Origin of the sequence: Amycolatopsis sp. NBRC 101858, from assembly GCF_030269325.1 — a bacterium.
GTDB classification, from domain to species: domain Bacteria; phylum Actinomycetota; class Actinomycetes; order Mycobacteriales; family Pseudonocardiaceae; genus Amycolatopsis; species Amycolatopsis ponsaeliensis.
Map to the genome: position 1 here is coordinate 1 of NZ_BSTD01000003.1, position 228,147 is coordinate 228,147.

At 70.0% G+C, this 228,147-nt stretch carries 213 protein-coding genes, 1 tRNA gene, 1 rRNA gene and 4 pseudogenes (1 of these 219 only partly in view); 107 read left to right on the top strand and 112 right to left on the bottom strand.

All coding sequences use genetic code 11. From position 1 onward, the window contains the following. The 11 genes from QSK39_RS23345 to argC all read right to left on the bottom strand — a co-directional run. Positions 1–125: ribosomal RNA gene (locus QSK39_RS23345) — 16S ribosomal RNA — on the bottom strand; the annotation flags it as partial. A 345-nt stretch (positions 126–470) separates the two neighbouring features. Further along, the gene (gene tyrS / locus QSK39_RS23350) at positions 471–1,745 is read right to left on the bottom strand and encodes a tyrosine--tRNA ligase (RefSeq protein WP_285479950.1); all 1,275 of its coding nucleotides are present in this window, start codon (positions 1,743–1,745) and stop codon (positions 471–473) included. A 32-nt stretch (positions 1,746–1,777) separates the two neighbouring features. Then, positions 1,778–2,416 carry a DNA-3-methyladenine glycosylase gene (locus QSK39_RS23355; protein WP_285479951.1) on the bottom strand — a complete coding sequence of 213 codons (639 nt, stop codon included), beginning with the start codon at positions 2,414–2,416 and terminating at the stop codon, positions 1,778–1,780. 77 nt (positions 2,417–2,493) lie between these two features. Further along, positions 2,494–3,909: an argininosuccinate lyase gene (gene argH / locus QSK39_RS23360; RefSeq protein WP_285479952.1), complete on the bottom strand. Its 1,416-nt coding sequence runs from the start codon at positions 3,907–3,909 to the stop codon at positions 2,494–2,496. Beyond that, positions 3,906–4,229 carry an argininosuccinate synthase domain-containing protein gene (locus tag QSK39_RS23365; protein WP_285479953.1) on the bottom strand — a complete coding sequence of 108 codons (324 nt, stop codon included), beginning with the start codon at positions 4,227–4,229 and terminating at the stop codon, positions 3,906–3,908. Before QSK39_RS23365 ends, argH begins: the two co-directional genes overlap by 4 nt. Further along, a complete protein-coding gene (locus QSK39_RS23370; RefSeq protein ID WP_285479954.1) occupies positions 4,226–4,738 on the bottom strand; it encodes an arginine repressor in 513 nt (170 codons plus the stop codon). The genes QSK39_RS23365 and QSK39_RS23370 overlap by 4 nt, the downstream gene beginning before the upstream one ends. After that, entirely contained in the window at positions 4,735–5,661 is a 927-nt protein-coding gene (gene argF, locus QSK39_RS23375; protein WP_285479955.1) for an ornithine carbamoyltransferase, read from the bottom strand. The genes QSK39_RS23370 and argF overlap by 4 nt, the downstream gene beginning before the upstream one ends. Next, positions 5,661–6,863, bottom strand: coding sequence for an acetylornithine transaminase (locus QSK39_RS23380; RefSeq protein ID WP_285479956.1), 1,203 nt, complete (start codon positions 6,861–6,863; stop codon positions 5,661–5,663). The genes argF and QSK39_RS23380 overlap by 1 nt, the downstream gene beginning before the upstream one ends. Continuing rightward, the gene (gene argB / locus QSK39_RS23385; protein WP_285479957.1) at positions 6,860–7,777 is read right to left on the bottom strand and encodes an acetylglutamate kinase; all 918 of its coding nucleotides are present in this window, start codon (positions 7,775–7,777) and stop codon (positions 6,860–6,862) included. Before argB ends, QSK39_RS23380 begins: the two co-directional genes overlap by 4 nt. After that, positions 7,774–8,934 (bottom strand): bifunctional glutamate N-acetyltransferase/amino-acid acetyltransferase ArgJ, encoded by a 1,161-nt coding sequence (gene argJ, locus QSK39_RS23390; protein WP_285479958.1) that lies wholly within the window; start codon positions 8,932–8,934, stop codon positions 7,774–7,776. Before argJ ends, argB begins: the two co-directional genes overlap by 4 nt. Continuing rightward, positions 8,931–9,959, bottom strand: coding sequence for an N-acetyl-gamma-glutamyl-phosphate reductase (gene argC, locus QSK39_RS23395; protein ID WP_285479959.1), 1,029 nt, complete (start codon positions 9,957–9,959; stop codon positions 8,931–8,933). Before argC ends, argJ begins: the two co-directional genes overlap by 4 nt. Positions 9,960–10,042: 83 nt before the next feature. Here argC and QSK39_RS23400 point away from each other — a divergent pair, with 83 nt between their 5' ends. After that, positions 10,043–11,005 carry a helix-turn-helix transcriptional regulator gene (locus tag QSK39_RS23400; RefSeq protein WP_285479960.1) on the top strand — a complete coding sequence of 321 codons (963 nt, stop codon included), beginning with the start codon at positions 10,043–10,045 and terminating at the stop codon, positions 11,003–11,005. A gap of 49 nt (positions 11,006–11,054) precedes the next feature. On the opposite strand, the gene QSK39_RS23405 is transcribed toward QSK39_RS23400, so the two are convergent. From QSK39_RS23405 to QSK39_RS23415, 3 genes are all read right to left on the bottom strand, one after another. After that, positions 11,055–11,744 (bottom strand): hypothetical protein, encoded by a 690-nt coding sequence (locus tag QSK39_RS23405; protein WP_285479961.1) that lies wholly within the window; start codon positions 11,742–11,744, stop codon positions 11,055–11,057. Positions 11,745–11,818: 74 nt separating this feature from the next. Next, positions 11,819–12,316 carry a helix-turn-helix domain containing protein gene (locus tag QSK39_RS23410; protein ID WP_285479962.1) on the bottom strand — a complete coding sequence of 166 codons (498 nt, stop codon included), beginning with the start codon at positions 12,314–12,316 and terminating at the stop codon, positions 11,819–11,821. A gap of 213 nt (positions 12,317–12,529) precedes the next feature. Then, positions 12,530–14,113, bottom strand: a complete 1,584-nt coding sequence (locus QSK39_RS23415) for an alpha/beta hydrolase (RefSeq protein WP_285479963.1) — start codon at positions 14,111–14,113, stop codon at positions 12,530–12,532. A gap of 193 nt (positions 14,114–14,306) precedes the next feature. Here QSK39_RS23415 and QSK39_RS23420 point away from each other — a divergent pair, with 193 nt between their 5' ends. Further along, entirely contained in the window at positions 14,307–14,996 is a 690-nt protein-coding gene (locus QSK39_RS23420) for a DNA alkylation repair protein (RefSeq protein ID WP_285479964.1), read from the top strand. A 142-nt stretch (positions 14,997–15,138) separates the two neighbouring features. On the opposite strand, the gene pheT is transcribed toward QSK39_RS23420, so the two are convergent. From pheT to infC, 7 genes are all read right to left on the bottom strand, one after another. Further along, positions 15,139–17,703, bottom strand: a complete 2,565-nt coding sequence (gene pheT / locus QSK39_RS23425) for a phenylalanine--tRNA ligase subunit beta (RefSeq protein ID WP_285479965.1) — start codon at positions 17,701–17,703, stop codon at positions 15,139–15,141. Beyond that, entirely contained in the window at positions 17,703–18,764 is a 1,062-nt protein-coding gene (gene pheS, locus QSK39_RS23430; RefSeq protein ID WP_285479966.1) for a phenylalanine--tRNA ligase subunit alpha, read from the bottom strand. The genes pheT and pheS overlap by 1 nt, the downstream gene beginning before the upstream one ends. Before the next feature lie 134 nt (positions 18,765–18,898). Continuing rightward, positions 18,899–19,732 carry a DUF6159 family protein gene (locus tag QSK39_RS23435; protein WP_285479967.1) on the bottom strand — a complete coding sequence of 278 codons (834 nt, stop codon included), beginning with the start codon at positions 19,730–19,732 and terminating at the stop codon, positions 18,899–18,901. A gap of 49 nt (positions 19,733–19,781) precedes the next feature. Continuing rightward, positions 19,782–20,570, bottom strand: a complete 789-nt coding sequence (locus QSK39_RS23440) for a TrmH family RNA methyltransferase (RefSeq protein WP_285479968.1) — start codon at positions 20,568–20,570, stop codon at positions 19,782–19,784. A gap of 23 nt (positions 20,571–20,593) precedes the next feature. After that, the gene (gene rplT / locus QSK39_RS23445) at positions 20,594–20,968 is read right to left on the bottom strand and encodes a 50S ribosomal protein L20 (protein ID WP_257926580.1); all 375 of its coding nucleotides are present in this window, start codon (positions 20,966–20,968) and stop codon (positions 20,594–20,596) included. A gap of 67 nt (positions 20,969–21,035) precedes the next feature. Continuing rightward, positions 21,036–21,230 carry a 50S ribosomal protein L35 gene (gene rpmI / locus QSK39_RS23450; RefSeq protein WP_086672342.1) on the bottom strand — a complete coding sequence of 65 codons (195 nt, stop codon included), beginning with the start codon at positions 21,228–21,230 and terminating at the stop codon, positions 21,036–21,038. Between the two features lie 67 nt (positions 21,231–21,297). Continuing rightward, complete coding sequence (infC, locus tag QSK39_RS23455) at positions 21,298–21,918, bottom strand: translation initiation factor IF-3 (RefSeq protein ID WP_285480893.1); 621 nt, start codon at positions 21,916–21,918, stop codon at positions 21,298–21,300. 202 nt (positions 21,919–22,120) lie between these two features. Between infC and QSK39_RS23460 the strand changes: the two genes are divergently transcribed. The 3 genes from QSK39_RS23460 to QSK39_RS23470 are packed head-to-tail and all read left to right on the top strand — an operon-like array spanning position 22,121 to position 24,166. Further along, on the top strand, positions 22,121–22,480 hold the full coding sequence (locus tag QSK39_RS23460; protein ID WP_285479969.1) for a DUF1844 domain-containing protein: 360 nt from the start codon (positions 22,121–22,123) through the stop codon (positions 22,478–22,480). Between the two features lie 49 nt (positions 22,481–22,529). Continuing rightward, positions 22,530–23,174 carry a GntR family transcriptional regulator gene (locus tag QSK39_RS23465; protein WP_285479970.1) on the top strand — a complete coding sequence of 215 codons (645 nt, stop codon included), beginning with the start codon at positions 22,530–22,532 and terminating at the stop codon, positions 23,172–23,174. After that, on the top strand, positions 23,171–24,166 hold the full coding sequence (locus QSK39_RS23470; RefSeq protein ID WP_285479971.1) for a 1-aminocyclopropane-1-carboxylate deaminase: 996 nt from the start codon (positions 23,171–23,173) through the stop codon (positions 24,164–24,166). Before QSK39_RS23465 ends, QSK39_RS23470 begins: the two co-directional genes overlap by 4 nt. A gap of 36 nt (positions 24,167–24,202) precedes the next feature. Here QSK39_RS23470 and QSK39_RS23475 read toward each other — a convergent pair whose 3' ends face one another. The 3 genes from QSK39_RS23475 to QSK39_RS23485 are packed head-to-tail and all read right to left on the bottom strand — an operon-like array spanning position 24,203 to position 26,312. Beyond that, complete coding sequence (locus QSK39_RS23475) at positions 24,203–24,586, bottom strand: RidA family protein (protein WP_285479972.1); 384 nt, start codon at positions 24,584–24,586, stop codon at positions 24,203–24,205. Next, on the bottom strand, positions 24,586–25,344 hold the full coding sequence (locus QSK39_RS23480; protein WP_285479973.1) for an IclR family transcriptional regulator: 759 nt from the start codon (positions 25,342–25,344) through the stop codon (positions 24,586–24,588). The genes QSK39_RS23475 and QSK39_RS23480 overlap by 1 nt, the downstream gene beginning before the upstream one ends. Beyond that, on the bottom strand, positions 25,341–26,312 hold the full coding sequence (locus tag QSK39_RS23485) for a sugar kinase (RefSeq protein WP_285479974.1): 972 nt from the start codon (positions 26,310–26,312) through the stop codon (positions 25,341–25,343). Before QSK39_RS23485 ends, QSK39_RS23480 begins: the two co-directional genes overlap by 4 nt. A gap of 113 nt (positions 26,313–26,425) precedes the next feature. On the opposite strand from QSK39_RS23485, the gene QSK39_RS23490 reads away from it, so the two are divergent. From QSK39_RS23490 to QSK39_RS23530, 9 genes are all read left to right on the top strand, one after another. Further along, positions 26,426–27,724, top strand: coding sequence for an amino acid deaminase (locus QSK39_RS23490; protein ID WP_285479975.1), 1,299 nt, complete (start codon positions 26,426–26,428; stop codon positions 27,722–27,724). Beyond that, positions 27,724–29,319 carry an N-acyl-D-amino-acid deacylase family protein gene (locus QSK39_RS23495; RefSeq protein WP_285479976.1) on the top strand — a complete coding sequence of 532 codons (1,596 nt, stop codon included), beginning with the start codon at positions 27,724–27,726 and terminating at the stop codon, positions 29,317–29,319. Before QSK39_RS23490 ends, QSK39_RS23495 begins: the two co-directional genes overlap by 1 nt. Continuing rightward, positions 29,316–30,704: a GntP family permease gene (locus QSK39_RS23500; protein WP_285479977.1), complete on the top strand. Its 1,389-nt coding sequence runs from the start codon at positions 29,316–29,318 to the stop codon at positions 30,702–30,704. Before QSK39_RS23495 ends, QSK39_RS23500 begins: the two co-directional genes overlap by 4 nt. 43 nt (positions 30,705–30,747) lie before the next feature. Beyond that, positions 30,748–31,881, top strand: coding sequence for a lactonase family protein (locus tag QSK39_RS23505; RefSeq protein WP_502873301.1), 1,134 nt, complete (start codon positions 30,748–30,750; stop codon positions 31,879–31,881). Positions 31,882–31,912: 31 nt separating this feature from the next. Continuing rightward, complete coding sequence (locus tag QSK39_RS23510; RefSeq protein ID WP_285479979.1) at positions 31,913–33,196, top strand: extracellular solute-binding protein; 1,284 nt, start codon at positions 31,913–31,915, stop codon at positions 33,194–33,196. After that, on the top strand, positions 33,196–34,143 hold the full coding sequence (locus tag QSK39_RS23515) for a carbohydrate ABC transporter permease (RefSeq protein ID WP_502873302.1): 948 nt from the start codon (positions 33,196–33,198) through the stop codon (positions 34,141–34,143). Before QSK39_RS23510 ends, QSK39_RS23515 begins: the two co-directional genes overlap by 1 nt. Then, a complete protein-coding gene (locus tag QSK39_RS23520) occupies positions 34,134–34,988 on the top strand; it encodes a carbohydrate ABC transporter permease (protein WP_285479981.1) in 855 nt (284 codons plus the stop codon). The genes QSK39_RS23515 and QSK39_RS23520 overlap by 10 nt, the downstream gene beginning before the upstream one ends. 1 nt (position 34,989) lies before the next feature. Next, positions 34,990–36,357: a beta-N-acetylhexosaminidase gene (locus tag QSK39_RS23525; RefSeq protein ID WP_285479982.1), complete on the top strand. Its 1,368-nt coding sequence runs from the start codon at positions 34,990–34,992 to the stop codon at positions 36,355–36,357. Positions 36,358–36,554: 197 nt separating this feature from the next. Continuing rightward, the gene (locus tag QSK39_RS23530; protein ID WP_285479983.1) at positions 36,555–38,123 is read left to right on the top strand and encodes a hypothetical protein; all 1,569 of its coding nucleotides are present in this window, start codon (positions 36,555–36,557) and stop codon (positions 38,121–38,123) included. A 30-nt stretch (positions 38,124–38,153) separates the two neighbouring features. Here QSK39_RS23530 and QSK39_RS23535 read toward each other — a convergent pair whose 3' ends face one another. Continuing rightward, positions 38,154–39,908 carry a M64 family metallopeptidase gene (locus QSK39_RS23535; protein WP_285479984.1) on the bottom strand — a complete coding sequence of 585 codons (1,755 nt, stop codon included), beginning with the start codon at positions 39,906–39,908 and terminating at the stop codon, positions 38,154–38,156. Between the two features lie 63 nt (positions 39,909–39,971). On the opposite strand from QSK39_RS23535, the gene QSK39_RS23540 reads away from it, so the two are divergent. Continuing rightward, on the top strand, positions 39,972–40,631 hold the full coding sequence (locus QSK39_RS23540) for a hypothetical protein (RefSeq protein ID WP_285479985.1): 660 nt from the start codon (positions 39,972–39,974) through the stop codon (positions 40,629–40,631). Between the two features lie 4 nt (positions 40,632–40,635). Here QSK39_RS23540 and QSK39_RS23545 read toward each other — a convergent pair whose 3' ends face one another. Together QSK39_RS23545 and QSK39_RS23550 are read right to left on the bottom strand one after the other, a co-directional pair. Beyond that, positions 40,636–41,304 (bottom strand): response regulator, encoded by a 669-nt coding sequence (locus QSK39_RS23545; protein ID WP_285479986.1) that lies wholly within the window; start codon positions 41,302–41,304, stop codon positions 40,636–40,638. Further along, positions 41,301–42,875: a sensor histidine kinase gene (locus QSK39_RS23550; RefSeq protein WP_285479987.1), complete on the bottom strand. Its 1,575-nt coding sequence runs from the start codon at positions 42,873–42,875 to the stop codon at positions 41,301–41,303. The genes QSK39_RS23545 and QSK39_RS23550 overlap by 4 nt, the downstream gene beginning before the upstream one ends. A gap of 157 nt (positions 42,876–43,032) precedes the next feature. Between QSK39_RS23550 and QSK39_RS23555 the strand changes: the two genes are divergently transcribed. Further along, positions 43,033–44,394 carry a cation:dicarboxylate symporter family transporter gene (locus QSK39_RS23555; protein ID WP_285479988.1) on the top strand — a complete coding sequence of 454 codons (1,362 nt, stop codon included), beginning with the start codon at positions 43,033–43,035 and terminating at the stop codon, positions 44,392–44,394. A gap of 98 nt (positions 44,395–44,492) precedes the next feature. Here the strand turns inward: QSK39_RS23555 and QSK39_RS23560 are convergent, their stop codons facing one another. Further along, entirely contained in the window at positions 44,493–44,894 is a 402-nt protein-coding gene (locus tag QSK39_RS23560) for a winged helix-turn-helix transcriptional regulator (protein WP_285479989.1), read from the bottom strand. 105 nt (positions 44,895–44,999) lie between these two features. Between QSK39_RS23560 and QSK39_RS23565 the strand changes: the two genes are divergently transcribed. After that, positions 45,000–46,400: an MFS transporter gene (locus QSK39_RS23565; RefSeq protein WP_285479990.1), complete on the top strand. Its 1,401-nt coding sequence runs from the start codon at positions 45,000–45,002 to the stop codon at positions 46,398–46,400. An 8-nt stretch (positions 46,401–46,408) separates the two neighbouring features. Here the strand turns inward: QSK39_RS23565 and QSK39_RS23570 are convergent, their stop codons facing one another. The 4 genes from QSK39_RS23570 to QSK39_RS23585 all read right to left on the bottom strand — a co-directional run bounded on the left by QSK39_RS23570 (position 46,409) and on the right by QSK39_RS23585 (position 48,787). Continuing rightward, positions 46,409–46,852, bottom strand: coding sequence for an SRPBCC family protein (locus QSK39_RS23570; RefSeq protein WP_285479991.1), 444 nt, complete (start codon positions 46,850–46,852; stop codon positions 46,409–46,411). A 4-nt stretch (positions 46,853–46,856) separates the two neighbouring features. After that, positions 46,857–47,576 carry an anti-sigma factor family protein gene (locus QSK39_RS23575; RefSeq protein ID WP_285479992.1) on the bottom strand — a complete coding sequence of 240 codons (720 nt, stop codon included), beginning with the start codon at positions 47,574–47,576 and terminating at the stop codon, positions 46,857–46,859. Further along, a complete protein-coding gene (locus tag QSK39_RS23580; RefSeq protein WP_026469270.1) occupies positions 47,573–48,124 on the bottom strand; it encodes a sigma-70 family RNA polymerase sigma factor in 552 nt (183 codons plus the stop codon). The genes QSK39_RS23575 and QSK39_RS23580 overlap by 4 nt, the downstream gene beginning before the upstream one ends. A 144-nt stretch (positions 48,125–48,268) precedes the next feature. Beyond that, positions 48,269–48,787 (bottom strand): hypothetical protein, encoded by a 519-nt coding sequence (locus QSK39_RS23585; RefSeq protein WP_284750123.1) that lies wholly within the window; start codon positions 48,785–48,787, stop codon positions 48,269–48,271. A gap of 221 nt (positions 48,788–49,008) precedes the next feature. Between QSK39_RS23585 and QSK39_RS23590 the strand changes: the two genes are divergently transcribed. Next, positions 49,009–49,551: a fibronectin type III domain-containing protein gene (locus QSK39_RS23590; protein ID WP_285479993.1), complete on the top strand. Its 543-nt coding sequence runs from the start codon at positions 49,009–49,011 to the stop codon at positions 49,549–49,551. A gap of 4 nt (positions 49,552–49,555) precedes the next feature. Here the strand turns inward: QSK39_RS23590 and uvrA are convergent, their stop codons facing one another. Together uvrA and QSK39_RS23600 are read right to left on the bottom strand one after the other, a co-directional pair. Beyond that, the gene (uvrA, locus tag QSK39_RS23595; protein ID WP_285479994.1) at positions 49,556–52,417 is read right to left on the bottom strand and encodes an excinuclease ABC subunit UvrA; all 2,862 of its coding nucleotides are present in this window, start codon (positions 52,415–52,417) and stop codon (positions 49,556–49,558) included. Between the two features lie 76 nt (positions 52,418–52,493). Continuing rightward, positions 52,494–53,699, bottom strand: coding sequence for an acyltransferase family protein (locus QSK39_RS23600; RefSeq protein WP_285479995.1), 1,206 nt, complete (start codon positions 53,697–53,699; stop codon positions 52,494–52,496). Positions 53,700–53,808: 109 nt separating this feature from the next. Between QSK39_RS23600 and QSK39_RS23605 the strand changes: the two genes are divergently transcribed. Further along, positions 53,809–54,486 (top strand): MBL fold metallo-hydrolase, encoded by a 678-nt coding sequence (locus QSK39_RS23605; RefSeq protein WP_284750127.1) that lies wholly within the window; start codon positions 53,809–53,811, stop codon positions 54,484–54,486. Between the two features lie 46 nt (positions 54,487–54,532). On the opposite strand, the gene QSK39_RS23610 is transcribed toward QSK39_RS23605, so the two are convergent. Next, positions 54,533–56,491, bottom strand: a complete 1,959-nt coding sequence (locus QSK39_RS23610; RefSeq protein ID WP_285479996.1) for a P-loop NTPase — start codon at positions 56,489–56,491, stop codon at positions 54,533–54,535. Between the two features lie 3 nt (positions 56,492–56,494). Then, complete coding sequence (locus tag QSK39_RS23615) at positions 56,495–56,815, bottom strand: hypothetical protein (protein ID WP_285479997.1); 321 nt, start codon at positions 56,813–56,815, stop codon at positions 56,495–56,497. Positions 56,816–57,202: 387 nt separating this feature from the next. On the opposite strand from QSK39_RS23615, the gene QSK39_RS23620 reads away from it, so the two are divergent. Continuing rightward, entirely contained in the window at positions 57,203–57,685 is a 483-nt protein-coding gene (locus QSK39_RS23620) for an AMIN-like domain-containing (lipo)protein (RefSeq protein ID WP_285479998.1), read from the top strand. 33 nt (positions 57,686–57,718) lie between these two features. On the opposite strand, the gene QSK39_RS23625 is transcribed toward QSK39_RS23620, so the two are convergent. The 4 genes from QSK39_RS23625 to QSK39_RS23640 all read right to left on the bottom strand — a co-directional run bounded on the left by QSK39_RS23625 (position 57,719) and on the right by QSK39_RS23640 (position 61,291). Continuing rightward, entirely contained in the window at positions 57,719–58,501 is a 783-nt protein-coding gene (locus QSK39_RS23625) for a DUF1684 domain-containing protein (protein ID WP_285479999.1), read from the bottom strand. A gap of 20 nt (positions 58,502–58,521) precedes the next feature. After that, positions 58,522–59,127, bottom strand: coding sequence for a hypothetical protein (locus QSK39_RS23630; RefSeq protein WP_285480000.1), 606 nt, complete (start codon positions 59,125–59,127; stop codon positions 58,522–58,524). Positions 59,128–59,131: 4 nt separating this feature from the next. Next, the gene (locus QSK39_RS23635) at positions 59,132–60,097 is read right to left on the bottom strand and encodes a hypothetical protein (RefSeq protein ID WP_285480001.1); all 966 of its coding nucleotides are present in this window, start codon (positions 60,095–60,097) and stop codon (positions 59,132–59,134) included. Between the two features lie 486 nt (positions 60,098–60,583). Beyond that, positions 60,584–61,291 carry a Crp/Fnr family transcriptional regulator gene (locus QSK39_RS23640; protein WP_285480002.1) on the bottom strand — a complete coding sequence of 236 codons (708 nt, stop codon included), beginning with the start codon at positions 61,289–61,291 and terminating at the stop codon, positions 60,584–60,586. A gap of 74 nt (positions 61,292–61,365) precedes the next feature. Between QSK39_RS23640 and rnhA the strand changes: the two genes are divergently transcribed. From rnhA to QSK39_RS23665, 5 genes are all read left to right on the top strand, one after another. Continuing rightward, complete coding sequence (rnhA, locus tag QSK39_RS23645) at positions 61,366–61,827, top strand: ribonuclease HI (RefSeq protein ID WP_285480003.1); 462 nt, start codon at positions 61,366–61,368, stop codon at positions 61,825–61,827. 32 nt (positions 61,828–61,859) lie between these two features. Continuing rightward, positions 61,860–62,240, top strand: a complete 381-nt coding sequence (locus QSK39_RS23650; protein WP_285480004.1) for a YchJ family protein — start codon at positions 61,860–61,862, stop codon at positions 62,238–62,240. 20 nt (positions 62,241–62,260) lie between these two features. Continuing rightward, the gene (locus QSK39_RS23655; protein ID WP_285480005.1) at positions 62,261–62,536 is read left to right on the top strand and encodes a hypothetical protein; all 276 of its coding nucleotides are present in this window, start codon (positions 62,261–62,263) and stop codon (positions 62,534–62,536) included. Positions 62,537–62,720: 184 nt separating this feature from the next. After that, positions 62,721–63,953, top strand: coding sequence for a hypothetical protein (locus tag QSK39_RS23660; protein ID WP_285480006.1), 1,233 nt, complete (start codon positions 62,721–62,723; stop codon positions 63,951–63,953). Positions 63,954–64,073: 120 nt separating this feature from the next. After that, a complete protein-coding gene (locus tag QSK39_RS23665) occupies positions 64,074–67,151 on the top strand; it encodes a glycosyl hydrolase 2 galactose-binding domain-containing protein (protein ID WP_285480007.1) in 3,078 nt (1,025 codons plus the stop codon). 33 nt (positions 67,152–67,184) lie between these two features. On the opposite strand, the gene QSK39_RS23670 is transcribed toward QSK39_RS23665, so the two are convergent. After that, entirely contained in the window at positions 67,185–68,570 is a 1,386-nt protein-coding gene (locus tag QSK39_RS23670) for a carboxylesterase/lipase family protein (RefSeq protein ID WP_285480008.1), read from the bottom strand. An 81-nt stretch (positions 68,571–68,651) separates the two neighbouring features. Between QSK39_RS23670 and QSK39_RS23675 the strand changes: the two genes are divergently transcribed. The 3 genes from QSK39_RS23675 to QSK39_RS23685 are packed head-to-tail and all read left to right on the top strand — an operon-like array spanning position 68,652 to position 71,673. Further along, entirely contained in the window at positions 68,652–69,059 is a 408-nt protein-coding gene (locus QSK39_RS23675) for a nuclear transport factor 2 family protein (protein WP_285480009.1), read from the top strand. 33 nt (positions 69,060–69,092) lie between these two features. Then, a complete protein-coding gene (locus QSK39_RS23680; RefSeq protein WP_285480010.1) occupies positions 69,093–70,976 on the top strand; it encodes a Na+/H+ antiporter in 1,884 nt (627 codons plus the stop codon). 10 nt (positions 70,977–70,986) lie between these two features. Next, positions 70,987–71,673, top strand: coding sequence for a histidine phosphatase family protein (locus QSK39_RS23685; RefSeq protein WP_285480011.1), 687 nt, complete (start codon positions 70,987–70,989; stop codon positions 71,671–71,673). On the opposite strand, the gene QSK39_RS23690 is transcribed toward QSK39_RS23685, so the two are convergent. From QSK39_RS23690 to QSK39_RS23700, 3 genes are all read right to left on the bottom strand, one after another. Further along, positions 71,657–72,412 carry an ABC transporter permease gene (locus tag QSK39_RS23690; RefSeq protein WP_502873303.1) on the bottom strand — a complete coding sequence of 252 codons (756 nt, stop codon included), beginning with the start codon at positions 72,410–72,412 and terminating at the stop codon, positions 71,657–71,659. The two genes, QSK39_RS23685 and QSK39_RS23690, sit on opposite strands and share 17 nt — an antisense overlap. Positions 72,413–72,419: 7 nt before the next feature. After that, complete coding sequence (locus QSK39_RS23695; protein ID WP_285480013.1) at positions 72,420–72,893, bottom strand: MmpS family transport accessory protein; 474 nt, start codon at positions 72,891–72,893, stop codon at positions 72,420–72,422. Positions 72,894–73,014: 121 nt separating this feature from the next. After that, positions 73,015–73,428, bottom strand: coding sequence for an NUDIX hydrolase (locus QSK39_RS23700; protein ID WP_285480014.1), 414 nt, complete (start codon positions 73,426–73,428; stop codon positions 73,015–73,017). Here QSK39_RS23700 and QSK39_RS23705 point away from each other — a divergent pair. The 5 genes from QSK39_RS23705 (at position 73,427) to QSK39_RS23725 (ending at position 77,472) form a co-directional block, all read left to right on the top strand. Next, entirely contained in the window at positions 73,427–74,296 is an 870-nt protein-coding gene (locus QSK39_RS23705; protein WP_285480015.1) for a helix-turn-helix domain-containing protein, read from the top strand. The genes QSK39_RS23700 and QSK39_RS23705 overlap by 2 nt on opposite strands. Before the next feature lie 105 nt (positions 74,297–74,401). Continuing rightward, the gene (locus QSK39_RS23710) at positions 74,402–75,379 is read left to right on the top strand and encodes a LacI family DNA-binding transcriptional regulator (RefSeq protein ID WP_285480016.1); all 978 of its coding nucleotides are present in this window, start codon (positions 74,402–74,404) and stop codon (positions 75,377–75,379) included. A 420-nt stretch (positions 75,380–75,799) separates the two neighbouring features. Then, positions 75,800–76,381 (top strand): MerR family transcriptional regulator, encoded by a 582-nt coding sequence (locus tag QSK39_RS23715; RefSeq protein ID WP_284745867.1) that lies wholly within the window; start codon positions 75,800–75,802, stop codon positions 76,379–76,381. Between the two features lie 51 nt (positions 76,382–76,432). Beyond that, complete coding sequence (locus tag QSK39_RS23720) at positions 76,433–77,089, top strand: RES family NAD+ phosphorylase (protein WP_284745868.1); 657 nt, start codon at positions 76,433–76,435, stop codon at positions 77,087–77,089. 56 nt (positions 77,090–77,145) lie between these two features. Continuing rightward, complete coding sequence (locus QSK39_RS23725) at positions 77,146–77,472, top strand: hypothetical protein (protein ID WP_285480017.1); 327 nt, start codon at positions 77,146–77,148, stop codon at positions 77,470–77,472. Between the two features lie 75 nt (positions 77,473–77,547). Here QSK39_RS23725 and QSK39_RS23730 read toward each other — a convergent pair whose 3' ends face one another. Both QSK39_RS23730 and QSK39_RS23735 read right to left on the bottom strand, forming a co-directional pair. Beyond that, positions 77,548–79,491 (bottom strand): S9 family peptidase, encoded by a 1,944-nt coding sequence (locus QSK39_RS23730; protein WP_285480018.1) that lies wholly within the window; start codon positions 79,489–79,491, stop codon positions 77,548–77,550. Between the two features lie 52 nt (positions 79,492–79,543). Then, entirely contained in the window at positions 79,544–80,506 is a 963-nt protein-coding gene (locus QSK39_RS23735) for a TerC family protein (RefSeq protein ID WP_285480019.1), read from the bottom strand. A gap of 304 nt (positions 80,507–80,810) precedes the next feature. On the opposite strand from QSK39_RS23735, the gene QSK39_RS23740 reads away from it, so the two are divergent. From QSK39_RS23740 to QSK39_RS23755, 4 genes are read left to right on the top strand one after another with little or no spacing between them, the layout of a single operon-like run. After that, positions 80,811–83,672 (top strand): alpha/beta fold hydrolase, encoded by a 2,862-nt coding sequence (locus QSK39_RS23740; RefSeq protein ID WP_285480020.1) that lies wholly within the window; start codon positions 80,811–80,813, stop codon positions 83,670–83,672. Continuing rightward, the gene (locus QSK39_RS23745; protein WP_285480021.1) at positions 83,669–84,592 is read left to right on the top strand and encodes an ABC transporter permease; all 924 of its coding nucleotides are present in this window, start codon (positions 83,669–83,671) and stop codon (positions 84,590–84,592) included. Before QSK39_RS23740 ends, QSK39_RS23745 begins: the two co-directional genes overlap by 4 nt. Before the next feature lies 1 nt (position 84,593). Continuing rightward, entirely contained in the window at positions 84,594–85,061 is a 468-nt protein-coding gene (locus QSK39_RS23750; protein WP_285480022.1) for a hypothetical protein, read from the top strand. 22 nt (positions 85,062–85,083) lie between these two features. Beyond that, positions 85,084–85,818, top strand: a complete 735-nt coding sequence (locus QSK39_RS23755; protein WP_285480023.1) for an enoyl-CoA hydratase/isomerase family protein — start codon at positions 85,084–85,086, stop codon at positions 85,816–85,818. Here QSK39_RS23755 and QSK39_RS23760 read toward each other — a convergent pair. Next, complete coding sequence (locus tag QSK39_RS23760; RefSeq protein WP_285480024.1) at positions 85,815–86,318, bottom strand: SRPBCC family protein; 504 nt, start codon at positions 86,316–86,318, stop codon at positions 85,815–85,817. The genes QSK39_RS23755 and QSK39_RS23760 overlap by 4 nt on opposite strands. A 226-nt stretch (positions 86,319–86,544) precedes the next feature. On the opposite strand from QSK39_RS23760, the gene QSK39_RS23765 reads away from it, so the two are divergent. Both QSK39_RS23765 and QSK39_RS23770 read left to right on the top strand, forming a co-directional pair. Further along, entirely contained in the window at positions 86,545–87,936 is a 1,392-nt protein-coding gene (locus QSK39_RS23765; RefSeq protein ID WP_285480025.1) for a S28 family serine protease, read from the top strand. 58 nt (positions 87,937–87,994) lie between these two features. Further along, entirely contained in the window at positions 87,995–88,384 is a 390-nt protein-coding gene (locus QSK39_RS23770) for a VOC family protein (protein WP_285480026.1), read from the top strand. Here QSK39_RS23770 and QSK39_RS23775 read toward each other — a convergent pair. The 4 genes and pseudogenes from QSK39_RS23775 to QSK39_RS53305 form a co-directional block, all read right to left on the bottom strand. Beyond that, entirely contained in the window at positions 88,381–88,728 is a 348-nt protein-coding gene (locus QSK39_RS23775) for an MmcQ/YjbR family DNA-binding protein (RefSeq protein ID WP_285480027.1), read from the bottom strand. The genes QSK39_RS23770 and QSK39_RS23775 overlap by 4 nt on opposite strands. Positions 88,729–88,872: 144 nt before the next feature. Beyond that, on the bottom strand, positions 88,873–91,029 hold the full coding sequence (uvrB, locus tag QSK39_RS23780) for an excinuclease ABC subunit UvrB (RefSeq protein ID WP_285480028.1): 2,157 nt from the start codon (positions 91,027–91,029) through the stop codon (positions 88,873–88,875). Positions 91,030–91,075: 46 nt separating this feature from the next. Further along, a complete protein-coding gene (locus QSK39_RS23785) occupies positions 91,076–91,681 on the bottom strand; it encodes a carboxymuconolactone decarboxylase family protein (protein WP_285480029.1) in 606 nt (201 codons plus the stop codon). 720 nt (positions 91,682–92,401) lie between these two features. Beyond that, positions 92,402–93,421 (bottom strand): annotated as a pseudogene (locus tag QSK39_RS53305) (DUF5685 family protein); the annotation flags it as partial. A 105-nt stretch (positions 93,422–93,526) separates the two neighbouring features. On the opposite strand from QSK39_RS53305, the gene QSK39_RS23795 reads away from it, so the two are divergent. The 7 genes from QSK39_RS23795 to QSK39_RS23825 all read left to right on the top strand — a co-directional run bounded on the left by QSK39_RS23795 (position 93,527) and on the right by QSK39_RS23825 (position 100,811). Next, entirely contained in the window at positions 93,527–94,045 is a 519-nt protein-coding gene (locus tag QSK39_RS23795) for a ribonuclease FAU-1 family protein (protein ID WP_285480031.1), read from the top strand. A gap of 117 nt (positions 94,046–94,162) precedes the next feature. Beyond that, positions 94,163–95,068, top strand: a complete 906-nt coding sequence (locus QSK39_RS23800; protein WP_285480032.1) for an ABC transporter ATP-binding protein — start codon at positions 94,163–94,165, stop codon at positions 95,066–95,068. A gap of 10 nt (positions 95,069–95,078) precedes the next feature. Continuing rightward, positions 95,079–95,822, top strand: coding sequence for an ABC transporter permease (locus tag QSK39_RS23805; RefSeq protein WP_285480033.1), 744 nt, complete (start codon positions 95,079–95,081; stop codon positions 95,820–95,822). Next, positions 95,813–97,318, top strand: a complete 1,506-nt coding sequence (locus tag QSK39_RS23810) for an ArnT family glycosyltransferase (RefSeq protein ID WP_285480034.1) — start codon at positions 95,813–95,815, stop codon at positions 97,316–97,318. Before QSK39_RS23805 ends, QSK39_RS23810 begins: the two co-directional genes overlap by 10 nt. A gap of 96 nt (positions 97,319–97,414) precedes the next feature. Further along, the gene (locus QSK39_RS23815; protein WP_285480035.1) at positions 97,415–98,923 is read left to right on the top strand and encodes a glycosyltransferase family 39 protein; all 1,509 of its coding nucleotides are present in this window, start codon (positions 97,415–97,417) and stop codon (positions 98,921–98,923) included. Continuing rightward, positions 98,920–100,191, top strand: coding sequence for a sensor histidine kinase (locus QSK39_RS23820; RefSeq protein WP_285480036.1), 1,272 nt, complete (start codon positions 98,920–98,922; stop codon positions 100,189–100,191). Before QSK39_RS23815 ends, QSK39_RS23820 begins: the two co-directional genes overlap by 4 nt. After that, on the top strand, positions 100,188–100,811 hold the full coding sequence (locus QSK39_RS23825; RefSeq protein ID WP_285480037.1) for a response regulator: 624 nt from the start codon (positions 100,188–100,190) through the stop codon (positions 100,809–100,811). The genes QSK39_RS23820 and QSK39_RS23825 overlap by 4 nt, the downstream gene beginning before the upstream one ends. Here the strand turns inward: QSK39_RS23825 and coaE are convergent. Further along, on the bottom strand, positions 100,808–101,992 hold the full coding sequence (gene coaE, locus QSK39_RS23830; RefSeq protein ID WP_285480038.1) for a dephospho-CoA kinase: 1,185 nt from the start codon (positions 101,990–101,992) through the stop codon (positions 100,808–100,810). The genes QSK39_RS23825 and coaE overlap by 4 nt on opposite strands. A gap of 143 nt (positions 101,993–102,135) precedes the next feature. Between coaE and QSK39_RS23835 the strand changes: the two genes are divergently transcribed. Together QSK39_RS23835 and QSK39_RS23840 are read left to right on the top strand one after the other, a co-directional pair. Then, positions 102,136–102,369 carry a hypothetical protein gene (locus QSK39_RS23835; protein WP_285480039.1) on the top strand — a complete coding sequence of 78 codons (234 nt, stop codon included), beginning with the start codon at positions 102,136–102,138 and terminating at the stop codon, positions 102,367–102,369. A gap of 138 nt (positions 102,370–102,507) precedes the next feature. Further along, the gene (locus QSK39_RS23840) at positions 102,508–102,762 is read left to right on the top strand and encodes a hypothetical protein (RefSeq protein ID WP_285480040.1); all 255 of its coding nucleotides are present in this window, start codon (positions 102,508–102,510) and stop codon (positions 102,760–102,762) included. 178 nt (positions 102,763–102,940) lie between these two features. Here the strand turns inward: QSK39_RS23840 and QSK39_RS23845 are convergent, their stop codons facing one another. Beyond that, positions 102,941–103,387: an OsmC family protein gene (locus tag QSK39_RS23845; protein WP_285480041.1), complete on the bottom strand. Its 447-nt coding sequence runs from the start codon at positions 103,385–103,387 to the stop codon at positions 102,941–102,943. Between the two features lie 4 nt (positions 103,388–103,391). Then, the gene (locus tag QSK39_RS23850; RefSeq protein ID WP_285480042.1) at positions 103,392–104,012 is read right to left on the bottom strand and encodes an HD domain-containing protein; all 621 of its coding nucleotides are present in this window, start codon (positions 104,010–104,012) and stop codon (positions 103,392–103,394) included. Positions 104,013–104,193: 181 nt separating this feature from the next. Between QSK39_RS23850 and QSK39_RS23855 the strand changes: the two genes are divergently transcribed. Next, positions 104,194–104,808, top strand: coding sequence for a TetR/AcrR family transcriptional regulator (locus QSK39_RS23855; protein WP_285480894.1), 615 nt, complete (start codon positions 104,194–104,196; stop codon positions 104,806–104,808). 473 nt (positions 104,809–105,281) lie between these two features. On the opposite strand, the gene rpsA is transcribed toward QSK39_RS23855, so the two are convergent. Continuing rightward, entirely contained in the window at positions 105,282–106,781 is a 1,500-nt protein-coding gene (gene rpsA, locus QSK39_RS23860) for a 30S ribosomal protein S1 (protein WP_285480043.1), read from the bottom strand. 304 nt (positions 106,782–107,085) lie between these two features. Between rpsA and QSK39_RS23865 the strand changes: the two genes are divergently transcribed. The 6 genes from QSK39_RS23865 (at position 107,086) to QSK39_RS23890 (ending at position 113,104) form a co-directional block, all read left to right on the top strand. Next, positions 107,086–107,937, top strand: a complete 852-nt coding sequence (locus tag QSK39_RS23865; protein WP_285480044.1) for a class I SAM-dependent methyltransferase — start codon at positions 107,086–107,088, stop codon at positions 107,935–107,937. After that, positions 107,934–108,845, top strand: coding sequence for a GNAT family N-acetyltransferase (locus QSK39_RS23870; protein WP_285480045.1), 912 nt, complete (start codon positions 107,934–107,936; stop codon positions 108,843–108,845). The genes QSK39_RS23865 and QSK39_RS23870 overlap by 4 nt, the downstream gene beginning before the upstream one ends. Before the next feature lie 23 nt (positions 108,846–108,868). Then, entirely contained in the window at positions 108,869–109,789 is a 921-nt protein-coding gene (locus QSK39_RS23875) for a GNAT family N-acetyltransferase (RefSeq protein WP_285480046.1), read from the top strand. Positions 109,790–109,953: 164 nt separating this feature from the next. Beyond that, positions 109,954–110,643, top strand: a complete 690-nt coding sequence (locus QSK39_RS23880; RefSeq protein ID WP_285480047.1) for an ABC transporter ATP-binding protein — start codon at positions 109,954–109,956, stop codon at positions 110,641–110,643. Further along, positions 110,640–112,535, top strand: a complete 1,896-nt coding sequence (locus QSK39_RS23885) for a YhgE/Pip family protein (RefSeq protein ID WP_285480048.1) — start codon at positions 110,640–110,642, stop codon at positions 112,533–112,535. The genes QSK39_RS23880 and QSK39_RS23885 overlap by 4 nt, the downstream gene beginning before the upstream one ends. Continuing rightward, positions 112,532–113,104 (top strand): TetR/AcrR family transcriptional regulator, encoded by a 573-nt coding sequence (locus QSK39_RS23890; protein WP_285480049.1) that lies wholly within the window; start codon positions 112,532–112,534, stop codon positions 113,102–113,104. Before QSK39_RS23885 ends, QSK39_RS23890 begins: the two co-directional genes overlap by 4 nt. Positions 113,105–113,370: 266 nt before the next feature. Here QSK39_RS23890 and QSK39_RS23895 read toward each other — a convergent pair whose 3' ends face one another. The 3 genes from QSK39_RS23895 to polA all read right to left on the bottom strand — a co-directional run bounded on the left by QSK39_RS23895 (position 113,371) and on the right by polA (position 118,631). Next, positions 113,371–114,981, bottom strand: coding sequence for a trypsin-like peptidase domain-containing protein (locus tag QSK39_RS23895; RefSeq protein ID WP_285480050.1), 1,611 nt, complete (start codon positions 114,979–114,981; stop codon positions 113,371–113,373). A gap of 220 nt (positions 114,982–115,201) precedes the next feature. After that, positions 115,202–115,735, bottom strand: a complete 534-nt coding sequence (locus QSK39_RS23900; RefSeq protein WP_285480051.1) for an EF-hand domain-containing protein — start codon at positions 115,733–115,735, stop codon at positions 115,202–115,204. A gap of 154 nt (positions 115,736–115,889) precedes the next feature. Further along, positions 115,890–118,631: a DNA polymerase I gene (polA, locus tag QSK39_RS23905; RefSeq protein ID WP_285480052.1), complete on the bottom strand. Its 2,742-nt coding sequence runs from the start codon at positions 118,629–118,631 to the stop codon at positions 115,890–115,892. A 62-nt stretch (positions 118,632–118,693) separates the two neighbouring features. On the opposite strand from polA, the gene QSK39_RS23910 reads away from it, so the two are divergent. Further along, the gene (locus QSK39_RS23910) at positions 118,694–119,134 is read left to right on the top strand and encodes a PaaI family thioesterase (RefSeq protein WP_285480053.1); all 441 of its coding nucleotides are present in this window, start codon (positions 118,694–118,696) and stop codon (positions 119,132–119,134) included. 3 nt (positions 119,135–119,137) lie between these two features. After that, complete coding sequence (locus QSK39_RS23915; protein ID WP_285480054.1) at positions 119,138–120,109, top strand: LysR family transcriptional regulator; 972 nt, start codon at positions 119,138–119,140, stop codon at positions 120,107–120,109. Here QSK39_RS23915 and QSK39_RS23920 read toward each other — a convergent pair. Next, positions 120,075–120,857, bottom strand: a complete 783-nt coding sequence (locus tag QSK39_RS23920; RefSeq protein ID WP_285480055.1) for an alpha/beta hydrolase family protein — start codon at positions 120,855–120,857, stop codon at positions 120,075–120,077. The two genes, QSK39_RS23915 and QSK39_RS23920, sit on opposite strands and share 35 nt — an antisense overlap. 561 nt (positions 120,858–121,418) lie before the next feature. On the opposite strand from QSK39_RS23920, the gene QSK39_RS23925 reads away from it, so the two are divergent. The 5 genes from QSK39_RS23925 (at position 121,419) to QSK39_RS23945 (ending at position 126,254) form a co-directional block, all read left to right on the top strand. Beyond that, complete coding sequence (locus QSK39_RS23925; protein WP_285480056.1) at positions 121,419–122,573, top strand: branched-chain amino acid ABC transporter substrate-binding protein; 1,155 nt, start codon at positions 121,419–121,421, stop codon at positions 122,571–122,573. A gap of 112 nt (positions 122,574–122,685) precedes the next feature. Next, positions 122,686–123,657: a branched-chain amino acid ABC transporter permease gene (locus QSK39_RS23930; RefSeq protein ID WP_285480057.1), complete on the top strand. Its 972-nt coding sequence runs from the start codon at positions 122,686–122,688 to the stop codon at positions 123,655–123,657. Then, positions 123,654–124,781 carry a branched-chain amino acid ABC transporter permease gene (locus QSK39_RS23935; protein WP_353051074.1) on the top strand — a complete coding sequence of 376 codons (1,128 nt, stop codon included), beginning with the start codon at positions 123,654–123,656 and terminating at the stop codon, positions 124,779–124,781. The genes QSK39_RS23930 and QSK39_RS23935 overlap by 4 nt, the downstream gene beginning before the upstream one ends. Then, positions 124,778–125,551 (top strand): ABC transporter ATP-binding protein, encoded by a 774-nt coding sequence (locus QSK39_RS23940; protein ID WP_285480059.1) that lies wholly within the window; start codon positions 124,778–124,780, stop codon positions 125,549–125,551. The genes QSK39_RS23935 and QSK39_RS23940 overlap by 4 nt, the downstream gene beginning before the upstream one ends. Further along, on the top strand, positions 125,541–126,254 hold the full coding sequence (locus QSK39_RS23945) for an ABC transporter ATP-binding protein (RefSeq protein WP_285480060.1): 714 nt from the start codon (positions 125,541–125,543) through the stop codon (positions 126,252–126,254). Before QSK39_RS23940 ends, QSK39_RS23945 begins: the two co-directional genes overlap by 11 nt. A 43-nt stretch (positions 126,255–126,297) precedes the next feature. On the opposite strand, the gene QSK39_RS23950 is transcribed toward QSK39_RS23945, so the two are convergent. Both QSK39_RS23950 and QSK39_RS23955 read right to left on the bottom strand, forming a co-directional pair. After that, positions 126,298–126,822, bottom strand: a complete 525-nt coding sequence (locus tag QSK39_RS23950) for a DUF4352 domain-containing protein (RefSeq protein ID WP_285480061.1) — start codon at positions 126,820–126,822, stop codon at positions 126,298–126,300. 33 nt (positions 126,823–126,855) lie between these two features. Continuing rightward, a complete protein-coding gene (locus tag QSK39_RS23955; protein WP_013227937.1) occupies positions 126,856–127,470 on the bottom strand; it encodes an ANTAR domain-containing response regulator in 615 nt (204 codons plus the stop codon). Positions 127,471–127,644: 174 nt separating this feature from the next. On the opposite strand from QSK39_RS23955, the gene QSK39_RS23960 reads away from it, so the two are divergent. After that, positions 127,645–127,718, top strand: a tRNA-Leu gene (locus QSK39_RS23960). Positions 127,719–128,299: 581 nt separating this feature from the next. On the opposite strand, the pseudogene QSK39_RS53070 reads toward QSK39_RS23960, so the two are convergent. After that, a pseudogene (locus QSK39_RS53070) lies at positions 128,300–128,986 on the bottom strand (recombinase family protein); the annotation flags it as partial. Between QSK39_RS53070 and QSK39_RS23965 the strand changes: the two are divergent. After that, the gene (locus QSK39_RS23965) at positions 128,987–129,409 is read left to right on the top strand and encodes a hypothetical protein (RefSeq protein ID WP_285480062.1); all 423 of its coding nucleotides are present in this window, start codon (positions 128,987–128,989) and stop codon (positions 129,407–129,409) included. 2,047 nt (positions 129,410–131,456) lie between these two features. Further along, positions 131,457–132,035, top strand: a complete 579-nt coding sequence (locus QSK39_RS23970; RefSeq protein WP_285480063.1) for a kinase — start codon at positions 131,457–131,459, stop codon at positions 132,033–132,035. A gap of 19 nt (positions 132,036–132,054) precedes the next feature. On the opposite strand, the gene QSK39_RS23975 is transcribed toward QSK39_RS23970, so the two are convergent. Continuing rightward, complete coding sequence (locus QSK39_RS23975) at positions 132,055–134,175, bottom strand: NACHT domain-containing protein (protein WP_285480064.1); 2,121 nt, start codon at positions 134,173–134,175, stop codon at positions 132,055–132,057. 90 nt (positions 134,176–134,265) lie between these two features. On the opposite strand from QSK39_RS23975, the gene QSK39_RS23980 reads away from it, so the two are divergent. The 3 genes from QSK39_RS23980 to QSK39_RS23990 all read left to right on the top strand — a co-directional run bounded on the left by QSK39_RS23980 (position 134,266) and on the right by QSK39_RS23990 (position 138,052). After that, positions 134,266–134,682 (top strand): DUF6907 domain-containing protein, encoded by a 417-nt coding sequence (locus QSK39_RS23980; protein WP_285480065.1) that lies wholly within the window; start codon positions 134,266–134,268, stop codon positions 134,680–134,682. A gap of 90 nt (positions 134,683–134,772) precedes the next feature. Beyond that, entirely contained in the window at positions 134,773–136,584 is a 1,812-nt protein-coding gene (locus QSK39_RS23985) for an AAA family ATPase (protein ID WP_285480066.1), read from the top strand. Then, entirely contained in the window at positions 136,556–138,052 is a 1,497-nt protein-coding gene (locus QSK39_RS23990) for a UvrD-helicase domain-containing protein (RefSeq protein WP_285480067.1), read from the top strand. The genes QSK39_RS23985 and QSK39_RS23990 overlap by 29 nt, the downstream gene beginning before the upstream one ends. A gap of 9 nt (positions 138,053–138,061) precedes the next feature. Here the strand turns inward: QSK39_RS23990 and QSK39_RS23995 are convergent, their stop codons facing one another. Further along, positions 138,062–141,388 (bottom strand): NERD domain-containing protein, encoded by a 3,327-nt coding sequence (locus QSK39_RS23995; RefSeq protein ID WP_285480068.1) that lies wholly within the window; start codon positions 141,386–141,388, stop codon positions 138,062–138,064. Further along, positions 141,363–141,692, bottom strand: a complete 330-nt coding sequence (locus QSK39_RS24000) for a hypothetical protein (RefSeq protein ID WP_285480069.1) — start codon at positions 141,690–141,692, stop codon at positions 141,363–141,365. The genes QSK39_RS23995 and QSK39_RS24000 overlap by 26 nt, the downstream gene beginning before the upstream one ends. A 356-nt stretch (positions 141,693–142,048) precedes the next feature. On the opposite strand from QSK39_RS24000, the gene QSK39_RS24005 reads away from it, so the two are divergent. Then, complete coding sequence (locus tag QSK39_RS24005) at positions 142,049–142,336, top strand: hypothetical protein (protein ID WP_285480070.1); 288 nt, start codon at positions 142,049–142,051, stop codon at positions 142,334–142,336. A 99-nt stretch (positions 142,337–142,435) separates the two neighbouring features. Here QSK39_RS24005 and QSK39_RS24010 read toward each other — a convergent pair. The 16 genes and pseudogenes from QSK39_RS24010 to QSK39_RS24085 all read right to left on the bottom strand — a co-directional run bounded on the left by QSK39_RS24010 (position 142,436) and on the right by QSK39_RS24085 (position 156,839). Continuing rightward, positions 142,436–143,048 (bottom strand): annotated as a pseudogene (locus tag QSK39_RS24010) (HU family DNA-binding protein). A gap of 155 nt (positions 143,049–143,203) precedes the next feature. Then, positions 143,204–145,900 (bottom strand): AfsR/SARP family transcriptional regulator, encoded by a 2,697-nt coding sequence (locus QSK39_RS24015; protein WP_285480071.1) that lies wholly within the window; start codon positions 145,898–145,900, stop codon positions 143,204–143,206. A 9-nt stretch (positions 145,901–145,909) separates the two neighbouring features. After that, entirely contained in the window at positions 145,910–146,317 is a 408-nt protein-coding gene (locus QSK39_RS24020) for a pilus assembly protein TadG-related protein (protein ID WP_285480072.1), read from the bottom strand. Continuing rightward, a complete protein-coding gene (locus QSK39_RS24025; protein WP_285480073.1) occupies positions 146,314–146,730 on the bottom strand; it encodes a hypothetical protein in 417 nt (138 codons plus the stop codon). Before QSK39_RS24025 ends, QSK39_RS24020 begins: the two co-directional genes overlap by 4 nt. After that, positions 146,727–147,095 (bottom strand): hypothetical protein, encoded by a 369-nt coding sequence (locus QSK39_RS24030; RefSeq protein WP_285480074.1) that lies wholly within the window; start codon positions 147,093–147,095, stop codon positions 146,727–146,729. The genes QSK39_RS24025 and QSK39_RS24030 overlap by 4 nt, the downstream gene beginning before the upstream one ends. Further along, on the bottom strand, positions 147,095–147,301 hold the full coding sequence (locus QSK39_RS24035) for a hypothetical protein (protein WP_285480075.1): 207 nt from the start codon (positions 147,299–147,301) through the stop codon (positions 147,095–147,097). Before QSK39_RS24035 ends, QSK39_RS24030 begins: the two co-directional genes overlap by 1 nt. Positions 147,302–147,312: 11 nt before the next feature. Then, positions 147,313–148,161: a type II secretion system protein gene (locus QSK39_RS24040; RefSeq protein ID WP_285480076.1), complete on the bottom strand. Its 849-nt coding sequence runs from the start codon at positions 148,159–148,161 to the stop codon at positions 147,313–147,315. Continuing rightward, the gene (locus QSK39_RS24045; RefSeq protein ID WP_285480077.1) at positions 148,158–149,027 is read right to left on the bottom strand and encodes a type II secretion system F family protein; all 870 of its coding nucleotides are present in this window, start codon (positions 149,025–149,027) and stop codon (positions 148,158–148,160) included. The genes QSK39_RS24040 and QSK39_RS24045 overlap by 4 nt, the downstream gene beginning before the upstream one ends. Then, a complete protein-coding gene (locus QSK39_RS24050) occupies positions 149,024–150,370 on the bottom strand; it encodes a TadA family conjugal transfer-associated ATPase (protein ID WP_285480078.1) in 1,347 nt (448 codons plus the stop codon). The genes QSK39_RS24045 and QSK39_RS24050 overlap by 4 nt, the downstream gene beginning before the upstream one ends. After that, entirely contained in the window at positions 150,360–151,163 is an 804-nt protein-coding gene (locus QSK39_RS24055; RefSeq protein WP_285480079.1) for a MinD/ParA family ATP-binding protein, read from the bottom strand. The genes QSK39_RS24050 and QSK39_RS24055 overlap by 11 nt, the downstream gene beginning before the upstream one ends. After that, the gene (locus tag QSK39_RS24060; protein ID WP_285480080.1) at positions 151,160–151,825 is read right to left on the bottom strand and encodes an SAF domain-containing protein; all 666 of its coding nucleotides are present in this window, start codon (positions 151,823–151,825) and stop codon (positions 151,160–151,162) included. The genes QSK39_RS24055 and QSK39_RS24060 overlap by 4 nt, the downstream gene beginning before the upstream one ends. Then, complete coding sequence (locus QSK39_RS24065; protein ID WP_285480081.1) at positions 151,822–152,712, bottom strand: hypothetical protein; 891 nt, start codon at positions 152,710–152,712, stop codon at positions 151,822–151,824. Before QSK39_RS24065 ends, QSK39_RS24060 begins: the two co-directional genes overlap by 4 nt. Beyond that, positions 152,706–153,266, bottom strand: a complete 561-nt coding sequence (locus QSK39_RS24070; protein ID WP_285480082.1) for a hypothetical protein — start codon at positions 153,264–153,266, stop codon at positions 152,706–152,708. Before QSK39_RS24070 ends, QSK39_RS24065 begins: the two co-directional genes overlap by 7 nt. A gap of 200 nt (positions 153,267–153,466) precedes the next feature. Beyond that, positions 153,467–153,793: a DUF6355 family natural product biosynthesis protein gene (locus QSK39_RS24075; RefSeq protein WP_353051075.1), complete on the bottom strand. Its 327-nt coding sequence runs from the start codon at positions 153,791–153,793 to the stop codon at positions 153,467–153,469. Positions 153,794–153,949: 156 nt separating this feature from the next. Then, the gene (locus QSK39_RS24080) at positions 153,950–154,525 is read right to left on the bottom strand and encodes a prepilin peptidase (RefSeq protein WP_285480083.1); all 576 of its coding nucleotides are present in this window, start codon (positions 154,523–154,525) and stop codon (positions 153,950–153,952) included. 52 nt (positions 154,526–154,577) lie between these two features. Further along, positions 154,578–156,839, bottom strand: a complete 2,262-nt coding sequence (locus tag QSK39_RS24085; protein ID WP_285480084.1) for a helix-turn-helix domain-containing protein — start codon at positions 156,837–156,839, stop codon at positions 154,578–154,580. Positions 156,840–157,070: 231 nt separating this feature from the next. Between QSK39_RS24085 and QSK39_RS24090 the strand changes: the two genes are divergently transcribed. The 5 genes from QSK39_RS24090 (at position 157,071) to QSK39_RS24110 (ending at position 160,880) form a co-directional block, all read left to right on the top strand. After that, a complete protein-coding gene (locus QSK39_RS24090) occupies positions 157,071–157,490 on the top strand; it encodes a helix-turn-helix domain-containing protein (protein ID WP_285480085.1) in 420 nt (139 codons plus the stop codon). A gap of 82 nt (positions 157,491–157,572) precedes the next feature. Next, a complete protein-coding gene (locus tag QSK39_RS24095; RefSeq protein WP_285480086.1) occupies positions 157,573–158,124 on the top strand; it encodes a hypothetical protein in 552 nt (183 codons plus the stop codon). Continuing rightward, positions 158,121–159,245, top strand: a complete 1,125-nt coding sequence (locus QSK39_RS24100) for an MAB_1171c family putative transporter (RefSeq protein ID WP_285480087.1) — start codon at positions 158,121–158,123, stop codon at positions 159,243–159,245. Before QSK39_RS24095 ends, QSK39_RS24100 begins: the two co-directional genes overlap by 4 nt. Then, positions 159,242–159,688, top strand: a complete 447-nt coding sequence (locus tag QSK39_RS24105) for a PNPOx family protein (RefSeq protein ID WP_285480088.1) — start codon at positions 159,242–159,244, stop codon at positions 159,686–159,688. Before QSK39_RS24100 ends, QSK39_RS24105 begins: the two co-directional genes overlap by 4 nt. A 13-nt stretch (positions 159,689–159,701) precedes the next feature. Continuing rightward, positions 159,702–160,880: an amidohydrolase family protein gene (locus QSK39_RS24110; protein WP_285480089.1), complete on the top strand. Its 1,179-nt coding sequence runs from the start codon at positions 159,702–159,704 to the stop codon at positions 160,878–160,880. A gap of 307 nt (positions 160,881–161,187) precedes the next feature. Here QSK39_RS24110 and QSK39_RS24115 read toward each other — a convergent pair whose 3' ends face one another. Together QSK39_RS24115 and QSK39_RS24120 are read right to left on the bottom strand one after the other, a co-directional pair. After that, positions 161,188–162,069: a phosphotransferase enzyme family protein gene (locus tag QSK39_RS24115; RefSeq protein WP_285480090.1), complete on the bottom strand. Its 882-nt coding sequence runs from the start codon at positions 162,067–162,069 to the stop codon at positions 161,188–161,190. Further along, positions 162,062–163,306 carry a hypothetical protein gene (locus QSK39_RS24120; protein ID WP_285480091.1) on the bottom strand — a complete coding sequence of 415 codons (1,245 nt, stop codon included), beginning with the start codon at positions 163,304–163,306 and terminating at the stop codon, positions 162,062–162,064. Before QSK39_RS24120 ends, QSK39_RS24115 begins: the two co-directional genes overlap by 8 nt. Before the next feature lie 184 nt (positions 163,307–163,490). On the opposite strand from QSK39_RS24120, the gene QSK39_RS24125 reads away from it, so the two are divergent. Together QSK39_RS24125 and QSK39_RS24130 are read left to right on the top strand one after the other, a co-directional pair. Next, entirely contained in the window at positions 163,491–163,973 is a 483-nt protein-coding gene (locus tag QSK39_RS24125; protein ID WP_285480092.1) for a hypothetical protein, read from the top strand. Further along, on the top strand, positions 163,970–164,767 hold the full coding sequence (locus QSK39_RS24130) for a Scr1 family TA system antitoxin-like transcriptional regulator (protein WP_285480093.1): 798 nt from the start codon (positions 163,970–163,972) through the stop codon (positions 164,765–164,767). The genes QSK39_RS24125 and QSK39_RS24130 overlap by 4 nt, the downstream gene beginning before the upstream one ends. Here QSK39_RS24130 and QSK39_RS24135 read toward each other — a convergent pair. Further along, positions 164,740–165,789: a LysR family transcriptional regulator gene (locus QSK39_RS24135; protein ID WP_285480094.1), complete on the bottom strand. Its 1,050-nt coding sequence runs from the start codon at positions 165,787–165,789 to the stop codon at positions 164,740–164,742. The genes QSK39_RS24130 and QSK39_RS24135 overlap by 28 nt on opposite strands. Before the next feature lie 168 nt (positions 165,790–165,957). Here QSK39_RS24135 and QSK39_RS24140 point away from each other — a divergent pair, with 168 nt between their 5' ends. From QSK39_RS24140 to QSK39_RS24155, 4 genes are read left to right on the top strand one after another with little or no spacing between them, the layout of a single operon-like run. Next, positions 165,958–167,064: a radical SAM protein gene (locus tag QSK39_RS24140; RefSeq protein ID WP_285480095.1), complete on the top strand. Its 1,107-nt coding sequence runs from the start codon at positions 165,958–165,960 to the stop codon at positions 167,062–167,064. Next, positions 167,061–167,693 (top strand): dTMP kinase, encoded by a 633-nt coding sequence (gene tmk / locus QSK39_RS24145; RefSeq protein WP_285480096.1) that lies wholly within the window; start codon positions 167,061–167,063, stop codon positions 167,691–167,693. The genes QSK39_RS24140 and tmk overlap by 4 nt, the downstream gene beginning before the upstream one ends. Continuing rightward, positions 167,684–168,499, top strand: a complete 816-nt coding sequence (locus tag QSK39_RS24150; protein WP_285480097.1) for an endonuclease/exonuclease/phosphatase family protein — start codon at positions 167,684–167,686, stop codon at positions 168,497–168,499. The genes tmk and QSK39_RS24150 overlap by 10 nt, the downstream gene beginning before the upstream one ends. Before the next feature lie 56 nt (positions 168,500–168,555). Further along, on the top strand, positions 168,556–169,050 hold the full coding sequence (locus QSK39_RS24155) for an NUDIX hydrolase (protein ID WP_285480098.1): 495 nt from the start codon (positions 168,556–168,558) through the stop codon (positions 169,048–169,050). Between the two features lie 83 nt (positions 169,051–169,133). Here the strand turns inward: QSK39_RS24155 and QSK39_RS24160 are convergent, their stop codons facing one another. Further along, complete coding sequence (locus QSK39_RS24160) at positions 169,134–169,259, bottom strand: hypothetical protein (RefSeq protein ID WP_285480099.1); 126 nt, start codon at positions 169,257–169,259, stop codon at positions 169,134–169,136. A gap of 92 nt (positions 169,260–169,351) precedes the next feature. After that, positions 169,352–170,062 (bottom strand): DnaE2-dependent mutagenesis accessory factor ImuA', encoded by a 711-nt coding sequence (gene imuA', locus QSK39_RS24165; protein WP_285480100.1) that lies wholly within the window; start codon positions 170,060–170,062, stop codon positions 169,352–169,354. A 678-nt stretch (positions 170,063–170,740) separates the two neighbouring features. On the opposite strand from imuA', the gene QSK39_RS24170 reads away from it, so the two are divergent. Together QSK39_RS24170 and QSK39_RS24175 are read left to right on the top strand one after the other, a co-directional pair. Beyond that, positions 170,741–171,445, top strand: a complete 705-nt coding sequence (locus QSK39_RS24170) for a DUF6218 family protein (RefSeq protein WP_285480101.1) — start codon at positions 170,741–170,743, stop codon at positions 171,443–171,445. Next, positions 171,397–172,689 carry an exonuclease domain-containing protein gene (locus QSK39_RS24175; protein WP_285480102.1) on the top strand — a complete coding sequence of 431 codons (1,293 nt, stop codon included), beginning with the start codon at positions 171,397–171,399 and terminating at the stop codon, positions 172,687–172,689. The genes QSK39_RS24170 and QSK39_RS24175 overlap by 49 nt, the downstream gene beginning before the upstream one ends. A 73-nt stretch (positions 172,690–172,762) precedes the next feature. Here QSK39_RS24175 and QSK39_RS24180 read toward each other — a convergent pair whose 3' ends face one another. Further along, a complete protein-coding gene (locus QSK39_RS24180) occupies positions 172,763–172,990 on the bottom strand; it encodes a three-helix bundle dimerization domain-containing protein (RefSeq protein ID WP_285480103.1) in 228 nt (75 codons plus the stop codon). A gap of 508 nt (positions 172,991–173,498) precedes the next feature. On the opposite strand from QSK39_RS24180, the gene QSK39_RS24185 reads away from it, so the two are divergent. After that, a complete protein-coding gene (locus QSK39_RS24185) occupies positions 173,499–173,927 on the top strand; it encodes a hypothetical protein (protein WP_285480104.1) in 429 nt (142 codons plus the stop codon). Between the two features lie 485 nt (positions 173,928–174,412). Here QSK39_RS24185 and QSK39_RS24190 read toward each other — a convergent pair whose 3' ends face one another. Both QSK39_RS24190 and QSK39_RS24195 read right to left on the bottom strand, forming a co-directional pair. After that, positions 174,413–175,480 (bottom strand): HigA family addiction module antitoxin, encoded by a 1,068-nt coding sequence (locus QSK39_RS24190; protein ID WP_285480105.1) that lies wholly within the window; start codon positions 175,478–175,480, stop codon positions 174,413–174,415. Next, positions 175,477–175,791, bottom strand: coding sequence for a hypothetical protein (locus QSK39_RS24195; RefSeq protein ID WP_285480106.1), 315 nt, complete (start codon positions 175,789–175,791; stop codon positions 175,477–175,479). Before QSK39_RS24195 ends, QSK39_RS24190 begins: the two co-directional genes overlap by 4 nt. A 206-nt stretch (positions 175,792–175,997) precedes the next feature. On the opposite strand from QSK39_RS24195, the gene QSK39_RS24200 reads away from it, so the two are divergent. The 5 genes from QSK39_RS24200 (at position 175,998) to QSK39_RS24220 (ending at position 180,897) form a co-directional block, all read left to right on the top strand. After that, positions 175,998–176,324 (top strand): hypothetical protein, encoded by a 327-nt coding sequence (locus QSK39_RS24200; RefSeq protein ID WP_285480107.1) that lies wholly within the window; start codon positions 175,998–176,000, stop codon positions 176,322–176,324. 2 nt (positions 176,325–176,326) lie between these two features. Continuing rightward, entirely contained in the window at positions 176,327–176,902 is a 576-nt protein-coding gene (locus QSK39_RS24205; protein WP_285480108.1) for a hypothetical protein, read from the top strand. Positions 176,903–176,918: 16 nt separating this feature from the next. Beyond that, a complete protein-coding gene (locus tag QSK39_RS24210; RefSeq protein WP_285480109.1) occupies positions 176,919–177,488 on the top strand; it encodes a hypothetical protein in 570 nt (189 codons plus the stop codon). After that, a complete protein-coding gene (locus tag QSK39_RS24215) occupies positions 177,374–178,885 on the top strand; it encodes a ThiF family adenylyltransferase (protein ID WP_285480110.1) in 1,512 nt (503 codons plus the stop codon). The genes QSK39_RS24210 and QSK39_RS24215 overlap by 115 nt, the downstream gene beginning before the upstream one ends. Positions 178,886–179,217: 332 nt before the next feature. Next, positions 179,218–180,897 carry an ABC transporter substrate-binding protein gene (locus tag QSK39_RS24220; protein ID WP_285480111.1) on the top strand — a complete coding sequence of 560 codons (1,680 nt, stop codon included), beginning with the start codon at positions 179,218–179,220 and terminating at the stop codon, positions 180,895–180,897. A gap of 39 nt (positions 180,898–180,936) precedes the next feature. Here the strand turns inward: QSK39_RS24220 and QSK39_RS24225 are convergent, their stop codons facing one another. Next, the gene (locus QSK39_RS24225; protein ID WP_285480112.1) at positions 180,937–181,914 is read right to left on the bottom strand and encodes a LacI family DNA-binding transcriptional regulator; all 978 of its coding nucleotides are present in this window, start codon (positions 181,912–181,914) and stop codon (positions 180,937–180,939) included. Positions 181,915–182,110: 196 nt separating this feature from the next. Here QSK39_RS24225 and QSK39_RS24230 point away from each other — a divergent pair, with 196 nt between their 5' ends. Both QSK39_RS24230 and QSK39_RS24235 read left to right on the top strand, forming a co-directional pair. Next, positions 182,111–184,567: a glycoside hydrolase family 2 TIM barrel-domain containing protein gene (locus tag QSK39_RS24230; RefSeq protein WP_285480113.1), complete on the top strand. Its 2,457-nt coding sequence runs from the start codon at positions 182,111–182,113 to the stop codon at positions 184,565–184,567. A 67-nt stretch (positions 184,568–184,634) separates the two neighbouring features. Further along, a complete protein-coding gene (locus QSK39_RS24235; RefSeq protein WP_285480114.1) occupies positions 184,635–185,957 on the top strand; it encodes an MFS transporter in 1,323 nt (440 codons plus the stop codon). Positions 185,958–186,002: 45 nt separating this feature from the next. On the opposite strand, the gene QSK39_RS24240 is transcribed toward QSK39_RS24235, so the two are convergent. The 4 genes from QSK39_RS24240 to QSK39_RS24255 are packed head-to-tail and all read right to left on the bottom strand — an operon-like array spanning position 186,003 to position 190,225. Further along, positions 186,003–186,674 (bottom strand): TetR/AcrR family transcriptional regulator, encoded by a 672-nt coding sequence (locus tag QSK39_RS24240; protein ID WP_285480115.1) that lies wholly within the window; start codon positions 186,672–186,674, stop codon positions 186,003–186,005. Positions 186,675–186,678: 4 nt separating this feature from the next. Beyond that, positions 186,679–188,106 carry an NAD(P)/FAD-dependent oxidoreductase gene (locus tag QSK39_RS24245; RefSeq protein WP_285480116.1) on the bottom strand — a complete coding sequence of 476 codons (1,428 nt, stop codon included), beginning with the start codon at positions 188,104–188,106 and terminating at the stop codon, positions 186,679–186,681. Positions 188,107–188,148: 42 nt separating this feature from the next. After that, complete coding sequence (locus QSK39_RS24250) at positions 188,149–189,096, bottom strand: PDR/VanB family oxidoreductase (RefSeq protein WP_285480117.1); 948 nt, start codon at positions 189,094–189,096, stop codon at positions 188,149–188,151. A 4-nt stretch (positions 189,097–189,100) separates the two neighbouring features. Further along, positions 189,101–190,225, bottom strand: coding sequence for a phosphotransferase family protein (locus tag QSK39_RS24255; protein WP_285480118.1), 1,125 nt, complete (start codon positions 190,223–190,225; stop codon positions 189,101–189,103). Between the two features lie 93 nt (positions 190,226–190,318). Here QSK39_RS24255 and QSK39_RS24260 point away from each other — a divergent pair, with 93 nt between their 5' ends. The 3 genes from QSK39_RS24260 to QSK39_RS24270 all read left to right on the top strand — a co-directional run bounded on the left by QSK39_RS24260 (position 190,319) and on the right by QSK39_RS24270 (position 193,743). Next, positions 190,319–191,377 (top strand): phosphotransferase, encoded by a 1,059-nt coding sequence (locus QSK39_RS24260; RefSeq protein WP_285480119.1) that lies wholly within the window; start codon positions 190,319–190,321, stop codon positions 191,375–191,377. A gap of 75 nt (positions 191,378–191,452) precedes the next feature. Then, entirely contained in the window at positions 191,453–192,970 is a 1,518-nt protein-coding gene (locus QSK39_RS24265) for a flavin-containing monooxygenase (protein ID WP_285480120.1), read from the top strand. Next, positions 192,967–193,743 carry an SDR family NAD(P)-dependent oxidoreductase gene (locus QSK39_RS24270; protein ID WP_285480121.1) on the top strand — a complete coding sequence of 259 codons (777 nt, stop codon included), beginning with the start codon at positions 192,967–192,969 and terminating at the stop codon, positions 193,741–193,743. Before QSK39_RS24265 ends, QSK39_RS24270 begins: the two co-directional genes overlap by 4 nt. A 65-nt stretch (positions 193,744–193,808) precedes the next feature. Here QSK39_RS24270 and QSK39_RS24275 read toward each other — a convergent pair whose 3' ends face one another. The 3 genes from QSK39_RS24275 to QSK39_RS24285 all read right to left on the bottom strand — a co-directional run bounded on the left by QSK39_RS24275 (position 193,809) and on the right by QSK39_RS24285 (position 198,137). Further along, the gene (locus tag QSK39_RS24275) at positions 193,809–194,966 is read right to left on the bottom strand and encodes an epoxide hydrolase family protein (protein WP_285480122.1); all 1,158 of its coding nucleotides are present in this window, start codon (positions 194,964–194,966) and stop codon (positions 193,809–193,811) included. 130 nt (positions 194,967–195,096) lie between these two features. After that, a complete protein-coding gene (locus QSK39_RS24280) occupies positions 195,097–195,858 on the bottom strand; it encodes an SDR family NAD(P)-dependent oxidoreductase (RefSeq protein WP_285480123.1) in 762 nt (253 codons plus the stop codon). Between the two features lie 59 nt (positions 195,859–195,917). Next, entirely contained in the window at positions 195,918–198,137 is a 2,220-nt protein-coding gene (locus QSK39_RS24285) for a glycoside hydrolase family 3 C-terminal domain-containing protein (RefSeq protein WP_285480124.1), read from the bottom strand. 149 nt (positions 198,138–198,286) lie between these two features. Between QSK39_RS24285 and QSK39_RS24290 the strand changes: the two genes are divergently transcribed. After that, a complete protein-coding gene (locus QSK39_RS24290; RefSeq protein WP_285480125.1) occupies positions 198,287–199,285 on the top strand; it encodes a LacI family DNA-binding transcriptional regulator in 999 nt (332 codons plus the stop codon). On the opposite strand, the gene QSK39_RS53075 is transcribed toward QSK39_RS24290, so the two are convergent. Next, a complete protein-coding gene (locus tag QSK39_RS53075) occupies positions 199,208–199,771 on the bottom strand; it encodes a transposase (RefSeq protein ID WP_353051076.1) in 564 nt (187 codons plus the stop codon). The genes QSK39_RS24290 and QSK39_RS53075 overlap by 78 nt on opposite strands. Before the next feature lie 140 nt (positions 199,772–199,911). Between QSK39_RS53075 and QSK39_RS24295 the strand changes: the two genes are divergently transcribed. Further along, on the top strand, positions 199,912–201,642 hold the full coding sequence (locus QSK39_RS24295; RefSeq protein ID WP_285480896.1) for an AAA family ATPase: 1,731 nt from the start codon (positions 199,912–199,914) through the stop codon (positions 201,640–201,642). Between the two features lie 99 nt (positions 201,643–201,741). Next, positions 201,742–201,978 (top strand): annotated as a pseudogene (locus tag QSK39_RS53080) (transposase); the annotation flags it as partial. Between the two features lie 120 nt (positions 201,979–202,098). Here QSK39_RS53080 and QSK39_RS24300 read toward each other — a convergent pair. Continuing rightward, positions 202,099–203,253 (bottom strand): acyl-CoA dehydrogenase family protein, encoded by a 1,155-nt coding sequence (locus tag QSK39_RS24300; protein ID WP_285480126.1) that lies wholly within the window; start codon positions 203,251–203,253, stop codon positions 202,099–202,101. Next, positions 203,253–204,317, bottom strand: coding sequence for a 2,3-butanediol dehydrogenase (locus tag QSK39_RS24305; protein WP_285480127.1), 1,065 nt, complete (start codon positions 204,315–204,317; stop codon positions 203,253–203,255). The genes QSK39_RS24300 and QSK39_RS24305 overlap by 1 nt, the downstream gene beginning before the upstream one ends. A 109-nt stretch (positions 204,318–204,426) precedes the next feature. Between QSK39_RS24305 and QSK39_RS24310 the strand changes: the two genes are divergently transcribed. The 5 genes from QSK39_RS24310 (at position 204,427) to QSK39_RS24330 (ending at position 210,579) form a co-directional block, all read left to right on the top strand. After that, entirely contained in the window at positions 204,427–206,397 is a 1,971-nt protein-coding gene (locus QSK39_RS24310; protein WP_285480128.1) for an alpha-ketoacid dehydrogenase subunit alpha/beta, read from the top strand. Between the two features lie 49 nt (positions 206,398–206,446). After that, on the top strand, positions 206,447–207,952 hold the full coding sequence (locus QSK39_RS24315; protein ID WP_285480129.1) for an acyl-CoA synthetase: 1,506 nt from the start codon (positions 206,447–206,449) through the stop codon (positions 207,950–207,952). Then, complete coding sequence (locus QSK39_RS24320; RefSeq protein WP_285480130.1) at positions 207,949–208,686, top strand: SDR family NAD(P)-dependent oxidoreductase; 738 nt, start codon at positions 207,949–207,951, stop codon at positions 208,684–208,686. Before QSK39_RS24315 ends, QSK39_RS24320 begins: the two co-directional genes overlap by 4 nt. Continuing rightward, positions 208,683–209,453 carry an enoyl-CoA hydratase/isomerase family protein gene (locus QSK39_RS24325; RefSeq protein ID WP_285480131.1) on the top strand — a complete coding sequence of 257 codons (771 nt, stop codon included), beginning with the start codon at positions 208,683–208,685 and terminating at the stop codon, positions 209,451–209,453. The genes QSK39_RS24320 and QSK39_RS24325 overlap by 4 nt, the downstream gene beginning before the upstream one ends. Before the next feature lie 106 nt (positions 209,454–209,559). Further along, the gene (locus tag QSK39_RS24330) at positions 209,560–210,579 is read left to right on the top strand and encodes an LLM class flavin-dependent oxidoreductase (RefSeq protein WP_285480132.1); all 1,020 of its coding nucleotides are present in this window, start codon (positions 209,560–209,562) and stop codon (positions 210,577–210,579) included. Here the strand turns inward: QSK39_RS24330 and QSK39_RS24335 are convergent. Both QSK39_RS24335 and QSK39_RS24340 read right to left on the bottom strand, forming a co-directional pair. Beyond that, positions 210,576–211,571 (bottom strand): SGNH/GDSL hydrolase family protein, encoded by a 996-nt coding sequence (locus tag QSK39_RS24335; protein WP_285480133.1) that lies wholly within the window; start codon positions 211,569–211,571, stop codon positions 210,576–210,578. The genes QSK39_RS24330 and QSK39_RS24335 overlap by 4 nt on opposite strands. A 55-nt stretch (positions 211,572–211,626) precedes the next feature. After that, a complete protein-coding gene (locus tag QSK39_RS24340; RefSeq protein ID WP_285480134.1) occupies positions 211,627–212,577 on the bottom strand; it encodes a cyclase family protein in 951 nt (316 codons plus the stop codon). A gap of 84 nt (positions 212,578–212,661) precedes the next feature. On the opposite strand from QSK39_RS24340, the gene QSK39_RS24345 reads away from it, so the two are divergent. Then, positions 212,662–213,459: a FadR/GntR family transcriptional regulator gene (locus QSK39_RS24345; protein ID WP_285480135.1), complete on the top strand. Its 798-nt coding sequence runs from the start codon at positions 212,662–212,664 to the stop codon at positions 213,457–213,459. Between the two features lie 14 nt (positions 213,460–213,473). On the opposite strand, the gene QSK39_RS24350 is transcribed toward QSK39_RS24345, so the two are convergent. From QSK39_RS24350 to QSK39_RS24360, 3 genes are read right to left on the bottom strand one after another with little or no spacing between them, the layout of a single operon-like run. Further along, positions 213,474–213,971, bottom strand: a complete 498-nt coding sequence (locus QSK39_RS24350; RefSeq protein WP_285480136.1) for a flavin reductase family protein — start codon at positions 213,969–213,971, stop codon at positions 213,474–213,476. Further along, positions 213,968–214,879 (bottom strand): HpcH/HpaI aldolase/citrate lyase family protein, encoded by a 912-nt coding sequence (locus QSK39_RS24355; protein ID WP_285480137.1) that lies wholly within the window; start codon positions 214,877–214,879, stop codon positions 213,968–213,970. Before QSK39_RS24355 ends, QSK39_RS24350 begins: the two co-directional genes overlap by 4 nt. Next, positions 214,872–216,251, bottom strand: a complete 1,380-nt coding sequence (locus QSK39_RS24360) for an LLM class flavin-dependent oxidoreductase (protein ID WP_285480138.1) — start codon at positions 216,249–216,251, stop codon at positions 214,872–214,874. Before QSK39_RS24360 ends, QSK39_RS24355 begins: the two co-directional genes overlap by 8 nt. Positions 216,252–216,353: 102 nt before the next feature. Here QSK39_RS24360 and QSK39_RS24365 point away from each other — a divergent pair, with 102 nt between their 5' ends. After that, positions 216,354–217,043 (top strand): GntR family transcriptional regulator, encoded by a 690-nt coding sequence (locus tag QSK39_RS24365; RefSeq protein WP_285480139.1) that lies wholly within the window; start codon positions 216,354–216,356, stop codon positions 217,041–217,043. Here QSK39_RS24365 and QSK39_RS24370 read toward each other — a convergent pair whose 3' ends face one another. The 5 genes from QSK39_RS24370 to QSK39_RS24390 are packed head-to-tail and all read right to left on the bottom strand — an operon-like array spanning position 217,044 to position 222,248. After that, positions 217,044–218,465, bottom strand: coding sequence for an aldehyde dehydrogenase family protein (locus QSK39_RS24370; protein WP_285480140.1), 1,422 nt, complete (start codon positions 218,463–218,465; stop codon positions 217,044–217,046). A 2-nt stretch (positions 218,466–218,467) separates the two neighbouring features. After that, positions 218,468–219,664: a CaiB/BaiF CoA transferase family protein gene (locus QSK39_RS24375; RefSeq protein WP_285480141.1), complete on the bottom strand. Its 1,197-nt coding sequence runs from the start codon at positions 219,662–219,664 to the stop codon at positions 218,468–218,470. 17 nt (positions 219,665–219,681) lie between these two features. Next, positions 219,682–220,095, bottom strand: a complete 414-nt coding sequence (locus QSK39_RS24380) for a nuclear transport factor 2 family protein (protein WP_285480897.1) — start codon at positions 220,093–220,095, stop codon at positions 219,682–219,684. After that, a complete protein-coding gene (locus tag QSK39_RS24385) occupies positions 220,095–221,027 on the bottom strand; it encodes a cyclase family protein (protein ID WP_285480142.1) in 933 nt (310 codons plus the stop codon). The genes QSK39_RS24380 and QSK39_RS24385 overlap by 1 nt, the downstream gene beginning before the upstream one ends. Before the next feature lie 45 nt (positions 221,028–221,072). Beyond that, positions 221,073–222,248 (bottom strand): NAD(P)/FAD-dependent oxidoreductase, encoded by a 1,176-nt coding sequence (locus QSK39_RS24390; RefSeq protein ID WP_285480143.1) that lies wholly within the window; start codon positions 222,246–222,248, stop codon positions 221,073–221,075. Between the two features lie 274 nt (positions 222,249–222,522). Here QSK39_RS24390 and QSK39_RS24395 point away from each other — a divergent pair, with 274 nt between their 5' ends. Then, positions 222,523–222,954, top strand: a complete 432-nt coding sequence (locus tag QSK39_RS24395) for a nuclear transport factor 2 family protein (protein ID WP_285480144.1) — start codon at positions 222,523–222,525, stop codon at positions 222,952–222,954. Positions 222,955–222,967: 13 nt separating this feature from the next. Here QSK39_RS24395 and QSK39_RS24400 read toward each other — a convergent pair whose 3' ends face one another. Continuing rightward, positions 222,968–224,560, bottom strand: a complete 1,593-nt coding sequence (locus QSK39_RS24400) for an MDR family MFS transporter (RefSeq protein ID WP_285480145.1) — start codon at positions 224,558–224,560, stop codon at positions 222,968–222,970. Positions 224,561–224,699: 139 nt separating this feature from the next. On the opposite strand from QSK39_RS24400, the gene QSK39_RS24405 reads away from it, so the two are divergent. Continuing rightward, positions 224,700–225,344 (top strand): TetR/AcrR family transcriptional regulator, encoded by a 645-nt coding sequence (locus tag QSK39_RS24405; RefSeq protein ID WP_285480146.1) that lies wholly within the window; start codon positions 224,700–224,702, stop codon positions 225,342–225,344. A gap of 26 nt (positions 225,345–225,370) precedes the next feature. On the opposite strand, the gene QSK39_RS24410 is transcribed toward QSK39_RS24405, so the two are convergent. Beyond that, a complete protein-coding gene (locus QSK39_RS24410) occupies positions 225,371–226,669 on the bottom strand; it encodes an MFS transporter (RefSeq protein ID WP_285480147.1) in 1,299 nt (432 codons plus the stop codon). A 96-nt stretch (positions 226,670–226,765) separates the two neighbouring features. Here QSK39_RS24410 and QSK39_RS24415 point away from each other — a divergent pair, with 96 nt between their 5' ends. Both QSK39_RS24415 and QSK39_RS24420 read left to right on the top strand, forming a co-directional pair. Beyond that, positions 226,766–227,782, top strand: coding sequence for a MaoC/PaaZ C-terminal domain-containing protein (locus tag QSK39_RS24415; RefSeq protein WP_285480148.1), 1,017 nt, complete (start codon positions 226,766–226,768; stop codon positions 227,780–227,782). Positions 227,783–227,879: 97 nt separating this feature from the next. Then, positions 227,880–228,147 carry the beginning of a TetR/AcrR family transcriptional regulator gene (locus QSK39_RS24420; RefSeq protein ID WP_285480149.1) on the top strand. It continues 452 nt past the right edge of the window, so only the first 268 of its 720 coding nucleotides appear in the window; its start codon is at positions 227,880–227,882; its stop codon lies off the right edge, out of view.

Sequence of the window (228,147 nt, forward strand, 5' to 3'; positions counted from 1 at the left end):
GATTACCCACGTGTTACTCACCCGTTCGCCACTCATCCCCACCCGAAAGTGGTTCAGCGTTCGACTTGCATGTGTTAAGCACGCCGCCAGCGTTCGTCCTGAGCCAGGATCAAACTCTCCAACAATGAACAGTTTAATCGAGGCAAAATACTTGCTCTCAAAGGAACCTCATACGAGGTTCTATACATAAGCTCTACTGGCTTAGTTCACTAGCACACTGTTGAGTTCTCAAGCAACACACCCCGAGTCGCACCGCCGTCAAGCGGCCTTACTCGAAGCGAGTATTCCTAGCAGTTTTTGGTGGGACACCCACTCAATCGCTTCGAGCGAGAGCTTGGTTCGTGTCCCGGCGGCCACCCGGTTTCCCTGGCGACTTGGAGAACTTTACACCCCCGGAAGAGGCCCGAAACAGGGGGGTACCTTAACCGCGTTCCCGCAGGTCAGGCCCCTGTTCCGGGCCACCGGGCCGGTCAGCCGCCGAGGGCGACGCCGGCGACGTTGCGGCGGCCCCGGCGGACCACCAGCCACTTGCCGTGCAGCGCGTCCCCGAGGGACGGCTTCCACTCCTCGTCGGCGACCTTCACGTTGTTCACGTACGCGCCGCCCTCCTTGACCGTCCGGCGCGCCGCGCTCTTGCTGTCCACCAGTCCCCCGGCGAGCAGCAGGTCGACGATCGTCGCGTCGCCGGTCGGGTCGACCTTGCCGTTCGGGACCTCGGCCATCGCCGCGTCGAGGGTGCGTTCGTCCAGGTCACCGAGCTCGCCGCGGCCGAATAGCGCTTGGCTGGCGGTGATCACCTGGCGGGTCTGCTCCTCGCCGTGGACGAGGATCGTGAACTCCTCCGCCAGCCGCTTCTGCGCGGCCCGCAGGTGGGGGCGCTGCTCGGTGTCCTCGGCCAGCGAAGCGATCTCCTCCTGGCTCAGGAACGTGAACATCCGCAGGTAGCGGATCACGTCGGCGTCGCCGACGTTCACGAAGTACTGGTACCAGGCGTACGGCGAGGTCATCTCCGGGTCGAGCCAGAGGTTCCCGCCCCCGGTGGACTTGCCGAACTTGCGCCCTTCGGCGTCGGTGACCAGCGGCGCGGTCAGCGCGTGCGCGCCCGCCCCGTCGGTCCGGCGGATCAGGTCGACCCCGCCGACGAGGTTGCCCCACTGGTCGGAGCCGCCGACCTGCAGCTTGCAGCCGTACTTGCGGTGCAGCTGGAGGTAGTCCTGCGACTGCAGCAGCAGGTAGCTGAACTCGGTGTAGGACATGCCGTCGCCCTCGAGCCGGCGCTTGACCGTCTCCCGGTTGAGCATGACGTTGACCGAGAAGTGCTTCCCGACGTCGCGCAGGAACTCCAAGGCCGTCTGCTGCCCGGTCCAGTTCAGGTTGTTCTCGACGACTGCGCCGGTCGGCGAATCGTCGAAGTCGACGAACCGCTCGAGCTGGCCGCGGATGCGCCCAGCCCACTCGGCGACGACGTCGAGGGTGTTCAGCGTGCGCTCACCGGTGTCGCGCGGGTCGCCGATCATCCCGGTCGCGCCGCCGGCCAGCACGATCGGCCGGTGCCCGGCGCGCTGGAAGCGCTTGAGCATGAGCAGCGGGACCAGGTTGCCGGCGTGCAGGCTGGGTGCGGTGGGGTCGAAACCGCAATAGAGCGTCACGGGACCCTGGTCGAGCTCGCGCCGGAGGGCGTCGATGTCGGTGGACTGCGCGATGAGGCCGCGCCAGGACAGCTCGTCGAGGATGTGTTCGCTCACGCCTGTAGATCCTCCCGTACCAGGTCAACCGACTAACTGGCGGGTCGGACCCGGCGCTTCCCGCCGCGGCGGTAGGTGGACACGGCCGGCGAGGCGCCGTCCCAGAACCGCCACGGCGTGTCCATCGCCATCGCGACGCCGACCCGGGGCCCGGTGCGGATCCGCTCGGCCGGTACGCGCTCGCCGACGCGCAGCCGGACCGGGGACGCCGGGTCGGTCAGGTCGACGCCGTTCTGCGCGCGGTCGATGCGCAGCACCGACGTCAGGATCGCCGGGCCCTTCGCGAGCTCGCCGGTCCCCCGCGCGGCCGGACGCCGCTTGCGCACGACGTCGAGACCCTCGACGACCTCTCCCGCGCGGAGCAGCACCGCGCCCGGCATGTCCTCGTGGGTGCCGACGACGTTCGCGCAGAAGTGCATCCCGTAGACGAAGTACACGTAGAGGTGACCCGCGGGCCCCCACATGACGGCGTTGCGCGGGGTGCGGCCGCGGTAGCAGTGCGATGCCGGGTCGTCCTCGCCGCGGTAGGCCTCGACCTCCACGAGCCGGACGCCGACCGTGCCGTCGGGACCGTCGGCCTCCAGAACCGAGCCGAGCAGCAGCTGCGCCAGATCGACGGGGTCGAGGGCCAGCTCCGCACGGGTGAACAACCGGCCTGCGTCGCCGCTCAAGCGGGCTCCTCCTTCGGACGTCCTGCGGTGACCAGCCTAACGAGCCGGGCCGGGCGTGCCCGGCCCGGCGTCGGCTCTCAGTTCAGCCACTGACGCGCGGCGGTCACGCGCTCTTCGAGCCGCGTGCGCTGCTCGGCCACCCGGACCGGCGCGGTGCCGCCGCGGGCGTCGCGGGACTTCACCGAACCTTCGACCGTCAGCACGGCCCGCACCTCGGGGGTCAGCGCCGGGTTGATCTTCTCGAACTCCTCGTCGGTCAGCTCGTCCAAGCCGACACCGCGGGACTCGGCGACACGGACGCTTTCGCCCGCGGCCTCGTGCGCGACGCGGAACGGGACGCCCTGGCGCACCAGCCATTCCGCGATGTCGGTGGCCAGCGTGAAGCCGGCCGGGGCCAGCTCGGCGAGCCGGTCGGTGTGGAAGGTCAGCGTGGCGAGCATGCCGGCGATCGCCGGGAACAGGAGCTCGAGCTGCTCGACCGAGTCGAACACCGGCTCCTTGTCCTCCTGCAGGTCGCGGTTGTAGGCCAGCGGCTGCGCCTTGAGCGTGGCCAGCAGGCCGGTGAGGTTGCCGATCAGCCGGCCGGCCTTGCCGCGGGTCAGCTCGGCGACGTCCGGGTTCTTCTTCTGCGGCATGATCGAGCTGCCGGTCGCCCACGCGTCGTCCAGCGTCACGTAGCCGAACTCGGCGGTGTTCCAGATGATCACCTCTTCGGCGATCCGGGACAGGTTCACCGCGAGCATCGCGACGGCGAAGGCGAACTCGGCGACGAAATCCCGCGAAGCGGTGCCGTCGATGGAGTTCTCGACGCTCGTCGCGAAGCCCAGCTCCTCGGCGACGGCCTCGGGGTCGAGGCCCAGCGACGAGCCGGCGAGCGCCCCCGAGCCGTACGGCGACTCGGCCGTGCGCGCGTCCCAGTCCTGCAGGCGCGAGACGTCGCGCAGCAGCGCCTGGCCGTGAGCCATCAAGTGGTGCGCGAGCAGCACCGGCTGGGCGTGCTGCAGGTGGGTGCGGCCGGGCAGGATCGCGTCCGGGTGCCGCTTCGCCTGCGACACCAGCGCGTCGACGACGTCGAGCGTGCCGGCGACGACCCGGCGGGCCGCGTCGCGCAGCCACATCCGGAACAGCGTGGCGACCTGGTCGTTGCGCGAGCGGCCGGCGCGCAGCTTGCCGCCGAGCTCGGTGCCGGCCCGCTCGAGGAGGCCGCGTTCGAGGGCGGTGTGCACGTCCTCGTCGGCGATCGTCGGGGTGAACTCCCCCGCCGCGACGTCCTGGGCGAGCGTGTCCAGCGCGGTCAGCATGCCGGCCAGCTCATCGTCGGAGAGCAGACCCGCCTTGCGCAGCACGCGGGCGTGCGCGCGGGACCCGGCGATGTCGTAGGGCGCCAGGCGCCAGTCGAAGTGCGTCGACGCGCTCAGCGCGGCCATGGCCTCCGCCGGACCGCTGGCGAACCGGCCGCCCCAGAGCTGCACCGGCTGCTCGTTCCCGCTCACTGTTCTCGCTTCTCCTCGTTGTGTTCTTCAGTTGGCCTCGGCCGGGCCGAGACCCGGCCGGCGTAGAGGACCAGGTGGACTTCGCCCGAAACGGTGTCCTGTTCGAGCGCACGATAGGCCGTCGCCAGCGCGAGCGTCCCACCCCGGCCGATGCCCTGCGCCTCGCCGCGCGCGCTCAGCATCAGGCGTGCTTCGGCGACCGAGACGGTCTCGCCGTCGATCGCCACCGGGACCCCGCGGTCGAAGGTGACGACGACCTCCTCCGGCGCGAGGAATTCACCCTCGGCCGGGAAGATGTCGGCGAGCACCAGGCCGGTCATGGTGGTCCTTCGTCTCCGTGTTCCTGGACCGAGCGGTGCGCCAGTGCGGCGAAGCGTTCGGCGAGCCCCTTGCCCGTCAACGGTTCGCGCGCGATCACGGCGACCGTGTCGTCGCCCGCGATCGAGCCGACGACCTCTTCGAGCGCCGCCCGGTCGATGGCGCTGGCCAGGAACTGCGCGGCGCCGGGCGGGGTCCGCAGCACCATCAGGTTGCCGGACGAGTCGGCCGAGACCATCAGCTCCGCGAGCAGCCGGGAGAGTCGCGACGTGCCGCCCTGCACCCCGCGGACGGGGCTGCCGTCCTCCGGGATGACGTAGACCGGCGCGCCCGAGTCCGGCCCGCGCAGCTTGACCGCGCCCAGTTCGTCGAGGTCGCGCGACAGCGTCGCCTGGGTGACCTCGATGCCCTCGGCGGCCAGCAGCTTGGCCAGCTCGGTCTGGCTGCGGATGGTCATGGTGGACACCAGCTCGGTGATCCGCGCCTGCCGCCCCACCCGGCTGCTGGTCATCGTCGGCTCTCTTCGAAGAGCCAGACCAGCAGGGCCTTCTGGGCGTGGAGCCGGTTTTCGGCCTCGTCCCACACCGCGCTGGCCGGGCCGTCGATCACCTCGTCGGTGATCTCCCAGCCGCGGTGCGCGGGCAGGCAGTGCAGGACGATCGCGTCGTCCGCGGCCTTTTTCAGCAGCTCGGTGTTGACCTGGAGGGCGCGGAACGGGCCCACCCGGTCGAGGCCGTCGTTCTCCTGCCCCATCGACGTCCAGGTGTCGGTGACGAGCACGTCCGCGCCGGCGACCGCCGCGTACGGGTCGGTGAACACCGTGGCGGTGCCGCCGGTCTCCTCGGCGCGCTTCTTGGCGTCGAGCATGACCTGCTGGTCGGGCTGGAAGCCGACCGGCGAGACCACCCGGACGTGCATCCCGGCGGTGACGCCGCCGAGCAGCAGCGAGTGCGCCATGTTGTTGGCGCCGTCGCCGAGGTAGACGAGGGTGAGGCCCTCAAGCTTCCCCTTGCGCTCGCGGATCGTCATCAGGTCGGTGAGCACCTGGCACGGGTGGAACTCGTCGGTGAGCGCGTTGACCACCGGGATCGACGCGGCCGAGGCCATTGCTTCGATGCGCTTCTGCGCGAACGTGCGCCACACGACCCCGTCGACGTACCGCGACAGCACTCGCGAGGTGTCCTCGATCGTCTCTTCGCGGCCGAGCTGCATCGAGCGGCCATCGACGATCACCGGGTGCCCGCCGAGCTGGCTGATGCCCACCTCGAACGAGAACCGCGTGCGCGTCGAGTTCTTCTCGAAGATCGCCGTGATCGACTTGCCGGCGAGGGTCTTGTTCCCCAGCGGGTCGGCCTTCAGCGCGTCGGCGAGGTCGAGGATGGCTTTCTGCTCGGCGGGACTGACGTCGTCGTCGCGGAGGAAGTGGCGGGGCATCAGTCGGAATCCTTCGTGGTGGAGTCGAGCGCGTCCGGGAGGGCCGCGAGGAAGCCGTCGGCCTCGGCGGCGTCGAGCACGAGCGGCGGCGCGAGCCGGATCGTGTCGGGCGCGACCGGGTTGACTAGGTAGCCGGCGTCCTGGACGGCCTTGGCCACCGCGGCCGACACGGGCTCGCGCAGGGCGATGCCGAGCAGCAGTCCGGCGCCGCGCACCCCGGCGACGAGCGGGTGACCGAGCGCCTCGACGCCCGCCGCGATGTCCTTGCCCAGCGTCGAGACGTGGTCGAGGAGGCCGTCCGCGGCGATCGTCTTCAGCACGGCCAGGCCGGCCGCGCAGCACACCGGGTTGCCGCCGAAGGTGGTGCCGTGCTGGCCGGGCTTGAGCAGGTCGCCCGCCGCGCCGACACCGATCACCGCGCCCAGCGGCAGCCCGCCGCCGAGGCCCTTGGCCAGGGTGATCACGTCCGGGACGATGCCGGCCTGCTGGTAGCCGAACCAGGTGCCGAGGCGGCCGAGACCGGTCTGCACCTCGTCGAGCACCAGCAGCGTGCCGGTGGCCTTGGTGATCTCGCGCGCGGCCTGCAGGTAGCCATCGGGCGCCGGGATGACGCCCGCCTCCCCGAGCACCGGCTCCAGGAAGACGGCCGCGGTCTCGGTGTCGACGGCCGCCTTCAGCGCCGCGACGTCCCCGAACGGCACGTGCTCCACCCCGGGTACCAGCGGCTTGAAGGGGTCGCGCTTGCCCGGCTGGCCGGTCAGCGTCAGCGAACCCATCGTCCGGCCGTGGAACGCGCCCTCGGCGGCGATCACCTTGGTGCGCCCGGTCAGCCGGCTGATCTTCAACGCGGCTTCGTTGGCCTCGGCGCCGGAGTTGACGAACAACACCTTGCCGTTGCCGGTGAGGCCGGCGACGTCGAGCAGCGCCTCGGCGAGCTCGACGGCCACCGGGTTCACGTACAGGTTGGACGTGTGGCCGAGCTGCTTGATCTGCGTGGTGACGGCTTCGACGATCGCCGGGTGCGCGTGGCCGAGCGCGTTGACGGCGATGCCGCCGACCAGGTCGACGTACTCCTTGCCGTCGGCGTCCCACACCTTCGCGCCTTCGCCGCGGACGAGCGTCAGGCCGGGCGTGCCGTAGTTGTCCATCAGGGCGGACTGCCAGTGCTGCCGGCCATCCGCGTTGGACTTGAGGTCGGTCACGGGAGCTCCGTTTCGGGGAAGACCATGGTGCCGATGCCCCGGGAGGTGAAGACCTCCAGCAGCACCGAGTGGGCGAGGCGGCCGTCGATCACGTGCGCCCGGCGCACGCCGCCGCGGATGGCGCGCACGCACGCCTCCATCTTCGGGATCATGCCGCTGGCCAGGGTGGGCAGCATCGGCTCGAGGTGGTCGACGCGGATGCGGTCGATCAGCGACGAGCGGTCGGGCCAGTTCGCGTATAGGCCTTCGACGTCGGTGAGCACGACCAGCTTTTCCGCACCCAGCGCGGCCGCCAGCGCTCCCGCGGCGGTGTCGGCGTTGACGTTGTGCACCACGCCCTCGACGTCCGGGGCGACCGTGGAGACCACCGGGATGCGCCCGGCGTTGACGATGTCGAGCACCGCGTCCGGGTTGACCTCGGCGACCTCGCCGACGAGCCCGATGTCGACCTGTTCACCGTCCACAGTGGCCTGTTTGCGCTCGGCGGTGAACAGCCGGGCGTCCTCGCCGGAGATGCCGACCGCGTACGGCCCGTGGGCGTTGATCAGCCCGACCAGCTCGCGGCTGACCTGCCCGGTGAGCACCATCCGGACGATGTCCATCGTCTCCGGCGTGGTGACGCGCAGGCCGCCCTTGAACTCGCCTTCGACGCCGAGGCGCTTGAGCATCGCGGTGATCTGCGGGCCGCCGCCGTGCACGACCACCGGGCGCAGGCCGGCCAGCCGGAGGAACACCATGTCCTCGGCGAACGCCGCCTTCAGGCCTTCGTCGATCATCGCGTTGCCGCCGTACTTCACCACCACGGTGGCCCCGTGGAACCGCTGCAGCCACGGCAGCGCCTCGATGAGGACCCCGGCCTTTTCGGCCGCCGTCGCGAGTCTCTCGTCCGCGGAAATCAGTGCCTCCTGGTTCATGAGGAGTACGCGCTGTTCTCTTCGACGTAGCCGTGCGAAAGATCCGTGGTGTAGATGGTGGCCGCCTCGCCGCCGACCCCGAGGTCGACGACGATTTCGACGGCGCGCGCGGTGAGGTCCGCCTCCGAGCGGTCGGCGGCGGGCATCCCTTGCGCGAACAAGGTGACACCGTTGATCGCGATCGACACGGTTTCCGGGTCGATGCGGGCCGGGACCCGGCCCAGCGCCATCGCGATCCGGCCCCAGTTCGGGTCGGAGCCGAACAGCGCCGTCTTGACCAGGTTGTCCTCGGCGATCGTGCGGGCGACCGCGATCGCGTCGGCCTCGGACTCGGCGCCCTGGACGGTGATGTTGACGTCCTTGGTCGCGCCTTCGGAGTCGGCGCGCAGCTGGAGGACGAGGTCGAGGCCGACCTTGGTGAGCAGCTCGGTGAGCTCGGCCTCGGTCGGTTCGACGCCACTCGCGCCGGAGGCCAGGACCAGGACGGTGTCGTTGGTGGACGTGCCACCGTCGACGTCGAGGCGGTCGAACGTGACGTGGGTGGCCGCGCGCAGGGCCCGGTCGAGGGCTTCTTTGCTCACCACCGCGTCGGTGGTCAGCACCGAGAGCATGGTGGCGAGGTTCGGGGCGAGCATGCCCGCGCCCTTGGCGAAGCCGCCGACGCTCCAGCCGCCGTCGTGCTCGGCGAAGGCCTGCTTGGGCTTCGTGTCGGTGGTCATCACGCCCGTGGCGGCGTTCAGGCTCGCTTCGGCGCTCGCGTCGAGAGCCTTGAACGCGGTGTCCACTCCGGACAGGACGGCGTCCATCGGCAGCCGTTCGCCGATCAGGCCGGTGGAGCAGACGGCGACCTCGATCGCGCCCGCCTGCAGCACTTCGGCCACCTTTTCGGCCGTGGCGTGGGTGTCCTGGAAGCCGCCGGGGCCGGTGGCCGCGTTGGCACCGCCCGAGTTGAGCACGACGGCCTTGAGCCGCTGCTGCTTGAGCACCTCCTGCGACCACAGCACCGGCGCGGCCTTGATGACGTTGCGGGTGAAGACGCCGGCCGCGACGTCGAGCGGGCCGTCGTTGACGACCAGCGTGAAGTCGAGCGCGCCGGAAGCCTTGATCCCGGCGGCGACGCCGGCGGCGCGGAAGCCCTGGGGGCCGGTGACGGTCACGGTGCCACTCCTACGGTGGAAAGGCCGGTGGTCTCGGGAAGACCGAGGGCCAGGTTCATCGACTGGACGGCACCGCCGGCGGTGCCCTTGGTGAGGTTGTCGATCGCGGCGACGACGACCAGGCGGTGTGCGTCGGTGTCGACCATGACCTGCAGCTGGACGTTGTTCGAGCCGAGCGTGGCCGATGTGGTCGGCCAGGCGCCCGCGGGCAGCAGCTGGACGAACGGCTCGGCGTCGTAGGCCTTTTCGTACGCCGCGCGGGCGGCGGCCTCGTCGACGTCGCCCTTCAGCGGGGCGCTCGCCGTGGTGAGGATGCCGCGGGGCATCGGCGCGAGCACCGGGGTGAAGGACACGGTGACCTTCTCCCCCGCGACGGCCGAGAGGTTCTGCGCGAACTCGGGCGTGTGGCGGTGGGCACCGCCGACGCCGTATGCGCTCGCCGACCCCATCACCTCCGAGCCGAGCAGGTTCGGCTTGAGGCTCTTGCCGGCGCCGGAGGTGCCGGTGACCGCGACGACCGTGACGTCCGGCTCGACCAGCCCGGCGGCGAACGCGGGCGCCAGGGCCAGCGAGCCACCGGTCGGGAAGCAGCCGGGCACGGCGATGCGCTTGGTCCCGGCGAGCTGCTCGCGGGCGCCCGGGAGTTCGGGCAGGCCGTAGGGCCATTGGCCGGCGTGGTCGCCGCCGTACCAGCGTTGCCAGTCGGCCGGGTCGGCCAGGCGGTGGTCGGCGCCGAGGTCGACGACCAGGACGTCCGGGCCGAGCTGCGCCGCGATCTCCGCCGAATGCCCGTGGGGCAGCGCGAGGAACACGACGTCGTGGCCGGCGAGGGTCTCCGGCGTCGTCTCGGCGAGGACCCGATCGGCCAGGGGAACGAGGTGGGGCTGGTGGACGCCCAGCTTGGTGCCCGCGCTGCTGGCGGCCGTGAGCGTGCCGATCTCGACGTCGGGATGAGTCAGGAGCAGGCGCAGCAGTTCGCCGCCCGCGTACCCGCTGGCTCCGGCCACCGCGATGTTCACCGTCATACGCATGATTATGCACGCCCTTGCAAGGCTAAACAAACAGGATTACCGGGAAGTGGTCCCCGCCACCTTGGGATGCTGAGCGGATGACGGACACCCCGGCGCGGCTGCTCGGCCTGCTCTCGCTGCTCCAGACGCCCCGGGAGTGGCCGGGCAGCGAGCTGGCCGATCGCCTCGGCGTCAGCCCGCGCACGATCCGCCGCGACGTCGATCGGCTGCGCGAGCTCGGCTACCCGGTGGAGGCCAGCCGCGGCGTCGCGGGTGGCTACCGGCTGGTGGCGGGCACCGCGATGCCGCCGCTCGTGCTGGAGGACGACGAAGCCGTCGCGATCGCGGTGGGGCTGCGGACGGCCGCGGGGCAGACGGTCTCCGGGATCGAGGAGGCGTCCGTGCGGGCGCTGGCCAAGCTGGAGCAGGTCCTGCCGGCGCGGCTGCGCCGCCGGGTGGGCACGATCGGCACGGCGACGGTCGCCGTGCCGGCCGTGGGACCGGCCGTCGACCCGGCCCAGCTGACGGTGTTCGCCGGCGCGATCACCAACCGCGAGACCGTCCGGTTCCGCTACCGCGCGAACGACGGCGCCGAGACGCGACGCCGGGCCGAGCCCCTGCGGCTGGTCGCCACCGGGCGCCGCTGGTACCTGGTGGCCTACGACCTCGACCGCGCGGACTGGCGCGTCTTCCGCGCCGACCGGGTCCGCGACGCCCAGGCGACCGGCGGCCGCGCTGTTTCGCGGAAGCCACCCGCGACGGATCTGGCCGCCTACGTCGTCGAACGGCTCTACGACCTCGTGCCGACTTACCGCGCGGTGGCGGTCCTGACGGAACCGGCGGCGCAGGTGGCACCCCGCCTCGGCGCGGCGCCCGGCGAGCTGACCGACCTCGGCGACGGCCGCTGCCGGTGGCGCAGCCACGGGGACACGTTGGACTGGCTCGCGTTCCGGTTGCTCGGGCTGGGCTGCGCGTTCACCGTCGAGGAGCCACCGGAACTGGTGGCGCACCTGCGGGTGCTCGCGGACCGCGCGGCCGCGGCTTCCGGCGCGCGAAGGTGATCGGTGGTGCGGCATTGCTCCCCCTCCGGTGCTTCACGGCACCACGTCGTCAGTACGCCACCCGCTGCCAGTCGAACCCGTCCCGCCAGCCGCCGTCGCCCGCGGCGAAGCCAGTGAACGCCCGGACGATCCGCGCCGGATCCGCGACCTGGACACGGAAGTGGCGGTCGGGCAGTCCTTCCCGGTGTTCCAGTGCGAGCCAGGGCGATCGGGTGGCCGCTCGTTCACCCACGCCGACCTGGACGTAGTGGTCCCCTCGTTCGAGAACCGCGAACCAGTTCTTCGCCGACAGCCGCCCCAGCACCGCTTCGATCTGCGCCGCGTCCGGATTCTCGACGCGCGTTCCGTCGCAGGCCGCCAGCACGGACATCGAGTCCCGGCGCAACATGGGCGGCGAGTACACCGTGGGGCCCTGGGGGTCGAAGAGCACGAGCATGTGACGCTCGGCGAGTTCCCAGACGAACAAGACGGCCGCGTCTGCGGTGGACCAGCTCATCGTGATGAGCACCGCCTCGCCGAGGACTACCGGGTCCCCGTTCCACGGACTGTTTTCGAGCTCCTCCACGGGCAGGTCGCGCAGGCTCGGGTACCGCGCGGTCAGCTCGCGGTGGAACGCGAGGGCCCGGGGATCCGCCGGGACCGCGGCTGGTTCGCGGGCGGCGAATTCCGCGTACTTGCGGGCGGCTTCCTCCGCGGTGATGACCGCGGGTTCGGGCCACACGGCGAGATCGAAACTCATCGGGACAACTCCGTTCTCGGGGAAGAGGGGACGGCTGTGGCGGGCCGGTCCACTGTGGACCGGCCCGCCGTCGCTCAGGTCGGATCGTCGCTGTCCAGGTCCGTGCGCCTGCTGGGCGGCACGGGGAGGTAGCAGCCCGGGTTCTCCGGGTCGCAGCCCACGCGGGGCAGCCGGGCACGAATGCCGCCGGGGGTGCGCTCGAAGAACGTCGCGATCTCCGCGACGCTCTCGCCCGCGATCCACCGGTTCTCCAGCTCCGCGTCCATCTCCTCGTTCCACGGGCGGCCCTGCTGGGCAGGACGGCCCGCGGATCTTCGCCGCGGCGCCCGGCCCGCGCCGGTCGCCGACAGCAGGCCGTCCGCGACGAGGTCGGCCACCGTGGCCGCCACCGCGACGTCCAGGTCGAGGCTGCCCTCGGCGACCGGTTCGCCGCCGGGGCCGCCGGCTTCCAGGGTGATCATCACCCGGGGAGTCGGTTCGGTGCGGTCGTCGTCCGTCCTGGTGGCGACCGCGATCTGGTAGGTGATTTCCTGTGCCCGGACCTCGGTCCGGCGCTCTTCGATGATCGACATGCCACGAAGCTAGCGCGCACCCCCGACAATTTTCGGCCACGCGCTGCTCACGGCCCGCTTCGCTCCGAAACTGTCGGACCCCTCGCCTAACGTCCCTCCTCGACCACACCACGTGATCGGGAGGCGACGATGGGGCATTGGCGGAAGAGACAGAAAAGACGCTGCCCCGGTCCGGGCGAACCGGACCGGGGCAGCGGACTGCGTCGACTTCGCTCAGAAGTGCAGCAGCTGGGCCAGCGTGCTCTGCTTCTCCTGGGCGGCCTTCGCGGAGTTGTCCGACTTCTGCGCCGCGGCGCCGTCGGGCACCGGTGCCGGCACCGGGTCGCACTGGACGTCCGAGTGGTTGCCGGGCTGGCGCTTCGGCAGCTTGCCGGTGGCCAGGTAGTCGGCGATCTTGTCGTCCACACAGGACACCCCGGACAGCGAGCCGGCGTGCGTCGTGCCGCCCGGCGCGCTGATCAGGCTCGAGTTCGGGAACCGCTTCCGGACCTCGAGGCTGCCGGCGTACGGCGTCGCCGCGTCCAGCTCCTCGCTGATCAGCAGCGCCCCGGCCACCTTGCGGCCGTCGATGTCCACCGGCTTGCCCGCCTTCGCCGGCCAGTACACGCAGGGCGCGTTGAACCAGGCGTTGCCCCAGGTCTCGAACGGGGCCTTGAAGTAGGTCAGCCAGTTGTCGGCGCGCCACTTGTTCCAGTTCGTCGGCCACTGGACGTCGGTGCACTGCACGCCCGCGTACACGGCGAACCCGTTGTCGTCACCGGGCGGGTTCGAGCTGTCGTAGAGCTCCTTCAGGGTCTGCCAGTCGCCCTTGTGGACGTAGCCGTCGAAGGCCTTGGCCATGTCGACCCAGCCGAAGACGTAGTAGCCGGCCTGCAGGAAGATGTCGGTCCACTCGTCGCCGCCGATGACGCCGCCCGCCGGGTTCTTGGCGAGCTTGCGCTGGGTGTCGTACCAGAGCTTCTCGACGGCGCCACCGGTCTTGCCGAGGTGGTAGATGCTGTCGTAGGACGCCAGCCAGGCGAAGTAGATCTTGATGTTCTTGTCGAACGCGACGTCCTGGTCGAGGTTGGCCTGGTACCAGACCTTCCGCGGGTCGACGTTGCCGTCCAGCACCATCCGGCGGACGTTCTTCGGGTACAGCGTGCTGTACACCTGGCCGAGGTAGGTGCCGTAGGAGAAGCCGTAGTAGTTGATCTGCTTCTCGCCCAGCGCCTTGCGCAGGCTGTCCATGTCCTGCGCGACGTCGGTCGTCTTGAGGTGGTCGAGGATCGCGCCGTTCTTCTTGCACGCGTCGGCGTAGCCCTTGGAGCGGGCGAGCCAGGTCTTCTCGAGCCCCGGCGTGGTCGGCACGTACGCGGGCCGGTTGTAGCTGAAGTAGTTCCCGTCGCAGCTGATCGACGGCTTGCTGGACCCGACGCCCCGCGGGTCGAAGCCGATCCAGTCGTAGTTGTCCCCCGCGTGGTTCGGCACGTACTTGCCGAGCACCGAGAGCCCGAGGCCGGAGCCGCCGGGGCCACCCGGGTTCACCAGCATGATCCCCTGCGACTGCGGGGTCTTGTGCTTGATCCGCGACACCGCGACGGAGACCTTCGCCCCGCCCGGCTTCGCGTAGTCCATCGGCACCTCGAGGAAGCCGCACTCGGCGCCCGCGGCCTTCAGGTTCGCCGACGCGCAGGGCCCCCAGGCGATCGGCGCGGGGCTGAACTGCACCCCGGGGTCCGCCGAAGCGGCGGGCGCGGCGGCCATCAGCCCGGCCGCGAGCCCCGCGGCGGCGACAGCGGCAACGATTCTCTTCACAGTCGTCCTTTTCATCCGCATTGGACAGAGTTCGCCGGATTCCGGCGAAACTACCGGCAACCTTCGCCAATCTCGTCGACCGGCGCGACTTCCGCCATCCGTCTTTCGTCGGTACCTGCGCCGGTCGCGGAGGGCCGGAACTGTCGGTGCCCGGCAGTACGCTCCGGACCGCCGGAGGACGACGGGAGGGTGCATGAGCGTGGACGAACAGCTGGTCAAGGCGGTCCGCACCGGGCTGGCCGGGCTGGCGGACCCGGTGAAAGCGCCGGCGATGCAGGCGTACATGAAGTCGGCCATGCCGTTCCGCGGGGTGGCTTCGCCCGAGCGAAGCGTGCTTCTCAAGGGGGTACTGGCCGACCACATACTGCCCGATCGGGTGACATATACGGCGACGGTGCTGGAGTTGTGGCGGGCAGCGGAATTCCGCGAGGAGCGGTACGCGGCCATCGCGCTTTCCGGGCACCGGGCGTACCGGCAGTGGCAGGACCCGGAGCTGGTGCCGATGTACGAGGAGATGATCGTCAGCGGGGCGTGGTGGGACCACGTGGACGAGCTCGCCATCCGCCGGGTCGGGCCGATCCTGCGCGCCGACCGGGGCAGGGTCACCCCGATCATGCTGAGCTGGGCGGCGGACCGCGACCTCTGGCGCCGCCGCACGGCGATCATCTGCCAGATCGGCGCCAAGGAGGACACGGACACTGACCTGCTCACCCGCACGATCGAGCCGGCGATCGCCGAGCCGGAGTTCTTCCTGCGCAAGGGAATCGGCTGGGCCCTGCGCGAGTACGCGAAGACGAGCCCGGACTGGGTCCGGTCCTTCGTGGACGATCACCCGGGACTGTCGGGGTTGTCTCGCCGGGAGGCGCTCAAGCACATCGGCTGAGGGGGCCGGGGGGCCGGGGGGCCGGGACGAGAGTAGCCGTGCGGGTCGTCTGGCGGTAGCGGGCTCCCTGTCCAAGCGCGAAACGCGAAGAGGGGCCGGTTTCCCGGCCCCTCCCGCGGTGAAACTTCCTCGTGCGAGCCGGCTACGCCCGCAGGGTCGCCTCGAAGCGCTCGCCTGCTGCTGCCACCGCTGCGTCGCGGGCCTTCGTGGCCTCGTCGACCGTCAGCGTGCGGTCCGGTGCGCGGAAACGGAGCTTGTACGCCAGCGAACGCTTGCCCTCGCCGACCTGCTCGCCCGCGTACACGTCGAACAGCGTGATGTCCTCGAGGAGCTCGCCCGCGCCGTCGCGCAGGACCGCTGCCAGGTCCGCCGTCGGCACCTCTGCCGCCGCGACCAGGGCCACGTCCAGGAGCACCGGCGGGTACCCCGACACGCTCGGCGCCGGGCGGGCGTCCGGCAGCGGGATCGCGTCCAGGTCCAGCTCCATCGCCACCGTGCGCGGCGGCAGGCCGAGGGCCTCGACCACCTTGGGGTGCAGCTCGCCCGCGTGGCCGACCGGCCAGTCGCCGACCTGGAGCCGGGCGCAGCGGCCCGGGTGCCACGGCGGCAGGTCCGCCGCCTGCACCGTCAGCTCGATGCCGGCGGCCTCCGCGATCGTCCGGGCGGCCTGCACCGCGTCGGCCCAGTTCGCCGGCTCGCCGCCGCCCCACCAGCCCGCTCGGTGGCGCTGGCCGGCGAGCACGACCGCCACGTGCAGCGGCTGCTGCGGCACCGCCGCTTCGAGCAGCGCGAGCTCTTCGTCCGACGGCCGGCCTTCGACGCCGAGGTCCGGGACCTTCAGCGGGTTCGGCGCGGGCAGCACCACCTGGCCGATGTGGTAGAGCGAGACGTCCTTCATCCCGCGGGACACGTTGCGCTGCAGCGTGTCCAGCAGGCCCGGCAGCAGCGTGGTGGCCAGCCGGTTGCGGTCGGCCTCCAGCGGGTTGCGGACCACGACCGTCTTGCGGCGGACGTCGTCCGTCGGCAGGCCGAAGGCGTCCCAGACCCCGTCGCTGATGAACGGGAACGGCCGCACCTCGACGTACCCGGCTTCGGCCAGCGCCCGCGAAACACTCCGGACGCGCCGCTGGGCGTCGGTCAGGCCGCGGCCGGCCGGAGCGGCGGGCAGCGTCGACGGGATGCTGTCGTAGCCCTCCAGCCGCAGCACCTCTTCGACCAGGTCGGCGGGCTGGCGCAGGTCGCCGCGCCAGCTCGGCGGGATCGCCGTGACCTGGCCGGTGCCGTCGTCGCCCGTGCTGACCGAGACCTTGCAGCCGATCTGGGACAGCCGCCGGACGGTCACGCCGCGCTGGTAGTTCACGCCCGCGACCTTGTCGGGCAGGTTGATCGGCATCACGACCGGCGGGTTCGGCTCGATCGAGCCCTCGTCGGTGCGGCCGGGCTGGATCGCGGCGTCGCCGTACTGGCGCAGCAGGCGCGCGGCCAGCTCGACGGCGGCCGGGCACAGCTGCGGGTCGGTGAACCGCTCGAACCGCTTGGCGGCCTCGGAGAACAGCTTGTGCCGGCGCGCGGTCCGGCTGATCGCGGCCGGGTTCCAGTGCGCCGCCTCGAGCAGGACGTCGGTGCTCTCCGGCGTGATCTCGGTGCTCGCGCCGCCCATCGTGCCGGCGAGGGAGATGACGCCGCTGTCGTCGGCGATGATCACGTCGTCCGGGTCCAGCGTGCGCTCGACGTCGTCCAGCGTGGTCAGCTTCTCGCCCGGCTTCGCCCGCCGGACCACCAGGTCGCCCTGGATGGCCTTGGTGGCGAACGCGTGCAGCGGGTGCCCGAGCTCGAGCATCACGTAGTTGGTCACGTCGACGGCCAGGGAGATCGACCGGATGCCGGCCAGCATCAGCCGGCGCCGCATCCACCACGGCGTCGGCGCGGTCGCGTCCAGGCCGGTGACGCGCCGCAGCACGAACCGCGGGCAGCCCTCCGGGTCCTCGACGTGCACCGGCCAGGCGTCGCCCTCGGCCGCCGGGACCTCCAGCAGCGCCGGGTCGCCGAAGGCCACGTCCAGCGCGTTCGACAGCTCGCGCGCGAGGCCGCGGACCGACAGCGCGTAGCCGCGGTCCGGGGTCGGGGCCAGCTCGATCACGGTGTCGCCGAGGCCGAGGAGCTCGGCCGCGTCGTCACCCGGGCTCGCGGTGCCCGAGGGCAGCACGAGGATGCCGGTGTGGTCGTCGCCGAGGCCCAGCTCACGGGCGGAGCAGATCATCCCGTCGCTGACCCGGCCGTAGGTCTTGCGCGACGCGATGGTGAAGTCGCCGGGCAGGACGGCGCCGGGCAGCGCGATGACGACCAGGTCGCCCTCGGTGAAGTTGCGGGCGCCGCAGACGATGCCGCGGGTCCGGATGCCGTGCGGGCCCTCGTCGAACTCGCCGGCTTCGTCGTCGTCCTCGTCTTCTTCGTCGTCGGCCGGCTCCTCCGGCTCTTCGGCCTCTTCGCCGACGTCGACGCGGCAGAACCGGATCGGCTTCTTGAACTCGGTGAGCTCCTCGATCTCGGCCACCCGGCCGACGACCAGCGGGCCGGTCACCGGCCCGAGCTGCTTCAGGTCGTCGACCTCGATGCCGATCCGGACGAACGCGTCGGCCAGGTCCTGCGGCGTGACCTCCTCGCCGATGTCGAGGTGCTCGGTCAGCCAGCTGACGGGGACTCGCACTACGCCTCCGTTCCGAAGGGAAGGGTGAAGCGGACGTCGCCTTCCACCATGTCGCGCATGTCCGGGATCCCGTTGCGGAACTGCAGGGTGCGCTCGATGCCCATGCCGAAGGCGAAGCCCGAGTACACCTCGGGGTCGACGCCGCAGGCGCGCAGCACGTTCGGGTTGACCATGCCGCAGCCACCCCACTCGACCCAGCCGGGGCCGCCCTTCTTCTCCTCGAACCAGACGTCCACCTCGGCGGACGGCTCGGTGAACGGGAAGAAGTGCGGGCGCAGGCGGGTCTTGGAGTTCTCGCCGAACATCGCGCGGGCGAAGGCGTCCAGCGTGCCCTTGAGGTGCGCCATCGTGATGCCCTTGTCCACCGCGAGGCCCTCGACCTGGGTGAACACCGGGGTGTGCGTCGAGTCGAGCTCGTCGGTGCGGTACGTGCGGCCCGGGCAGACGACGTACACCGGCAGGTCGCGGTGCAGCAGGGTGCGGGCCTGCACCGGCGAGGTGTGCGTGCGCAGCACCAGGCCGGAGTCCTCCTCGCCGACGTAGAACGTGTCCTGCAGCTGGCGGGCCGGGTGGTCCTTGCCGAAGTTCAGCGCGTCGAAGTTGAACCACTCGGCTTCGAGCTCCGGGCCCTCGGCGACTTCGTAGCCCATCGCGACGAACGCGTCGGCGACGCGCTCGGAGATGGTGCTGATCGGGTGCCGGGCGCCGCGCGGGACGCGGTCCCACGGGAGCGTCACGTCGACGGCCTCCTCCCGCAGCACGCGCTCGTCGCGCTCCACCTGGAGCTCGGCGCGGCGGGTGTCGAAGGCCGACTGGACGGCCTGGCGGGCCTCGTTGACGCGCTTGCCCGCCTCGGCCTTCTCCTGCTTGGGCAGGGCGCCGATCTCGCGGCGGGCCAGCAGCAGCGGCGAGTGATCGCCGAGGTGAGCCGGCTTGACCTCGGCCAGCGCTTCGAGCCCGGTCGCGGCGGCGAACGCGGCTTCGGCGGCCTTGACCGCTTCCTGCAGCGTCTCGGGGGCGAGCACCGCGCCCTGGGCTTCCTTCTCCTTGGCTCCGGACATAACTCCTCGGCGTCCGCTGGGACTGGTTGTACGCGCGCCGCCGGACACGCGGCGCACGAGAGGTCAAAGGTGGGAAAAGTCTATGGGATCGGGTCCGCGCGCCCCCGGTCGCCCCGGGCCGCGCGGACGCACGGTCAGCGCTCGCGGAACGCGTCGGCGAAGTCGACCGACGCGAACTCGCCGGGAACGACGCCGTCGGCGGCGTAGCGGTACAGCGCCACCTGGTAGATCCCGGACAAAGTCGTGGTGAAGACCGCCACCAGCAGGGTCCAGACGATCGCCAGCCCGACCGCGACGAACACGGTGGCCGTGCCGCCGAGCAGGAAGCCGGCCCCGAGGAACACGACGTACCCGGCCAGGGTGAGCAGGAAGCCGATCAGGCCGAGGCCCGCGGTGCCGACGACGTTCTCGCCCCAAGCGCGGCGGAACAGTTCGACCGAGCGCTTGACGCTGCCGCGGACGCCGGCGCCCTCCAGCATGACGACCGGCAGCACGAGGAACGTGGTGAGCCGCCAGGCCAGGCCGATCAGGCCGCTGATGATGCTGCCGAGGAAGCCCAGCCGTTCCTCGATCGTGCGCAGCACGACGCTGACCGTCGCGGTGAGGCCGGCCCAGCCGAGCAGGGCCGGCCAGCGGCGGCCCGCCGCGGCCAGGCCCGCGCCGACGCCGGGCACGCCGCCGTCGCCGCGCAGCGCGACGTCCGCCTGGGAGATCAGGCCGGCGTTGAAGAAGATCGTGGCGAACGCCGAGACCAGGTAGAAGGCCGCCAACAGCACGTACGTGCCGACGCTGGGCCGGAAATGCTCGCCCGCGAGGTCGACGGTGAAGAACGCGGGCGTGAGGAACGCCGCGGCGACCAGCAGCCCGGCGATCCCGGCGAGCACCGGGAACCACGCCAGGCCCTTGTGGGCGCGCAGCACCCGGAGCGAAGCGACGAACAACGCGTACGAACGGGCGAGCCTGCCCATGATTTCCCCCCGGTGACCACAGTGGATACCGGGTCAGCCTAGCGCCTGGTCAGCGACGTGCTGCCATCGCGCTCGTGTACACGCAGACGGCGGCCGCGGTGGCCAGGTTGAGGCTCTCCGCCTTGCCGTACAGCGGGATCCGGACGGCGAGGTCGGCGCGGTCGAGGACGTCGGCGGGCAGGCCGTGGGCCTCGTTGCCGAAGACCCAGGCCGTGGGCTCGGCGAGATCCACCCGATCGAGTTCGGCGTCGGCGTAGCCGTGCGCGGCGAACGTGCGCAGGCCCGCTGCCGAGCAGGCGGCCAGGGCGGCCGGGACGTCGCGGACGCGCGCGATCGGCAGGTGGAAGAGGCTGCCGGCGGCCGCGCGGACGCACTTGCCGTTGTGCGGGTCGACGGTGTCGCCCGCCAGGACCACGGCGTCGGCGCCCGCCGCGTCGGCGACGCGGATCACCGTGCCCGCGTTGCCGGGGTCGGCGACGTCCACCAGCACCACGACGAGCCGGGCGCCGGGGCTCACGGCCTCTTCGAGCGGACGGTCGAGCAGCGCGCAGACGGCCACGATGCCCTGGGGCGTCACGGTTTCGGACAGGCCGTCGGCAGCGCGGTCGGTGATCGGCGAGACTCCGACGCCGGCCGCGCGGGCCGCGTCCACCAGGTCCGCGTGCTGCGCCGCCGCGCGCTCGGTGACGAACAGCTCGTGCACCGAGCCGTGCTCGAGCGCCGCCTCGACGGCGTTGGCGCCTTCGGCCAGGAATCGGCCGGTCTTGTCGCGTTCCGCGCGCCGCGTCAGCTTGCGCGCAGCAACGACCCGGGGGGTCCGTTCGGTGAACGGATCCACCCCGGGTCGGGGAAAGCTGCCGGTCAGGCCGACTTCTTTTCGGTGTTCACGTTGGCCTTGGCGAGCTCGGCCAGCGCGGTGAAGGCGGCGGCGTCGTTGACGGCGAGGTCCGCGAGGATCTTGCGGTCGACCTCGACACCCGCGGCCTTGATGCCCTGGATGAACCGGTTGTAGGTCACGCCGTTCGCGCGGGCGGCCGCGTTGATGCGGGTGATCCACAGCTGGCGGAAGTCACCCTTGCGGGCACGGCGGTCCCGGTAGGCGTAGTTGAGCGAGTGAAGCGTCTGCTCCTTGGCCTTGCGGTACAGCCGCGAACGCTGGCCGCGGTAGCCGCTGGCCAGTTCGAGAGTTGCGCGACGCTTCTTCTGGGCGTTGACCGCCCGCTTGACGCGTGCCACGGGTCCATCCTGTCGATCTCAGGGGGCGAAGGGGACGCCCCGGGTGGTTACAGCAAGTTCTGCGGGATCAGATGCCGAGCAGGCGCTTGACGCGGCCGGCCTCGGTCTTCGCCAGCTCGGTGGTGCCCTCGAGCCGGCGGGTGAGGCGGTTCGACTTCTTCTCCATGAGGTGGCGGCGGCCGGCCTTCTGGCGGCGCAGCTTGCCCGTGCCCGTGACGCGGATCCGCTTGGACGTCCCGCTGTGGGTCTTCATCTTCGGCATTTCAGTCCTCTTTCGTGCGGCGGCTCACCGGAAATTCCGGTGAGCCGCTGACTGTGCTGGTCGGCGCCTACGCGTCGGGAGTCGGCTCGGGGGCCGTCTCCGCCTTCGCCTTCGGCTTCACGTTCTTGTGCGGGGCCAGCACCATGATCATGTTGCGACCGTCCTGCTTGGCCGACGATTCGACGAAGCCGAGCTCCGTGACGTCTTCGGCGAGCTTCTGCAGCAGCCGGTAGCCGAGCTCCGGCCGGGACTGCTCGCGGCCGCGGAACATGATCGTGACCTTGACCTTGTTGCCAGCCGCCAGGAAGCGCGACACGTGACCCTTCTTGGTCTCGTAGTCGTGCTGGTCGATCTTGGGGCGCAGCTTCTGTTCCTTGATGACGGTCAGCTGCTGGTTGCGACGCGACTCGCGGGCCTTCTGCGCGCTCTCGTACTTGAACTTGCCGAAGTCCATGAGCTTGCACACCGGCGGGCGGGCCTGCGGCGCGACCTCGACGAGGTCGAGATCGTTCTCCTGCGCCAGGCGCAGCGCATCCTCGATCCGGACGATGCCGACCTGTTCACCGGCGGGCCCGACGAGTCGGACCTCCGGCACCCGGATTCGGTCGTTGATGCGTGTCTCGGAGCTGATGGGGCCTCCTTGGTCCGAGGAATGTTTCCTGTTCTCGTTTCGACCTGGTGCCCACATAGCGAAGGCCCCGACACCTTCCGGTGCGCGGGGCCCACTCTGTTTCCGATCGTGCCCGGCCGCGAGGCCTGACACTTCACCCTGGACTGGTGTCCGGGCGAGACCGGACCCGGCCACCTCTACGGTGACGCGGGTGGGAGCGGGGCTCCACTTGCCGCCCCCGATCGCTCGGGGGCTGGTCGCTCGTGGAAGGGTACCAGACGTGTCAGAACAACCCTCCGAACAGGCCCCCTATTCCCCGGACGACCGCGACCTGGCCGAGATCCCCAGCGTGGAGGTGATCAGCCGCGCGGCCGTGATGCTGCTGTCGGCCGGGGCCGAACGGCTCGGCCTGGCCGACGCCGACCCGGCGACGTCCCCGCACCGCGACCTCGACGAAGCCCGCCGGCTCATCACCGCGCTGGCCGGGCTCGTGACGGCGTCCGCCGAGTACCTGGGCCTGCACGCCGGGCCGTTGCGCGATGGCCTGCAGTCGCTCCAGAAGGCCTTCCGGGAAGCTTCCGCCGTGCCTGACGCCCCCGGTCAGGGCCCCGGCGAAAAGTACACCGGTCCCGTCTACTGACCTTCTCACTCGTCCGGTTCCTTGCCGGCCGAGTCCCCCGACATCTAACATGTTAGATGTGAGTCTCTCCAAAGTCGCCCGCCCGTTGCTCCGCGACGAGGCGTACGAACGCATCCGGCAGGCCATCGTCGACGGCACGCTGCCGCCGGGCACCCCGCTGCGCGACGGCGACCTCGCCGAGCAGCTCGGGCTCTCCAAGGCCCCCGTCCGCGAGGCCCTGCGGCGCCTCACCGAGAACGGGCTCGTCGACTCGAAGCCGCAGAGCTACACGCGGGTCTCCGAGGTGATGTCCGCCGACGTCCTCGACGCCCGGGAGATCGTCCGGGTGCTGCACGAGTTCGCGGTGAAGCAAGCGGTCGCGAAGTGCGGCCCCGCCGACATCGCCGCCATGCGCGCGGCCAACGACCGGTTCGCGAACGCCATCGAAGCCGGGGACATCGCGGCCGCCGTCAAGGCGGACGACGAGCTGCACGACATCCCCGTCCGGCTGGCCGGCAACGCCGCCGTCGCCGCGACCCTCGACCGCTATACACCGCTGCTGCGCCGGCTGGAGCACACCCGGTTCAGCTCGGCTCTCGCCTGGAACTCCGTGGAGCGCCACCGGTGGCTCATCGACGCTCTCGAAGCCCGTGACACCGGCACGGCGGTGTCCGTCATCTCGACCATCTGGACCGATCTGCTGGAGGACCGATGACCCTCGCCGACTTCCCGCGTTATCCCCTGCTGTTCGGCCCGTCGCCGGTGCACCCGCTGGAGCGCCTGACCGACCACCTGGGCGGCGCGAAGATCTGGGCCAAGCGCGAAGACGTCAACTCGGGCCTGGCCTACGGCGGCAACAAGACGCGCAAGCTCGAGTACCTCGTCGCCGACGCGCTCGCGCAAAAGGCGGACACCCTGGTCTCCATCGGCGGCGTCCAGTCCAACCACACCCGCCAGGTCGCGGCCGCCGCCGCGCGGGCCGGGCTGAAGGCCGTGCTGGTGCAGGAAAGCTGGGTCGACTGGCACGACCCGCTCTACGACAAGGTCGGCAACATCCAGCTCTCGCGGATCCTCGGCGCCGACGTCCGGCTCGTCGAAGCCGGCTTCGGCATCGGCTTCAAGCAGACCTGGGAGGACGCCGTCGCCGAGATCGAGGCCGGCGGCGGGAAGCCGTACGCCATCCCGGCCGGTGCGTCGGACCACCGGCTCGGCGGGCTCGGGTTCGCGAACTGGATCGTCGAGCTGGAACAGCAGGAAGAAGAACTGGGCGTCTTCTTCGACACGGTGATCGTCTGCTCGGTCACCGGCAGCACGCAGGGCGGGATGGTCGCCGGGACCGCGCTCGGCAAGAAGCGCCGGATCCTCGGCATCGACGCCTCGGCCAAGCCGGACGAAACCCGCGAACAGATCACGCGCATCGCGCGCACGACCGCCGAGCTGATCGGCGCCGGCGAGATCCCCGAGGTCGAGCTGGACGACCGCTACCACGCGGGGATCTACGGCATCCCCGACAAATCCACAGTGGACGCCATCGAGACCTGCGCCCGGCTGGAGGGCATGATCACCGACCCCGTGTACGAAGGCAAGTCCATGGCGGGACTCATCGACCTGGTCGGCCGGGGTGAGATCACCAGCGACTCGAACGTCCTCTACGCCCACCTCGGCGGGCAGCCCGCGCTCAACGGCTACACGAGCGTCCTCGGCTGAACCGGTGGGCCGGGGCAACCCCGGCCCACCGAAGGCTCAGTCCAGCACGCAGAGCACGTCGATCTCGACGAGGAGCTCGCCCGGGAGGCCGACGTACACCGTCGTGCGGGCGGCGTGCGGCGCGTCGCCGATCAGCTCGTTGTAGACCTCGTTGAACGGCGCGAAGTGCGCCGTGTCGGTGAGGTACACCCGCACCATGATCGCGTCGGCCAGGCTCGAGCCCGCCTCGGCGAGCACGGCTTCGAGGTTCTTGAACGTCTGCCGGGTCTGGCCCACGACGTCGTCGCCGACGATCTCGTTCGTGGCCGGGTCGAAGGCCACCTGGCCCGCGACCTGCAGCAGGTTCCCCTTGCGGACGGCCTGCGAGAACTTCGCCGGCGGCTTCGGCGCGTTCTCGGTGGAAACTGCCGTCTTGCTCATCAGTGCCCCTTTCCGTTCTCCGTCCATCCACTGTGGACGGAAGCTTCCGTGGTCGCCGCGCGCAGGTCCGGGACCAGCGCCAGCAGGCCTTCGTAGTCGAGCAGCACCTTCGGCACCGACATCGACGCGGCGGCCAGCACCTCACCGTCCGCCCCGCGGACCGGCGCCGCGATGCAGTGGATGAAGTCCTCGTGCTCGGCGTTGTCGACGGCGTACCCGAGCCGGCCGACGCGCTCCAGCTCGGCGAGATACGCATCAGGCGTCGTGATCGTGTTCGGCGTCAGCGCCGGGTAGTTCATGGACCGCGCGATCTCCTCGCGCCGCGCCTCCGGCATCGCCGCGACGAGCACCTTGCCGACGGCCGTGCAGTGCAGCGGCGCGCGTTTGCCGACGCGCGAGTACATCCGCACCGAGTGCCGGCCCTCGTACTTGTCGATGTAGACGACTTCGCCGTCGTCGTAGCTGGCCAGGTGCACGGTGTGCCCGGTGCGCGCGTTGAGCGCGGCCAGCGCGGGCTGGGCGCTGCGCCGGACGTCGATCGAGTCGAGGGCCTGGTTGGCCAGGTCGAACATGGCGCTGCCGAGCCGGTAGTACCGCGTGCCCTCGCGCCGGACGAAGTGGTGCTGTTCGAGGGTGCGCAGCAGGCGCAGCACGGTGGACTTGTGGACGCCGATCTCGTCGGCGAGGTCGTCGAGCGTGCGCGCGTCCTTCGCGATGGAGTTCAGCAGCGTCAGCGCGCGGTCCAAGCTCTGGCTCACGTGAGCACGCCCTCTCCGGTCAGCCGGGCCGACTGCCACTCGTCGGGGCCGGCGTTCAGCAGGCTATCCACGACCGTGCGCGGCAGGGGCACCCCGACGTCGTCGTGGGTGAGCAGGGTCGCCGCGGCTTGCAGGTGGCCCTGCCGCAGCCGCGCGAGCGGTGAAGCGTCCCGCAGTGTCGCCGCCAGGAAGCCCGCGGCGAACGCGTCCCCGGCGCCGACCGGCTCGACGACGTCGACCCGCAGCGCCGGCGCGAACAGCGGCTCCCCTTCGACCAGCGTCGCGCCGCGTTCGCCGTGCTTGACGACGAGCGTGCGCGGCCCCGGCAGCAGCTCCCGCAGCTCGGCCGGGTCGCCGGTCCCCCAGACGTGCTGGGCCTCGTCGTCGCCGGTCAGGACGATGTCGGCCTGCCCGGCCAGCTCGGCGAGCAGCCGGGGATCGCGGCCTGCCCACAGCGCGGGCCGCAGGTTGACGTCGAACGAGATCAGCCGGTCGCCGCGGGGCATTTCCAGCAGGGCGCGCACCAGCGCGAGGCAGCTCTCGGACAGCGCGGGCGTGATGCCGGACAGGTGCAGCACGCGGACGCCGTCGAGGTGCAAGCGATCCAGCAGCGCAGGGCCCATCCCGGACGCGGCGGAGCCCGCCCGGTAGTAGCGCACCGGGCTGCCACCGGCGCCGCTTTCCTTGATGTAGAGCCCGGTCGGGCGCTCCGGGTCGACGGAGCACGCGCTGACGTCGACGCCGTGGGAAGCGATCTCCCGGAGCATCGCGCGGCCGAACGGGTCGTCGCCGACCGCGCTCACCCAGCCGCTCGGGACGCCGAGGGCCGGCAGGTGACAGGCGACGTTCGACTCGGCGCCGCCGATCGTGCGCGTCCACCGCTTCACCTCGTCCGGCGGGCCGGGTTCGGCGGGCACGAACAGCGCCATCGTCTCGCCGACACAGAGCACCTCGGGCCCGCTTGTCACTTTCCGTCTCCCCTGTCCGTCACCCCGTTGACCTGTGGCGACCCGGATGCTACACCTATGGCACTCAAAATGCGCAACAGTCGTTGCAACATACGCAACCGAGGTCGCCGCCGATGAACCCTTGCCTGATGGACCCCGCCGCGCTCGCCGCCCTCCGCGACGAGCGGATCGACTGGCGCTTCCGCTCGGCTGCCCCCGCCCTGACCGGGCTCACGCTCACCGAAGCCGCGGACCGGCGGCTGAACCTGTTCACCGACGGGTTCTTCGCGCCCTTCGTCGTCCTCGACGACGACGCGCTCGAGCACAACCTGCGGACGATGGCCGCGTGGTGCGAAGCCCGTGGCGTCGTGCTCGCCCCGCACGGCAAGACGACCATGGCACCGCAGCTGTTCGCCCGCCAGATCGAGCACGGCGCGTGGGGCATCACCTGCGCGAACGCCGGGCACCTCCGGATCTACCGCGCGTTCGGCGTCTCCCGGATCCTGCTGGCCAACCAGTTCCTGGACCCGAGCGGTCTCCGCTGGCTGGCCGCCGAGCTGGCCGCCGACCCGGACTTCGAGTTCGTCTGCTGGGTCGACTCGGTCCGCGGGGTCGAGCTGATGACCGAAGCTCTCGAAGGCTCCGAGCGCCCGGTCGACGTCCTCCTCGAGCTGGGCGCCGACGGCGGCCGCACCGGCGTGCGCGACACCGCGACCGCGCTGGCCGTCGCCGAGGCGGTGCACGCGAGCCCGGCGTTGCGGCTGCGCGGCACCGGCGGGTACGAAGGCGCGCTCTCGCACGACACTGACGAAGCCGCGCTCGCCAAGATCAGCTCCTATGTGGACGGCCTGCGCGACCTCGCCATCACGTTCGCGGACAAGGGCATGCTCGACGGGCAGATCATCGTCACCGCCGGCGGCAGCGCGTACTTCGACCAGGTCGCCAACGAACTGACGAAGCCGTGGCCGGGCGGCCTCGACGTGCTCCCGGTACTGCGCAGCGGCGCGTACATCACTCACGACGACGGCTTCTACCGCGAGATCTCCCCGCTCGGTGACCACCCGCGCATCGACGGCGTCGAGTCGTTCCGGCCCGCGCTGCGCGCCTGGGCGCAGGTGACGTCGAAGCCGTCGGACGAGCTCGCGCTGCTGACCATCGGCAAGCGCGACGCGTCCTTCGACGAGGGCATGCCCGAGCCGCAGCTGCGCCGCACCCCGACCGGTCCCGCCGAGCCCCTCGACGGGCACGTCGTCGCGAAGATGAACGACCAGCACGCGTTCCTCACCCTGCCCGCCGGGTCGCCGGTCGAGGTCGGCGACTGGATCGGGCTCGGCCTCTCGCACCCGTGCACAGTGTTCGACAAGTGGCCGCTGCTGCCGATGACCGCAGCCGACGGCGAGACCGTCGTCGACCTGGTCCGGACGTGGTTCTGATGGACGTCGTCGTCAAGAACGTGCTGGTCGCCGACGGCACCGGCGACGCGCTGACCCGCCACGACGTCGGCATCACCGGCGAGAAGATCGCCAGCGTCGGCGAGGCGGGCTCGCTGGCCGGGCGCCGGAACATCGACGGGCACGGGCTGGTGCTCGCGCCCGGGTTCATCGACATGCATTCGCACTCCGACCTGCAGCTGCTGGCCAACCCGGACCACGCGGCCAAGATCACCCAGGGCGTCACGACGGAGGTGCTCGGCCAGGACGGGCTGTCGTACGCGCCGGTCGACGACGCCGTCCTCGAAGCACTGCGGCAGCAGCTCGCCGGCTGGAACGACGACCCGGCCGGCTTCGACTGGAACTGGCGCTCGGTCGGTGAGTACCTCGACCGCCTCGACCGGGGCATCGCGGTCAACGCGGCGTACCTGGTGCCGCAGGGCACGGTCCGGATGCTGGCCGTCGGTTTCGACGACCGGCCCGCGACCGACGCCGAGATGACCCGGATGAAGGAGCTCGTCGCGACGGGCCTGGCCGAAGGCGCGATGGGGATGTCCTCGGGGCTCACCTACACGCCGGGGATGTACGCGGAGACCAGTGAGCTGGTCGAGCTGTGCAAGGTCGTCGGCGAGGGCGGCGGGTTCTACAGCCCGCACCACCGCAGCTACGGCAAGGGCGCGCTGGAGGCGTTCGCCGAGATGATCGACGTCTCGCGGCAGTCGGGCTGCCCGCTGCACCTGGCGCACGCGACGATGAACTTCTCGGTGAACAAAGGAAAAGCACCCGACCTGCTGAAGCTCCTGGACGACGCGCTCGACGACGGGTGCGACATCTCGCTGGACACCTACCCGTACCTGCCGGGCGCGACGTACCTCTCCGCGCTGCTGCCGAGCTGGGCCACCGAAGGCGGCCTGGCGCCGACCCTCGCCCGGTTGTCCGATGTGGACGAACGCGAGCGGATCCGCGCCGCGATCGAGGAGTCCGGTTCGGACGGTGCGCACGGCGTCCCGATCGACTGGGACGCCATCGAGATCAACGGCGTCCGCAACGACCACAACGCCCACCTGGTGGGGCACAGCGTGGCCGCGTCGGCACGGACCGCCGGCACCGAACCGGCGAAGCTGTACTTCGACACGCTCCTGGACGAAAAGCTCGGCACGTCCTGCCTGATGCACGTCGGGCACGAGGAGAACGTCCAGGCGATCATGCGCCACCGCACGCACACCGGCGGCAGCGACGGCCTCCTCGTCGGCGCCCGGCCGCACCCGCGCGCCTGGGGCACGTTCCCCCGCTACCTCGCCCGGTACGTCCGCGAACTGGGCGTGCTGGACCTCGCCGAGTGCGTCGCCCACCTCACCGGACGGGCCGCGCGGCGCCTGCGGCTGACCGACCGCGGGCTCGTCCGCGCCGGGTACGCCGCCGACCTGGTGCTGTTCGACCCCGACGCGGTCGCCGACACCGCCACCTTCGACGACCCACGGCAGCCCGCCGCGGGGATCACCCACGTCTTCGTCAACGGCGTCGCCGCCCTCGACGACGGCCGTCCCACCGGCGCCCTCGCCGGACACTCCCTGCGCAACCCCCGGAGAGCAAGATGATCCACTGGCTGCAACACACCACGGGTGGCCTGCTCACGCTCGCCGCCGTCTCGATCGCCGTCCTGCTGTTGCTGATCGTCAAGCTCAAGATCGAGCCGTTCATCGCGCTCATCGTGGTCGGCCTGCTCACCGCACTGGCCGCTGGCCTGCCGGTCGGCACGATCGTCGGCACCGCCCAGAAGTCGTCGGACTCCTTGCTGGAAAAGGGGTTCGGCAGCATCCTCGGGCACATCACCGCGATCATCGGCCTCGGCACGCTGCTCGGGTCGATCCTGGAACGCTCGGGTGGCGCGAAAGTGCTGACCGGGGCGCTGCTGCGGGGCTTCGGCGAGAAGCGCGCGCCGCTGGCCATGGGGGTCGCCGGGTTCATCTTCGGCATCCCGGTGTTCTTCGACATCGGCATCTTCGTGCTGGCGCCGCTGGTGTACGTCGCGGCGAAGCAGGGTAAGCGCTCGCTGGTGCTCTACGCGATGCCGCTGATCGCGGGCCTGTCGATCACGCACGCCTTCCTGCCACCGCACCCGGGTCCGGTGGCCGCGGCCGGACTGCTGCACGTCGAGCTCGGCTGGATCATCCTGATGGGCCTCGCCTGCGGCATCCCCGCGTTCCTCGTCGGCGGCGTGCTGTACGCGACCTGGATCGGCAAGCGCATCGACGTCGAGGTGCCCCAGGAGATGATCGTCGCCGAGGAAGAAGGCGAAGAAGAGGCCGACGTGCCGTCGCTGGCGCTGGTCGGCTCGATCATCGCGGTGCCGCTGGTGCTGATCCTCGCCGGCACGTTCGGCAGCATCTGGCTGCCGAAGAACTCCGCGCTGGCGGGCGTCGCCGCGTTCATCGGCACGCCGGCGGTCGCGCTCACGGTCGCCGTGCTGCTGGCGTCCTGGCTGCTCGGGCTGCGGCGCGGGTTCACCGGCAAGGACCTCAACGAACTGGCCGCGAAGTCGCTGCGGCCGGTCGCGATGATCCTGCTCGTCGTCGGCGCGGGCGCGTTCTTCGGCGCGGTGCTCTCGGCCACCGGGATCGGCAAGGCCGTCGCCGACTCGCTGCACGACGCCGGGCTGCCGGTGCTGCTCGCGGCGTACGTGATCAGCTGCGGCATGCGGATCGCCCAGGGTTCGGCCACGGTCGCCATCGTGACCACGAGCGGGATCATCGCGCCGACCGTGGCGCAGCTCGGGTATTCGCAGGTGCAGCTGGCCTTGCTGGTCATGGCGATCTCCGCCGGGTCGATCATCGCGTCGCACGTCAACGACGGTGGTTTCTGGATCGTTTCGCGGTACTTCAACATGAGCGTCGTCCAGACGCTGAAGTCGTGGACCGCGCTGGAAACCGTGCTTTCCGTCTCCGGTTTCGCGGTTTCGGCATTGCTCATGGCCGTGGTCTAGACCATACTGGAGGGAAGCCGCCGCCCGAACCCGTTGGGAGACAATGACGATGACCGGACTTTCCCGTCGTACGTTCCTCGGCGCCGCCGCCGGAGCGAGTGCCGCGACCGTTCTCGGCGCACAGTTCGCCTCCGCGGCCACCACCGCGAAGGGCTGCATCGCCGGAGGGACCGTGTACATCGGCAGTTACACCAGCGGGGCGGGCGGCCACGGCCTCGACGTCTCGAGCCGGTCGGGCGCCACGCTGGGCCCGGTCCGCACGGTGCCGGGCATCACCGACACCTCGTGGTTCGACCGGAGCGCCGACGGCAAGACCCTTTACGTCACCAACGAAGGCGACCCGAACGGGTTCGTCTCGGCGCTGAACGTCGCCGACGCCGCGAACCCCAAGCTGCTCAACAAGGTTTCGTCGAAGGGCGGCGCGCCGACGCACCTGAGCGTGCACTCGAGCCAGAAGTACGTGCTGGCGGCGAACTACAGCTCGGGCAGCGTCGTCGTGCTGCCGATCCTGGCCGGCGGCAAGCTCGGCGCGGCCACGGACCTGGTGACGCACCAGGCCGACTCCGGGCAGGCCCACGCCCACCAGGTCGTCAACGACCCGACCGGGCGCTGGGTGCTGTCGGTGGACCTCGGCGCCGACTCGGTGTACGTCTACTCCCTCGACGCCGGCACCGGAAAGCTCGCGCTGCACCAGCAGCTGAAGCTGCCGGCCGGCGCCGGGCCTCGGCACCTCGCGTTCGACAAGACCGGGACGTTCGCCTACATCCTGCAGGAGCTGCGCCCGGAGGTGACGGTCGCGAGCTGGGACGCGGCGGCCGGGACGCTGAAGGCGCTTTCCGTCGTCCCGGCCGTGCCGCCGGGCAGCACCGGCGACCTGTTCCCCGGCGAGATCGCGCTGTCGAAGGACGGGAAGTTCGCCTACGCCACCGTCCGCGGGCCCAACACCCTGGCGACGTTCTCCGTCGCCGGGGCGACGCTGAAGCTGGTGTCCACTGTGTCCAGTGGCGGCAACTGGCCGCGTCACGTCGCCCTCGACCCCGGCGAGAACTGGTTCTACGTCTCGAACCAGCGCTCCGGCACCGTCACCTGGCTGCCGCGCGACCCGGCCACCGGCCTGCCCGGCGCGGTCGCCGGCAGCCTCGCGGTCCCCGACGTCAACTCGGTTCACTTCGCCTGACGCCGTTCGGGCACCCACTGGAGGATTCGTCATGAGACTGCGCCGCACCCTGCCCTTGATCGCCGGGCTGGCCCTGCTGGCCGGCTGCGCGCCCACCCAGTCCGCGCCCGCCGGCTCCGGCGGGGACGAGAAGACCGGCACCGTCCGCGTCTGGCTGTTCGACGAGGCCAACCGCGCGCCGAAGGAGGCCGCGGTCAAGGACGCCATCGCCGAATTCAAGGCGGCGCACCAGGGCGTCGAGGTCGACGTCCAGTGGGTGCCGGTCGAAGGCCGCGCCGACAAGTTCTCCGGGGCCTTCACCGACCCGGCGAGCGCGCCGGACGCCGCCGAGTTCGGCAACACCGACGTCTCCAGCTACGCCGCCACCGGCGCGCTCGCCGACCTGACCGGCGACCTGGCGTCGTGGAGCGAGGGCAAGGACCTCATCCCGACCGTGCTGGACACCGCCAAGTCCGGCGGCAAGACCTACGGCCTGCCCTGGTACACCGGCATCCGCGCGCTGTACTACCGCACCGACGTCTTCACCGAGCTGGGCCTCAAGCCGCCTGCGACGCTCTCGGAGCTGACCGAGGACGCCCGGAAGATCCGCGCCGCCAAGCCGGACCTCTACGGCATCTCGGTCGGCGGCAAGTACACCTACGCGATGCTGCCCTTCCTCTGGGCCAACGGCGGCGAGCTGGCGCAGGAGGAAGGCGGCAAGTGGAAGTCGTCGGTCACCGGTGACCAGGCCAAGGCCGGCGTGACGCAGTACGCGACCCTGCTCAAGGACGACATCTGCCCGCCCGCGCAGTGCGCGAACCTGACCGGCACGCAGAGCGTCACGGCCTTCGCCGGCGGCAAGGCCGGGATGACCATCGGCGGCGACTTCAACCGCAAGGCCGTCGAACAGGGCGCGGTGAAGGGCAAGTACGCCGTCGTGCCGATCCCGGGCACGGCCGCGGGCAGCGTCGCCCCCGCGTTCGCCGGCGGCAACCTCCTCGGCGTCTTCAACGCCAGCAAGCGCCGGGGCCTGGCGCTGGAGTTCATCGAACTGCTCGGTGGCGCGAAGTACCAGGAGAAGATGTACACCGCGATGGGGAACCTGCCGACGCTGAGCAGCGTGCAGCAGAAGCTCGCGGCGAACGACCCGTTCCTCAAGCCGTTCGTCGACACGCTCAAGGCGGGCACCAAGTTCGTCCCCGCGACCCCGGCGTGGTCGAAGATCGACAGCCAGAACGTGCTGCCGACGGCCGTCCAGCAGATCGCGACCGGCGGCAAGGACCCGGCCGCCGCGCTGACCGACGCGGCCGCGGCGATGGACAAGGCCTTCGGGTAGTGGTGACCGTCCAGGAAGCCCCTTCCGTCTCGGCTCCCGCGCGGAAGCCGAGACGGAAGGGGGACGGCCGGGCCGCCGCGCTCTACCTCGCCCCGGCGGGCATCCTGCTCGCGGCGATGCTGGCCTACCCGATCTACCAGCTGGTCCTCATTTCGTTCTACGACTACGGCCAGCCGCAGGCCACGGGCAACGCGCCGCTGGTGTTCCTCGGCTTCGCGAACTACACCGACTTGCTGTCCCAGGCGCAGTTCTGGACCGTGCTCGGCAAGACGGTCGGGTTCGCCGCGGCCTGCGTCGCCGGTTCACTCCTCGTCGGCACCGGCCTCGCCGTGCTGGCGAGCCGCGTGCGGTCCCTCCCCCGGACGCTGCTGTTCCTCGCCGCGCTCGGCGCGTGGTCGACGCCGGCGATCGCGGGCTCCTACGTCTGGCTGTTCCTCTTCGACACCGACTTCGGCCTGGTCAACGAGGTGCTCTCGGGGATCGGCCTGCCGTTCGAGCACCACTCGTGGACCTTCGGCACGGTCGGCGCGTTCGGGCTGGTCGCCGCCGAGGTGATCTGGTGCTCGTTCCCGTTCGTGCTGGTCACGATGTACGCCGGGATCAAGGGCGTCCCCGACGAGGTGCTCGAGGCCGCGTCGCTCGACGGCGCGTCGGTGTGGCGCACCAGCTGGTCGATCGTGCTGCCGATGGTGCGGCCGCTGCTGATGATCGCGACCGTCCAGTCGATCATTTGGGACTTCAAGGTGTTCACGCAGATCTACGTGATGACCAACGGCGGCGGCGTCGCCGGCCGCAACCTGGTCCTCAACGTCTACGCGTACCAACAGGCCTTCGCCGGGCAGGAGTACGGCCTCGGCTCGGCGATCGGAGTCGTCATGACGCTGTTGCTGCTGTCGATCACCGGGCTGTACGTCCGGTCGCAGCGCCGGAGCGCGGCATGGCTGTAGCCGTTCGACGCCCCGGGCGGCTCGTCGCCGAAGTCATCACCGTGATCATCGCCGGCATCGTCGCGTTCCCGCTGTACTGGATGCTGCTCTCGGCGTTCAAGCCGCCGGGCGAGATCCAGTCGGCGAACCCGAAGCCGTGGACGTTCGCCCCGTCGTTCGACAGCTTCTCCCGGGTGCTCACGGTGTCCGGCTTCGGGCGGTTCTTCGTGAACAGCCTGGTGGTCGCGCTGGTCGTCGTGGTGCTGTCGCTGCTGCTGTCGTTCCTCTCGGCGGTCGCCCTGACGCGGTTCTCGTTCAAGGGCCGGACCGTGCTGCTGGTGATGATCCTGGTCGCGCAGATGGTGCCGGTGGAGGCGCTGACCATCCCGCTGTTCTTCCTGATGCGCCAGATCGGCGGCGTCGCGCCGGCGTTCGGGCTCAACGAACTCGGCTCGCTGGTGCTGGTGCACCTGGCGTTCAGCCTGCCGTTCGCGATCTGGATGCTGCGCGGGTTCGTCGCCGCAGTGCCGGTGGAGCTCGAAGAGGCGGCGAAGCTCGATGGCGCGTCGCGCATGCGGTTCACCTGGCAGATCCTGTTCCCCCTGGTGGCGCCGGGACTGGTCGCGGTGAGCGTGCTCGCGTTCATCCACGCCTGGAACGACTTCCTCTTCGCCAAGACGTTCATCATCTCCAAGACCGAGAACCAGACGCTGCCGCAGGCGATCCTGGTGTTCTTCAAGCCGGAGGACACCGACTGGGGCGCGGTCATGGCGTCCTCGACGCTGATGACGATCCCGGTCCTGGTGTTCTTCGTCCTCGTGCAACGACGGCTGGTGTCCGGGATGGCCGGCGCCGTGAAGGGCTGACATGTCTTTTGCCACCTTGCTCCCCCGTCCGGTCTCGGTGACGCCCGCGCCGGGTTCGTGCCCGTGGCCGTCCACTGTGGACGTCCGGTCGGCGGCGCTGCCGGCCGAGGGCTACCGGCTGGAGATCTCGCCGTCCGGCGTCGTGCTGCACTGCGGTGACGCCGCCGGCGAGTTCTACGGGCGGCAGACGTTGCGGCAGCTCGCGGGCCCTTCCGCGTTCCGCGCGGTTCCCCTCGACGCGCTTGCGCTGCCGTGCGGTGTGGTGGAAGACCACCCGCGGTTCGGCTGGCGCGGCTGCCTGCTCGACGTCGCCCGGCACTTCCGGACCAAGGCGGAGGTGCTGCGGTTCGTCGACCTGCTGGCCGCGCACAAGCTGAACGTGCTCAACCTGCACCTGACCGACGACCAGGGCTGGCGCTTCGAGGTCCCCGCGTTCCCGCGGCTGACTTCGGTCGGGGGCTGGCGGCCGTCGTCGATGGTGGGCAGCGGGGGCGAGCAGGACGGGCGGCCGCACGGCGGCTTCTACACCGGCGACGACCTGCGGGAGATCGTGGCCTACGCGTCGGTGCGCGCGATCACCGTGGTGCCGGAGATCGACATCCCCGGCCACGCCCGGGCGGCGCTGGCGGCCTACCCGTCGCTGGGGACTTCGTCGTCGTATGAGATCTGGACCGCCTGGGGCATCAGCACTTCGCTGCTCGATCCCTCGGAGTCCACTTTGGACTTCTTCCGGCGTGTGTTCGACCACCTGCTGGAGATCTTCCCGTCGAAGGTGATCGCGCTGGGCGGCGACGAGACGCCGGGCGCGACCGACGAGCACCGCGGGTTCGTCCGGCAGCTGGCCGAGCACCTGGTGTCCCGCGGCCGCACGCCGATGGGCTGGGACGAGGTCCTCGACATCCCCGGCCTGCCCCCGATGGTGATCGGCTCGTGGCAGAACGAGACCGCCGGTCAGCAGGCGGCTTCGGCGGGCCACGACGTCGTGATGTGCCCGGAGCAGCACGTGTACCTGGACCACCGGCAGGCCGACCACCCGGACGAGCCGATCCCGGTCGGCATGGTCCACACGCTGGAGGACGTCTACGCGTACGAGCCCGCGCTGACCGGGCCACGGCTGCGCGGTGTCCAGGCGCAGGTGTGGAGCGAGCACCTGGACACCGTGCGGCGGGTGGACTACATGGCGTTCCCCCGGTTGTCGGCGTTCGCGGAGGTGGCGTGGAGCAGCGGCGAGCGCGACTACGCGGAGTTCCTGCCGCGGCTGCGGGACCACCACCTGCCCCGGCTGGACGCGCTGGGTGTCGAGTACCGGCCGCTGGACGGGCCGCACCCGTGGCAGACCCGGCCGGGCGTCCCCGGCCGGCCCCGCTGATCACACGGTCCAAGCAAAAGAAATCCTTCTCCGCCCGCATTCGATCAATTTCGGATATCGTCGGTTTCAAACCAACGTGCACGCTTCCGAAATTACGCCATAAGCGTGACTCGGAACGAAGACCGTAACCTCGTACATCGACCCACCGACTATCGGACCCGGAACACTCTCGTTCCTTGTCCGAAAGGCGGCTCGTCATGGCCGAACCAATCCCAGCAGAAGTGGTGATCACTCAGGAATCGCGTAAACCGGAGGTCGACCCGACGCTCGGCATCGAGGTGAAGCCGGACAGACACGGCGAACCTCGCCACCGGCTCGTCACCATCGGCGACTCGTTGACGCATGGCTTCCAGAGCGGATCGGTCTTCCACACCGACATCTCTTACCCGGCGATCATCGCCTACGAGCTGGGGTGGCTCGACTCGTTCCGCTACCCGACCTACGACGGCTTCGGCGGCTTACCGTTGAACATCGAACTCCTGCTGCGAGAACTGGAGCAGTCGTGCGGCCGCTCCGTCGATTGGTGGGAAGCACCCCTCGCCCTCTTCCGAGCTCGCCAGTTCATGGGGGACGTCGAATCCTATTGGGAACGGGGCCCGGGTTCCGTGACGCCGCCGTTCCCGGCGATCAACCACAACTTGGCGATGTACGGCTGGGATCTCCGCGACGCGCTCTCGGTCACCGGAGCCGAGTGCGCAGCGAAGATCAAGGTGCCCAAGGACAACTTCTTCAAGCAGGCAGTGCAGAACTCCAGCGAGCGCGCCGCCCTGCGCGTCTATCCCATGGCAGTCGATGCGAATATGACGGTCTTCGACGCAGCCGTAGCCCTCGGCGCCGAGAACGGCGACGCCGAGGCCGGCATCGAAACTCTCATCGTCTTCCTGGGTGCCAACAACGTCCTGCCGAGCGTCGTGCAGCTCAAGGTCGCCTGGAGCGGAGACGACTACGCGGACCCTGCCGCCAAGGGGGCCTACACCGTCTGGCGACCGAGCCACTTCGCCGCAGAACTCCGGGAAGTGGCCGAACAGGTCCGCCGGATCAACGCCCGGCACGTCATCTGGTGCACCGTGCCCCACGTGACGATCGTGCCGCTGGCGCGCGGTGTCGGCGGCGGCAAGGTCGCCCTCGGCTCCCGCTACTTCCAGTACTACACCCGGCCGTGGATCACCGACGCACAGTTCAGCCCCACCCGCGACCCGCACCTGACGGCCGACGAGGCCCGTGCCGTCGACTGTGCCGTCGACCAGTACAACGACGCCATCACCGACGTCGTACGAGAAGCCCGCGGCGACCAGGACCAGCCGCGGAACTGGTACCTCCTCGACGTCGCCGGAATCCTCGATCGGCTGGCCCAGCGTCGCTACATCGACGACCCCCTCGCCCGCCCGTCGTGGTGGACGCCTCATCCGCTGCCTCCCCAGCTCGACGCCCTGACGCCCCAGCCAGACTCGCAGTTCATCAGCAGCGACGGCACCAGGCGGGACCGCGGCGGTCTCTTCTCCCTCGACGGCGTCCATCCCACCACTGTGGGCTACGGAATCCTCGCTCAGGAATTCATCAAGGTCATGCACCTCGCGGGCGTGGAGTTCCGCAACCCCGACAGCAGTTGCCGGCCGGGTACGCCGGCCGTCGACTTCGATCGCGTGATCCGCCGCGACACCCTGGTCACCACCCCGCCCGCGGTCATCGATTCCAGCCTGGGCATCGTGTCCTGGGCCGACGAGGCGCTCGACGTGGTACGCCGAACACTGACCTTCCATTTCTAGTGTAAGAACGGGCTCCGGTGTCCCCGCTGATCACGGCAGCAGCGTCACCTCGAACGAGCGCGTCGGGCCGGTGTTGCCCGCCGCGTCGATCGAGCGGTACTCGATGCGGTGGCTGCCGTAGCCCGCTGTGCGCGTCGCGAACGGGGACACCGTCAGCCCGCCCGAACCGAGGTTGCCGTACGCCAGGCCGTCGATCTCCGTGCCGCGCGGCGTGAACAGGTACGGCGCGTTCGGGTCCGTCGGCCAGCCGTAGTACTTGTGCCAGCCGTCGCCGTCCACGCGGAACTCGGGCATGCCGTCGGACGGGGTCAGCTTCATCGTGAACGAGCCGTGGAAGACGTTGCCCTTCGCGGTGGGCAGCTCCGCCGTGGTCGTCGGGCCCGCCGCGTCGACCGTCCAGGTCAGCGTGGTGCCGCCGGTGGTCGCCGTGAGCCGGTGCGTCCCGCGGGACTCGTCGAGCGCGAAGTCGGAGCCGGTGCCGGCCGGTTTCCCGTCGAGGGCCCAGCGGACCTGCGGGACCGACCCGGTCGGCTCCCCGGTTTCGACGTAGACGACGTCGTGGCCGCCGACAGGCAGCGCGGTAGGCGTTGACGCCACCACCGCCGGGCCGCCGGCGGGCGGAGTCGTTACCGCCGTGTCGACGGTCCACGTGCGGGTCGCGGTCGGCCGCACGGCCGGGTCGCGGACGAACGGCGTCGGATCGGTCACCGTCGCGATCAGCGTGTGCTTCCCCGGCTTCACGTGCGCCTGGCGGAGGTCAAGCGCGTCGGAACCGCGCAGCTTGACGCCGTCGAGGGTCCACGCGACGTCGAGGCGGTGGCTCACCGGGCGCATCGGCCGCACCCACACGACGCGGTCGGCGCCGATCGTCCCGGCCGGCGTGTCGCCGCTGATCAGCGGGACCTTCCCCGAGATCCGCTGCGTCATCCGTTCGCGGCCGACCTGGTCGAAGGCGTAGCCGAGGGTCTTCATCATCGAGTGCCGGCTCGGCCGCCAGACGCCGGTCTGGGTGTAGAGCCCGCCTTCGAAACGGCCGATCGTGCCGCCGGACTCACTGGGCTCGCCGAGCCAGCGGTACCACTTCGCGTGCTGGTCGCGCATCTGCCGCGTGGTCAGCAGGGTGTGGTGGATCGAGTCGGGCTCGCCGCCTTCGTACGCGCCGCCCGGGACGTTGCGGGCGTAGTAGTCGTACTCGTCGTCGAGGCCGCCGAGCGAATGGCCCAGCTCGTGCGGCGAGATCAGGGCGGAAAGCGCGTTCCCGCCGGACGCCGTCGCGTAGGTGCCGCCCGCGCCGCCGTAGGTGCCGCTGTTGGCGAGGGCGAGGATCTGCCGGTTGGCGCGGGTCGTGCCGGGCACGAGGTCGGCGTACCGCTGGGCCGCGTCGTCGTCGACGGTCAGGAGGCGCTGGACGCTTTGCGCGTTGCAGCCGCCCCAGAACCCCATGTTCAGCGGCGTGTCCTTCTGCGGCGCGTCGAGCGAGGAGTCACAGTCCACACCGGACTCGGGCGAGGCGATCGACACGGCGTAGACGTTGAAGTAGCTGCGGTAGGACTTGAACGGCTCGAGCGACCACAGGGTGCTGACGTGCCGCTGGACGTCGGCGAAGAACTTGGGCTGTTCGGCGGCGGTGTAGCCGTCCCCGAGGACGACGAGGTTGAACCGCTGGGCCACCGGTCCGGTGACTTGGACGTCGGTGACGGTGGCGGCGGGCTCTTCGGCTTGTGCGGGTGTGGCGACCCCGGCGGTGATCAGCAGCGCTGCGACTAATCCGGCCCATTTCGACATGGTCCCGGTCTAGCGCACCCGAAAAGCGGCCGGAACCGCCGGAAGTCGGGCTATCCTGCCGAAATGGGGAATCGAGGGGGAATCCTGCTGTCGATCGGTGCGCTGGCGGTGGTGACGGCGTGCTCGACGCCGGCCCCGGTCGCGCAGTCCACGACCACCACGGCGACTTCGGCTTCGGCTTCGGCCAAGCCGCCGACGACCGGGCCGTCGTCGGACGCGCCCGCACTGGGCCCGGGTCCGGGCTCGCAGCCGCCGACGACACCGCAGCCACCGCCGCCGCACTCACCGGCCAAGGTGACCTCGGCCTGCCCGTTCCTGGGCGTGACCGAGTCGAGCGCCACGATGGGCGTCGTCCTGGACGCCTACGCGGTCGAAGAGGCGAAGACCACCCAGTACGACGCCACGACCTACCACTGCAACTACGCCAGCCGGACGGGCGGCCGGCAGCTGCTCGACCTGTTCGTCACCGTCGTCCCGGGCACCGGGCAGGTCTCCTCCCTGGTCACCGACTGGACCAAGGACTGCAAGGGCCCGGCGAAACCGATCGGCGGAGTGGCCGGCACCACCCGCACCTGCTCGATGGACGACAGCAACTCGGGCGACGTCCTGGTGCTGGTGGTGAAGAAGTCCCACGGCCAGACCCGACTGGCCGAGCTCTACATCCGCCCCTTCGCGGACAAGGTCTACACCACATTGGCGCAGCTCCTGACCGACCGGCTGTAAGTCGTTATACGCGAGTGAGCCGGTACCAGACCTCGGGCCGGCCGACCTGGCCGTAGTGCGGCTCGCGGTGTGCTATTCCGTTGTCCGCCAAGTACTCCAGGTACCGCCGCGCCGTCACGCGGGACGCCCCGATCGCGCTCGCCGCCGCTCCTGCCGACAGGCCTTCGGCGGCTCCGGACAACGCGTCCGTGATCGCTTCCAGGGTCTGGACGCTCATCCCCTTCGGCAGCGGGGGCTGTTCCGTCGTGCGCAGCGCGCCGAGAGCGCGGTCGATCTCGGCCTGGCCGGTCACCTCGCCCGACGCGTCGCGGAACTCCCGGTAGCGCTCCAGCTTTTCGCGCAGGGTGGCGAACGTGAACGGCTTCAGCAGGTACTGCACCACCCCCACCGACACCGCGGCCTTCACCAGGCCGAGGTCGCGCGCCGACGTCACCGCGATGACGTCGATCGGCAGGCCGGCCGCGCGCAAGGAGCGGCACACCGCCAGCCCATGGGTGTCGGGCAGGTAGAAGTCCAGCAGCACCAGGTCGACCGGCTCGCGCTCGCAGAACCGCAGCGCGTCGCCGCCGGAATGCACGACGCCGGCCACCGAAAACCCGGACAGCCGCTCGACGTACACGCGGTGCGCCTCGGCGGCCACCGGCTCGTCCTCCACCACCAGGACCCGGATCACGAAGCCGCCTCCTGCCGTGGCAGCCGCACGGTGAACACCGCGCCGCCGTCGTGCCCGACGTCGACCGTGCCGCCGTAGCGGCGGACCGCCTGGCCGACCAGCGCCAGGCCGAGCCCGTGGCCGTCCTCGGCTTTCGTCGACCAGCCGCGGCGGAAGACGTCGGCGTCCTCGGGGACGCCGGGGCCGGTGTCGGCGACGCGCAGCAGCAGCTCCCCCGGGCCGGCGTGGGCCGTGACGACCACGGCCGGTTTGCCGGGCCCGCGCACGGCCGCGTCGATGCCGTTGTCGATCAGGTTGCCGAGGATGGTCACCAGGTCGCGGGCCGCGACGCCGAGCGAGACGTCGTCGATCACCGTGTCCGGCGTGATCGTCAGTTCGACCCCGCGCTCGCTCGCTTCGGCGGCCTTGCCCAGCAGCAGCGCGGCGAGCACCGGCTCGGCGACGGCGCCGACGACGCGGTCGGTCAGCTCCTGGGCGAGCGCGAGCTCGGCCGTCGCGAACTCGACGGCCTGCTCCGGCTGGCCGATCTCCACCAGCGAAACGACGGTGTGGAGCCGGTTCGCCGCCTCGTGCGCTTGCGACCGCAGCGCCTCCGCGAGACCGCGGGCGGTGGTCAGTTCGCCGGTGAGCGCCTGCAGTTCCGTGTGGTCGCGCAGGACGACGACGGTGCCCTGCGAGCGGCCGCCCATGCGGACCGCGGTCGTGCTGACCAGGAGCACGCGGGCGTCGGTCAGGTGCAGTTCCTCGGCGCGGTTCTCCGCCGAGGTGAACGCTTCCGCCAGCTCGGCGGGCAGGCCCAGCGACGCCAGCTCGCGCCCGACCGGGTCGGCGTCGAGGCCGAGGAGGGCCCGCGCGCCGTCGTTGCACAGGCCGATGCGCCCGTCGCGGCCGACGAGCAGCACGCCCTCGCGGACCGAGTGCAGCACGGCTTCGTGGTACTCGAAGAGGTTGCTCAGCTCGTCCGGCGCGACCCCGCGGGTCTGGCGCCGCAGCCGGGCGCTGATCAGCCAGCCGCCCAGCGCCCCGACCAGCAGCACGCCGCCGGCGACACCGAACAACGGCCAGAGCCGTTCGCGCAGCTCCGCCGAGATCGCCGAGACGATGATCCCGACGGCGACCAGCGCGACCACCCGGTGGTCCGGGCCGAACACCGGCACGACCGTGCGCACCGACGGTCCGAGCGAACCGGTGTAGGTCTCGGTGTAGTCCTGCCCCTGCTGCGCCTGCGCGATGGTCCCGATGTAGTGCTGCCCGATCAGCTTCGGGTTCGGGTGCGTGTAGCGGATCCCGGCCGGGCTCATGATCGTGATGAAGTCGACGCCGGTGTCGGCCTGCACGCGGATCGCGAACGGCTGCAGCGTCGCGCTGGGGTTCGCGGTCGCCGCCGCGGCGGCGACGGTCGGCGCGTCGGCCACCGCCGTGGCGATGGCCCGGACCTGGTCGCGCGCGTTCTCGTCCACCGCACGGGACGCGTCGAGGTAGGCGAACGTGATCCCGGCGCCGGCGAGCACGCAGAGCACCGCCAGCTGCAGCACGAGCAGCTGGCGGGCCAGGCTCCAGCGGGACCGCATCGTCGGGGGCACCTCCTCATACCAGCACACGCGCGCTCCGGTGTCCGAACAGGACAGGGCGATCATCGCGCGAACTCAATGAACACAAGTGAGCCGGGTCACCCGAGTGCGCCTACAGTGTGCCGCAACCTGGAACACCCCTGAGCTGGAGGCAACGGTGCCGACCCCACCGACGACCGAGGAGACCCCGCGCAAGCGGGACAAGACCCACTACCTGTACCTGGCCGTGATCGTCGCGGTCGCGCTCGGGATCCTGGTGGGCTTCCTCTTCCCGGGCTTCGCCAAGGGCCTCAAGCCCCTCGGCGACGGCTTCGTCAACCTGATCAAGATGATGATCACGCCGATCATCTTCTGCACCATCGTCATCGGCGTCGGCTCGGTCGCGAAGGCGGCCAAGGTCGGCAAAGTCGGTCTGATGGCGTTGTTCTACTTCATCATCATGTCGACCTTCGCCCTGGCGATCGGCCTGGTCGTCGGCAACATCCTGCACCCCGGCACCGGCCTGCACCTCAACCCGGCCGACGTGAAGAGCGTCCAGAAGTCCGCCGGTGGCGCCGAAGGCCCGGTCGACTTCCTGCTCGGCATCATCCCGAAGACGCTCGTCTCCGCCTTCACCGAAGGCGAGGTGCTGCAGACCCTGCTGGTCGCGCTGCTCGTCGGGTTCGCCCTGCAGAAGCTGGGCTCGAAGGGCGCGCCGATCCTGCGCGGCATCGAGCACATCCAGCGCCTGGTGTTCCGGGTCCTCGCCATGATCATGTGGGCCGCCCCGATCGGCGCGTTCGGCGCCATCGCCGCGGTGGTCGGCGCGACCGGCTGGGCCGCGCTGAAGAGCCTCGCGGTGATCATGATCGGGTTCTACGCGACCTGCCTGGTGTTCGTGTTCGTGGTCCTCGGGATCGTGCTGTGGCTCGGGGCCCGCGTCTTCATCTGGAACCTGCTGCGCTACCTCGGCCGCGAGTTCCTGCTGATCCTGTCGACGTCGTCGTCGGAGTCGGCGCTGCCGCGGCTGATCGCGAAGATGGAGCACGTCGGCGTCAGCAAGTCCGTCGTCGGCATCACCGTCCCGACCGGCTACTCGTTCAACCTCGACGGCACGGCGATCTACCTGACCATGGCGACGTTGTTCATCGCCGCCGCGCAGGACGAACCGCTGTCCATCGGATCGCAGATCGGCCTGCTGGCGTTCATGATCATCGCGTCCAAGGGTGCGGCGGGCGTCAGCGGCTCGGGCATCGCGACCCTGGCGAGCGGCCTGCAGTCGCACCGGCCGGAACTGGTCAACGGCGTCGGCTTCATCCTCGGCATCGACCGGTTCATGTCGGAAGCCCGCGCGCTGACGAACTTCGCGGGCAACGCCGTCGCGACCGTCCTCATCGGAAACTGGACGAAGGAGTTCGACCGCGAGAAGGCGCACCGCGTCTTCGCCGGGCAGGAACCCTTCGACGAAGCCACGATGCTCGACGATCACAGCCACGCGGCGGGCACCGACGACATGGACGGCCCGGAACCGGCCAAGTAACCCCCGAAACGTTCGTGCTCACGCCCCCGCTGAGCACGAGCCACGACGGGCCGCTGTGCGAGTTCCCCGACTTCGCGCAGCGGCCCGTTTCCACGTCTTCAGCAGGCGGCGTGCCCGTCGTAGACGACGCGCGCCGCGGCGATGTCCTCGCGGTGCCGCTCCGCCCAGCCGAGCAGGCCGCTCAGCGACTGGTACAGCTCCTTCGCCATCGGCGTGGCTTCGTACTCCACGCGCGGCGGGACCGTCGGGTAGATCGTGCGCTCCAGCAGGCCGTCGCGCTCGAGGTTGCGCAGCGTCAACGTCAGCATCCGGCGGCTGATCCCGTTGACCGCGCGTTCCAGCTCGGTGAAGCGCACCGGGCCGCGGATGGCCTCCAGGAGGATGCCGATCGCCCACTTGCCGCTGATCCGGTTGATGACCTCCAGCACCGTGCAGACATCGAGTTTCTCCGGGTCGATCTCGGTGACCTGGACAGGTACACCGATGTTCCCCTGGGACATGAAAGTGCCTCCTTACGAGCGCACCCATGGTCACACATGATGGGCACTGTTACAAGAAGTGCCCTGGCACCGACCAGGGGGAACGCTCATCCGGAGGGGCCTCACATGGCCGAGAACCATCCCACTCGCTCCCGCGGCCTCGCACTGGCGGTGCTGTGCGCCGCGTCGCTGATGGTCGTGCTCGACAGCAGCATCGTCGCGGTGGCGCTGCCCGCGATCCAGGCCGACCTCGGCTTCACGCCCGCCGGCCTCGCCTGGGTCGTCACGGCGTACCTGGTCGCCTTCGGCGGCCTGCTGCTGATCTCCGGCCGGCTCGGCGACCTGCTCGGCCGCCGCCGCGTCTTCCTCGGCGGGCTCGGCCTGTTCACGCTCGCGTCTCTCGTCGCGGGGCTGGCTTCGGACGCGGGTGTCCTCGTCGTCTCGCGGTTCGCGCAGGGTGTCGGCGGCGCGCTCGCGTCGGCGGTGGTGCTCGGCATGATCGTCACGATGTACCCCGAGCCGCGGGCCCGGGCTCGCGCGATCGGCGTCTACAGCTTCACGCAGGCCGCGGGCGCGTCGATCGGGCTCATCGCGGGCGGCGCGCTGACGCAGGCGCTGAGCTGGCACTGGACGTTCTACGTCAACCTGCCGATCGGCGTGGTCGCGCTGGTGCTGGCGGTCCGCGTGGTCGAGGCCGACCGCGGCCCGGGCCTGCGGGCCGGCCTGGACGTCCTCGGCGCGGTGCTGGTCACCGCCGCGGTGATGCTCGGCGTGTACGGGATTTCGTCGTCCGCCTGGGGTGCGCTGGTCGCGGCCGCGGTGCTGCTGGCCGCGTTCGTGCTGCGGCAGGCGAAGGCGCGCACGCCGTTGCTGCCGCTGCGGCTGTTCCGGATCCGCGCGGTCACCGGCGCGAACGTGGTGATGGTGCTGATGGTCGCCGGGATGCTGGGCTTCCAGTTCGTCACGGCGTTGTACCTGCAGCAGGTGCTGGGCCTCGACGCGCTGCGGACCGGCGTCGCGTTCCTTCCGGTGCCGCTGGTGATCGCGGTGGCGTCCCTGGGTTTCGCGGAGAAGCTCGCGTCGCGGTTCGGGCCGCGGACGGTGCTGCTGTCCGGCTTGGGCCTGGTGATCGCGGGCTTGCTGCTGCTGACGCAGGTGTCCGGCGGTTACTTCACCGGCGTCCTGCCCCCGCTGCTGCTGATGGGCCTCGGCGCGGGCGCGGCGATCCCGGCGCTGATGGGACTAGCGATGTCGGACGTCGCCGCCGAGGATGCGGGCGTGGCGTCCGGCCTGATCAACACGACCCAGCAGGTCGGTGCGGCCCTGGGTACGGCGGTGCTGGCTTCGGTGGCCGCGTCCCGCACGGCGAGCCTGAGTTCGCTCGACCACCGGGAGGCCTTGGCATCGGGGTTCCGGCTGGCGTACGGGGTCAGCGCGGGCTTCCTGATCGCGGCGGTGGCGCTGGGAGCCGCGGTGCTGGCGCGCCGGACCGTCGCTCCCGAGCCCGAGGTCTGCGTGGCGGGGTAGCCCGGAGTTCAGGCCAGGTAGGCCGCAAGGCCGCGGTGGCCCCGCCGCATCATCAGCGCGTGGTTCGCGCGGAACAGCGGCCGGGCCACCGCGTCGAGCCGCCGCAGCAGCTCCTTGCGAGCCTGGACGTCCTGGGTGATCTCCAAGAGCGTGTCCGCGCCCGCCGCGCGGACCGCTCCGGCCAGCACCCCGTCCAGGTCGCCGCTCAACCGGACCCGCAGCAGGCCCGCTCGCTCGTCCTGGTGGTCCCGGTGCATCCGGACCACCAAGCGGAACGGGAGCCGGGACCGGCAGGTCAGCTCGGCGGTGTCGTCGTCCACCCGGCGCACCGTGCGGACGTCCGACCACCACCGCGGGTAGCCGGCGAGGTCGGTGACCGCGCCGAACACCCGCTCGGGCGCGGTACCGGGCAGCAGCCACGTGCTGCTGAATCGGTAGCGCGCGCCCGTCACGGCCTCACACCTGGGCCGAGACCAGCTTCCGGCCGTCCACCGTGACGATGTCGACCGACTTCACGTCGTCGGGCGCGACCAGCGCGGACCCGTCGAGCGAGAAGCCCTGGCTCTCCCACTTCTCCGACACTTTCCAGCTGCCGGCGGTGACCGCCTGGCCGTCCTTCGTGACGACCTGCAGCAGGCACTGCTCCCCGGCCTTGACGCCCTTCACGGCGACGTTGACCCGGACCCAGCCCTGGAAGGGAGCCACCGACGCGGCCAGCTGCACGCCGGTCGTCGGATCACGCCCTTCGACGCTCTTCGTGCCCGGGACTTCCGTCGGCTGTGCGGGAATCGCGATGTCCGAACCGGAGGAACTCGTCTGCCGGCCGACCAGGATCCCGCCGCCGAGCGCGGCCACGACCAGCACCGCCGCCGCGACCAGGGCCAGGCCCCGCCGTGACGAACCGCCGGAGCGGACCGGTGCCGCCTCTTCTTCGTCGCGCACCCGCCGCAGGGTCTTCTGCAGCAGCAGGTCCCCGCCTTCGGGCGGCCCGTCGAGGAACGCCTCGGGCGGCACCTCGTCGAGCGACTCGCGCAACGCCACGAGCTCGTTCAGGTCGAACCGGCACTGCGCGCAGGTCTGCAGGTGCCGCCGCTCGAAGTCGGCCGCCTCCCCGGGATCGAGCGCGCCGAGGGCGTACGCGCCGAGCTGCGTGTGACTCTCGTCGACCGAGTTCATCGCGCCACCTCCGTTCCGCTCGAAATCATCGCTGCTCTCAGTGCTCTCAGTGCGTAGTACGACCTTGATTTCACGGTACCCGGTGCGACGCCCAGTGTTCTCGCCGCTTCGGCCACCGTCCGTCCCCGGTAGTAGATCTCCACCAGGACCTCTCGGTGCTCGTTAGAAAGGCCGTCCATCGCGCCGAGCACCGTCATCGAGTCGACCACGCCCTGGGCGTGATCGCGCTCGACGGCCGGCGTCGGCACGCCTTCGGCCGGTTCGGCCACCTCCTGTGGCCGGGCCGCCCGGGCACGTGCCCGGTCGGTGACCAGGTTGCGCGCGACGGTCAGCAACCAGCCGCGCACCGAGCCCTTCCCGTCGTTCTGCAGGTCGTCCGCGTGTTTCCACGCTCTTACCAGCGTCTCCTGGACCACGTCCTCGGCTGCCGCCCGATCACCGGTCAGCCTCGTCGCGTAGGCCAGCAGGCTCCGCCCGTGTTCGGCGTAGAGCTGCCGAATCAGGTCCTCGCCTTTGGCCTTCTTAGGCCGCCTGCCTCCTATGGCCACCCTCGTCCTCCCGACGGTGTTCTGAGTCGTCGAGGACAGTAGTGCAACCCTCAGCTCCACCGGCGGTGCGTGCGTCGAGCGCAGCGCGACCATGGTGTTCATCGGCTGCCCGTCCTTCCTCGTTCTGCCCGGAAACCGTCGGTTTCAGTAGCCGGAGCCACCGGCCGCGGGCTGCCCCTGGGCGCCCGCGGTGATCTTGGAGCCGTCCGGTGCGACGGCGAACCAGGTGCCGTTGGCGCCCTGGCCGTTCATCTGCCCGGGGGCCTTGTCGCCGGAGAACTCGTACAGCGCCCAGCCGTTGAGCGTGAGCTGCTTGCTGCCGTCCGGCCGCGCGACCGTGCCGACCTGGCTGTCCTGGATGCCCTCGAGCATCGGCGAGCCCTCCCCGGCCAGCGCCGGCGGCCAGGTGGTGGCGCATTCGCCGTCGCAGTGGGTCATCGGCGGCGTCGCCATGTCCTTGTCGAACCGGTAGAGCGTCTTGCCCGCGGCGTCGGTGACGACCGTCCCGACCCCCGCGACCTGCGTCGCGGCGAGCATCACGTGCCCGGGCTGGCCGTGGTCCGGGTTCCCGGCCCCCGCGGAGGCCATGTCGCCGCAGGCCGACAGGGGTGCGACGACGGCGATCGCGGCGGCGCACAGACTGGCCGTCCGGATACGGTTCATGACGTTCTCTCCTCGGTGAGGGCGGCACCGCCGTCCGGCGGACCTCGACACCTGAGACACGGACGGTTGCGGGAAACGGTTCAGCGGGGTTTCGCGCGATTCGGTGCCGGTCCGGGGCCGGATTGGTGCGTTCCGGTGATCGGCACGACCTTGTCGCCGTGCGGGCGGCTTCCTAAGCTGATCACGTTCGCCGCCGCCCCCGCTTCACCCCGGGAGCCGCTGTGTCCGTGAAACCCCTCGTCGTCGTGGCGCTGCTGGCCGCGGGCTGTTCCACCACCGCGCCGCCGCCGTCCTTCACCGCTTCGCTGACGTCACCGACCGACGTGGTGTTGACGTGGCCTGACGACGGCGCCGGCCACCGCGTCGAGTACGCGAACGACCCCGCGGGGCCGTGGACGACGCTGCGGTTCCTGCCCGCCCACACGACGAGCTACCACCACCCGGACCTGATTCCCCGGACGCCGTTCTACTACCGGGAGCAGCCGTTCACCGGCCCGGTCTCGGCCGACCTGCACGAGGTGCCCGCCGGCGACACGGTGACGTTCACCTGGACCGACCGCACGAGCGACGAAGCCGGCTTCCTGCTGGAGATCCGGCGGCCGGGCGCGCCGGACTACGACCCGGTCGAAGTGACCGACCCGGACACCACGACGTGCGTGCTGTCCGTGCTCCCGGGCGAGGAGGGCTCGGCCTACCGGCTGCGGACACTGCACTACGGCCCGCTCTCCCCGGTGGTCCACCAGACCACCGGGGAGGAGCGGTGAGCCCTCACTCGGGCGTGAGGACGTGGCGAAGGTACTCGCCCGTGTAGCTCTCCTCGACGCTCGCGATGTGCTCCGGCGTGCCCTCGGCGACGATCGTGCCGCCGCCGCTGCCGCCCTCCGGGCCCATGTCGATGATCCAGTCGGACGTCTTGATCACGTCGAGGTTGTGCTCGATCACGATCACCGAGTTGCCCTTGTCGACCAGCCCGTTGATCACGCCGATCAGCTTGTTGATGTCCTCGAAGTGCAGGCCGGTCGTCGGCTCGTCGAGGATGTACACCGTCTTGCCTGTGGAACGCTTCTGCAGCTCGCTGGCCAGCTTGACGCGCTGCGCCTCGCCGCCCGAGAGCGTAGGCGCGGGCTGGCCGAGCCGGACGTAGCCGAGGCCGACGTCCACCAGCGTCTGCAGGTGGCGGTGGATGGCCTTGATCGGCTCGAAGAACTCCGCGGCCTCCTCGATGGGCATGTCGAGCACGTCCGAGACGGTCTTGCCCTTGTAGTGCACCTCGAGGGTTTCCCGGTTGTACCGCGCGCCCTTGCAGACCTCGCAGGGGACGTAGACGTCCGGCAGGAAGTTCATCTCGATCTTGATCGTGCCGTCGCCGGCGCACGCCTCGCAGCGGCCGCCCTTGACGTTGAACGAGAACCGGCCCTGCTGGTAGCCGCGGACCTTCGCCTCGGTCGTCGCGGCGAACAGCTTGCGCACGTGGTCCCAGACACCCGTGTAGGTGGCCGGATTGGACCGCGGGGTCCGCCCGATCGGCGACTGGTCGACGCGCACCAGCTTGTCGACGTTGCCCAGGCCGTTCACGCGGGTGTGGCGGCCCGGCACCTGGCGGGCGCCGTTGAGCTTGTTCGCCAGCACCGTCGCCAGGATGTCGTTCACCAGCGTCGACTTGCCCGAACCCGAAACGCCGGTGACCGAGACCAGGGCGCCGAGCGGGAACGAGACGTCGAGCCCGCGCAGGTTGTGCTCGCGCGCGCCCACGACGGTCAGCTGCCGCTTCTTGTCGATCGGCCGCCGAATCGCCGGGACCTCGATCTTGCGCCGCCCGGACAGGTACTGCCCGGTCAGGGAGTCCTTGCTCTTCAACAGCTTCTTGTACGGTCCACTGTGGACGATGTGGCCGCCGTGCTCGCCCGCGCCCGGGCCGATGTCGACCACCCAGTCGCTCGACCGGATCGTGTCTTCGTCGTGCTCGACGACGATCAGCGTGTTGCCCAGGTTCCGCAGCCGGGTCAGCGTCTCGATCAGGCGGTGGTTGTCGCGCTGGTGCAGGCCGATCGACGGCTCGTCGAGCACGTACAGCACGCCGACCAGGCCGGACCCGATCTGCGTCGCGAGCCGGATCCGCTGCGCTTCACCACCCGAAAGAGTGGCCGACGCGCGGTCGAGCGAGAGGTAGGTCAGGCCGACGTCGAGCAGGAAGCGCAGGCGGGCCTGGATCTCCTTGAGCACCGCGCCGGCGATCATCGACTCGCGCTGCCCCAGCTCCAGCTCGTCGAGGAACTGCGACGCCTCCGCGATGGAGAGCGCGCAGACCTCGGCGATCGACATGTCGCCGCGGGACTTGTGGGCGAGGGTGACGGCGAGGATCTCCGGCTTGAGCCGGGTGCCCTGGCAGGCCGGGCACGGCACCTCGCGCATGTAGCCCTCGTACCGTTCGCGCATGTACTCGGACTCGGTCTGCTCCTGGCGCCGCTCGAGGAACGGGATGACGCCCTCGAAGGCCGCGTAGTACGACCGCTGGCGGCCGTAGCGGTTCTTGTAGCGGACGTGCACCTGCTCGTCGACGCCGTGCAGGACGGCCTTCTGGGCGCGCGCGGGCAGCCGGCGCCACGGCGTGTCCATCCGGAAGCCGATGGTCTCCGACAGCGACTCGAGCAGCCGGATGAAGTAGTCCGCGCTCTGCCCGCCCGACCACGGCGCGATCGCGCCCTCGCCGAGGGACAGCTCATCGTCCGGGACCACCAGCTCCGGGTCGACCTCCTTGCGGATGCCGATGCCGGTGCACTCGGGGCAGGCGCCGTAGGGCGAGTTGAAGGAGAACGAGCGGGGCTCGAGGTCCTCGATGGCCAGCGGGTGGCCGTTGGGGCAGGCCAGGTTCTCGGAGAAGCCGCGGACCCGGTGCGGGTCGTTCTCCGGCAGGTCGACGAACTCGAGCTCGATCAGGCCGTCGGCCAGCCGCAGCGCCGTCTCGACCGAGTCGGTCAGCCGCTGGCGCGAAGACGACTTCACGCTCAGCCGGTCGATCACCACGCCGATCTGGTGCTTTTCCTGCTTCTTCAGCTTCGGCGGGTCGGTGAGCGCGTGGACCGTGCCGTCGACGACCACGCGGGCGTAACCCTGCTGCTGCAGGTTCTCGAACAGGTCGACGTACTCGCCCTTGCGCCCGCGCACGACCGGCGCGAGCACCTGGAAGCGGATGCCCTCGTCCATCTCGAGCACCTGGTCGACGATCTGCTGCGGGGTCTGCTTGCTGATCGGCTCGCCGCACTTGGGGCAGTGCGCTTTGCCGGCCCGCGCGTAGAGCAGGCGCAGGTAGTCGTAGACCTCGGTGATCGTGCCGACGGTCGAGCGCGGGTTGCGCGAGGTGGACTTCTGGTCGATCGACACCGCGGGCGAGAGGCCCTCGATGAAGTCGACGTCCGGCTTGTCCATCTGCCCCAGGAACTGGCGGGCGTACGCCGAGAGCGACTCGACGTAGCGCCGCTGCCCTTCGGCGAAGATGGTGTCGAAGGCGAGGCTCGACTTCCCGGACCCGGACAGACCGGTGAAAACGATCAGGCTGTCGCGGGGCAGGTCGAGATCCACGCCGCGGAGGTTGTGCTCGCGGGCGCCGCGAACAACGAGGCGATCAGCCACGCCAGGGTCCCTTCAGTGTCATTCTCAGCTGCGGTCGCCGACCCGGAGAGGAGGCTGCACGGGCGGCCTCTCCATGCTACGAGCCACCACCGACAGAAACTGGATCCGCGGCCTTGACCTGCGGTTCTTCCGGCTTCCGGCGGGTGGTGAGCCACCGGTGGACCGGCCGTTCGACCCCCGCGGTGACCGCCCAGCCCGCCAGCACGGCGGCACCGACGACCAGCGGGAGCCGCAGCCAGCCGGGCAGGCCGGCGTCGAGCAGGGCGCGGGCCAGGACGTAACCCAGTTCCTGGTGCACCAGATAAAGACCATACGAGATGCCCGCGAGCCAGGTGACGGCCGGGGCGATCCTCGCCAGCCCGGGGAACCGCCAGTCCGGGCCGCGGGCGGCCAGGCACACCAGGAGCAGCAGCACGGCGAACCCGATCGTGGACGGCCAGCGCAGGGCGTCCTGCGGCAGGGCGACGTGGAACGGGAAGACCTGCAGGTCCTGCGCGGCGACCGCGGCGACGACGAACAGCGCGGCGTGCCACGTCCGGATCCGGCGCTGCGACCAGAGCCACAGCGCGACGCCGATGGCGAAGACGTGCAGCCGGTGCAGGCCGAGGCCGTAGTAGAAGGTCTCGACGACCGGGCTCGCCGTGCCCGGCGCAAAGACGAGGAAGCGGAGCGCGAGCGGGACGAGGATCAGCGCCCACAGCAGGGCGACGGTCAGCCGGTGGGTGCGCCACGAGCGTGGCCACAGCAGAGCCGCGCCGGTGAAGGCCAGCAGCTGCACCGGCAGCGTCCAGTAGGAGCCGTCGAGGTAGTAGAACGTCTCCGAGCGGATACCCCACTCCTGCACCATGCCGAGGTTGGCGACCAGGTCGAGCCCGGTCGGGATGTACCACGGCGACGGGTTCGACGGCGGCCCCTGCGGCACGCCGAAGAAGAACCCGAGGACACCCGGCGGGTACGGCAGGCCGCTGAAGGAGATGGCGGCCCACCGCGTCACGACGTAGGTCACCAGGACGGCGACGAGGTAGGCCGGCACGAGGCGCGCGACGCGGTTCCACAGCCACCGGCGCGGGTTGCCCTTGCGGAGGCTCGCGCAAACGAAGAAGGCGGAGATCACCAGCAGGATCGCGGCACCGAACTGGGCTGTCACCCGGAAGGGGTACCCCGTCAGTTCCGGGTGCAGGAGCGCGCCCTGGTGGGTGACGTGCCCGAGGATGACCGCGAGGACGGCGACGACGCGGAGGAGGTCCCAGCTGATCCGGCGCGGCGTCGGGGAGGTGGGCACGGTCGTCCTGAGGTCGGCTGGCGGGGGCTTGCCGTGAGCGTACGTGGAGTCGCGGGCGCGCGCTTGTGCGGGTGGAACCGGTTGGCGCGAAACGACTACCGTGTGCGGGGTGAACATCGTGGAGACCTACACCGGGCACGTCGACCCGGGCGGCGACGCCACCCGGCGCACCCTGGACGCGCTGACCATCACCAAGCTGTCCGTCGGCCCGATGGACAACAACGCGTACCTGCTGGTGTGCCGGGCGTCCCAGGAGGCCCTGCTGATCGACGCGGCGGCCGACCCGGAGCGCATCTCGGACCTGATCGGCCACGGCCCGGACCGGCCCGCTCTTCGCACGGTGGTGACCACTCACCAGCACGGAGACCACTGGCAGGCACTGGGCGCGGTGGCGGGCGCGAACGGATCGAACACGGCGGCTCACCCGCTGGACGCTTCGCCGTTACCGGTACCCCCGGACTTCCTGGTGGAGCACGGCGACACGGTGTCCGTGGGCGAGGTCACGCTGTCGGTGATCCACCTGCGCGGGCACACGCCGGGATCGATCGCCTTGCTGTACCGCGATCCTTCGGGACACCCGCACTTGTTCACGGGGGACTCGCTGTTCCCGGGCGGCCCCGGGCGCACGACGAACCCCGAGGACTTCGCCAGCCTGATGGACGACCTGGAGTCGCGCGTCTTCGACGAGCTGCCGGACGAGACGTGGTTCTACCCGGGGCACGGGGATGATTCGACGCTGGGAGCGGAGCGCCCGAAGCTGAAGGAGTGGCGCGAGCGCGGCTGGTGATCAAAGAAGCGCGAGCGGAGCGGTCTCGACAGGACAGCTCCGCTAGTTATCGCATGTCGTGTCGACTCAGTTGTTCGATCAGCAAATCGAAGGAGTCATCTTTGGAGTCGACGAGGGTATCTATCCAAGCAAGAGACGCACCGCCATCGCGAAGATGCTGCGCCGCCCGTCTAATCGCCGCAACCAAAGCTTGCCCGCCACCGAACTGACGGGGTTTGATACTCAGTTCTTGCAAGTAGCGCGTTGGAAATCGATGACTGAAAACCGTTCCAGACCTCCCGACCAATGCCTCCACCTCCAGAAGCAATTGAAGGAGGTCCGGGTGGCCTGCGCCGCTGCCGTACAGCAGTTTGACATTCAAGGCCAGCTGGTTGAGTCCGATCGAAATTCGCCCAGGGTCAAGCCCAACGGTCAAGCGATCTGAAATCGATACCTGCGCAGCCCAGAACGATGGCCAAAGGTATCCAGCCGCCCCCAGAGTGGCAGAGAACTCGGCCCAACCTCCGCGCACATGATCGCCATAGTCACCCCATGCATTAAAGTCATCCAGCCGACGCGCCTGCTTCTCCCAGACCTCCACCAAGGCAGACTTCGGTTCACCTAACTCTCGTTGCGTCTGCGAAAGAGCAATAAAATTGCTCAACTCACCAGGCGCCTCGATGCAGGATTTCCGGCACAACTGGAGCGCGAGCGTTCCAACCAAGGAATGCGGAAGACTGCCATTCATCAATCGTCGACCCAAGTCGATCAACTGCCCGAACCCTCGACGAAAACCAGTCGCCTTACCTGTCGACTGCACGTCCTCTATCAGTTTTTCAAGACTCCACTCCACCCTTAATCCAGATTCATCACCAAGCGCCATTTCGATCATTGCTTTCGAAATACTTGGATGACGAGCAAAAAAAGATCTCGACGAGGACCCTATGAAAAACTCACGCTTCATCGGAACTTCAACGAGGGCACGCAAATCAGATTCGCCAACTTCAATAAATCGTGATACTATATCGCGCGGAATTCCGTCGATTCCACCCAGGTCCACGGCGGCTAAAACTACCATAAATTCCGCCAATGAAACATCGGAAGCACCCGGCAGATTCTTCGCCAGCCTGGAAAGCAAAGATACGAGACGTGCTGACATCCGATCAGCGTCGAAACGCATCAACAACAAGCCGCCCATAAATGCTTGCCGCCCCTCAGAGGCGCGAGTAGCATCCAGCATCCCCCGTGCGATTTTCTCAACTTCACCGCCGACGATACTGGCCGGCCGACTAGACGAGCAGTCAACCCAATTCTGCGCCACTACCCGAGCATCTGCCGCTTCAACTCTATTCAACTGAATCGGCGCAGATACACGAAACGAAGTCCCCCATCTACTGGCTACACTAAGTGGCCAACCCAGGCGGTCGCGCTCTCCATTCCAGTCCACTTCTCGACTAGCAAGCAGAAAATGAAAGTGGTAATTTTCCTCATGCAAATTGAGTCTGGAAAACCTATCAATATCCCCAAGGAGAGCCTCGGCATCGTCCGATGCAACTAGGATCTTCCGATGCGATGCGCGCATCGCATCGACAGCATCCAACGTAAAGCGAGCGTCACCATCATTCCTCCAGTATATTGCATCAAAAATATCCTTCTGCGCTAGAATTGCAACTGCTTGCATTAAAATTGTCGACTTGCCGTCACCCGTGGCACCACCGATTCGAACGAGAATACTTCGATCTTCAATTTGGTTCACTCCGAATGCTTCAAGCACCTTGCCCATTGCGGGACGAGGGCGCAGACGCGGATGACAGATGTCCTTCCAGTCCGGCGTCAACCCATCGAAGTAATCACCCAAATCAGACCGCGGCTTTCGCTTGGCCAGCAATTGGGAAGTAATAGGCACCCAGCCCCGTAAAGGATTGACGCGAATTGGCCCATCCTCGTCCGAGCCAACGTAAATATTGCCAGCAGCCTGATAGTTGACCGAATTCCGCCCTCCACTTAACTCCTGACCGGACTCCACAAATTACTCCTTCGGGCCATCTTCTTGACCAATTGCAATATTGCCGCCCGCCTGGTAGTTAACAGACCCCCTGCCGCCTCGCTGCTTTTGCTCTACACCAAGAGGACCATTCACAGAATCAGACTCGTCGACTGGCGCAAACACAGCAACAATCAGAATTAAGAGTCCAATCACAAGAACGGTCGTCCCCAGAATACCCGGCCAGCCCCAGAATGTGCGGGAAATATCTTGCAAGGTATAGATCAAATAACCAATAGACAACGATCCACCCATAGCCGCAAGAGTTGATCCCAACGGCATGAGCCTGCCTCGCTTGGTCGCCATAGCGAGAGTATACGGCATCGGCAGGTGCGCGCCAGAACGATGAGATGGCACGCTTTCCACGCCAAGTCACCTTTTGGACCTCGCAACACGATTTTGCTCACGATCGCAAGATCAAGTATTGATATGTTAGATTCTGACAGAATACGTATCGTACAGCAAAATTATAGTCCTGCTGCGAGCTAGCCGACACGAATGAGCGATACGCAGCATCTGGGAGGCAGGGGCTCCGCCGTCGCTCTCAGCGATCATGGCACCCAGTCGATCCTCCACGTTCGGAGCAGCCGGATAACGATACGGAACGCCGACGCAACTCCCGGACGAACCGGGCGTCCCCAGCAGACCCAGCGCTGGGACTTCCCGAGGTTCGCCCGACCAGGAGGTCCAACCATGTCCAGACCCGTCAGACGCGCGCTACTCGCCGTCGCCCTGTTGATCGCCGGGACGCTTGCCGCCGCCGCTCCCGCCGAGGCCGTCGCCGGGCCGGCCGCCCTGAGCAACATCCGGACCGGGAACAACCCCGGCTTCGACCGGGTGGTGCTCGACCTGGGCGCCGGATCCGTGCCCACCGTCCGCTACCAGCTCACCGATGAGCTCACCTTCGACGCGAGCGGTGAGATCGTGTGGCTCACCGGGCAGTACTTCATCAACGTCGTCGTCTCGCCCGCCACCTACTACGACGCCAGCGGGCACTTCACCTACCCCGGGCCGCAGAAGTTCCGGACGCGGAACCTCGCCAACGTCATGGCCGTCGCCCTCACCGGGGACTTCGAGGGCCAGATCGGCGTCGGGCTCGGGGTGCGGACGCGGACCGCGGTGAACGTCTTCACGCTCACCGCGCCCAACCGCGTCGTCATCGACATCGCCCACTGAGCCCACTGAGCCCGCTGAACAGGGGCGGGGGAGTCACCCGCGCTCGTACGGGATCTTCTCCCCCGCCTCCACCGCGAACGGCAGGTGGTTGCCCGCCGGCGGCAGCGGGCACGTCGCGAAGTCCGTGAACGCGCACGGCAGGTTCGCCGCCCGGTTGAAGTCCAGCGTCACCGAACCGTCGGGCTCAGGCGCGCCGACCGGCAGCGAACGGTTCGCCGCGTACGTCGTGACACCGCTCGTCTCGTCCGTGAACAGGATGCTGAACCCGCCGTCCTTGCCGTTGAACGCCGTCAACGTGTGAGCCGAACCGCCGTGCGAAAAGTGGACCAGGCCCGGCGCCGTGTAGACGTGGCTGAGGCCCTCCACCACCGCGCCGACCGTCGTCGGCCGCGGCGCGTCGAACGCTTCGAAGCGGCCCTGGACCACCCAGGACGGCGACGGCTCGTACGCCGGGATGCCGTGGAACTCGCGCAGCACCTCGGCCTTCGGGTCGTGGACGCGGATCAGGTACCCCGACCGGCGGGCGACCTCGATCTCGACGTCGCCGGCCAGCACGCGCGTGCCCGCACCGCTGTTGACCAGCTCGAACCGGCGGGTTTCGGTGATCGGCGCGCCTTCGTGCGTCAGCGTCGCGCCGGCCGGGTCGACGTACGCCGCGTCGGCGTCCTGCCACCAGCGGCCGGGGATGCCCGGGTACTCCCGCGGGGCGTCGGTCAGCCAGTCGAGCGACACCAGCGCCAGCCAGCCGTGGGGTGCCGCGAGGTCCTCCTCACGGCGCGTCTTCCAGTCCTGCCACTCGCTCGTGAACGTGCTCATCGCGGGCCCCTTCTGCTCGGCTACGACGGTGCCAACCCACCGCCCGCGCCGGTATTCCGCGTCCCAGTATCCGGACCCGTCCACAGCCACGCGATTTCCCGCTCGCCCCCGGCGGGGACGACGACGCGCCGGAACCCCGGCCCGTCCGGGAGCGCGGCGTGGAAGCGGTCGGAGACGATCAGCAGCTGGTCGAGCTCCGGCGCCGCGGCCATCGCCGCCTTCAGCACCTCCGCCTCGCACAGCCAGACCGCCAGCGCGATCGCGGCGCCGCCGAAGTTCGGTGGCCGGAGCACGACGTCGCCGTGGTCGGCGGCGAGCCGCAGCCGCAGCCTGCCGAACTCGTTGAGGTGGCGGTTGCGACGCCGCAGCGCCTCCCCCACCTCGCCGGCGAACCCCGTCGCGACCCATCCCCGCGGCACGGTCGGCGGGATGACCAGCGTCGTGTTGTCCCCCTCCGGCCGGCGGTACCAGGTCGGCGTGCGGTACGGCACCGGGACGTGGTCGAACACCTCGTCCAGCACCCCGTCGAGGGTGGCGCCTAGGTGCACCGCGCGGGCGGTGCCGCCGCGGCTCGGGGCGACGATCCCGATCCGGAATACGGTCGCGGCCACCGGGACGGTGCGCATGGCCTCAGTCCTTCTCGGAGTCGAAGGACCACTGCAGGCCGTAGCTCAGCCCTTGGTGCAGCTCGTGGAACTCGAGCGACACCTCGCCGACCCGGTTGACCGTCAGCGCGTCACCGGAGTCGACGCCGTCGTCGACGACCCGGCCCGGCACGCCGTTGAGCCGCCACACGCGCGGCGGCGGGGCAGCGCGGTCGAACCGGACCCGCACCGAGAACTCTTCGCAGCGGCGCAGGGGCGTCATGACGTAGTACGGCCGCAGCGACGTGCGCTGCGGCGTGAACCGGATCCCGTACTCGTGCCGCTGGCCGAGCCGCAACGGGCTGGGGAGCCGCATCACGAACTGCGCGTGGCTCACCGAGACCTGGCGCGCTTCGACGATCTCACCGCCGAACAGGACCTCGGCGGCGATGTCGGGCACCGGGTCGCTGCCCGGCTCGGCCGGGACGCTGAACGAGAGCACGAGCTCGTCGAGTTCGTCGACCTCCGCGACGATCCGGCGTTCCTCCTGGAGATCCGGCGGGACGCGGTCGAGCCGGAGCACCGCCTTGGCCGACTCGGCGTACCAGCCGGCCAGCGGGTGCCGGTCCCGGTCCGGTGGCGGCGCGCCGAGCAGCTCGTCGAGCCGGCGGAACGCGAGGTCGATCCGGCGGCGCGCGGTGCGCGGGTCGCGGTCCAGCACGCTGGCCAGCCACGAGATCCGCCGGTCGAGGAACTCCCCCGCGGCCTCTTCGTGCAGGCCGAACGCCGCGAGCGCGGCCAGCCGCAGGTCGGCGGGGAGCCGGCCGCACAGCTCGGTGAGCCGCAGGACGAGCTTCTGCCGGGCGGCGGAGGGCTGGTCGGCGCCGGTGATCCCGCACGCTTCGCGCAGGCAGGGACCGATCCGCTGGTGCAGGTCGGCCGCGTCGAGCCCGCGTCCGCGGCGCAGTTCGTTCAGCTCGCGCACGAACGGGAAGGAGTTCTCCGGCCGCATCCCACCCCCTCCCGGCGCCGCGGTGAAATGACAGACCACATTACCAAAAAATAGTCCGCGCCGGGGTGACGGTTCGCGGACAACCGCATTCACGGAAATACCCGGCCGGCCGACCCCCCACGAGCCGGCCGGCCGGGCCGCCGCGGGTCAGCGGGCGCCGAAGATCAGCGCCCAGATCGAGTGGCTCTCCATCACACACACCTCCTCATCGCTGCACCAAGACCGAGGCGGAGATCGGGGCGGAGCCGTGTGACACCGGCGCGGCCGGCTCCGCCACGTTTCCGGTGGCCGCCACGAATCCCGCGACGGCACCGACCGCGAACGCGGCGAAGACCGATTTCACCAGGGTCAAGATCTTGCAGTAGACGTTCACGGCAAAGCACTCCCCGACCTCGCTCGAAATGAAATCCGGCCGGCAGGCATCTGATTTCTTTTCCGGCCGAACCCAGGATCGCGCCGGGAGGGGGTGCGCTCAGAGGACCGCTGTCACGGGCGTTGTGTGCCGTTTGGCTCAGAACGGGCGAAGGCGCGCAGGACGCGCAGCTGGCGGATGAGGATCCGGCGGCGGCCGGTCTCGACGATCCCCTTCTCGCGCAGAACGCGCAACGCCCGGGCGACGGTGCGCCGGGCCGCGCCGATCTGCGCGCCGATGTCCTCCTGCGAGAACGCGTCCTCGATGAGCACGCCTTCCGGGACGCGCCGGCCGTGCTCCTCCGCCAGCCGGACCAGGACCACCGCGACGCGGCGGCTGACGTCGAAGGCCGCGGCGTCGACCCGGGCCGACTCGGCACTGCGCAGCCGGGCCGCGACGGTCTTGATCGTCGCGATGGCGATTTCGGGCCGGGTGTGCAGGACGTCGACGAACTCGGCGCCGGTCAGCTGGTAGACGGTGCAGGGTTCGATCGCGCGCACCGACGCCGACCGCGGCAGCCCGGTCACGGCCGCGAGGTCGCCGAGCACCTCGCCGGGTCCGCGCAGGCCGAAGAGCACTTCACGGCCGTCTTCGACGATGGTGGAGACGCGCACCCAGCCGGCGACCAGCACGTGGACGTGGTCGGACGGGTCGCCTTCCATGAGCACGACGTCGTTCGCCCGGAACCGGCGGCGGGTGCCGCGCGCGAGCAGGTACTCGCGATCGGCATCGGCGAGATAGGCCAGGAGCGCTCCCTCGCCCGTGTCGTCGTGCCCGTTCATGGCTCCCCTCCGGATCTCCACGGTAACCCGGCGTGGCGGGCCGGGGCGAGAGGCGGAACCGGTAGGGTCGCCGCGTGGATGTGGAGATCTTCACCGACGGCGCGTGCAGCGGGAACCCGGGACCGGGCGGCTGGGGCGCGGTCCTCCGCTACGGGCGGCACGAGCGCGAGCTCTACGGCGGCGAAGCCACCCCGACGACGAACAACCGGATGGAGCTGACGGCGCCGATCCGGGCGCTGGAGAGCCTGACCCGGCCGTCGCAGGTCCGCGTGTACACGGACAGCACGTACGTGCGCAACGGGATCACGCAGTGGCTGCCGCGCTGGAAGAGCAACGGCTGGCAGACGGCGGCGCGCGAGCCGGTGAAGAACGCGGACCTGTGGCAGCGCCTGGACGCGGCGGCGGGCGAGCACGAGGTCGAGTGGCTGTGGGTGAAGGGCCACGCGGGACACCCGGAGAACGAGCGCGCCGACCGGCTCGCGGTGCGCGGGGCCCAGGAAGCGCGGGAGCTCGGGAAGCCGGTCAACGCGGAATAGTCCGAAGTGGACGGTCGTGGCACAATGCCCCGGTGCCTCCTGCTTCGTGCCCGTGCGGCCTCGCCGAGTCCTACGCCGCCTGCTGCGGCCGGTTCCACGAAGGCGGCCTCGCTGCACCGACCGCCGAACTGCTCATGCGCTCGCGGTTCAGCGCGTTCGCCGTCGGGGACACGGCGTACCTGCTGCGCACGTGGCACCCGGACACCCGCCCGCGCCGGCTGAGCCTCGACCCCGGCCAGGAGTGGACGCGGCTGGAGATCCTCGCCCGCACGGGCGGCGGCCTGCTGCACAACGAGGGCACGGTCGAGTTCCGCGCGCACTACCGCCACCACGGCCGCGACGGGTTCCTCGAGGAGAACAGCCGCTTCCGCCGGGCCGACGGCCACTGGGTCTATCTCGACGCGGAAGCCTGATAGGCACCGCGATCGTCGGCGTGGCCGGGGCGCTCCTTGGCGTCCTGGTCGGCGGCTTCCTCCAGCACCTGCTCGCCGCCCGCAGCCGCCGGTGGCAGCGCGAAGACGCGCTCGGCAAGCTGAAGCAGACCGTCTACGCCGAGTACCTGCGCGCGATCAGCGCGAGCCACGGCCAGGCGATGGCCGGCGAACGGACCCGCGCCGAGGACGCCCGCCTGCACGCCGCCACGGCCGAGATCGAAGTCCTCGCCGGGGCAGCGGTTTCGGACCGGCGCGGAAGTTCACGACCACCGTGATCGACGTCCACGCGAGGATCACCGCCGGTGACGGCGGCGAGGAGCCGACCGTGGCTGCGCGAAGACGCGCTCGGCAAGCCGGAGCAAGCCGCCAGCTGGCCGTGGCTCGCGGTGCTCGAACTCTTCGAAACGATCTCGGAACAACGGCGTAGCGGGCATCGCCGGCGTGCTAAACAGTGCGGCGATGGGAAAACTGACGCGCCGCGCCCGGGCCAAAGCCGACTACCTCGGCTTCCTCGGCGCCCGGGAGTGGCCGCTTGCCGCCTCCGGGCTGGGGGTCGTTCTCGGGGTTGTCACCATTCTGCCGAGCGCCGTCGGGGTCGTGCTCTCCGTCGTCGCCCTCGGGCTCGGCGTCGCCACCTTCGCCCGGGATGTCCGGCTGCTGCGCCGCCGCTGGGCCGGGTTCGCCTTCACCACCATCGCCGCGCCCTTCCCGACCGCGGAACTGCCGCCGCCGTCGGCTTATCCGCCCTCCGCGTACCTCGCCGTGCCCGCGCGCGGGACCGCGCTGGTCAGCGCCGCGATCGACCGGGACCTGTGGTCCGAACGGCACACGATCACCGTCGCCGAGGAGCCGTACCGGCTGCCGCCCGCGCTCAAGGCGACCGCGCCGCACGTGCTGCCGCTGCGGGCCCGCGGCCGGCTGCTGTTCAACGGCCCGATCGTCGGCATGCGCGGCGACCCGCTGCCCGCCACCGGTACGCGGCCCGCGCCGATCCGGCTGCACCGCGCCCGGTTCTTCGACGCCGTCTGCTCGAACGAGCTCGGCACGCTCCGCATCACCCGCGCCGGCACCGGCGAGGAGTACGACCTCCGCAAGGCCGAACTGACCGACACCGACGGCGCGCTCCGGGAGCTCGGCAGCAGCACGCTGGCCGACCTCGTCGGCGTCTCCACCGTCGCGTTCACCACCGACGGCAAGCTCGTCACCGTCCGCCAGTCCCCGCTCAACGCCGTGAGCGGGCTGCTGCTCGCGCCGTCGGGCAGTGGCTCGCTCGAACCGCGGGACCTGCGCACCCCCGACGGCGGCGTGCGCCGGTCCCTCCACACCGCCGTCTGCGCCGGGATGGAACGCGAACTCTGCGAGGAGAGCGGCCTGCGCCCCGAAGACGTCCGCGAGACGAAGCTGACCGGGTTCGCGCGCTGGATGGAACGCGGTGCCAAGCCGGAGTTCTTCGGCGTGACCGAGCTCGCGGTCGACAGCACCGAGGTCGCCGCGCGCCGCCCGGTCAGCGGCGAGCGCCTCTACAGCGCCGGCCTGACGCTCTTCGACGTCGACCTCCCGGCCATCGGGGCCGCGCTGGCCGGCGGTGTCCCGCTCAGCGAAGCACTTCCGCAGCGGATCTGGGAGGACGGTTCGCTGCCGCTCCTGCTGGCACTGCGCGCCGCGGCGGCCTGGCAGGCGGCGCGGATCTGACCGAAACGCCCCTGTTCTCCCGGTGACCGGACCGCTACGATCGTCCGCAATTGTTAGGAAAGTTCCCTAACGATAGTCCCGCTGTTCCCCACGCCGCCGTGGTGCCTAGGAGGCGCGCTAGTGAGCTATCGGCAGAAGAGAACCCGGACCCTCGTGGCGGCGGCGGTGCTCGCCGTCGCCGTGAGCGGGGCGACCGTCCCGGCGGCCACCGGCCAGGAGCAGGCGAGAGCGACGGTCGCGGCCGCGGGCCCGGCCACCGCCGTCCCCGGCTTCCTGATCCAGACGTCCGCGCAGGTCAGCGACGACTCGGCGGTCTCCAAGCCCGGCTTCGACACCGCCGGCTGGTACCCCGTCGGCCCGCGCTCGACCGTCTACGCCGGTCTGCTGGCCAACGGCAAGTACGCCGACCCCTTCTACTCGACGAACATGAAGAACGTGCCGACCGCGGACTTCAAGGTCCCGTGGTGGTACCGCACCGACCTCACCGTCACCGACCCCACCCAGCGCACCTACCTCGACTTCAGCGGCGTGCTGTCCAAGGCCGACGTCTGGGTCAACGGGACGCGGATCGCGGACAAGACCCAGGTCACCGGTGCCTACACGCGCCACGACCTGGACATCACCGCGCAGGTCAAGGCCGGCACCAACAGCATCGCGTTCAAGGTCTACCCGAACGACCCGAACAAGGACCTGTCGATGGGCTGGATCGACTGGGCCCAGACCCCGCCGGACCAGAACATGGGCATCGTGCGGGACGTCCTCGTCCGGCGCAGCGGCGCGGTGGCGCTGCGCGGCAGTCACGTCGTCACGAAGTTGACCGGGACCACCCACGCCGACCTCACGGTCAAGGCCGACGTCCGCAACGACTCGGCGGCCGCGGTGTCCACGACGGTCTCCGGCACGGTCGCCGGCAAACCGATCAGCCAGACGGTTTCCCTGGCGGCCAAGGAGAAGAAGACCGTCACGTTCCCGGTGGTCGGGATCGACAACCCGCAGGTCTGGTGGCCGGCCGGGATGGGCGGGCAGCCGCTCTACGACCTCGACCTGACGGCGAGCGTCGGCGGCGCGGCGTCGGACTCCGCGCACGAGAGCTTCGGCGTGCGCCAGGTGACGGCGAACAAGAACTCCAGCGGCGGCCGGTCGTACACGATCAACGGGCGCCCGCTGCTGATCAAGGGCGGCGGCTACTCGCCGGACCTGTTCCTGCGCTGGAACGAGCAGTACGCGGCCGACAAGCTCGCCTACGTCAAGGACCTCGGGCTCAACACCGTGCGCCTGGAGGGGCACATCGAGCCGGACGAGTTCTTCGACCTCGCCGACAAGATGGGCGTGCTCACGCTGCCCGGCTGGGAGTGCTGCGACAAGTGGGAAGGCCAGGTCAACGGGGACGAGAAGGGTGACCCCTGGAACGCCGCGGACTACCCCGTCGCGAAGGCGTCGATGACCGCGGAGGCCGAGCGGCTGCGCGACCACCCGAGCGTCATCTCGTTCCTGATCGGCAGTGACTTCGCGCCCGACGCGACGATCGAGAAGAACTACCTCGACGCGCTGAGCGCCGCGGACTGGCCCACCCCGGTGGTCCCGGCCGCGTCGGCGAAGTCGTCGCCGCAGCTCGGCTCGTCCGGCATGAAGATGAACGGCCCGTACGACTACGTCCCGCCGAACTACTGGTACGACAAGGCGCACACCGACCTCGGCGGTGCGTGGAGCTTCAACTCCGAAACCAGTGCCGGGCCGGACATCCCGACGATGGACACGCTGAAGCGGATGATGTCGTCGAGCGAGCTGGACACGATGTGGAAGAGCCCGTCGACCGCGCAGTACCACCGATCGTCGTCCTCGACGTTCGCCAATCTGAAGCTCTTCGGTGACGCGCTGACCGGCCGCTACGGCAAGCCGGCGAGCTTGGACGACTTCGTCCGCAAGGCGCAGCTGGCGCAGTACGAGAACGTCCGCGCCGAGTTCGAGTCGCACTCGCGCAACTTCAGCGACAGCTCGAACCCGTCGACCGGGATCATCTACTGGATGCTCAACAGCGGCTGGACGTCGCTGCACTGGCAGCTGTTCGACGCCTACCTCGACCAGAACGGCTCCTACTTCGGGGCCAAGAAGGCGAACGAGCCGCTGCACATCCAGTACTCGTACGACACCAAGTCCGTCGTGGTGGTCAACCACAACCACGACGCGGCGTCGAACCTCACCGCGTCGGTCAAGCTCTACAACCTCGACGGCACGGAGAAGTTCAACCAGTCCAAGGCCGTTTCGGTGAACGGTGACGGCGCGAAGACCACCGCGCTGACCATCGGTTCGGTCAGCGGCCTGTCGACGACGTACCTGGCGAAGCTGGTCCTGACCGACGGATCGGGCAAGGAGGTCAGCCGCAACGTCTACTGGCTGTCCACCAAGGCCGACACGCTCGACTGGGGCAACAGCGACTGGTACTACACGCCGACGACGTCGTACGCCGACCTGTCCGGGCTGAACGGCCTGGCCCAGGTGACGCTCGGCTCGACCGCCACCTCGACGGCCGACGGCGACGGCACCACGACGACCAAGGTGACGCTGACGAACGGCTCGGCGAACAAGGTGCCGGCGTTCTTCGTCGACGCGCACGTCGTCGGCGCGGCGGGTGCGCCGGTGCTGCCGGTGCGGTGGACCGACAACCAGGTCAGCCTCTGGCCGGGCGAGTCGACCACGCTGACCGCGACGTACCGGACCGCGGACCTCAAGGGCGCCAAGCCGTCCGTGCGGGTCGCGGGCTGGAACACCGGGACGAAGACGATCCCGGCGGACGGCACCACCGGCCCCGGCCCGGGTGACCCGGTGGACTACCAGGCCGAGAACGCCACGATCACCAGCGGTGTCGCGGAGTCGAACCACGCCGGCTTCACCGGCACCGGGTTCGTCAACTACGACAACGCGACCGGCAGCGCGGTGGAGTTCTCCGTCGACGCGGCCGCCGCGGGTCCCGCGAACGTCGTCCTTCGGTTCGCCAACGGCACCACGGTGAACCGGCCGATGGACCTCACGGTGAACGGTGCCAAGGTGGCGTCGGCCGTGGCGTTCGGCGGCACCGGCAACTGGGACACTTGGCAGACGGTCACGATCCCGGTGACGCTGACCGCCGGGACGAACAAGATCAAGGCGACCGCGACGACCGCCAACGGCGGCCCGAACGTCGACAAGATCACCGTCTAGGCACCGGGCCGGGGCGGTTCACGCCGCCCCGGCTCAGTCCCAGAGGAGGCGCTGCTCGCGGTCCGGATCGGACACCGTCGCCGAGACGTCGTCGAAGATCCGCGTGACGCGGTCGGCCGGCCGGTAGCGCGGCCAGCCCGGGTCGCCCGTCGCGACGAACCGGACCCAGGCGTCGAACATCTCCGTCGCCACCGCCTGCATCCGCTCGGCCGGGAACGTCCGGCCGGCGAACAGGAACCGCCAGTTGCGATTGCGGATGTCGTCGAACACCAACGGCAGGTCGAGCCCGTGCGCGGCGCCGAGCCCCTTGCCGCGCGGGGCGATCCGCCAGTCGAGCCGGTACATCCAGGCGTCCGGCTGTTTCTCGGCGAAGCGGATCGCCGGGATCCACCAGTCCCCCGAGGTCAGCACGCGGTTGCGAATCTGGTCCGCCGGCCAGTCGAGCAGCTCGGCGTAGGCCGCGACAGCCTTCTCGATCTCGGCGTCGTCCAGCATCGTCGAGCCGACACCCAGGAGCTTCGCGCCGCCCGACTGCAGCCAGCTGAACAGGTCTTCCTCGTCGGCCGTCGTCCCGATGAGCAGCGGGACTTCGCGGACGCCGTCCAGCGGCCGTTCGGGCAGCAGCTCGTCGCCGACGACCACCCGGTAGGTCACCTTGGTCCCGGAGGCCGCCGAAACCCGTTGCTGCGCTTCGAGAATCCGTTTCACCGGCAGCGTGGCGAGGTCTTCCGGCGACGCGTCCAGTTCGGACAGCACCGCCGAAGCGATCGCCACGCCTTCGGCCGGGGTGTGCACGACCGAGCCGACGCCGGTGCCGCTCTGCACGATCGCCTGCCGGACGAGCCCCCGCGTGGCGGGCACGGCCAGCAGCGTCCCGACCGTGCGGCCGCCGTTGGACTGCCCGGCGAGCGTCACGCGGTCCGGGTCACCGCCGAACGCTCCGACGTTGTCGCGCACCCACGCCAGCGCCGCGACCTGGTCGCGCAGGGACAGGTTGGAGTCGGCGACGCCGGGCAGGTGCAGCATGCCGAGCACCCCGAGCCGGTAGGCGACGGTCACCACGACCACGCCGCGCCGCGCGAACGCGGACCCGTCGAACTGGTGCGGCGCGCCCATCACGCCGCCCCCGCCGTGGATCCACACCAGCACGGGGTACGAGCCGGGTTCCGAAGGCGCGTAGACGTTCAGGGAGAGGCAGTCCTCGTCGCCGGTGAAGCCGCGGCCGGTCAGCTCGGGCTGCGGCGCCCGCGGCGCCCACTTCGTCGCGTCGCGTTCCCCGGACCACGGCGGCACCGGCCGGGGCGCGCGGAACCGCAGCTCCCCCACCGGCGGCTCGGCGTAGGGCACCCCGAGAAACGTCCTGACCCCGTCGCGTTCGGACCCGCGCAGCGCGCCGGCCGCGATCTCCACCGTCGTCACGCCTCCAGCCTAGGCGCGCGGGGACTTGCCCTGGAGCGCGCTCCAGGGTGTTGACTCGGTCCCACACACTGGGAGGGAACCATGACCGCAGCAGAGAACAAGCAGCTCGTGAGAGCCGCATTCGACGCCTGGGCGACCGGCGACATCCGGCCGCTGATCGCTGCCATGGCCGACGATGTCACGTGGACGGTCGGCGGGCACAACAGCTGGTCCGGCAGCTTCCGCGGCAAGGACTCGGTCCGCCGCGACCTGCTCGCGCCGCTCGGGGAGCAGTTCGACGGCACCTACACCAGCACCGCGAGCCGGTTCGTCGCCGAGGACGACGTCGTCGTGGTGGAGACGCGGGGCAGCGTCGCGACCAAGGCCGGGCCGCGGTACGACAACCAGTACTGCTTCGTCTTCCGGCTCGACGGCGGGAAGATCCGCGAGATCACCGAGTACCTGGACACCCAGCTGGTCGCCGAGGTGCTCCCGGAGCTGGCCAGGTGACACCCGCCGCGGCCGACGGGTAATGATGAGCCCGTGCACATAGCGGCAGAGATAGTGGCGCTGGTCGTGACGGTCCTCGTCGTCAGCGCGGTGGCGCGGCGGCTGGACTGGTCCGCCCCGTTGTGCCTGATCGTGGTCGGCGTCGGCGCGTCGTACGTCCCCGGCGTGCCCGAGTACCACCTCGACCCCGAGGTCGTGCTGCTCGGCCTGCTCCCGCCGCTGCTGTACTCGGCGGCCATCCAGACGTCGCTGGTCGACTTCCGGAAGAACCGCGGGGCGATCGGGCTCATGTCGGTCGGGCTGGTCGTCTTCACCGCCTTCGGCGTCGGGCTGGTCGCCTGGGCGGTGATCCCCGGCCTCCCGCTGGCCGGCGGGATCGCGCTCGGGGCGATCGTGGCGCCGCCGGACGCGGTCGCGGCCAGCGTCGTCGCCCGCCGGGTCGGCATGCCCCGCAAACTGATCCGGCTGCTCGAGGGCGAGAGCCTGTTCAACGACGCGGCCGCGCTGGTCGCCCTGCGCACGGCCATCGCCGCGCTGGCCGGCTCGGTCAGCTTCTGGCAGGTCGGCGCCGACTTCCTGCGCGCGGCGATCGGCGGGATCGTGCTCGGGCTGGTCGTCGGGTTCGTGGCCGCGTTCATCCGCGCCCGGCTGAACGAGCCGGTGCTGGACACCGCGCTGTCGTTCGCGGTGCCGTTCATCGCCTACATCCCGACCGAGGCGATCCACGGGTCCGGCGTGCTGGCCGTGGTCGTCGCCGGGCTCATCCTGGGGCACAAGGCGCCGAAGATCCTCTCCGGCTCGGCCCGGCTGGCGAGCAGGCTGAACTGGCAGACCATCGCGTTCCTGCTGGAGAACATGGTCTTCCTGCTGATCGGGCTGCAGCTGCGGCGGATCCTGTCCGAAGTCGGCGAATCCGGGCTGTCGCTGGCCATGCTGACCTGGATCTGCGTGGCGGTGCTCGTCGCGACGATCCTCACGCGGATGCTGTGGCTCATCGGCATCGGCACCGTGAAGCGGCTGGAACGGCGGATGCTGCCCAACCGGGCGAAGGCCAAGATCTGGCCGTGGCGCTACTCGGCGGTGATCTCCTGGGCGGGCATGCGCGGGGTCGTCACGCTCGCCGCGGCCTTCGTGCTGCCGGCGGACACCCCGCAGCGGGCCGTGCTGGTGCTCGCCGCGTTCGTCGTGGTGGCCGGCACGCTCGCCGTGCAGGGCATGACGCTGCCGCCGCTGATCCGGCGGCTGCGCCTGCCGCGGCCGGACCCGGCGGAGGACGCGCTGCAGGAGGCGTCCGTGCTGCACGACATGACCACCGCGGCGCTGGCGAAGCTCGAGGAGATCCAGCGGCCGGACGACCCGCCGGAGATCATCCAGCGGATCCGCGACCGGCTGCAGAACCGCTCCGACTCGGCGTGGGAGCAGCTCGGCAGGCAAAGCGTCCTCGCCGAGACGCCGAGCGACGCCTACCGCCGCCTGCGCATCCAGCTCCTCGAGGTGGAGCGCGAGCAGTTCCTGAAGGCCCGCGACGCCGGCAGCGCCGACGACGACGTCCTGCGGAAGGTCCTGGAGCGGCTCGACATCGAAGAGTCCATGCTGGACCGCGACGACGAGGAACCCGACGTCGAGGGCCGCGAGCTGCGCACCCCGGCCGCGACGGCCGGTTCGTGCAAGCACCTGGCCCACGAGTGGGTCGAACGCGATCCCAGCTCACCGGACACGTGCGCCGCCTGCGTCGAGGAGGGCACGAACTGGGTGCACCTGCGGATGTGCCTGAAGTGCGGCAACGTCGCCTGCTGCGACTCCTCGCCGCGCCGGCACGCCACCCGGCACTTCCACGAATCCCGCCATCCGGTCATGCGCAGCTTCGAGCCGGGCGAGACGTGGCGGTGGTGTTTCGTGGACAAGCAACTCGGATAATGTCGGGGCCATGAGCACGCCTGAGCAGGAGATCGAGTACCGCCAGCACCGGTTCAGCCCGCCGCCGGGCTCGACCGAGATCTTCCTGGTCCGGCACGGTGAGTCCGCGCCCGCTCGCGGCGAAAACCCCTTCGCGCTGGTCGACGGCCAGGCCGACCCGGAGCTCGCGCCCGACGGCCGCGACCACGCCCGGCGCGTCGGCGACCGGCTGGCCGGCGAGCGGATCGACGCGATCTACGTGACGACGCTGCGCCGCACGGCGGAGACCGCGGCTCCGCTGGCCGAGAAGCTCGGGATCACCCCCGCCGTCGAGCCGGACCTGCGCGAGATCCACCTGGGCGACTGGGAGAACGGCCTCTTCCGGAAGTACACGGCCGAAGGCCACCCGATCGTCGAGCGGCTGTGGACCGAGCAGCGGTGGGACGTCATCCCGGGCGCGGAGTCCGACGAGCGGTTCGGTGCCCGGCTGCGCGGCGCGCTGACGCGGATCGCCGCCGCGCACCCGGACCAGCGCGTCGCCGTGTTCACCCACGGCGGCGTGATCGGCGAGGTGTTCGCGCAGGCGAGCCGCTCGGTCGAGCGGTTCGCGTTCCTCGGCGCGGACAACGGGTCGATCTCGCACCTCGTGCTGCACGGCGACACTTGGATCATCCGGCGCTTCAACGACACCGGGCACCTGGCTACGCCGCTCGGCTGAGCTTCCCGGCCGCGACGAACTGCACGGTCACCAGGATCGAGACGGCTTCCGCGGCGAGCAGCCCGATGAGGACCAGCACCTGCGTCAGGCCGGCTTGGATCGGGCCGGCACCGCCGAGCAGGACGCCGACGTAGGCGCCCGGGAGCGTCACCAGACCGACCGTGCGGGTCTGGTCGAGGGCCGGGATGAGTGCGTGCCCGGCGCTCGGGCGGCAGATCTCGAGCGCGGCCGGGCGGGGCAGGAACCCGAGGGCGAGCGCGGCTTCGTACTCGCCGTGGCGGGCTTTGAGCTCGTCGAGCGCCCTTCTTGCGGCCTGCGACGTCGCGGTCATCGCGCCGCCGATGACTATGCCGGCGATCGGGACGACCGCGATGGGTTTCGGCGGAACGACCCCGGCGCCGAGGATCAGGGCGAGGACCGGGGCGACACCGGCGGCGATGGCGAGGGCCGTCCAAGGCAGGTTCGTCCAGGGGCCGGCGCGGCGCGCCGACGTCACCGCGGCGATGGCGAACATCAGCAGCACGAACAGGCCGGTGAGCGGGGCCGACCGCAGGACGGCGGTGATCACCAGCGACACGAGGGCCAGTTGCGCGACCGCGCGGACGGCGGCGATCAGGACGTCGCGGCCGCGGCCGAGGCCACCGGCCTGGACGACCGCGGTGGCGGCGATGGCGAGCAGGACCAGCACCGCCACGAGGGCGGGCCCGAAGGTGATCGCGGCGTCGTTCACGCCGCCCATCGTGCCGTCAGACGGCGCAGCTGAACTGGCGGCCCGGCTCGGCGACGGTCTTTTCGGCGACGACGACCCCGTCGACGACGATCCGGCAGCGCAATTCGCCGGGCCCGGGGTTGCGGGCGGCGATGCTGTAGAACTCGGTGCGCCCGGCCGGGCCGACGCGGGTGAATTCGGCCGACCACGGCGTCGCGACCTGGGCCTGCTGGGTCAGCGCCGAGCCCTCGGCGGCGAACGTGACGTCCTGGGCGCCGTGCGCGCCGAGCAGTTCGTAGACGACGGAGTGGCGCACGGTCGCGACGGCGGCCGGCACGACCGGCGCGGCCACCGGCTCCTGCTTGGCCTCCCCGCGCGAGGACCGGGGCACGACGTACGACGTCACCGCGAAGGCGGCGGCGAGCACGACCAGGACGACAACGACGTTTCCGGCCGGCTTGACCCGGCGCACGCAGTCACGATCCGGCCTGGTCGCGGTGGGAACACCCATGGAGAGGTCTTCTCTCGTCGCGCGCACTTCCGTCGAGTGCGTCGACCTCTATCTCGCCGTGACCTCACTGCGCGTTAGCGAGGTTTCGTGAGAAGTCCAACTTTCACCCAATCGGGTGCGGTCAGTCCACGAGCCCGGCATCGGCGAGCAACCGCAGGATCCGCTGCCCGGCGGGCGGGCAGGCGGAAGCGTCGGCCGAGCCGAGCCACGCGGCCTCGGCGATCTCCCGCGACGGCGCCGGTTCACCCCGGTGCTCGGCGGTGTAGCAGGTCATCCGCACGAGCCGGCCGTCGGCGAACCCGTCGGCCTGCTCTTCGAGGACGGCGAAGAAGCGGAAGGTGAGCGGATCGAGCTCGACGCCGAGCTCCTCCCGGATCTCCCGGCACAGCCCGCCGACGTCCCCTTCGCCCGGCTCGCGCTTGCCGCCGGGGAGGTAGAACTTCGTCTTCCCGGCGGTGCGGACGGACAGCAGGCGGCGGTCGCGGACGTGGATCCAGGCCAGTGAGTCGATGGTTTTGTCGGACCCGGGGTGCATGATCTGGAGTATGTACGAGGAGGCGGCACCCCCCGGGCCGCTGGCGGGCGTGGCGCGCTGCGTGTGGCGGTCGGCTTCGGCGGGCCCGAAGCGCATCGTCCCCGACGGCTGCCTGGACCTGGTGGTCGGCGACGGCGGAGTGTTCATCGCGGGCCCGGACACGGCGGCGTGGTCCTCGGTGACCCGGCCGGGCGCCGAGCTGCGCGGGGTGCGGTTCACCCCGGGCCGCGCACCGGCGGTACTCGGAGTGGCAGCGGACGAGCTGCGCGACCGCCGGGTGTCGCTGGGTGAGTTGTGGGGGCAGGCCGGGGAGGTGCTGGCGGAGCGGTTGTTGTCGGGCGAGCTGACGCCGGCGCAAGCGGTTGCGTCGAGGTTGCCGGAGGTGGGGCCGGCAGACCAGGCGGTGGCGGCGTTGATAGCGAGGCTGGACGCGGGGGCGGCGCGGGTAGCGGAAGCGGCGGCGATGGTGACGGGGGCTGGACAGGATGGCGTGAGCCCGGCGCAGGTCGCTGAAGCCACAGCGATGCTCGACCGGCCGACCCCGCCCTCAGCCGCGCCGGAGGTTGCCGCCGCGCGGCTTGAAGACCCCGGCCCCTTCGCCGTCAGTGAGCGGCGGCTGCGGCGGCGCTTCGTCCAAGCCGTCGGGTACGGCCCCGCCACCTACCTCCGCGTCACCCGCTTCCAGCGGGCCGTCGCGCTGGCTCCGCGCGTCGATGGGCTGGCCGCGCTCGCCGCCGCCGCCGGGTACTCCGACCAAGCCCACCTCAGCCGGGACTGCCGGGCCCTGACCGGCCTGACCCCGCGCGCCTACTTCCGCACACCCTCCACTGTGGACGAGGCGGTGCGTGATCGGCTCCGTTCGGCGTAACCCGTGCGGGCAACCGGAAGTGGGACCGCGCCCCAGAAGGTAAGCGGACGGTAAACGACTACCAAGAGCGCTATCCTCCCTTCGACCGGTGATCAGGGAGGGCGTGTGGCCACCATCAGCGACGTCGCGGCGAGGGCCGGCGTCTCCACGGCGACCGTGTCGCGCGCGCTCAACGGCAAGTCCACTGTGGACCCGATGCTCGCCGCGCGCGTCCAGGAGGCCGCCGCCGAGCTCGGTTATCACCCGAACGGGCTGGCGCGGAACCTCCGCCGCCAGGAGACCGCCGTCCTCGCGCTGATCATCTCCGACGTCGAAAACCCGTTCTTCACGGCCATCGCGCGCGGCGTCGAGGACCTCGCGCAGCGGTCGGGCTACTCCGTCGTGCTCTGCAACTCCGACGAGAACGAGGACAAGGAGCGGCGCTACATCGAGGTCGCGCTGCAGGAGCGGGTCGCCGGGGTGGTGCTGTCGCCGACCGGGCGGTCGACGAACGTCGAGGGCCTGCGCCGCCAGGGCACGCCGCTGGTGGCGGTCGACCGGCCGCTGCCGGCCGACGCGGGTGACCAGGTCCTGGTCGACACGCGCCACGCGGCCGCCGAAGCCACGCGGCACCTGCTGGCCGGCGGTTACCGCCGCGTCGCCTGCCTGACCGGGCCCGCCGGCGTCCGCACGGCCGACGACCGCCTGGCCGGATACACCGACGTCGTCGGCGAAGCGAACGCGGTGTCCCGGCGGGCGGAGTACCGCGCCGAGGGCGCCCGGCTGGCGGCGCTGGAGCTGCTCGACGAGCCGTCCCCGCCGGACGCGCTCCTGGTCGCGAACAGCACGATGGCGATCGGCGTACTGGAGGCGCTGTCGTCGCGCGGCCTGCGTTCGGGCCGCGACGTCGGCATCGTGTCGTTCGACGACGCCCCGTGGACGACGCTCATCGAACCGCCCCTGACGGTGGTCGCGCAGCCGGCGTACGAGGTCGGCCGGGTGGCGGCGCAGCTCCTGCTGGCCCGAATCACCGACAGCAGCCGCGAAGCGACGACCACGACGCTCGAGGCACGCCTGATCGAACGGAAGAGCTCCCGCCGCTGAGTCCCGGAGAGTCGGTTCGCGTACCTGGACAGTCGGCTCGCGTACTCAGACGGTCGGCTCGCGTACCTGGAGGGTCGGCTCGAAGCCGTGGACTCCGCGGACAGACGTGCCTGGGGGGCCGGCTCGTGCCAGGCCCCCCAGGCACGCCCCACCCCCTGTGTCCCCCATGGCCGGCGTCAACCCGCCGGATCCTGTGAGCACGGAGCGGAAATCGTTTACTCACACGGAACGTAAGTCCAGGACCGCGCACTGTCAAGCCTGGACAACGTCCTCCGATCCGGGCAGACTATCCGGAAGTTGCCTACTCAACGTGTTGAGTGATGTGCGGTAAGTGTCGATCTCTGGTGAATTCACCCACAGTCAGGGCAAGAAACCGCACGAACCCGCACAGGCGCGCTGTTTCGGGTTAACCTGAGCCACATGTCTGTAGCGCTGGAGAACATCCTCGCCAAGGCGGGCCTGAAAGTCGACGCGAACGAGTTCCTCACGCTCGTCGAAGACGCCGCGCGCAGACTGTCGCCACCGAATCCGGATCCCTCGCACTACTTCTCCGCCGACCAGCGCGCCGCGCTCACCGACGTCGGCCTCGATCTCTCACCCCGCAAAGAGGGCGAGCCGGACTTCCGCGCCCGCACGGTGGCCGCTCACGCAGTCCTCGCCGAAGGTGCGCTCAGCGTCAACGAAGCGGCGAAGGCCCTCGGCGTCGACGACAGCCGGATCCGCCATCGCCTCAAGGAAGGCAGGCTGACCGGCTGGAAGGACGGCGGCTGGCGCCTGCCGGCGTGGCAGTTCGCCGGCTCGGGCGTGCTGCCCGGCCTCGAGGTCGTCCTCAAGGCCCTCCCCGACGACCAGCCCGCACTCGTCGTCGCCGCGTTCATGAGCACTCCGCAGCCGGACCTCGTCATCAACGAGCATCCCGCGACCCCGCGCCAATGGCTCCTTTCCGGGGGTGACCCGGACCACGTCGCCCGCCTCATCGCCATGCTCGGCTCGCCGTTCTAGGCTGGGCCTCCCCGAGCAAGATCACCGACAAGGACGGACCACCCCCGACCCATGGCCCGGCTCCCGCTGCCGCCCGCCCGATCCGTCCTGGTCCGGCAGCTGAACCGCGCCGATGACGTGGTGACGGTCCAGCCCGCGACCAGGCTCGTCCGGATCTTCACCGCGCACGGCAACCACCCCCAGCAGTGGAACTCGTTCCGCTACACCGGCCCGCTCCCGCACGGCCGGTTCGACCAGCAGTCGCCCGGCCGCGGCGGCGCGCCGGTCACCGACCCCGCGAACGGGGTCCTCTACTTCGGCCTCACGGTCCGCACCTCGGTCGCCGAGGTCTTCCAGACGAGCTCGTCGGTCGACCGCCGCACGCGCGGCCCCCGGCTGGTCGTCGTCCGCCCCACGCGCACGCTGCGCCTGCTCGACCTGACCGGCCTGTGGCCGACGCGGGTGGGTGCGTCGCAGGAGATCTCGAGCGGGCCGAAGAAGCTGACGCAGGCGTGGGCCCGCGCGATCCGCGGCGCGTTCAGCGACCTCGACGGCCTCTGGTACCGCTCCTCGATGGACTCCGGCGACCCGGCGATCTGCCTGTGGGACCCCCCGGCGGGCGCGGCGCTGCCGATCGCGCCGGACGTGCTGCTGCCGCTGGACCACCCGGGCCTGGACGTCCCGCTGGGCCGGGTCTGCGAAGAGCTGAACTACACGCTGCTGAACTGAGTGGCCGGCGCCGGGACGTTGACCTCCAGCGCGGTGGAGGTTGCAGCCTGGCGACCATGAACCTCGTCGTACGCGCGGAACACCAGTCGCTCTTGCTTTGCTTCGAGCCGTGGGCCAACCAGCACACGGTGCTGCCGGGTACCGCCGTGCTGGTCCGGTTCCCGCCGGACAAGCAGATCGAAGTGGTGCACCACCGCGACGGCATGACGTTCTACAGCGCGGGCCCCCACCCCGACCTCTACGCGGAGGACGGGACCGCCGTGGAGATCTACAGCGAGTACATGCCGGAATTCCCTCCCGAACTCGAACGGCACATGGACACGCTCCGGCAGATCTTCGAGATCACCGAGCCGAGCCGCACCGAGCCGGACCGCCTCAACTAGGAACCGAGGGCGCCCGGGCCGGGCCGCGTGCACGACCCGGGCGTCTTCGTGCGTCGGCCACGAGCGCAAGAGCGCCTACAGGTGCCGCCCCCACCACTCGAGGATCGCTTCGAAGCGCTGCACCCGGTGGCGCGGCCGCCCGGAGCGGGACAGCTCGTGCCCCTCGCCCGGGAACAGCAGGAACTCCGCCGGTGCGCCCGCGCGGCGCAGCGCCACGAACATCCGCTGCGCCTGCTCCAGCGGGCAGCGCCAGTCCTGCTCCGAATGGACCACCGCGAACGGGATCTTGATCTGCGCCGCGTACGAAAGCGGCGAACGCTCGCGCTGCACCTCCGGCGACTCGCCGATGTACGCGTCGACGAACGTGTAGCCGATGTCGGAGCTGCCGACCATCGAGTCCCACGCGTTGACCGCGCGCTCGCTCCACGCCGCCTTGAAGCGCTCGCCGTGGTGGGCCGCCAGCCAGCTCGTCATGAACCCGCCGTACGAACCGCCCATGATGCCGACGCGGGAGGCGTCCAGGTCCGGCCGTTCGAGGGCCTTGTCCAGCAGCGCCAGGACGTCGTCGACGTCGACCGTGCCGAAGCCGTGCGTGATCGCGTGGCCGTGGGTCTGCCCGTAGCCCGCCGACCCGCGCGGGTTGCCGAGCACCACCGCGTACCCCGCGGCCGCGTACACCTGCGCCTCGTCGAACACCGCCCAGTCCTGCTGGGTGAACGGGCCGCCGTGCACCACCCGCAGCACCGGGTGCGGGCCGTCGCCCTCGGGCAGCACCAGCCAGCCGTGCACCGGGTAGCCGTCCGGCGCCGAGGTCTCCAGCTCGATCACCGGCCGGAGGCCCGTGGCGCGCAAGGGCTTCGAGTAGTCCGTCAGCTCCCGCACGCCGCCGTCCTCGATCAGGACGACCTCGCCCGCGGTGTCCAGCGTGGCGATCACCGCCGCCAGCACCGCGCCGTCCAGCGTGAACGACCGCAGCGCGGTCCGGTCCGCGTAGACCACCGGCAGGTCGGCCAGCGGGGCGTCCGCGGCGTCGACGGCCACGGCGCGCAGCTCGACCGCGCCGCGGTTGCGGACGGCCACGAGCACGTCGCCCTCGCGCGGCGCCGGCGGGCCCGCCGAGGCCTCGCAGTCGACGGTTTCGATGTCGGTGAGCCGGCGCGCCTTCGCCGGACCGGCGCCGAACTCCGGCGTCGCCGTGTAGAGACCCGTCATCGCGGCTTCGTGGTGTTCCGCGTAGGACTGTCCGAAGTAGAACAACGTGCCGTCGGCGGCGAACACCGGACGCTCCGAGAACCCTTCGCCCCGCACGACGAGCTCGGGCTCGCCGCCTTCGGCGGAAATCGCGCAGATGTCGCGGAAGTCGCTCTCGGCGGCGCCCCAGTCCGGCGGCGCGGTGAAGACGACGCGGGTGCCGTCCGGCGTCCACACCGGGCCGGTGACGTCGTACTCGTCCCCGGTCAGCGGTTCGGGGTCCGGCACGTCCTCCGCCAGGGCGTCGACGACGAACAGGCGCTGCATGCGGTCGCGCAGGAACCCGAGGTCGTCGAGCCGGTAGTCCATGCGCGTGATCCGGCGCGGGGCTTCGGCGGCCGGCTCCGGCGTCTCGTCGTCGGCGTCCGCCGTGCCGTACCGGCCGGGTTCGGGGACGCGCGCGGTGAAGGCGATCCGCCGCGAGTCCGGCGCCCACACCGGCTCGCCGGCCCCGAGGTGCAGCGAGGTCAGCCGGCGCGCGTCACCGCCGTCGGCCGGCATGACGTGCAGCTGCGGGCTGCCGTCGGCCCCCTTGCCCTCCCCGGCGCGGAGGAACGCCACCCAGCGCCCGTCCGGGGAGATCGACGGCGCCGAGTCGCGCGGACCGTGCGTCCACGCGGACTCGCCGCCGTCGAGCGAGACGCGCCGCAGCGAGCTGTGCGCGGCGTTCGTCTTCAGGTCGGGTTTCTTCAGCGCGGTGAGCAGCAGGTTCCCGCGCAGCGCGGGACGGCCGGGGGCGACGAGGGCTTCGATGTCGGCAGGACGCACGCCCTCGACGGTACCGGAAATCCTTAGCGCTGCGAACGACCTTAGTCGGGACTTAGGCGGCGACCTGCTTGCGCTCGTCGCGCCGGGCCTTCGCCAGGCTCGCCACCGTGGTCACGGTGAGCACGACGATGATGACCCCGAGGGAGACCCAGTTGTTGATGTCCAGCCAGTCCGGCACGACGTGGTACTCGTGCAGGGCGTGCAGGAACAGCTTCGCGCCGATGAAGGCGAGGATCACCGCGAGGCCGTAGGTGAGGTAGACCAGCTTCGTCACCAGGCCGCCGAGCAGGAAGTACAGCTGCCGCAGGCCCATCAGCGCGAACGCGTTGGCGGTGAAGACGAGGAACGCCTCCTGGGTGATGCCGAAGATCGCCGGGATCGAGTCGACCGCGAAGAGCAGGTCCGCCGACCCGATGGCCACGATCACCAGCAGCATCGGCGTGATCATCCGCTTGCCGTTCAGCTTCACCGTGTAGTGGTGGCCGTGGTAGTCGTCGGTCACCGGGGCGAACTTGCGGACCTGCCGGGTGACGGCGTTCTCGTGGTACTCCTCTTCCTCGTCCTTGCCGCGCAGCATGCTGACGGCGGTCCAGACGAGGATCGCGCCGAAGAGGAAGAACACCCAGACGAACTGCGCGATCAGCGCGGCCCCGATGGCGATGAAGACGCTGCGGAAGGCCAGCGCGAGCAGGATGCCGACCAGCAGCACGCGGTGCTGGTGGATGGCGGGCACCTTGAACGACGCCATGATGATCATGAAGATGAACAGGTTGTCGACGCTCAGCGAGTACTCGGTGATGTACCCGGTGAAGAACTCGACGCCCGGGTCGTGCCCGGCGAAGAGCCACACGCCCGCACCGAAGAGGACCGCGCAGGAGACGTAGAAGATCACCCAGCGAGCGGCTTCCCCCGTGGTCACTTCGTGCGGCTTGCGATCGACGATGACCAGGTCCAGCGCGATGAGCGCGAGCAGGCCACCGATCGTGGCGATCCACAGCCACAGGGGGACAGTCATGAAACCGAAACCTCCGGATAGTGCGCATGAGCAACTAACCGGAGGTCTCTTCCGCCGGCGAAAACACCGGCCGACGGTGCCGGGGGCGCAAGGCCACCGTGCTGACGACACCGCCGCGGAGGAATACTCCCCTCACAGCGCGTCCAGTTTGCCGGTTCTCCCCGGCCGAGCGCCAGCCGGAATCGCGCACGTCACCAGGTTGGTCCTGTAATTTCGGTCACCTCGGTCCACCAGGCGGTCACGAGCGTGTGATCGATGTGAGCCGGTGAGGGCACTCTCAGGAAACTTCACATACGGTCACCTCGTGCCCCGACTCCCGCTCCCGCGCACCCGCGGAGCCCGCCTCACCGCGCTCGCCGCCGTCGTCGTGGTCCTGGCCGCCGGCGCGGTCTTCTGGATCACGCGCCCCGCCGCGCCCGCGCCGGTGCCCACGCAGGACGCGCTGATCGACATGCCCGCCGCGCCCGGCTCGGCGGAGCAGGTCAAGATCGACACGACCACCTACCTGCCCGCCACCGTGCCCGCACCCGCGGTGCTGCTCGCGCACGGGTTCGGCGGGGACAAGAACAGCGTCGCCGACGACGCGCGCGAACTCGCGCGGAAGGGCTTCGTCGTCATGACGTGGTCCGCACGCGGGTTCGGCAAGAGCACCGGCAAGATCGGGCTCAACGACCCGGACGGCGAGGTCGCCGACGCGAGCCGCCTGATCGACCGGCTCGTCGCGCAGCACCAGGTGACCACCGACGCCGGCGGCGACCCGAAGGTCGCCGTCACCGGGGCCTCCTACGGCGGCGCGCTCTCGCTGCTGCTGGCCGGCACGGACAAGCGCGTCGACGCGATCGCCCCGGTGATCACCTACAACGACCTCGCGCAGGGCCTGGTCCCGAACGCGGCCACGCCGGGCCTGCAGGCCTCGGGCACCCCGGCCGCCGGTGCCTTCGCGACCGACGGCGTGTTCAAGAAGAGCTGGGCCGGCATCTTCTTCTCGGCCGGCTCCGGCGCCGCCTCCAGCGGATCGCCGTCGGCCGAGGCGCCGGAAGCCGGGCAGGCCACGGACACAGGATCCACCGGGGCCGCGGGCGCCGCCGCGGCGGCCGTCCCCGCCGTGCCCTCGGGAGCGGGCGGAGGCCGCCAGAGCGCGCCGGCCGACCCGTGCGGCCGGTTCACCGCCGCCGTCTGCCGCGCCTACACCGAGCTCGGCACCACCGGGCAGGCGAGCCAGGCGAGCGTCGACCTGCTGCGCCGCGTCTCCCCCGTCTCGGTGACGAGCAAGATCTCCGTCCCGACCCTGCTGGTCCAGGGCGAGAGCGACACCCTGTTCGGCCTAGACCAGTCCGACGCCACCGCGCGCCAGATCACTGCGGCGGGCGGCAAGGTGCGCACGATCTGGTACACCGGCGGCCACGACGGCGGCAAGCCCGGACCGCAGCTGCGCGGGAAGATCGCCGACTTCCTCTGGACCGCCGTCGACGGCGGCGACCCGGGCACCGGGTTCAGCTACGACGTCCAGGGCACGTTGCGCGCCAACGGAACGCCGTCGGTGCGCACGGTCAACGCGGCTGCCTACCCCGGCCTGACCGGCCCGGCCACCGAGCGGCGGCTGCTGGCGATGAGCGGCCCCGCGCAGGCGATCGTGCGCCCGGCCGGGGCGAACCCCTCGGCGGTGAGCGGGATCCCCGGCCTCAACGGCGTCGCCAGCAGCACGTCCCGGCTGGGCGCGCTGTTCAGCAACGACCCGCCGGGGCAGGCCGCGCAGTTCACGACCGCGCCGGTGGACGGGCAGATCGTCGTCAGCGGCTCCTCGACCGTGCGGCTGCAGGTCGCCGCGGACCCCGCGCATCCGCAGCCGGACGCGGTGCTGTTCGCGAAGCTCTACGACGTCGGCCAGGACGGCTCCCGGGTGTTGCCGGCCAACGCGATCGCGCCGTTCCGGGTGAGCGGGCTGCCCGCCGACGGCACGCCGGTCGACGTCACCGTGACGCTGCCCGGCATCGTCCGGCCGATCGAAGGCGGGCACTCGCTGCGCCTGGTCGTCGGCACGACCGACCAGGCGTTCGCGACCCCGGCCGCGCCCGCGGTGTTCCGGGTCGCGCTGGCCGGCGGCACCGCGTTGGCCGTGCCGGTCGTCGCCGGGACGTCCGTCGGCTCGCCGGCCCCGGTCGGGCAGCTCGTCGGCATCGGCGTGACGCTGGCGATCGCCCTGGCCGTGGTGCTCTTCGCGGTGCTCCGCCGCCGCCGCGCCACCGACGTCGACCCGGAGCTGGCGACGACGCCGCTGGTCATCGAGGGGCTGCGCAAGGAGTACCCGGGCGGGTTCGTCGCGGTGAACGACCTGTCCTTCCGCGTCGAGCCGGGCCAGGTGCTCGGCCTGCTCGGGCCGAACGGCGCCGGCAAGACGACCACGCTGCGGATGCTGATGGGCCTGATCACGCCGACGAAGGGCCAGATCCGGGTCTTCGGGCACAAGATCACCGGCGGCGCTCCGGTGCTCTCGCGCATCGGGTCGTTCGTCGAGGGTTCCGGCTTCCTGCCGCACCTGTCCGGCCGGGCGAACCTCGAGCTGTACTGGGCGGCGACCGGACGGCCGGCGGACAAGGCGCACTTCGGCGAGGCGCTGGAGATCGCCGGGCTCGGCTCCGCGGTCGACCGCCGCGTCCGGACCTACAGCCAGGGCATGCGGCAGCGGCTGGCGATCGCGCAGGCGATGCTCGGCCTGCCGGAGCTCATGGTGCTCGACGAACCCACCAACGGGCTCGACCCGCCCCAGATCCACCAGATGCGCGAGGTGCTGCAGCGCTACGCCGCGACCGGCCGCACCGTGGTGGTCTCCAGCCACCTGCTGGCCGAGGTCGAGCAGACTTGCACGCACGTCGTGGTCATGCACCGCGGCGCACTGGTCGCGGCGGGCGAGGTCGGCGAGCTGGCCGCGGCCGGCGGCGAGGCGACGTTCCGGGTCGACGACCCGGAGGCGGCCGCCGCCGCGCTGAAGGACGGCGGAGTCACCTCCGTCGACGTCGAGGGCGACCTGGTGCACGCCGACCTCGACGGGCTGCCGCGCGCCGAGGCGGTCGCGACGCTGGTCCGCGCCGGCGTCGCGGTGGAGCAGGCCGGGCCGAGGCGCCGCCTGGAAGACGCGTTCCTGCAACTGGTCGGAGAAGAGTCATGAGCGAGGGTGTGCACACCGATCCGCACGCGCTCGACGAGCTGAGCGACGTCGCGTCCCACGAGCACGCCGAGGTCGGGCCGGACGGCGCCGTCGCGGGGTACTCCGCGCGGCGGACGCTGCGGCTCGGCGTCGAACTGCGGCGCCAGCTCAAGCGGCGGCGCACGCAGTTCCTGCTCGGGTTCGTCGCCCTCCTGCCGTTCATCCTGGTGATCGCGTTCGAGGCCGGGCAGTCGAACCCGAACCGGCGCAGCGGCGGGTTCGTCGACCTGGCCACGGCGTCCGCGCCGAACTTCGTCGTGCTGGCGCTGTTCGTGTCGGGGACGTTCCTGCTGCCGATGATCGTCGCACTGTTCTTCGGCGACACGATCGCGAGCGAGGCGTCGTGGTCGAGCCTGAAGTACCTGCTGGCGATTCCGGTGCCGCGTCAGCGGGTGCTGCGCCAGAAGGCGATCGTGTCGGGGCTGCTCTCGGCGGCGGCGCTGGTGCTGCTGCCGCTGGTGTCCCTCGGCGTCGGGGTGCTCTGGTACGGCGCGGGCGACGCGATCAGCCCGACCGGCGACGCGGTGTCCTTCGGCGACAGCCTGCTCGCCATCGCACTGTCCACTGTGTACATCATCCTGCAGCTGGCCTGGGTGGCCGGGCTCGCGCTGGCGCTCAGCGTGTCGACCGACGCCCCGCTCGGCGCGGTCGGCGGCGCGGTGCTGGTGGCGATCCTGTCGCAGATCCTGGACCAGATCACCGCGCTGGAGGGCCTGCGCAACTACCTGCCGACGCACTACGCGTTCTCGTGGATGGACCTGATCTCGACGGACGTGGACTGGACGAACCTGGCGAGCGGCATGCTGTCGGCGGTGATCTACGGGACGGTGTTCTTCCTGTACGCCGGGCGGCGGTTCGCCCGCAAGGACATCACGAGCTGACGTGGCGGTCGAAGGGCACCACCCACCCGCGCCGCTGGTGAAGGCGGTCAACTTGGTGCTTCGCGCGCTGCTCCCGAGCCCGCTCGGGCGCGGCGTCCGCGAGTTCATGCTGTTCGCCTTCACCGGCCGCCGGTCCGGACGGCGCTACCGGATCCCGGTGACCGCGCACCGCGACGCCGGCGGGCTGTACGTGCTCACACCCGCCGGCTGGCGGCTGAACTTCACCGGCGGCGCGGACGCCGACGTGACGTTCGCCGGGCGGACCACGCCGATGCGCGGTGTCCTCCTCGACGACGAGCGCGCCGTCGTGCGGCTCTACCTGGACCGGATCACCGAACTGGGGCCGCGCGCGGCGGCGCGGCAGATCGGTCTCAGGTTCCCGGCCGGGCGGCTGCCGACCCTCGACGAGGTGACCGAGCTGGTGCGGCGCGAGCACTTCGGCGTCGTCCGGTTGAGCGGCCGGACCTGAGCTTCTCGGGTACGGTCTGGCCGTGCCGATCACCCTGGACAGCCACCACGACGTCGCCGTGCTGCGGATCGATCACGGCAAGGCCAACACCCTCGACAGCGACTCCTGCCGCGAGCTCGTGCTCCGGCTGGAGGAGGCTGCGCAAGCCCGTGCCCTGGTGCTCACCGGTACCGGGCGCATCTTCTCCGCGGGCGTCGACCTCAAGCGGGTCCACGACGGCGGCGCGGCGTACGTGTCCGAGTTCCTGCCGCTGCTGTCGGACGCGCTGCTGGCCGTGTTCGGCTTCCCGCGTCCGGTGGTCGCCGCGCTGAACGGGCCCGCCGTCGCCGGGGGTGCCGTGCTCGCGGCCGCGTGCGACCACCGCGTGCTCGGGTCCGGCGGCATCGGTGTGACCGAGCTGCTGGTCGGCGTGCCGTTCCCGCTGTCCGCGCTGGAGATCCTGCGCTGCGCCTACGGCACGGCCCCGCTGCCCGGCCTCACCTACTCGGGCGAGATTTACCGCGGCCAGGACGCCCTCGCGCGCGGGCTGGTCGACGAGCTGGCGGACGACGTGCTCGAGCGGGCGCTGGCCGTCGCCACCCGGCTCGGCGAGCTGCCCGCCGAGGCGTTCGCGCACACCAAGGCCCAGATCCGCCAGCCTTTCCACGAGCGGATCGCCGAGTACCGGCACAGCGACGACCCCGAGGTCGAGCGGCTGTGGCGGTCACCCGCGGCGCTCGCCGCCGTCAAGTCCTATGTGGACAAGGTGCTGCGCTAGGCGGCGTGGACGCCGCTCTCGGCGAGGGCCTTGATGCCTTCGACCGTCTTCTGCATGTTGCCCTGCAGCTCCCCCAGCCGCATCGCGACGATCTCCTCCTCGTGCTCGGGCATCGAGCCGATGATCGTCGTCAGGTTGGACGGGCCGGGGCCGATCTGGGCCCACTGGCGCAGGATCGTGCCGTCGCCGTCGGGGACGAGCTCGAAGCGCCACGACGCGGCCGGGTTCGTCACGTCCATCACGGCCCACGCGAACAGCCGCCCGGGCTCGTAACCGGTCACGGTCGAGACCGTCTCCCACTCCCCGGCGACCGGGTGGGAGTTGCGGCCGCGGAACTGCGCGCCCAAGCCGGGCTCGAAGCCCTCGACCCAGCCACCGCCCTGGAACTCGGTGGAGAAGCGGGCCGGCAGGTCGATGTCCAGCAACCAGGACCAGACCTCGGCCGGCCCCGCGGCGATGCGGACTTCGACCTGCGTCGTAGGACAGTCGGAAACCTTCATGGCGGACCCCTCGCTCGATGCCGGTGCCTCCGGGTTCGGACCGTAACGTGGCGCCGACCAGCCGGACAACTCGCACGATGCCCGCGGCCGCGCACGGCAGAGGACGCGCGCGCCACCCGCCGAAAGTCGGAATCTGACCGATTCTGCGCCCGGACAGCCGATTGCCGACCGCAGCCGGTTCTGTGAGGGTCCCACGGTGGGATCCGAAGCCGGGGAGGGTGCGTCCATGCGCAGACTGTTCACCGCTGTGGCGGCCGTGCTGATGGTGGTGGGCCTGGCGCCCGCCGCGAGCGCGGCGCCCGACATCACGACCGCGCTGGCGCGGATCCCCGGGCTCACGGTCGTCAAGGAGGACCCGGCGCCGGCCGGGTTCCGGTTCTTCGAGCTGACCTTCACCCAGCCCGCCGACCACCGCCACCCCGGCGCGGGCACCTTCCAGCAGCGGTTCACCCTGCTGCACCGCGACTTCGCCGCGCCGACGGTCGCCTTCACCAGCGGCTACAACGTCAGCACCGCGCCGAACCGGTCGGAGCCGACGCAGATCGTCGACGGCAACCAGCTGTCGATGGAGTACCGGTACTTCACGCCGTCGCGGCCACAGCCGGAGAACTGGGCGAAGCAGCTGACGATCTGGCAGGCCGCCGCGGACGAGCACCGCGCGGTGCAGGCGTTCAAGGCGATCTACCCGGGCAAGTGGCTGGCCACCGGCGGCAGCAAGGGCGGCATGACCGCGACGTACTTCCGGCGCTTCTTCCCTGACGACGTCGACGCGACGATCCCCTACGTCGCGCCCAACGACGTCATCGACCCCGTCGACGTCTACAACCGGTTCCTCTCCCGCGTCGGCAACGACCCGGGCTGCCGGGACGCGCTGAAGGCGATCCAGCGTGACGCGCTGAAGCGGCGCGGCGAGCTGGGCGTGATCGCGGCGGCGGATGCGGCTCGTCGTGGACTGACGTTTTCCATCGTCGGCTCGGCCGACAAGTCCCTCGAGATCTCGGTGATCGACTCGTACTTCGCGTTCTGGCAGTACCAGAAGCAGGCGGACTGCGCGACAGTGCCCGCGCCGGGAGCACCCGCGGCCGACGTCTACGCCTGGTACGAAAAGGTCGAGAGCCTCAACACCTACTCCGACCAGGACCTCGAGCCGTTCATCCCGTACTACTACCAGGCGGCCGCGCAGCTGGGCTCGCCCGAGGCGTACGACGGCTACCTGCGCGACCTGCTGCGTTACCCGGGCGCCGACCAGCCGAAGACGTTCGTGCCGTCGTCGGTCAAGATCCCGCGCTTCGACTACCTCGCCATGCCGGACATCGACTTCTGGGTGAAGTCCCGCGGCACCCGGCTGCTGTTCGTGTACGGCTCGAACGACCCGTGGGGCGCCGAGCCGTTCGAGCTGGGCTTCGGCAGCCGCGACTCGTACCGGTACTACGTGCCGGGCGGCAACCACGGGTCGAAGATCGCCCAGCTGCCCGCGGCCGACGCCGCCGCGGCGACGGCGACAGTCCGGCGCTGGGCGGGGCTGCCCGCCGCGTCGCCGCTGACCGCTCGCAGCGCGCCGGCCGGGTTCCCGGACTTCGACGCCGACCTCACCCTGGCGGCGCGGCCACCGCTGTGACTTCCTCGGGCCGGGCGTAGTCTCACGGCACCTTGACGGCCCGGCCTGAGGAGGCGGCATGCCTCGTCCCGTCCACTTCGAGATCCACGCGGGCGACCCCGAACGCGCGGTGGCCTTCTACACGGCGGTGTTCGGCTGGAAGTTCGAACGCTGGGGCGACATCCCGTACTGGGTGATCACGACCGGAGAGGGCAACGGCATCGACGGCGGGCTGGTCCCCCGAGTCGGCCCGGCCCCCGAGGAGACGGCGCCGGTCCACGGATTCGTGAACACGATCGCCGTGACCGACCTCGACCAGTCACTCGACGCGGTGATCGACGCGGGCGGAACACTGGCGCTGCCGAAGAACCCGGTCCCGGGAGTCGGCTGGCTGGCGTACGTCAAGGACACGGAGGGCAACATCTTCGGCATGCTGCAGCCGGACGCGGAGGCCCCGGCACCGAGCTAGGGCCGTTTCGCCCGGGGCAGCCGCCGGACGACGTCGTCATAGGAGGCGTCGATGAGCTCTTCGAGCTCGGCATCGGGAACGCCGCCACCGAGCAGGACGCGGTTCCAGCCGTACCGGCCGAGATAGTCCATGACGGTGACGGACTCCGGATAGCGCTCCCGAACCTCGGCAGCTTCGTCCTTCGTGGAGCCGCACTTGACGGCGACACTGCCGGGTTCGTCCTGCCCGATGAAGGCGAAGCCTTTACCCCCGACCTTCGCGACGAGCACATGATCACCGAAGGGGTAGGTCTCCTCGGCCCCGGCCTTCCCGAGGCAGTAGGCGACAACGGCTTCGACGTTCACAACTCTCCCCTCCGCACGATCAAGCCATCCGGCAGCCGGCCGCACCGCCGAGCACGACGGCACCGCCCCGTCCCCTCGGCCGCCCCCGGCCCCCGGCCTTCCTCTCGGCCGCCCCGGCCCCCGGCCGGCGCCGCCCCCTCTCGCCTACTTGATCCCCGCCGCGTCCATTCCCCTCAGCTCCTTCTTCAGGTCCTGGATCTCGTCACGCAGCCGGGCCGCCAGCTCGAACTGCAGGTCGCGCGCCGCCTGCATCATCTGGTCCGTCATCTGCTGGATCAGGTCGGCCAGCTGGGCGCGCGGCATCGCCGACACGTCCTTGTCCACCAGCATCCCCGAGCTGCGCACCCGGTCGCCCTGCTCCGGCTTCTTGCCGCGGGAGGAGTTGCGGCCCGAGCCGCCCACCGAGACCTGCTCCGTGTCCTCCGCCTCGCTGTAGACGCGGTCGAGGATGTCCGCGATCTTCTTCCGCAGCGGCTGCGGGTCGACGCCTCGCTCCACGTTGTAGGCGACCTGCTTCTCGCGACGGCGGTCCGTCTCCTCGATCGCGTGCTGCATCGAGTCGGTGATCTTGTCCGCGTACATGTGGACCTCGCCCGACACGTTTCGCGCCGCGCGGCCGATCGTCTGGATCAGGGACGTCCCGCTCCGGAGGAAGCCCTCCTTGTCCGCGTCCAGGATCGCCACCAGCGACACCTCCGGCAGGTCGAGACCCTCGCGCAGCAGGTTGATGCCGACCAGCACGTCGAAGTCGCCCGCCCGCAGCTGCCGCAGCAGCTCCACCCGGCGCAGCGTGTCGACCTCCGAGTGCAGGTACCGCACCCGGATGCCCAGCTCCAGCAGGTAGTCCGTCAGGTCCTCGGACATCTTCTTCGTCAGCGTGGTGACCAGGACGCGCTCGTCCTTGTCCGCGCGCTCGCGGATCTCGTGCACCAGGTCGTCGATCTGGCCCTCGGTCGGCTTCACGACCACCTTCGGGTCGACCAGGCCGGTCGGCCGGATGACCTGCTCGACGAACTCGCCGCCCGCCTGGCCCATCTCGTACGGCCCCGGCGTCGCCGACAGGTACACCGTCTGCCCGATCCGGTCGGAGAACTCCTCCCAGGTCAGCGGCCGGTTGTCGACTGCGCTCGGCAGCCGGAAGCCGTACTCCACCAGGTTGCGCTTGCGGGACATGTCCCCCTCGTACATGCCGCCGATCTGCGGGACGGTCTGGTGCGACTCGTCGATGACCAGCAGGAAGTCGTCCGGGAAGTAGTCGATCAGCGTCGCCGGCGCGGAGCCCGGCCCGCGGCCGTCGATGTGCCGCGAGTAGTTCTCGATGCCGGAGCAGAACCCGACCTGGCGCATCATCTCGATGTCGTAGGCCGTACGCATCCGCAGCCGCTGCGCCTCCAGCAGCTTGCCCTGCTTCTCCAGCTCGGCCAGCCGGTCTTCGAGCTCCTTTTCGATGCCCTGGATGGCCTTTTCCATCCGCTCCGGGCCCGCGACGTAGTGCGTCGCCGGGAAGATGCGGACCTCGTCGACCTCCTTGACGATGTCCCCGGTCAGCGGGTGCAGGTAGTAGAGCTTCTCGACCTCGTCGCCGAAGAACTCGACGCGGATCGCCAGCTCCTCGTACGCCGGGATGATCTCGACCGTGTCGCCGCGCGCCCGGAACGTGCCGCGCGCGAAGGCGATGTCGTTGCGCGTGTACTGCACGTCCACCAGCGCCCGGAGGAAGACGTCCCGGTCGAGCTGCATGCCGACCTTCAGCTTCGACGACCGGTCGAGGTAGGACTGCGGGGTGCCCAGGCCGTAGATGCAGGAGACGGAGGCGACCACGATGACGTCCCGCCGCGACAGCAGGTTCATCGTCGCCGAGTGCCGCAGCCGCTCGACGTCGTCGTTGATCGACGAGTCCTTCTCGATGTAGGTGTCCGTCTGCGCGATGTACGCCTCGGGCTGGTAGTAGTCGTAGTAGCTGACGAAGTATTCGACCGCGTTGTGCGGGAAGAGCTCGCGCAGCTCGTTCGCCAGCTGCGCGGCGAGGGTCTTGTTCGGCGCCATCACCAGGGTCGGCCGCTGGACGCGCTCGATCAGCCACGCCGTGGTCGCCGACTTGCCGGTGCCGGTGGCGCCCAGGAGCACGACGTCCTTCTCGCCCGCCCTGACCCGGCGTTCGAGCTCGTCGATGGCCGCCGGCTGGTCACCGGCGGGCTGGTAGTCGCTGACCACCTCGAAGCGGCCGCCGGTCCGGGGGATCTCCGAGACCGGGCGGAAGTCGGACTGGGCGAGCACGGGGTGTTCGGTTGCGAAAGCCACGTCGACCAGAGTAAGCCGACCCACCGACAATTTCCGTCGGGCCTGGTCAGCGGGGCCGGAACACCGTGACGGAGGTGACTTCGCCGCCGGTCACGGCGCAGTGCAGGACGGCGCCGGGCACGGGCTCGTCCCCGAAGCACGAGACCAGCACCCGGTCGGGTCCGGTCGCCTGGACCTCGGTGCGCGGGAACTCCCCGAGCACTTCGGCGACCTCGGCCCGGGGTTCGGTCAGGTAGGCCAGCACGACCTCGCGCGGTGACGGCGGCGGCGGGATCGGGAGGCCGTGGCCTTCGAAGAGGCGGTTCAGCTGGTCGGCGGCGGAAACCGCACGCGGGAACCCGGCGAACGCCGCCGTCTGGACGACGACTTCGCAGACCTCGGCGGGCGACAGTCCCGAGGCGAGGCCGGTGCGGAGGTGGACGCTCAGCGGCGGCCCGACCATCCCCGCCGCGACGATCGCCGCCAGGGTGGCCGCCTCCCGCGTCCGGGGGTCCAGGGCCGGGCGTTCGTGCAGGTGGCCGTAGACAGTGCCGACCGCCAGCTCACCCAGCGCCGGGACGGTGGCGAACAACGCGTCGAGCCGCTTCGCACCGTCCTCGACCAGCTCGGCGAACGTCTCGCGGCCCCGGTCGTACAGGTCGTCCATCGTCATCGCGTTCCCCCTTCAGCAACTGCAGTCACAGCAGTCGCAGCAACCGCAATCGCAGTCACAGCCGCCGCAGTCGCAACCCCCGGTCGTGTGCGGTTTCCCGCTCCACGGTCCAGGGTAGGGATCGCGGCAGCAGAACTGGCAGGTGCAGCACATGTAGGGAGTGAGGGCGCAGCCGAGGAAGAAGTTCCGCTTCTTCGGCGGGACGGCGAACTTCGGGTACCAGAGCCCGCCACCCTTGCCGTCGAGCGGCTCAGGACCGCCGGAATCGCCCGGTCCGCCGGGGCCGCCCGGGCCGCCGGGGCCTCCAGGTCCGCCGGGACCTCCCGGCCCTCCTGGGCCACCCGGCCCGCCGGGACCCCGGCCGCCGGGCGCACCCGGCGGCGGAACGGGCCCCGGCGGCGGAAAGCCTTGCGGCCCACCTGCTCCCGGAGCGCCCGGGGGTTGGTGCGGGTACTGCTGAGGAGCGGGCCCCCGGCCGATCCACCCCGGCGGCGGCTGCTGCGGGTGCTGCGGAGGCGTGGGCCCTGGCCCGATCCACCCGGGCGGCGGCTGCTGCCCGGCGAGACCACCCGGCCCCTGTTCGCCGGCCGCGAACGCCGAGCCGCCGGCGGCCGAGCCGCCACCGGATGCCGGGCCGTGCTCGAAGCCCGATCCGGCGGCGGCCGAGCCGCCACCAGAGGTCAGGTCATGCCCGAAGCCCCAACTGCCATCCGCCGCCGAACCGCCGCCGGATGCCGGGCCGTGCAGGAAGCCCGGGCCAGTGGCCGCCGAGCCACCACCAGACGCCGGGCCGTGCCCGGAGTCCGGGCCGCTGGCCGCCCAGCCACCACCGGGAGCCAAGCCCGGGCCGCCGCCGGTCGGCGAACCAGCGCCGTGGACGTGCGCCGAACCGTGGCCGAAAGCCCGCCGTACCGCTTGGCGCAGCTCGTGGACCAGCAGTGCGTGGACCAGCCCCGGCTGTGCGAACTCCGCTTCCCGCAGCGCCAACTCCACCCCGAGCACCGCGTCGTCGCACAACCGGCGGGCCTCGGCCAAGGAAGTTCCCGTGGCCCGCAACGGGTTCCACGCACCCGCCGCCGCGTCCGCCGCGTGGTCCTCGACCGCGTCCAGCAGGTGCGCCACCCGGCCGAACAGCCGGCCCGCCTCCGCCAGCGGGGCCACGTTGCCGGGGCGCCCGGCCAGCTCCGCCGTCCGCGCGAAGGCCGCCGAGGTGGCCAGCTCCGCGGGCTCGGTCGCGACAAGCGCCGAGTCACCGAGGCGCACAGAATGCTCCAGCGAACCCTGCCGGGAGACCGCCTCCACCAGCACCGACGTGTCGAACCCGACCCGGCCGCCGGTGCTGCTGCCCTGCGAAGTCCATCGGGCCGCGACCCGCCGGGCGGCCATCGCCACCGGGCGCCTGCCGAACGCGCCGTCGCGGTCCTCGACGTGGTCGTCCACCTTCGCCGCGGCCAGCACCAGCGACACCGCCGCCGCGAGCTGGGCACCCTCGCCGCGCGCCACCGATGCCGTCCGCATCCCCCGCAAGGGGCATGGCCCGGCGGCCCGGCGACCGTCCGCGCGGGGCGTCTGCGCCTCGACCAGCGCCGAGATGATCAGCCCGTCGTAGTTCGTGACGACGCGGGCGAGCTGCCCGTGCTCGTCGCGCAAAGTGAGGCACAGCCCGCAAAGATGGGCGAGCCAGTCCGCGTGCAGGCTTTCGGACAGCCGGTGCCGGCACGGCCTGATGATCCCGAACATCCCCAGTCCCCTCGGCTCCCCCTGATCGTCGGCGCACTTTAGCCCGAACGTGTGGCCCGCGCGTCGCGTGTACGCGATTCGTGACCTGCCCGGCAGGATGACCGCATGGCTGACCTGCACCCGCCGAAGGTCGAGATCTTCGACCCCGCCGAGCGGGCGAACACCGACCCGAAGGGCATCCGCCGGGAGGTCGACGAATACCGCGAAGAGCCGTTCGGCCTCTACCTCGCGCGCCCCACCCCCGGCCGCGCCCAGTTCCACTACCTCGAGTCGTGGCTGGTGCCCGGGCTCGGCCTGCGGTTCACCGACTTCTGGTTCTCGCCGGGCCACGAACGCGACCAGGACTTCTACCTCGACGTCGTCCGCGTCCGCCGCGACGGCCCGCGCTGGGTCGCCACCGACCTCTACGTCGACCTGGTGCTCAAGGACAAGCTGTCGCTGCGGGTGATCGACACCGACGAGCTCCTCGAAGCCCACGCCGCCGGTCTCGTCACCGCGGAAGACGCGCAGTTCGCGCTCGAGACCACCTACGCCGCGGTGGAAGGGCTGGCCGCGCACGGCTACGACCTCGCCGCCTGGCTGTCCACGAAGGACATCGCGCTGACCTGGCGGCGCCACCCGTAGGACCCGCCGCATCCTCCGAACGGGGGATGCGCCGCGGACCGTTCTGATGACGCGCCGGAGCGGGCCACCGCGGGATTCTCGATCTGTCGGAAACGGATCGAGAAGGGGGACGGCGCCATGCCGGTCATCGAGGTCGAGCACCTCCACAAGCGGTACGGGGACAAGGTCGCGGTCGACGACGTGTCCTTCACCGTCGAGCGCGGCGAGATCTTCGGGATCCTCGGCCCCAACGGCGCGGGCAAGACCACGACCGTCGAGTGCCTGGAGGGCCTGCGGACGCCGGACGGCGGCCGGCTGGCGGTGCTCGGCCTCGACCCGCGCCGCGACCGGGCCGAGCTGCGCCAGCGCGTCGGCGTCCAGCTCCAGGAAGGCCGGCTGCAGGACAAGCTGCGGGTCGGCGAGCTGCTCGACCTCTACGCCGCCTTCTACCGCACGCCGGCGGACCCGGACACGTTGCTCGCCACGCTCGGGCTCACCGAACACCGCGACAAGGCGTACAAGAAGCTCTCCGGCGGCCAGCAGCAGCGGCTGTCCATCGCGCTCGCGCTGATCGGCAGCCCGGAGCTGGCGGTGCTCGACGAGCTGACCACCGGCCTCGACCCGCAGGCCCGCCGCGACACCTGGGACCTGATCGAGGCCGTACGCGCCCAGGGCGTGACGATCCTGCTGGTCACGCACTTCATGGCGGAAGCCGAACGCCTCTGCGACCGGATCGCGGTGATCGACGCCGGCCGCGTCGTCGCGATCGACTCACCGGCCGGGCTGGTCGCGCGGGTGGCCGAGGACCAGGTCGTGCGGTTCCGGCCGTCGGCCCCGCTCGACCCCGGCGTGTTCGAGGCGCTGCCGGAGGTCCGGAAGGCCGAGCGGCAGGGCGACCGTCTCGTGGTCAGCGGCGGCGGGAACGTGCTGCACGCGGTGACGTCGCTGCTCGCCCGGCTCGACGTGATCGCCGGGGACCTGCGCGTCGAGCAGGCCGGCCTCGACGACGCCTTCGTCGCGCTCACCGGCCGCCGGCCGGAGTGAAGGGGAAACCATGTCCGTCCTGACCAAGCTGACCACCGCCGAGGCCAAGGTGTTCCTGCGCGACCCGGGCGCCCCGGCCGTCGTCGTCGGCATCCCGCTCGCGTTGCTGCTGGTGTTCGGGCTCATGCCCGGCGCGAACCAACCGGACCCCAAGTACGGCGGCCACAGCGCACTGGCCACGGTGATCGCGCCGATGGCCGTCACCATCCTGCTGGCCATGCTCGCGCTCACGCTGTTCCCGAACGCGATGGCCACCTATCGCGAAAAGGGCCTGCTGAAACGGCTTTCCGCGAGCCCGGTGCCGCCGAGCCGGCTGCTCACCGCGCAGCTGCTGGTGAACCTGGCCGCGGCCGTCGTCGTGGTCCTGCTCATCGCGGGCGTCGGCGGGCTCGTGCTCGGCATCCCGTTGCCGGACAACCCGGGCGGCTTCCTGCTCTCGATCGTCCTCGGCGCGCTCGCGCTGTTCTCGGTCGGCCTGCTCGTGGCGGCCCTGGCGCCGACCGGTCGCGCGGCGAGCGGCATCGGCAGCGCGCTGTTCTTCCCGATGCTGGCGCTGGGCGGGGTCTGGGTGCCGAAGGAGCAGCTGCCGGTCTTCCTGCAGCACGTCGCCGACGTCCTGCCGCTCGGGGCGACGCTCAACGCGCTGCGCGCCACCTGGGCCGGCGACGCCCCGGAACTGCTGCAGCTCGGCGCGATGGCGGCCTTCGCCGTCGGCTGCACCACGATCGCGGTGAAGGTGTTCCGATGGGAGTGACGACCGCACCCGCGCCGGCCCGGGTCCGGCCGGTCGCCCCGGTCGCCGTCGCCGGAGTGGCGATCGTCGCGACGCTGATGGCGATCCCGTTGCTGCTGACGGCGAACCGGTACGGCTACTTCGGCGACGAGCTCTACTTCCTGGCCGCCGGACGGCACCTGGCCTGGGGGTACGTCGACCAGCCGCCGCTGCTTCCCTTGCTGGCCAGGGTCATGGACGGGCTCGGGCACTCGCCGTTCGTCCTGCGGATCCCCGCGATGCTGGCGATGCTCGGCGGCGTCGTGCTCACCGCGCTGATCGCCCGGGAGCTCGGCGGCGGCGCCAAGGCGCAGACCCTGGCCGCCGCGACCTTCGCCGTCTCGACGAACTTCTTGGCGGGCGGGCACTACCTGGCGACGTCCACAGTGGACCCGTTCCTGTGGACCCTGCTGCTGTGGCTGCTCGTCCGGTGGCTGCGCACCCGTGCCGACGGCCTGCTCGTCTGGGCCGGCGTCGTGACGGCGGTCGCGCTCTACACGAAGTTCCTCATCGGCGGGTTCTGGCTGGCCGCCGGGATCGCGCTCCTCGTCTGCGGTCCCCGCGAACTCCTGCGCCGGCCCGCGTTGTGGTGCGGTGCCGCGATCGCCGTGGTGGCGCTGGTGCCGACACTCGTCTGGCAGGCCGCGCAGGGCTGGCCGCAGCTGGGCATGGGCGCGGCGATCTCGCAGGAGGTCGGCGGGACCTGGGGTGGCCGGCTGACGTTCCTGCCGACGGCCCTGCTCACCGCCGGGCTCCCGGTCGGCGCCGTCCTGCTCTGTTACGGGCTGTGGCGGTTGCTGCGCAGCCGCGAGCTGCGCTTCCTCGGCTGGACGACCCTGCTGCTGACCGTCGTGTTCCTGGCGGTGAACGGCCGGTTCTACTACGTCGCCGGGATGTATCCGCTCTGCTGGGCGATGGCCGCCGTCGCGCTCGAACGCCGGGAGCCGGCGCGCTGGTGGCGGTGGATCGCGACCTGGCCCGGTTACGTGCTCGCGGTGGTGCTGGTGCTGCCCGTCGCGCTGCCGATCTGGCCGCGGGCGTGGCTGACCGAGCACCCGTCGGTGCCGTCGCCGGTGTTCGCCTTCGCCGAGATCGGCTGGCCGGAGGGCGCCCGGTCGGTCGCCGACGCGTTCGCCCGGCTGCCCGGCCGCGACCGCACGGCGGTGGTGACCGAGACGTACTGGGAAGCCAGTGCGCTCGACCGCTTCGGCCCTGACCTCGGCCTGCCCGAGCCGGCCAGCGGGAACCGGGGCTACGCGACACTCGCGGTGCCGTCCGAAGGCGCGACGGACGTGCTGTTCGTCGGCGCGAACCCCCAGCCGCTGCTCGGGCACTTCGCCGACATACGGCCGATCGGCACCGTGGCCACTGGGGCCGCGAAGCCGAGCTCCTTCGACGGCGTGCCGCTGTGGCTGGCGACCGGCCGGTCCGAGCCGTGGTCCGCGTTGTGGCCGAAGCTGGTGAACACCCACACGTGAGGGCACGTGCCCGGCGTCACCATCCGCACGGTGGCGCCGGGTGGGCCCCCGTAGGGTGCGGGAAGGACCGGCGCCGACCCAGGACAAAGGAGCACGATGGACGCCGTAGCCACGGCCCCCGGCCAGGTGAAAGCCGACCTCGCCCCGTTCGCCCGGCTGCCGGTCGCGCTGCTCGCCCTCGGCACGGCCGCCGCGCTGCTGCTGACCGCCGGCCGCTACGGCTACTTCGGCGACGAGCTGTACTTCCTCGCCGCCGGGAAGCACCTGGCGTGGGGCTACGCCGACCAGCCACCGCTCGTGCCGTTCCTGGCCTGGGCGATGAACACCCTCGCGCCCGGCTCGCTGGTCGTCTTCCGGCTGCCGGCGATCGCCGCCACCGCGGCCGGGGTGGTCGTCACCGCGCTGATCGCCCGGGAGCTGGGCGGGCGGCGCAAGGCGCAGGCGCGCGCCGCGGCGGCGTACGCGATCTGCGGGCAGTTCGTCGGCAGCGGCCACTACCTGGCGACGTCGACGATCGACCCGCTGCTGTGGACGCTCGTGCTGTGGCTGCTGGTCCGCTGGGTCCGCACCCGGAACGACTCGCTCCTGGTGTGGCTCGGCGTCGTGACGGCCGTGGCGCTCAACGACAAGCTGCTCATCGGCGCGTTCTGGGTGGTGGCCGGGCTCGCGGTGCTCGGGTTCGGGCCGCGGGAGCTGCTGCGCCGCCCGAAGCTGTGGCTGGGCGCGCTGATCGCCGCCGCGTCGCTGGTGCCCACGCTGCTGTGGCAGCGCGCGAACGGCTGGCCACAGCTCGGCATGGGCGACGCGGTCGGCGCCGAGGTCGACGCGGCGGGCGGCCGCGAGAGCTTCGTCCCGAACCTCCTGGCCGGCGCCGGCTGGGTGACCGGCGCGCTCGGCGTCCTCTACGGCGTGGCCGTGCTGCTCGGGAGCAAGCAGCTGCGGCCGTACCGGTTCCTGGGCTGGACGGCGCTGGGCGTCGTCGCGGTGTTCCTGATCGCCAACGGGCGCTACTACTACGCCGCCGGGATGTTCGGCGTGCTGTGGGCCGCGGCCGCGGTCCACCTGGAGGGACGCGAGCCCGCGCGGTGGTGGCGGTGGGCGCCGACCTGGCCGGTGTTCGTGCTGTCGGCCCTGTTCAGCCTGCCGTTCACGCTGCCGCTCTGGCCGGCGCACTGGCTGGCCGACCACCCGGACGCGCCCCGGCCCGCCTACGCGGCCGAAGAGATCGGCTGGCCGGACTTCGCCGACGACGTCGTGGCGCTGTACCGGACCGCGCCGCCGGGCACCGCCGTCGTCACCGGCGGCTACTGGCAGGCCGGCGCGCTCGGCCGCTACGGACCCGAACGCGGCCTGCCCGAGGCTTACAGCCCGAGCCGGGGCTTCTGGTACTTCGGCCGGCCCGCCGACGACGCCGACACCGTGCTCTTCGTCGGTTACGACCCGTCGAAGCTCGCGAAGTACTTCGGGAGCGCGCACATCGCCGGGCAGGTCGGCAACCGGCTCGGCGTCGCCAACGCGAGCGAGCACATGCCGGTCTGGCAGCTCACCGGCCGGACCGCGAGCTGGGCGACGATCTGGCCGCAGCTCAAGGACATGAGAGCGTGACCTTCCGGGTCGACTGGAGCCGCCCGATGTGGCCGCCGGAGTCGGCGAAGGCCGCCACCGGCTGGCAGCCCTTGCTGAGCCGGATCGAGCGGTACCTGGGCGGTGCGCTGCTCGCCACCGCGACCCTGGTCACCCTGGGCTTCGGCGGGCACGACGGCCGCTGGTGGGTGCTCACCGGCGTGCTGGTCGCCGCGGCCGCGCTCTGGCTGCTCGCCACGATCAACCTCCCGGGACCGCGGCTGCGCGAGCACCCCGCGTTCGCCCTGCTGAGCTTCGCCGGTGTCATCGGGCTGGGCAGCGCCCTCGAATCCCGGGACGTCACGTTCCTGATCTTCATGATCTTCGCGTTCTTCTCCGCCATGCGGCTGCGGCCGACGTGGCTCGCCTTCGCCGCGCTCGCGGTGACGTCGCTGCTGATCAACACCCTCGGCGACGGCGGGCCGGTGCGCGCGCTCCAGGAGAAGCCGGGGATCTGGATCACGATCGTCATCGTGCAGACCGCCGCGATCGGGGGCGGCGGCATGCTGTCGGCGGCCGTCGCCCGGCAGAACGACGAACGACGGCGCATGCTCGACGACCTCGCGGCGGCCCACGCGGAAAACGAAGGCCTGCAACGGCAACTGCTCAGCCAGGCCCGCGAAGCCGGGATCCTCGACGAGCGGCAGCGGCTCGCCCAGGAGATCCACGACACCCTGGCGCAGGGCTTCACCGGCATCATCACCCAGCTCGAAGCCGCCGCGCTGGCCGAGGACGAGCCCGCGGAACGGCAGCGGCACCTCGACTCCGCGACCGCGCTGGCGCGGGAGAACCTCACCGCCGCCCGGCGTTCGGTGCGCGCGCTGCACCCCGAGCCCCTGGACGCCGCGTCGCTGCCCGACGCGCTCGCCGGCGTCGCGGCGCGGTGGAGCGGGCGGACCGGCGTGCCCGCCGCGTTCACCGCCACCGGCGACCCGCGGCCGCTGCACCCCGAGATCGAGTCGACCATCCTGCGGGTCACCCAGGAAGCTCTGTCCAATGTGGACAAGCATGCCGCGGCGGGCCGCGTCGGCCTCACGCTGTCCTACATGGACGACGAAGTGACCCTGGACGTCCGCGACGACGGCGCCGGGTTCACCCCCGGGCCTGGGGCCGGCTTCGGGCTGCCCGGCATGCGGCGGCGCGTCGAGCGGCTCGCCGGTACGCTCCACGTCGAGTCCGAACCCGGTGGCGGCACCGCGATCTCGGCCGTCCTGCCCGCCGTCCCGTCCTTGCCGGAGGCCTCCCCATGACGATCACCGTGCTCATCGCCGACGACCACCCGATCGTCCGCGACGGGCTGCGCGGCATGTTCACCGGCCGCGGTTTCGAGGTCGTCGGCGAGGCGGCGAACGGTGCCGAGGCCGTCGCCGTGGCCGAGCGGCTGCGCCCCGACGTCGTGCTGATGGACCTGCGGATGCCGGGCACCGACGGCGTCGCGGCGATCACCGAGCTGGCCCGCCTGGGCAACCCGGCGCGGATCCTGGTGCTCACGACCTACGACACCGACTCCGACGTCCTGCCCGCCATCGAGGCCGGCGCGACGGGCTACCTGCTCAAGGACGCCCCGCGCGAGGACCTCTTCCGCGCGGTCGAAGCCGCCGCCCGCGGCGAGGCCGTGCTCTCCCCCGCGGTCGCCAGCCGGCTGATGGGCCGGATGCGCGAGCCGGTGCGGGAGGCGCTGTCCCAGCGCGAGCTCGAGGTGCTCACCCTGGTCGCGCGCGGCTCGACGAACAAGGAAGCGGCGAAGAAGCTCTTCATCAGCGAAGCGACGGTGAAGACGCACCTGATCCACGTCTACGCGAAGCTCGGCGTGAAGGACCGCGCGGCGGCCGTGGCGGTCGCGTTCGAACGCGGGCTGCTGGGCTCCTAGAGCGTCCAGCCGGTGGTCGCGGCCCACTTCTCCGCGCGGGCGAACACACCTTGGACGAACTCCTGCTTCTCTTCGGCGTAGGCCGCGACGTTGCCGTCGTCGGCGTGCTCGCCGGCCAGCCGCAGCTTCACGTCGCGGTAGTCGTCGCGCTCGTCCGGGTTCGCGCGCAGGTAGTCGCGGAACAGCAGCGCGAGCCGCCACGCGGGTGTCTCGACGGACCGGACGTGCAGGTTCACCGGGCGCTTCGGGTCGCCGCCGACGTGCAGGCGCTTGGGCCAGGTCCCGGTGCCGTCCACGGCGTCGTCGACCCAGTCACCCTCCAGGCGCGGGAACCCGGCGTCGGACAGCAGCTGCTCGAGCGTGTCCGCGTCGGCCAAGGTGGCCACCGTGAGCTGGAAGTCGAGGACGTCCTTGGCGGGCAGGCCGGGAACGGCGGTGGAGCCGATGTGGTCGGCACGGACGGCGAGGTCCCCGGCCGCGGCGCGGACCCGGGCGAGCACCCGCTCGGCCTGCGCCGGCCAGGTGAGGTCGTACTCGGCGATCTTCGGGGACACCGGCGGCCGCGGCCGGCGCAGCCGGACGTTCGCCTCGAACGGCACGAGCCGGTCGGCCCACAGCGCGTCGACGTCGGCGAGCACCGCGTCTTCGGCACCGCCGTTGTCCAGCCAGACGTCCGCGACGGCGCGGCGCTGCTCGTCGCTCGCCTGCGCGCGGATCCGGGCCCGCGCGTCGTCCTCGGCCATGCCCCGCGCCGTCACCAGCCGCCGGACCCGCACCTCGACCGGCGCGTCGACGACCACGACCAGGTGGTACGCGGTCGCGAGGCCGCCTTCGACCAGCAGCGGGATGTCGTGGACGACGACGGCGTCCGGCGCGGCGGCGGCCATCAGCTCCCCGGTGCGGGCGCCGACCAGCGGGTGCACGATCGCGTTCAGCCGGCGCCGCGACTCGTCGTCGGCGAACGCCTTCGCGGCGAGCGCGGGCCGGTCGAGCGACCCGTCGGCGGCCAGGATCTCCTCGCCGAACTCCTCGACGAGCCGGGCGAGCCCCTCGGTCCCGGGTTCGACCACCTCACGGGCGATCCGGTCGGAGTCGATCAGGACGGCACCGTGCTCCGCGAGGCGGTTCGCCACGGTCGACTTGCCGGCCCCGATTCCACCTGTCAGCCCCACGCGCAACATGCCGATCACCCTAGTCAGGCCGGGCGGGCAGTCGGGCGATGCGCCCATTCGTGTGACACGGTCGGCTGGCCCGTAACTCGGGTAATCGTTTTCCGATACGACGGGCAGCGGGTCGCCGGCCCGCCTGGTCACGGGGAGGGACCATGAGCATGGCGAAGATCAGCAGGGCGGCGGTCGTGCTGCTGGGCGTGGGCGGGCTGGCCGTGGCGGTACCCGAGGTCACGACGGCGAAGCCGCCCGAACCGACCGCACGCTGTCTGTCCGGTGTCTACCGGGTCCAGGTCCAGCCGTCCCGAACGCTGTACGCGGTGAAGAGCACGTGGATCCCGTTCGTCACGATGTGCGCGAAAGGCGAGGTCAGTACCGCGCCCGCGTGAGTGCATACGAACGGGTGACCCGCAAGGCGATAGTGACGCGTGACTCAACCGATATCCGGACACGCCGCGTTGCTTGCTCACCTTCACCGGCCCGGCTGCGTACCGTGCGCGCGACAGGGTCGCCCACACGGAGGAACGATGGCGGACAGCAAGCACGCCGGGAGGCACCGGCTCGGCACGCCGGGGCTGGTGCACTGCATGGTCCACCGCACCGTGGCGCACGCGCTGGCGGACTACCGCCGGACGTGGCTCAGCACCCTGCTGATCCCGGCCAGGCACAGCTTCGCCGGCCTCCGCCGCAAGGCCCGCGCGGCGGCCCTCGAGCGCATCTGGGTCCCGGCGGTGGGCACGGCGACGGTGCGGCCGCGAGCGGTGACCGCCCAAGCCGCCTGACGGCTCGGCCAGGGCAAGCCGGGCTGTTCGGCCAGGACGTGAGCCGAGGAGCAGCCCAGGCGAGCCGGGCTGTTCGTTGGCTGAGCCAAGCTCGCGTCACCCGGCGGCCGGTCTCGCAAAGGCCCAGTCGGCGGTTTCCCGGCCGAGCCAACCCGCGCCGCCCGGCAGATCCCTTCCCTCAGCGGCCGATCTCGCGCGTCTCGATCGCGATCTCCGAGGACAGCGTCCGGTGCACCGGGCACTTGTCGGCGATCAGCATCAACTTCGCGCGCTGGTCGTCGTCCAGGTCGCCCGCCAGCTCGATCTCGCGCGTGATCCGGCTCAGCATGCCGCGTTCGGTCTCGCACTTGGCGCAGTCCTCCGCGTGGATGCGGTCGTGGCGGAGCCGGATCGTCGCCCGGGTCAGCGGGATGCCCTTGCGGTTCGCGTACATCCGCAGCGTGATCGCCGTGCACGAACCCAGCGACGCGAGCAGCAGCTCGTACGGGTTCGGGCCGGCGTCGGCGCCCCCGACCTCGGCCGGTTCGTCGACGAGCAGCTCGTGGGTCGCCGTCGTGACCTGCTGCGTGTAGGTGCCGTCGCCGCTCGCGGTGACGACGACCGTGCCGGGCTCGGGGTGCTGCATCCGGTCAGTCCTCCCAGGGTGAGTTCAAGATCGTGGTGACGAAGTCCGTGCGCTCGAAGCCTGGCACGAATCGGGCCAGGACATCGGCTTTGACGTTCCCGAACGCCGTGTCGGGCCGGTCACGGATGCCGTCGGTGAAGGCCGCGAGGATGCGCCGCTTGAAGTCCGGCCGCGGGTGCGCCGCCACGACCGCGGCCCGTTCCGCGACGGGGAGGTCGTGGTAGCCGATGCCGAGGACGTCGTACTCGACACCGGCCGTCACCAGCGCGACCTCGGGTTCCATGTGCTCGGGGATGCCCGGGGTGGTGTGCAGCGCGATGGCCGTCCAGGCGACCCGGGCGCGCTCGGCGTCGACGCCGTGGCCGAGCAGGAAGCGCCGGGCCTCGTCCGCGCCGTCGAGCTCGAAGCGGCGGTCGGTGCGGTGGCCGGCGACGAGCCCGAGGTCGTGGAACAGCGCCGCGACGTAGAGCAGCTCGGCGTCGAAGCCGAGGCCGCGGCGCCGGCCCTGGAGCGCGCCGAACCGGTAGACGCGGGCGGAGTGGTCGTACAGGAGCGGGCCCGCGGTGTCGCGGACGTACTCGGTGGCTTCGCGGGCGAGTGCGGTGCCGGGGATTTCGATGGTCATGACGCCGACGATGCCCGCCCGCGCGATGCACGGACATGCGTCCACCGGACGGGAATCCCGCACATCCGGACATCAGGCGCATTCCCAAGACGCTCCGGATATCGTATCTTCTGCTGCGGGTGGGTCACCCGGACGTCGTTGTGCGCGAAGGGGGTGCGCCGTGGCCACCAGGCACCTGTCGATGCGCCCCGCCGAGCAGGGCAACCGCGAGCGCTTCCTGGACGCGGCACTGGCGGTGCTGTTCGACCGCGGCGTCACGGGGCTGACGGTGCGCGGCGTGGCCGAGGCGGCCGGCGCGTCGACGATCTCGGTGTACGCCCGCTTCGGCGGCCGCGCGGGCCTGCTCGACGCGCTGTACGAGCGCACGTTCGACTCGCTGCGGGAGCTGCTGGAGGGGCTGCCGCCGTCGGGCCCGGACGGGGTCGCGGACCTGCTGCACCTGGCGCTCGAGTACCGGCTGTTCGCCCGGGAGAGCCCGGTCCGCTACGCGCTGATGTTCGAGCGTCCGGTACCGCGGTTCGACCCGGACCCGGCGCTGCGGTCGGCGGTGGTGCGGACGACGTTCGCGCTGTTCATCGCCCGGGTCCAGCGGGTGTGCCCACCGGAGGCAGACGCCCGCGAGACGGCGTACCAGCTGTGGACGGCGATGCACGGCCTGGTCGGGGCGGAGCTGATGCTGGCTTCGCGCACGCCGCTGCCGGGCTGGTTCATCCCGCCGACGGAGGAGGCGAACGAGCGGATGTACCGCCGCGGAGTAACCGCAATGATGGCCGGCTTGGACCTGCGCAACCGCTGAGGCGGACGAAGGTTCGGCCGCTTGGCCACGCACCCGATGCGGCATCGGGTCGCTCGGGCGGCGCCTGCGACCGCAGCCGAATCCCGGCCGGAACCGCGGCCGCGCCGGATCTGGCCGAGCAGCGCCGCTGCGCAAGCCGGGCCGGGCCGCAAGCCAGACCGAGCCCGGCCGAAACCGCCGCCGCACCGGACCTGGCCGAGCAGCGCCGCCGTGCAAGCCGGGCCGGGCCGCAAGCCAGACCGAGCCCGGCCGAAACCGCCGCCGCACCGGACCTGGCCGAGCAGCGCCGCCGCGCAAGCCGGGCCGGCCCGGCCCGGCCGGGCCGGGCCGCAAGCCAATCCGAGGCCGGCCGAAACCGCCGCCGCACCGGACCTGGCCGAGCGGCAGCGCCGAACCGGACTCGGGCCGGGAATGCAGCGAACCCCCGGTCCACTCGGGACCGGGGGTTCGCTGTCAGCTCAGAGCGTTACTGCTCACGCACCGCCGGAGAGCTTCTCGCGGAGCGCCGCGAGCTGCTCGTCGGAGGCGAGGGTGCCGCCGCTGCTCTTCGTGTCGGCCGGGGCCGAACCCGAGGTGTAGCTTTCCGCACCGCTCTCGATGCCGGTCGCCGCGTCCGCCGCGGCTTCCGCGTCGGCCTCGACGGCCTTCTGGACCTGCTTCATGTGGGCCTCGTAACGAGTGTGCGCCTCGGCGTACTGGCGCTCCCACTCCTCACGCTGCTTGTCGAAGCCTTCCTGCCACTCCTGGGTGTCCGGGTCGAAGCCCTCGGGGTAAATGTAGTTCCCCTCGGTGTCGTACTCGGCGGCCATGCCGTACTGGGCCGGGTCGAACTCGGTGTCCGGCGTGACACCCTCGTTCGCCTGCTTCAGCGACAGCGAGATGCGACGGCGCTCGAGGTCGATGTCGATGACCTTGACCATGACGTCGCCGTTGACCTGGACGACCTGCTCCGGGATCTCCACGTGGCGCTCGGCCAGCTCCGAGATGTGGACCAGGCCCTCGATGCCCTCTTCGACGCGCACGAACGCACCGAACGGAACCAGCTTGGTGACCTTGCCCGGCACGATCTGGCCGATCGCGTGGGTGCGGGCGAACTGGCGCCACGGGTCTTCCTGGGTCGCCTTCAGCGACAGCGAGACGCGCTCGCGATCCATGTCGACGTCCAGGACCTCGACCGTGACCTCCTGGCCGACCTCGACGACCTCGGACGGGTGGTCGATGTGCTTCCAGGACAGCTCGGAAACGTGCACCAGGCCGTCGACGCCACCCAGGTCCACGAAGGCACCGAAGTTGACGATGGACGACACGACGCCCTTGCGGACCTGACCCTTGGCGAGCGCGTTGAGGAACTCGCTGCGCACCTCGGACTGGGTCTGCTCCAGGTAGGCGCGGCGGGACAGGACCACGTTGTTGCGGTTCTTGTCCAGCTCGATGATCTTCGCCTCGAGCTCGCGGCCGACGTACGGCTGCAGGTCGCGGACGCGGCGCATCTCGACCAGGGACGCGGGGAGGAAGCCGCGCAGGCCGATGTCCAGGATGAGGCCGCCCTTGACGACCTCGATGACGGTGCCCTTGACGGGCTCGTCCTTCTCCTTGAGCTCCTCGATCGTGCCCCAGGCGCGCTCGTACTGCGCGCGCTTCTTGGACAGGATCAGACGGCCTTCCTTGTCCTCCTTCTGGAGAACCAGGGCTTCGACCTCATCGCCGACGGTGACAACCTCAGCCGGGTCGACATCGTGCTTGATGGACAGCTCACGCGAGGGGATGACGCCCTCGGTCTTGTAGCCGATGTCGAGCAGGACCTCGTCGCGGTCGACCTTGACGATCGTGCCTTCGACGATGTCGCCGTCGTTGAAGTACTTGATCGTCTTGTCGATAGCCGCGAGGAAATCTTCCTCCGACCCGATGTCGTTGATGGCGACCTGCGGGGCCCCGGTGGGGGCGGTCGGGGCGGTGGCGGTGTCGGTGGTCATTAGGCGGGTTGCTCCGGTGGATGGGATCGAGGGTTGGCAGTTGTCGGCGCGATGGGCTCCTGCGACATGCGACGACCCTGCGAGCAAACGTCCACCAGTGAACGACCGCGGCATGACCCGCATAACGGTGCGCGACCCGAAGCCCGACCAGGAAAGCTGAGCGGAAGGCAGCGCGAACCCACTGCGCTAACACTTATCCTACGCGGCGGCCGCTAGGCGGCACAATCAGGGTCCCCCTCGGTCGCTAAGGTCCTCGCGGAAGCAAACCGCACGCACCAGGACGCAGGGACCGGAGACCACCATCATGCCACCGGAGGAGCCGCCCGCGCCGGGGCGCCACGACGCGGCCGAGCACCGGCTGGGCACCGCGGCCGTCGCCTACCGCGAGGTCGGGGGCCCCGAAGCCGCCGCCGCGAACCTCGCGTGGTGGGACGCCGACGCCGACGACTACCAGGCCGAACACGGCGGGTTCCTCGGCGACGCCGACTTCGTCTGGTGCCCGGAAGGCGTGCGGGAGGCCGACGCGCGGCTGCTCGGCGACGTCCGCGGCAAGCGCGTGCTGGAGGTCGGCTGCGGGCAGGCCGCGTGCTCGCGCTGGCTGGCGGCCCAGGGTGCCCGTGCCGTCGCGACCGACCTGTCCGCCGGCATGCTGCGCCACGCCCGCGAGGGCAACGAGCGCACCGGCGCCGACGTCCCGCTCGTGCAGGCGAACGCCGAGTACCTGCCGCTGGCGTCCGGCAGCTTCGACGCGGCCTGCTCGGCCTTCGGCGCGATCCCGTTCGTGGCCTCTGTGGACGCTGTCTTCGCCGAGGTGCACCGGGTGCTGCGGCCGGGTGCGCCGTGGGTGTTCTCGGTGACCCACCCGATGCGGTGGATCTTCCCGGACGACCCCGGCCCGCAGGGCCTCACCGTCACCCAGCCGTACTTCGACCGCACGCCGTACGTGGAGGTCGACGACGAGGGCACCGCGACCTACGTCGAGTACCACCACACCCTCGGCGACTACGTGCGCGCGCTGGCCGCGGCCGGGTTCACCCTCACCGACCTGGTCGAGCCCGAGTGGCCGGAAGGGCACACGCGGGTCTGGGGCCAGTGGAGCCCGCTGCGGGGCCGCCTCTTCCCGGGCACGGCGATCTTCCGCACGCGCCGCTCGTGAACCCCCTGGAAAAGGAGCAGAACGCGCGGTTCGCCGCGCTCGATCCGCTGCTGCCGCCGATCGCCGCCCCGCCGTCGGCGAGCGAGCCGCTGGTGGTCGCCGCCGGCGGGCGGCGGGCGGGCGGCCTGCTGACGCACGTCGTGCACGCGCCGGGGGCGTGGCCCGCGCTGTGGGGCCCGCTGGAGATCTGGGACCTGACCGCGGTGCCGGGCGACAGCGGCGCCGCGGGCCTGACCGCGCTGCTGGGGGCCTGGCGCGAGCGGCTGCGCGGGACGCGGCCCGATCCGGACTCGGGCTGCTCGCTGGCCTGGCCGAGCCGCGACGCCGAGACGTCGGCGGTCCTGCTGGCCCACGGCTTCGCGCCGATGACGTGCCTGGCGGTGCGGCCGCCCGAGCCGCCCACCGGCGAGGGGCCTTCGCGGGTGACCGTCCGCCTCGCCGGGGAGGGCGACGTCGAGGCCCTCACCGACCTGCGCGTGGCGGAATGGCGGTACACGTCGCTGGTCGGCACGGCGGTGCCGCGGGCCGGCGCGCGGAAGCTGCTGCGCGCGGAGGTCGTCCGCGCGCTGCGCTTCAGCGGCCGGGTCTGGCTCGCCGAAGACGACGGCGTCCCGGTGGGCCTCGCCGCGTGCGCGGTGGCCTCGCCCGCGCCGGGCGACGGCATCCACGGCCGGCTGCGGCCGGGCCGCTGGGGGTACGTCGACACGCTGTCGGTCGCGCCCGGTGCGCGGGGCGGCGGCGTGGGCCGCGCGCTGATGGCGGTGGCCCATCGCGAGCTGCTCCGGCAGGAGGTGCGCGGTACGTTCCTCTTCTACCACCCGGCGAACCCGCTCTCGCCGGTGTTCTGGCACCGGCAGGGTTACCGTCCACTGTGGACGATGTGGATCCGGCGCCCCGCCTGGTCCTGACCGAGACACCACCAGGGGGATCCATGGACATCGCCGAGCCGCTGCTCGCCGCCCACCGCGCGCGCTTCGCGGCGGTCGACGCGCTGCTGCCGCCCGCCGCGCCCCCGGCCGAGGGACGGCGGCTGGACGCCGCGACCGCGGACGGCACCCGGGTCGCCGGCGTGCTGCAGCGGCACCGCGCGGCCCCCGGCGACGTCACGACGCTGTGGGCGGCCGCCGACGTCTGGCAGCTCTTCCCGTACTTCGGCGCCACCGGCACCGAAGGCGTCGATCTCCTGCTTCGCGCGCTCAAGGGCGTGCTGGAGGGCGAGGAGATCGACGACGATTCGTCGTGCGTCGTCCTCTGGCCCAGCCGGGACGCCGAGGCGATCCGGGCTTTCCTCGACCACGGTCTCGTCCCGCTCTCCGCGGTCGGCGTGCGCACGGCACCCCCGGCCGAGCCGGACCCGGCGGTCGCCGTCCGCCGGGCCGGCCCCGACGACTTCGCCGCGGCGCTGGAGCTGGCCACCGCGACGTTCGACTACACCGGCCTCGTGGCCGCGGCGCGCCGGGAGAACACGGCCGAACTGCTCGCCCCCTCCCTGCGGGCCGCGCTGGCCGAGGACGAACCGGCGGTGTGGCTGGCCGAGGAAGCCGGCGAGGTCCGCGCGCTCGCGCACTGCGCGTGGCTCGACGCGACGCCGGGGAGCGCGGCAGCCGAGCTGCTGCCGCCGGGACGCTGGGGGTACGTGAACAACGTGGTGACGGCGCCCGGCGAGCGCGGCGGCGGGTTCGGCCGGGCGCTGATGGCCCACGTGCACCGGGAGCTGCACCGGGGCGGCGCCACCCGCACCTACCTCTACTACAACCCGACCAACCCGCTGGCCTCGGTGTTCTGGCACCGGCAGGGCTACCGTCCACTGTGGACCAGCTGGGAAGTGCGCCCGGCGTCGGCGCTGCGCTGAGCGGACCCTCCCCCGACCGGGTTCGCCGGGCGGCGCCGCGAGCCGTGGGATGCGAAAGTCACCCACGGGTGTGACGTGCGTCCGGTGATCTTGCCGCCCCCTTCCGCGAGGACTAGCTTTTGCACTGACCGGTCAGTTCAAAAGTTCCCGACGCTGGAGTAACCGTGCAGGTCCGCGCCGATCGGGTGTCCCTCGAAGGACACCACGGCCCTTTGTTACCGCCCACCTCGCTGACCGTCGGCGAGGGCGACCTGGCGATCGTGCACGGCGAACCCGGCGTCGGCGTCACCGCGTTCGGCCTGGCACTGGCCGGCCGGCTGAAGCCGACCACCGGCACGGTGCACGCCGAAGGCACCGACGCCGGGCTGCCCGAGCTCGTCGCGATCGTCGACGCCCCCGGCGTCAGCGAACCCGACGACGCCCTGCCCCTGCGCGTGGTCGTCGGCGAGGAGCTCGCGCTCGCCCACCGCCCGGCGGGCAAGGAGGACGTCGCCCGCTGGCTCGCCGGGCACGACGCCGCGCCGTTCGCGGGCACGCGGTTCGAGAACCTCGCCCCGGCGCTGCGCACGCGCCTGCTGACCGAGCTGGCCGCCGAGCGCGAGGGCGTGCGGCTGCTCGTCCTCGACACCCCCGACCGGCACACCAGCGACGTCGACAGCTGGGCCGGGCTGGCGCGCGAGCAGGCCGAGCGCGGCCTGGCCGTCGTGGTGCTGGCCGCGACGACGCCGTTGTCCGCGCTGCCCTTCACACCCGCGCGCCTCGGCGCGGCCGAACAGCCCGAGCCGCAGCACCACTCCCCCGAACCCGCCCCCACCGAAGAGCTCCCCGAGAGCACTGACGGAGTTTCCGAATGAACGCCTTCCGGATCGCCCGCAACGAACTGCGGCGGCTGTCCACCGGCACGATGCCGAAGCTCGCGCTGGTCGCGCTCGTGCTGGTGCCGCTGCTCTACGCGTCCTTCTACCTCTACGCGAACTACGACCCGTACGGCAGGCTCGACAAGCTGCCCGCCGCCGTCTTCACCAGCGACACCGGCGCGCAGGACGCGAGCGGCCAGCAGCGCAACGTCGGCCGCGAGGTCACCGACGAGTTGGTCAAGTCCGGCACCTTCCAGTGGCACGAGGTGTCCGAGCAGGAGGCCCGCGACGGCGTCCGCGACGACAGGTACTCCTTCGCGATCGGCATCCCCAGCGGGTTCTCCGCCGCCCTGCTGGGCGTCGGCACGTTCCAGCCGCAGCAGGCGACGATCACGCTGACCACCAACGACGCCAACAACTACCTGTCCGGCACCATCGCCAAGCAGGTGGCCGAGCAGGTGCGCAAGACGATCGCGGAGAAGGTCGGCAGCGAGGCCGCGGACCGGTTCCTGGTCGGCTTTTCCACGATCTACGCCAAGATCCAGGAGGCCTCGACCGGGGCGTCCCAGCTCGCCGACGGCGCCACCCAGCTGAAGTCCGGGCAGCAGCAGCTGGCCGACGGCGCCGCCAAGCTCGCGGACGGCTCGTCGACGCTGGCGACCGGCCTCGGCACGCTCAAGAGCAGCACCGCGGACCTGCCGTCGCAGACGCAGAAGCTGGCCGACGGCGCTTCGCAGGTGGCGGCCGGGGACCAGAAGGTCGCCGACGCGGCGTCGCTCGCGGCCACGGCGTCGTCCGGCATCCAGGGCAAGCTCGACTCCTACCGCACCCAGCTGCAGACCGATCTCCGCAACGCCGGGGTGCCGGAGGACCAGATCACGGCGATCGTGGCGCGCGCGGACCAGCTGCGCGCCCCGGTCGACCAGGCGAACAGCAAGATCCAGCAGGCCAACGGCGACCTCGCGAAGCTGGCCGACGGCGCCCGGCAGGTCTCCGACGGCGCGGCCAAGCTCGCCGCCGCGTCGCCGCAGCTGGCGAACGGCATCGCGCAGGCGTCCGACGGCGCGAACCAGCTGAAGGACGGCGCTGCGCAGCTCAACGACGGTGAGAAGACCGCCGTCAACGGCACGAACCAGCTGGCCGACGGCGCGGTGAAGCTGCGCGACGGGCTTGCGGCCGGGCTCAAGGAGATCCCGAACCCGGACGACCCGACCCGCTCGGCGACGGCCAACACCATCGCCGACCCGGTGGCGGTGAACGCCAACGGCGAGGCGTCGGCGGGGACGTACGGCGCCGGGCTCGCGCCGTTCTTCATCTCGCTGGCGACGTGGATCGGCGCGTTCGTGCTGTTCCTGATCCTGCGGCCGCTCTCGACGCGGGCGCTGACCGCGGGCGCGGCGCCATTCCGGGTCGCGGTCGGCGGCTGGCTGTCGTCGGCGTTGCTCGGCATGGCCCAGGTGATCGTGCTGTTCGGCGCGGTGACGTGGCTGGTCGGCATCCACATCGCGCACCCGCTGGGGGCGATCGGGTTCGCCCTGCTCGTGTCGCTGACGTTCACGTCGGTGGTGCACGCGCTCAACGCGTTCTTCGGCGCGGTCGGCAAGTTCCTCGGGCTGGTGCTGCTGGTGCTGCAGCTGGTCAGCGCGGGCGGGACGTTCCCGTGGCAGACCATCCCGGACGCGCTGTACCCGCTGCACGTGGTGCTGCCGATGGGGTACGCGATCGACGGCTTCCGGCACCTGTTCTACAGTGGCGCCACCGTGCAGATCCTGGGAGACATCGGCGTGCTGCTGGCCTACTTGGCAGGTGGAGTCCTGGTGTCCACGCTGGCCGCGCGCAAACGTCGCGTTTGGACGGTGTCGGCGCTCAAGCCCGAGCTGAGCCTGTGAGCGGCGCGACGAAGCAGAAGCTCTTCGAGGCCACCCTGCGGCTCTCGAAGAGCCGGGGCCTGGTCGGGCTGACGGTCGACGACATCGCGGCCGAAGCCGGCGTCGCGAAGGGCACGGTCTACTACAACTTCGGCTCGAAGGACGGCCTGGTCGATGGCCTTCTGCGGTACGGAGTGGACATGCTGGCCGGGCGGCTGCGCGCCGCGGTCTCGGACGCGGATCCGCTCGACGTGATCGAGTCGCAGGTCGACGTGACCTTGGAGTTCATCGCCCAGTACCCGGGGTTCTCGCAGATCCTGGTGAGCGAGCTGTGGCGGACGCCGGGCCAGTGGCACGACACGCTTTCGTTGCTGCGCGAGGAGATCATCTCGATCGTGAAGCAGCAGTTGTCCCGCTTGGACGACGCCGGCCGGCTGCCGGAGGGAGTCCAGATCCCGACGGCGGCGGCCGGGCTGTTCGGCACGATGCTGGTGGTGGCATTGGACTGGCAGGTGTTCGGGCCGCAGCGCACGCGGGGTGAGGTGCGGGAAGCGGTGATGGTCCTGATCCGCGGCTTGGGGCGTCGCTAGGCGGGTTCGCGGGGGCGGTTGCTCACCTGGGTCCGCCGCGCCGGAAGTGGTGGCGGCTCTCCCGGGCCCAAGGCGGCCACTGCACGCCCGAGTCCGCCGGGGCCGAAGGTGGCGGCGGCTCGCCCGGGTCCGCCGAGGCGAGGTCGCGGCGGCTCGCCTGGGTCCGTGGCGCCGAAGGTGGCCGCTGTTCTCCCGGGTCCGCGGGGGCGCCCCCGTTTTCCACGCTACCGCCCGGCACCGACAGTTTCGGGCCGGCGCCGGAACCGTCAGGCGCGGTCTTCGATGCGGGCCCGGACCGCGGCCGCATACGTGTCGACCGCCGTGGCCGCCGCCGTCAGCTCGCAGGGGCCGTCGATCAGCAGCCTCTTCGCCGGAACGTACGCCTGCTCCAGTTCCGGGTCGCCCGCCAAGCCCTGCTCGCGCGCCAGCTCGTTGTCGGCCGTCAAGCGCGCCCGGAGTTCCTCGCGGCGGGCGACCAGGCCGTCGAGCACCGCGCGCTGGCGGCGGCCGTCCTCGACCGCCGGGGCGACCGCGTGCTCGTGGCCGCCGATGTGCTTCTCGACCCACTCCGCGTCGCCGTCGACCTCGGCCGAGCGCAGCTGCTTCAGCGCGCCGCGCAGTCGCTGGGCGCGGGCCGGCAGCATCGCGACGCCGGTGAACCGGGTCGCCACGCGCAACTGGTACGCCTCGATCTCGGCGAGCTCCTCCACGGCCTGGGTCAGCACGTCGAGGCGGCCCGCGAGGTCGTCGGGCGCCGGGCGGGCGCCGAGCGTGCTCGCCCGCACCGCCGCGACCCCGGGCGAGGACTCCTCCCGGAACCCGAGCAGCAGGCGGATGCCGAGCTCGGCCGCGCGGCCGGCGAGCGGGGCCAGCACCTCGCCGACGAGCCGGTCGGGTTCGGCGGAGTCGTCGATCGCGTCGACGACGAGCGTGCGCCCCGCGACCCCGGTGGTGAGCCGGTCTTCGATGCGGTGGCGGATGGCGTCGGCCGTGCGGCCGGTGGCGTCGACGGCCAGGTCGACGCTGCCCGCCGGCGGCATCTCGCCGAGCGCGGGCGGCAGGCCGGGCACGCCCAGGGAGCGTTCGCGGTCGGCGAGGACGATCCCGAACCGCAGCGCCGCGGCCACCGGCGAGCCGGCCTCGCCGGTGTCGACGACCCAGACGGTGCCGGGCTCGGCCTTGGCGAACCAGTCGGCGACGCTCTGCACGAAGGAGACGTCGACGGCTTCACCGACGGGCCGCGAAAAGCTGGCGTCGACGGCCGGGCTGCCCGAGGTCCAGATGCTCAGCTGCGGCAGGTGCCCCAGCATCGTCTCGACCGGGATCATCCAGGTGCCGGTGTCCTTGCCGACGACCACGCCGACGACGTGGCCGGTCGCCTCGTCGAGCACGGCCGTGCCCCCGAAACCGGGGCCGAGCGGTTCGGCTTCGGCGGTGCGGAACAGGCGGACCCACTCGCCGCCGGCGCTGCCGGGCTGCTCGGGGCCGCCGAGCCGGGCGTGGGTCCAGCGGCCGACCGAGCCCGGTGGGAAGCCGAAGGCGCGCACGAGCTGGTGTTCGCCGAGCGGCATGCGGTGCAGCGGCGCGCGGAAGACGCGGGATTCGGGACGTTCGAGCCGCAGCACGGCGAGGTCGCCGCGGCCGCCCCCGTCGGAGGGCACCCAGCAGCCGTCGACGACGGTGGCCGTGCCGGGCATCGCCTCGGCCAGGCCGACGAAGTCGACGCTCAGCGCGGAGCGCGGCCCCCCGGCGGTCTCGACGACGTGCGCGCTCGTGAGAACGTGGTACTCGTCGAGCACCGTGCCCGCGCCGCACACCCGGCCGAGTTCGTCGTGCAGCCGGACCCGCCAGCGTCGTCGCTCACGCTCGAACCCCATTCGGCGGACCCTACGCCGTGATCGCCGCGGCTCGGGCGCCGACCTCCCTACCCAGCGGTAATGGCTCACCCGAACGGATGCTGCCATTCGTCGCAATGCCAAGGGTTTTCGTACCGGAGTGAGTGTCTCGACCCGTTTGGGGACCGCTCAGCGGGACCGTGGCGCCGTCCGGCGGTCTGCCCGAAAGATCACCGAACACTGCACCGCCACGCGCGGGAAGTCAGACGCGGCCGAACACCCAGCTGCCCGGGGCCGCCGGGTCGTCGCCGGCCCAGAACTCGAACCAGTGCCCGGTGAACTCCTCGCGGGACAGCCTGCCGTCACCGTCGAGGTCGAGGAGGGCGAAGACCTCGTCCGTCGGCGTGTCGACGCCGTTCCACGCCTCGATCAGGCGCCGGTACTCGGCGGCGGAGATGGCGCCGTCGCCGTTTTCGTCGACGGCTTCGAACATCGCGTCGGCGGTGCCCGTGACGGCGCCCGGCATCTTCGGGAGCTCGTCGACGACGCCGAGGACCTCGTCGAGGGTGACCTTGCCGTCACGGTTGCGGTCGGACGCGTCGCGCAGCGTCGCCCACCAGCCCATCATGATCGCCGCGAGCTTCTCGCCCTCGGGTGTGCCGGTGTCGGTACCCCGGAGGTCGAGCCATCTCGCCGTGAGCGCCCGGAAGTCGGCCTCGGTGAGGTAGCCGTCGTCGTCGGTGTCCATCGCGCCGAACACGCCGGAGATCTTGCGTCGCTGGAAGTCACTGGCCATGGCCGACAGCTTGGTCCCGATGACCGGCACCCCACGACGTCCGGCCGAGTACACCCGCGCCACGACCCGGTGATCCGGGTCGTGGCGCAGAGTGACACCGCTTGAGGGGGTCCGGGTGGAAAAGCCCCCGGCCCGGGGCGGAGCCCCGGATGTCTCAGTGCGCGGCTTCGTTCCAGGATCGGCCGTAGCCGACCGAGACCTCCAGCGGCACCGCCAGCTCGTAGGCCGACCCCATGCCGTGGCGCACCAGCTTCTCCAGCTCGTCGCGCTCGCCCTCGGCGACCTCGAGCACCAGTTCGTCGTGGACCTGCAGCAGGATCCGGCTCTTCAGCTTCGCCTCGACCAGCGCGCGGTGGACGTTGAGCATCGCGACCTTGATGATGTCGGCCGCGCTGCCCTGGATCGGGGCGTTCAGCGCCATCCGCTCGGCCATCTCGCGGCGCTGGCGGTTGTCGCTGTTGAGGTCCGGCAGGTAGCGGCGGCGGCCGAAGACCGTCTCGGTGTACCCGTTCTTCGCCGCGACGCCGACGACCGAGTGGAGGTAGTCGCGCACCCCGCCGAAGCGGTCGAAGTACGCCTCCATCTGGGACTTGGCGTCCTCGGTCGAGATCCGCAGCTGCTGCGAGAGCCCGTACGCCGACAGCCCGTACGCCAGGCCGTACGACATCGCCTTGACGCGGTAGCGCAGCTCCGGCGTGATCTCCTCCGGCGGCATCGAGAACGCCCGCGACGCGACGAACGTGTGCAGGTCCTCCCCCGAGTTGAACGCCTCGATCAGGCCCTCGTCCTGGGAGAGGTGCGCCATGATCCGCATTTCGATCTGGCTGTAGTCCGCGGTCATCAGCTCGGTGAAGCCCTCGCCGACCACGAACGCGTCGCGGATGCGGCGGCCTTCCTCGGTGCGGACCGGGATGTTCTGCAGGTTCGGCTCGGTCGAGGACAGCCGCCCGGTGGCCGCGATGGTCTGCAGCAGCGTGGTGTGGATGCGCCCGTCGTCGGCGACGGACTTGATCAGCCCCTCGACCGTGGTGCGCAGCTTCGTCGCGTCCCGGTGCTCCAGCATGTGCTGCAGGAACGGGTGCTCGGTCTTCTCGAACAGGCCCTGCAGCGCCTCGGCGTCGGTCGTGTAGCCGGTCTTGGTGCGCTTGGTCTTCGGCATGCCCAGCTCGTCGAACAGCACGACCTGCAGCTGCTTCGGCGAGCCGAGGTTGATCTGCTTGCCGATCACCGCGTACGCCTCGTCCGCCGCCTGCGTGACGCGCGAGAGGTAGTGCGCCTCGAGCGTGGTCAGCTGCTCCAGGTCGACGGCGACGCCGGCGATCTCCAGCTCGGTGATGACCTCCAGCAGGGGCAGCTCCAGCTCGGCGAGCAGCCGCGCGCCGCCGATCTGCTCGAGCTCCTTGTCGAGCGCGCCGGCCAGCTCGAAGATCGCGCGGGCCTTGACCAGCTCCTCCTGGATCTCCTTCTGCTCCAGGCCTTCCGCGCCGCCGTCGAGCAGGGACAGCTGGCCGTCGCCGCCGTCGGTCTCCGAGCGCAGCTCGCGGTGCAGGTACCGCAGCGCGAGGTCGTCGAGCTCGAACGTGCGCTGCCCGGGCCGCACGAGGTAGGCGGCCAGCGCGGTGTCCATCGCCAGCCCGGCCAGCACCCAGCCGCGGGAGCGGATCGCGTGCAGCGGGACCTTGAGGTCGTGGCCGGTCTTGCGGATCTTCGGGTCGGCGAACCACGCGGCGAGCGCGGCGTCGTCGGCCTGGTCCATCGCCGTCACGTCGACGTACGCGCCTTCGCCGTCGGCCGAAGCGAAGGCGACCGCGCGCAGGTCGGACCGGACCGACGCACCCACGGTGCGGAAGGCCAGCGCCACCGGCTCGCCCTCGCCCGCGTGCGCCGCGAGCCACGCCGGCAGCGCGCCGGGGGCCAGCGCGTCACCCGAGACCTCGAAGCCTTCGTCGGCCTCCGGCTCGGCGCTCTGCAGCGTCGCGAACAGCCGGTCGCGCAGGACGCGGAACTCCAGCTCGTCGAACAGCGCGTGCACCGCCTCGCGGTCCCACGGGCGCAGCTCCAGCCCCGACGGGCCGACCTCCAGCTCGACGTCGCGGATCAGCTCGGTGAGCTGGCGGTTCAGCTGGACCGAGCTGAGGTGCGCCCGGAGCGCCTCCCCGGCTTTGCCTTTTACTTCGTCGACCCGGTCGATCAGGTCGTCGAGCGAGCCGAACTGCTTGATCCACTTGGCCGCGGTCTTCTCGCCGACGCCGGGGATGTTCGGCAGGTTGTCCGAGGGGTCGCCGCGCAGCGCGGCGAAGTCCGGGTACTGCCGCGGGGTGAGCCCGTACTTCTCCTCGACGGCGTCCGGCGTGAACCGGGTCATCTCCGAGACGCCGCGCTTCGGGTACAGCACGGTGACCTGGTCGGTGACCAGCTGCAGCGCGTCGCGGTCACCCGTACAGATGAGGACCTCGAAGTCTTCGGCCGTCGCCTGTGTCGTGAGCGTGGCGATGATGTCGTCGGCCTCGAAGTTCTCCTTCGTCAGCGACGGGATGCCGAGCACGTCGAGCACCTCCCGCACCAGGTCGACCTGGCCGCGGAACTCGTCCGGCGTCGTGCTGCGGTTCGCCTTGTACTCGGCGTAGGTCTCCGAGCGGAACGTCTTGCGCGAGAGGTCGAACGCCACCGCGAGGTGGGTCGGTGTCTCGTCGCGCAGGAGGTTGATGAGCATCGAGGTGAACCCGAAGACCGCGTTCGTGACCTGCCCGGTCTTGGTCTTGAAGTTCTCCGCGGGCAGCGCGAAAAAGGCGCGGTAGGCCATCGAATGGCCGTCGATCAGCAGCAGCTTCGGCCGCTCGGCGACAGTGGTCGTTCCTGTGGCGTTGGCAACGGTCGTCTTCTCACTCGGGCTCACGGGCCCGAGTCTAGGCTGAGGGTCCGACACTCTTACGTGTCGCATAGGAACAGGAGCTTTGCGTGACCGAAAGTGCCGCCCCCATCGACGTGGACCGGCTGTCGGGGATCGACCCCGCCGCGGCGGACCAGCAGCTGAACGACAAGGTCGGCATGAAGCTGCTGGAAGCGACCGCCGAACGCGTGGTCGGCACGATCCCGGTCGAGGGCAACCTCCAGCCGTACGGCCTGCTGCACGGCGGCGCCAACGCCGTGCTCGCCGAAGCGCTGGGCTCGACGGTCGCCGCGCTGAACGCGGGCCCGGACCGCGCCGCGATGGGGCTGGAGCTGTCCTGCACGCACCACCGGGCCGTCCGCTCGGGCACCGTCACCGGCGTCGCGACGCCGCTGCACGTCGGCCGCGGCACCATCACCGCGGAGATCGTGCTGACCGACGACGAGGGCCGCCGCACCTGCACCGCCCGGCTCACCTGCGTCGTCCGGGACCGCCCGCCGGGCGCCTGAGCCGTGGACCTCGACCTCGCCCAGGTGCGGGCGTTCGTCGTGACCGCCGACCAGCGACACTTCGGGCGCGCGGCCCAGGCGCTGTTCCTCACCCAGCAGGCGCTGTCGAAGCGGATCCGGAAGCTCGAGGACACCCTCGCCACGCCGTTGTTCCTGCGCACCAACCGTTCGGTCGAGCTCACCGCCGACGGCGAGCGCTTCCTCCCGCACGCGCGCGAGCTGGTACGGGTGGCCGACGCGGCGGTGGCCGCCATGGGCGCCGAGGACCGGCCGCTGCGCCTCGACGTCGTCGACTTCCGGTTGTCCCCCATGTTCCTGCTGCGCCGGCTCGCCGAGCGGGAGCCGGCGCTGCGGATCGACCGGGTCGCCGGCGCCGGGTTCGCGAACGCCGTCGAGCCGCTGCTGACCGGCCGGCTCGACGCCGCCATCGGCCGCGTCACCGGCTTCGGCGGGCCGCTGCCCGACGAGCTGGAGCACCGCCCGATCCGGCTCGAACCCCTGGTCGCGCTGCTCGCCCCGGAGCACCCCCTAGCCCAGCAGGACGTGCTCCGGTTCGACGAGCTGCGCGCCGAGGGGATCTGGCTGCCGGGATCCGGCGGGGCCGCCGAATGGCTGTCCTACCTGCGCGCGATGTGCGACCGGTTCGCCGTGCCGATCGACGACTCCGGCGTCAGCTACGACCTGCGGCACACGCTCGAGCAGACGCGCTACGGCAAGCGGCGCGTCACCCTCGCCGGGGCCGACATGGAGCTCGCGCCCGACCTCGACCTGACGGTCCTGCCCTTCGCGCCGTCCCCGCTGTTCCCGTGGTCGCTGGTCTGGCGGCGCGGGAAGGCGCACCCGGCACTGCGGCGGCTCCTGGCACTGGCCGGGCGCACCAGCCGCGAAGAGGACTGGTGCGCCTACGACCCGGAGCACGCCTGGCTGCCGGAGGACGACCTCAAGCTCGCAGCCGCCGCGCGAACCAATCGCTGAACGCCGCGTCGACGCGGGCCGCCTCCGGCGTCCCCGGCGCGAACTCGTGGCCCATCCCGCCGACCGTCACCAGCTCGGTCCCCAGCTCCTCGCGCAGCGCCCGGGCCGGCTCGCGGACGGCGGCGTCGTCGGCTTCGCCCGCCACGATCAGCAGTGGCGCGCTCAGCTCCCCGGCCCGGCGCACGAAGTCGTAGCGGTCGGCGACGGCCCGGGACCGCGGGCTCCACGGGTACGTGACGTCGAAGAGCCGCTCGTTTCGGCCGATCACCGGCGCCAGCCGGGCGACCGGGCTGACCACCGCGGCGGCCTCGACCGCGACCTGCCCGCGGGCGAGCACCTCCAACGCGACCAGTGAGCCCGCCGAGCCCCCGAAGACGCCGAGCGGGCCGTCCGCGCCCGGGAGCCGGCTCCGCAGCTCCGCCAGCGCCGCCGGGAACTCCGCCGCCGCCTGCTCGGTCACCGGCTCGAAGACGTTGAGCACCGCGTCCTCGCTCGCCCGCCGGAACAGCTCCGCCGGGCCGCCGTCGGGCAGCCTGGCCCCGGTCAGCGGCAGGCCGAGGTACACCCGCCAGGCCTGCAGGCCGGTCATCGGCACCGCTTCGGCGAAGGCCTGCTCGCTCGCGGGCACCTCCATCAGGTGCCAGCCGGCCACCAGCGCGGCCGGAGCTTCCCGGTCCGCCGGCGGCAGTGCCACGAACGGCACCCCGGCCGCGACCCCTTCGACGGTTTCCTGCTCGGCGATCCGCATCCCGCTTCTCCCTGTCTCTCGGTTGCCTCCAGCCAACCGCCGGGGAGCGGGACGGGTCCAACAGCCGTTCCGGCGCCCACGACAACCGGTGGTTGTGACAGCGGTGCCCGGGGAGGCGGCCGTTCGGGCAGACCTCGTGTCCCGGTGAGCGGGGGGGGTGGTCTGTTCGGCCGCCCGAACCGGACGTAAGGTGCATCCCTACGGCGGTGCCCGCCCCGCGGAGCCCCCGCCAGGGTGAACAGCGGATCGCCGGAAACCGGCCACGCACCGCGCGCCGAAATGGGCCATGACATACCGCGGAAACACAGCTGTCACCCATTCGCCAAACAAGCGCCGATACTTAGCATCGCTGCGTGACCAGCGGCGGGCTGTAACGAAACGTCGTTCGCCTTTTCGTGCAATTCGTGTCGGTTGCGATCGTCACGATGTGGACACAGAGTAGTGAGGCCGCCTGTGCACATGACGGGCGAGAGGGATATCTTCCTGCCCTAACCTAGCCCCTGTGTCGGGGGCAACGCCTACCGGCGGCTGGTTGGTCATGGGAGGTAGTCGGTGTCAGGAGTGCGTTTTGGACGGGTCCTCGCCCTCGCGGCGGCGACGTCGCTTGCGCTGGCGGGCTGTGCCGGCGGCAGCAGCTCGTCGGGCAGCGGTGACAGCAGCACGCTGAAGATCGGGTTCATGGGCGACCTGACCGGTGAGAACTCCGGGATCGTGATCCCGCCCAACAACGGCGCGAAGCTCGCGATCGACGAGTACAACGCCACGAACCCGAGCGTGAAGCTCGAGCTCAAGAACTACGACAGCCAGGGCAAGCCGGAACAGGCCACCTCGCTGGTGCAGACCGCGATCGGCACGGACAAGATCACCGCGCTGATCGGCCCGGCCTTCTCGGGTGAGTCGAAGGCCGTCGGCGGCGTCCTGGAGCAGGGCAAGATCCCGAGCGTGTCGCCGTCGGCGACCAACCCGGGCCTGGCCGGCAACGGCTGGAAGTACTGGCACCGCGTCGTCGCGAACGACAACGACCAGGGCCCCGGTATCGCGAACTTCCTCATCACGGCGAAGTCGCCGAAGAACGCCTACGTCATCTCGGACGACCAGGAGTACAGCGTCGGCCTGGCCGACGCGTTCGAGAAGACCTTCAAGGACAAGGGCATCACGACCGAGCGCGACAAGTTCGCCAAGGACGCGTCGGACTACTCGTCGACCGTGCAGAAGGTCAAGGCCGCCAACCCGGACGTCATCGCCTACGGCGGTTACTACGCCCAGGCCGGCCGTCTGCTCAAGCAGCTCCGTGACGGCGGCGTGAAGGCCACCTTCGCCACCGGTGACGGTTCGCTCGACCCGCAGCTGGTCTCCGGTGCGGGTGCCGCGGCCGCCGAAGGCGCCGTCGTCGGCTGCCCGTGCAACATCCCGGACGCGGGTGCCACCAACGAGTTCGCCACGAAGTACAAGGCGAAGTTCAACGTCGCCCCGGCGATCTACGCGACCGAGGGCTACGACGCCGCGACCGCCATCATCAACGCGGTCAAGGCGGGCAACACCACGGGCGAGAAGATCAACGACTTCCTCAAGACCGAGGACTTCAAGGGCGCGTCGAAGCAGATCAAGTTCAAGGACAACGGCGAGCCGCAGACCAACGCGATCTACGTCTACCAGGTCGTCGGCGGGGTCATCAAGAACCTCGGCGCTTCGACCGAAGCCAAGATCGCCGGCTGACGGAGCGGTAGAAACACCTAACGGGAGCGGGGGTGCTGTGCTCGGACACAGCACCCCCGCTCCCCGCCAATGTGGCGACCATCCTCGCCCCGTCAGGTAAGGCAACTACGTCATGTTCCAAGATCTGCAGAGCCAGTTTCTGGGCAGCACCATCGGCGGCCTGGTAGCCGGCTCCATCTACGCCCTCATCGCCCTGGGCTACACGATGGTCTACGGCGTCCTGCGGCTGATCAACTTCGCGCACTCCGAAATCTTCATGATCGGGACGATGACGTCCCTGTTCATCCTCATCGCCATCGCCGGTGGCACCGCCCCGATCACCGTCGGCGTGCTCGGGATGATCGGCATCCTCCTGCTCATCGCGGTCTCCTCGGCGGCCGTGTCCGGTGGTTCGGCCATCGTGCTGGAGCAGCTGGCCTACCGGCCGCTGCGCAAGAAGGGCGCGACCCGGCTCGCCGCCCTGATCTCCGCGATCGGCGCCTCCCTGTTCCTGCAGGAGCTGTTCGGCCTCTTCATCATCCCCGCGCTGTCGGACAAGGCGGGCAAGGTCCAGCAGAACGCACCCCGGTTCGTGCCGCACGAGGAGCTCTTCCGGATCGGCAACGGCGTCGTGCGCACCGACCACGTCTTCGTCGTCATCGCCGCCGTCGTCGTGATGGTCGTGCTCGACCAGCTGGTCAGCCGCACGCGCATCGGCCGCGGCATCCGGGCGACCGCCCAGGACCCCGAAGCCGCCGTGCTCATGGGCGTCAGCATCGACCGCATCGTCCGGATCACGTTCCTGCTCGGCGGGGCCATGGCCGGTGTCGCCGCGGCGCTCTACGTCATGGAATACGAGAACACCGACTACCGGGTCGGCTTCCTGCTCGGCATCAAGGCGTTCACCGCGGCCGTGCTCGGCGGCATCGGCAACCTGCGCGGTGCCCTCCTCGGCGGCATCGTGCTGGGCCTGGTCGAAAACTGGAGCTCGATCTTCCTCGGCTCCGAGTGGAAGGACGTCACCGCGTTCGTGGTCCTCGTCCTCGTGCTCATGCTCCGGCCCACCGGCATCCTCGGTGAATCCCTGCAGCGGGCACGCGCATGAAAGGCGACGGAGTGGCTGAAAAGAACGAAACCCGCGCACGCAAGGGTTTCCACCCCATCGACGGCATGCGTGACTGGTGGGCCGACGCGCCGCACTGGCAGCGCTACGCCGTTTACCTCGCCGCGATCGTGTTCGTGCTGATCCTGCCCGCGCCGTGGATCGGGGCGTTCATGTCCCCGTACTCGGACTGGACGACGGTGCTGATCTTCCCGGTCGGCACGTACATCCTGCTGGCGGTCGGCCTCAACATCGTCGTCGGGCACGCGGGCATGCTGGACCTCGGGTACGTGGCGTTCTTCGCGATCGGCGCGTACACGTGGGCGTCGATCGGCACGAGCTACGGCTGGTCGTTCTGGCCGACGGTGGTGCTGGGCATCTTCCTGGCCTCGGTCTCCGGCGTGATCCTCGGCGCACCAACGCTTCGGCTACGCGGCGACTACCTGGCGATCGTCACCTTGGGCTTCGGTGAGATCGTCCGGATCACGGCGAACAACACCGACGGCATCGGCGGCGCACGCGGCATCACGAACGTCCCGCACCCCGAGCCGCTGTTCGGCATGGAGTTCTTCCTCGACCCGGCGCCGTACTACTACCTGATGGTCGTCGCGATCGTGCTCGTCATCGTCTTCTCGGTGCGGCTCACCAAGAGCCGGGTCGGGCGGGCTTGGGCGGCGATCCGCGAGGACGAGGACGCGGCCGAGCTGATGGGCGTGCCGACGTTCAAGTTCAAGCTGCTCGCCTTCGCCATCGGCGCCATGATCGGCGGGTTCGCCGGCACGATCTACGCGAGCAAGGCCGTGTTCATCGAGCCGAACAACTTCCCGTTCATCCTGTCCGCGACCATCCTGGCCGCGGTCGTGCTGGGCGGCTCGGGCAACCTCCCCGGCGTCATCCTCGGCGCGTTCGTGATCGCCTGGCTGCCGGAGCGGTTCCGGCAGTTCAACGACTACCGCGTCCTGATCTTCGGTGCCGTCCTGGTGCTGATGATGGCGCTGCGGCCGGAGGGCCTGCTGCCGTCGCGGCAGCGCAAGGCCGAACTACGGGAAGGAACCGGCGGCATGGGCGCCATGGGCGCGGAAGTGGCCGGCCCCGACTCCGAGGCTTCGGCGGAGGTGACGAAGTGAGCGGGCTGCTCGAATTCGACAACGTGACCATGCGCTTCGGCGGCGTCACGGCGTTGCGCGAGGTCAACCTCAGCATCAACGAAGGCGAGATCTTCGCCCTCATCGGCCCGAACGGCGCGGGCAAGACCACGGTGTTCAACGTGATCACCGGCGTCTACCAGCCGACCGAGGGCCAGGTCCGGTTCGACGGCGACCGCATCGACGGCATGAAGCGCTTCAAGGTCACCAAGCGCGGCATCGCCCGGACGTTCCAGAACATCCGGCTGTTCCACAACATGTCGGCGCTGGAGAACGTCATGGTGGGCGTCGACGCGCACCACAAGACGGGCGCGATCGGCGCGACGCTCGGCCTGCCGTGGCACCGCAAGGAAGAGCAGCACGGCCGGGAGCGGGCGCGTGAGCTGCTCGAGTTCGTCGGCATCGGCGGGGTCGAGCACAACGTCGCGAAGAACCTGTCCTACGGCGACCAGCGCCGGCTGGAGATCGCGCGGGCCCTGGCCACCGACCCGAAGCTGCTGCTGCTCGACGAGCCGGCCGCGGGCATGAACCCGGCGGAGAAGAACGCCCTGCAGGCGCTGATCCGCAAGATCCGGGACGACGGCCGCACCGTGCTGCTGATCGAGCACGACATGGGCCTGGTCATGCACATCAGCGACCGGCTGGCCGTGCTCGACTTCGGCCAGAAGATCGCAGAAGGGCTGCCGAACGAGGTGCAGAACAACCAGAAGGTGATCGAGGCGTATCTGGGGGTGTCCGAAGATGCTTCTTGAGGTCGAGGACATCAACGTCCACTACGGCAAGATCGCGGCCCTGAAGGGCATGAGCATCCAGGTCGACGAGGGTGAGATCGTCTCCCTCATCGGGGCCAACGGCGCCGGCAAGACCACGACGCTCAAGACGATCTCGGGGCTGCGTCCGCTCACCAGCGGCCGGATCCTGTTCAACGGCGAGGACATCTCGAAGACCCCGGGGCACAAGCGCGTGCTGCTCGGGATCGGCCAGTCACCGGAAGGCCGGGGCGTGTTCCCCGGCATGACGGTGCAGGAGAACCTCCTGATGGGTGCCTACACCCGCAAGGACGACCTCCAGGCCGACCTCGACGAGGTCTACGAGCTGTTCCCGCGGCTCAACGAGCGGAAGACGCAGTTCGGCGGCACGATGTCGGGCGGCGAGCAGCAGATGATCGCCATCGGCCGCGCGCTGATGACGAAGCCGAAGGTGCTGCTGCTCGACGAGCCGTCGATGGGCCTGGCGCCGATGCTGATCGCGCAGATCTTCGACATCATCCGCGAGATCAACAAGCGCGGCACCACGGTGCTGCTGGTCGAGCAGAACGCCCAGCAGGCGCTGAAGCTGTCGGACCGGGCGTACGTGCTCGAGACGGGCCGCGTGGTCCAGAGCGCCCGCGGGGCAGACCTGCTGAACGACCCGAAGGTCCGGGCCGCCTACCTCGGTGGCGACCTGGGGGTCTGATCTGTTCGTTCGAAGGGGCCCGGTCTGCGGACCGGGCCCCTTTTCATAGCTTGATGTCGGTGCCGTTGACGTTCTGCATGTCGGTGATGGTGGGCCCACCGAAGGCCCTTAGGGCGACCGGCTTCCGGTCCTTGGGGATGTCCCAGTAGAGGTCGAACTCGACGCGCACGCCGTGCCCGAGGTCGAACTGGCCGGGCTGGCGCTTGATCAGCATGGCCTGCTCGTCCGACGGGTGGGTGGCGCCCTGGTCGTCGACGAGCAACTGGCGTTTCGTGTCGAACAGGACGCTCGAGGTGCCGGTGTTGGTGACGACGAGCCGCAAGCGCACGTACTGGCCCTTGGGGAGCATTTCGGCGTGGCTGCCGGTGATGCTGGGCAGGCCCGCGGCGAGGCCGATCAGGGTGAACTCGGTGTCCCCGTTCTTCGCGGGCGGCACCTTGAGGGCGGTTTCGTCGGGCCGGACCTGGCGCGGCGGCAGCTCGTAGGTCGACGGCGCGGGAGTGCTCGGCGCGGCGGCTTCGCAGCCGGCCAGGAGTGTGAGGGCAACGACGGCCGGCAGCAGTTTCACCTGGGTGATTCTGCCGCCGACCGCCGTTCCCGGCTAGCTCCCGATGCTTTCGACGACGGCCTCGGCGACGGCCTTCATGGTGGTCCGGCGGTCCATGGCGGTGCGCTGGATCCAGCGGAAGGCATCGGGCTCGGTGAGGCCCTGCCGGCTCATGAGCAGGCCCTTGGCGCGGTCGATGACCTTGCGCGTCTCGAGCCGGTCGGTGAGCCCGGCGACCTCCGCTTCGAGGGCCTGCAGCTCGGAGAACCGGCTGACGGCGAGCTCGATGGCGGGCACGAGGTCCCGCTTGGCGAAGGGTTTGACGAGGTAGGCCATGGTGCCGGCGTCACGAGCGCGTTCGACGAGATCCCGCTGGCTGAAGGCGGTGAGGATGACGACGGGCGCGATCCGGTCACCGGTGATCTTGGCCGCGGCCTCGATCCCGTCCAGCTTGGGCATCTTGACGTCGAGGATCACGAGATCGGGCTTGAGGTCGGTGGCGAGCGAGATGGCCTGCTCCCCATCCCCGGCCTCCCCGACGACCTCATAGCCCTCTTCGCGCAGCATTTCGACGAGGTCCAGCCGGATGAGCGCCTCGTCTTCCGCGACGAGCACCCGACGCTGCGGCACGGTGGCGGCACCGTTGGCCTCGGTAGCCTGATCGGTCACCGGGGTCCTCCTGAAGACTCGGCGGGACGTGGGTCTTCGCGGCTTCCCGCGAACCTGAAGCCTACCGGGAACGATCCAGAAGAAGAGATGGCGTTCACCACGTAGTGGCGGGCGCGACACTCACCGCCCCGGTAACTCGCCGGGAGCGGTGATCCCGTAGGGTAGTCGCGTCGCGCCCCCGTAGCCCAACTGGCAGAGGCAACGGATTCAAAACCCGTCCAGTGTGAGTTCGAATCTCACCGGGGGCACGTTCCAGAACCCCACAAGCCGCTCCGGCACTCTGGCCTGGCGTTGCTTGCGGGTTCATCTGATCGCTGATCCTCTCTGCTGTGCCCGCGACCTCGCTGACCTGGTCGGCGGGCAAGGTGATCGTCAGTGTCGCATGCTCTCCCCCGTCGTGGATCTGGACGTGGAGCTGAACCACCTCGAAGAGTGTCCTGAGCAGCGCTTCGGGCGCCTGGGCCAGGTTGAGGGCGAGGTATGGCAGCCCATCCAACAACGACAGATCGTCTGCGGTCGGCAGCCGCGGTCCTGAACTGGCCGTTTCGTCCACACCGGACAGCGTCACCGCCAGCTCGGCGCGTTGGGCTTCCAGGTCGTTATAGCGGCTGCGAAGCGCCTTGGTAAAGGCGTCTTCCGGATCGCCGTCCATGGCCTGCCGCATGACGGACTCCTGCTTCTTCGCCAGGTCGTCCATGGCTTGCCTGAGTCTTTGCCGCTGCGCCTCAGCTTCTGCGGCTTCGTGATCATCGACGCCGGCCAGTTGCGCCTCGATGATCCCCTTCCGGTCCGGCCCGAAGACCCGATCGGCGAAGAACGCTGCCACGGCGTCAAGGATCGCGTCCTCGCGGAGGTAGAGGGTCTTCGGGTGGCCGGCGTACTTGTCGGGCCTGCCGCGGTTGTTGTTGCTCGGGCGGCACAGGTAGTACGCGCGACCGTGACGCGGGTCACCGACCATGCGGCGGCCGCACGGGCAGAAGATCATCCCGCGGAAGGCGTAGGTCCGGCGTGTCTGCGGGTGAGAGTTCGGTCCACTGTCGGCCCGGGACCGGCGCTTGGCCTTCCGACGGTCCATGAGCTCGTCGTACATCCACTTCGGGACGAGTGGCTCGTGGGCTGGCTCGAGCGACCAGACCCACTTCACCGGATCGTTCACCTTGCCCCGGCGGGACCGCGTGGCCCGCCGGTTGTAGACCTGGTAACCGGTGTACTTGGGGTTCCGCAGGATGTCGTTGACGCTGGAGCTGCACCAGCTCCCACGAGCACGCACCTTCCCGGGTGGCATCGGCGGCGGAAACTTGACCAGGTCCTGGTTGAGCAGGTCGGCGATCGAGTCGGTCCCCAACGAGTCGTAGTAGGCCCACGAGGCGATCTGGGTGACGGTCTGACCGCACGGCCCATCCGGCTCCAGGCGTGACTTCGTGAAGCCCTTCGCGGCCTTCGCCGGGTTCGGGTGGCGGAAGGTCTTGGCCTTGTAGCCGTAGCAGGGCTTGCCGATGTTCCAGCCCTCGCGCACGTGCGTGCAAAGACCACCCCAGGACTGCTCGAGGGTGTTAAGGACCTCGTACTCGGCAACCGACTGATTGATGCGTCGCTGGAGGATCCGCTGGGCTCGGCTGCCCGAGACCGAGATGGTCTCGTTGGCCGCGAACAGCGAGACCTCACAGCGTTCGAGGTCTCGCTCGACCGAGAGCCCCTCGTAGGCTCGGCGGGCGACGCGCGCGATGCTCTCGCAGATGACGACGTCGAACCGACGGTCCGGTCTCGCTGCCTCCTCCAGGAGGTCCGAGATCCCGCCGTCGCGAGCGATCGGGATGTCGAAGCGGTCGTAGTCCTCACCGCGGCCACGCCGTTCGAGCTCCATACGACCGGACTCGACGTCGTAGAAGTGCGCGACGATGACCCAGGATTCGGGCAAGGCGGTCTTGCTGCTTCCTAGCTGCCGAAGGATCGACTGCCGCGGGTCCTGCTGGTCCTCGGTGGAGGTCCGTCCTAAGAAGGCGACGCGCACCTCGTCTCGCAGCAGAGCGAGGGGCATGCCCAGCGGGGACAGGGCGTGGTCGGAGAGCCCGGATGGGCCGGAGACCGACCTCGGCGACCGGTCGAACGCAGGAGCCGGCGGGTTGACGGTCCAGCTTTGTGGTGAATTCATGGGAGTTGGTCATCCTCAGCGGATTCGGCAGCAGAAGCGTCAGCGGCCCAGCGGAGAAGATTCACTGTTGCGCGAGCGAGACCAGAGCGCAGCTTTTGGGCGCTTGCTCCGCAAACGAGCTCTACATGCCCCGAGAAGTGGCGTGGCCCACCACTGGAACGTTGCCGATCGTAACACCATTCCGATTGTTGCTCCCTCGGCCGTATTCCGCCGTCATGCAGGAACTGGCTCTGCGCCTGAGCTTTCTCGTGGTTCACTACACGGTCTCCCCTGCTCGAGACCTCCACCGAGACCGGTCTCACCGGTCTCGGTCATTCGCGAGACAGAGGCCCTTTCCCGAGACACGCACAAAGGCCAGTGGACTGCATTCAGGACTGACGCTCCGCCTACAAACCAGGTCCACGATCAGGCCGGTTTCCGGTTCGAGTCCCACACCTGGCTACTCAGCCGGGGTGTGCACGAGTTCCCTGCTCGTGTGCACAATCCCAGCGGGCAGCATCTGCACCAAGTCGTCGCAGACAGCCCTCGTTCATCGAGTCGATTCGGGCCTTCAGACCGCGATACCCGAGTAGCAGGAACGTCGTCTTCTCCTCGACGAGCCGGCAGGCCCCGCGGGCAACATCGACAAGCGCGTTGACCGTCTCGCGATGGGTCTTCAAGCTCTGTACGTCGCGTGCGGACGAGACGTCGCCCAGCCGAGAAGCACCCGGTCCCTTGCTTACTCCGGCTGGTCGAGATCGGCTGCGCGCCTGTCGAGACGTCGTCGAGCCTGGTCTCGGAACTGGTCTCAGTCGATCTCGCACGTCCCGGACAGTCGGTATACACGGTCTCGCACGTCGAGAATTGGGTCGTACGAAGTTCTACCTCGTCTCGGCCGAACCAGGTGCAATGAAGTGTAGGTGGCAGTCACAGTTGAACTGCCTGATGACCGGCTCCCCAAGACGGCCGATGGTCGCGGCCTGCCCACCCCTTGCCCTCCTCCTCGCGGTCGAGTTGCTCAACCGAGCACCGAAGTGACGCCGCGTGGCGCCGGTGCAGGCCGTTGAGACGCCTCAGGTGGCCTCCCAGAGCGTTTGCCCACAGCCCTGGACCAGCCTGCGGACAAAACGGCGGAACAGCGGATGTGGGAGTTCTACGAGGCCAAATGCCGACAAGGACGCACCCCGAGCGGCGCCGACCTCGACCGGATCGCCGGTACGCACAACCACGGGCGCCGAATCCTCCGAAAATGGCGCGCCGCGGACATGTCACCTCTACCGAACGACCCGGCCCAGCCGCAGAAACCAGCGGCAAAGGCGCTCCAAGAGAAGTAGTAGGCAAGCCTTCAGCCACTGCGACGTTGGCAACCCGACCCAGGCTCTTGAGCCATTCGTGCAGGTTCTTGGCCGGCCGCGGAGTGACACCATCGAATATCCCCCACTCGGGTGTTCATGATCTGTGCTTCCATCCCGTTGAGGCCACGGTGCAGGTTCCCTGGTGCGTGCACCTTGCCGATAGCGAGTCGGATCGGCTTCTCCGCCGGCATTGGGGGAGGCCGCATGCGTCACCAGGGCACACGGTGCGCAGGAGCCGAGCCCGGTGCACCACCTGCCTTGCTGTTCGCGGCGTGCTCGGTCAGGCAAACGTCGGCGCACCACGCCGATGCCTTGCTCTCGCAGGATGTTCCCGGTCGTAACAACCGAGCCCATAGGGTCGACATCGGCATTGTGGCATCCGCCGCAGGCCTGGGACGGCGGCTTTCCTCCCCCGAGTCCGCCGCCGTCCCAGGCCTTCGACGATCTCGCGGCCGAGCAAAACTGCTCCGCTGTCGCCGTGGGCTACTGATACAGACACCATGAGCCCTGTGACAGCAGCATCGAAGGAACCACCAACCGGGCCGACCGGTTCACCGCACACCCGGCTGGTCGTACTCCGAGGCCCTTCCGGCGCCGGTAAGAGCACGGTCGCCGCCGCTGTGCGTGCCCGGCTCGGCCGGGGTGTCGCGCTGGTCCAGCAAGACGTCCTGCGCCGCGTCGTCCTGCGCGAGCACGACGTCTCCGGCGGGCTGAACATCGCGCTCATCGCGACGGTGTGCCGGTTCAGCCTCGACGCCGGCTACCACGTCATCCTCGAGGGCATTCTCAGCGCGGCTCGGTACGGGGCGATGATGTGCAGACTCGCGGCCGACCACCGCGGTCGGACCTGTTTCTTCTACCTCGACGTGCCTTTCGAAGAGACCGTTCGCCGCCATGCCACGCGTCCCCAAGCCGGCGAATTCACTCCCGAGGACATGCGCGGCTGGTACGGAGCAAGTGGGTGTCTCGATGTGCCCGGCGAGCAGATCATCAGCGCCGCCTCGACGGTGGACGCTTCGGTAACCCGGATCGTCTCGTGCATGTCCGAGCACGAACGGGACGCTCGCTCCTTCGAGTGACAGTCTCGCGGAACGGCGTTCAGCGACGTCGGTGCACCGGAGCAGCTGCCCGGAGAACCTGCTCTTCGCCGTCGCTCAGACCACCAGAGCTACGAGTGCTCCCGCTCGGCACAGCCGGGTCGGCAGCGGTCAGCCACTCACGCAGTTCCGCGTGCCGGAACTCGACCCCGATACCCGACAGCCGGACCAGCCCGGCTTCGTACGCCCAGTCGAGGAACTGACCCGGCCGGGCAGGCAGCCGGCTGCGCCACCTCCCCACGACGATCGCCGCAAGGTACCGGAACCAGGTCGGACGGGCGAGCAGAAACGCGCCGAGGAGCGCCGAGGGTGCAGCGGGCTTGCCGACCAAGTACGCCACGATGCCGAACCCGAGCCCGCAGGTAATCGCCGCCACGACGTCGAAACCCACGCTGAGGCGCACCAGCTGGCTCGGCCGCGCCATCGCAAGCGGTCTGCGCCCGGTGGAGAGCTGCACCAACATGATGACGAAAAACATCACACCGATCGGCAATGCGTCGTGCGGGGAAAGGACGAGCGCAACCACTCCGGACATCGTGGCGCCGCCTAGGAGGCACCACGGCAGCACCCTGGTGAACAGCAATCGACGTCCTCGTCCCGCTCGGAGCGACTGGAGGCTGAGTGTCGACACCATCACCGGCATGCCCATGCATACCAACGCCGTGCCGGTCACCATGCACAGGCCGAAGACCACCACAGCCGCAGCCACGCCGGCGGGGAAGTCGACAGCCAGCAAGGACGGATACTGGACGCACAACGCGACCGCACCGAGGCCCCAGCCGAGGATCGCCTGGCCGAAGCCTCCGATGACCCGCGGCAGCACTCGTCCCGCCGTTCGCCACACGGCGGGCAATGCGATGTCGGCGGCCTCCCCGATGAGCCGCTCACTCGAATGGGTCATGCCGCGCAGCCATCGTTCCACTTCTTCAGGCTGCCATCGACCGCCGACGCGGCGCGGGTGCTGTTCGGTCAGCGCCGGGATCAGCTGCGCCAGGAGGTGGGCCGTGACCTCGTCCACGGTCAACCCAGCCAGCTCCGCGTACGGGTCGCCGCGTTCCGCGAAAGCCGTTATGCACAGGTAGAGGCGCCACGGAGAACTCAGGGCTTCCACGACGGGGCTCGTCCGGTCCGAGGCACGGCCGTCCGAACCGGACAAGGCGTCCAGCGTGCGGCGCCAGCGGGACTCCAGTGCACTCGGTCCCAGTCGTTCGATGACGTAGTCACGGACCGCCGCCCGCGGAAGTGGCTGCAGCTCGACCACGGCGACATCGCGAAGCTGTTCCGCCGGGGCGAGCCTGCCGAACCACCCAGTGCGGCAAGTCAACACGAAAGGGCGTGCTCGCGCGGCGAAGTTCAAAGCTCGCAGGACGGCGGCCGAACGACCGAGGTCACCGATCTCGTCGAGGCCGTCGAGAAGCGGCAGGATCCATCCACCGGCCACGAGTTCGGCCGCGGTTCGTTGGTCGATCCCTCGTCTGCGTAGCTGGATGACCAGCCACGACTCGAACTGCTCCGACAGCTGGACCGAAGTGGCGTCGTTGTATCGCTTTCCGTCGGCGAACGGATCGAACGACGCGAGGTTCATCCGGATCGGCACGGGCTTCGAATCGGCGGTCGGCCATCTACCGAGCAGGTCGAGCGCGAGCTTGATGAGCAGGACGGTCTTGCCGGCACCGGCGTCGCCCAGAATCAGCAACCGGCCTCGGTCCAGGGTGCGGTAGTACCCGGCGACGTCGAACGCTGACCCGAGCGGACCTCCCCCGTCGGTGCGACGGGCGCGCCCGTCATGAAGCCGGAAGCCGACATCGGCCGGGCTCGGGTCACCGAGGTCCCCGAGCAGCCGGGCGAGTACGGTCGCCTCCTCGACGCGCAGCCGCTGGGCCAGCCCTGCGGCGACTGCCTCCGGCCGTCCGCGACGTTGCCGGATCCAGGCGTCCAGCGTCGGCACGGCCACGACGACCCCGACGAAGAGCGCCAAGACCCCGGCGATTTCCCCGCCACGAGTCTGCAGCATGACGAGAACAACTGTCGCGGCGACGAGTGCTGCTACTCCGATACCCCACAACACGATCCGGAAAATCCGCACGACATCCTCCCGCCCCCAATTCTGCCACACCGGCATCCGCAGGCATCTACCCGTAACGATCCGAAGTGGGGCAGCGACTCCCCGTTCCGTCCAGGGGAATTCACCACAGGAAGAAACGAGTCCCGCATGACACAGCTCAGCTCGGTCGAGACTGCACATGAGGCACGCTCCGAGACAACAGCGGAAGGGGCGACGGCGTGGATCGACGCCCCGGACACCGTCCGCTGCCCTCATTGGTGCGGCGGGAAACACAACGAGACACATCCCGACGACCGCGTGCACTGGTCCAGCAACACACTTGCGTTCGATCCGGTGCTGGCCGAGCCGGCCTTCGAGCGGGTCGACGACGAGACTCACGAAATTCCGCTTCGGTTGCTGATCACGATGGAGCAGGGATTTCGCGAGGTCGGGCCGAGAATCAGCGTCGCACCGGAGATACTGGCCCACGGAAAGGGTTTCGCATTCACGGTGACCGAAGCGGAACGTGTGGCCCACGAAATGCTACGGCTCATCGAAGCGTCTCACTCGACCGCAAATCGTTGACAGCGGACGGAGGCGTTGGCCCAAATGCCGAGGAACTCGCGGCCCGAGTGGTAGAAAGATGACGTCGAGCAGCAGAATTCAGGAGGACGGGTGTACCTGCAGAGGGTGGCCGTGCGCGGGTTCCGCGCGGCGGCGAAGGACGAGATCATCTGTGAGTTCCCCGGCCGCTTCTCCCTGTTGGCCGGAGCGAACAACGCCGGCAAGAGCACCGTGGCCGACGCCTTGTACCTCGCCCATCCTCGCACGTTTCCGCACGTCCCACGACCGACGGTCGCCACGCTGAGTGCAACGCTCCCCCGCGAGGTCGACGTCACCTACGCCTTCAACGCAGGGGCTGACGAAGGCCCGGTCGGGCAGCGGCTCCAGAACATCGCCATGCCCGCCCCTGCCTGGACCCGAGAACTCGAGCGCAACCTCGGCCGCGTCCGGGCGAGGGCCGTCGGTGGCGAGCCGGAGGAGTTCGAGTCCTTGAGGCTGATCTACCTGCCCGCCTACCGCAACCCGCTAGACGAACTCGCCCGGCGTGAGGCCCAAGTCCTGATCGAGCTGTTCCGGGCCGAGCAGCAGGCGCGCAACGGGCACCGGAACCTCGTCGACCTCCGCGCCCGGGCGCAGCGGCTGTTGGAAGCCCTCACCAGGACCGGCCTGATCGAAGCCGTCGAACAGCGCGTCCGCGGCCACCTCACCGCGTTGTCGTCCGGCGTCAGCCACCAGTTCGCCTTCATCGGCGGCCAGGTCGTCGACGACGCCTACCTCGCCCGGGTGCTGGAAGTACTGCTCGGCGCCATCGACGACCGGGCCTTCGCTCAGCGGCTCGAAGTATCCGGCCTGGGCTACGTGAACTTGCTTCACATCGCGATCACCCTGGCGGCGATCCCCGACCTGACGACGCCTCGATCGGACGCGCCCGAATCCGACGCCGGTGAGCCTGCGGAGGAACCCGGCGAGAATGAGCGCCAGGTCCAGCGGGACGCCGAGGCCGAGTCCCAGCAGGACGCCTTCTTCCCCGACCTCTTCCACGTCACGGTCGTGATCGAGGAACCCGAGGCCCATCTGCACCCGCAGCTGCAGCACGGGCTGACCCGGTACCTGCGCCAGATCACGGCCGCACGCCCCGAACTCCAGACGATAGTCACAAGCCACGCGGGTGAGGTCATCTCGGCGTGCCGTCCCGAGGAACTGGTCGTGCTGCGGCGGCAGCAGGATGGACGGCGGGTTTCCCGGGTGCTGGCCACGATGCCCATCCACGACAGGAAGCGCACGCTGCGCATGGCCCGGCTCCACCTCGACACGACCCGCTCGGCCGCGCTGTTCGCGGAGCGCATGATCGTCACCGAGGGTGTCACCGAAGGAGCGATACTCAGGCAGTTCGGCCGCGCCTGGGCCGGCGCCGACGACCTCAAGCGGCGGTTCGTCGAAGCGCTTACGATCACCGTCATGGGGTCTCGGCCCGGCCGCTGGCCGGTCGACCTGCTGGCGTCGCCCGGCCACGAAATCGCCCGCCGCATCGCGGTCTTCACCGACACCGACACGCGACCGCCGGACGTGTTCTCCGAGACGTCGTGGCTGGCCAACGCCGACCGCGACGTCGTCCGCGGCTTCTATAACCACCCCACGCTGGAACCAGCCTTCACCGCGGGCAACGAGGTAGCGGTCCACGTGGCTCTTATCGAGGCCGGGATATCCGTGCCCGACCCGCTGACCCCGCAGGCGGTCGACACGCTATTCGCCACGACCGCCAAGAAGCGCAAGGCGGAGTTCGCCCTTGCCCTCGCCGACGAACTCCTGCATCGCTTGGAGTCCGGCGAGCCGATCGTCGTTCCGTTGCACGTAGCGGCCATGTTCGACTTCCTCTACCCGGACGAAAGCGAAGATGCCGCCCCGCCGGCCGCTGACCGGTGAGCAGCGAGCCGCGGCGACGACCGCGGCCACGCGCGCGTTCATCGTCGCGGCACCCGGCTCGGGAAAGACCACCGTCGCCGCGGAGCGCTTCGGCGTGCTGCGCTACGACACCCCGGCCGACACTCGCCGGATCTTGGCCCTGAGCTTCACCCGATCGGCACGCGGCGAACTCGCCGCGCGGATCCGCAGCCGTTGGGGCGGCGCGGCGCTCGCCTGGCCTCACCAAGCTCGAACTCTCGATGCGCTCTTCGCCGAGATCCTCACCTTCCTCCTGCGCCGCGGAGTCGTGTCCTGGCCGGGCGGCCACACCGAACTCACGGTGCTGGACACCTGGCGGGGGCAGCGAGGAGCCAGATGGCTGACGCCGGAGTCGGGCTTCCGTCGCATCGCTATGCTTCAAAACACGAATGTCCGTGCGCGGGGTGTGAAGGTCATGGCGACGGGCTACCACATCGGAACAAAGCAGCCTTTCGACGAGCACCTCGCAGCTGGCCGATGCACTCACGCCGAAATCCGGCAAGTGATGGGAGCCGTTCTCCGGCACCCTGAACTCCGCGCCGAGGTGGTCGACTACCTGACCTCGGGCACCAAGGGCGTGATCGTCGACGAGGTGTTCGATGCGAACGAACTCGATCTGGACCTGGTCCGGCTGGCGGCCGCAGCGGGCATCTCCACGACCATGATCGGCGACCCCTGGCAGGCGCTGTACGAGTTTCGCGGAGCACGTCCCGAACTGGTCCCCCTCCTGGTGCAACGCGACGGCTTCGCGGAGTTCCCCATCACCTCCTCGTTCCGCTTCGAGACGCAGGGCATGATCGAGATCGCCGGCGCGGCGCGAACCGGGCAGTCGATCACGCTCGACGTCGTCACCGACGCGGCGGAGTGCGACGTGGTTCTCGCCCCCAGATGGGATGGCCTGTGGGAGGGGCCGGACTGCGTCCTGCCGTTGTCGTTCGGAAAGCTGGACAACCTGACCGACGCGGCGATGACCCTGTTGCTGGACCGTCTCGTCCAGGGGCGCTTCGGGCATTCGGCCTACTACGCCGAAGAGGCAGCCATTCTGCTCGGGCTGACCATGGACAAGCTCCGCGCGAACGGAAGCCTTCTCGGAGCGGTGCTCGAAATCGTTCGCCGGGGAACCCCGCAGGCGGCGGAGGGCGCGCTCGACGTACTGCGGTCGGTCCTCAAGCTGCTGGGCAGCTCTCGACGGCTCGGCAAGCTGCCGGAGAAGAGTGAGGCGATCCAGCACCGCCGGCTGCTGGCGCTGGCCCGTCGCATGAGGCAGCCGCACGTGGTCGCCGGGATGACGGTTCACCAGGCCAAAGGCCGCGAATGGCCGGTGGTCGGCGTCCGGCTCACCGACGGTGAGGCCGCCAAGCTGGCCGCCGGCCTGAGACAGGACCGGATCGACGATCGGGTGCTGTACGTCGCGCTCACCCGCGCGGCAAGACGGGTTTTCCGATGTTGATCCGCCGAATCAGGCCGGGTCGCCGGTCAGTTTCCGGATCGCCTTGATCGCGGTGGGCCCGAGCGCCGGGTCGTCGACGAACTGGCGGAGTGACTCGACCGTGTCGGCGTTCCCGACGTGGCCAAGGGTGGAGATGACCCGGTCGATCTGCCGCTCGGATCCGTGGAACGGCGTCCGTTCTCCGAACAACGAGGTCAGCTCGCCCCGGCGGCGAAGGCTCCACTCAAGGATCGCTCGAACCTGCTCGGGAAAAGCGTTCAGCAGCCGGCCGAAAACAGGCTTCCGTTCGGTCGCGAGCGCCACCGCGGAGTCGGAGAACCAGTACAAGGCATCCGCGGCCGCGGGCGCCAGGTCCCCCTGGAGTCGCTGCCAGTACGGCGCGCACCGCGCGGCGACGTCCTTCTCCCCCCGCTCGCCTCGGAAAAGCCAGAACACGATGGCTCCCAGGCATTGCCAGGCGTCCTCGTTCTCATTCCGGCAATGATGGAGCGCAGGTGGAGTGTCCAGGAAAAGCGCGCAGCCCTCCAGCGAAACCACGTAGCAAGCGACGACACCTTGGAGGTAACCCGACGAGGTGTCTAGCAGGGTCGCCCACCGCAAGAAGGCGGGCAGTGCTCGACTGTCGGCGGACTCGACCAGCCGACGAAGGATGTCGTCCGTCCAAAATCCGTCCGGCGCACCGATGGCGGCCATCGTCAAGAGGTCGGTCCGCGCTTCCGCGGGAAGTTCCTCGATCGCCGTGAAGTGTGCCTCGCCGCCAAGTTCTTCGAACTGCCGCGCCACGATTCCATAAGCACATCGGCAGGTGTCCGCGGTCCACTCGTGACACAGGAGATCGATGATCTGGTCCCGGATCGGCGCGGGCTCCCACTCCGTCGTGACCATGCCGAACGAGTCCATGGTTTCCAGCAGCTGCGAGCCGATGAGCGGATGACTGTCCGACGCGTCCAGGTGGTCCAGAACCTCGACAATCCGGCCGTGCAAGGCATTGCCCCTCGTCGCGACTGCGAAGCTCTGGATCATCATCAGGGCGGCCAGCTGTACGTGGTAGGCGCCGTTGCGCCAAGCCAGCCGCAGTACGTCGAGTGCAAGACCGGCGACTTCGACGCTTGGTTCGTTGCCGAGCAGCGAACTCAGCAGAAGCAACCTGCCGTGGCTGTGGCCTTCCGCACCGGCGACGACAGGGGCCAGGCGACGACGGACCTCCGTCCCGTCCAATGCAGGAAGCTGCAACCGACGGTACTGGAACAGGTGCCAGTGGTAGTTGGCGAAAGTCCGCGCAGCAACGGATTCACTGGCACCTCCCATGCCGATGAACACTGTCGCCACGACGTACGAGATCGCAGGCACAGGATCCGCCGCTTCGCACGAACGACGGCAGGCAGCGTCCGTCGCGTCGAGCAGGGCGACCACCTCGTCGAGGAACTCGCCGTGGAACGTGAAGGCTCCGACCGCCGCGAACAGCGCCGCCTCTGGTGGGGACAGCGGACGCCCTCCACTGACCCGCAGCCGGTAGTCGGGCTCGAAGGCGAAAGCTGTGTCAGTCAGATCATCGGTTGCCCTACCGATCAGGTCGGTCGCCATCGATCGCACGACGCGGGCGGCCAACTGCCCGAGGCTTCCCTTCAGCGCCTCGATGTACAGCCCGCCGTCACCAAGCGAGCCGGCCAGGTTCCGCAACCGGTCACCGTCCGGTTCAAGCGGGACGACCAGCGGCGACAGGTCCTGGTGCCGAGGCCGCTTCAGCTGTTCGGCAAGTTCAGCCGGGTTTCGGTGCACCAGCATCAGGTTCTCGGCCACCAAGAACCGGCCGACCAACTCGTGCGAGAACGAAAACCGGCCCTGGAAGTCCACGGCCAGCGAGCTGACGAGCGCGTCGTCGATCACCCGGCTCGGTGCGTCCTGATCCACGACGAACTGCTCGGCGATCCGCCGCACGACGTCCACCGGTAACCAGGTCACCAGACGTTCGTTCATCGCGACCGCCAGCCGCCGGAGGACACCACGGACGTCAGCGGGCAGCTTCGTCGCTTCCAGCCGCTTGCGGACGAACGCGTCCATGAGCGTGGCTCGCGTCGTGCCTTCACTCAGCTCGGCCGCGCATTCCGAGGCGATCGCAAGCTCGTACGCGGTCGAGAACGGCTCGCAGAGCGGCAGCAGCTCGGGCCTGCCGTAGGACTCCAACACGGCAGTCTTGTCGGCCGCGGCGAGCTGCCCAGAACGGACGGTGGTCCCGCCGTGCGGTGTCTCTTCCTGCGTCGTGATGAGGACCGAAGCGTCCGCGTACAGCCGAAACGCCGCGAGATCACCTAGCAAACGCTCGCGAAGAGGCAGCGAGCACTCGTTGAACCCGTCGAGCAGAAGGACCACCCTCTTGCCCAGGATCTTCGCTGCCTGGAGCAGGTCGTCCGTGGAACCCGAGAGGAAACGGCCGACGACTCGGTTCAGCAAGGGTGCCAGCCGGTGCTCGTACATGCCGGCCGCCACGAGCACCGGGACGGCGCCCTGTTCCGCCAGCGCGAGCGCGGTGTGCCTGGCCAGATGGCTCTTACCCGCGCCTGACGGGCCGACGAGCTGGACGCGATCGGTCTCGCGCAGCAGGTCCTGGAAGTCGACAAAAGCGAGTGCGGCCTGGTCCGTCGCCAAGGGCAGAGACACCAGCTCGTGCAGGCCGGTTTCGTGGAACTCGGCAAAGTTCCGGCAGTACGTGTCGACCTTACGCGCCGCGATGCCCGCATCGACCACGCGTTCGGCCTCCGCGCCACCCTTGACGAGGCCGAGCACGCGGACAAATTCCAGCCACCGCTCACGGCTCCACGCGGGCCGGTTTCCCGGAGTACGCAGGAAGTTCACCAGATCGGTGTATCCCAGGGTTCTGACCCTGTCGTCCCCCGGCACGTCGGAGCCTTCTGCGAGCCGAGGGAAGACGCAGACGACGCTGTCGAGCTGCGTGTAGAACTTGCGTCCGGTCGGGGTTTCCCCTTCCCGCGCGGCGAACCAGTGCATGGCGTCACTCACCGCGAACTTGCAGCTCCGGGCCTGCTGGTAGGGGTTCTCCCGGTCGATGGGTTCGCGCGTGCCGTCAGGATGCCAGACCGACCACGGGCCGTTCGTTCCGCCGACCAGCCGGTCGGGGTAGGCCTTGAGTTCGACGTGGCACGCGTGGACGTCGGTGATGACGAGGAAGTCGATCTGACGCCGAGGCCGGCCGGCGAAGAAGTTGGCGAGGACGATTGCCGAGGTCCCGAAGTCTTCCAAGTCGGCCTCGAGCATCTCGAGGAACCGGATCTCGGATCCGACGTCCGGTTTCTCACCCCAGAAAAGTTCGACCGCCACCGCTGCATTCCATCACGGAACCGGCGCCCACAGCGCCTCGGCGATCGGCAGACCTACTTCGCGTCGAGGTGATGTAATTCTGCGGGGCGGCCGAGCCCGCCGCCAGCTCCCATGGCCGTCGTTGGTGGTAGCGAAGCAGATCGGCGACCGACCAGGTGTCGTGGTGCCGCAACCGGGTCCCTGCGAGCCTGATTGCCAGGGGTAGCCGGCCGCACAGCTCCACCACCTCGGCTGCGGCGCGCTCCCACGCGACCGGACGGCGGCACACGCGCACCAGCAGCTCCCGCGCATCAGCTTCGGCCATCGGCTCCAGTGACAGGTGGTCGGCCCCATCGAGCTCGGGCAGCCGGCCCCCGGCTGGTCACCAGGAAGAGGTGCCCCGGCGAGCCGGGCAGCAGCGGCGCGAGCTGCCGTGCGTTAAGCGCGTTGTCGAGGACGACCAGCATCCGCTTAGCGGTCAGCCACGACCGCCACAACGCCGAAGCCTGACCGGTGTCCCGCGGAAGGAGTTCTTCGGGCACGCCGGTCGGCGAAGTGCGCTGGCTGAAGGGCTTGACCACAGCACTGGGTTCGCCGCCGCGACGATGGCGTTGACGGTACCGGCCGAAGCCGCCGTCGCGGAACCGGCAACGGCGGCGGACCCCGTCCAGCCAGGTCGACATGCGCTACGGCGCGTCCTACGGGGTCCGCACGATCCGCTGGCACCAGCGATCGGCCGATGTCGACTACTCGCTCAAGGCCAGCAACTGCCGGCGGCTCTACGTCTTCGTCTACGACGCAAACGGAACCGACCACTCGCGAAGGAGCACCAGCCTGCACTGCAATGACGTCTCCAGCAGCACGTGGAACCTGACCGCCGACCTTCCCGGTGGTCCGCACTACGTCGTCATCTGCCTCGCTGACGAACTCGACCACTACGTCAGCTGCGAGCAGTACAACCGACCCTGACCAACGAAAATCCGCCACACCACCGGCTTCTGAATGCGACGGCCGGCGGTCTGTTCGTCCGGCCACAGACGCCGTAACGGTTTTGACAACGATCTGCCGTTACTTCATGGCGGCCGAGGTGTGCTTGGCCGGGGCCTTCGCAGCGGCCGGTTTCTTCGCCGCGGCGGGCTTGGCGGCGGGCGGTTTGGCGGCGGCCTTCGCACTCGTTGTGGTCGCCTTGGCGGCGGTGGCCTTGGCGGCCGGCTTCGCCGCGGTGGCGCGGGTCCGCGTGGCCGTGGCGCGAGCGTTGGCCGGCTTGGCGGCAGCCGCACGGGTCGAGGTGGCGCGGACGCTGGTGGTCTTTGGCCGAGGCGGACGCCTTCGCGGTGGCCGCGCGGGTGGTGGTCGAAGCGGCGGTGGCGCGCTTCACGGGGGTCGCCTTCGGCAGCTTCTTCGAGCCGGATATGACGTCCTTGAACGTCGTGCCGGCGCGGAACGCGGGAACGTTGGTCTTCTTGACCTTCACGGCCTCACCTGTACGCGGGTTGCGCGCCGTCCGAGCGGCGCGAGCGCACTTCTCGAACACACCAAAACCGGTGATATTGGCCTTCTCACCCTTGTTGACCGTCCGGATGATGATGCCCACTAGACCGTCAACGGCCTGCGCAGCCACATTCTTGTCGTCGCCCAGACGCTCCGACAGCGCCTCGATCAGCTGGGCCTTACTCGTCAGGCCTATACTGGCCGACATCACACAGATTTATCACCAGAAAGGCCGATTTTCCAAATACCGGCGACACGAACTCCCTTGTTCACAGCAGACACCTCGCGAACACGTCCATATAGGACGACAGGAAGCCGATCAGCTGTTCGACGTTGCGTGTATCGCTATGCCTGCCCCCTCAGCAATGAGCTCACCAAGGTGCTGGTCTCCTCGTCCAGCTCGACCTCCAAAGACGCGGCCAGGGCGGTGAGCTTGTCCGCGTTCTCCCGGACCGCGGCCAGGTTCCCGGCCCGATACTCGATCCTGAGCAGATCACGGAACAGGATCTCGCTCACCGGCTCGGCTTGCAGGCCGCGCATCGCGGCCCGGCGAGCAGCGGGCAGGTCGCCGGTTTTCTGGTACGCGTCGGCCAGTGTGTGCGCTACGTCGACGATCGTGTCGACCATCTCGCGGTGAAGCCACGAACTCCAGGCGTACCGCGACGCCGGGATGTTGCCGAAGGGTGTTCCACGCACCAGGTCCAGGGCCTGCTGCAGGTCGGTAACGGACACTGCGGGCTGAGCGAGGCCTTGCCGGGCGAGGTTTTGGAAGGTCAGCCAGTCGCATCCGAACGACTCCGACATGCGGTACCCGCCGCGCCGTGCGTCGACGTTCGGGACGTAGAGCTCATCGCTCGGATCCCGGCCGAGCCAGGTCCGGAGCCGGGAGATGTAGCCCTGACGTGTCGCTGTGGACCACGGCTGCGCGTCGGTTCCGAGTTTGAGGGAGATCTCGTCGGCCGTCACCCCTGGGTGAAGGGCAAGGAATGCGGCCAGCTCGGTCAGGCGGTTGAGTTTCTTGGCTTCCACGCTGCGTGGGTCGGCTCCGTCCAGGCGGACCGGCCCGAGCAGGCGAAGGAACGGTGTCGCCGGGGCTGATGCGGCCGAGGGGCTCGGCTGGACGACAGGAGATACGCAGGTCTGTTCCGAGGGGACGTTCTCGAAGCCATCAGCCGGAACCTGGGTCGGGTTGTCGGCGGCAGCCAGTGCCGCCACGAGTTCTTGCTCCTGAACTGGCGAAAGCCTCTGCAGCTCGACGGTCTCGCCCAGAGGCTCCACCAGGGTGCGGCCCGCGGCGGCGTCAAGGTGCCAAGCACCTGGTAGAGGCACGTCCTCACTGCGGCCTGTCACCACCGCCGAATCGGCCGTCCTGATGAGGTCGGTCAGCTGCCGGCGGTCTTCTTCTCGCAACGGATCAGCGGCGAGGAAGACTCCTGCGGCCGCGTCTTGTCGTAGCGCCTCCTCCCAGTCCGCCGCGTACCTCAGACGATCCGGATGGCATTCAGCTGAGCGGCGTCCGAAGCCGACCAGAGTCACGTGTGTCCGCTCGGCCCACGGCGACATGGCCAGATCCCAGGCCAGGGCCAGAATTACTGCTTCGACCGATGCTCGATCGCCGTCAACGGTCATGACGCCGACCTGCTGCAGATCGAGCAGGACGAGCTCGTGGTCCGAGCCGTTACCGAGCGACACGAGCATGGGGTATGGGGCCTCGCCGACGTCGCGCTTCGCCGGCGAGTCCAGTTTCCACCGGGTCTTCGTGACCGCCACGAACGGTTCAAGAGGCGCACACGGCTCCGTCAGAAAGAGTTCGACACCACAGGAGCCGACTTTCACTGCCTGCAGTGGCGGTGGCATGACGCCCTGCTCTCGAGCTGATCGGGCGAGAATTCGCAGCGCCAGGTCGAGATCTTCGACGGTCGCGGGCTGTGCGGCGGAGCGGAGGTCTCGTTCAAGACCTCCCGGTGGGGTTTCGCGGATCCGGTGTCCAGGTCGCCTCCGTCGTTGCGCCCGCCGGCGCCGGAGGGCTAGGAGAGCCACCAGGCCCGCGGCGAGCAGACCACCGATGCTCGTGGTCACGGTCGCGGACGGTCCGTTGTCTCCGGCCGGAGGCGCAGGAGCTTCGGGCGGGGCGGCAGTGGGATCAGTCGAGTGCGTCGGTGGTGGTTCCACCGGTTTCGGCACGGGGACCGGAGGCGGTGCCGGGATTTCGCACGAACCCGCGGCAGCTGTGTAGACGGCGGCCGCCGGAGCACCGCCCCCTCCTCCGACCTGAGGCTCCGCAGGAGCGGGAATCCGGAGAACGTCGCCCGGACGGATCTGGTCGACGTCCTCGAGCGCACGACCGGACGGCTGCGGACGTCCCTTGTTGAAGTCGAAGATCTCGCGGTACCGGCCGGCGTCCCCGAGCTCCTCCCGAGCGATCTGGGACAACGTCTGGCCGGGCCGGACAACGACCTCCTCGCAATCCTCTTGCTCATCGGGCGGTAGCTTCAAGATCCAGCCGGGCCGCAGCAGAGACGGGTCCTGGAGGGATCGGCCGTCGGCCTGTGGCGTTCCACGGTTGAGTTCGAAGAGTTCCCGGTAGCGCGCGGCGCTGCCGAGCTCTCCGGCGGCGATCTTCGTCAGGTTCTCTCCGGGTGCAACGATGTGGCTGTGCGGTGCAGGCCCAGGCACCGGGTTCTCGGCGGCTTCGGCCGCGGTTCCGCTGAGCACGACGAGCAGCAACGCGGCGGCGATGCGCTGGGCCCAGCCGAAGCCGGGCAACATCGGCGTAACGGCACCGTGGAGTCGTGCGGCGACCTCGACGACGATCGCGACCACCAGCTGCAGCCAGGCGACCAAGCCGGCGGTGATCAGGAGCAGCAGGAAGAGCCGGCCGTCGTCCGGGCTCGTCAGCCACGCGCTGGCCTCGCCCACACCAGGGACGTGGTCGGGTAGGTACACCGAGCGGATCCGCCACAGCACGAGCGGCGGCCCCGCCACAACCGTGGTCAAGGCGCCGCAGCCCAGGGCTATCCGCAGAACTCCGATGCTCCGCATCGACTCCTCCTAACCGTTTCCGGAGAGCACCACCGCGGCACCGTGGCCGTAGACGGTGAACTCCGGAACTCCGATCGCGCCGAGGAAGACGGTCGGGCGGGTGATCGTCGTCTCGACGACTACGCGAACGCCGTCCCAACGCGCCGTACCGGTCGCACCCGCGGTGACGAGGTAGCGCTGAGCCTCGGCGACAGCCGCTCCCGGGTCGACATCCGCGTCAGCCCCCTCGGCCAGGGCATGAACCTGCAGTGCCTGGCCGCCGGCGCGTGCGGCTTCTTCGGCGATCGACGTCGCCTGGGAGTAGGCCTGACCTTTCCGTGCTCCATCCACGGCGAGGCCGAACCCGACGAGCACGGCGATGCTCAGGCCGAGAATCAGCACGGACGCCGAGCCCCGCTCCCCTCGCACGGACCTCATCGCTGGGCCCCATAGCGATCGATCGGCGACTTGAATCTCGCCGTCAACGACTTCGTCCCGCCGATACCCGGGATAGCCAGGTCGGCCAGCGGCATCTCGCAGGTCACGGTCGCCACGACGTATCCCGTCTCGCCCAGTGGTTTGACGAAGTCGCCGGTGTCCACCGCGACGTCGAGGCTGCCGCAGCTGAGGTGCTGCTCGGCCAGCACCACTCGCGCACGTCGTTCTGCAGCGGCGGCGGCAGAACGGCCGTCCTGGGCGATCGAGGCCGCGCGAGCGGCGGAGCGGGCCGCGTCGTCGATGGCCGAGTCGGCGACGAGGACCCGGATGCCGACCAGGCCCAGTCCGAAGAGGACCACCAGCGCGATGACGCCGACTGCGGCCTCGACGGTGATGTCGCCGCGCTCGTTCACGGCTGCAGCTCCTCGATCGGGCCAGACGACGTCTGGCTGATCGGGAACCGGGCGAACGGGACCAGCGATACGGCGTCGCCGCTGACCGTGACGCTCACGCTCCGGCCGTCGTTGCTCGCGTGCGCAGCCACATTTCCCAGCCACGAGCCGGTCGCCCGGCCGACGTACGCGGCTGCAGCTGAAGCTGCCGACGCCGTGTCGACCGGCGGAAGGCGTGCGGAATGGACGCCGTCACGCGCTGCCTCGAGAGCTACGCCGCGGCCCAGCAGCACGACGGCGACTTGGAGGATTGCCCAGGCGAGCAGCAGGATCGCCGTGAAGATCGCGGCTGCGGCGACGTTGTCGTCTCCGCGTTCGCTGTGCATCAGTGGCCACCGATCAGGGGCAGTTTGCCGTTGACGAAGGCCGTGATGCCCGCGCCGATCAGCGTGGCGACGGTGATGCCGAGGGCGGCGTAGAACGCCTTGGTGATGTTCTCGTCGCCTCGCTCGCGTTCCTCGTGGAACTGGGTGAGCCGGCGGTCGAGGAAGAGCCCGAGCTGCAGGAGTCGGACCGCGACGTGGTTGATCATGACTTCTCCTCTCAGAGGTGGAGCATCAGGTAGAGCCCGGGGAACGCGAGGAAGGCGATGAAAGCGAGACCCAGCAGGGCGACGGGCATGTCCATGCGGTCGGAGCGGACCGACGAGCCGGTCTTGCGGTCGGACAGCTGTTGGTCGGCGAGGGAGGTCGCCTTGGCGCGGAGCGTGTCGACGATGCTCGCGCCGTCCTGGCCGGCGCTCGCCACGATCTGGCCGATGTCTTTGAGTTCGCGGACGCCGGTCTCCTCGGCGAGCGCAGTGAAGCCGTCCCACGGCATCCCGCCACGGAGCACGGCTTCGTCGATGGCGAGCCGGATGCGCGCGAACGCCCAGCCCGTGCCCAAAGTGGCCGGGTATCGCAGGGCTTCCACGGGGCCGCGATCGCCGAGACGGCCGAGCGCGACCAACCTGCAGTAGGCGGCCGACGCGCCGGCGAACGCGATTCGTGCGTGCTTGACCTTGCTCTTCAACATCAGCACGGGCAGCTGCCAGCCGACCAGCGCGCATCCCACCGAGGCCGCGCCGGACAGAATCACCGGTGGTGCCGCTCCGGCGAGGGCCAGAGCAGCGGCCGTGCCGGGGATCCATAAGGCGCCGATAAGCGTGTACACGACGCGCTGGACGAGGAAGGCTTCACGGGTCTGTCCGACGAGTGCGAGGTCGGCCGGGTTGGCGATCAGCCGCATCCGGTCGGCGTGGCTCACGATGGTGCCGAGGAAACCCGTCGGCGCCTCACGTTCATCGAGGACGTCGGCCAGGCGAGGCCGCGTCGGCGCGAATGCCGCGACCACCAGCGTCAAGCCGATCGCTCCGACGATCGCCAAGACGATCACCATCGCTTCGGCGCTCATGACGAAGACTCCTTGCCCGGGGCGCGGAGGAACCGCGGTGCCGGCCGCTCGACACCGAGCCGCCGCAGCCACACCACCGCGACTCCGACGACGCCCAACACCACGGCGAGAACCAGCTGTCCGCCGAGCGAGCTGTAGACGGAGGTGTAGTTGTCGCTTCCGAAGGCCGCGAAGCTGACGAACATCACCGCCCAGAGCCCCAGCAGGATCCGGGCCGCCGACCGCCGGCGGGCCCGCTCGGACTCCGCGTCCCGCCGCGCAGCGACGTCGGCTGCGATCTGGCGCGCCAGGCTGGTCAGGAGTTCGGCGATGCCGCTCCCCTGCCGGTAGGCGACGCAAAGGCCGGCCGCCGCGGCGTCGCCGACCTGGTCGTCGACGTCGTCGGCGAATCGCAGCAGGGCGTCGGCGACGTCCCAGGTGCGCAGCCGCTGGCTCAGCGCGGTCACCTCGGCGGTGATCGCCGGCGGCGCATCCTGCGCGGAGGTCTGCAGTGCACCGACGAGTCCGGCGTTGCCGGCGCGCAGGACGTCGGCGAGGTTTCGCAGCCAGTCCTCCAGCGCCTCAAGGCGTTCGATCCGTCGAGCAGAGATCTTCCCCGCGCCGAACAGCCACGGGAGCACGGCGCCTCCCGCCGTGACGGCGATTCCGGCGACCGGCCAGCAGCTGGCCAGCCACACGAGTGCGCCGGCACCGGACGAGAGGGACCAGCGCACCGAGCTGCGTTTCCGCTTCGACCACCAGCCCAGCAGCCGAGCCCGTCGAAACGCCGGGACATCGCCGGAATCCCGGCCGAGGATGCCCAAGGCGGCGAGCGTGATCCCCAGCCCGACGCCTGCACCGGCCACCATCAGGACGAGTTCGGTCATGGCGTGCTCCGATCGGCCAGCCAGCCACCGTCGCCGCTGCTCGTCAGCCAGGTTCGGTCGAAGCCGCCGCGCTCGTAGTCCTCGATGTCGGTCGGCAGGTTCCCCGTCGGCACGGACCGCCGACCGTCCTCCGGTGCGAAGAGATATGTCCGGGCCGGACGCCCGTACTCCCCCGGCTCGATGGCGACGACTTCGGCGATGTGCCGGTCCAGCCGTCCCGGCTGCTGCACCAGCTCGACGTAGACGATCAGGTCGATGGTGTTGGCCACCACCTCGTACGCGAACTCGGGCGTCCAGGCCGAGTTCGCTTCGAGGCACAGCAGCGCCATGCGATGGATGGCTTGCGCGGCGCTTCGCGCGTGCAGGGTGGACAGCGAGCCCGAGCCGCCGGCGGAGAGCGCGTTGAGCATCGGGATGATCTCGCCGCCGCGGACTTCGCCGACGACGGTCCGGGCGGCGTGCATCCGCAGGGACTGCCAGACCAGCCTCGGCAGGTCGACACCGCCGACCGGCTTGCCGTTCTCCCAGCGTTCGGAGTTGCCTTCCCGCTCCTCGAACGCCACCACCGCGGGGAACCGGTCACGATGGCGGTGCAGGCCGAGTTCGAACTCCGTCTCCAGCGTCGCGAACCGTTCGGTCGCCGGGACCTCCCAGCACAGCGCCCGCAGGAGCGTCGTCTTCCCGGCCTTCTGCCGTCCGCAGATGATGACGTTCTTCTCGGCCCGGACCGCCGCGCGCAGCAGCGCCAGCTGGGCGGTCGAGAGCATCCCGCGCTCCCGCAGGGCTTCCAGGCCGGCGGTCGGCAGCCGGTGCCGGCGGATCGAGATGTGCGGCCGGTCCGTGACACCGATCGCCGCGGCCAGCCGCTCTCCGCCGGGCAGCTCCATGTTGAGCAGCGGCCGGGCGTCGTTGATCGTGTGCTCGGTCCGGCCCATCCGCGCGGCGATCCGCTGCAGCCACTGGACGACGGCCTGGTCGGTGGGCGCGATTCCGGCGACCCGCTCGACCCGGCCGTCGTGGTACGACAGCCACACCGGATCGCTGCCGATGATGTCGATGTTCTCGACGCCGTCGTCGGCGAGCAGTGCCTCGAGCCGGCCGAGTCCGAACATCTCCGCCAGTACCGCGGACCTGATCTGCTGCTCCTGCCTGAAGTCGAGGAACGGCCGCCCGGAGCCCGCCCACTCCTTGATCGCGGCGGCCAGAACGTCGTCGAGCAGGGCTTCCGCGATCGCGCGGTCGTCTCGTGGCTCACCCAGCGCGCCGCGACGGGCGGACTCCTGCTGCACGAGCGGGGCCATCCGCCGCTGGACCCGGTCGACAAGCTCGGCGTCAGCGGACATGGCCGTTCACCACCGTCAGCGGCTTGCGCAGCCGGTTCATCCGGTCCATGGCGCGTCGGCCGATCTCGTCGGCAGCTCGGCACGCCTGGGTCAGCAGCCCGGACGTCTCGAACTTCCTGCCGGGCCGATGCAGGTCGCTGAACTGCGCGGCGGCGACGGGATCCCAGGGCAACGCCCCCACCACCGGCAGGCCCGCGGCGGCGAGTTGCTTGGCGATCTCGCCGTGCGGGTATCGCTGGTGCGCTCGCAGATCCGGATCGACGACGAGGACAACCAGGCCATCGCCGAGGTCTTCGTGAAGAGCTGCGGCGGTCTTGGCCAACGCGTGCAGCGACGCTCGGCAGTTGCGCACAACCACGACGACCAGGTCGGCACCCGACAGCACCGCGGCTGGAGCGGATCGGCTGTGCAGGCGTCCGCAGTCCGCCAAGACGTCGACCGTATCCAGGTCGAGGAACAGCGAGGACAGCCGTCGCCAATCCAGGCTGTCGGCCTCGCGCGGCGAGTGCACGCCGGGCAGCAGGTGATGCCGGCCGGTGCCGTCGGGCAGGACAAGCAGCTGGCTCGACATCGCCCGATGCAACGGAGTCGTCCGGGCCTGGAGCATCAGCTCGAACAGGCCGGTTCGCCCGTGCGCGCCGTCGGGGTCGAAGACGGAGAGCGCGCGCCCGCCGGTCGGATCGCACTCGGCGACGACCGCGTGCCGCGGCCACACCCAGGTGAGGGCGAGCGCCGCGGTCGAGACGCCCGGGCTGCCGTTCACGGAAACGAAGGAGATCAACACCTGGCTCACCCGCCCTTCGGCAGGACGACGATCGCGACGCCGCCGGCCGATGCCCGCGAGGCCAGCTGAGCGCCGTTGACGTCCGGGACGACGACGTCGACCACCTGCCCGGACGCCGCATCGCGCTCGCTGACGCTGACTACCGCGCCGCGCACCGGCAGCCATGTCTCGGCAGCAGTTCCGGCGCCGCCGGCGGGCACGAGGAGGACGGGCTGGCGGGGTTGCAGCGGCGCGGCTGGCGCCTGGCCCGGCTTGACGAGAACGCCGACCAGTTGCTGCCCGGCGCTGGGCACGGTCACGGTGTCCGACAGGGCATCCGGCGTCACGATCTCGCCGGGCTGCAGGTCTGTCGGCGAGGTGCGGCCGACGACCTGAGATCGCTCGGACCAGGGCAACGGCCGGACGCCCGGGTCGGGGCGCACCTGAACCTCGCGCAGCGCCTCGGCGGTGACGATTTCGCCGTAGCGGACCGGCCGGGCGACGCCGACCGCGGCCACCGCGTCATCGGTCGCGCGGAAGACCCAGACGATGCCGGCCGCCGACAACGCCGACACTACGACACCGAGCAGCACCAGAAGCTTCGACCGGCGACGTCGCGGCGGCCGGAGCGGGACCGGCGCCGGTGGCGGCGCGTCCGGGAGGCCGCGCAGCTGCGGAACTCGCGTCGTCATCGCGCGCCTCCGGTGTTCAGCGTCCGGATCTCGCGAACGGGCAGGCGTGCCGATGAGGTCAGGGCCATGGTCCGGAACGCGCTCTGGCCGCCGCCCGACCAGCGGATCTCCCAGCGGCTCGTCGCGTCGATCCCAGCCACCCCTCCGGGCGTCAGGTGCGCGTAGACGTGGCCGCAGGTCGGTGACGGCCGGCCGGCTTGGTCGTCCGTGAACTCGGAGCCGGGGCCTGAGCACCGGACGGTCGATCCGTCGCCCATCGACCAGTCGATCGCCGTCAGGGTCGCCGTCGCGGTGACCGTGATCGGGCCGGCGCTCGCGGTGCGGGTCACCGGTCCGGTGGTGGCTTCCCTGCGTGCGGTCCACATCCAGACCGGGAAGCCGATCGTGGCACCGTGCGGCGAGTCCGCCGGCGGGGCCAAGCGGATGTCCGGGGCCGACAGGCCCATCTCGGAGATGGCCTGTTCAGCCAGCTTGGCGGGCGATACCTGCGGGACCACGACCGGCTGGCCGTTCGGCGCGAACACGACCCGCGGCCACCCCTGCAGCGCTCCGCCGCCCTGGCAGAGCATGAAGTGCAGCGACCCTTGGGCCGGCGTGTGGCCGCCCCACAGCGGATCACCGGCGGGCGGCGCGGTCCACGGCTGATCGACGCAGGAGTAGCGCGGACCGCCCTGGGCACGTCCGCCTGCTTGACGGCCCGGATCCGCTGCCGCTACCGGCGGCGGGCCCGTCAGGCCGCCAGGCCGACCGGGGTCGGTGGCGGCCACCCAGCATCGGCCGTGTGTGCCGGAGGATGTGCATCCCCCTGGACCGGCCTGCGCATGCGCCGCCGGTGCCGCGGTCAGGCTGAGCAGTCCAGCAGTGATCAGACAGCTGCTCTTCAACATGGCTTCTCCAAGTGTGCTTGCACCAGCTGCACGAGCCATCGGTCGGAGTCCCGGTAGCGCACGATCTGCGCTTCGAACTCGTACCGGCGCGGCTGGGCTGGGTTGTCGAGGTTGCGCCCGGACTCCGCGGGCTTGTCGCTGATGAGGTGCTCATCCGTGGCGTCAACGCAATCGGTCACGACGACACGAGGCGGCTCGGCCAGCGAAACCGAGGTCACCTTCGGCGAACGCCGGTAGGCACCCACCGCGTGCGCGGGAATCGAGGCGAGGTTCGCGATCTCGTTGACGTAGTCGGTCAGGGCGGGATCAGCCATCACCGCCGACAGCTCGCTGCGCCAGTTCTTGGCTCGGGGCGCGGCTTCTGCCAAGTCGCTGAGCCGCCAGTAGCGCTCGTAGGCGCTCATGGCCATGTCCGAGGCGAACTTCTCCGGCGAGACACTGACTGGCGGAGTCGGTTGCGTCGTCGATGAGACCACCACGCCGCCATCATTCGAACAACCGGCCGAGCTTGCGGTGACGATCAGGACGAGAGCCGAGAAACCACGTCGTGTCATGGTGAAGCCTTCCGAGTTTCTTCGCTGACGATCAAGTCTTCAGCCTGCCTCGGGTCGAGGGTCTGGTGTTTCATGCGGCTGCCATTCTCTCGAAAGTGCTTCCTCCCGCAGGAAAGTCGGCGTGGTGGACAGCGCAGAGGGGGCGTAGCCGTCCACCACACCGACCGGACGAGGACGTGGGAGTCGTCCTCGTGCTTTGGTCAGGTGGGGCCCTCGTAACCGGGGTCGCATCCGACGCCGCCGTTCCACCACGCGCCAGTCACTCGCCATCGGATCACCGGCTGCAGGTTGGTCGTGCCAGGGCCGACGCAGTACCGGTAGTCGTTTCCCCAGATGTCTTCGACATCAAGGTCCACAGTGGATCTCGTACCACCGTCGCAGTGGCGGTACTCACCGCCTCCGAGGTAACCGCACTTCTCGCTGACCCCGCTGCTCGACGCTTCGGAAACGCCTGCACCGGCGAGTAATGACACCATCGACAAGGCGAAGGCGATGGCGACTTCACGAGAACAAATACGCACATTCATGGGATCCACCCATCAGAATCGGTTGAGCCGAGAACCTCGGCGTTGATTCCACTGTGGACCGAATTCTCAGCTCCGGGAAGCTTCCTGCGAGCCCAAGCTTGTGCCGATCTTGTCCTGTTCCAGTGCGGCTTTTGTCAAGATGGAAACCGTGTTCAGTCAAAGTTGCGCCAGGGTGCCGCCGACCAAGGCCACGACAACCATCGACGGCGCCATCGGCACCTGCCCCCCATGAAAGGAACACCGGCCGAACCAAACAGCCGCGATCCCGGCGACGGCAGTGAGGAGGTAGACCGCGAGCACGCCCGCCAGCGCCCAGCTCCAACCGAACCATCCGAGCAGAAGACCGACGCTCGGGGCAAGCTTGACGTCACCAGGCCCCGGCTGGCCGGTAGCCAGGTACGACAGAAGCATCAGACCGGCCCAGGCGCCACCCCCGATGAGAGCCCTGACCCCACTTTCAAAGTTTCCCGCGACCACAGTGGACAATGCCGCAGCACCCGCCAACCCGCATAGCGGCAGGGAAAGCCGGTCCGGGATGCGGTGCTCGTTGACGTCGATCACCGCCGTCGGAACACCCAGCAGTACGAACGCCGCGCCGACGACCACGGCCGTCGACCACAGCGCGACAACAACTCCAGCCGCCAGGACCGCTACAAGCGTGACGACGACGCACCAACGGGACAGCACTCGCTTGGCGTTCAGCCGCAAGAGACCGACGGCGATCGGTGCCATGGCCAATGAAACTGCGGCCCCGACGGCCGATCGGAGGAGTAAGGCCTCAAACTCAGACATGTCCGGCTTCGAGCCGAGCCAGCTTCGCGCGGACGTCGACCGCTCGCAGGTCTCTGAGCTCATCGAGAACTTCCAAGCTGCGCCGGTAAGTGTTGCGCGCCTGGTCGATCTGTCCGATGCCGCACAGCGCGTCCGCGCGTGCGATCAGAGTTTCGGCTGCGTGCCAACGCTGCCAGCCCCGGCGCCGAGCCGCCAGGGCGTCATCGAAGTGGCGAAGAGCCGCACGGTGCTCGCCGCGCCGACTGAGCAACAAGCCGATCCGCTGATGCGCGATACCTGCGACCGCCTTCGAGCTGAACGACTCCGCGCGCTCCAAGGCATCGAGCGCGTACTCCATTCCCTTGTCCGTCAAGCCGAGCAAGTCGCACACATCCGCCAATGCAGCCCGATTCACAGCGAGACCGACCCTGACTCCGGCGGCCGCGAACAGCCGATCGGCGAGTTCGTGCAGCTCGCGCGCATCGGCTGTCCGGCCGCAACTGGTGTACGCGAGCCCGAGGCTGTACGCGGTCCAGGCCAGCGATCGGTCGTCGTCCAGGTCGCCGTGACGCCGGAGCGCTTCTTCCAGGTGTGCCATTCCGTCTTCGGTCCGGCCGAGTTCGTGCTCGACCCAACCGAGGGCCTCGAGGCTCCTCGCAATACCGGCGCCGCTGCCCGCCGTCCGCGCCGCGGCGAGACCATCGTGGGCGGCGACCAGCCAGGTGTTCCAGCTGCGCGTCAACACGAAGTACGGCAAAAACGCGGTAGGCAGCAGCCACAGGATGTCCTTCGCCCCGTAGGTCCGGGCGTTGCGCGCAACTTGGAGAGCAGTGGCCACCTCCCGCTCACACCAAGCCATCGCCGCTTCGAACCCGCCGTCCTCGAAGGACATCGGCTCGACATCGGCCAGGCTTCCCGGCGTGATTCCGCTGACGGCCCAGTTGGGGATCAGCGTGTTGTTCGCGTTCCACGCCGTTGCGGCGTACCAGCACAGGGCCCGGTCGTGGGCGCGCTCGACCTCGCAGAGCCGCTCCTCGACCAGCGCTCGCTGGTGGGCGTAGGCGCGGAGCAGGTAACTGATCCGGTACCGGCCATCCGGCAGGGGCTCGACGAGGTGCGCCTCGGCCAGCAGCCGGAGGGACCCCTCGGCACGCTCGGAGTCGAGCTGGGCCAAAACAGCGACCGATTCGGTTCCGAAGACGTTCGCAGGGCCGATGCCGACGTACCGGAAGACCCGCCGCGCCATGGGCGGCAAGGCCAGGTACGAGACATCGACGACGCCGTGGATGTTCACCGCCGGATCGCTGGAGGTGAACAGGTCGAGACGGGTTTTCTCGGAATCCAGCTGCTCGGCCAGCTCGGTCAAGGACGTTTCGCGGTGACGCTGGAGGTACTCGGCAGCGATCAGGATCGTCATCGGCAACGAGCCGCATCGCTCGACGACCAGCTCGGCAGCAGCGTCGTCGGCTCGTGTTCGTGTCTCTCCGATCCGACGTCCGAGCAGGTCAAGGGCATGCCGACGAGGAAGGGGCGGCAGCTCGACGGCCGTGCCGCCGGTGCGCGCGAGCAGACCGGACTGCCGTTCCCTGCTGGTGACCAGCACCACGCTGCCCGCGCCCGGCAGGAGCCATTCGGCTTGCCGATAACCGGCGACATTGTCCAGGATCACGACCGCTGGACGTTCCGCGAGCAACGAGCGGTACCGGGCGACCCGGGCCTGCAGGCTCGACGAGCCGAGCTCTGTGGCGCTGACACCGAGCGCCAGGAGGAATCCGTCAAGGATTTCTTCCGGATCGGCCGGCGCGCCGGGCGCGAGTCCGCGCAGGTCAGCGAACAGGCACCCACCCGGGAAACGCGTCTGCACCCCGGACGCCCATTGCACCGCGAGCGCGGTTTTACCGGTCCAGAACCCGCCCTCGATCACGATCGTCACGGTTACGCCCGGGCGCCCTTGGGTGATCAAGGCCCGATCCATCGCCTGCAACTCCTTCTCGCGGCCGACGAATCCCGCTGTGGCCGCCGGAAGCTGGACAGGGCGAGTCATCGGGCGGGAGTCACCTCGCTGTTCCGCCGCGACCTTGACCAGCTCGCCGTCCGCCACGAGCGCGGTGTCGAGGTCGCGTACCACAGCAGGAAGGAGCGCGCGGTGGCCATTCAGCAGCTTTGAGAGGTAGCTCGCGCTGTAGCCGGCCTTCTCGGCCACCTCGCCGAGCGTCAAGCCGTGCTCTCTCCGCTTGCGGTGCACCGCCGCCGCGAAGCTGTCGATCGTCCTCATCGCGCCTCCCCGCGCATCGAGACGCGCCGGATGACGCGTCTGGGCGGGGACCCGGAAGTCAACTGGATCTGGTGGCAGGCACTCGATCGGGCGGTTCCTGCGGTGCTCGAGGTCCAGTAAATTGGAGTGATCGACTTCGACAGTACGAAAGCCTGGACGGAGAGTCAAATAAATCGGACGCATTGCGATCCGGATTCCAATAAATTGGAATCCGATCCGAAGGGGGTGGACGTGTCCGAGTCCAAGGATCCGCAGCGCGACGAGGCCGAGCCGTTCGGTGTACTTCTCGAGCGGTTGATCTACCTCAAGAAGCACGACAATGGCCGCTCGTACACCGTTCCCGAAGTTGCCGAGAACATCGGCATCTCCAAGAGCCAGCTGTACAACCTGATCAAGGGCTCGAACGAACCGAAACTGAGGCTGGCCATGGAACTCGCGGCGTATTTCGACGTCGACCTCGAGTACTTCGGCAACAGCGAGCGGGCCCTCCAGCTTCAGGGGCAGTACGCGATGCTCGAGCGCCTCTCCGAGCAGGGTGTCCGCGACATCGCGTTCCGCGCGAGCGCGCTCTCCCCCGAGGTCCTGCCGAGCGTCCTCGACTTCATCGACTTCCAAGCCAGCCGCGGCGGCGAGAACCACACGTCCGGGTGACTTGCTGTCCAGCCTGCCGAACACCGCGGCTGATCTGCGACGATCGATCAAAGGTGATCGACAACGGCCTGGGAGGACCGTCGTGAGCATCCTGCGTCAGCGTGTGAGCCGTGCCCGGCGGATCGCCGGTCTGCGCCGTCGGCTGCGGTCCGAACTCCGCGCTGCCGGAGTCGAAGGACCGACGCCGATGGCCGAGATCTGCGCCCGATTCGGCGAGCGCCGCAGCAAGCCGATCCGGCTCCTGGCCGTGCCCATGGAGGTTCCCGGCCCGTTCGGTCTGTGGATCAAGACAACGGCCTCGGACGTCATCCTCTACCAGGGCACCGGAACCACGCGGTTCCATCAGGAGCACATCATCGCCCACGAGCTCGGCCACCTCCTCGCCGATCATCCGTCGGACGAGGGTGACGACTCGATGTGGCGGATGCTGCTGCCCGACATCCCGCCCGACGTCGTCCGCAAGGCGCTGCGCCGCCGCACCTCCTACGAGAACGAGTACGAGCAGGAAGCCGAGGCGCTCGCGACCGTCCTCCTGGAGGCCACGGTCAAGGCCCAGGAAGTCAGCTTGCCCGGCCGGTCACCGCGAGCGCGCCGCGCGCAGACGTCCCTCGGCGACCCGGTCGACGTCCTGTGAACCTCACGAACTTCCTGCTGCTCGTGCTGGCCTGGTTTCTCTACCGCCTGGCTCGCTCACCGCGGGACCCCGCGCTGTGGGCCGTCGTGGTGTGCGTGGCGTGTCAGCTGCTCGGCGCGTCCACCTTCGTCGCGTTCACCCGAACGGTGTTCGGCGAGCTGCCGTCATCGAGCACGGTGAAGCTCCTGACGAACATCGCATTGAACACCTCGCGCTACGCCCTCCTGCTCTTCTTCCTGATCTCCGCGAGCGGTTCATGGCGGCGGGTCCGTATCGAGACCGCGATCCTCGTCGGCGTCTGCCTGGCAATGACCGCCGCGGTTCTCGCCCTCCCGCCTGGAGTTCGTGACAGCGCCTACCCACTGACCGGGATCCTGCCGAACGACATGAGCCATCCTGGCGTGGCGCCGTTCTACATCATCGGCGGCAGCTACATGTTCTACGCAGCTGTTCAGGCGGCCCGCTGGGCACTCCGGTACGCCGCCGAGTCCAGTCGCCGGGCCCAGTTCGGCCTTCGCGTCCTCACCGTTGCACTCGTCGCCACGGCCGTCACGACCGGCGCCCGGACGGTCGTCACGATCATCCGGTGGGCCGGCTACCCGGGATACGGCGCCGCGATCATGCAGCTGACCACTCGGCTGGTCCCGATCTGCACCTTCGTGTTCCTCGTTGGCGTGTTCTCGGTCGGCCTCGCGGCTCGGTTCGCGGCGCTGAGGACGTGGCTGCGCCGACGTCGCGCCTACGCCGAGCTGTGGCCGCTCTGGCGCGCGCTGCACGCGGTGTTCCCCGCCGATACCCTCGACCACGCCCCGACCCAGGCGTGGCTGGACACGCTGCTTCCCCACCGGGTCGGCCATCGGTACTGGCGGCGCGTGATCGAGATTCGGGACGGCCTGCTGCAGCTCAGCCCGCAGCTCGTCGACGCGGGCTTCGATCCCGATCGGCCGGCCGATCAGCAGCTCGGTCCGTTCCGCCGCGCGCTGCAGTTCCAGGCCGGCGGCCGCACCCCGGCCAGCCGGACGGGCGTGCTCGTCGCGGCTCCCGAAGACACGGGCATCAACTCCGATGTCCGGCAGCTCATCCACCTCTCGCGGGCGCTGGCCCGGGAAGGAGCCTCGTGACCACGGTTTCGAACGCCGAAATCCGCGACCGGAACCAGCAGATGCTCGAGCGCATCCGCTCGCAAGATCCCCAGCCACACCGCGAGGGCTACTACGCGCTGCGGGTGCTGACCATCGCCGGCCGCACAACCGGCGAGCCACGAGCGGTTCCGATCGCGCTTATGCAGCTCGACGGCGTCCAGTACGTCTGCTCACCGGACCGCGGCCGCGACTGGGTCCGCAACCTCCTCGCGGCCGGCCGCTGCACCGTCGAGCCCGACGAGCACGAATCCCGCAAGGCCCTCCTCGTGGAGGACGCCGGCGGCGCGGCAGCAGTTGCCCGCTACCTCGACCGCCTTCCCCGCGTTTCCGATGAATGGCCGTTCCCCGGTGACGCACCCCCGGAGCAGGTGCTGCCCTTCATGAGGCAGATCGCCGTGTTCCAGCTGTGCATCCCCGCCTGAAAGGTCCCCACCTGTGCTTCAGCACCTCTTCACCGCCAACCAGGTAATCCCTGGCCCGGCCGGTCAGCAGATCCGCGACGGCGCTGTCCTCTTCCAGGACGGCACGATCCTCGCCGTCGGGCCACGCGAAGCCGTCGAAGATCTCGCTTCACCTACCGCTGAACGGCGGAACTTCGCAGGCGGGACCATCCTGCCTGGTCTGATCAACTGTCACGTCCACCTCGTGTTCGACGCGTGCGGCGCCCCGGCGCGAGCCGCCGCCGAGGCGACCCACGCGGAGCTGGCCGACCGCGCGGACCGGCTTCTGCGCTCCGGCGTGACCACCGTCCGCGACCTCGGCGACCGCGGCGGCCTGGCCATCCAGTTCCGGGACCAGCATTTCCGAGGGCCGCGGATCGTCCCCTCCGGGCCGCCGATCACCGTTCCCGATGGGCACTGCTGGTTCCTCGGCGGTGCCGCTGACGGCGAGCCCGAGCTTCGCGCGCGGGTGCGGCAGAACGCGGAACTCGGTGCCGAAGTCATCAAGGTCATGGCGTCCGGTGGCCAGATCACGCCGAACTCGCCGTCGTTGTGGGAGAGCCAGTTCACTGCCGCCGAGCTGGCCGCCATCGTCGACGAGGCCAAGAAGGCCGGGCTGCCCGTCGCGGCGCACGCTCACGGCACGGACGCGATTTCCGCGGCCGCCGACGCCGGCGTCGCCACCATCGAGCACTGCACCTGGCTACGCGAAGGCGGAGGCGGCTACGACCTGCGCGACGACGTCGCCGCGAAGATCGCCGAGCGCGGCATTTTCGCCTGCGTCGCCTGGCCCTCGGACTGGCGAGGCTTCATGAACCGCCTCGGGTCCGCTCGCGCCGAGCAGGTGGTCAGCCGGTTCGAGTGGATGACCGAGCACGGCATCCGGATGATCCCCGGCACCGACGCCGGCGCGGGGAACTCCGGATTCGACGACTACGCCGGGGCGCTCCAGCTCTACGAGCACCTGGGCTTCGACCGAGGACACATCATCGAGATGGCCACGACGACGAGCGCGGAAGCGCTGGGCGTCGGCGACACCACCGGGCAGCTGACACCGGGTCTCTCGGCGGACCTGCTGGTCACCGCCGGTGACCCGCTCGCCGACCTGACCAACCTCGGGCGCCTCGAACTGGTGACGTTCAAGGGGCGTCCCGCCGCGCTGCAGGCGAGGTGAAAAGGCTTGGCGTCGCGCAAACGACGAGGCACCAAATCGCGGTCCTATCCGGCCCTCGTCTTGTCGGCAAGTGGTGGCAGGCCGTCGGGAGCTCCCCGGACTTCTTCGTCCAGAACATGCAGCTCGAACCGTGTCGAGTTGTAGCTGCCCGCCTCCCACACGAGGTCGCTGTCACCGAACCGCCACTCGAGACCGGTCGCACGCTCCCTCAGCAGCCACGCCACAACAACCTCCCGGTTCCCGACCCACCATCGGCGCGACAGAACCTACCAGAGCGATAGAACATGCGTTCGATGAAGGCAGTGGTTCAGGTTGCGACCCACGAAACGCGGTCTCCTCCCCGCAGAGATCGCACTCGTCGCCCCAACTCGGCGGCAGCAGCAGTATCGCCGCGCGCCGCGCGGCGCAGGAAGCTGCTCAACGTGTGCAAGTCGCGGATTCGCACGAGGGTGTCGATGCCGGGCCAGTCGCGCGGGTCGTAGCCGTAGGCCTCGGCGAAGGCGTCCAGTTCACCTGTCGAGCGGCCGAAGCGAAGGCCGCCCTGGATGGTGTTGGCGAGATCAAGCTCGCGAGGTCCCCACGCGGGTTCGTCCCAGTCGCCGAGCACCACGTCTTCACCGTCCCACAGCGTGTTTCCGGGGTACGCATCACCGTGGATCAGGCCTGCCCCGAGCGGGAAGACCAACTTGTGGAAGTCCGCGAGCAGCTGGGCACGTTCGTCGACAAGCCACCGCCGGTCCGGTTCCGGCAGCGTGGTGTCGGCCGTGACGACGTCCGCGAACGAAGACAGCGGCGCCGTCTGCGGCAACTCCACGGGCGGCTTCGGCAGGCGGTGCAGCCGGCGCAGCAAGCCACCAAGGTGACCTGCACCAGGAATCCCGCGGTCGTGCTGGGCGTAGAACCGCCAGAACGTGATCACGTGATCAGCGAGTTCGACAGGTTGCTCGACTTCGGCCGGCCGGGTGCAGGGGAAGCCCTGCTCGGCCAGCCAGAGTGTCAGCTGAACTGCTCGGGCGGCTCGTTCCCCCGCCCCCTTCGAGGCAACCTTCACGACGACGCCGGAGTCACCGGCGGACGGGAGCAAGTAGACGTCGTTAGCGTGGTTACGCAACGGCTCAACGCCGATGAGATCGAGACCGGCATGGTGGCAAGCAGCCTCGAGCACGCTCGGAAGGACGAGATCAGGCACGCCCCGATGGTAGAGCGCGGGGTTGCCCCGAGAGATATCCGGTAAGCCTGTCCGCCAGGTCGCCGGCGGGGCGGTGTTGCCGGGCGCCGAGCCGGCGGGCTCGGTCGCGTAGCGAGGCTACGGACTCGTCGAGCTGAGTGATCCGCTCATCCGGAGGCAGGTTGAGAATCTGCGCGACCGACGCGGCCGCGCCGTCGAAATCATCCTGGCCGACGCACGCGTGCGCGTGGTCCAGGCGGGCAAGGGCCAAGTCGCCGTAGGACCGCTCCTCCGGCGAGCCCACCTCATAGGCACGGATCGCCTGCGCAGAAAAGCGCGCCGCCTCATCGTGGTTACCAAGCAGTGCGTGTGTCCCACCTACGTAGTAGATCTTCTTGGTCATTGGGAACGACAGCAATCCACCGAAGTCCTCTACCGGATCCGCGGAAACGAAGCCCCGATCCGGAGGCTCGTCCAGACGCGCAAGCAGATCACGCGCCGCGTCGTGCTGCTGTGCGCGGGCAGCCGAACGCGCGGCGATCGCCAGCAGGCGCCGACGCGTCTGGGGCCCGGCGTTGAACTGCAGCCCTTTGAGAGCATCGGAAACCGCAATGGCCGGTCGCCGGGACCACTCGTGGAACAAAGCCGAGGAACCACACGTCCACGCGCGCAACGCTGTGCTGTCCACAGCGGTGGCCAACGTTGCCGCAGCGCGAAGATGCTTCAGGGCCGCGCCGTGTTCGCCCAGGTTCTGACTCGCGTGGGCGAGAAGGATCGAGGTGACCCCGGCCAAGAACATCAAATCATGAGTCTGGCTGGGCCGCTGCGGCGATCTCAACGCCTGCGTCAAGGTGTTCTGGACGTGTCGCAGGTCCGCGAACACGGCGGGCAGCGGCGCGTGAACGTACTCGACAGCCAGCCGGCTCAGCTCGGCACGCTGATAATCGATCAGGTCGGCATCCGAACCCAGTGCGGCCACATCGTTGGCCAGCTGCTCCGCCTGGGCCGCCGAGTCGACGACCTGCGCTTGGGAGTCACCTGATGCCTCCTGGAACGCTCCCGAACCCGCTTGCGGCAGCCCACCTACACGCTGATGGAATCGCGCTCTGACTGCCGGCGAAGCCTTCGCCAACGCCACCGAGAGCAGGTCCTGCGCCTCACGTCCCGGATTTCGCGGATTGGTCGTCCGATTCCATTTGGCCACCGTCGACCGGGACAGACCCAGGTATTCGGCAAACTCCGCGAGCGTGTAACCCATAGCAGCGCACAATACGGCCGCGCGTTGAGCAGTCCAGCTCTCCATGACGCCCCCTTGATCAACGTCTATTCGCTCAGTGTGAACGATGTAACCGCCGAGAGCAACGGGCAGGCCTCGGACAGGCCCCGGCTGTGCCCATCCCGGCCCCATCAGGCCCCGTTTCCGCTTCCGCCGTTGTCACCTGTTGATCACGCTGTACGGCATGGACAGCGGCGAACCAGCCCGAGGTACTACATCGGAGCCGTCGCAAAGCTTTCGATTTATCCGCACAGAACTTCAACCTTGGGAACAGACCATGCCGCTCCAAGAAGAAGGATGGCCTTCTGAGATCACCCCCCAGCACTCAGAGGAATCCGAATATGCCCACCTCTGCCGCATCCTCGCTGGGCTGCGCCGACTGTCGTCCTCGGAGGAAACACCCCCGACCGGACTCTCCCTGTTTCGCGACACCGCCAAACTCGTCGACGCGATCCAGGCCACGCAGTGTCACCTGGGCGTGCTCGCCATCCAGCTGCAGGACGGCACGGCGACGGCAGAGGACCAGCGAAAAGTCGCCGACAGGACCGAGGAACTGCTGGACCTTCTTCAGTCCCATGCCGCAGACAGCGAATCGGGCGTCGTCCCGGCACCGCGGCAGCTCCATCTCACAGAACGGCGTCCGGCATGACCGACGGACCTTCCCGCCTCCCAGGCCTCTACGTACTCGGGAGCGCGCTACGAGAGCTTCGCGACAGCCGCGGAATCAGCCTCCGTCAGCTGGCCGCCAAGCTGGGGTTCAATCCATCCACCCTCTCGGGATGGGAAAAAGGAGCGCGACCGATCGACCCCGCTCAGCTCGGCTGGTATCTCGGTTACCTCCACGTGGCGCCTGCCGAGTACCAGCTGATGATGCGGCTTCATGGGCAGTCGGAGCGCACCAGCCACATCGAAAGCCTTGCGGCGGGCGAAGCAAGTCTTCAAGACGTGTACCTGCGATACGCGGTTCACACGTACGAGTGGGCGCCGCGCGTCGTGCCTGATCTTCTGCAGACGTCCGAGTACGCGCACGCAGTCCTGGGGCGGGACAGTCAGCCGGACGACGTCGACCTGGAGATCTTGTACCGCCAGGTCCGGCAACTCGGCCGGGATCCGCAGCACCGCCACACCGTCTTGTTAGGCGCAGCGGCACTAAACCACGAGTTCGTTTCCGCGGAGATCCGGGACGAACAGCTGCAGCACATCACCACGTCGGCAAAGGGTCGCATCAGCACTCAGATCGTCCCGGACAACTTGAGCTTCGCCGGAACGACCGAACCTTTCGTCATCTACGAGACAACGGACGGGATCTTCGCCGTCGTCTTGCGGCACGAGCACACAACCGCGTACCTGTCCGATTCGGACACGGTCAAGCGCTACCTGGCGACTTTCTACGCCTTGCAAAGGAAGGTCGCCGACTACCGAGTGGGGGCGGGTTCGTGTTGAGCAGTGCGAGCAGCCGGAGATGCAGCCGCAAATGCCTCCCAGAGCAGGTTCAGCGGGTGATCGGCGGCGTACCGCTGCCGTTCACCCTCGCGGGCGAAGATCCCGGTGACGATCTCGAGCGCCGGTTCGTAACCCGCGCCGAGCTCGACCTTGCGGAGATTCGCGCCGGGCAGCCGACCCTCGATCGCCGCGTCGGCGACCCGCTCGGTCGTAAGCAGGCAGCCGAACATCAGCTTGCTGCCGAGCAGGTTGAGGCCGTAGTTGAGCGAGTCGATGTCGGCGACCACGTGGAGCCTGCCTCGGTACTCCGGGCCGTACCAGCGGGTGAGGAAATCGGCCAGCAGACCCGCGGTCGGCGTCAGCAGTGGCAGGTCGGCGAGCGCGTTACGGGCAACCGGGCGATCGGGGACCTCGCGGGTGTTCAGGTTGGTCAGCAGGGCGACCCGTTCACGGTGCCACTCGAGGAAGTCGTGCGGCACGTCCGGGCCGCGGCCGTGCTCGGAGGCGAACGATCCGCAGACGAGATCGACCTGCTCGGCGTCCAGTTTGGTCTTGAGGTCGCGAGTCCGCACGTGCTCGATCTTGAGCTGAATGCCCCGGCGCTCGAAGGTCTCGCGCAGCTGCGGCCAGACCTCGCCGAGGAACTCGACGGTGAACTCGGTGGTGCCCACCGTGACGGTGGTCCCGACCCGCCGGCGGGCGCCGTGGACGCGGGCTGTCCACGCGCGCAGCGTTGTCACGGCGAGCGCGACCGCCTCTTCACCGGAGCCAGTGAACAGGAAATCCTTTCCACGACCCTGCTTCGCGACGAGCGCCTCGCCCATAAGCCGGATCGCGGCGTCGTTCAGCGTGTCGAGCTGCTTCTGCACGCTGGACTGGGACCGCTGCAGGACGCGAGCGGCGCGTTGGGCACTGCCGGTGGCATGGACGACGGCCAGCGTTCGCAGCTGGTCGAGGCTGGTGTCGAGCAACTCCGCCGGAAAGCCGAGAAGCTCGGTGACGTCCGCGTCCCCCACCAGCATCTCCTCTGCCGCTGTCCGATCGGACAGCTCTAGTTCTAGTTCGAGCAAGTGTAGCCGGAATGCTCTCAAGTTTTCTTTCGAGCATTTATATCAGTTTTATTGTCCAATCGAGCATCCGGTGGTCTACTCGAACCACCGCCCGCTCGCCCGTCCTTGGAGGACTGAACGATGACCGTCCGTCCGATCGCCGTCGACGAGCAGGCGTCGAGCTGCTACTTCCGCACCACCGTCGACACGCCGTACCGCAAGGCGCTGGTTCAGATCACCGAGCGGTGCAACCTGCGCTGCGGGCACTGCTTCGTCAACGCGACGAGGCACGGCAAGGACATGCCGCTCCCCGAGGTCGTCAAGAAGGTCGTCCCCCGGCTGGCCGACGCCCGGGTGCGACGGGTGACGCTGACCGGCGGAGAACCGACCATCCACCCGGACTTCCTCGGCATCGTGCACGCCTTCCGCAACGCCGGAATCGACGTCGGCATCTGCACCAACGCCACCAAACTCGACGACACCCTCATCCGACAACTGGCCACGGCTGGAGTCCATGTCAACGTCTCCCTCGACGGGTTCGCCGCCGACTCGCACGGCCTGTTCCGCGGCGACCGCGCCTCGTTCGACGTGACCGTGGCCAACGTCCAGAAGCTCGCCACGGCTGGCCTGCTGCAGGGACTGCTGTGCACCCCGAACTCCCTGGCCGACAACGACGAGTACGTCCAGCTGTGCGCGTTCGCCCGCGAGAACGGCGCCCGCTACGTGCTGCTCAACCCCCTGGGCAGCATGGGCCGCGGCGTGAAGTCCCAGCCCAAGCTGGCCAAGACCACCATGCACATGCAGGAGATCTTCGAGCTGACCGCGCCCTTCGACGGCCCCGACCTCGACATCGCCCACATCCGCTTCCCCAACACCGACCGCAAACCCCTCGCAGGCTGCGAGGCCGGGACGATCATCTACGTCTTCACCCCGGGCGAAGTCACCGTCTGCCCGTACCTCGTCTTCGCCGCCCGCACGCCGATCTCGCGGCACCCCGACACCGACTTCATCGTCGGCAACGTCTTCACCGACCGCGACATCGCCGCCCGCCTCGACAACTACCGCTTCCACGAGCGCTTCCAGGTCGGAGCCAACCCCACCTGCACCTCGTGCAGCCTCGAAACCGCCTGCGGCAAAGGCTGCCCTGCCGCGGTCGTCGCCGGCGGCGGACGCATCGGCGACGTCGACACCGAGCAGTGCCCCGTCACCGCCGACGGACACCACCTGCTGCCGCTGGACGTCGCATGACCGCGCCGCGACTTCCCGGCACGCTGGTGACCTTCGAAGGACCGGGAGGAGTCGGGAAGACAACGATCACCAAGCTGGTCGCCGAGCGCCTCGACGCAATCGGCGTTCCCGTGCACGCCACCCTCCAGCCGTCCCGCACTCCCCTGGGCGAGCTGGCCCGGCACGGGACCGACACCTACCGCGATATGGCCCTGGCCTGCCTCTGCGCCGCCGACCGGCACCACCAGCTGGCCACCGAGATCCTCCCGGCCCTGGCCGAGGGCAAGGTCGTGCTCTGCGACCGGTACGTGGCCTCGTCGCTGGTCCTGCAGGGGCTGGACGACATCCCGCTCGACGTCGTCTGGGCGCTCAACCACGGTGTCTACCGCCCCGACCTCGTCTGCACGCTCAGCGCCATCCCGGCCGACGTCGAACAGCGCCTGCGGGCGCGTGGCGGGCACAGCCGCTTCGAACGCACGCCCGGCAGCAGCTTCCGGGAGACCTACGGCTACCTGGCGGCCACGACGTTCCTGCGCGACCAGGGCTGGCCCGTCCAGGTAGTCGACTGCGCCGACAATCCCCGGACAACGGCTGGCACCATCGTCGATCTGATCCACCGCACCTTCACGGAGACCTCGGTATGCCCCTGACCGTCCTCACCCTCAACGTCGGCAACCCCGCCCTCGAACGAGCCCGCCGCCAACGCGACTGGCTCGCCCGCCGCGACGAGGACGTCTTCGTGCTCACCGAAACCGGCTCCGGCCCCGGCACCCACCTCATCGCCGAGTCCTTCACCGACGCCGGCTGGTCAGTCACCTACCCCGACCACGCAGACAAGGAACGCGGCGTCATGCTGCTTTCCAAACTGGAGTCCACAGTGGACCCCATCGGCGCCGCGATGACGTACCTGTCAGCTCGGCTGGACGGCATCGTGGTGCACACTGACCGCGGGCCACTGCGCATCCTCGGCGCCTACGTCCCGTCCCGCGACGCCACCGAAGCCAAAACCACCCGCAAACGCACGTGGATCGACGCCTTCCACCAGGCCTACGGGACTGTTGCAGGTGACGCACCCGTCCTCCTTCTGGGTGACCTCAACGTCCTCGAACCCGGACACGTGCCGCCTCATCCGGGGCAGTTCGCGCCGTTCGAGACCGCGTTCTACACCGAACTGACCCAGCGCCACGGCCTCGCCGACGCCTTCCGCACCCTGCACCCGACCGCGGTCGAGCACAGCTGGGCCCGCCGCGTCGAGCTCGGCTACCGCTACGACCACGCCCACGCCTCCACCACGCTGATCGAGCACCTGACCAGCTGCTCGTACGTCCACGACACCCGCCGCGGCGAGCCGACGCTCACGGACCATTCGGGACTCGCCGTCGAGCTGGCTCTGACCGCGACCGCGCCGCTGATAACGTCCGACCCGGCCGCGGACCGCGAGGCAACGCTCTTCTGAACCTGGGTGCTCGTGCCCGGCCGCCACTCCAGCTGCCGAGCACGAGGACCCACCGAATGACCGTCGCCAGCGAACCCGCCCTGCGGGTCGGAGCTCGCGTCCTGCTTCTCAACCGCGACGACGAGGTCCTGCTCATCCACGCCCGCGACCCCGACGACCCCAGCCACCACTGGTGGGAACTCCCCGGCGGCGGCCAGGACCCCGGCGAGAAGCTCGAGGACACCGCCCGCCGCGAGATCGCCGAGGAGACCGGCCTTCTCTTGGACGAGATTGGCCGCAAGCTCTGGACCCGCGAAAGCCGCTTCACCTACCGCGGCCGTGAGCACCACCGCCTCGACCACGTCTACCTCGCCCGCACCGACCGAGACGCACCGCAGGTGGCCGTCCGGCACACGGCCAACGAGCGCGCCGGCCTCATCGAGCGCCGCTGGTGGCCAGCCGCCGCCGTCTCCGGGTGCCACGACAAATTCCTGCCGGCCGAGCTGCCGGATCTCCTGCTGACCCTGCTCGACGGCCGCTTCCCGGCGACTCCGCTGGCCCTCACGGCCTGAGATCCGCGGCGCCGGTGTGGCTGTACGGCGCCCCAATGCGGCCGCATCGCACTTCGAGCGCGGAACCACTGAGCCACCGGACCTCACGCGTTGGTCTCGTCGTCAAGATCGCCGATCAGCTCTTCAAGCAGATCTTCGAGCCCGGATCCCGACGAACTCACCGCTCTCGTGACGGATTGCCCGGCCGATAGGTTCTCCGGCGTCGTCATAGCTCCAGCGCAACGGGGTCCGTCCATCCCGGCTGTAGTGGCACGGACGACCTCGCGAACCGGCTGAGCCGCCCAGTGAGCGGAGGCACCGTTCATCCGGCAACCTCGGTCAACCGTCGCCCGGCCCGTGTCTGCTCGATAGCGACAGCGGCGCCTGGGCCGGGTAGCTGCAGAGCGAGGGTCCGTGGCCGCGCCGCGGCGCCGCGGCCACGGCTGGTCACGACGACGTCGCGGAACTCCAAGTGGCCGAACCCTTCGTTCGTGGCGCCGTGCCACCGGCGCTTCGAGACACGAAGTTCGAGGTCAGCGCCGGGCCACGTGCCAGTGGTCAGCAGGACTGCGCCCCGATTGCGGACGCGCCCGGCCAGCCGGCGGGCGACCTGCGGCTGGATCCCGTGAGCGGCGGCGGAGCCAAGCACAACCAGGTCGAAGCCGTCGATCAGTGCCGAGACCACCGCGACGACCTCGGCGCCAGGCTCCGGAACGAGGGCGAGCCGATCGAGGTCGACGCCCAGTTCGGCGGCCGCGACCACACCGAGCTCCGGCACGCCGGCGATCGCTGCCCAAGAGCCCTCCCGAGTCGCCTCCGCGAGCAATGCCAGCACCAAGGCGATCGAGCCAGACACCGACGCCGTTGTGCCGCGACGCAGTCCGCCGCCCGGGAGAAGCCCGGCGAGCACCGGTATCACCGGCAGGGACCCAGTAGGCGCCGACGCAGCCTCCGAGTTCGGCTCGCCCAGCTGGGAGGCAGTGCGGACGCCAGGAAGCGCCGCGAGCCCTGCCACCGCCTCCGGCACGGCCACCACTCACCTCCAGCACCACGAACACGTACCGGAGACACCCGCGTGGGGAAGTCGCGAGCGAACCCGAACATTTATCGAACACTTGTTCGGATACTGCGAGATGAAGCGGGCGCTGTCAAGGCGAGCCGACCGGGCCGTTCAGGTCATGTTGCGAGTGGTCGCGAGGTTGACTGCTCAGTTCGCGCGGCCTGAGGCAAGACGGTGGTGAGCGACGTGCTCGGGGAGCGAGCCGAAACCGATGAACCGCGCGGCGGCACCCCGGAAGGTCGGGAAACGAGCTTGAGCAGGCGGAAGACCCAGCGAGGGCGAGCTTGCCGGCGACTCCTTTGGAGATGACCTTGTGCGCGGTGCGCTGGATGGACTGCATCCCGCGACACCGGATCGACCACACGCAACCGGTTCGTGGTGGAGGCCGCCGATGAGAACGATCTCGATCGTGCGCTACGCGCCCTTCGAGAAGTCACCGGAGTCGTGGCCGTTCACCAAGATCGCGGCTGAGGTCCGCCGTCTGACAACCACCGGCGAAAACTCGAACGGGCACTCACCTACGGAAGCACGGCACCGTCCGCGACGTCGCCCCGACCCGACCCGACCCGGCCGAGGTCGACGTTCGGCCGATGGGTGTAACAACCGGCACGCCTCGACGACTTGGTGTTGGTCGACGAAGGGAGGCGCTCGGTGACAGACCCGGCCACGGTGGAACCACTCGAGGAACTGACAGCTTTGTGGGCACCGGGAAGTGCTGTGCTGTGCGTAGGCGCCGGCGACCAGGAGGTCGAGTCGGTGGCGACCTGGCACGTCAGCCCGGCCGGCGATCCGACGGGAGCGTGGATCTACCCCGCCAGCGAAGTATTCTGCTCCCAAGACGCGGCGCGACGTGCCCTGTCCTTCCTCGAGCGCCGCGCGATCGCCGCCGTTCACCCGCAAAACCTGCAGGAGTGGCTCGACCGGCTGACCACGACGGCGAAGGTAGACGCCGAAGACGGCTGGTGGAAGCGGCAACTGTTCTCCCCCGTGGATGCGTTCCGGGAGACCGCCCGACGACGACAGCAGTACATCGTCACCGTCGAAGCCGCACGCAAGAACAGCAAGACGATCACTCCCCTGGAGTGGACACACGACCTTCCTGACGACGCCGAGGTCCAGGACTTCGCATCCCTGCAGCGCATCGCCCGCATTTCGAGCGCGCCCGGCACGCCCGTGGTGTCCGAAATCCTGCCGATCGCCCGCACGCTGCGATGGCTGGTGTCCATCTGGGCGGAAACCGAGCAGGTGAAGAACCGGCGCCGCTACGTGCGGGCCGAACACGGGGATCCCGAAGCCCTGCCGCCACAGTGGCTGGACGCGGTCCAGTCCGCCAGCACCAACCGGTTGCCGTTGTGAAGGCCGCACACGGCTACGCCGTCATCGACACCGAGACCACCGGCATCCTCACCGGCTGGCACCACCGCATCGCCGAGATCGCCGTCGTCCACGTGGACCCGCGCGGGCACGTCACCGACGAATGGGTGACGCTCGTCAACCCCGACCGCGATCTCGGTCCCCAGGCCATCCACGGCATCCGCGCGGCAGACGCACGCCGGGCACCCCGGTTCGAGCAGCTCGCCGGCGACCTCGTCGAGCGCCTGCGCGGGCGCGTGGTGGTGGCACACAACTGGCCTTTCGACGCGATGCACCTGCGCGCCGAGTTCGGCCGGCTGGGTGTCGACACGCCGTTCGAACCCGACGCCGGGCTGTGCACCATGCGCGCCGCGGGCCGGGCACGGTTAAGCTCCGGACGGTCCCTGATCGACTGCTGCGCGGCCGCGGGGCTGCCCGAGCGTGCGTGGCACGCCGCCATCGACGACGCGCGTGGAGCGGGCGAGCTGCTCGCGTTCCTCCTACGGCACGCGCCGAGCGCGGTGGATGTCACGGACGCCCACCTACAGGCTGCGGACTGGGCCTGGCCGGACCTGGAACCGCGTCGGACCTCAACGGTTCGCCGGACAGCGATCGGCCACTTCGAGCCGCACTTCCTGGCGAGGCTCGTCGAGCGGATGCCGCGGGACGGCGAGCCGGCGGTCGACGCGTACTACGCGATGCTCGACGACGCCTTGCTCGACCGTCAGATCTCAGCCACCGAAGGCGACGCCCTCATCCAGATCGCCCACGACCTCGGCCTGCACAAGAACGAAGTCGTGGCCCTGCACCTGAGCTACCTGCGCGACCTGGCCCGCGAAGCCTGGTCCGACCAGATTGTCACCGACGACGAGCGCAACGACCTGCTCACCGTCGCGACCTTGCTGGCCCTCGATCCGGCGATCGTCGGAACCATCCTCGACGAGGAACGCGACGCCGCGCGGGAACCGGCACCTGGGCAGGAACGCAAGGTCGGCGGGCTGGTCCTGCGTCCGGGTGACAAGGTGGTCCTGACCGGTGACATGAAACGGGCACGCGCCGACATCGCGGCCGAAGCCACGGCGGCAGGCATCCGCGTCACCAGCGCGGTCAGCAAGCAAACGCGTGTGCTCGCCGCAGCCGACCCGGACTCCATGTCGGGCAAAGCCAAGCGAGCCCGAGAATGCGGGGTCCCGGTCGTCTCGGAAGACGCTTTCCTTCAGGCGCTCGCGAAGCTCATTCGCTCCTGACTAGCTCAATACGCACCGCCACCCCAAGTTGAACGGTCGGCGACCAGCTCGCGGAGTTCTTGTTCTGCGCTCGTCACACCGGCCCTCCGCGACTTAGTGAGGTCGGTTCGAGGTGGTCCCGGGCGGCACGCTCGACGAGCACCGGCAGGAAGCTGCGGACTTCCGCGCCGGAGAGCCGTTCCCGTTCGGCGGTGACCGCTCGTTCGATGTCGTGCCGCCGACGCTCGTCGTACTCCTCGACGAGGCGGCCGACGAGCGCGTCGAAGCTGACGTCTTCCCCTCGGGCGGTCAACTCGTTCATGCCGATCTGCTCGGGACCGCCCGGTACGCGGTACTGAGTCATCGACCTCGCCGAACGAGATCGTGGATTGCAGCGAGATCATGGTGTCCGTCGGCCGCGAGTTCGTTCTTACCGTCCGTCATGGCGAACGCACTCAGCAGGGGAGGTCTCGGAACGGACGCGGCCCTGGCCCGCCGCAGCGGTTGTGCGGCATCACCGACCACGAGATCGGCAATCACCTGGGCGGTCACCGATGCGTTCGAGAACAACATCGACCAGCGAGAGGCGCTGGACGCCGCATCGGTGTCCGGAGGAACTCGCCGTGACCAGCCCAGACGCTTCTCCGTCGTGCATCCGCACCTACACCTGCCTCGGCGTCGCTTCGACGGGTCGTCCGTGCAACCGGGTGAATCACAAAGCCTCGGCTAAACCGTCTAGCCGGTGCCAAGCGTGTTGGCGGTGGTCGTCTGGACGAACCAGGCGCCAGATGAGAGGGGTAGCTGTGATAAGAGTGGGAACTCGCCGAGCTTTGACTGCTGTTGCGACGGTCGTTGCCTCACTGTGTGCCTCGTCGACGCTGATCGCGCCGGCGGCCCACGCGGCGGGTAAGCCGTGGGGGACGATCTACACGCGGACCTCTGCGGGGAACGCTGCTGCGGCGCATGGTGACTTCGCCAACAACGGCAATGTCTACGCAACCGTAGGCGCCAACTGGACCGATCTGCGCTCCGGCGACGGCAAAGCGTACGTGAAAATCGAGTTCTTTTTCTACAAGAACCAGAAGTGGGAGAGCGACGGCACAAGCCAGACCCCCGACACCAGCTCCTCAGCCTCCGGGCCCTTTTCTCGCAGGCTGAAGGTCGATGCGTCGGCCGCACGTGCCGCGATCAAGGTCTGCATCAAGTCCGTCTTCGTGGACCCCTGCTCACCGGAAGCCATCGTGTCGTTCAACTACTGACCTTGCCCACCTGGCCGTCCGGAGAAGTCTTCGAACGAGTGCGTTCACGGAAGGGCCGACGCCGATGTCGAAGACCTCTTCGAGTGCGAATTCCACCTCACCTTGGTCATCAAAGCTTATGAAGCCGAGCTCCTCGCCCCACTCAAGCTCTCAGACATCAACGAGAACGATCTGCGATTCGTCCGTGCGATCGAGGTGTACTTCAAGGGGCAATGGGACCACGAACGGACGCTTCGACCGCTTCCGTCCTGCGGTAGCGCTTCTGCGCAATGAGAACTCCTTGCCCGAAGATCAACCAGGTGACGCACGACCAGGCCGAGAAGCTGATGGAAAGCTGAACGACCTTCTGCCCGACAGTTAGACAAGTCGTTCAGCTGACAGCTATCTAGGCCGAGGGCCCGCACATGCTGGCCAGAACGCTCTGCGCGTTAGTTTTCGCCCGCCTACAGCCGACGGAACAGCAGCCACACCTGCGGCCAGCCCGCTCACCATGATCGGAGATGCTCCGCTACGGATGGCGCATTCTTTGCCAAGGCACTGCGCCAAGTAAGGATATCTAATTTTTGCAGTCTTCCAACAATGACAATCGGATGGACACCAAAGGTGTCCGCAATGCGAGCCAGCCACCCCTGGCCAATGCGATCAGGAACTTCTGGCAACCAGCCAGGTAGTGCCCATTGCGCAGCCAATTCATTGGCGTCGTCCTCTTGTTGCCGACCATGCGGGTTGTCCTCATCCAGGATAACACCGTCCGCAATGTGATTCAGATCGACGTGGGCAACTTCGTGCAGAAGCGTGAACAACACCTTGTCTAATCGATGTCCACGACCAGATAAGCCGATCACAGGCACACCGTCCATCTCGAACGAAGCACCGTCAATCTTGCTTCCGGGGAAAGCTTCAACGTAGACGAGGCACACTCCCACCTCTGCAAAGCGCGCCGGCAGGTCCGCGAAGCCGAACGGGTTTCGCACGTCACGACTCAACCGCTCAGCCAACGACCGCAGGCCCTGCTGAGAGTAAGCCGCTACCGATCGACGTCGAGCCTGACGTCGTACGCACGCCAACCAGGCCACCTGAATCGACGAAACCGACTCCGCGACATTACTTCTACGCGCAGCCATTTTCAGGGTAGGTTTTTGCTTGATGTTCTCTATCTCAAGCAGTTCGCACAATTGTTCCGACTGCTCGCGCAGGGTAGAAGCTGTGATCACACCCCGTTTACGCAAGAGCGCCAGAGGCGCCTGCTGATTTAGCAGCGCACGAAGTCGCACATCGTCCAACTGTTGAATGATGCGCTCATCCTGAGCTTGTTGCCACAAATGAAAGCTGTCTTGCAGACCGAGCCAGTACTCCGGACTCGTTTCCAACGCTGCCGAGATCTGAGCAGCCGACTCCCGGGTGATCTCCTTCTTGCCGGCAACGATCTCCGACACCACCTGCGGTGGCCGGTCGATGATCTCGGCGAACTCCGCCTGGGTCCAACCGCGGCGAGCTAGTTCCTCCAAGAGGAAATCACCGACCGGGAACGCCTCGACAGGCCTGGAGTTCATCGCGCCGCCTCTTGAATTCCCGACATAAGGATCTCCACCACCGACACCTGCTCGGTCTTCTCGGGATCGAACTCGATTACCAATCGCGCCCCATCTGCCAGGCAGATCGAGCCTTGCATCCCGCCGCCGTCCGCGTGGGTTCGAAACTCCAGGGACAGTAGCCCGTCCAGGTCACGACGATCTTTCATCGCCGACAGGGACTGGTGCCGCCGCCGAAGGGACTCCACAACCCCAGGCGGCCACTGATCCGACTCGAAGGCGGCATCGAAGATCAGGCGGCGGAGCGTGTTGTCACCGTAGTGAACGTGCACACCACCCTCCGTCCATCACCCCTGAGCCGATGACTGCTACTCCGCCCGACGATACCGGTCACCCCACCTCGGACCCCGCGTGACGCGCTATCACCCACTCGGGCTACGGTGCCTGTATTCACCTCTTCACCCCTTGACTGAATCTGTGATCTCGGCATACGGTACCGCCGTTCGGGTCGAGATTTTCAAGAAGCAGGGAGGTCACCATGACCGCAACCGAGGCAATCGAAGTCCTGGCGGAGCACCACGAGGCGGATGCCGATGACCGGCACCGCCGAGTAGTCACCGTGGACAACAAGGACAACGGCGAGCGGATCCGGCTGCGGGCGCCGCTCAAGGCGACCGTCGAGTCGGTCATCGAGCGGATGTACGCCGAGTTCCGGCTCACCCGGCATCCTCTCGACCGTCTCATCTGCCGCGGCAAGGGCGAGGACGTGTTCCCGCTCTCGGCCCTGTCACTCGAGCGGTACCTGCACCAGGGGCACTGCCCGAACCTGCACTGGTCCTTCGCCGGCGACACCGGCGGAGCCTGACGGTGACCGTCCCGGTGTCCGCTGACCCGGAGGTCGCCACTGCGGTGTTCACCCAGCACGTGGCCGAGGTCAGCGCAAGTGCGCAGGCACGCGAACACGGCTGGGTGTTCACCCCGATCGACCCCCTGCACGTGGTCGTCACCCTGACGGCGACCCGGCCCGACGGCGGCCATGACACCTTCCATGTGAAGCTGGGTGCCGAGTTCTACGACGCCTTCCCGCCGACGACCTCCTTCGTCAGCCCGCCACGCGGAGAGGCGCCGGGCGTCCCGCCCCGCAACGGCTGGCAGGAGGCTTCGCCCGCGAGCCAGTGGATGCCGACCGTGACGGCGCAGACCGGGTTCGCGGTGCACCACAGCTACACCTATCCACCCGAAGCGTCCTGGCCGGACATGTATCGGCCACCGCGCCAGCTGGTGTGCTGCTCGATGACCTTCGAGTACTACATCTCCTCCCACACCCCGACCGACGGACAGCGCTGGACAAGCGGCCGGCACACCCTCGCCGCGACGCTCAACCGCATCCAGGACGCGCTGACCGACACCTACCTGGGACCTTCCGGTGCTGACGATTCCTGAACCCGTGTGGCATGCCGTGCTTGACGCCTTCGCAACAGCTCCGCCGGGCCACGAACGCGTCGCCTACCTCGACGGCGTCCGGTTCCACGACGCGACCGGCGTCCGACACGGCGTCGCGACGACCGTCACGCTGCCTGACGCGCACACGACACCGGGGAACTACCAAGTGAGCGCCCGCGCGATGGAGCAGGCTGGCAGCCACTTCGAGGTCCTCGAGCTGGTCCGGCTCGCCCAGGTCCACACCCACGGCAACGACTGGGTGAACCACTCCCGGACCGACGACGGGCGGGCCTACAGCCAGATGGACGACGCCCTGTCCCTCGTCCTGCCGCACCACGCCGCCGGGCGGCCGACACCGTTTCAGGCCGGCGTGCACCTGCGCGGTCCACAGGGCTGGCGCCGTCTGCACCGCGACGAGCTGGAGAACCACGTCCGGCTGCTGCCGGGAACGATCGACCACCGGAGGCACCCGTGGAACGCCTGTCCGACCGGCACGAAGGAGACCTCGACGGACGCCTCCACCCCATCGACCACGTCGACGAGGTGGCCGTCGCGGTGGTGGTCGCGCCGGAAACTGCCCAGCTGAGTGAGACTCAGCACACGGCGTGGATGCTCATCAACCTGCTGGCGCGAGCGCAGCGAGTCGTGCACCAGGTCAAGGTCAGCTGTCCGACCGACGTTGCCCTCACCGGCCGAATCGTCCCGCTGGCGCCGCGCGACGTGGAGCTGGCGGAGGCGCTCGTCTCCGGCGGCGAGGCCGTCGGCGCGGTTCCAGTCACGCCCGGGTCGCCAGGGCGCGACGACGTAGTGCTCATCGTCGGCGCGACGCGGCTCGACGGCGTACCCGGCCGGCACGTCCGCGGACGTGGCTGGTGGGGCGGGGTCGGCGACAGCCCAATCGAGCTGACCGGCGCACCGAACGACCTGCCGTTCGGCCCGTACGTCGCGGCCGCTCTCGCCGCGGCAGAGGTATTCCTGGACGTGCGCCTGCCGGCCGCGGCCGAGCGCCGCCCGACCTTCTACGGCTGGGACTGCTGGAAGTCGGCGCTCGTCGCCCACCCGGGCGAACTCACGCCCGCAGACCTCCGGAAAGTGGACCTTTCCGGCACCGCGCTGGCCGGTGTGGGAGCGGTCGGCGCGGCCTGGGTGCACACGATCTGGGCGACGCCCGGCCTGATCGGCGACGTGACACTCGCCGACGCAGATGCCAAAGGCATCACCACGTCGAACCTGAACCGGTGTGCCCTCTTCGGACACGCCGGTCTCGACCAGCCCAAGGCCGACGAGGCAGCGAGGCTCACCGCGGACAGCACCGTCACCTGGCGTCCCCACCACAGCCGCCTCGAGGAACTGCCCGATCTCCCGACGCTGCTCGTCTCCGCCGTCGACACGAACCGAGCCCGCGAAGCGCTCCAGCACCGCTACCCGCCGCGGATCCTGTCCGGAAGTACGCGGGACCTCCGGGCCGAAATCCTCTGCATTGGTCCCCCGGGCGTCGGCGCCTGCCTACGGTGCTACAACAAGCCGGAGTCATTCACCGGCGACGACGAGCTTCGCGCCCGGACACGCACCGGCGGCCCGGACGCCATCGCCGCTCTCGCCAAGACTGCCTCAGTACCGACCGCGGAAGTAGCCGACTGGGTAGAGCAAGGCAGCTGCGACGAAGTCGGCGCCCGCCTGCTGCGGACGCTGCGTGCCGCAGAACAGGGCAGAGAACCACCGCGCTTCGCCGTCGGCTTCACCTCGGTCATGGCCGGCGTGCTCCTCGCAGCCGAGACGATCAAGACACTCATCGGGACACCGCTGACCTCCGACAGTCCGCGGTCAAACAACGTCACGTTCCAGTTCTTCGCGCCGGCCAGCAACATCAACGGCGCGGAACACCGCGCGAGGGACCTGTCGTGTGCAGCCTGCGCACCAACCAACCCGGCCACCGCCGTATGGCGGCGGCGCTTCGACGGGAAAGGCGGCGGACCGCGTTAAGCATGGCCTGAAGCTCGCGGTTGACCCATTCCGTCTCGGCGGTTGACCGTCAGCGCCTCGGGCTTCACGCGCTGCCCGACCTTGATCTTGCCCCCCCATCTGCTCGTAAGACGACCCGTGCGCATCCTATTCGGCAAGCCGTCAGTTTTGTAGACCGATCGATGGAAAGAACCCCACTTTGTTGCGGTGCCGTTGATTCACTCCTCGCGACGCGGCATCGCGGACGAATTTTTCCGCGCGGCCGGGAAGTCATTGCATAGTTCGACCGGCTTGCCTAGCCTGTCTGCCAGCAGCCGGCCTGCGGAAGCCTGGGACCGCGGACCCCCGGTGCGGTGACCCACCGCTGCCGTTCCTTTGTGCCAAAGATCTGCCCCCTGCGCTCTCAAGGATGTGAGCCGCATGGTGTTTTCCGCCGATACGGGGGTTCCCGGCCGTCCGTCGAGAGGTCAATGATGATCTACAAGAGACGTTTCGTGGCAACCGGACTCGCCATCGCGGCGACGCAGTTGCTCATCGCCTGCGGGACCGGCTCCGCCGGTGGGCCGGCCGGCACACCGAGCGCCAGGACTTCCGCCACCGTTCTCACGCTCGGCGAGCTTCGCACGCTCGACCCCGCCAAGATGGGCAACAACTTCGCCAGCGGCGGGGTCGTGGGCAATGCCCTGTTCGGCACGCTGCTGGTCGACGATCCGTCCTCAGGGGACATCCGGCCTTCGATGGGCGAAGCCTTCACCACCGCGGACGGGGGCCAGACCTTCGAGCTGAAACTGCTCGACAGGCTCGTCTTCACCGATGGAAGCCCGCTCGACGCCGAAGCCGTCAAGTACAACTGGGATCGGATGCGAGACCCCGCGACGGGATCGCCGTACCGATCGGACGCGTCGATGGTGGCCTCGACCACGGTCGTCGACCGGACCAGGCTGCGGGTCACGATGACCCAGCCGGTGCCGAACTTCGCGCACTCGGTGGTGACCACGTCGATGAACTGGATCGCCTCTCCGGCCGCGCTCGCCGCCGGGGCGCAGGCATTCGACGCGAACCCAATCGGCGCCGGCCCCTTCACCTTGAAGGCGTGGCGCCGCGACGATGCCATGGAGCTGGTGAAGAACCCCAAGTACTGGGACGCTCCCAAGCCGTACCTCGACCACCTGACGCTGCGGCCGTCAGTCGACGCCGCGCAACGCGTGAACACCGTGACCAACAACGACGCCGACGCGGCCATCGAGTCGAACTGGCAGAACCTCAAGAAGGCCAACGAGGCCGGGCTGCAGACCATCATGCAGCCGCTCAGCGGCGGCAACTACATCGCCATGAACATGCGCAGGGCGCCGTTCGACGACAACCGGGCGCGCGCCGCACTCGCCGCCGCGATCAATCCCCAGGCACTCAACGAGTCGGCCTTCGACGGCGCGGGCCTGCTGGTCGACACCCTCTTCACCACGATGTCCTCCTTCCACGCCGACATCCCGGCCAGTAGCCCCGACCGTGCCACCGCGCAGCGGCTGTTCGACGAGCTCGCCGCGGCCGGCAAACCGCTGTCCTTCACGTTCACGGTCACCTCGGCGACCGAAAACCGGGCACAAGCGGAGGCGATCCAGGCTCAGCTGCGCACGTTCCGCAATGTCTCCATCACGATCAAGACCGTCGAACTCGCGCAACTGCAGACCTTGCAGACGTCGCACGACTTCGACGCGACGGTCACCTCGGCGGCGTTCCTCGATCCCGAGCCGAGGTTGTGGACGGCTTTCCGGGGCGACTCTCCGTCCAACATGAGCGGCGTCGACGACCAGCAGCTCAACGCGGCCCTGCTCGCCGGGCGCACCACCACCACGGACGACCAGCGCCGAGCTGCCTACGACACCGTCCAGCAGCGCCTCGTCGACTTGCACCCGATGATCTGGATCGCGCGCACCGCGTGCGCGGCCATCGCGACCAAGACGGTCGGCGGGCTCATTCAGTACGGCTTCGGCTCGCTGCGTCCCGAAGAACTGTGGATCGGGGCTCAGCCGTGACCCCGGCACCGACTTGGACGACAGCAACGCGACGACCGGTCAAGTGGACGACCGTTCCACGATCCGGGGAGCTGCCGCCCCTGACGCGAGCTTGGCTTTCTGTCCACTCAGGACGTCGACGACCGCCGCGGCTCGCTGACGGGCCACCTCGTGCAGGTCGAAGCGAATCGTCGTAAGGGGCGGCTGGGCGAGCCGCGCGGTGGGGATGTCGTCGGCGCCGATGACGGCCAGGTCCTGCGGGGCGTTGAGCCCTCGCTCACGGATGCCGGCGAGAACCGCGATCGCCACGTCGTCGTTGAAGGCGCAGATACCCGTGACGGATTTCGAGGTCCAGATCGAAACGGCTTCGGCGGCCCCGGCGACCTCCATCGGCGTTTCCAGGACGACCGGCGGTGCGATCCCCGCCTCGGCACAAGCGTCCTCGACACCGTGCAGGCGGTCCGTTGCCATGGCGCGGAGCCCGGACAGCGCCGGTAGCGCGAAGCCCAGGCGACGATGCCCCTGTGCGACCAGGTGACGAGCCTGCATGAGGCCGATCGGGCGGCCGGCGGCCGGCTCCTCCCCCACGGACGGCAGCACGACGGCCGCGCCGGCCAGCCGGAGGGCCTCGACCGTGTCGTCGTCAAAAGGGTCGAAGCCCACGACGACCGAAGCGCCGACGGTCGCGCAGACGTCCGCCACCGGGTTGCCGTGCGCTCCGGCGAGGTGGGTCACCAAGGTGAGACCGCGGTCGGCCAGGGCCGCGGCGAGTTCCTCGACGAACCGGCTGATGCCCGCTCCGATCGGCAGGTCCGGAATGGACAGCAGGACGATGTCGCTCCGGCCGGCGGCCAGTGCCCGGGCGGAGGCGTGCGGCCGGTACTGCAGCCGGTCGGCAGCCTCCAGCACCCGCACCCGGGTCGCCTCGGGGATCGTCTGCCCAGGCCTGTCGTTGAGCACGAAGCTGACCGTTGTCCGTGAGACGCCGGCGGCGCGCGCCACATCCAGGCTGGTGACGCGCTTGGCGGATGAAGACATGGCCCCCTCGTCACCTGGTGCCGCTCCGGTCGGCGGCAGCTGATCGCTGAGCCCACAGATTAGCTCGCACCAGCCCACCATGACGGCCGTGAGCCACTCCCTGGTGCTCTCCGGGGCACCCTGCTACTTTACAAACGCGCGTTAGTGACGCGCGTTAGTGATAGCGATCCGGGACCTCTGACCGAAAGGTACGGACGTGAGGACGAACGTCAACGACGGCTGGAGCCACCGTCGCAAGGTCAGCCCGTTCCAGGAGCTGGCCGGTGCTGACATCGGGGACTGGGCCGCCGTGGTGCTCCCCCACGACGCCGTGCTCACGACCGCCCGGCACGAGTCCGTCGAGGGCGGCCACACCAACGGCTACTTCGCGGGCGGGGCGTTCCAGTACCGGCGGACGTTCGCGGTGCCGGAAGCGGACCGGGGCAAGCGGATCCTGCTCGAGTTCGACGGCGTTCACCGCGACGCGATGGTGTACGTCAACGACGCGCTGGCCGGCCAGCACGCCTTCGGGTACTCGCGCTTCGCGGTGCGCATCGACCCGTACCTGCGCTTCGGCGCCGAGAACGAGGTGCGCGTGGAGTGCCGCACCCACCTGGACAGCCGCTGGTACGCCGGGGCCGGGATCTACCGCGACGTGCACCTGATCACCAAGGAGCCCCTGCACATAGCGCACGACGGCGTCCGAGTCACCACCCCCGACATCGACGACGAACGCGCGATCGTCGAGGTGGCGGCCACCGTGGAGAACGCCACCGGCCTCACCGTGACAACGGTGCTGAACGTCGCGGTCCTCGACGCCGAGGGCGTGAAGGTCGCCACCGGCCGGTCGCCGGTGACCCTGCTCCCCGGCGGATCCGGCGTCGTCCGGCGGCGCCTGTACGTCGAGCGCCCGCGATTGTGGGACGTCGACGAGCCGAACCTATACACCATGCGGCTGGAGCTGTCCGACGGCGGTGCGGTCCGCGACAGCGAGCGGATCACCTTCGGGATCCGGTCCCTGCAGCTCGATCCCCGCCGCGGCCTGCGCATCAACGGCCGCGAGGTGAAGCTGCGCGGCGCCTGTGTCCACTCCGACAACGGTCCTCTGGGCACCGCCGCGATCGGCCGCGCGGAGGAGCGCAGGGTCGAGCTGCTCAAGGCCGCCGGGTTCAACGCGATCCGCAGCTCGCACAACCCGTTGTCCAGCGCGATGCTGGCAGCCTGTGACCGGGCCGGGATGCTCGTCATGGAGGAGACGTTCGACGTGTGGACCTCCGGCAAGACCGACTTCGACTACGCCTTCGACTTCCCGAAGTGGTGGGAGCTCGACGTCGAAGCCTTGGTCGCCAAGGACTTCAACCATCCCAGTGTGATCTTCTACTCGATCGGCAACGAGGTCCCCGAGGCCGGGAACCCGTTCGGCGCCCACTGGGGCCGTCGCCTCGCAGAGAAGGTGCGTTCGCTGGACGAAACCCGGTTCGTCACCAACGGGATCAACGGGTTCGTCGCCGCGTTGGACATGGTGCTGGACGGGATGCGGGAGCGCAGGGCGGCCGCCGCCGAAGCGGCGGAAAGCGGTGGCGGCGTCAACACCATGATGAGTGACTTCGGCGCGGTGATGGGCGCCATCCAGGCCTCCCCACCCGTCACCGCCCGCACCGAGGAGTCGTTCGCGGTGCTGGACGTGGCGGGCATGAACTACGCCGACTCCCGCTACGAGCCGGACCGGGAGCAGTTCCCCGACCGGATCATCGTCGGTACCGAGACCTGGCCGACGTCGATCTCGGGCAACTGGGCCCTGGTCAAGGCCAATCCCCACGTGATCGGCGACTTCACCTGGACGGGCTGGGACTACCTCGGCGAGACCGGCCTCGGCGTGGTCGGCTACCGCGACGAGAACGGGGCCGGCGGCGGCTCGCTGTCCACCGGCTACCCGGGCTTGACGGCCTGGTGCGGCGACATCGACATCACCGGCCACCGCCGCCCGGTCTCGTACTACCGGGAGATCGTGTTCGGCCTGCGCGCCGCGCCCTACATCGCGGTGTTCCGTCCCGAGCACCACGGCCGCGACGTGGCCGTCGCGTCGCCTTGGGCCTGGAGCGACGCGATCGCCAGTTGGACGTGGGAAGGCCATGAGGGCAAGCCCGTCCGGGTCGAGGTCTACAGCGACGCCGACGAGATCGAGCTGCTGCTCGACGGCGAGGTCGTCGGCCGGTCGAAGGCTGATGACGATGATCGCTTCCGGACGACGTTCGAGGTGACCTACCGACCGGGGACGCTGACCGCGGTGGCCCACACCGCTGCCGGGATTTCCGGCGACTGCACGTTGACGACGGCCGGCGGCGATCTGGTCCTGCGGGCCGATGCCGACCGCGCCCTCTTGCGCGCCGACACCGCCGACCTCGCCTTCGTCGCACTCACCCTGACCGATGAGGCCGGCAACCTGCACAACGGCCGCGACCGCGCCGTCACGGTCACCGTGTCCGGGCCCGCCGTGCTCCAGGCGCTGGGCAGCGCGGAACCCGTCACCGAGGAAACCTTTTCCGCGCGTGAGCACCGGACGTTCGACGGCCGTGCGCTCGCCGTGGTCCGGCCCACCGGCGCCGGTGCGATCACCGTGACCGCCGAGGCACCGGGCTGCCCGCCCGTGAACCTCGACCTCACCGCCCGCTGACCCAGCGCCCACGCAGTTCCCGGCTCCACAGCTGCCAAGACGATGGTGATCGAGACAAAGGAGTCCGATGAGCAGCAACGACGATGCCGGAACCACGGCGCCGGCGGCGATCTCCGGCACAGCGGGCCCGGCCAATCCCCTTCTCGACCCCGTCCCGGACGATCGGCCGCGGGTGGGGGCCCGGTACATCTGGTTCAACGTCTTGGCCCAGTTCGGGGTGTACCTCGCGTTCATCACGCCGATCTCGATCTCGCTGGCGATCCGCGTCGACGCGGTCGCCCCGGGCAACGAAGCCGTCCTGGGCTACCTCCTCGGCGCGGGATCGATCGCGGCGTTGATCACCGCGCCGGTCGCCGGGGTACTCAGCGACCGGACCCGGTCCAGGTTCGGCAGGCGCCGGCCGTGGATCGTGGGCTTGTCGGTCGTCGGCGTCATCGGCCTCGCGATCATGGTCGTCGCCTCCACGGTCTTCGTTCTCGGTGTCGGCTGGGTGGTGACCCAGATCGGGTGGGGTTCCGCGCTGGCCAACCTGCAGACCTCCCAGGCCGACAGACTCCCGGAGTCACAGCGCGGCAAGGTCGCGGGACTCAGCGGCTTCGTCAGCATGGCCGCGCCGGTGATCGGTTCCGTCATCGGCGGAACGGTGGCGACCGACCCGCTGCTGCTGCTCATGATCCCCGCCGTCCTCGCGGTTCTCCTGATCGTCCCGTTCGTCCTGCTCGTACGCGAGGAGGACAGCCGGGGCCGCGGCTTCGACGACACGCTGACGCCGGCGGCCCTGCTGTCGAAATACGTCTACAACCCGCGCCGGCACCCGGACTTCTCCTGGAACTGGGCCGGCCGGTTCCTGTTCTACTTCGGCTTGACGCTCAACACCGCGTTCACGGCGTTCTTCTACGCGTCCCGGTTGGACATCCCGGTCACCGAGATCGGCGGCACCGTCGCGATCGTCGGCCTGCTCAGCGTCGTCGCCACGATCGCCGGCGCGATCGGCAGCGGCTTCCTCACGGACAAACTGCGACGCCGCAAGCCTTTCGTGCTCGGCGCCGGCGTCGTCTTCGGCATCGGCGCATTGGTCATGGCGTTCGCACCGTCGTTGCCGCTGCTGTTCACCGGGTCGTTCATCTGCTCGCTGGGCATCGGCGTGTTCTCCGCGGTCGACCAGGCGTTGTTGCTCGACGTGCTGCCGGAGCGGGACACCGACGCGGGCCGGTTCGTCGGGATCAACACCTTCGCGCAGACCGTGCCGCAAGCCGTGGCCCCGCTGATCGCCCCCGCGCTCCTGGCGATCGGTGGTGCCGGGGAGAACTACACGGTGCTTTACGTCGTGGCCGCCCTCTTCACCATCGCCGGCGGTGTGGTCGTGCTGCGGATCAGGTCCGTCCGCTGACGTCCCCCTGACCGGGCGGCCGCGGGAAAGGTGCCGCGGCCGTCCTCAGGATTCCAGCAACAGCGCCCGGAACCACAGCTCGCTGATGACGGCGGCGCCGTCGCCGTCCGCCGCGCTGGTGCCGCTGTACTCGGCGGTGCGTGTCGTGCGGACGCAGAAGGTCTCGAGCATGCCGACCAGCAGCCGGGTGACCAGCGGAATGTCGAACGGGGCGCACTCCCCCGACGCAACGGCCCGCGTGAACTCGATCTGCCACAGGCCGTAGACCGTCGTGCGGGTGGCGTGCACCAGTTCGCGCACGACCGGCTCGGCGTAGGCCAGCTCGAAGGTCATCCGCATTCCGGGCCGGTCGGTGCGGAAGCCGCCGATGTAGGCCTGGATGCCGGCCCGGATGGTCGACCGGAGGTCGGGCCCGCGCTCGAACGTCCGCACGGCCTCGACGAAGGCCGCCTGGGAGGTCCGGGCCACCTCCTGGCAGATGGCCAGCTTGTTCTCGAAGTGCATGTAGAACGCCGCGCGCGACACCGCGGCGCCCGCGGCGATGTCGTCCACCGTGAAGTCCGGGACGGGCCGCGAATCCGCCAGCGCCCGCGCCGACTCCAGCAGGTTCGACCGGGTGGCCGCGGCGTCCCCACGACGTCGTGCGGGGACCCGCCGCCCGGCAGGCGTGGCCACCGCGGGCAACGCGGAAGAGCCGGCGTCGCCACGAGGAGTCATCCGGTCACACTACTCGACCGAGGAGCAGGTCCGCGGAGCCCACGTACCCCTCGGTGACGGCGGGCGGGTCCAGCGGATCACCTGCCGAGGCGTCCGGGACGCGCCCCGTCTCGAGCCAGCGGTCGACGACTTCCCGCACGGCCGGGGCTTCGAGGAAGGAGGGGTCCATGTAGAGCGCCGTGGCCCGCACGGCCACGCGGACCGTCCCTTCCGCGCTCTGGGCGGCGCTCTGCGCACGTGCCCGGTCCTTGTCCCGCGCCGACGGCGGTTCGGCGTTCTCGTACTCGGACTGGGGGTACACCGAGTCCGAGCCGACCGCGAGGTCCCACGCCACCTGGGCAAGCGTGCCCAGCTCGGCCTGCACCGCGCCGGCCACACCCGTGACGGACCCGGCTTTCTCCAGCGTGTCCCCCAGCACGGTCGCCCCGAGGGCGGCCATCGTCATCCCCTGCCCGTAGATGGGGTTGAACGAGGTGACCGCGTCCCCGACCACGACGAAGGCTTCCGGCCGCCGGTCCAGGTCCTCCCACATCCGGCGCTGGTTGCCCGGCATCCGATAGGGCACGATCTCGCTGGTCACGGTGGCCTTCTTCAACACCTGGGCGATGATCGGGCTGTTCAGCCCCTCGAAGAAGCCCTCCATGGCGGCGAAGTCTTCCGGCGGGTAGTTGCCGGCCATGCCGTAGGCCGCCACGTCGTGCAGTCCGTTGCCGCAGGGCCGGATGGCGACGCCGAACGGGTTGGCCGGGGTGGCCGAGACCGAGATGCCGGCGAGCCCCTTCGGCAGCGCTCCCTCCGGCAGCCGGACCGTGTAGGTGGAGTAGCCCATGTAGATGCGGACGTGCCGTTCCTCGGGACGGGCGTACCCGAGGTCTTCCAGCCAGTACGGCGACCGTGACCCGCGGCCGGTGGCGTCGACGACCAGATCGCCGCGCAGCTCGCCACCGGGCACGCCGCGGACCCTCGCGCCGATCACCCGGGAGCGGTCCTCGGACCCGAGCAACCCCACCGCCATGCCCTTGACGGCTTCGACGTTCGGCAACGCCAGCACCCGGCGGCGGAGCGCCCACTCGAACACGGGCCTGCGGAACATCGTGACGATCAGGTCGCTGCGCACGCGCATGCGCCAGGCGCCGGCAACGAACTGGGAGAAGTCCGCGACGTCGTCGTAGCGCTCGCACCCCAGCTCGATCAGCTCCTCGCTGATCCCGGGAAGCAAGTCCTCGATGCGCTGGTGGCCGAGGCTGAGCAAGTGGTGCACCTGGTCACCCTGCGGGACCCCGCGCCGGGACAGCGTGGCTTCCGGCCCGTCGAGCAGCAGGACGTCGCGATCCACGACGGTGACCCGGTCCGCGGTACGGGCGAGGGCGGCCGCGGAGAGGAGGCCCGCGATGCTGCCTCCGAGGACGATGGCATGGTCGATGGTCGTCATGAGCGTGCCGGATTCCCTTCGTGGGTGGTCGGGCGAGCGGGATCAGAGGTCCAGCACGAGCCGCGGGCCGCGGCACCGGCTCACGCAGACCATCGTGGTGAACCCCTCGTCCTTCTCGTCGGCGGTGAGGTAGGTGTCCCGGTGGTCCGGCTCGCCGTCCAGCACCACGGCCTCGCAGGTCCCGCAGTAGCCGTTTTCGCAGGAGAACGGCGTGCTGACGCCGTTTTCGCGCAGCACGGCGAGAATCGTCTCGCTGGGCCCGACCGTGAGCGTGCGCCCGGAGCGGGCGAGCTCGACCTCGAACTCCTCGCCGTGGGTGTCCGCCGCCGCTACGGCGAACCGCTCCAGCCGCAGCCGGTCCGCGGCTCCGGCCGCGGCAGCCACCTCGGTGACCAGGTCCAGCATCGGGGCCGGGCCGCAGGCGTAGACCAGCCGGTCCGGCGGTAGCCCGCCGATCTCGGCGACGAGGTCCGGTCTGCCCTCGACGTCGTCCGCGGCGATCCGCACCCGGTCCCCGTGCGCGGCGACCAGCTCGTCGACGAACGCCATGTGCGAGCGGGTGCGCCCGCCGTAGACCAGCCGCCACGGCAGACCCGCGCGCTCGGCCGCGCCGAGCATCGGCAGGATCGGCGTGACGCCGATACCGCCCACCAGGAACAGGTACCCGGCCGCGGCTTCGAGGGCGAACGCGTTGCGCGGCGGCCGTACCTCCAGCACCGCGCCCGGCTCGGCGACCTCGTGCAGCTCGCTCGAACCACCGCGGCCGGCTTCCTCGCGCAGCACGGCGATCCGGTAAGTCGCGCGGTCGGCCGGGTTCCCGCACAGCGAGTAGTGCCGGACCAGACCTGAGGGCAGCACCACCTCGACGTGCGCGCCGGGCTCCCAGGGAACCAGGTCCAGGCCCGCCATCGACTCCAGGGTGACGGCGACGACCTGGTCCGCGACCCGCTCGGCGGCGCGGACCCGGAGCTTCACGGGGTTGCGGGACATCGCGCTAACCTCCGAGGAGCGCTTGGGCGGAACCGAGGTGGTGCAGAGCGGCGTAGTCGCCGTTCGGTGGCCGCTGGCCGCGCAGGTCGTACAGGTTGACCATGAGACAGGCCATCTTGTAGGCGGCGAAGGCCTCGTACCAATCGATCGCTTCGGCCCGGATCCCGGTGACCTGCTCCCACAACGCGACGGTGTCGGCCCGGTCCAGCATCCCGGGCAACAGCCGCCCGCCCAGCGGGAGGCTCTTTCCCCGCTGGTTGATCAGCCACCAGCCGAGGTCGTGCAACGCGCCGCCCGCCGAGGGCTGTTCCCAGTCCATCAGCGCGACGACGCCGAACTCGTCGTCCACCAGCATGTTGCCGATCCGCGCGTCCCCCCAGACGATGCCTTCGGGGCGGTGGGCCGGAATCGATGCCTCGAGCCGGCGCAGCACCGCCCGGTGCCGGGGCAGCGGGCGGTCCGGGCGCTCGAGCTCGTCGAGGAATCCGGCCCACCGCGACCACTCGCCCCCGAACCCGTCCCCGCCCGCCGGGACGAGGAAAGGCACCGCGGACAGCGGCACGGACGGCAGCGTGGCCAGGGTGCGCACACAGCTTTCCCAGAGCACCGCGCGCTGAGCGGTCGTGGCTTCGGCGACCCAGCCCTTCTCCAGATAGGACGGCACACTCACCGCGACCCGGCCCCGCAGCTTCTCCATGACGAAGAACGGCGAACCGAGGAGGGCGGGACTCTCCTCCAGCCAGAGGACGGGCGCGACCGGCACCGCGCCGTGCTCACCGAGGGCGCGCATCAGCGCGAACTCCTCGAAGAACACGTCGTCCCGGAACAGCTTGAACTCCGAGGGTTTGATCCGGACCACGAGGCCGCGGGTGCGATCCACGCCGTCCTCGCGCCAGTGCGCGTCGAACAGGATCGTCTCGGCGGACTGGCCCGAACCTCGCGGGTAGGTCAGCCCCGACAGTCGCAAGCCCGCGGCCCGCGGCAGCCGCTCGGCCAGCCAGCCGGTGAGCAGGTGGACGAGGTCGTCCAGATCCCGGACTCCAGGCGCGACGATCGTCCCCCCGGCGTCGGACTTCATCCCGGCACCCATGACCTCGGCCAGGCTCGGCGAGTCGGACCCTGCACCCATCTGCGCCTCCTCGCGCTTGGACGACGGCTAGATTAACACTAACGTCAGTGTCAGTCAGCGCGGTTGTGATCCATTGCCCGGAGGTTCAGCGCCATGAGTCTGCCCAGCACGTCATCCACGCCCCCTTCCACGAGCCCGGCACCCCGGTCGCTCGACGAGGCCCTCTCCCCCGCTTTTCTCTCCGCCGCCCTGGGCGTCCCGGTGCACGGCGTGCACCCCGGCGACACCATCGGCGGCGTGGCCACGAAGGTCCGGTTCCGGATCGACTCCGAGCCCGGCGTGCACCGGGACTACTGCCTGAAGGGCTTGATCGGGACGGCGCCGCCGCACCCGGGGCACGTGCGGATCACCCACACCGAGGCGAGCTTCTACCGGGACCTGGCCGCCGAAGCCGGCGTCCGGGTGCCGACGTGCCGCTACAGCGGGATCGACCCGGAAGTGGGCAACGGCCTGATCGTGATGGAGGACGTGGTGGCCGAGGGCGGCCGCTTTCTCACCGCCCTGGAGCCCTACAGCGTCGAAGAAGCGCGTGGCAGCGTCGCCCAGCTGGCGAAGCTGCACGCGGCACACTGGGGAAAGGCGGATTTCGGGCAGCTGCCCTGGTTGCGCAACCGGCTCGGCGATCTGGCCGAGAGCCCGCTGCGCACGATCGAAGAGCTGCAGGCACTGGTGGACGACCCACGCGGCGAGCCGTTGCCCGGCGAACTGCGGGACGCCAAGCGGATCACTGCGGCCCTGCGAGCGCTGTCGCTGCGCACCCGGGGTCGCGCCGAAGCGCTGGTCCACGGGGACGCCCACGCGGGCAACATCTACGTGCTGGCGGGCGAAGCCGCCTTGATCGACTGGCAGATGCTGCAGCGCGCGCACTGGAGCATCGACGTGGCCTACCACGTGAGCGCGGCACTCTCGGTCGAACACCGGCGCGCGGCCGAGCGGGAGCTGGTGGACTTCTACCTCGACCGGCTGACCGCCCTCGGCGTCGAAGCGCCGGACCGGGAGGAGGCGTGGACGGACTATCGCGCGGGAGTGGCCTACGGCTACTACCTGTGGTCCTCCACCCGCCAGGTCACGCCGCCCGTCATCCACGAGTTCTGCCTGCGCCTGGGCACCGCCGTCGACGACCTGGAGAGCTTCGCACTGCTCGACGTCTGACGAGTTAGTGACACTGGCGTCAGTATCAGTTAGATTTGCCGTGAACTTGTGCGACGAGGGATGGGAAGAGGCCAGATGCCACGCGAACGCGAGATCGAAGTCGCGATCATCGGTGGCGGGATCGGCGGGATCGGTGCCGCTGTGCACCTGGCCCGCCGCGGCACCCGCACCTTCACCGTCTTCGAGAAGTCCGAGGGCGCCGGCGGTACGTGGTGGGACAACCGCTATCCCGGCGCGCAGTGCGACATCCCCTCGGCGCTGTACTCCTACTCGTTCAAACCGCACGCCTGGACGCGTACGCACGCCAACCAGGCCGAGATCCAGGCGTACATCGAAGAGACCATCGACGAGTACCGGATCCGGGACAACATCCGTCTCGGGGCCGGGGTCAGGTCCGCCGAGTGGTCGGACGACCGCAAGCAGTACCTCGTCACGCTCGACGACGGCGAGCGGCGCTGGTTCGACGTCGTGGTCAGCGCGGTCGGCATGCTGAACGTGCCGAAGATCCCGGACTGGCCCGGGATCGACCTCTTCGAAGGACCGCTGTTCCACTCCGCGCGCTGGGACCCCACAGCGGACCTGGACGGCAAGCGGGTCGCGGTCATCGGCGCCGGCGCGTCGGCCGCGCAGGTCGTACCGGGGCTGCAGCCGCGAGTGGCGGAGCTGCTCTCCTTCCAGCGCGAGCCGAGCTGGGTCATGCCGAAAGGCGACCGCGATCTCACCGACGCGGAACGCGCCGAGCGCCGCAAGCGCGGCTGGAGCCGCCGTTTCCGGCGGAACCTGTTGCGCACCATGGACAAGGGCAGCGGCCGCGGCGACCCCGACGTCATCGCCGCGCAGAAGGCCCGGCTGGAGAAGGTCATCACCGCCGCGTTCGAGGACCGCCCGGACCTGCTCGAGGCGCTCACCCCGAAGTTCCTGCCACGGTGCAAGCGCAACGTCTTCTCGGACCTCTTCTACCCGGCTCTCAAGCAGGACAACGTCCGGCTGATCACCCGCTCGGTCGAGCGGGTCACCGCGAAGGGCGTGGTGGACGCCACCGGCGAGGAGCACGAGGTCGACGCCGTCGTGCTCACCACCGGATTCCGGGCAGCGGAGTTCCTGTCCACCCTCAAGGTCACCGGCCGCGGCGGGCAGGACCTGCACGCGCAGTGGGGCGACGACCCGCAGGCGTTCCTGGGCATGACCGTGCCGAACTTCCCCAACCTCTACCTGCTCTACGGGCCGAACACGCACGGCACCGTCGTTTCCTTCGTCCTCGAGCGCCAAGCCGAGTTCATGGCGCGGGACGTGCGCAAGCTGCGCCGGTCCGGCGGCGGGTCCCTCGAGATCCGCCCCGAGGTGGACGCCTGGTTCCAGCGGGTGCTCCAGGAGGCGATCGAGAAGGTCGAGACGTGGAAGTCCGGCTGCAACAACTTCTACCTGTCGGCCAGCGGGCGCAACGTGGTCCAGTGGCCGTGGACGCACCGCCGGTACTACCTCTGGGCCCGGTTGGCGCGGCGTTTCGTGTCGCTGCACCGACCGCTCACCCCCGAGGTCGACGCGGCCCGTGGGGACACGTCCGTGATCCCCACCGCAATGGAGGTGGCATGAAGCTCAAAGACCGGCGCGCGATCATCACCGGCGGAGGACGCGGCATCGGTCGCGCCTACGTGGAACGCTTCCTCGACGAGGGGGCCCACGTCGCGATCCTCGACCTGGACATCGAGCGCGCGGAGAAGACCGCCGCCGAGCTGGCGGACCGCGGGGAGGTCTTCGCAGTCCGGGCGGACGTGGGCGACGAGGACTCGGTGAACACCGTCGTCGCCGACGTGGCCGCGCGGCTCGGCGGGATCGACATCGTCGTGAACAACGCCGCGATCTTCGGGGACTGGAAGCCACGGGACGACACGTTCGACTACCTGAAGAAGATCACGGACGTGAACCTCCTGGGAGCGTGGCTGGTGACCCGCGCGGCGGCCCCGCACCTGGTGAAGAGCCCGTACGGGCGCGTCATCAACCAGTCGTCCACGAACGCCTACAGCTACACCTACACCGGCCCCACCGACGAGTTCCCCGGCCTGCGCTCCTACAGCTACGCGTGGACCAAGTACGGCACGAACGGGCTGACCAAGTACACCGCGGCGCAGCTCGGGAACTGGGGCGTCACGGTCAACGCGGTCGCCCCGGGTGTCATCTTCACCGAGGCGCTGCTGAACGCGGTGGACGAGAACCGGGCCAACCAGCTCGCCGACCAGCAGCCGATCAAGGGACGGATCCAGCCTTCGGACGTCGCGGGTGCTGTGGCGTTCCTCGCCAGCGACGACGCGAAGTTCATCTCCGGCCAGATCCTTCTCGTGGACGGCGGCCGGTTCATGCCGGGCTGAGCGGACGTGCCGGGGTGCCGGGGACGACCCCCGGCACCCCGCTCTCCGGGCCCGCAGGCCCGAGGTCAAGATCCGGCGAGCTGGGCCGCGAACCCGCGCAGGGCACCGACCAGCAGGCCGGGAGTCTCCAGCGCCGAGAAGTGCCCGCCCGCGGGATGCTCCGTCCAGCGGACGATGTGGTACTTCTCCTCCGCCCACCGCCGGATCGGCGGCACGATCTCCCCCGGGAACGACGAGACGGCCGTCGGCACCTCCACGAACGTGCGCTCGAGCGCCGGCCCGGTCCCGGCCGGCCGGTTCGGGGTGTACTCCTCGCCGTAGAACCGCGCGGAGGACGCCGCGGTCTCGGTGAACCAGTAGATCGACGCCGTGGTGAGGACGTCGTCCGCGGGCAGCGGGTGGGCCGGGTCCACCCAGTCCGCGAACTTCTCGGCGATCCAGGCCAGCTGGCCCAGCGGCGAGTCCGCCAGCCCGTAGGCGACCGTCTGCGGCCGGGTCGCGTTGATCAGCGCGTAGGCGGATCCATTTTGGACGTAGTCGGCGTAGCGCTTGAGCGCGGAGGATTCGTTTTCGTCCGCCGGCGGCTCGTTCCGGTGCTGTCCCGCGAGGCCGACCCCGCCCAGGTTGAGGTGCACGCCCGCGACCCGCTCGGCGTCCACCCGGCCCAGGCCCGCGGCGACCTGGTAGCCGGCGTCCCCGCCGTGAGCGAGGTAGCTCTGGTAACCCAGCCTGCGCACCAATTCCGCGATCGCCCGGGCACTCCGGTGCGCGCCCCACCCCCGCTCGCGCAGCGGACCGGAGAACCCGAAACCCGGCAGGGACGGGACGATCAGGTGGAACGCCGGATCGCCGGGGTCCGCCGGTTCGGCGAGGTCGTCGATCACCCGGCGGAACTCGGCGACGGTGCTCGGCCAGCCGTGCAGCAGCACCAGCGGCTGGGCGTCCGCGCGCGGTGACCGGCGGTGCAGGGCGTGCAACCGCTGCCCCTCGACTTCGGTGACCACCTGCGGAAACCGGTTCAGCGCGGCCTCTTCGGCCCGCCAGTCGTAGCTGTCCCGCCAGCGGTCGGCGAGAGCGCGCATCGCCACCACCGTGATCCCGTCCGCCTGGCGGGTCTCGTCCAGCTCACGCGGCCAGCGGGCGGTCCGCAGCCGGTGCCGCAGGTCGGCCACGGCCTCCTCCGGCACCTCGATCCGGAAGTCTCGCACCGTCTCGTCGGGCATCCACGGCCTCTTTCCTGTCACGGTGGTGCCGCCCGCCTTCTCGGCACCAGGGCGGCCGGCACCGGCAAAGTGCAGGATCGCGCACGAACCGGTGGCGCGCCCCGCCTCATCCCGGTGGCCGGGACGGCTCTCACGCCACCGACCAGCCGCCGTCACTGGGCAGGATCGCCCCGTTGACGTTGGCCGCGTCGTCGCTCAGCAGCCACACGATCGACGCCGCCACCTGCTCGGGCGCGACCGGCTTCGGCATCGTCGCCTTCATCACCGGACCGCCGCGCACCGCCGCGTACTGCGAACGCATTCCGCCGTCGATGTTGGTGATCGTCGGCCCGGGCGCGACCGCGTTGGACCGGACACCTTGCGGCCCGTGGAAAAACGCGACGCTGGACGTGTAACCGACGACCGCGTGCTTCGACGTCGTGTACGCCGCGCCCGCCGCCGAAGCGCGGTACGCCGCCTCGGAGGCGACGTTGACGATCGAGCCTCGTCCGGCCGCGATCATCGCCGGCAGCACGGCCCGGGTCAGGCGCATCGTCGCGGTCAGGTTCAGGTTCAGCACCCGCTCCCACAGCGCGTCGTCCACTTCGGACGGCGGAACGAAACCGTCCATGATCCCGGCCACGTTGGCGAGCCCGTCGATCCGGCTGCCGGCGGCGGCGACGATCCGGTTCAGTACCTCGGGTTCCGTGATGTCGCCGTCGACGGAAGTGACGGACTCGTTGCCGCACAGCTTGACGAGGTCGTCCAGCCGGGCCGAGTCGAGATCGGCGGCCACGACGTGCCCGCCTTCTCCGGCTATCCGGACGGCGGCGGCGAGGCCAATGCCGGACCCCGCGCCGGTCACGATGACGGTGCGATCGGCGAATCGGCGGTGGTCGCTGTGCTCAGGCATGGTGTTTCCCTTGGGTGATCGGGGGTAGGGGTGCAGCAGTCTTCCGGGGAACCCGGCGATCACTCGCTTTCCGAGTTGGCCAGGTCCAGCAGCTGGTTCACGCGGTCCGCACCGAACCGGCCGGCGCTCAAGGTGGGCATGCGGTTGAGCGGGATCTGCGCCATCAACCGGTTCACGTCGCCGCCCAGGGCGGCTTCGTTCGCGGCATCCCGCTCCGCGGTACGGCCACTCATCGCCGCCATCGCGGGCCCGGCGACCGGATGCCGCATGATCTCGCCGAGGGTCGAACGCGGGGTGAACCGCACCGGCACGTCGTCTCCGTTGATCCCGGTCACCGAAGTCGATCGGATGTCCCGGCTCGACGCGCCGACCGAGATCTCGTACCCGCCGTCTTCGACGATCCACCGGCCGAGCGATTCGCTCCAGTACGCCAGATCGGCGCGGGGTACGGACACTTCCACTTGCACGGACGAGCCCGCGGGGATCGGCACGTTGGCGAAGCCCTTCAGCTCACGCGGAGCACGCGCCACGGCGGAGCGGGGCTTGCCGACGTAGACCTGGACGACCTCGCGGCCATCTCGCTCGCCGGTGTTCGCCACGGTGACCCGGACGAGGAGGTCGTCGCGCCGTTCGGTGACGCTCAGGTCGTGGTACTCGAACGAGGTGTAGGACAGGCCGTGCCCGAACGGGTACGTCACGTCGAGTTCGCGCGCGTCGTACCAGCGATAGCCGACGAAGATCCCTTCGGCGTACCGCACGACCGAGTCGTCCCCCGGGAAGAATCCGTACGAGGGCACGTCCTGCAGCCGGACGGGTACCGTCTCGCTGGTGCGGCCCGCCGGGTTCACGATCCCGAACAGCACGTCGGCGATCCCCCGGCCGGCTCCCTGGCCCAGCAGCGCTCCGTCCAGGATCGCCGGCGCCAGCTCGGCCACCTCGCCGAGCCGGACGACACCACCGTGGCTGAGCACCACCACCGTGCGCGGCTGCGCCACGACCACGGCACGGAGCAGTTCCAGCTGCTCCGCCGGAAGCTCGAGGTGCTCCCGGTCGAAGCCTTCCGACTCCTCGTGGTCCTCCAGGCCGAGGAACACGACGGCGGTGCCGGCCGCCGCGGCCGCGACGGCGGCTTCCTCCGGCGTGTTGCCGGCGTACGTGACGGACGCCGACGGCGCGACGGCACGGATTTCGTCCAGCGGAACGTCGACGCGCGAGGGGTTGACGTGGGAGCTGCCGCTCCCCTGGAACCGGGGCTCGACGGCGAACTTGCCGATGACCGCGAGCGATCCGCCGGTGGCGAGAGGCAGAAGGGCCGAGTCGTTCTTGAGCAGGACGATGCTGCGAGCGGCCGCTTCGCGAGCAAGTGCGTGGTGGGCGTCTTCGTCGATGCTCCGGTCCGGGAACGCTTCGGCACCCGCACGAACCCGTTCCAGGAGCGCGATGACGTTGCCGGCGGCCGCGTCGACCCGGGCGGCGTCGAGAGCTCCGCTGTCCACGGCGGCCACGACTGCCGCGTCGGAGCTCGCGTCACCGCCGGGCATCTCCAGGTCGAGCCCGGCGTCGACCGAGGCGACCCGGTCGTCGACGGCGCCCCAGTCGCTCACCACGAGGCCTTCGAATCCCCATTCGCCGCGCAACACGTCGGTGAGCAGCCAGCGGTTCTGACAGGCGTAGACGCCGTTCACTTTGTTGTAGGCCGCCATCACGGTCCACGGTTTTGCGTCTTTGACGATCTTTTCGAAGCCACGCAAGTAGATCTCGCGCAGGGTGCGCGCGTCGACACGGGAGTCCGACCGCATGCGGTCGGACTCGGCGTTGTTGGCGGCGAAGTGCTTCGGCGACGCTCCGACGCCACCGGCCTGGAGGCCCCTCACCCACGCCGCACCCAGCTCGCCGGTCTGGTGTGGATCCTCGGAGAAGTACTCGAAGTTCCGGCCGCAGCGGGGATCGCGCTTGATGTTGCTTCCGGGGCCGAGCAGGACACCCACCCCGTGATGGCGTGCTTCCCGGGCCAACGCGGCTCCGACGCGCTCGACCAGTTCCGGATCCCAGCTCTGGGACAAGCCCGCGGCCGGCGGGAAGCAGGTCGCCGGCTTGCTGGCCGCGATGCCGAGGTGGTCCTCGGCCGCGTCCTGCGCCCGCACGCCTTGCGGGCCGTCCGAGAACACGACTGGCGGCACACCTGGCCCGGTCTTGCTCTTCCACGCCGAGCCGCCGCTGCCGAGTGCGGCCTTCTCTTCGAGCGGGAGAGCTTCGGCAGCGGTGACGGTCGTCGACATGACGAAGGACCTTTCTGGCGCGGGAAGGTGAGCCGAGGTAGGCGCGGCGAAAGGCGCGCAACCACCTAAGTATCACGTGATACCTAGCCTAGCGGTATCACGTGATACTGGAAAGCGTCCGAGACGATCCGCTGTGGGACCATCTGGAGGTGACGATCTCGAGGCACCCCCGCCCGGCGACGGCCGCGGACGTGGCCCGGGCCGCGGGAGTGTCCCGTGCGACCGTGAGCCACATCTTCAACGGCCGGGCCGGCCGGTTCCCCGAGGCGACCAAGGAGCGTGTCCGGGCCGCCGCCGCATCACTCGACTACCGGCCGTCGCCGGCGGGGCGGAGCCTGGTGACCGGCCGCAGCGAGACGATCGTGGTCGTCGTGCCGAACACCACCCTCGGGCCGAACATCCAGGAGGCCCTGGAGCGCATCACGGCCCGCATGGGCGCCGACACGAACGTCGTGTTGCGCTTCGCGGCCGCCGATCCCGAAACCACGATCAACGCGATCCTGAAACTGCGCCCGTTCGCGGTGGTGGACCTCGGCTCGATCGCCGGGGCGCACCGCGACCGCCTCGTCGCACAGGGCGTCCCGTGCCTGCCGGACCACACCCGGCCCACGCGAGCCGACGGCCTGCCTCTACAGGATGCGATCGCCCAGCGCCAGGTCGCGGAACTGCTCAAGCGCGGCCAACGCCGGATCGTGTACGGGTCGTTGGCGGACGGGCGCTCCGACTCGTACGGACCGGCCCGGCTCGCCGGTGTACGGAAGGCGTGTGCGGCCCACGGAGTGGCCCCGCCCCTGTGCATCGAGGTGGTGCCGGAAGTGGACGCGACCGTGTCGGCACTTCGGTCCCTCGACGCCGCGCCGGTCGGCGTCGCCGCGTACAACGACACAGTCGCCCTGGCCGTCTTGTCGGCAGCCGGGCGCATCGGATTGCGCGTCCCTGATCGGCTTTCGGTGATCGGCATGGACAACACCGACGTGGGCCGCCTCTGGAGGCCCCAGCTCACCACGATAGATGTGAACGTCGACGCTCTGGTCGACGACATCTTCGCGCAGCTGGGCGCCGAACTCGGTTCACACCAGGGACCGGGCGACACACGGGACACCACGCCCGCTCCCCTGCTCACCCTTGTCCCCGGGGAGTCGACCTAACGGCCGCCGCCCTGTCGACGAGACGGTGCACCTTGCTGCTCCAACCACGGTTGGAACGGCCGATTGTGTGGTCAGGCGGCTCGATAAGCAGACCCGTGCAGTTCTACCCCAGCCCTCCTGCGAGACGAGTGATGTTCGTGGCGTGCTGATGTGCCCGCGCGACCGTGGAACCACCGATACCGACCAATCGATCAGTCTAGCCCCGTGTGCCTCGGTGAGCAGACGCTGCAGCACGGCATCCCAGGTGCAATCGCCAGCCATCCAGTGATGCCAGGTCCAGATCGTCTGCCAAGCCCCGAACGCCGCAGGCGCATCCCGCCACGTGATCCCGCATCGATACCGATAGATGGCTTCGACCATCGACCGAGCGTCGGAGAACGACCGGCCTTTGTTGCTGCAGCGGGCCGGAAGTAGATCCTCGATCAACGTCTGCCGATCTTCTGAGAGCAGCTCAAACTGCGACGTATCGGGTAGCGTCACAGTCATTGGCCGGATCCCTTGTCCGACATGTTGCAGTCGGCAACTGGGACCGTTGACGCACTGGCTGGGCGTAACGCGTCTATGCTCGCGGGCGACTCCATGATCGACCTGCCCCGACCAGATGACAGCGGAGCGCGCAGTTGAGCGTGGTGCACGAATGGATCGTCGAGAACTTCCGCGGTATTTCGGATCCGGTCATGGTCGATCTCCGGGCCAAGGGAACCGGCGAAGCGACGTCGCTGGTCCTGCTCGGCGACAACGGCTCGGGGAAGTCATCACTCGTAGACGCGCTGGAGTTCTGCTTACGGGGTCGATTGAGCCGGCGGTCCGGGGCTGGAGCGAAGCGACGACGGGAGGTGCGCAACCTCGCCTCACGCCAGCCTCCAGCCGTCATCACGACCCTGTCGGATGGGCGGTCTGTCAAGCGGGGTGGTGGACTGTCCGGCTTAGGGCCGCAGCCGATCGGCCGCGGCGAAATGGTGCCCGAGTTTTCGGTCTCGCCGATCATCGTCCGGCGGCACGACGTCGAATCGTTCTGGCTCGTCTCCCCCAAAGAGCGGCAGAGCTTCTTCTTCGACTACCTCCGGTCGGACTATCGAGCCATAGTCCTTCCTGAGAAACGCGCCGCTCTGCTGGCTGCGCATGAGAACGCGCGACATCGACTCGTCATGGTGAGAAGAAGAATGCGTGAGGTAGGCAACGTGATCGGCGAGGAGTTGCCCACGAACCTGCGCTCGGCCCGGGAATTTCTCGAAAAGACGCTTTTGCCCGCTGCAGGCGAAGGACCTCCAGAGCGGAAGACATTGCCGCGCAACGTCCAGCGGGCCTACGACCTCATGGTCTCAGTCATCGACGAAACGAACCGGCTCGACGGCGAGGTCCGGGCCCTCTCCGCAGACGAGCCTGACGACACAAAAATCCGGGGAGTGTTGAACCGCATTTCCGACCGAGTCAGCGAGAACTTCGCGAAGGTCGCCCGCATCGACTGGGTGGACAGTGTGAACCTGGACATCGGCGAGGACCAAGAATTCGACATCATGCTGGACTTGTCCGAGGGCACGTCGGTAGCACCGGACCAGGTGTTGAGCGAGGCTGCACTCGACCTGCTAGCACTGCTGATCATCGTCGAGGTCCACGTCGAGTGCTCAACGCTGGGGCAGAGCAAACTGATCGTATTCGACGATGTGTTTCAGTCCGTCGACTCGACGCACCGGGTGCACGCGATGGACCACATCCTGGCCCGCCTCGGGGGGTGGCAGGTCATCGTCACCGTGCACGACCGGCTGTGGATGGAACTGGTACGTTCCTCGCTCAACAGGGCAGGTCACCACCACAAATCGCTGGAAGCGTTGTCGGAGGGCTTCGGGAACTCGCCCCGCCTACGCGGAGCCGGGGTCGAGCACAGCCACACGCTCAGGAACGTTCTGTCGCGCTCCGACCAGCCCTCACTGATCGCAGCAGCGGCTGGCCGACTTCTTGAAGGGCTGTCGGACAAGCTGAGCGTGTCGCTTGCCTGCAGCGTCACCCGTCAAGCAGGTGACAAGTATGACTTGGGTGCACTCTGGCCGGGAGTGCATAAGATACTGAAGAAGCACGGCCCAGCGGGAATTAGCGAAGCGGTGGCCGACATCGACCGGCTGCTGACCCTCCGGAACGTTCTCGGTGCGCACTACAACGAGTGGGCTATGTCGGTGTCCACTCAAGAAGCGAACGAGTTCGGCGCCGCAGTGCTCCGACTCTGGGACCTCACGATCTGCCCAACCTGCGGCGGGCAGTACGCGAGGTTCAGATCACCGAGCGGCAATAGGGAGATTTTTTCGATGTCGTGTAGGTGCGCAGACACGTCAGACAGCGAGATCGCCCCAGACAGGGGGTAGCTGACCTCCGCTCCAGCGAAACGAGCGCCAGCAGATGAGGCTGCGGGCACCGTTTTGCACTAGGGCGTGTCAGACAAGAGTTTCGGGTCGATTGCGGGGATGCTGCCGAGTACGTCGCGGGTTCAGTTGTTCTCGCAGCAGCAGTGGGCGCTGATCGAGGACCATCTGCCGGTCCGTACCGGTTATCGCGGACGCCCGTTCTCCGACGCGCGAGCGATGGCCGAGGAGATCATCTACCGGTATCGGTGCAGGATCGCGTGGCGGGATGTTCCGGCGGTGTTCGGTCCGTGGCAGACGATCTGGACCTGGCATCGCCGGATGGCCGGTGACGGAACCTGGGACACCGTCCTGTGCCGCTTACTCGCCGCCGCCGACGCCGCCGGGTTGGTGGACTGGTCGGTGTCGGTCGATCCTCCATGCCGTCATCACCTGGACCAAGACTTTGTCAGACACGACCTAGCGGCGTTTCAGCAGCGCTTTGGCGATCACGTTGCGCTGGATCTCGCTGGTGCCCTCGCCGATCTCCAGGATCTTCGCGTCGGCGTAGAACCGGGAGATTGCCGATTCGCGCATGTAGCCGTAGCCGCCGTGGATCTGGACGCTCGCGCTCGCCGCCCGGTTGGCGACCTCCGACGCGAACAGCTTCGCCATCGCGGCCTCCTGGCTGAACGGACGGCCCTGGTCGCCGAGCCACGCCGCCCGGTAGACCAGCGCCCGGGCGGCCTCGATCTCGGTCGCCATGTCGGCCAGCTTGTGCGCGACGGCCTGGAACCCGCCCAGCGGGCGGCCGAACTGCTGCCGGTCGGCCGCGTGCCTCAGCGCCAGGTCGAGCGACGCCTGGGCAAGCGAGAGCCCGAGCGCCGCCACACTGATCCGGCCGCCGTCGAGGACCGCGAGGAACTGGCGCAGCCCGTTGCCCTCCTCGCCGATCAGGTGATCGCCGGGCAGCCGGACGTCGGTGAAGACCAGCTCGCGGGTGTCCATCGCGTGCCAGCCGAGCTTGCGCAGCGGCTGCCCCTTCTCGTACCCGGGGGTGCCGTCCGGGACGAAGAACGTGCCGTAGCGCTTCTTGCCGTCTTCGCCGTCGCCGGTCACGGCCAGCACCGTGACGCCGAGGCTCATCTCGGTGCCAGCGTTGCTGATGAACATCTTCGTGCCGTTGATTACCCAGCTGTCGCCGTCGCGGCGGGCCCGGGTCCGGATGCTCGCGGCATCGGATCCCGCGGTCGGTTCGGTCAGCCCGAACGCGCCGATGTTCTCCCCCGTCGCCAGCGGAACCAGCCAGCGCTGCTTCTGCTCTTCGGTGCCGAACGCGGCAAGCGGCAGCGACGCGATCGTCGAGTGCGCGTTCCACGCCGACGCCACGGACTGGTCCGCCGCTCCGAGCGCCTCCATCGCCGCGACGTACGACACGAACCCGGCGTTCGCGCCGCCGTAGGCCTCGTCGACCAGCATCCCCATCAGGCCCAGCTCGCCCAGGGCGCGGAAGACCTCCGCCGGGAAGTGGGCCCGCTCGGACCAGTCCGCCGCGTACGGCTCGATCTCCTTGGCCGCGAAGTCGCGGACCAGCCGCTGGACGGCGACGGCGTCCTCGGGCAGGTCGAAGTCCATCAAAGCTCCTTCGGGGTCAGCAGGATCTTCAGGTGCCCGCCGCGGTCCGCGTCGAGCTCGGCGAACGCCGCCAAACCGTCGGAAAGCGGATACGTGCCGGTGTGCAGCGGGCCCGGGTCGAACCGCTTCTCGGCGATCAGGTCCAGCACCCGGGGGATGTCGAAGTTGTAGCCGAGCGAACCGACCACGGTCCGCTCGAACGGCACGATCTGGTTGATCGGCAGCGACGCCGCTCCCCCGCTGATCCCGGCCAGCACGACACGGCCGCCGCGGCGGACCGTGGTGACCGCCAGCTCGACCAGCGCCGGCAACCCGGTCGCCTCGATCACGACGTCCGGGCCGACGCGGCCGGTGCGCAGGAACACCTCACGCCGGACATCGGCCGACGCCGGGTCGAAGACCTCGGACGCGCCCAGCTCGGCAGCGCGCTCGGCCCGCGCGGTCACCGGCTCGCTGACGTAGACGCCGGCCGCGCCCGCCAGCTTCGCCGCGAACAGCGCGGCTACGCCGATCGGCCCCGCGCCCAGGATCAGGACGTTGTCCCCCGGCTGGACCGTGCCGCGGCGCACCGCGTGCAGCCCGACCGCCAGCGGCTCGGCCAGCGCGGCCAGGTCGTCCGGGACGGCGTCCGGGATCCGGACGAGCCCTTCGACCGGCACGGTGACGTAAGGCGCGAAAGCCCCGTCCGAGGCCAATCCGACCGAGCCGCCCTTCGCGCAGATGTGGTATTCACCGTGGCGGCACCACCGGCAAACCCCGCATCGCAGGCAGGGGTCGGCGACCACGCGCGTGCCGACGTCGATCCCGGGCACCGGGCTGCCCAGCGCGGTCACCCGGCCGCTGAACTCGTGCCCGAGGGTTACCGGCGGCTCGTGCCCGGTCAGCGGGTGCGGGCCGGTGCGGATGAGGTTCGGGCCGTGCCGGAACTCGTGCAAGTCTGTGCCGCAGATGCCACTGAAGGCGACTTCGACCACGGCCTGTCCCGGTTCCGGCGGGCCCGGTTCCGCGACGTCGTCGAGCCGCAGATCCCCTCTTCCGTGCCACCGCAGGGCCCGCATGCCCATCGCTTCCCCTCGCCGCTTGTATTTTAGTCCGAACGGTACAAGAATCGTGGTTCCTCGCCGGATGTCAAGGGGCGAGGGCGGTATCACGAGCAGACAAGGCAAGGACGCGATGACTGCCACTGTTGCCACCGAGCTTTCCGCGGACCCGGCGGCGCTCTTCGAGATGTACCGGCGAATGCGCTTGATCCGGCAGTTCGAGGACCGGGCGTCGCGGCTCTACCGCACCAACGAGATTCCCGGTTTCCTGCACCTGTCCATCGGCCAGGAAGCCTCCGCGGTGGGTGCGTGCTGGCCACTCGACGACCGTGACGTCGTGACCTCGACGCACCGCGGGCACGGGCACTGCATCGCCAAAGGCCTTGACGTCACCGGCATGTTCGCCGAGCTGATGGGCCGGCGCACCGGAACCTGCCAGGGTCGCGGCGGCTCGATGCACATCGCCGATCCCCGCAAAGGGATCTTCGGCGCGAACGGGATCGTCGCGGCCGGACTGCCCATCGCGACCGGCGCCGCCACGGCCGCACAACTGCGCGGGGACGGCGGGGTCGTACTGGCCTTCTTCGGCGACGGCGCGGTCGCGCAGGGCATGTTCCACGAAGCCGTCAACCTGGCCGCGGTGTGGCAGCTGCCGGTGATCTTCTGCTGCGAGAACAACCACTACGCCGAATTCTCGGCCGCCGCGGACCAGCACCGCGCGACGCTGGCCGACCGCGCGCGTGGCTACGGCATCGACTACGCCCACGTGGACGGCAACGACGTCGTGGCCGTCGCCGACACCGTGACCACGCTCGTCGCCAAGCTGCGCGCGGGTGCCGGACCGGTGCTGCTGGAAGCCGAGACCTACCGCTGGCACGGGCACTACGAAGGCGACCCCGAGCGCTACCGCGAACCCGAGGAGCTGGCATCGTGGAAGGAGCGCGACCCGCTGCCGCGCCTCGCCTCGCGACTCGACCCCGGCCGGATCGCGGAGATCGACCTCGAGATCGACGTCCTGATCGAGAAGGCCGTCGCCGAGGCGAAAGCGGCTGAAGAGCCGGCGCCCGAGACGCTGCACCACTACGTCGGGGTGCCTCGCGAACCGGTGGCCGAGCCGCCGGAGCCGACCGGCGAGATCTTCCGCACGATGGACGCCGTCCACGACGCGCTGGACTACGAACTCGGCTCCGACAAGGGCGTCTTCGTCGCCGGGATCGACGTCGGCGCCGGGGGCAACGTCTTCGGCCTGACCCGCGGGCTCGCCGAGAAGTACCCGGGCCGGGTGCGCGACACCCCCATCTCCGAAAGCGCAGTCGTCGGCGTCGGTGTGGGCGCCGCGATGGCCGGGATGCGGCCCGTGGTCGAGCTGATGTACCTGGACTTCATCGGCGTCTGCCTGGACCAGCTGATGAACCAGGCCGCGAAACTGCGCTTCATGACCGGCGGCGCGGTGACCCTCCCCCTGGTAGTCCGCACGCAGTTCGGCGCGGGCAAGTCGTCCGGCAGCCAGCACTCCCAGAGCCTGGAAGCCCTGCTGGCGCACATCCCCGGGCTCACGGTCGTGATGCCCTCGACGCCGTCCGACACCTACGGGCTGCTGCGGGCCGCGATCCGCGACCCCAACCCTGTGGTGTTCATCGAAAACCGGCTGCTCTACGGCCGCAAGGGACCGCGGCCGGAGCCGGGGCACCTGATACCCCTTGGCAAGGCCGCGATCCGCCGGGAGGGCACCGACGTCACCCTGGTCTCGTACTCGAAGCTGGTGCACGACTGCGTGGCCGTCGCGGAGCAGCTGGCCGGCGAGGGCATCAGCGTCGAGGTCATCGACCTGCGGACCATCGCGCCGCTGGACACCGAGACCGTCCTGCGCTCATTGGCCAAGACCGGCCGGCTCGTCGTCGCGCACCAGGCCGTCGAGCAGTTCGGTGTCGGCGCGGAGCTGGCCGCGCTCGCCGCGGAAGAGGGTTTTTGGACGCTCGACGCGCCGGTGATCCGGGTCGGCGCGGCCGCGACACCGGCACCGTACGCGCCTTCGCTGGAACGCGAATGGCTGCCGAGCCCGGACCGCATCGCCGCCGCCGTGCGCCGGTCGGCAGCTGCCTGATCGGGCCTTGTCAGCTTCGCTCCCCATGTTTCTCCACCAGGAGGGCTTGATGTACAACTTCGCCGGCGTCGTCGAGCACAACGCGGCCCACCACCCCGACCAGGTCGTGCTCTCCCAGGGAGACCGGCGGCTGACCGGGCGCGAGCTCGACGAGCGCGTCAACGCCCTGGCGGCCGGCCTGCGCGACCTCGGCGTCGGCGCGGGCGACATCGTCGCGCTGCTGCTCTACAACCACCTCGAATTCCTCGAGACGGTCTTTGCGCTCAACCGGCTCGGCGCGGCGTTCCTGCCTCTGAACTACCGCCTCTCCCCCGTCGAGTGGGAGTTCATCCTCGGCCACGCGTCGGCGGTCGCGATCCTCACCGAGCCCGAGTTCGCCGACGCCGTGTCCACCCAGGGCCTCAAGCACCGCATCCTCCTCGGCGGCAGCAGGCCGGGCTGGGAGTCCTACGACGACCTGGTCTCCGCACACCGCGGTGACCGGGTTCCCCTCGCCGACGTCGGACCGAGCGACCTGCAGCGGCTGATGTACACCTCCGGCACGACTTCCCGGCCCAAGGGCGTGCCGATCACGCACCACAACCTGCTGTTCAAGAACCTCGCGCACATCGTCGAGTTCGGCCTGGGCCAGGACGACCGCACGCTCGTGTGCGGTCCGCTCTACCACGTCGGCGGGCTGGACCTGCCCGGCCTGGGCACGCTGCACGCGGGCGGCAGCCTGCACCTGGTGCGCCGGTTCGACGCGGCCGAAGTCGTGGCGCTGATCGAGCGGGAGCGGCCGACCAACATCTGGCTCGCCCCGTCGATGATGAACGCCATCCTGCAACTGCCTGATCTGCGCGCGCGGGACACGTCGTCGCTGCGGTTCATCATCGGCGGTGGGGAGAAGATGCCCGAACCCTTGGTCGGCCGGATCCAGGAGGCGTTCCCGACCGCGTGGTTCGCCGACGCGTACGGGCTCACCGAAACCGTCGCCGGCGACACGTTCAACGACGCCGATCACGTCCTGAGCAAGGTGGGTTCCGTCGGCAGGCCGGTGCAGCACCTGCGGGTGCGCATCGTCGACGAGCACGACGCGGAGGTCGCTCCCGGCGAACTCGGCGAGATCACCCTTGCCGGGCCGAAGGTCTTCGCCGGTTACTGGCGGGACGAGGAAGCGACCGCGAAGGCGATCCGGGACGGCTGGTTCCACACCGGCGACATCGGCCGGCTGGACGAAGACGGCTACCTGTACGTCGAAGACCGCAAGAAGGACATGATCGTCTCGGGCGGCGAGAACATCGCCACCCCCGAGGTCGAACGCGTGCTGTACGAGCACCCGGACGTCGTCGAGGCCGCCGTCGTCGGACTTCCGCACGAACGCTGGGGCGAGGTGCCGCAGGCGTTCGTGGTGCGCCGCGAGGGTTCCGGCCTGGACGCGGAGAAACTGGTCGCGCACTGCCGCGAACGGCTGGCGAAGTTCAAGGTGCCGGCCGACATCCGGTTCGTCGACGAGTTGCCCCGCACCCCGTCGGGCAAGGTCCTCAAACGCACCCTCCGGGCGGCCACGGCATGAAGGAGTTCGACCTCTCGGGTCGGACGGCGTGGGTCACCGGAGCCGGCAAGGGACTCGGCCGCGTCATGGCGGCCGCCCTCGCGTCCGCCGGTGCACGCGTCGCCGTCACGTCCCGCACCGAGTCGGACCTGACCGAGCTGGCGGCGGAACTGGGCGACGCCACGCTGGTGCTGCCCGGCTCGGTGGACGACCCCGGGTTCGCCGACGAATGCGTCGACCGGATCGGGAAGCTGGACGTCCTCGTCAACTGTGCCGGCATCAGCCCGACGTTCCGCCGCAGCGAGCAGGTCTCGGACGAGGACTGGCAGCGGGTGCTGCGGGTCAACCTCGACGGCACGTTCTTCTGCGCGCGGGCGGCCGGAAAGCGGATGCTGGAGCAGGGCTCGGGCAGCATCGTCAACGTGTCGTCCGTGCACGCCACGACCGGGTTCGACCGGATCGCCGCGTACGCCGCGAGCAAGGGCGGCGTCGAGGCCTTGACCCGCGTCCTCGCGGTCGAATGGGCCGATCGCGGGGTGCGCGTGAACTCCCTGGCCCCCGGCTACTTCGCGACGGACCTCTCCCACGGCCTGATCTCCAGCTCGTGGGGCGAGCGCGTGCGGAACGCCGTTCCGCAGGGCCGGATCGGGGATGCGAGCGAACTCGCGGGGGCCGTCGTGTTCCTCGCGAGTGACGCCTCGTCCTACGTCACCGGAAGCACCCTGTACGTCGACGGCGGATGGACGGCGCGATGAACGTCACCCTCACCCCGCATGCCGGCGAGGAACGCCTAGCGGTCCTGCGCATCGACCGGCCGCCGGTGAACGCCCTGAGCCAGGCCATGTGGGACGCCCTGCTGGCGGTCGGCGAACAGCTGCACGAGAATGGCAGCCCGTACCGGGCCGTCGTGATCACCGGCGGACGGCACTTCGCGGCCGGCGCCGACGTCAAGGAGATGCTCCCGCTGACACCGGCCGAGTTCGGTGCGCGCAACCGGGTGCTGCAACGCGCTTTCCACCTGGTGGCGACGGCGCCGCAGGTGACCGTCGCGGCCATCACCGGCTACGCCCTGGGTGGCGGTTGCGAGCTGGCGCTGGCGGCCGACTTCCGCGTGGCCGGCGCCGGAGCCGTTCTGGGCCTGCCCGAGATCACCCTCGGGATCATGCCCGGCTCCGGCGGCACCCAGCGGCTCGGCCGGATCGTCGGCCACGCCCGCGCCAAGGACCTGATCCTGTCCGGTCGTCAGGTGCGCGCCCACGAGGCCCTGGAGATCGGCTTGGTCCACCACGTCACCGAAGACGAGACGGTGTTCACCGAGGCCGTCGAACGAGCGCTGACGTACGCGCGGGGCCCGATCGCGTTGCGCCACGCCAAACAAGCGCTCGACGCCGACCTGCCCATCGACGCGGGCCTGGCGCTGGAAGCCGACCTCATCACCGCCTGCTTCGCGAGCGAGGACGGGCAACACGGGCTGCGCAGCTTCGTCGAGAACGGACCCGGCAAGGCAACGTTCCGCGGGTGATGACGGGAGCCCGCCGGACGGACCGGCGGCTCCCGTGGTCCTTGCCACCTCCGAATCAATAGTATTATATAACTGATTCAGCTCACGGACGGAAGGACGGTCGGCGATGACCGAATTCGGCATGCCGTGGCCGGGCGCGGAGGCGGGCCGGATCGCGGAGAGTCTGGGCGTGCCCGCCTTCTGCACCGGGGAGTTCGTCGACCACGACGCCTACGTGACGGTGGCGGAGATGGCCGCCGCGACCGACCGGGCGCTGATCGGCCCCGCGATCGCGTACGGGTTCGCCCGCACGCCCTTCGCACACGCGGCCGCTGTCCGCAGGCTGTGGAAGCAAGCGCCAGGGCGGGTTTTCGCCGGGCTCGGGTCGGGGGCCTACGCCATCAACCGCGACTGGTGCGGGGTCGAAGCCGATCGGCCGGTCGAACGGATGACCGAGCTGGTCGGCGCGGTCCGTGCCTGGCTGCACGCCGAGAACGGGCAGACCGTCCGCTACGACGGCGAGTTCTACCACGTGCGGGCCAAGGTCCAGGCGCCGGTGCTCGGGAAGATCGACGCGCCCATCCTTCTGGCGGGCTTCAACAAGCGGATGGCGGCGGCAGCGGGACGGGTCGCGGACGGCGTGATCGGGCACGGGTTGTTCACCGCGGACTGGTGGACCGAGGTCGTCCGCCCCGCCGTGGAGCGCGGCGCCGGGGAGTCCGAACGCGACGCCCGGCCGTCGGAACACGGCTGGCTGCTCTGCGCGATCAACGACGACGACCCCGAGCGCGCCGTCACCGACATACGCCGGATGATCGCCTTCTACCTGACCGTCCGGACCTACGACCCGTACGTCCGCTTCCACGGCTGGACCAAGCAGGTGGAGCTGATCCGGGAGGCGTTCGCGGAGAAGCGCATCGACGACATGACGCGGGCGGTCACCGACGACATGGTCGACGCCATCGGGATCTGCGGCAGCACCGCCGACGCGGCATCGGCGTTGCGGCGCCGCGAGGGCACGATCGCTCGTGACATCGCGTTCCTCGCGCCGCCGTCGTTCCTCGTGAGCGAGCGCCGCAAGCAGGCTTACTCGCAGGCCTCGCTCGCGCTGCTCGAGCCCGGAGCGAATCAGGACCTCGGTAACTAGGCCGGCAGGCCCAGCCCCGCCGCGACGTGCGGGGCGACGCCCGCGGCCAGGCTGCGATGGCCGTCGTCGCCGGGGTGCAGGCCGTCGGCCAGCTCGGCGTCCGGCACCAGGCCGAGCCCTCGGACGAGGGTGATCCGCTCGTCACCGGTCGCGACCGCGAACTCGTCCACGGCTTCCTCGAGTGCGGTGCGCAGCTCGGCGTGCGTCGCCCCGAACCGGTTGGGGACGTCCTCGGCGTCCGGCCGCCTGATCGGGCTCACCACGACGACGGGTGCTCGAGGCAGCCCCTGACGCAGGGCGGTGAGGAACACCCGCATCGTCTGGCCGATCTGCGCGGCATCGGTCGGCAGCGAAGACCACGCGTTGGTGCCCCACGCCACCGCCACGGCCGCCGCCTCCGAAGCGCCGACGACGTCGGCCGCCTGCAGCTCGCCCCGTGCGGCGCCGGCGAAGCCCAGGTTGACCAGGTCCAGCCCGAGCCCGGCGGCCACTAGCGACGGCCACGCCAGGCCGCACTCGGTGACCGACCAGCCCTGGGAGATGGAGTCGCCGTAGACCACCCACAACGGCCCGCGCGGCGCGGGAGCCAGGCTCCCGCCCACCGGGGAGACGCCGTCGACGCGCACCTCGACGGCTTCGGGCAGGTAGACCCGGACCACCTCACCCGGTTCCCGTTCCGGGAGCGGGATCCGCACGGTGCCGTCGCCGCCGGGCACGGGAACCACGCTCACCGGGAGCCGGCCCGCCCGGACCACGAAGGCCAAGGGAACACCCGGCGCCGGAACACTCGTACGCTCCCCCAGCCGGACGTCGAAGTCGAGTGCGGTCGCCGTCCCGGTGAAGGCCAGGTGCACACCCGCGGGCACCCGCGCGGCCCGCACGGTGTCGTGCGTGAGCTTCGCGCTCTGCGCGGCGGGAAGACGCGAACCCGCCGACCACGAAAGAGACGGCAACACCCCGCGCACCAAAGACTCCGGATCGATCCGGTCCATTCCGGCCACCTCGCTCCACGTCGACACAGTCAGCTTCTTGACCTGGTTGAATCCGCTAGCGCACCGCGACCGGGTTGACCAGGCCGCCGGTGCTCCTCGGGAAGGGTTCCGGGGTGGCGTTCAGCAGGAAGGTGTACCGGCCGTCCGCCGCGCACGCCGCGGCGAGGTCCTCCAGCACGAAGTTCTGCCCCTGGAGCAGTCCCATCATCACCAGGTTCAGCACGTGCACCGGCAGCACGACGTCGTCCACACCCGCCGGGATCAGCTCCATCGGCATGTTGTCGATGGCCACGGCCGCGATGCGGCGCTCGTGGAAGTACACCGGCGCGTCGTGGTCCAAGGCCGGCACGGGACGCCGGTAACCCGGGACGTCACCCGCCAGGAAGTACGAAGCCTGCCCGGTGCGCACCAGGAGGATGTCCCCCTCTTCGACCGGGGTGCCCTGCGCCTCCTCGACCGCCTCGAGCACCGCGCGCGTCACCGGGAAGCGCCCCGGCAACCGGTCGACGCCCTCGTGCCGGGCGACGTCGAGCAGAACACCACGCGAAACTACGCTCCCCGCGGCCTCGATCCCCAGCTTCGTGGCACCGGTCGCGTCGATCGCCTCCGCCGGGAAGCCGTTGTACAGCACACCGCGGTGGCTGCAGTGGGAAAGCGCGTCCCAGTGCGTCGCCGCCTGGGTCGGTGTCACGACGATGTCGTCGCTGTAGGCACAGGCATCCGGGGACGCGGCCATGGGCGTGTTGACAGCCAGCATCGTGCGGACCGGGTTGATCCGGCCCGGGACCCCGGTGCCGTCCTGCGGGCTGGCCAGGGACAGCGGCATCGCCAGGGAGAACGTCTCGCCCGTCACCACCGACGCGGCACCTTTGCGGACCACTGCGCGGGTGACGAAGTTCAGCGTCCCGCGCTGGTCGTCGGCACCCCACCGGCCCCAGTTGCTCAGCTTCCCGGCCAGTGCACCGAATTCGGCGGCGGACACCACGTCTCCGGCCTCCTTCGTCACCTTCAGTAGTTTAATGAGTTGGATCTTAGTGGTGTCATCGCAGGTCGATGGGCCCGTGGACCGCTCACCAGTACAATGATTGACATGAGTTCCACCAATGCAGTGGCGCCGGTCGGCGAGCTCGTCCGCGCGCCGAAGACCGCCGAGCTGATCGCGACGCAGCTGCGGCGCCGGATCGTCCGGCGTGAACTCACGGCCGGCGAGCTGCTGCCCCCGGAAACCCAGCTCATGGAGCAGTTCGGGGTGTCCCGGCCGACGCTGCGCGAGGCATTCCGGATCCTCGAGACCGAGAACCTCATCACCATCCGCCGCGGCAGCCGCGGTGGCGCCCAGGTGCTCGCCCCGGACGTGTCCGTGGCGGCCCGCTACGTCGGCCTGCTGCTGCAGATCCAGGGCACCACGCTCGACGACGTGTACGAAGCGCGCATGATCGCCGAGCCCGCGTGCGCCCGCATGCTGGCCAAACGGCGGACGAAGCAGGACCTCGCCGACCTCACCGAGGTCGTCGAGCAGCTGCGGTCGGCGATCGACTCCCGCGACAACGCGGTGCCCGACCCGGCCCTGTGGTCCCGGCTGACCTACCGGTTCCACGAGCTGATCATGCAGCGCTCGCGGAACAAGACGCTCGCCGTGCAGGGCGCCGTGCTCCAGGACATCGTCGCGACGCACCTGGAGCACCGGGTCTCCCGCAACTTCGACTCGACGGAGTCCCCGGAGCGCTTCCGCCGGGCGATCCGGGCCTACCGCAAGCTCGTCACCCTGGTCGAAGCCGGGGACGCCGACGGCGCCGAGCGGCACTGGCGCAACCACATGGAAGCCGCCGCGAAGTACCTGCTCAAGGACGAACTGCACAACAAGCCCGTGGTCGACCTGTTCGGCTGAACTCGACGGGTGTCTTATGAGGCGACCCGGCCGAACGTGCTGCCGTGGAACACCAGCGGCGAGACGAGCGGCTCGGCCCGCAGCCCGTGGATCCGCAGCACGGCGATACCGTGGTCACCCGCGGGAACTTCGTCCTCGACCGTGCAGCTCAGCCACAGGCTCGCGCCGTCGATGAAGACTGCGCCCGCCGGGTCCCGCGTCCAGCTGACACGCTCGAAGCGGTTGCCGGACTTGCGGGCGAGCTGGCGGCACAGCAGGTCCTGGTCCTCGGCAAGCACGCTGATCCCCAGCCGGGCGGCGGGCCTGAGCACCGGCCAGGTGGTCGACGTCCGTCGTACACACACGGAAACGAGCGGCGGGTCGAGCGACACCGACGTGAACGAGCTCGCCGCCAGCCCGGCAGGGGCGCCGTCCGCGAGCGCGCAGACCGCCACCACCCCGGACGGGAAGCAGGCGAAGGCTTCGCGCAGGCTCTCCCCGCCGGGCACGGCCGCGAGTTCCGGGCCCGTCACGACTCACCCGAGGCCGCGGCGTGCTGGGCCAGGACCCGTTCGGCCAGCTTGACGTGGGCCGCGTCGACCAGCTGGCCGTCGACGCTCGTCGCGCCGAGGCCGTCCGCTTCGGCGGCCCGGTAGGCCGCGAGGTTGCGCTGCGCGCGTTCGACTTCGGCGTCCGTCGGGCGGAAGACGCGGTTCGCGATCTCGATCTGCGACGGGTGGATCGCCCACTTCCCGTTGAAGCCCAGGGAAGCCGCGTTGCTCGCGTCCCGCTCGTAGCCTTCCGGGTCGCGGAAATCGGGGTACGGCGCGTCGATGGCGAGGATCCCCGCGATGCGGGCCGCGGTCAGGACCTGCATCCGCGCGTAGTACCAGAAATCGCCGGGATACGGCTCGCGCGGCTGGAAGTTCGTGTCCACCCGCGCCCCCTGCGACACCGAGAGGTCTCCGGCACCGAAGATCACCGCGTCCAGCCGGGAACTGGCCGTCGCGATCTCCTCGACGTGCGCGACCCCGGCGACGTCTTCGATGAGCACTTCCAGCCGGATGCGCTTGCGCAGGCCCAGATCCTCCTCCAACTGGGTCAGCAGGACGTCCACCCACCAGACGTCCCGGGCCGCCGTCGCCTTGGGCACGATCAGGGTGTCGAGGTGCTCCCGGGCCCCGGTGACGACCTCGATGATGTCTCCGTGGGCCCACTTCGTGTGGATGCCGTTGACGCGCACCGCGCGGGTCGTGGCGCCCCAGTCGTGCTCGGTCAGTGCGCGCACGGCGAGGCCCCGGGCCTTCTCGCGCATCGCCGGCGCGACGGCGTCCTCCAGGTCGAGGAACACCAGGTCGGCGCCGGACGCGGCCGCCTTGGTGAACATCCGCTCGCTGGTGGCGGGGGTGGCCAGCTCGGAGCGCCGCAGGAGCTCAGGCACCGCTCGCCTCCTCGGTCTTCGCGAACTGGTTCTCCGGCTGGGCGAGCGACAGGGTGTCCCGCAGCGTCGCGCCCGGGTACTCGGAGCGGAACAGGCCGCGGCGGCGCAGCTCCGGCACGACCAGCCGGACGAAGTCCTCGAAGGCGCCCGGGAAGTGCGTGGCCGCCAGGACGAACCCGTCGGACGCGCCCGACTCGAACCACTCCTGCATCTGGTCGGCGACCTGCGTCCCGGTGCCCACGAACCGCGGTCCCTGCAGCAGCGTCGCGCGGTGGTTGGCCAGCGTGCGCAGCGTCAGCTTGCCTTCGCCGACGTGCCGCCGCACGCCCTGGACGAGCCCCCGGATCCCGGACACCGAGTCGATCAGCTCGTCGGTGACGACGTCGTCGAGCGAGTGCTCGGCGAAGTCGTGGTTGGTCACCTCCGACAGCAGTGTCAGCGACGCCATCGGGTGCACCAGCTCGTCGAGGAAGATCTTCTCCTTCTCGCGCGCGATGGCCTCGGTCTCGCCGACGATCGTGTAGGCCATCGGCAGCAGCTTCACGGTGTCGGCGTCGCGGCCGGCCTCGGTGATCAGCTTCTTCTGCTGCTGGTAGTGCTCCAGCGCGATCTCCTGGGTCGGGTCCGAGGTGAAGATGAGGTCGGCCCACCGCGCCGCGAACTGCATGCCGCGCCCGGACTGGCCGGCCTGGATGATCACCGGCCGGCCCTGCGGTGTGCGCGGCACGGTCAGCGGGCCGCGCACCGTGAAGTACTCGCCCTGGTGGTCGATCTCGTGGACGCGCTCGGGGTCGGCGAAGACGCCGTTCGCGCGGTCGTCGAGGATCGCGCCTTCTTCCCACGAGTCCCAGAGCTTCGAGACGACCTCGATGAACTCCTCGGCCCGGTCGTAGCGCTTGTCATGGGCGAAGTGCTGCTCCAGGCCGAAGTTCTGCGCCTCGGCGTCGTTGACCGAGGTGACGACGTTCCAGGCGGCCCGGCCGCCGCTGAGGTGGTCGAGCGTGGCGAAGGTCCGCGCGACGTGGAACGGCTGGTAGTAGGTGGTGGAGTAGGTCGCGCCGAGTCCGATGTGCTCGGTCGCGGCGGCGACCGCGCCCAGGACGGTGCTCAGGTCGAGCTTGATCGGGCGTGCGCCGCGGCGCACGGCCTCGGCGGGCGAGTTGCCGTAGATGGTGGGCATCGCGAGCCGGTCGTCGAAGAACATCAGGTCGAAGGTGCCTTCTTCGAGCACCCGCGCGATCCGCTGGTAGTACCGCAGGTCGAGGTAGTCCGCCGCGGAGCTGGGGTAGCGCCACGAGCCGGAGTACACCGACACGTTGGACGCCTGCAGGAAGGCGACGAGGGTCATCTGGTCTGTGCGTGGTGTGGTCATCGGGGCCTCTCGAGGGCTTCGCCGGACCGGCAACTGATACATCAGTTCCGTACTGATATATTCATTGCGCCGACGAGCCGTGTCAAGGTGAGGAGACCCGGAATGAGCGCCACCGACCTCGGACCGTGGCCGATCGACCTCGCCCCGGACGAGAGCGAGACGTACCGCACCGGCCGGGAGCGCATCGTCGACGTCCTGCGCGACCGCGTCCTGTCCGGCGTGCTGGCCCCCGGCACCAAGCTCAACCTCGACGCGCTCGCCGAGGAGTTCGGCACCAGCCGCACGCCCGTGCGCGAGGCTTGCCTGTCGCTGAGCCAGGACGGGCTCGTGCGTGTCGCCCAGCGCAGCGGGATCGTGGTGATCGGCCTGTCCCCCGAGGCGGTCCTGGAGAACTTCGCGTTGATGGCCGCACTGTCCGGGCTCGCCGCGCAGTGGGCCGCGCGCGGGGTCACCGAACGGGAGCTGCTGCGGGTGCGGGAACTGCACCGCGAGATCAAGGTCGCCGCCGCAGTCGGCGACGACATCACCACGCTCAACTGGGAGTTCCACCGCGAGATCAACCGCGCCTGCCACTCGGCGCGCCTGCAGCGGATGCTCGCCGAAGCCGGCCGGCTGATCCCGCGGCGGTTCTTCGAGCTGTTCCCCGAGCACGTGCCGTGCAGCCTCGACGAGCACGACGCGCTGGTGGCCGCGCTCGGCAGCCGGGACGAGAGCACCGCGAGGCAGGTCGCCGAGCAGCACTTCGACAGCGCCGCCGAGCTGCTGCGCCGCCAGTTCGCCGAACGGAGCTGATCACAGCTGGACGACGACCGTCTTCGTGGCGGTGTAGGCATCCAGCGCTTCGACACCCTTCTCGCGCCCGTAACCCGACTTGCGGAACCCGCCGAACGGCAGCTCCACGCCGCCACCGGCGCCGTAGGTGTTGACGTACACCTGGCCTGCCTCGATCTCGGCCGCCAGCCGGTGCGCCCGGCTCAGGTCCCGGGTCCACACCGCGCCCAGCAACGCGTACTCCGTCCCGTTCGCGAGCGCGATTGCCTCCTCTTCGGTGGAGAACCGCATCGTGGTGAGGACCGGCCCGAAGACCTCCTCCTGCGCGATCGGCGCGGCCGGGTCGACCCCGTCGATCAGAGTCGGCGCGAAGTAGGCGCCGCCGGTGATCCCGTCGGGTTCGGCGATCGTCCCGCCGGTCACCAGCTCCCCCGTGCCCGCCGCGTCGACGTAGCTGCGGACGCGGTCCTGCTGCTTGCGGGACACGAGCGGGCCCAGGTCGGGGTCGTCCAGCCCGCGGCCGATCGACACCTTCGCTAAGTGACCGGCGATCCGCTCGACGACCTCGGCGTGCACGCTCTCGTGAACCAGCACCCGCGAGCCGGCGGAGCAGGTCTGCCCGGCGTTCTGCAGGATCGCGCTCGCGGCCACCCGGGCGGCCTTCTCGACGTCGGCGTCGGCGAACACCAGGTGCGCCGACTTGCCACCGAGCTCGAGCATCACCGGCGACACCCGCTCGGCGGCGCTCGCCGCGACGAGACTCCCGATGCGCGTCGAGCCGACGAAGCCGAGGTGGTCGACACCCGGGTGCGCCGACAGCGCGGCGCCCGCCTCGGGACCGAGCCCGGTCACCACGTTGACGACGCCGGGCGGGAACCCGGCTTCCAGCGCGAGCACGGCCACCGCCACCGCGGTGCGCGGCGTCTCATCGGCGGGCTTCACCACGCTGCAGTTCCCGGTGGCCACGGCCGGGGCGACGCCGCGGGCGAACAGCTGCAGCGGGTAGTTCCAGGCCACGATGTGCCCGGTGACGCCGTGCGGCTCGCGCCGGGTGTAGGCGTGCAGGTCCGGTCGCAGCTGCAGGGAGAGCCCGTAGTACGAGTCGATCGCGTGGCCGTAGAAGCGGAAGTAGCGCGCGCAGACGCGGGCGTCGTTGCGTGCCTGGGACAGCGGCTTCCCGGTGTCCTCGCTCTCGAGGTGTGCGAGGGACTCGACGTCGCGCTCGATCAGGTCGGCCAGCCGGCACAGCAGTGCGGACCGCTGCTCGGGTGTCGTCGCGCGCCACGAGCGGTGGGTCCGGCGCGCCGCCGCGACCGCGCGGTCGATCTCCTCCGCACCGCCACGCGCGACCTCACCCAGGACCTGACCGGTGGAGGGATCGACGTTCTCGTACACCGCCTTCGCCCCCACGGACTCGCCGTCGATGAAGGACTCCGTGGCCATCGTCAGATCACCCCTTGCTCGCGCAGCTCGCGGACCGTGGCGGCGTCCAGGCCGAGCAGGCCGCCGTAGATCTCGTCGTTGTGTTCCCCGAGCGACGGGCCCAGGTGGTCGATGCGACCCGGGGTCGCGGAGAAGCGCGGGACCGGGGCCTGGACGCGCATCGAGCCCAGGTCGGCGTCCGGAATGGACGGATACACCCCGCGCGCCTGCAGCTGCGGGTCGGCGAGAAGCTGCTCGGCGTCGTACACCGGGGCCGCCGCGACGTTCGCCTCCTCGAAGACGGTCATCGCGTCGTCCAGGGTGCGCTCGGCGATCCAGGCGGCCATGATGCCGTCGATCTCCGCGGCGTTGCGCAGCCGCTGCTGCGCCTCGGCGAACCGGGGATCCTTCGTCAGCTCGGGCCGGCCGACCGCTTCCAGCGCTCGCTTCGCGATCGTCGGGGCGCTGCCGGACATCGCCAGCCAGTGCCCGTCCTTGGTCCGGTAGACGTTGCGCGGCGCGCTGATGTCCCACCGGTTCCCGGTCCGGACCGGGACGGTGCCGAACTGGTCGTAGGTGAGCACCGACTGTTCCAGCAGCCTTGCTAGGGGTTCGATGAGGTTGACGTCGATGAGCTGACCAGCCGCGCCGTGGACGTCGCGGTGGTAGAGGGCCATCATCACCGCGTAGGTCGCGGTGAGCGCGGCGACGCCGTCGGCGAGCATGAACGACGGCAGCGTCGGCGGGCCCTCGGGGCTGCCGGTGAGGTGGGCGAAGCCGCTCATCGCCTCGCCGAGTGTGCCGAATCCCGGCCGGTCGGACTTCGGGCCGCCCGTGCCGTAGCCCGTCACGTGCACCATGACCAGGCCGGGGTTCGCCTCGGCGAGGGTTTCGTAGTCCAGGCCCCATTTGTGCAATGTGGACGGGCGCAGGTTCAGCACCGCGACGTCGGCCTGCGCGGCCAGCCGGCGCAGCAGCTCCCGGCCGCGTTCCTCACGCAGGTTCAGCGTGACGCTCTTCTTGTTGCGCCCCAGGCTCTTCCACAGCAGCCCGACGCCGTCCTTCTGCGCGCCCCACTGCCGCAGGGCGTCACCGCCTTCGGGCTGTTCCACCTTGATGACGTCGGCGCCGTGCTCGCCGAGCCACGTCGCGATCAGCGGGCCGGCGGCGAGAGTGGCGGCGTCGAGAACCCGGAGACCGGCCAGAGGTCCGTCGCTCATGATGGAGTCCGTTCCGATCAGGGGTGGTAGCCCACGTACTCGTCCGACCGGCGGCGCAGCAGCCAACGGCCGCCGGACTCGCCGAACTCGTCGTGGTAGCGCGCGACGATCGCGGGAGCCCACGCGGTGCCGTCGAACCTGAGCATGACGACGTCGCTGGTCGCCTTCGCCTCGTGGCCGGTCCACTCCGTCACGACCGTGTTGGCCACGATGTGCCGCCGCGGATGGGCCGGATCCGGCTGCCAAGCGGCCTGCGAGAACGCCTCACGGATGGCTTCCACGCCGCTCAGCGTCGCCATCCCGGGGATCTCGACCACGCCATCGGGCCAGTACAGCGCGACCATGTCGGCGACCCGGCCCTCGTCCTGCGCGTGCGCGTGTTCGGCGATGGTCGCTTCGACGCCCGCGTACACCGCGGCGAAACTCGTCATCACTTCAGCACGATCGGGGTGATCGGCGACCCGGTCGAGCCGGTGACCTTCAGGCCGGGCGCGCAGAAGAGGAACTCCCAGACGCCGTCGGCCTCGCAGTCCTCGGCCAGCTCCTCCAGGTTGAACATCTCCCCCAGGGTCAGCCCCATGTCGCGGATCGTGACCTGGTGGAACGGGATCATGGCGCCTTCGACCGGGCTCGGCCACACCTCACCGGAGTGGTTGTCCATCGCCAGCGCCGCGACCTCGCGGCCGTGCAGCCACCGGCAGGTGTCCAGGCCGGGCCCGGGCGCGTTGCCCAGGAAGTGCGCCCGGTCGCCTTCGAGGAACCACTGGTAGGACCCGGTGCGCAACAGCACGATGTCGCCGGACCCGACCCGCACCCCCTGCCGTTCTTCCGCCGCCAGCAGGTCCGCCTCGGTGATCTCGTAGGAGTCCTCGAGCCGGTCGACGCCCTTGAGCCGCGGGATGTCGAGCAGCACCCCGCGGGAGATCAAGCGGGTCACGGCGTGGTGGAAGGAGTTGCGGGAAGCCCCGGTGAAGTTGTTCACCGCGGCCGCCGGCACGTTGTTGTAGAACCGGCCGCCGTAGCCGGCGTGCGCGAGGCCGTCCCACTGCGTCGCCGACTGCAGGCCGGTGATGATCATGTCGTCGGCCGAGATCAGCCCGTCCGCGGTCGGGGTGTCCGAGGGCAGCAGCGTCATCAGGTGGATCGGGTTGGTCCGGAAGCCGCCCGCCTTGAACGGGCCTTCCTTGTCGAACGGCATCCCGAGGTCGAACGCCTTGCCGGTGCGCACGAGCTGCGCGGCCGCGATCCGCTTCTCCGGGGTCACGAAGTTGAGCGTGCCGATCTGGTCGTCCTCACCCCAGCGGCCCCAGTTGTTCAGCTCCTTGCCGAGCACGTGCTGCGGCCACACCTTTTCGTCGGTCACGCGTTCTCCTCATCGATTCGCCGGCCGCGGCCGGGCGGGGTCGGCTCAGCGGGCCGGAGCCAGGCCGGCGATGTCGTTCCGTCTCAGGCGGACCTGCTTGGGCATCTTCCAGCCGAGCACTCCGGTTACGGCGCCGTTCCTGCGGTACCGGGCGACGAACCGGCCCGCCGCGAGCTCGCCGTCGGTGATCTCCACCTCGGCGTCCGCGGGCAGGAACCCGTGCACCTGGACCTTGACGTCGAACTGGTCGGTCCAGAAGTACGGCACCGGGGTGTAGGGCCGGTCGTCGCCGAGGATCGCCCCGGCAACAGCCTGGGCCTGTTCCGTCGCGTTGGTCCGGTTCTCCAGCCGGAGCAGGTCACCGAGGTGGTCGTGGTGCCAGCGGGCCACGTCGCCCGCCGCGTAGACGCCGTCGGCGGCGCGGCACCGCGAGTCGCACACCACGCCGTTGTCCAGGGTGAGGCCGCTGCCGTCGAGCCAGCCGGTCTCGGGGATCGCGCCGATCGCGACCACCGCCACGTCGGCGGGCAGCACCTCGCCGGTGCCGAGCCGGACTCCGGTCACCCTCCCCGCGTCGCCGGTGAACCCGACGACCCCGGTGCCGAGACGGAGCCGGACCCCGTGGGCGGTGTGGAGCCCGGCCAGCAGATCCGACACCAGCGGGCCGACCTGCAGGGCAAGAGGGGCCGGTTGCGGTCCGGTCATCGTGACGTCGGCGCCCATCGTCCGGGCCGTGGCCGCGATCTCGGCGCCCAGGACGCCTTCTCCGATGACCACCAGCCGGGTGCCCGGGACGAGCTCCCGGCCGAGCGCCCGGGTGTCGTCGAGCGTACGGAGGACGTGCACTCCGGACAGGGCTTCCTGGCCGGGCAGCCTGCGCGGCCGTGCGCCGGTGGCGATCACGACGACGTCGGCCCGCAGGGCGCTACCCGACACGGTGTGCACGGTCCGCTCGCCCACATCGAGCCCCGAAGCGGGATCGCCCAGGAGGAAGGTCGCGTCGAGGGCATCCAGCGCCTCGGCCGCCCGCAACGCCGCACGGGCGGGCTCCCAGGCCCCCGAGAGCACCTGCTTCGAAAGCGGCGGCCGGTCGTACGGCGGGTGCGGCTCCGCGCCCAGCACGATGATCTTCCCGGTGTACCCCTTGCGGCGCAGCGCTTCCACGGTCGAGAGCCCGGCCGCCGACGCACCGACGACCAGCACCTTGCCGACGCCGGTCACGCCGTCACCCGGCAAGCACCGATGCTCATGGACCACGCCTCTCGATCGAGTTCATTAGACCGACCGGTCGAATCAACGATGCGGCCACCATACGCGCACCTGGCACCCCCGGGCAACGGCTCACTGAGAGCAGGGAGATACCTTGCACAGCAACAAAATGGTGAACCGCCGGTACGTTGCCGGGCAGCGGTCGGTTGTTCTATCGTCGCCACGGACAGGTGCCCGCTGTTCTTCCGGCATCCCGAACATCCGTGTCACGACCGAGGAGCACCGCATGCCCGCCACCCCCGGATCCGCCGTGCCGGAACACTCCGAGGTCATCGCCGAGGTCCGCCACGCCATCGCCGCCTACTGCCAGGCCCTCGATGACGGCCGGGTCGACGACCTCGTCGCCTTGTTCACCCCCGGCGGTGTGTCCGCCCTGCCCGGCATGGACCCGGCCGAAGGGCACGACTCGCTGCGCGCGCTGTACCGGGGACTGGCCGCTCGGGGCGGGACGCAGCGGCACCTCGTCGTCAACACCACGGTTTCCACCGAAGACGGGGGCCAGGTCAGCGCGATCAGCGATCTGGTGTTCCTGAGCCACGGCGAGAGCGGGTGGCAAGTCCCGCTGGCCGGACGCTACGAGGACGTCCTGACCCGGCACGACGGCGCCTGGCGGTTCGCCACCCGGTCGCTGACCTTCACGACGCCGGTGACGGCGTAAGGCCGTAGCCGGATCAGGTGGCTTGACGACGCACCGGCGTCTCAGGCTCGAGTGCCGCGGGCGTGACGACGGGGACACCCTCCACGACACCGGCCGCCGTCTCGCCCACGTCGGCGAGGTCCAGGCTGGCGCGGAGGGTGACCGGTTTCAGCAGCAGCGCCGCAACGACGGCGAGCACCGCGACGCACGCCGAGATGAGGAAGACGTGCCCGCTCGCGTCGCCGTAGGCGTCACGGACGATCTCCTGCGCGGCCTGGCCGGGTGCGGCGGCGGAGCCGCGCGCGGTCTGGTCGGCGACCTGACGGGCCAGCACCGCGCCGAGGACGGACACGCCGATCGTGCCGCCCAGGGAACGGAAGAAGCTGACCGAGGAACTGGCCGCGCCGACGTCCTTGAGCGGGACGGTGTTCTGCACGGCCAGGACGAGGTTCTGCAGCGTCATGCCGACGCCGAAACCGACGAACAGCATCGCCACGCCCACGAAGGCCAGCGGAGTCGTCCGGTCGATCGTGCTGAGCCCGGCGAACCCGGCCATGAGGAACACCGCACCCGCGACGATGAACGGCTTGATCTTCCCGATCCTGCTGATCAGCCGGCCGGCGACGACGGAGGAGATCAGGATGCCGGCCATCATCGGGATCGTCAGCAGGCCCGCCTGCGTGGGGGCGTACCCGCGGCTGAGCTGGAAGTACTGGCTGAGGAACACCGAACTGCCGAACATGGCCGTACCCACCGCGAGACTGCCGACGATGGCCAGCGCGGTGGTACGGCGCCTGATGATGCCGAGGGGCACGATCGGCTCCGCGACCCGCGTCTCCACCACCAGCGCGACGGCGAGGAGGATCAGCGCTCCGCCGACCATGAACGCGGTCGGCCACGACGCCCAGGCGAACGACCGGCCGACGAACGAGACCCAGATGAGCAGGACACTGACGCCCGACGCGATGAGCGTCGCGCCCAGGTAGTCGATCTTCACGTCGCCACGCCGGATGACGGGCAGCCGGAGCGTCCGCTGGAGCAGCACCAGGGCGACGGCCGCGACCGGCACCCCGACGAAGAAGCACCACCGCCAGCCCAGCCACGGCGTGTCGACCACGACACCACCGAGCAGCGGGCCGCCGATGGTCGAGACGGCCGTGACGCTGCTCAGATAGCCGCTGTAACGGCCCCGCTCCCGCGGCGGGATCATCGCGGCGATCGCGATCTGGACGAGCGCCTGCACCCCGCCCACCCCGATGCCCTGCACCGCCCGCGACGCGATGAGCTGGCCGGCGCTCTGGCTCACCCCGGCCGCCATGGAACCGAGGACGAACACGGCGATGGCGGCTTGCACGAGCGTCTTCTTGCTGAACAGGTCGGACAGCTTGCCCCAGATCGGGGTCGTGGCGGCCGCGCTGAGCAGGGTTGCGGTGACAACCCAGGTGTACTGCGTCGGTGAACCGTTCAGCGACCCGATGATCCTCGGCAGCGCGGTCGACACCACGGTGCTGCTGAGCGACGAGACGAACAGCGCGATGAGCAGCCCGCTCAGGGCCTTGAGGACCTGTCTGCGCGCCCCAGGCTGCCCAACGCCGGTACTGGGCTCGTTCACCACGGTTGCGCTCATCGGTTCGGCCTCCCAGTGGCCTCGGCGGGACGACTCGGACAGTCATCTTACATTTTGTAATGTAAACAGATGCTGTGTACAGTCATCACCGTGGGTGGCGCTCCGCACACCCTGGACCCCGATGCGGGATAGTGGGCCGGTGGAATCGCAGCCGCGCTTGAGCCTGCGCGAAGAGCAGAAGAACCTGACTCGCAGCCGGCTGCTGGACGCCGCCGTCACGGTGCTGAACGAGAAGTCCGTCTTCGACGCGACGATGGAGGACATCGCCAAGGCCGCCAACATCTCCCGGGTCACGGTCTACGCGCACTTCCCCGGCAAGGGCGAGATCGTCCAGGCACTCGCGGAGCGCATGTACAACCTGATGGGCGAGGCGTTCGCCGACCTGGCCGCCCTCCCCCGCTTCACCCGGGCCGGCGTCCGGCAGTGGCTGGGCGCGACCGCTGACCGGTGGCGGGCCATGACTTCCCTGCTCCGCGCGGTCAGGCCCGCCTCGTCGCTGGCGGCGCGCGCGCCCTTCAGCCCGCGGGATCGCTATCTGGAGGCTCAGGCGCGGTACGTGTCCACTTTGGTCGGCGACTCGGCGCGATGGCGGGACGTACCCGATGCGCAGGCACGGCAACGAGCCGCGATGGTCGTGCTGCAGACGGAGTCGTTCATGACCGCGTGGGTCCAGGTGGGCATCCCGCTGGACACCGAAGACCCGCTCGAGCTGCTCGCCGACAGCCTCTGCTTCCTCCTGGAACCCGCGATCGAGAACGACGCGCGACGGCCGCCCGCGTCCTGAGCGCGTCTTCCCCCTGGGCGCCGGCGCTACCGGACGCTGCGGACGGGCAGCAGCAGGAGGCCGCCGAGGACACCGAGGACGGCGGCGATCGGGAACAGCGCAGTGTAGCTGTGGAACAGGGTGATGATCAGGCCCGCGCCTGCCGCGGCGACGGTCTGCGGCAGGGTCGCGGTGATGTTGATGATCCCGAGGTCCTTGGCGGCGTCGGTCGACGACGGCAGCACCTGGGTGATCAGGACGTAGTCCACCGAGAGGTAAGCCCCGAAGCCGAACCCGGTGACCGCCGCGTAGGCGATCATCCCGCCGACCGTGGGCGCGAACAGCGGCACGAGGGAGCCGATCGCCAGCACCGTGGCGACGATGACGAGAATCGGCTTGGTCCGGCCGAACCGGTCGACGAGAAAGCCGGCGACCGGCGTCGAAACCAGGACGCCGGCGAGCGTGGCCACGCCGACGACCGGCACCGTCCGCACGGCACCCTCGGTGCCGAGCCCGACGTAGTCCTGCAGGGTGTAGAGAACGTAACCCGACACCAGGAAGTAGCCACTGTACAACATGAACCGCGCGGCGAACGTCCAGGCGAAGTCGGGATGCTTCCGCGGGCTGACCCAGAACGTGCGCAGCAACGCCACGACCTGAACCGGCTTCTTCGGCTGGCCGATGTTGGACTGTGCACCCACGAGAGCGAGCAGCACGACACCCACCAGCAGGGCGACCCCGATGATCAGGTAGCCGGCGAAGACCGCCGAAGCGAAGCTCGAGCCGAACGCCTGCCCCGCCGTGGCTCCCACGAGCGCGGCGACCCCGAGCGACGACGAGAACATCCCGCGGCGCGCGACCGGCACCCGGTCCGGGAGGTTCGCGTACATGCTCGTCGAGATGCAGCCGACCGTCACGAACTGCATCAGGAACCAGAGCACGACGAGCTCGCCGATGCTCCCTGCCGAGCCCATCAGGATGGTCAGCACGAGGGTGAGCACGGCTCCGGCGAGCATGACCGGCACCCGCGCGCCCAGCCGGCTGCGCACCCGGTCGGACACCGCGCCCATGATCGGCCCCGAAATCATCGACCCGATCGCCCCGACGGCCAGGACCAGGCCGAGGGAGCCGACGTAGCCGGCCGGGTCGATCTTCTGGATCTGCAAAGCCAGCAGCGTCACCCCGACGGCGGCCCAGAGCACGCAGAGCAGGAAGTTCGTGACGGTCATGCCGACCAGCAGGCGACGCAACCCCGCCGGCCGGAGCGTCGGCCTGCCGGTCACGTCCACGCCAACCGGAGCGTCGGTCGCGCGGATTTTGTCGGACTCGTCGGGCAATGTCGCCATCGATGCACTTCCTTGTGCTGAGGAGCCGGTCGCCACGTGAGAGGTGAGCACGCAAATTGAAAGCGTTCTCTTCGTTCCGTCACGGCAGTTCGCCCGGTGAGCGGGACAGTCGGTCAACAGCGACAGTCGTCCATCCCGTTGACCGGTACCGGCAGCTGCGTTCCGCCAGGCGGCGCGGTTACGGTTTCCCTGACAGGGCCGGAGAATGCACGAACTGGGCGAGGTGGTGCGCCGATGCCGATGGACCTCGGCGCGGTCGGGCGGAGCTGGGATTCGGGCGAGTACACCTGGACGCCGCAGGACGCCGTCCTCTACGCCCTTGCGGTGGGAGCCGGCACCCCGGATCCGTGCGCCGAACTCGCGTTCACGACTGAGAAACCTCCCGATACGGTCCAGCGGGTATTGCCGACCTTCGCAGTCCTGCCCACGATCTCGCGACGAGGCCCGAAGCTGGGTGACTTCCCGCGTTCCCGGATGCGGCACGCGGAACAGCTGCTTCGGGTGACCGGCCTCCTGCCCGCCACCGGACGGGTCCGCGTGACCTCCCGCGTGACCGGCATCCACGACAAGCGGAGCGGTGCCCTCGTCGTCATCACCAACACCGTCACCGATGCCGGGACCGGCGAGCTCGTGGCCGAGACCATATCGGCGATCTTCGTTCTCGGCGAGGGCGGCTTCGGCGGCCCGCCAAGCCCGTCCACGCCGTGGAGCGAACCGGATCGGCCCGCCGACCACGTCGTCACCTACCGGACGAACGACAACCAGGCGCTGCTGTACCGGCTTTGCGGAGACCGCAACCCGCTCCACTCCGATCCCTCGGTGTCCGCGCGCGCCGGCTTCGAACGCCCGATCCTGCACGGACTCTGCACCTACGGGTTCGCAGGGCGGGCGATCCTCCACGCCGTGTGCGGATCCGATCCGGCGCGGTTCGGTGAGATCCGCGCTCGGTTCGCTGCCCCCGTCCTGCCGGGGCAGTCCCTTTCCACGCACATCTGGGGCGACGGGGACAGCTTCCGGTTTGTGGTCAAGGCCGGTGACACCACCGTGCTCGACCGAGGCTTCTTCAGCAGGACAGAACCCCATGGGACCTCGACCGATCGGTACAACCCCTGACCTGATCGGACCCGGCCCGGCTGCCCGGACACGCCCGTGACGTGCGGCGCGTCCACGCGGGCACCGAAGCCCGTCCGACGGCGAATATGCTCCTGGTATGCCACGACCACCAGGGCACGGACCGGGCTACGAGATCAAGCGGCAGGAGATCATCGACCGGAGCGCCGCACTGTTCGCCCAGAAGGGGTACGCAGCCACCGGGATCGCCGAGATCGGCGAAGTCTGCGAGCTCGCTCGAGGCGCCCTCTACTACTACATCGGTTCGAAGGAAAACCTTCTCGTCGAGATCCAGAACCGCGTCATGCGCCCGCTGCTGCAGTCGGCACGCCGCATCGTCGCCCTCGACGACGACCCGGTGTTCCGGT

Coding starts and splice junctions, on each gene's coding strand:
- QSK39_RS23365 (WP_285479953.1), bottom strand. CDS start 4,229: ATGACCGGCCTGGTGCTCGCCGACATCTTCCCGGCCGAGGGTGAATTC.
- QSK39_RS23370 (WP_285479954.1), bottom strand. CDS start 4,738: ATGACCAGCAGCCGGGTGGGGCGGCAGGCGCGGATCACCGAGCTGGTG.
- argF (WP_285479955.1), bottom strand. CDS start 5,661: ATGCCCCGCCACTTCCTCCGCGACGACGACGTCAGTCCCGCCGAGCAG.
- argB (WP_285479957.1), bottom strand. CDS start 7,777: ATGAACCAGGAGGCACTGATTTCCGCGGACGAGAGACTCGCGACGGCG.
- argC (WP_285479959.1), bottom strand. CDS start 9,959: ATGACGGTGAACATCGCGGTGGCCGGAGCCAGCGGGTACGCGGGCGGC.
- QSK39_RS23400 (WP_285479960.1), top strand. CDS start 10,043: ATGACGGACACCCCGGCGCGGCTGCTCGGCCTGCTCTCGCTGCTCCAG.
- QSK39_RS23405 (WP_285479961.1), bottom strand. CDS start 11,744: ATGAGTTTCGATCTCGCCGTGTGGCCCGAACCCGCGGTCATCACCGCG.
- QSK39_RS23410 (WP_285479962.1), bottom strand. CDS start 12,316: ATGTCGATCATCGAAGAGCGCCGGACCGAGGTCCGGGCACAGGAAATC.
- QSK39_RS23420 (WP_285479964.1), top strand. CDS start 14,307: ATGAGCGTGGACGAACAGCTGGTCAAGGCGGTCCGCACCGGGCTGGCC.
- pheS (WP_285479966.1), bottom strand. CDS start 18,764: ATGTCCGGAGCCAAGGAGAAGGAAGCCCAGGGCGCGGTGCTCGCCCCC.
- QSK39_RS23435 (WP_285479967.1), bottom strand. CDS start 19,732: ATGGGCAGGCTCGCCCGTTCGTACGCGTTGTTCGTCGCTTCGCTCCGG.
- rpmI (WP_086672342.1), bottom strand. CDS start 21,230: ATGCCGAAGATGAAGACCCACAGCGGGACGTCCAAGCGGATCCGCGTC.
- infC (WP_285480893.1), bottom strand. CDS start 21,918: ATGTGGGCACCAGGTCGAAACGAGAACAGGAAACATTCCTCGGACCAA.
- QSK39_RS23465 (WP_285479970.1), top strand. CDS start 22,530: ATGTTAGATGTGAGTCTCTCCAAAGTCGCCCGCCCGTTGCTCCGCGAC.
- QSK39_RS23470 (WP_285479971.1), top strand. CDS start 23,171: ATGACCCTCGCCGACTTCCCGCGTTATCCCCTGCTGTTCGGCCCGTCG.
- QSK39_RS23475 (WP_285479972.1), bottom strand. CDS start 24,586: ATGAGCAAGACGGCAGTTTCCACCGAGAACGCGCCGAAGCCGCCGGCG.
- QSK39_RS23490 (WP_285479975.1), top strand. CDS start 26,426: ATGAACCCTTGCCTGATGGACCCCGCCGCGCTCGCCGCCCTCCGCGAC.
- QSK39_RS23495 (WP_285479976.1), top strand. CDS start 27,724: ATGGACGTCGTCGTCAAGAACGTGCTGGTCGCCGACGGCACCGGCGAC.
- QSK39_RS23500 (WP_285479977.1), top strand. CDS start 29,316: ATGATCCACTGGCTGCAACACACCACGGGTGGCCTGCTCACGCTCGCC.
- QSK39_RS23505 (WP_502873301.1), top strand. CDS start 30,748: ATGACGATGACCGGACTTTCCCGTCGTACGTTCCTCGGCGCCGCCGCC.
- QSK39_RS23510 (WP_285479979.1), top strand. CDS start 31,913: ATGAGACTGCGCCGCACCCTGCCCTTGATCGCCGGGCTGGCCCTGCTG.
- QSK39_RS23520 (WP_285479981.1), top strand. CDS start 34,134: ATGGCTGTAGCCGTTCGACGCCCCGGGCGGCTCGTCGCCGAAGTCATC.
- QSK39_RS23525 (WP_285479982.1), top strand. CDS start 34,990: ATGTCTTTTGCCACCTTGCTCCCCCGTCCGGTCTCGGTGACGCCCGCG.
- QSK39_RS23530 (WP_285479983.1), top strand. CDS start 36,555: ATGGCCGAACCAATCCCAGCAGAAGTGGTGATCACTCAGGAATCGCGT.
- QSK39_RS23535 (WP_285479984.1), bottom strand. CDS start 39,908: ATGTCGAAATGGGCCGGATTAGTCGCAGCGCTGCTGATCACCGCCGGG.
- QSK39_RS23540 (WP_285479985.1), top strand. CDS start 39,972: ATGGGGAATCGAGGGGGAATCCTGCTGTCGATCGGTGCGCTGGCGGTG.
- QSK39_RS23550 (WP_285479987.1), bottom strand. CDS start 42,875: ATGCGGTCCCGCTGGAGCCTGGCCCGCCAGCTGCTCGTGCTGCAGCTG.
- QSK39_RS23560 (WP_285479989.1), bottom strand. CDS start 44,894: ATGTCCCAGGGGAACATCGGTGTACCTGTCCAGGTCACCGAGATCGAC.
- QSK39_RS23565 (WP_285479990.1), top strand. CDS start 45,000: ATGGCCGAGAACCATCCCACTCGCTCCCGCGGCCTCGCACTGGCGGTG.
- QSK39_RS23575 (WP_285479992.1), bottom strand. CDS start 47,576: ATGAACTCGGTCGACGAGAGTCACACGCAGCTCGGCGCGTACGCCCTC.
- QSK39_RS23585 (WP_284750123.1), bottom strand. CDS start 48,787: ATGAACCGTATCCGGACGGCCAGTCTGTGCGCCGCCGCGATCGCCGTC.
- QSK39_RS23615 (WP_285479997.1), bottom strand. CDS start 56,815: ATGGCGACCAAGCGAGGCAGGCTCATGCCGTTGGGATCAACTCTTGCG.
- QSK39_RS23620 (WP_285479998.1), top strand. CDS start 57,203: ATGTCCAGACCCGTCAGACGCGCGCTACTCGCCGTCGCCCTGTTGATC.
- QSK39_RS23625 (WP_285479999.1), bottom strand. CDS start 58,501: ATGAGCACGTTCACGAGCGAGTGGCAGGACTGGAAGACGCGCCGTGAG.
- QSK39_RS23630 (WP_285480000.1), bottom strand. CDS start 59,127: ATGCGCACCGTCCCGGTGGCCGCGACCGTATTCCGGATCGGGATCGTC.
- QSK39_RS23635 (WP_285480001.1), bottom strand. CDS start 60,097: ATGCGGCCGGAGAACTCCTTCCCGTTCGTGCGCGAGCTGAACGAACTG.
- QSK39_RS23640 (WP_285480002.1), bottom strand. CDS start 61,291: ATGAACGGGCACGACGACACGGGCGAGGGAGCGCTCCTGGCCTATCTC.
- QSK39_RS23660 (WP_285480006.1), top strand. CDS start 62,721: ATGGGAAAACTGACGCGCCGCGCCCGGGCCAAAGCCGACTACCTCGGC.
- QSK39_RS23675 (WP_285480009.1), top strand. CDS start 68,652: ATGACCGCAGCAGAGAACAAGCAGCTCGTGAGAGCCGCATTCGACGCC.
- QSK39_RS23685 (WP_285480011.1), top strand. CDS start 70,987: ATGAGCACGCCTGAGCAGGAGATCGAGTACCGCCAGCACCGGTTCAGC.
- QSK39_RS23690 (WP_502873303.1), bottom strand. CDS start 72,412: ATGGGCGGCGTGAACGACGCCGCGATCACCTTCGGGCCCGCCCTCGTG.
- QSK39_RS23695 (WP_285480013.1), bottom strand. CDS start 72,893: ATGGGTGTTCCCACCGCGACCAGGCCGGATCGTGACTGCGTGCGCCGG.
- QSK39_RS23705 (WP_285480015.1), top strand. CDS start 73,427: ATGATCTGGAGTATGTACGAGGAGGCGGCACCCCCCGGGCCGCTGGCG.
- QSK39_RS23700 (WP_285480014.1), bottom strand. CDS start 73,428: ATGCACCCCGGGTCCGACAAAACCATCGACTCACTGGCCTGGATCCAC.
- QSK39_RS23715 (WP_284745867.1), top strand. CDS start 75,800: ATGTCTGTAGCGCTGGAGAACATCCTCGCCAAGGCGGGCCTGAAAGTC.
- QSK39_RS23720 (WP_284745868.1), top strand. CDS start 76,433: ATGGCCCGGCTCCCGCTGCCGCCCGCCCGATCCGTCCTGGTCCGGCAG.
- QSK39_RS23725 (WP_285480017.1), top strand. CDS start 77,146: ATGAACCTCGTCGTACGCGCGGAACACCAGTCGCTCTTGCTTTGCTTC.
- QSK39_RS23735 (WP_285480019.1), bottom strand. CDS start 80,506: ATGACTGTCCCCCTGTGGCTGTGGATCGCCACGATCGGTGGCCTGCTC.
- QSK39_RS23745 (WP_285480021.1), top strand. CDS start 83,669: ATGAGCGAGGGTGTGCACACCGATCCGCACGCGCTCGACGAGCTGAGC.
- QSK39_RS23760 (WP_285480024.1), bottom strand. CDS start 86,318: ATGAAGGTTTCCGACTGTCCTACGACGCAGGTCGAAGTCCGCATCGCC.
- QSK39_RS23765 (WP_285480025.1), top strand. CDS start 86,545: ATGCGCAGACTGTTCACCGCTGTGGCGGCCGTGCTGATGGTGGTGGGC.
- QSK39_RS23770 (WP_285480026.1), top strand. CDS start 87,995: ATGCCTCGTCCCGTCCACTTCGAGATCCACGCGGGCGACCCCGAACGC.
- QSK39_RS23785 (WP_285480029.1), bottom strand. CDS start 91,681: ATGACGATGGACGACCTGTACGACCGGGGCCGCGAGACGTTCGCCGAG.
- QSK39_RS23795 (WP_285480031.1), top strand. CDS start 93,527: ATGGCTGACCTGCACCCGCCGAAGGTCGAGATCTTCGACCCCGCCGAG.
- QSK39_RS23800 (WP_285480032.1), top strand. CDS start 94,163: ATGCCGGTCATCGAGGTCGAGCACCTCCACAAGCGGTACGGGGACAAG.
- QSK39_RS23805 (WP_285480033.1), top strand. CDS start 95,079: ATGTCCGTCCTGACCAAGCTGACCACCGCCGAGGCCAAGGTGTTCCTG.
- QSK39_RS23810 (WP_285480034.1), top strand. CDS start 95,813: ATGGGAGTGACGACCGCACCCGCGCCGGCCCGGGTCCGGCCGGTCGCC.
- QSK39_RS23815 (WP_285480035.1), top strand. CDS start 97,415: ATGGACGCCGTAGCCACGGCCCCCGGCCAGGTGAAAGCCGACCTCGCC.
- QSK39_RS23825 (WP_285480037.1), top strand. CDS start 100,188: ATGACGATCACCGTGCTCATCGCCGACGACCACCCGATCGTCCGCGAC.
- coaE (WP_285480038.1), bottom strand. CDS start 101,992: ATGTTGCGCGTGGGGCTGACAGGTGGAATCGGGGCCGGCAAGTCGACC.
- QSK39_RS23835 (WP_285480039.1), top strand. CDS start 102,136: ATGAGCATGGCGAAGATCAGCAGGGCGGCGGTCGTGCTGCTGGGCGTG.
- QSK39_RS23840 (WP_285480040.1), top strand. CDS start 102,508: ATGGCGGACAGCAAGCACGCCGGGAGGCACCGGCTCGGCACGCCGGGG.
- QSK39_RS23845 (WP_285480041.1), bottom strand. CDS start 103,387: ATGCAGCACCCCGAGCCCGGCACGGTCGTCGTCACCGCGAGCGGCGAC.
- QSK39_RS23850 (WP_285480042.1), bottom strand. CDS start 104,012: ATGACCATCGAAATCCCCGGCACCGCACTCGCCCGCGAAGCCACCGAG.
- QSK39_RS23855 (WP_285480894.1), top strand. CDS start 104,194: ATGCGCCCCGCCGAGCAGGGCAACCGCGAGCGCTTCCTGGACGCGGCA.
- rpsA (WP_285480043.1), bottom strand. CDS start 106,781: ATGACCACCGACACCGCCACCGCCCCGACCGCCCCCACCGGGGCCCCG.
- QSK39_RS23865 (WP_285480044.1), top strand. CDS start 107,086: ATGCCACCGGAGGAGCCGCCCGCGCCGGGGCGCCACGACGCGGCCGAG.
- QSK39_RS23875 (WP_285480046.1), top strand. CDS start 108,869: ATGGACATCGCCGAGCCGCTGCTCGCCGCCCACCGCGCGCGCTTCGCG.
- QSK39_RS23885 (WP_285480048.1), top strand. CDS start 110,640: ATGAACGCCTTCCGGATCGCCCGCAACGAACTGCGGCGGCTGTCCACC.
- QSK39_RS23895 (WP_285480050.1), bottom strand. CDS start 114,981: ATGGGGTTCGAGCGTGAGCGACGACGCTGGCGGGTCCGGCTGCACGAC.
- QSK39_RS23900 (WP_285480051.1), bottom strand. CDS start 115,735: ATGGCCAGTGACTTCCAGCGACGCAAGATCTCCGGCGTGTTCGGCGCG.
- QSK39_RS23920 (WP_285480055.1), bottom strand. CDS start 120,857: ATGCGGATCGCCGAGCAGGAAACCGTCGAAGGGGTCGCGGCCGGGGTG.
- QSK39_RS23930 (WP_285480057.1), top strand. CDS start 122,686: ATGTTCCAAGATCTGCAGAGCCAGTTTCTGGGCAGCACCATCGGCGGC.
- QSK39_RS23935 (WP_353051074.1), top strand. CDS start 123,654: ATGAAAGGCGACGGAGTGGCTGAAAAGAACGAAACCCGCGCACGCAAG.
- QSK39_RS23945 (WP_285480060.1), top strand. CDS start 125,541: ATGCTTCTTGAGGTCGAGGACATCAACGTCCACTACGGCAAGATCGCG.
- QSK39_RS23970 (WP_285480063.1), top strand. CDS start 131,457: ATGAGCCCTGTGACAGCAGCATCGAAGGAACCACCAACCGGGCCGACC.
- QSK39_RS23975 (WP_285480064.1), bottom strand. CDS start 134,175: ATGCCGGTGTGGCAGAATTGGGGGCGGGAGGATGTCGTGCGGATTTTC.
- QSK39_RS23980 (WP_285480065.1), top strand. CDS start 134,266: ATGACACAGCTCAGCTCGGTCGAGACTGCACATGAGGCACGCTCCGAG.
- QSK39_RS23990 (WP_285480067.1), top strand. CDS start 136,556: ATGCCGCCCCGCCGGCCGCTGACCGGTGAGCAGCGAGCCGCGGCGACG.
- QSK39_RS24000 (WP_285480069.1), bottom strand. CDS start 141,692: ATGGCCGAAGCTGATGCGCGGGAGCTGCTGGTGCGCGTGTGCCGCCGT.
- QSK39_RS24005 (WP_285480070.1), top strand. CDS start 142,049: ATGCGCTACGGCGCGTCCTACGGGGTCCGCACGATCCGCTGGCACCAG.
- QSK39_RS24015 (WP_285480071.1), bottom strand. CDS start 145,900: ATGCGGAGCATCGGAGTTCTGCGGATAGCCCTGGGCTGCGGCGCCTTG.
- QSK39_RS24020 (WP_285480072.1), bottom strand. CDS start 146,317: ATGAGGTCCGTGCGAGGGGAGCGGGGCTCGGCGTCCGTGCTGATTCTC.
- QSK39_RS24030 (WP_285480074.1), bottom strand. CDS start 147,095: ATGCACAGCGAACGCGGAGACGACAACGTCGCCGCAGCCGCGATCTTC.
- QSK39_RS24035 (WP_285480075.1), bottom strand. CDS start 147,301: ATGATCAACCACGTCGCGGTCCGACTCCTGCAGCTCGGGCTCTTCCTC.
- QSK39_RS24040 (WP_285480076.1), bottom strand. CDS start 148,161: ATGAGCGCCGAAGCGATGGTGATCGTCTTGGCGATCGTCGGAGCGATC.
- QSK39_RS24045 (WP_285480077.1), bottom strand. CDS start 149,027: ATGACCGAACTCGTCCTGATGGTGGCCGGTGCAGGCGTCGGGCTGGGG.
- QSK39_RS24050 (WP_285480078.1), bottom strand. CDS start 150,370: ATGTCCGCTGACGCCGAGCTTGTCGACCGGGTCCAGCGGCGGATGGCC.
- QSK39_RS24060 (WP_285480080.1), bottom strand. CDS start 151,825: ATGACGACGCGAGTTCCGCAGCTGCGCGGCCTCCCGGACGCGCCGCCA.
- QSK39_RS24065 (WP_285480081.1), bottom strand. CDS start 152,712: ATGTTGAAGAGCAGCTGTCTGATCACTGCTGGACTGCTCAGCCTGACC.
- QSK39_RS24070 (WP_285480082.1), bottom strand. CDS start 153,266: ATGACACGACGTGGTTTCTCGGCTCTCGTCCTGATCGTCACCGCAAGC.
- QSK39_RS24075 (WP_353051075.1), bottom strand. CDS start 153,793: ATGAATGTGCGTATTTGTTCTCGTGAAGTCGCCATCGCCTTCGCCTTG.
- QSK39_RS24080 (WP_285480083.1), bottom strand. CDS start 154,525: ATGGCACCGATCGCCGTCGGTCTCTTGCGGCTGAACGCCAAGCGAGTG.
- QSK39_RS24085 (WP_285480084.1), bottom strand. CDS start 156,839: ATGAGGACGATCGACAGCTTCGCGGCGGCGGTGCACCGCAAGCGGAGA.
- QSK39_RS24120 (WP_285480091.1), bottom strand. CDS start 163,306: ATGGGTTACACGCTCGCGGAGTTTGCCGAATACCTGGGTCTGTCCCGG.
- QSK39_RS24130 (WP_285480093.1), top strand. CDS start 163,970: ATGACCGACGGACCTTCCCGCCTCCCAGGCCTCTACGTACTCGGGAGC.
- QSK39_RS24135 (WP_285480094.1), bottom strand. CDS start 165,789: ATGCTGGTGGGGGACGCGGACGTCACCGAGCTTCTCGGCTTTCCGGCG.
- QSK39_RS24140 (WP_285480095.1), top strand. CDS start 165,958: ATGACCGTCCGTCCGATCGCCGTCGACGAGCAGGCGTCGAGCTGCTAC.
- tmk (WP_285480096.1), top strand. CDS start 167,061: ATGACCGCGCCGCGACTTCCCGGCACGCTGGTGACCTTCGAAGGACCG.
- QSK39_RS24150 (WP_285480097.1), top strand. CDS start 167,684: ATGCCCCTGACCGTCCTCACCCTCAACGTCGGCAACCCCGCCCTCGAA.
- QSK39_RS24155 (WP_285480098.1), top strand. CDS start 168,556: ATGACCGTCGCCAGCGAACCCGCCCTGCGGGTCGGAGCTCGCGTCCTG.
- QSK39_RS24160 (WP_285480099.1), bottom strand. CDS start 169,259: ATGACGACGCCGGAGAACCTATCGGCCGGGCAATCCGTCACGAGAGCG.
- QSK39_RS24180 (WP_285480103.1), bottom strand. CDS start 172,990: ATGAACGAGTTGACCGCCCGAGGGGAAGACGTCAGCTTCGACGCGCTC.
- QSK39_RS24190 (WP_285480105.1), bottom strand. CDS start 175,480: ATGAACTCCAGGCCTGTCGAGGCGTTCCCGGTCGGTGATTTCCTCTTG.
- QSK39_RS24200 (WP_285480107.1), top strand. CDS start 175,998: ATGACCGCAACCGAGGCAATCGAAGTCCTGGCGGAGCACCACGAGGCG.
- QSK39_RS24225 (WP_285480112.1), bottom strand. CDS start 181,914: ATGTCTTCATCCGCCAAGCGCGTCACCAGCCTGGATGTGGCGCGCGCC.
- QSK39_RS24235 (WP_285480114.1), top strand. CDS start 184,635: ATGAGCAGCAACGACGATGCCGGAACCACGGCGCCGGCGGCGATCTCC.
- QSK39_RS24240 (WP_285480115.1), bottom strand. CDS start 186,674: ATGACTCCTCGTGGCGACGCCGGCTCTTCCGCGTTGCCCGCGGTGGCC.
- QSK39_RS24245 (WP_285480116.1), bottom strand. CDS start 188,106: ATGACGACCATCGACCATGCCATCGTCCTCGGAGGCAGCATCGCGGGC.
- QSK39_RS24250 (WP_285480117.1), bottom strand. CDS start 189,096: ATGTCCCGCAACCCCGTGAAGCTCCGGGTCCGCGCCGCCGAGCGGGTC.
- QSK39_RS24255 (WP_285480118.1), bottom strand. CDS start 190,225: ATGGGTGCAGGGTCCGACTCGCCGAGCCTGGCCGAGGTCATGGGTGCC.
- QSK39_RS24260 (WP_285480119.1), top strand. CDS start 190,319: ATGAGTCTGCCCAGCACGTCATCCACGCCCCCTTCCACGAGCCCGGCA.
- QSK39_RS24265 (WP_285480120.1), top strand. CDS start 191,453: ATGCCACGCGAACGCGAGATCGAAGTCGCGATCATCGGTGGCGGGATC.
- QSK39_RS24270 (WP_285480121.1), top strand. CDS start 192,967: ATGAAGCTCAAAGACCGGCGCGCGATCATCACCGGCGGAGGACGCGGC.
- QSK39_RS24275 (WP_285480122.1), bottom strand. CDS start 194,966: ATGCCCGACGAGACGGTGCGAGACTTCCGGATCGAGGTGCCGGAGGAG.
- QSK39_RS24280 (WP_285480123.1), bottom strand. CDS start 195,858: ATGCCTGAGCACAGCGACCACCGCCGATTCGCCGATCGCACCGTCATC.
- QSK39_RS24285 (WP_285480124.1), bottom strand. CDS start 198,137: ATGTCGACGACCGTCACCGCTGCCGAAGCTCTCCCGCTCGAAGAGAAG.
- QSK39_RS53075 (WP_353051076.1), bottom strand. CDS start 199,771: ATGACTGTGACGCTACCCGATACGTCGCAGTTTGAGCTGCTCTCAGAA.
- QSK39_RS24300 (WP_285480126.1), bottom strand. CDS start 203,253: ATGGACTTCGACCTGCCCGAGGACGCCGTCGCCGTCCAGCGGCTGGTC.
- QSK39_RS24305 (WP_285480127.1), bottom strand. CDS start 204,317: ATGGGCATGCGGGCCCTGCGGTGGCACGGAAGAGGGGATCTGCGGCTC.
- QSK39_RS24310 (WP_285480128.1), top strand. CDS start 204,427: ATGACTGCCACTGTTGCCACCGAGCTTTCCGCGGACCCGGCGGCGCTC.
- QSK39_RS24315 (WP_285480129.1), top strand. CDS start 206,447: ATGTACAACTTCGCCGGCGTCGTCGAGCACAACGCGGCCCACCACCCC.
- QSK39_RS24320 (WP_285480130.1), top strand. CDS start 207,949: ATGAAGGAGTTCGACCTCTCGGGTCGGACGGCGTGGGTCACCGGAGCC.
- QSK39_RS24325 (WP_285480131.1), top strand. CDS start 208,683: ATGAACGTCACCCTCACCCCGCATGCCGGCGAGGAACGCCTAGCGGTC.
- QSK39_RS24330 (WP_285480132.1), top strand. CDS start 209,560: ATGACCGAATTCGGCATGCCGTGGCCGGGCGCGGAGGCGGGCCGGATC.
- QSK39_RS24335 (WP_285480133.1), bottom strand. CDS start 211,571: ATGGACCGGATCGATCCGGAGTCTTTGGTGCGCGGGGTGTTGCCGTCT.
- QSK39_RS24345 (WP_285480135.1), top strand. CDS start 212,662: ATGAGTTCCACCAATGCAGTGGCGCCGGTCGGCGAGCTCGTCCGCGCG.
- QSK39_RS24360 (WP_285480138.1), bottom strand. CDS start 216,251: ATGACCACACCACGCACAGACCAGATGACCCTCGTCGCCTTCCTGCAG.
- QSK39_RS24365 (WP_285480139.1), top strand. CDS start 216,354: ATGAGCGCCACCGACCTCGGACCGTGGCCGATCGACCTCGCCCCGGAC.
- QSK39_RS24370 (WP_285480140.1), bottom strand. CDS start 218,465: ATGGCCACGGAGTCCTTCATCGACGGCGAGTCCGTGGGGGCGAAGGCG.
- QSK39_RS24375 (WP_285480141.1), bottom strand. CDS start 219,664: ATGAGCGACGGACCTCTGGCCGGTCTCCGGGTTCTCGACGCCGCCACT.
- QSK39_RS24380 (WP_285480897.1), bottom strand. CDS start 220,095: ATGACGAGTTTCGCCGCGGTGTACGCGGGCGTCGAAGCGACCATCGCC.
- QSK39_RS24395 (WP_285480144.1), top strand. CDS start 222,523: ATGCCCGCCACCCCCGGATCCGCCGTGCCGGAACACTCCGAGGTCATC.
- QSK39_RS24400 (WP_285480145.1), bottom strand. CDS start 224,560: ATGAGCGCAACCGTGGTGAACGAGCCCAGTACCGGCGTTGGGCAGCCT.
- QSK39_RS24410 (WP_285480147.1), bottom strand. CDS start 226,669: ATGGCGACATTGCCCGACGAGTCCGACAAAATCCGCGCGACCGACGCT.